A 230,686-nucleotide genomic window follows, 5' to 3' on the forward strand; every position below is an offset into this window, starting at 1 on the left:
AAAAGCATGTATGGACGCAAATATATGGGTGTCGAACGAAGCACTTTTTTAATTGATGCAAATGGAAAAATCGCAGAAGAATGGCGCAAAGTGAGTGTATCTGGACATGCTGAAAACGTTTTAGCTGCTGCAACGCTTTTACATCGTAATGATGGTGTATAAACGAGAGGTGTACTATACTTTTAAAAGCAACAGCCTACCCCAATTGACTTTATTTTTCCAAGGGATTCAATTTTTGCAATATGTTCGTTTATAAAGATAACTAATTATTTATCATTAAAATTAATCCTCCGAATATTGTAAACTTTTTTCCTTTCGGATCCTTCTTATCTTGAATTAATCAAAAAACTTACTTGCGTCCATCATAAGCAGGATTAGCTTAAAGAGACTGTTGAAAAAAGAACAAGAGAATACCTCTTTCAATCTTTTACGTATCAAGGACTATCGATACATCACAACATTAATAAAACAAACAGTTTAAGAAATAAATCGACACGATTTGAGGTAGAGATATATCATTAACGAATGTTCTCAATTTCTTTGTTTTTTCCATAAATACGTTGAGAAAGTGCCGCCTCTATAAATGCATCTAAGTTTCCATTAAGGACGGATTGTGGATCAGTATTTTCAATCCCTGTACGTAAGTCTTTTACAAGTTGATAAGGTTGAAGAACATAAGATCTAATTTGATGTCCCCATCCGATTTCTGTTTTAGAAGATTCAACAGCATTGGTTTCTTCTTCTCTTTTTTTGAGCTCTTCTTCATAAAGACGGGCACGCAACATCGACCAAGCCGTGGCACGATTTTTATGCTGAGAACGCTCAGTTTGACACTGAACAACAATCCCCGTTTTTATATGTGTGATGCGAACGGCAGAATCTGTCGTATTAACATGTTGTCCCCCTGCTCCCGATGCACGATAGGTATCAATACGCACATCTGCTTCTGAAACATCAACTTCAATATTGTCATCAATAACCGGATAAACCCAAATGCTTGCAAAAGAGGTATGGCGCTTTGCATTCGAATCAAATGGGGAAATTCGTACCAAGCGATGAACGCCTGATTCTGTTTTTAACAATCCATAAGCATTATGCCCTTTTACAAGAATCGTCGCTGACTTTATTCCTGCTTCTTCTCCATCATGAATTTCTAAAACTTCAACCTTCATTTCATGCTGTTCAGCCCAGCGCATATACATACGCAACAACATAGAAGCCCAATCTTGACTTTCTGTTCCCCCTGCTCCAGCATGAACTTCCAAATAGGTATCATTGGAATCTGCCTCTCCTGAAAGAAGCACATCAATTTGCCTTTTATCGATCTCACTTTTAAGATGACGTATTGAATTTTCTGCATCAGCGATAATTTCAACATCACTTTCTTCTTCGCCCATAGCGATAAGCTCAATGCATTCTTCAAGTGTTTTTGTAAATGATAAAAGGCCATTGATTGAATCATCAAGACGTTGACGCTCACGCATCATATCCTGTGCTTGTTGCGCATCATCCCATAATGATGGATCTTCTGCTTTTTGATTAAGATATTCGAGACGCTTTAGTGATTGATCCCAGTCAAAGATGCCCCCTTAGCAATTGAATTGCCTTCTGGATTTCATCAACTAATGTTTCTATTTCTGCTCGCATAATTTAACACCGTATTTTTCTATACTCTTTCTGGTTATGTCTCTTAGCATTTTATACAAATTTAATAGATTGCGTTAGAAAATGGAACAAGTTCATCATTCTATTAAAAGGACCAACACTATAAAAAACAGATAAAAACAAGACTCATGGCAAAGGAGATTTTATCGATTAATACAGCCCACCTGTCCCACTTTCAAGGGCTTTGTTGACTTGTGGAGAAGTGGTTACTGCAGGGACACCTTCTTGAAAAGAATTCGTTCCCCCAATGACTTGATATATATCAGCAGGACCAGTCCCTGGTTTAAATGCTTCTATAATGACATCTTGATCTCCTCTTTCTGCAAGCATTCCTGTTTTTCGATTAATTGGCATTAAAATCATACCCTTTGGCATCTTAAAGGGAACATCTGGTTTCCCCTTCAGAGCTGCTTCCATAAACTCACCAAAAATAGGTGCTGCCAATGAACTTCCCGTACCATTATATCCCAACGATGCTGGTTGATCGTAACCAACAAAAACGCCAACGACGAGATCAGGAGTAAATCCCATAAACCAAACATCTTTAGAATCATTAGTGGTTCCTGTTTTAGCGGCAATATGTCGATTAAGATAACGTAAACGCGCAGCTGTACCGCGTTGAACAACCCCTTCCATCATTGATGTAATTTGATAAGCCGTCATAGGATCAAGAACTTGATCTCTCTCATCAATCAATGTAGGTTCTCTTTGATTGTTCCATGAATGCGTATTACAATTTTCACAAATACGATCATCATGACGATAAATTGTCTTCCCATAACGATCTTGAATTCGGTCTATCAGAGAAGGTTTAATAGAGCGTCCCCCATTGGCAATAACGGAATAAGCTGTAACCATCCGTAACACTGTTGTTTCAGCAGCTCCTAAAGCCATGGGAAGATAAGGCTGTAATTTATCGACCACACCAAAGCGCTCTGCATATTCAGCGACAAGAGGCATTCCCATATCATTGGCAAGCCGTACTGTCATAAGATTACGAGAATGCTCAATGCCATAACGCAGTGTTGAAGGTCCTGCAAAGGTACCACCATAATTTTTAGGTTGCCAAACTTCACCATTATATTGGCGAACTTCGATGGGACCATCTAAGATAAGCGTTGCTGGTGTATATCCAATGTCGAGCGCTGCTGCATAGACAATCGGCTTAAAAGAAGAGCCCGGTTGACGATAAGCTTGAGTTGCACGATTAAATTCAGATGCAGCAAAAGAAAAACCTCCCACCATCGCAAGAACCCGCCCTGTATGAGGTTCCATAGCAACGATGGCCCCTTCAACCTTGGGTATTTGCTGTAAACGATAAGTGTTGTTTGTATTGGATAGTTTTTCAACAAAAATGACATCCCCCACTTGCAGAACATGAGACAAGCTCTGAACAGTTCTTCGATAACCATTTTCTTTCACAACATGGAGTGCCCATTTTGAATCAGCTTCAGATAAAACAGCCATTTCGCGTTTTTTTGAGAGTAGCCCCGAAGCTTCGCGCTGTGGCTGTAAACCAATCTCTACTTTATTGGGATTTGCAGAAAGAACGACAGCTAAACGCCATTCAGGAACATCACTTAACCCCGTGATATTCGCAAGTTCTATCCCCCAATCATCTTTCTTATCAATATGTGCATAAGCTCCGCGCCATCCTTGTGCATGATCAAATTTAATTAATCCATTGTGTAAAGCCCGTCGAGCAAGAATTTGCAAATGCGGATCAAGCGTTGTACGAATTGAAAGACCACCTTCATAAAGTGTTTTAGCCCCATAGCGATGCATTAAACGACGACGCACTTCTTCAGTAAAGTAATCAGCCGCAAAAACATAGCTATCGCTTCCACGCATTGTCGCTCCTAAAGGCTTAGCTTTCGCTTTTTCACCTTGTTCACGCGTGACATACCCATTTGCAACCATCCGGTCTATAACCCAATTGCGCCGATCAATAGCACGCTGCGTATTCTTAAACGGATCATAATTTGCTGGTCCTTTTGGAAGAGCCGCCAAATAAGCACACTGTTCTAGCGTCAAATCATTGACGGATTTATTGAAATAGGTCAAAGAAGCAGCGGCTATACCATAAGTACCACGACCCAAATAAATTTCATTGAGATAAAGTTCGAGAATATGATCTTTTGAGTAAGTTTTTTCAATACGCATTGCTAAAATAGCTTCCTTAAATTTACGCTCTAGCGTTGTTTCTGAACTTAAAAGGAAGTTTTTAGCGACTTGTTGCGTTATAGTTGATGCACCTTCTGGACGTCTTCCAACACCAATATTACGGATATTATTGATCAAAGCTCGAGAAAGTCCTTCGGGATCTAAACCAAAATGATGATAAAAGTTTTTGTCTTCGGCCGAAATAAAAGCATCTTTAACGAGCTTTGGGACTGATTGAATCGGTAAATAGAGGCGATGTTTTGTTGCAAACTCTGCCATAAGACGACCATCAGAAGCATGGACACGGGTCATTACCGGTGGCTCATAAAGTGAAAGAACTTCATAATCAGGAAGTGCATTTGCTCGACCACTGGTCATAACACCCCATGTTATTGCGCCACAAAGTCCAGTAGCAACAAAAAAACGAAGAAGATATCTTAAAAAAATCATCATAAAAACGGCTATCGCTTTCTTAAGAATTGATCAAAGAAAAAATATGTTACTTCAATCACACCACGTGGATAACACCACAAGATTGAGACAAAGAAAAAATTGTTTTCTATCTTTTATTTATACTAGGATACACTAGAAACCCATATTGATACTCTATTTTCTCATAAATTTAAAGAGGCTGTACCATTTTCTGCCTATAATCAGCAAATTGACGAATAGAATGAGCAATAGAGGCTGCCATTTGTTTTCTCCAATGAGGGTCGTTTAATAACTTTTCATCCTCTTTATTAGATAAATAACCTATCTCTATCAAGACAGAGGGTATATCTGAAGCTCTTAAAACTTGAAAATTAGCATAGCGATGAGGATTATTGATCAAGTTTATATGGCTCTTTGATAAACTTGAAATAACACTATTTGCAAAATTAACCGAAAATGTATGCGTTTCACGTCGTGTAAGATCCATCAAAATATCTGTAACTTCAAGCGTTTCATCTGCAGGCAACCCATCAAGTAAATCAACCTTATTTTCACTTTCAGCTAAAGATTTCGCAATGGCATCAGAGGCTTTATCTGATATGGTATACACTGTGGCACCACGAAGAGAATGTACATCAATCGTATCCGCGTGAATGGATATAAAAAGATCAGCATCAAACTCTTGCGCTTTTTTAACTCTTTCACTTAATCTTAAAAAAATATTAGAATCACGCGTTAAAGCAACGCTAATATGAGAGTCTTTTTGTAATTCATCTCGCAGTGCCCGCGCAAAATCTAAAGTTACATCCTTTTCTAAAATTCCAGTAACCCCCCGTGCACCACCATCAATACCACCATGACCAGGATCAAGAACAACACGAAATTTTTGTGCCGAAATCAACGGTTCTTTTCTATCAAAATTGGTCCTTTGCTGGTTCTTTAATATATTATTAAATTTTTCTTGTGTACTTTTACGAATATCAACCAGCAACTGCCATAAACCATTGTCTAATTTTTTTATGATACTTTTTTCAACAACAAAAGCTGTTTTGCTTGTCAAAATAATGCGTGAAGTCTGTATATCAGAGAATGCATAACGCACATCTGAGAGCATAACGGACAATGTACTCTGTTTCTTTAAAGGCGAATTTTGTATTGAAAAGTCAATTGTAGGTAAATTGATAACCAAACGTGCAGGCCTATCCAAAATCTGCAAACGAACATTTGGTTTTGAATTGAAAACCGCAATTATACGCGTATGAGCACTATCACCAATGGTTCGAAAATTAATAAGTTTCAAAGAATCTTCAGCGTGAACACTGGTTTGGCATACCAAAAAAAATAATAAAAAGCATGTGAATTGCACAATAACATCCCAACAGGCTGTTTTCAGCTTTTGGGTAAAAAAAATTCTTATCATAAGCAAAGTACTCTACACTACATTTATAATAATTTATCTTGGTTATATAAAAACGATCCACCAATTTATTCTCTATTTTTCAATAAATGCTAATCCCCTTCATTATAAACACTCAAAAATGAAATTAAGGTAATAAAAATATTATCACGATACATGATTTACATTGTTACTTGCCAAACGTATGATATCAACATAAAAGAATATTGTGCTTCCTAACTGATAATAGATCTCATTATCTGTAACTCATAGTAAGTTGTCTTTAAAGGGGTTGTTGCATATTATGCGTTGAGACTTTGTTATGGATGAAAAATTTCTATGTTATAAAATTAGGATTGCATTAATTAAGATTCGTTGGTTCGGATATCCGAACTGTTTTAAAGATTATTCTACCAGAGACTTTTAAGAAATATGAGTCATAAAAAACGGATGGAAATGATGATGAGAAATGGTGTAAATGCAGTCATGCATCTACACGTGATGTTCCGTCCTGTTTTTCTGGTACCTCCCTTTTATGGCAGACAGCCCTTTACGTCTACGAATAATTACACCGTTCGTTTAAATAAAATTGTGCATGTCGCCTTCAGGATATTAACTTATGTCAAACAAAATGCTTATAGATGCCTCCCATCCGGAGGAAACACGTGTTGTTGTTATTCACGGCAACAAAATTGAGGAACTTGATTTTGAATCAGAACATAAAAAACAGCTCAAGGGGAATATTTATCTTGCACGTATTACCCGTGTAGAACCATCTCTCCAAGCAGCTTTTGTTGAATATGGTGGAAACCGACATGGTTTTTTAACATTTTCTGAAATTCATCCTGACTATTATCAAATTCCTATTGCTGATCGCCTTGCCCTTCTTGAAGAAGAGGAAAAAGCAGCTGTAGGAGAAAATCCAGCAGATGTTTTCACGGAAGAAACAACTAAAAATAAGAAACGCTCCAGAAGAACAAAAAAAAATGCGAAAAACAATGTCATAGCAGCCGATGTTGAAAATGATATCGCATCCGAATCTGTAACAATTGATCATACAGAAGAAATATTAAATGCGGATGCCTCTTATGATGAGATTGAAATGGTCGGTGCTGAGGACATCCGTGAAGAGCTCCCAACGTACCAAAGAAAACAAGGGCGCCAGTATAAAATTCAAGAAGTAATTAAACGACGTCAAATTTTGTTGGTGCAAGTCATCAAGGAAGAACGTGGTAATAAAGGTGCTGCACTTACAACATATCTCTCTCTAGCAGGTCGTTATTCTGTTCTCATGCCCAACACAGCACGCGGTGGTGGTATTTCACGAAAAATTACGAATGTGCAAGACCGTAAACGTCTTAAAGAAATTGTAAAAGAATTAGCCGTTCCAAAGGGTATGGGCGTTATCTTGCGAACCGCTGGCGCCAATAGAACAAAAGCTGAAATTAAACGCGATTATGAATATCTTATGCGGCTATGGGATACTATTCGCACTTTAACACTTGAATCAACGGCACCATGCCTTGTTCATGAAGAAAGTAATCTCATAAAGCGTTCTATACGAGATCTTTATAATAAAAACATTAGTGAAATTCTTGTCTCTGGAGACCAAGGATATCGTGAAGCAAAAGACTTTATGCGTATGCTTATGCCAAGTCACGCAAAAGTCGTGCAACCTTATCGCGATCCTACACCTATTTTTGCAAGAAATAATATTGAAATTCAGCTTGATAAAATGTTGCAACCACAGGTTTCTTTAAAATCTGGTGGTTATCTTGTTATTAATCAAACAGAAGCGCTTGTTGCTATTGACGTAAATTCTGGACGCTCTACGAAAGAATTCTCTGTCGAAAAGACAGCCTTACAAACTAATCTTGAAGCTGCAGAAGAAGTAGCGCGTCAATTGCGCTTACGTGACCTTGCTGGTTTAATCGTGATTGATTTTATTGACATGCTTGAAGAACGCAATGTGCGACTGGTCGAAAAAAAATTAAAAGACTGTTTAAAAAATGATCGTGCTCGTATTCAAGTTGGTCATATTTCACACTTCGGCCTTTTAGAAATGAGCCGTCAACGTATTCGTATATCCGTTTTAGAAAGTACAACACAGCCCTGTCCTCATTGCGCAGGAACAGGAAGTATACGTTCTGAATCATCAATTGCTTTACATGTCATGCGCTCAATTGAAGAATATCTTCTTCATAATTCGCAATATAATATTATAGTGCGCACACCCGTAGCAACAGCACTTTATGTGTTAAATCATAAACGCAATATTCTTGTTAATTTAGAAGCACGCTTTAAACTTAATATTAGTATTGAAGCAGATGATAGTATTGGAACGCAGCATCTTGTTATTTCTAGAGGCACAATAGCAGAAAGTATTTCTCAATCTTCATTTGAAGATGATAATAAGCAAGAAATTGAAGATTCTGTTTTCATAAAAAGTGAATCTCTTGAAAATTCCCCTCCCACTGAAACAAATCAAAAACGTCGACGCAAAAATCGTCACGATGAAATGACTGATCATTCTCTCTCCGCTATTGATAAAAAAGAAGATACCTTGAGTGATGATTCTTATCGTCGAGGACGCCGTCGAGGACGTCGTGGTGGTCGACGCAATCAAGATAATAGTTTTCATCAGATTCGCGTTCCTTACGCAGAACCAGTAGGAGATTTTGCTAAGCAAGCTTTAGCAGAAATTAAAGCAGCGCACCGCAAACGTCGTGTTCCATCTGCTAAATCTTCTAAACTTGAAGAAATAAAAAATGATACACAAGCTCTCGCTGTACAACAGCAAGATGAAGCGACAAAAGTTGATACAAGTGTTAAAACTAAAAAACGTAAAACACGTTCTTCAAAGGCAGTAGACAATAATCTTTCTCTAGAGAATGATCAAAATGTCGCCGAAGAAAAACCTACAAACAGTTCAGTCCGTAAAATTAAAACAAAAAAAGCAGGTAAATCTGTCCATGAGGGAGAGGATAAAACTCCTGAAAATGGTAAGAAATCAACACGTAGAACACGTAAAAAATCATCCTCTAAAGAAACAACAGAAATACAAAAAACATTAGAGGCAGTCAGTATAATGGAGGTGGGGGAAGTTATCGAATCCTCTCCTTCCCAAATTGAAAAAACGATTAACCAACCCATTGTTATCTCATCAGAATCTAATGATGCTCCTAAAACTGCACGTATTGGTTGGTGGAAACGTAGAACTCTTTCAAAAAATTAACAATTAAAAAAACCGCCACAAAAAATTGTGGCGGTTTGAATAACAGAAAAAGTTTCAATAAATTCCGTATTATTTTTGTTTTGCTTTCTCTTGCTCAGCCCGCATACGCTCTTCAATTTCTTTTTGATTGGATTGAATGGCTTGCTGCAGCTTTATTTGCTCTTGTTGGAAATCTTTTTCTTCCATACCAGGACCGGTATACGCAGCTGTAAATCCATTAAGAGAAAATTCAATAGGATTAGCTGAACCACGGAAATTAACTGTGGTTACAACCATTTTTGTACCACTTTTCATAGCTGCGATAAGCTTATCATCTAAGACATCATTAGCAATACAACTTGGTCCATTACAAATGATATAAGGAATTTTTTTAGAGAAGCCATCACCTATTTGAATGTTAACACCTTCTGGTAAAAAACGACCTGTAGGTACTTGAATACCTATACGTTTTTCATTTTGTTTCCCTTTTATTTCAACAAGATTAAAAGCCGTTAAAGGTTGTCCCGTATTCGATAATACAGTATTCATTGTATTACAAATATCAACATCATGCTGCTTACTGCAAACTTTGTACCAACCTTGCGATAAAGTTTGCGCATTTGCAGAAATACCAGCTATAAGAAAAAGGGCAGCCGCTCCAACTAATACTGAAACAGCAGAATAGACATTTTTATGCGACATGATTAAGTTAATCCTTTCAACGCGCTCTTAAGTAACTTAAAAAAATATTAAATATAACTTCAACTTAAATTTATTAAATTATAATGAAATAATACTTAATTTTATCATTTTTACTTCAATATTAAAAAAAAAGTCAAATTTAGAGAAAAAACTACGATAAGCCATTTAAATTTTTATACACTCAATATAGCATTCCCCTCTTTATCACATGGGTGTTTGATGGAATTTATCCATAAAACATCTTTGTGCGTCTGCGCTAAGATTGCATAAACGAATCAATATTGCAATATCAATTAAAGTAAACTCCTATACTATTCTAAAAATCTTACGAATTTAAACATTTACTACTCTTAAGCTGTAAGGCTTTAGCAACAAATATTGCAATGCATGAAATTCCAAAATATCGGATAAAATCTTAATATTTTTATCTGTTCCTCGTATAAATGAAAAGGATAAAGCTAACCTATAAGGATAATTGATGAACTAAATCCATTCTTAATCTGCAGCTTAAAAAATTGTAAAAGAATTTTTTCTGTAAACAATTTTCTATCATTGTTTATGAAACAATAGTAGTATGCTTTTGTTATAAAGAATCTTTCGTAATAAAACCTTTATATTTATAGCTTTTGGCAGCAAAAGCTGAGTTTTAAAATACGTGACTAAGAAATTAATTTTTCTTAATTTGACGACACATTTTTTCAGACAAAAAATCTATAGCTGATGAAAACATTTTTATAATAAACTTCCTTTAGAAGAGAATAACATATTAATCTATAAGAATAATTTAGTGTTTTTATAATGAAGGTTACGCATTGCTTCACGCTTTTTTTTATCGCATTGCTTTAATGGGATCACACCGTGCCATTGTAATACATATTTATGCTTTATGCGCTTTTTTAAGAGGCACCTAAACTCATCCGTAAATAATATAACGATAAAGCCATTGAGCTCCCCATTTTTACGTGTATGAATGAGCAAACCAGCATCATCACACTTTGCTCCTACTTCTAATGTTGTGCGATAATAGCTCTTGGTACTCGAAATGATTCGTAAGAGGCATTTTTATTCCTTTCTTGTATAGCTTTTGTCCCGATGCTTTCTCCCCTTGTAATGTACAAGCGAATGATTTTGATTAATTCAACGTAAACAGATTTGGAATGAGAGAATCTTAAACTATTTGTTTTTTTTATTCCATATGTAAAAATTAATTATTATAAATCAATGTATTATAGAAACTCTAATAGCCAAACCTCCCTTATATTGAAACAATAAAATTTATTCACTTTCCCATCACAAAAGGTGTTGGTTATATAAAATAAAAACTATTGAACAAAAGAATAAAATACCCCTTATGGAATCATTTCACTTGTCCAATACTGTCGTACAACATTGGGAAATAACAATTGTATGATAGAGCCGCCTTATAATTTTATTAAACAAAAGTGATGATAATAAAACTTATACACTTCACGGAAAATTTTATATTGTACGATTCATAAGAATCATCATGAAATAAGTTTAGGTGTACTGAGAAATTTGGTATTCGTATTGAAATAAGAACCAGCGTTGATAAGAAAATCAAAAATATTTTATGTTTGAATACGATATAATTATAGCAAAATTTAAAAATTTTTCTTATGCATAAAATGAATAAATAAACTATTAAGGTTTGATTCCTTCAAAATTTAAAGGGAATTTTAATTTTTTTTGGAGCAGATAATCCTTCTATAGAAGCAATGATAACAGCGGTGCTCAATACAGATTTGGATGTCGACTTATATTGCATTAGTTTGTTACTTAAAGAAAACTCTGAATTTCTAGAAAGTTACTGCTTTAATTTCCTGAACAATGGATGGCTCTGTGCCTATTTTAAATATCCACATATTCTGTATGGATATTATTTTTCAACTTTATAACGCGCATAAAAATAGCTTTATCAATTTATTTTGGCTATTTGTCGGATAAAAAATCATTTAAAATAATAAGTGCTGATAAAACTTCCTTCATCTTTCATAATATCGAAGATATAAATGGTTAATGATTTGAACCTTAACATATCACTCTGTTCCCTTATATAAAATAACCTAAAGCTATAAAGTATTTCTCTTATCGTATTAATGAAATAAGATTTATGATACGAAATGAACAGCCATTAAAATGATTAAATTGTATCTTATGTAATAAGAATAATAATAGCTTAGATATGAAAAATTATTTATATAATAAATAATTAAAAATTATATATAACTAAACTATTTATTATAAATATCTCTCTTGTTTAAATTATTAACTTAATTTTTTACTGTATTCACCTAAAGAAATTTTTCATAAAGTTTATAAAATATACTGTTATAAAAAAGTACTCTTTACTTGAACCATTCTTCAAAATGAGAACGCATACGATCTATAATATTCTTTCTCTTTTCTGGCAGCATTATAGTATATATTTCTCTCGTGCTTCTACATAATAAAGGAGCAGCTTTTACATTTGAAGGATTGCTCATCACCATATCCTTTATACCAGTAATTATCTGTTCTTCAAAATCTGAAACACTAATCACCATTCGTTCTTCAAAGTGTCTGATTAATTCAGGATCTATTGAATTGATTGCATCTTTCGCCCAACTAAAATCTTCTTGATTCCAACCAAAATCCTTCCGCAATAAATCCCCTATATCACTGTCCAACAGATTTTCTTCAATTTTACAAGAAAGAACCAGAACGGGATAGAATCGTACCGTTTCATCAATCTCTCTATCGTTAAGGATTTCTACACTTGCTGTATCACCAGTCGTTCCTAATTCAGAAGCGCTTCGAGACTTTAGATATTTTTTAGCTTTACTTAATTTTCTTTCATACTCTCCTACTCTATACTCTCTTGCCCTATGCGCTCTATATGCCAATTCTTCCATTTCTTTCGCTAAGTCACTCAGCCTTGAAGAAAGCTTATAACGCTCTCCATTAAGGTCACTATATTCTTGTATAAGCCTATCATGTTCTATGTTATGAGAGCGTATTTGCGAAAGCGTTAAATCAGCTAATGTCTTTTCAATAAATTTTATCCTCTTTTCAATAACTTGTAGTCTTTCTTTAATACGCTTATATTTCTCATTAAGCGTTAAACCAGAAAGTGATAACTCAGTTAAGCTAAACTCAGCATAAGAGTTTTTTACGCCACACATTAAAGGAAGTAACAAAAAAACTATCGTTAGCAACTTTTGTAATGAAGAAAGCATGTTATCTTGACTTAAATTTTTTCCTTAAAGAACTTACAAAAAACTCTTATGTGCAAGTTCCATTTATTGTGCTTGCACCATCTAAGCTATTTTCTTCATTGTATCAATGCGTATTATAAGCAAAGAACAAAAAATATCTATATAAATGGCTTGTAAATTTAAATATTATTTTATAAAAATAATAAATGGATACTTATATAGAATAATCTTATAAAAACAAGGAATAGTGTTGAAAAGTAGAAAAACTACTTTAAACAGAATGTTGTTCTGCCATTTCTACAAGCTGTGTCATAATCGTTGCTGCTCCAATAAGTCTTTCATCAACGGTAGTCCAATCCCGAATAAGAGCGATACTTTGATCTGGACGAATTTTTGCCATTGAACCTTGTTTTCCTACCCACTGAACAAGAGCCATACTATTGGCGAAATAGTTATTACGAAACTGTATAACTATACCTTTTGGTCCAGCATCTAATTTTTCTACATGAGCTTTTCGACACAAGGTTTTGATATGAAAAACTTTAAGGATGTGTTGAACTTCAAGGGGTAAAGGACCAAAGCGATCAATTAACTCTGCCGCGAATTCATTAATCTGATTTAAATCCTCAAATTCTGTCAAGCGTCGGTAAAGCCCCATACGTAATGATAAGTCAGGCACAAAACTTTCTGGGATCATTACGGTTGTACCAAGTGAAATTTGAGGGGACCATTGCTTATCCTCACTTATCTCTCCATCTTTTAATTCAGCAACAGCTTCTTCAAGCATTTTTTGATAAAGTTCAAATCCAACTTCCTTGATATGTCCTGATTGTTCCTCACCTAAAAAATTGCCTGAACCACGAATATCCATATCATGGCTTGCTAATTGAAAGCCTGCCCCTAATGTATCAAGAGATTGTAACACCTTAAGACGACGATCAGCTGCAGGTGTTAAAACTTTACCAGAAGGAAATGTAAAGAGTGCATAAGCACGTTGTTTTGAGCGCCCTACCCTTCCTCGTAACTGGTAAAGTGCAGAAAGACCAAACATCTCAGCGCGATGCACAATTAATGTATTGGCTGTTGGAATATCAAGACCCGATTCAATAATGGTTGTTGATAGCAAAACATCGTATTGTCCATCGTAAAATGCATTCATAATATCATCAAGTTGCCCAGCCGGCATTTGTCCATGAGCTATAACAAATTTGAGTTCTGGAACATGTGTTTTGAGATATTCTTCTACAAAAGCCAGATCAGAAATACGAGGACAAACATAGAAACTTTGTCCACCACGATAATATTCTCGAAGCAAAGTTTCGCGTATAACAAGTGCATCAAATGGTGAAATAAAAGTACGAACCGCCATTCTATCAACGGGTGGCGTGGTAATTAATGAAAGTTCACGGACTCCTGATAATGCCAATCCTAAAGTTCGTGGTATGGGGGTTGCTGAAAGTGTAAGAACGTGAATATCACTTTTAAGCTCTTTTAAACGCTCTTTGTGTTTTACCCCAAAATGTTGCTCCTCATCAATGATAAGAAGACCTAACCGTAAAAAATTGATTGCACCACTTAATAACGCATGGGTTCCAATGACGATATCGATTGTACCATCTGAAATACCTTTTTTAACTTGTGCAATTTCTTTCGTTTTTACAAGCCTTGAAGCATGACCAATTTTAACCGGTAATCCTTGAAAACGCGAAATAAACGTCTTGTAATGTTGACGTGAAAGCAAAGTTGTCGGTACAACAACAGCAACTTGATATCCATTTAATGCTGCAACAAAAGCACTTCGAATAGCCACTTCGGTTTTTCCAAAGCCAACATCACCGCATATCAAGCGATCCATTGGCTTTCCTGAGGCTAAATCATCCAAAACGGCATCAATAGCGTTTATTTGATCTTCTGTTTCTTCATAAGGAAAGCATGCAACAAATTCATCAAATAGTCCAACTGGTGGAAGTAAAGCAGGGGCAGCACGGGTCACACGTTCCGCAGCTATACGGATTAATTGCCCTGCCATTTCTAACAAATGTTTTTTAAGTCGCGCTTTACGTGCTTGCCAAGCAACACCCCCTAATTTATCTAAAGTTACCTCTGTTCCTTCTGAGCCATAACGTGAAAGAAGCTCAATATTTTCAACAGGTAAAAAGAGTAAATCACCTCCAGCATATTTGATTTCAAGGCAATCTCGCAAAATTCCGGTGGTTGTGATAGTTTTTAGACCAACAAATTGGCCAATACCGTGGTCGATATGCACAACGATATCACCCGAATTTAAAGCAGAAATCTCAGAAATAAAATTTGTATTATTCTTACGCCGCTTTGGTGATCTTATGAAGCGATCGCCCAAAATATCTTGCTCTGCTATAATAGCTAAATCTTCAGCCTCAAAACCATGTTCTATCATGATAACAGCTGCTAATATGCGATCTCGTGGTGTTGCTTTGACAGTTTGCAAGGATTTTACAACATCTATTTTTTTCAATCCATGCTCATCAAGAACTTGTACCAAACGATTGAGAGATCCTTCACTCCAACACGCTAAAAGTACTTTTTTGCCAGCAGCGCGTAAAGAGGCGATATGATCAATAACACTTGAAAAAACATTTTTTTCTTGTGCATTACGCTCTTTTATAAAATCATATCCCTGTTTAACATTGGTGTGAATAACTGTTTGTTCCAAACTTTGTGGAATATTAAAAGGCGAAAAATCAATACGCTGTGAAGATTGTTTCACACATTCCAAAACACGCTCTGGCGTTAAATAGAGAAGACTAGGGTCTATTGGATGATAAGAAGTCGTATTTTCTTTATCATTTTCGCGCTCTTTACGCGCGTTATAATAGTCTTCAACAAGGCGATAGCGTTCAATGAAGACTTCTTCTATAAGATGTTCAAAAACAAGCGGTAAATTGCCACAATGGTCAAAAAAAGTATCAAGGTGTTCATAAAAAAATGGAAGCCAATGTTCCATACCAGCAAAACGCCGACCTTGAGCAATTGCTTCATAAAGCATGGTATTTTTTTGAGATATACCAAATGTACGCGTATAATTGCTTTTAAAACGGCTAATACGTTCTGGTGTGAGAACAACTTCACTCATTGCTTGTAATAAAAGTTCAGTTTTTTGGCGTGTTGTTCTTTGACTTTCTGGATCAAATACGCGAATACTTTCTAACGTATCTCCAAAAAAATCAAGACGTAAAGGTTCAACATCCATCGGAGAAAAGATATCAAGTATTCCTCCTCTTACAGCGAACTCACCAACATCACGAACAACCGTAACGCGTTCAAAACCATTAGTTTCTAAGAATTGGATGAAATGCCCCATGTTATGGCGCTGGCCAACATGTGCGTGAATAAGCTGAGCTTCTATCATTTCACGGGGAGGCAACTTTTGCATAATTGCATTTGCTGTTGTTAATATAATTGCAGGATGTGGATTTTGACGTAAATTGGCCATGCGTGCCAATGCTGATAGTCGACGTGCCATAATAGCAATTCCTGGTGACACGCGATCATAGGGTAAACAATCCCATGCAGGAAATTGAAGTACCGGCAAATTCGGCTCAATAAAATTTAAAACTTGTCGTAAATGCGAAATTTTTGTTCCGTCTCGAACAACATAGATGAGTGGTTTACCTTGTGCAATTTCTGAACTTAATTGAGCAAGGGCGAAGGCTTCAAACCCATCAGTAACGCCATCAAAAATCATATGAACAGAATTATTTTGGGGAATGACAATTTTTTTAAATATAGACATCGAAATCAATAAGTTAAGTAAGTACGATAATTAGCAATATCACGAAAAAGTGGACTATCAATTTCAGAAGGTGGTAAAATTTCTCCGGTAATCCATGTGAGTAAGTCGCGATCATCAAAAGACATAATATATTCAAGTTCAGAGAGCGTTTTATCATTCATCCCTGTGATATGAGCATCAACATAATGTCCAAAAATGAGATCCATTTCACGAATACCGCGATGCCATGCACGAAAAATCAACCGGCGACGACGCGCATCCAATTGATTTTTGTCAACGACAAAAACTGTCATAAAAAGTCTCCTTGAATAAAGTAGTATAAACTATTCAATTTGTTGTATAAAATTTGTATCTTACCTTTAAGGAAGTTCTATAATCTTTTGTTCTTTAAGTGTAATTCGACGATGCATTTGCTTCGCCAAAGCGTAATTATGTGTTGCAATAAGAGCAGAAAGACCAGACTGACGAACCAGAACAGATAAAGCTTGGAAGACGTAAGCTGAAGTTACGGGATCAAGATTTCCTGTAGGTTCATCAGCCAAAAGAACCGAAGGACCATTTGCTACGGCACGCGCAATAGCAACACGTTGTTGTTCTCCTCCCGATAACTCTGAGGGACGATGGTTAGCACGATGCGAAACACGCAGATACGTCAATAATTTACGCGCACGATCTTCTGCTATGGACTTTTTTAATCCTGCTATCATTTGCGGTATCATGACATTTTCTAAAGCCGTAAATTCTGGAAGTAAATGATGAAATTGATAAACAAAACCAATATCATTTCGTCTGATAGTTGTTCGCTCACTATCAGAACGCGTTGCACAAGAAACGCCTCGTAACAATACATCACCAGCTGTTGGTTTTTCTAATAATCCAGCAATATGAAGAAGTGTTGATTTTCCAGCACCAGATGGTGCAACAAGGGCGACAAGCTCTCCACGATTAAGAATAAAATTCGCTTTATCTAAAACAATGAGCGGCTTATGACTCTCAAAAAAGCGCCTTTCAATCTCTACAAGCTCTAAAATGGCTGTCATTATTCATACCTCAAAGCTTGTACGGGATCTAGCTTAGCAGCACGCCATGCTGGAATAAGAGCAGCAAGAAATGACAAAAATAAAGCCATGATAGCAACCAAGACTGTCTGTTTCCACTCAATTTGTGCAGGCAATTTTGTCAAAAAATAAAGTTGAGGATTAAAAACATCGACATTAAATAACCAAGATATAAAGTCTTGGATATGATTAATATTTACAGTCGCGATAACACCTAAAATTAAACCCAATATCGTTCCAATAAAACCAATCATCATTCCTGTGATGATAAATATACGCAAAATTGCACTCTGTTGGGCACCCATCGTGCGTAAAATTGCGATATCATGACTTTTATCTTTTACGAGCATAATAAGACCTGAAATAATATTTAAAGCAGCAACAAGAACAATCAGAGAAAGAATGAAAAACATCACATTCCGTTCAATCTGTAAGGCTGAAAAAAAAGCCTGATTGCGTGTACGCCAATCAATTAAATAGACTTGTTGATCAACTGCTTTTTCTACAACGGGTTTTATTTGATCAACAGCATCAGGATCGTTTAGAAATAATTCTAAAGACTGAACCTTATCTCCCAAATTAAAGAACATTTGTGCTTCATGGAGCGGCATAAAAACAAAGATTGAATCATATTCAGACATACCCACTTCAAAAATAGCAACAACTTTATAAGCTTTTACACGTGGAGTAACGCCAAAAGGAGTCTCATCACCATCGGGGGTAATAATACGAAGATCTCTCCCAACTGTAAGCCCCAATTTTTCTGCTAAACCACTTCCAATTGCAACACCTTCTTCTTCATCAAACCGTGAAATCGATCCTAATTTAATGTTCTGAGAGACTGTTTTAAGTTTTTCTAGATCTTGTTTGCGCATACCACGAACTAAAGCGCCAGAGCCGCCTTGAACTTCACCTTGGACAAGCGCTTGCCCCTCAATAACAGGCAAAGCAAACTTCACACCATTTGTAGCTTCTAAAGAAGAAATAAGAGTCTTATAATCAGAAAAGCCAGAATCGACTGTTTGAACAATAAGATGCCCATTCATACCAAGAATGCGATTGAGAAGTTCTGTACGAAAGCCATTCATTACCGCCATAACAACAACCAAAGCGAATACGCCCAACATAATCCCAATAAGAGAAATAATTGAAATAACAGATGCAACAACATGCTTTTTATTGGGAATCATATAACGAAAAGCAATCATCCACTCATAAGATGAAAACCATTTGTTTTTCAGCCTCTTCATAACATTTCCTATTAAAGTATAGAAAGTTGGCTGAGTACATCTTCAACCTTTAGAGATTTTTTTGCGCCTGTTTTTCGATCTTTAATTTCAACCTCATTGTGTGCAATGCTGTTAGGACCAACAATAATTTGCGTTGGCAAACCAATCAAATCCATTGTTGCAAATTTTGATCCAGGACGTTCATTTCTATCATCTAAGAATGGATCAAAACCAGCATCCTTTAATCCCTGATAGAGAAACTCACATGCCTGTGTACATTTTTCATCATCAGGCTTCATATTGATAATCCCAAAATCGAACGGTGCCATCGACTTTGGCCAAATAATCCCCTTTTCATCATGAGAAGCCTCAATAGCAGCCGCAACAAGACGCGAAGGCCCAATCCCATAAGACCCCATAGAGACCACATGCTCTTTTCCATCTTGTCCCATAACTTTTGCTTCCATTGGGGCAGAATATTTAGTACCAAAGTGGAAAATATGCCCAACTTCAATACCACGCGCTGAAAGACGATTTTCTTCAGAAAGTCTAGCCCACTCTTCTTCATTATGCATTTCTTCTGTCGCTGCATAAAAAGATGTCCACTGTTTAACAGTATCATCTAAAACAGCTTTATCACTAAAATCAATTGAACTATTGGGAACGCTAAGTTCAAGAAATTGTTTATCACAAAAAATAGCACTCTCTCCCGTTTCAGCCAAAATGATAAATTCATGACTAAGTTTCCCCCCTATTGGACCTGTATCTGCACGCATGGGAATGGCTTTTAAGCCGAGGCGCGAAAAAGTGCGTAAATAAGCCACAAACATACGATTATAAGATGTTTTAGAGCCTTCATAATCAAGATCAAAAGAATAAGCATCTTTCATTAAAAATTCTCGTGCCCGCATCACACCAAAACGTGGGCGAATTTCATCACGAAATTTCCATTGAATATGGTACAAATTAAGTGGAAGATCTTTATAAGAACGAACATAGGAACGAAAAATATCCGTCACCATCTCTTCATTGGTTGGACCATAAAGTAAATCACGCTTTTGACGATCTTTAATGCGGAGCATTTCCAAACCGTAATCATCATAACGACCGCTTTCACGCCAAAGATCAGCGGATTGAATTGTAGGCATCAATATTTCTATTGCACCAGCACGTTCTTGCTCTTCACGAATAATTTTACAAACTTTATCAAGCACTTTTTTTCCCAAAGGAAGCCAAGAATAAATCCCTGATGTTTGTTGTCGAATCATCCCAGCACGCAACATGAAGCGATGAGAAACAATTTCTGCTTCTTTAGGATTCTCTTTTAAAAGAGGAAGGAAATATTGAGAAAGACGCATTGAAATAATTAACTCCTACACAGATCTATCATATTGGAACAATTTAATATACCCTCTATTCATCTATAGCCATATTCTGAACACTTGCAAACATAACGCTCTTATTGTTTAGAAATTTGTTGTGCTTTATTCTCTATTTTTCTTATTGAGCAATAAAATCAAAAATACCCTTCTCTTTTTAAATAACGTAATGGAAATGCTTTATTTTGATCGATGTAAAAAAACTGTACAGAGAGGTTTTTTTTGCCAAATTTCATCAACAGCCGCTCTCACTGCACGTCGTGTTGCCTCTTGAATAAGTTCATTATTTTTTCGTTTCATGTGTGGGATGTTATAAACTGTATTTTCTACAGTATCTAAAAGAATGTCTTTCAAACTTTCCCCCTTTCCATTACTCTCAGGGAGTCCAAACATGCTTAGACCGATATCATCTAATAACTCATGTTTGCTATTCATATGGAGAGAAACAGCAACATGACCAGCATAACTTAATTTTCTACGTTCACGAATTCCTAGCTCATACTCATCTCCAAGAAGACAGCCATCCTTATAAATACGGACAACAGGCACTTGATCAATAACTTCTACAGGCGCTGGTGCAAGACGCAGCATATTACCATTTCTAATATCTCTAACAACTTTAATACCTGCTTGACGTGCTAAAGCGGCTTGAGCAGTAAGATGTATCGCCTCACCATGGACAGGAACAAGTATGTGTGGCTTTATCCAATCATACATCTGTAAAAGTTCTGAACGACGGGGATGACCTGAAACATGAACAAGTGCATCTTCATTCGTAATAACTTCAATACCCAAATCAATGAAACGATTTTGTACCTCAATAATCGCTTTTTCGTTTCCTGGAATACTTCGTGATGAATAAATAACAGTATCACCAGTGGAAAGCGCAATATTCCTCATTCCCTCCCGTGACAGTTTAGCCAAAGCAGCACATGGCTCACCTTGGCTCCCTGTGACAATTAAAACAAGTTCTTTTCGTGGGATGTAACCATAATCATCTTCCGTTACAAATGGCGCTAACCCATCCATATAACCAAGCTCTTGTGCAATCATAATACTTCGCTTAAGGGAGCGCCCAATGATAAGCACCTTACGCCCAGCAGCTTCAGCGGCAAGAGCAATAGAACGTATCCGACCAATATTAGAAGCAAAAGTTGCTATTGCAACACGCCCTTCAGCTTTCGAAATAATCTCAGAAAGACTGGTTTGAACCTGCTGCTCTGATGGAGATATACCATCCCGACACGCGTTTGTGGAATCACAAAGCAATGCTAAAACACCTTTATTGCCTAAAGCTCGAAATCTTTTTTCATCCGTTACAGCCCCAAGTGAAGGGGTATGATCAATTTTCCAATCACCAGTATGAACCACAGTCCCCAAAGACGTTGTAATGGCTAAAGATACAGATTCTGGTATCGAATGGTTAACAGCAATAGCTTCTATGGCAAAGGGACCAACCTGAAAACAATTGCCTGCTTGAAAAATATTGAATGACATTTTACGAGATTCAAAATCTGATTGCCTTTTACTTTCCAATAACCCTGCCGTAAAAGCTGTACAGTAAAGTGGAACTTGTAACTTTGGCCATAAATCGAGAACAGCCCCATAATGATCTTCATGTGCATGTGTTAAAACAAGACCACGTATATTGTGTTTTTCACTTTCTAGAAAACGAATATCAGGGAGAATAAGATCAACTCCTGGTAATTCAGAACCAGCAAAACTAACGCCCATATCAACAAGCAACCATTCACGAAGATTTTGGGAGCCAAATCCATAAGCCGCCAAATTCATTCCTATTTCACCTACACCTCCCAGAGGTAAAAAAACAAATTCACATCTATTGGTTGCAACCATAAACATCTCCCAAATCATTAAGATAATCTGATGATAAAATAATTTTTTAATAACGACCTGCATTAACAGAAGCAGCTGAACCAAAATGAACATCTCCAGCTGTTATAATAGCTGTCTGACCATTTTTTTGTTTTATGATGCAGTTAAAATCACAATCAAGACCATCAAAAATACCCTCAATGATTTTTTCATCATTTACTACTTTGACATGTTTTCCAAGGTGAGCAGAATATAAAAGCCATTTATTTCGGATTATTTCACATCCTTTGGGTTGTTTCCAAAGAAGGTAATTTCTAGAAAAAGATTCTGTCAAAACCGTAAATAACTGTTCTGCCTCAACATGCAAACCGATATTCTGTAAGCTGGAAGTGGGATAGGGTGCATCTTCATAATTATATTTCACATTTATTCCAATACCAATAACCAAAGCATATTGTTGTGATGGCAATTGTAAAATCTCGAGCAAAACTCCAGAGCTTTTCGCTCCTCTGAGCAAAATATCGTTGGGCCATTTTAAGCTCACAATATTGTTTGATTGCTTTTCATCTTTTATAAATTGTTTTATTGCCTCTGCCACACTTACTCCAGCAACAAAACCAAGCTGAGCAGCAGTTTGATGAACAATATCATCAATTAACAATAGACTAGAATAAAGGTTCCCTTTTGGACTAGACCAAGTCCTCCCTCTTCTCGCTCTTCCCTGTGATTGTTCTTGTGCAACAATCCAAAGATAACCTTGATGACCAGTTTGCGCTTTTCGTTGCGCAATGAGATTTGTGGAATCAACACTTTCGTACGATTCAACAGTGTATCCTTGTTTCTGTGCGAAATCTGATAAAATGTAAACCATATTCATTAAAACAATGCGGCTGCTGCTTTTTCTGCTAATTCAGCAAACCAAATTCCAAAAAAGGTGTAAAATAAAATAAATAATGCAGAAAGACCAAGACAAGACTGAAGCTCTGTTGATAAAACAACGAAATGCGCTTTTGCGTCATCAAACCACATAATTTTAATGACTCGTAAATAGTAAAAAGCTCCAATGACGGAGGCTATCATACCGACAATAGCAAGTGGCGTCAGACCTGCATGAACAGCAGCAGAAAATGTATACCACTTCCCAAAAAAACCAGCCATAGGTGGTATACTGGCTAAAGAGAAAAGCTGTATTGTCATGACAATAGCCATAAACGGATTTGTCTTTGCTAACCCTGAAAGATCATAAATATTTTCAACATTGCCACTCTTCGAGCGCATTCCAAGAATAAAAGCAAATGAGCCAAGAGTGACACCAAGATAAATGGTCATATAAAGAATAACACTTTTTATTCCTAGCATATCGCCAGCCGATAAACCAACAAGTGCATACCCCATATGACTGATCGACGAATAAGCCATTAAACGCTTAATATTATTTTGACCAATTGCAGCAAACGCACCAAGTATCATTGATGCAAGTGCCATGAAGATCAAAATTTGTTGCCATGCTGGCATCGCACTATCAACATGCCCTAGGGGAATGAAGGTCATCACAATAATACGGATGATTAAGGCCATTGCAGCGACTTTAGGCGCTCCAGCAAAAAATGCTGTAATCGGTGTTGGGGCACCTTCGTAAACATCAGGTGTCCACATATGAAATGGAACAGCAGAAATTTTGAAAGCCAAACCAGCTAAAATAAAAACAATTCCAAAAATAACCCCTAATTGTAAATTTTCACCTTTTAAAGCAAGAGCAATTTCGTGAAAACCAATTTGACCGGTAAAACCATAAAGCAAAGAAATACCATAAAGCAGTAACCCTGAAGATAATGCTCCTAAAACAAAATATTTTATACCAGCTTCAGAAGATTTTACATTATTACGATTAATCGCTGCTAAAACATATAAAGCTAAAGATTGTAGTTCTAACCCCATATAAAGCGATAGCATATTACCTGCTGAAATCATAAACATCATGCCAAGAGTTGCTAAAAGAACAAGCACTGGAAATTCAAATATATTAAACTTTTGCGCATTGGTGAAACCAACAGATATAATAAGAGAAAAGAGTGCACCAATGAGCATTAAAATTTTCATATAACGACCAAAGGAATCAATAATGAGGGCATTGGTTTGAAATAAACCACTTTTCGGAAAAACAATGAGAATAATAATGGTTGCCACAAGAAGAGCGATGGCTAAACCTGTCACTGTTAAAGAAGCACGTGCATTGGAATAAACACCAATCACAAGTAACATGATTGCTCCTAATGCAATTAAAACCTCCGGAAGAATTAAGACTAATTGTGTTATTATTTCACTTTGCATAAGAATTCTTCCCTTATCTAGTGTAGTTTATTGATGAGGGCTTCTACGGAAAACGCCGTCACTTTAAGAAGTGGCGTTGGATAGATACCAAAGAATATTATAAGAATAACCATCGGATAAAGAATAAATTTTTCCCTTGAAGAGAGATCTATCAGTACTTTTAAATTTTCTTTATCCAAGGAGCCAAAAACCACGCGCCGATAAAGATAAAGAGCATAAGCTGCTGACAAGATAACGCCTGTTGTCGCTAAAACAACAATCAATTTATTCACTTGAAAAACACCTATTAAGGTTAAAAATTCACCCAAAAATCCTGAAGTTCCAGGGAGTCCAACATTTGCCATGGTGAAAATCAAGAACACAACAGCATATTTAGGCATATTATTTACTAAACCACCAAATGCTGAAATTTCACGCGTATGCAAGCGATCATAGATCACCCCAACACAAAGAAATAAAGCTGCGGAAACAATTCCGTGCGACAGCATTTGATAAATCGCCCCTTGTATCCCCTGTTCATTCGCAGCAAAAATACCCATCGTTACATATCCCATATGCGCTATTGAGGAATATGCAATAAGTTTTTTGATGTCACTTTGAACAAGTGCAACCAATGAGGTATAAATAATAGCGATAAGCGATAATGTAAAAACAAAAGGTGCAAAATCTGCTGAAGCGATAGGAAACATAGGTAAAGAAAAACGAAGAAAACCATACCCACCTAATTTAAGTAAGACACCGGCTAAAATAACAGAACCTGCTGTCGGTGCCTCCACGTGCGCATCAGGAAGCCAAGTATGAACTGGCCACATTGGCATTTTAACAGCAAAAGAAGCAAAAAACGCAAGCCATAACCACATTTGCATATGAGCAGGAAACTGATAATTGAGTAAAGTTGGTATATCAAGTGTTCCAGCTTGCCAATACATAGCCATAAGAGCAACCAGCATAAGTACTGACCCCAGTAAAGTATATAAGAAAAACTTGATACTTGCATAAACACGACGCGCTCCACCCCACACCCCTATAATGATAAACATTGGAATGAGGCTACCTTCAAAAAAAACATAAAATAATATTGCGTCAAGAGCACAAAAGACTCCAATAATTGCAACTTCAAGAAGAAGAAAAGCAATCATATAAGCTTTTAATCTCTCTTTAACATTCTCCCAACTCGCTAAAATACAGAAAGGCAAAAGAAAAGCCGAGAGAACAATAAAAAGGATAGAAATGCCATCAACCCCCATATGATAGCTAATGCCATTCCCTAGCCAATTGAATTTTTCAACCATTTGAAAATTTGGATTGGTAGAATCAAACCCTATCCAAATAATTAAAGAGATAATAAAAACAAATATCGTCGTAAAAAATGCGACATTCCGTATATTATGGCGCGCAACTTCACTATCATCTTTGATGAACAAAATCAGAAGCACACCAACAAGCGGCAAAAATGTAACCGTAGAAAGAATAGGCCAATCAATCATTGGTTTGCGCCCCCGATCATCATCCATGTAATGAGCAATGCAATGCCTATAAGCATTGCAAATGCATAGTGATAAAGATAGCCCGTCTGTATTCGAACAACTCTGTTTGTAATATCAATAACACGTGCTGCAATACCATTCGGACCTAGACCATCAATAATTTTACCGTCTCCTACTTTCCAAAGAAAGGAACCAATTCTAAAGGTCGGACGAACAAATAAAAAGTTATACAATTGATCGAAATACCATTTTTGGTAAAGAAAGTGATACACTCCCGGCATAATACGAGCCACTTTCTTGGGAAGAGATGGAAAAGAGATATAAAATAAGTAGGCGAACATGAACCCAAGAACCATTGCTATAAATGGTGACCATTTCACCCAATTAAAGACATGGTGAGCATCATGAAGAATATGATTGTGGCTGCTTGTAAACAATGCTCCCTTCCAAAAAGCATCATAGAGGTCACCAAAAAAGTAAGGTTGGAAAACGACACCAGCAAATATTGCTCCAATCGATAAAATAAAGAGTGGAATTAACATCACTGGAGGCGATTCATGAACATGATGCATAACATCAGCAGTTGCCCGTGGTTTTCCATGAAATGTCATAAAGATAAGCCGCCATGAATAAAAGCTCGTCAATAAAGCAGCAAAAACAAGAAGATAAAAAGCATATCCTGAAGCAATATTATGGGATGCAAAAGCAGACTCTATAATTGCATCTTTTGAGAAAAAACCAGCCGTCCCGAAAAGTGTTCCTGGTATTCCAACACCGGTCAATGCAATGGTCCCGACCATCATCATCCAATACGTGACCTTTATATGCTTGCGTAACCCACCCATTTTTCGCATATCTTGTTCATCAGATACAGCATGAATGACAGAGCCCGCACCAAGAAACAGTAAGGCTTTAAAAAAAGCATGGGTAAAAAGATGAAAGACAGCAGCACCATAAGCCCCAATACCTAATGCCACAAACATATACCCAAGTTGAGAACATGTAGAATAAGCAATAACACGTTTAATATCATTCTGCACCAACCCCACAGTTGCTGCAAAAAATGCCGTTGTAGCTCCAACAATAATAATCACGGTCAAAGCAATTGAAGATAGTTCAAAAATTGGCGACATACGCGCAACCATAAAAACACCTGCCGTTACCATTGTAGCGGCATGAATAAGCGCTGATACAGGGGTTGGTCCCTCCATCGCATCAGGAAGCCAAGTATGTAAAAGAAATTGTGCTGATTTTCCCATCGCACCAATAAATAATAAAAGACATGTAATGGTAAGTGCCGCCTGTCCATCAAGCTGCCAACCTAAAAATGTCATATTTTGTATAAAGCTACTGTCTGCAGCTTTTGCAAAAATAGAGGCAAAATCAACCGATTGGAATAAAACAAAAATACTAAATATTCCTAAGAGAAAACCAAAATCTCCAACACGATTGACCACAAAAGCTTTCATTGCAGCCTTATTCGCAGAATCGCGCTGAAACCAAAAACCTATAAGCAAATAAGAAGCAAGTCCTACACCTTCCCAGCCAAAAAACATCTGAATCAAATTATTGGATGTCACCAACATAAGCATCATAAATGTAAACAAAGAAAGATAAGAAAAAAAACGGGACCTTGAAGGATCATGGTGCATATAACCAATTGAATAAATATGCACCAATGCCGAAACACTGTTTACAACAATAAGCATGACAGCTGTTAATGTATCAATATGGAAAGCCCAATTAAAACTTAAATTACCAACAGCGAGCCAATGTAATACTAATACATCAATTGCTGGAGTATGACCAAGTGCAAGATTGAAAAATGCTATCCACGACAATATGGCAACAATCACCATAAAGCTACATGTTATCAATTCACTCGCACGATCTCCTATCGTTTTTCCGCCTAGCGCGGCAATGAGAAAACCCAAAAGCGGAAGAAAGACAATCGTATAATACATCACTGGTTAGCCTTTCATTACGTTAACATCTTCAACTGCAATGGAACCACGATTACGGAAAAAAACGACAAGAATTGCTAAACCAATAGCCGCTTCAGCAGCTGCTACGGTTAAAACAAATAAAGCGAATATCTGACCAACGAGATCATGAAGAAATGCTGAAAATGCAACAAAATTAATATTAACTGAGAGTAATATAAGCTCAATGGACATCAAGATAATAATCACATTTTTTCTGTTGAGAAAAATTCCAGCAATACCAATTGTAAACATCAAAGCAGAAACAGTGAGATAATGCGTAATATCAATATACATATCTATAGCCCCCCTTAAATACCTTTACCTGATTCAACTTGCTTGATTTCAATAGCACTTTCTACCGTTCTAGAAACTTGCTTCGCAATAGATTGTCGCTTTACGCCTGATTTATGACGAAGTGTTAAAACAATAGCACCAATCATTGCAACCAATAAAATTATCCCAGCAATTTGAAAATAAAAAACATAATCCGTATAGAGAATATCCCCTAATGCCTGTGTGTTTGTTCGCTGCCCTAAGTCAGGCATTGGTTGCGTAACATGTGTTCTTAAGACTGGAGAAAAATGGCTACTCACAAAAACAATAATCAACTCGATAGCAATAATAACGCCGATAAGAGCTCCAATAGGTGCATATCGAAGAGTCCCACTCTTTAACTCAGCAAAATCAACATCCAGCATCATAACGACAAATAAAAATAAAACAGCGACAGCTCCAACATAAACAACAAGCAGAATAAACCCCAAAAACTCTGCTCCTGCAAGCAAAAATAAAGCCGCTGCATTAAAAAATGCAAGGATTAAAAACAAAACAGAATGCACAGGATTGCGTGCTGTAATAACAATCACTGCACTTGTTAGCATAATAAAAGCAAACAAATAGAAAAATGCCGCCGCTAGATCTGTTAGCATAGGCTTCTCCTTAATTATCCAAACAATTGGTACAAAACTTTCATACCAGATTACAATTTATCGGAAAATTATCCGACACCTCATTTAACGATACACTTAACGATAAGGCGCATCCATCAATATATTTCGAGCAATTTCTCGCTCCCAACGATCTCCATTCATTAAAAGCTTTTCTTTATCATAATAGAGTTCTTCACGCGTTTCTGTTGCAAATTCAAAATTTGGACCTTCAACAATCGCTTCTACTGGACAAGCTTCTTGACAAAAACCGCAGTAAATACATTTAACCATATCAATATCATAACGAACTGTTCTCCGTGTGCCATCATTCCGTCGCGGACCCGCTTCAATTGTAATCGCTTGTGCGGGGCAAATTGCTTCACACAATTTACAAGCAATACACCGTTCTTCACCATTCGGATAGCGACGCAGTGCATGTTCACCACGAAAACGCTGAGACACAAAACCCTTTTCATAAGGATAATTAATCGTAGGCTTTGGCGAAAAAAATTGACGCATAGCTAAGAAAAAAGCGCTCACAAATTCTAATAGAAGGAGTGACTTTGCCGCCTGAATAAAACCTGACATCGTAAAATCTCCTTTTAAACAAAATTCGTAAATTTTAAAAACGCCGCAGTTATCACAACCATCGCTAGCGAGAGAGGAAGAAAAACCTTCCAACCAAGCCGCATGAGTTGATCATAGCGATAGCGTGGAACAAATGCTTTAACGATAGCAAACCAAAAAAATACAAAACAGACTTTTAAAACAAACCAAATAACACCAGGAATCCAATTAAGCCACCAGACATCCAAGGGAGGAAGCCAACCACCTAAAAACAGAATGGTTGTTAATGCGCACATTAAAACAATAGCAACATACTCACCAAGAAAGAAGAGCATGTAAGGCGTTGAAGAGTATTCTACCATATGACCAGCAACAAGCTCAGACTCCGCTTCCACCAAATCGAATGGAGGACGGTTTGTCTCTGCAAGCGCGGAGATAAAAAATATAATAAACATTGGAAAAAGGACCAACCAATTCCAATCGAGAAAACTGTTAAAAGGAAGACCTAGAGTTGTACCAAGACCTTGACCTTGTTTAAGAACAATTGTTGTGAGATCCAACGAACCACTTATTAAAATAACGGTTACCAGTACAAAACCAATGGAAACTTCATAAGAAACCATTTGTGCCGCCGAACGCAGAGCTCCCAAGAAAGGATATTTTGAATTTGATGCCCATCCTCCCATAATAACGCCATAAACTTCAAGAGATGAAATGGCTAAAATGTAAAGCAAGCCGACATTAATCTTCGCAACCTCCCAGCCCTCGCTGACAGGAATAACAGCCCAAGTTGATAAAGCAAGTGTCGCTGAAACAAAAGGAGCTAAAAGAAAAACCCCCTTATTTGCACCTGCTGGGATAATAGGTTCTTTCACAACAAATTTAATTAAATCTGCAAAAGACTGCAGTAATCCCCACGGACCAACAACATTGGGACCACGCCGCAATTGTACCGCAGCCCAAATCTTTCTATCCGCATAGAGAAGATAAGCAACTAAAACCAACAGAACGACCAAAAGAAGAAGTGTTTTTCCAACGATAATAAGGAATGGCAACAGCCAAGTCATAAAGAAATCATACATCATTATTCCTTTTCTTTTGCCCTTACTCTACAGCTTGCATAGCACGGCTTTTTGCAAGAGATGAACATTCAGCCATAACGGCAGAAGCACGTGCTATCGGATTTGTCAAATAAAAGTCTTTAACCATAGAAGTAAATGTTTGACTCTCTAGACAAACTATTTTTGAACCAAGCGCCTTAAGATCACTTATATCAGAAGGCATTATATCATCAACCGCATCAAGATGTGGATAATCATTAAACAAACATTGTCTTAATTGAGAGAGAGAATCAAAGGGGAGCCTTTGTCCTAAAACATCCGATAAGGCACGCAAAATAGCCCAATCTTCTTTTGCTTCACCTGGAGCAAAACCAGCCCGATTTGTCATTTGAACACGCCCTTCTGTATTCACATAAAGCCCTGATTTTTCTGTGTAGGCCGATGCAGGCAAAATAACATCAGCAGCATGTGCACCATTATCACCATGACTACCAATATAAACTTTAAAAGCTTTTATATTGGCCAATTCCACTTCATCAGCACCAAGCAAAAATAAAACTTCACAGGTTTTAAGAATATTTGCAACCCCAAGTTGAGATATAAAACCTATGTCCAACCCTCCAACGGTCGATGCTGCATTATGAAGCACCCCAAATCCATTCCATTCTTCACTAAGAGCACCAATATTATCAGCTAATTTAGCAAGAGTTTTTAAAACAGATAATCCTTCATTTCCTGAAATTGCTCCCTCTCCGATAAGAATAAGAGGTCTCTTTGCTTCTTTTAAGACATTTAAAAAAGCACCCTCTCCACGAATAAGTGCATTTAATGCATCACTCCCAGCTCCAAGATAAAAATAAGGATAACGTAAATCGACTTCCTCTCCAATAAGCGCGATAGGAAAATTTCCCATTCGTTGGCGCTTTAAAATACGCGCATTTAAAACAGCAGCTTCATGGCGTGGATTAGAGCCCACAATAAGTAGAGCATCAGCTTGTTCAATTCCCGCAATTGTAGGATTAAAAATATAGCTCGAACGCCCAAACTCTGGCGATAAAGCAATCCCTTTTTGACGACAATCAAAGAGTTTTGACCCCAACGAGAGCAGTAATGCTTTAAGGGCATACATTTCTTCAACAGAAGCAAGATCTCCAGCAATAGCTCCAATTTTTTCTGGTAAGATTTTAGAAACGACGGTTTTAATTTTTGTAAAAGCTTCTTCCCAACTGACAGGTTGAAGTTTTCCGTCTTTACGTACATAGGGTCTATCAAGCCGCTGTGTCCGTAATCCATCCCAAATAAAACGCGTTTTATCAGAGATCCATTCCTCATTTACATCTTCATTCGTACGCGGCATAATCCGCATCACTTCACGGCCGCGACTATCAATACGAATAGCACTGCCAAGGGCATCCATCACATCAATTGATTCCGTTTTCACCAATTCCCACGGACGTGCATGAAATGCGTAAGGTTTTGAAGTTAAAGCTCCCACTGGACAAAGATCAATAACATTTCCCTGTAATTCAGATGTCATAGCTTTTTCAAGATATGTCGTAATTTCAGCATCTTCACCACGACCGATCAAACCAAGCTCAGAAATACCTGCGACTTCCGTTGTAAAACGAACACACCGTGTGCAATGAATACACCGTGTCATAACAGTTTTGACAAGAGGCCCAATATATTTATCTTCTACAGCACGTTTATTTTCTGTATAACGAGAACAATCTCGCCCATAAAGCATTGCTTGATCTTGAAGATCGCATTCTCCACCTTGATCGCACACTGGACAATCCAAAGGATGATTAATGAGAAGAAATTCCATAACCCCTTCGCGTGCTTTTTTTACCATCGCCGTATTGGTAAAAATTTCTGGTGCTTCACCGTTAGGCCCTACCCGTAAATCACGAACCCCCATCGCACAAGAAGCCTGAGGTTTTGGAGGACCACCCTTGACCTCAACCAAACACATGCGACAATTGCCAGCAATTGATAAAGACTCATGAAAACAAAAACGTGGAATTTCTGCTCCAGCCGCCTCAGCAGCCTGAAGCAACGTGTAGTAATCAGGGACTTCAATCTCTTTGCCATCAACTTTGATATTTATCATCACCCATCCAACCTGCGGATAATCCACTTAAAATTTGCATTCGGTTGCTCTTAAAAAAAATCTTTCTATCCCACTGCTTCTAAAGCAATATTTTTTCTTTGCACGACATTTCGCGTGTATTCATCAATTCTACGCTCGATTTCCGGACGGAAATTACGGATTAACCCTTGTACAGGCCATGCTGCCGCATCACCAAGTGCACAGATCGTGTGCCCTTCCACCTGTTTAGAAACCTCAAATAACAGATCAATTTCACGCTTCTGCGCTCTTCCCTCAACCATACGTCCTAAAAGGCGCATCATCCACCCTGTACCTTCACGGCATGGCGTACACTGACCGCAACTTTCATGCTTAAAAAAAGCCGATATCCGCCAAATCGCCTTGATAATATCGGTTGTTTTATCCATCACAATCACACCCCCTGTGCCAAAAGAAGATCCGACATCGCGCATCCCATCAAAATCCATGATTGCATCAACCATATCCTCACCGCGAACAACCGGACAAGAAGCACCACCTGGAATAACGGCTAAAAGATTATTCCATCCGCCACGAATACCTCCCGTATGTTTTTCAATTAATTCACGGAAAGAAACACCCAGAGCTTCTTCAAAGGTACAAGGGGCATTCACATGCCCAGAAACCATAAATAATTTTGTTCCAACATTATTTGCACGCCCAATTGATGAAAACCACGAAGCCCCTCGACGTAAAATCGTTGGAACAACCGCTATCGATTCAACATTGTTGACGGTTGTTGGACAGCCATAAATCCCCATATTTGCCGGAAATGGTGGTTTGAGACGAGGTTGACCTTTTTTCCCTTCAAGACTTTCGAGAAGTGCTGTTTCTTCACCACAAATATAAGCACCAGCCCCATGATGAATAATAATATCACAAGCATGACCATATTTTGTTTTTTTTCCAAGCAAGCCTGCTTCATAACATTCATCCACAGCCGTTTGAAGCGCTTCACGCTCACGAATATATTCGCCACGAATATAAATAAAAGCGACATTCGCCCCCATTGCAAAAGTAGCAATTGCACATCCTTCAATCAAAGTATGGGGGTCATGTCGTAAAATATCGCGATCTTTACATGTCCCAGGCTCTGATTCATCAGCATTAACAACCAAATAATGAGGACGACCATCATTCTGCTTTGGCATGAAGGACCATTTCATTCCAGTAGGAAAACCAGCACCACCACGACCGCGTAAACCTGACGCCTTCACCTCATCGATGATCCAATCACGCCCCTTATCAATAATCTCTTTCAGACCATTCCAATGCCCACGCAACATCGCAGCCTTTAATGACTTGTCTTTTAAACCATAAATATTGGTGAAGATACGGTCTTTATCAGTTAGCATACCTCACCTTTTTCTCTCTTACCCTTAGCATTTTTAGCTTTTCCTCAAATGCAATTTTAAAAAATTTCTTAAAACTTTCTGCTTTTCAAAAAAATATTTAACTAAGATTCTATACCCTTATGATCCTTTTTCTTTGAAGATTTGAGAGATTTCCTTTTTTCTTCATCCTCAAGAAGAGATGTTAAACCACTAATTGGCTCCGAAGATTGGCGGCTGTTTTGTGGACCAACCGCTATCTCAGAACCCTTTCCTGCCCCAAATGCATCAATAATCTCTTCAAGGCGTTCAGCTGTGAGATCTTCATAAGTATCTTTAAAAATCATGACCATAGGAGCATTAACACAAGCGCCAAGACACTCCACCTCTTCCCATGACAATGTTCCATCTTGATTTGTCGTAAAAGGTTCATGATGAATTTTTTTCTGACACACTTTAATCAATTCATCAGAACCACGTAACATACAAGGAGTCGTACCACACACTTGAATATGCGCTTTTGTTCCTACAGGCTTAAGCTGAAACTGAGTATAAAAAGTAGCAACTTCTAGGACACGAATATACGCCATAGAAAGAATTTGAGCAATATGCTCAATTGCAGCACGTGTCACCCAACCATCTTGCTCTTGTGCACGCATTAATAACGGAATAACAGCCGATTGTTCGCGCCCTACAGGATACTTTTCTATAGTACTTTTCACCCATATCTGATTTTCCTTTGTAAAAGAAAATTCTGTGGGCTGATAGACATCATCTGCAAGACGGCGTACGGACATTAGCGATCAACCTCCCCAAAAACAATATCAATCGAACCCAAAATAGCGGTAGCATCCGCCAACATATGACCTCGGGTTAAAAAATCCATAGCTTGAAGATGAGCAAACCCAGGAGCACGCAACTTAACACGATAAGGCTTATTGGTTCCGTCAGAAACAAGATAAACACCAAACTCACCCTTTGGCGCTTCTACTGCAACATAGACTTCTCCAGGAGGCGTATGAAAACCTTCCGTATAGAGTTTAAAGTGATGAATCAGCGCTTCCATTGAGCTTTTCATCTCAGACCGCTTTGGTGGTACAATTTTGCGATCCAAACTTGAAACTGGGCCATTCTTTTCAGCACCAAGTAATCGTTCTACGCATTGACGCATAATTTTCGCTGATTGACGCATTTCTTCCATACGAATAAGATAGCGATCATAACAATCACTATTTTTACCTATAGGAATATCAAATTCCATTTCATCGTAACATTCATAAGGCTGGCTTTTACGCAAATCCCATGGCACACCAGCACCACGGATCATAACCCCAGAAAAACTACGTGCCCAAGCTTCGTCAATACTGACAATACCAATATCCACATTACGCTGCTTAAAAATTCGATTTGGTGTCACAAGCGCATCAAGTTTTTCAAGAGAAACAAGAAACGGATCAATAAAATTACCAATGTCTTCAACTAAAGATTCCGGTAAGTCTTGATGCACACCACCGGGACGAAAATAATTAGCATGAAGTCGAGCGCCACAGGCACGCTCATAAAAAATCATCAATCTTTCACGTTGTTCAAATCCCCAAAGTGGTGGTGTCAAAGCACCAACATCCATCGCCTGTGTCGTTACATTAAGCAAATGATTAAGAATACGCCCGATTTCAGAAAATAAAACACGTATTAACTGTCCTCTTTTAGGAACTTTAATATTCAATAACTTTTCAATCGCAAGAACAAAAGCATGTTCCTGATTCATAGGAGCAACATAATCTAAACGATCTAGATAAGGACCCGCCTGAAGATAAGTTTTTGTTTCCATTAATTTTTCGGTGCCGCGATGTAATAACCCAATATGTGGGTCTACACGCTCAACAACTTCACCGTCCAACTCCAGAACCATGCGCAAAACACCATGCGCTGCAGGATGCTGCGGACCAAAATTGATATTAAAGTTTCGAACATTGACCTCAGCCACAATCAACCCCTTGCTTTTTTAAAAACTTCATATCAAATATAAAAAAAATCTATCATACTAAAAACATTTCATTATTTAAGAAACACACTACTCTCATGTAACGCCTTATCAAAACCAATCTTATTTTTTTTCATCTTCTTTTCCATCACAAGGTAAAACATATTGTCCTCCTTCCCAAGGAGAAAGAAAATCAAAATTACGCATTTCTTGGCGCAAAACAACGGGTTCATAAATCACCCTCTTTGCTTCATTATCATAACGGCATTCAACAAATCCTGTCACAGGAAAGTCTTTGCGTAAAGGATATCCTTCAAACCCATAATCTGTTAAAATCCGTCTCAAATCCGGATGACCTGAAAATAAAATCCCATACATATCATAGGTTTCACGTTCATACCACTCTGCACCAGGATAAACCGTACAAGCTGAAGCAACAGGCGTATTTTCATCTGTGCGAACTTTGACACGTAAGCGCAAATTCTCACGAGGAGATAATAATTGGTAAGAGACATCAAAGCGCTTATCGCGAGAAGGATAATCCACACCACTAATATCTGTAAGATTAATAAATTGACAGTGAGAATCATCACGAACAAACATTAAGACATCAGTAATTGCATCAAGACGTGCCACAATGGTTAATTCACCAAAAGCAAAAACGGTCTCCTCAAGCTTATTTCCTAACTTGTTTTTCAAATAAGTAGCAAGTTCAACCAGTGATTCATCCATCATGATACGAAAACTCTCTATCGCTCTATGGATCCGGTACGACGGATTTTTTTCTGTAACAACAGTATGCCGTACAATAATGCCTCTGCTGTAGGCGGACAGCCTGGAACATATATATCGACAGGAACGATACGATCACATCCACGTACCACTGAATAGGAATAATGATAATACCCACCACCGTTTGCACATGATCCCATAGAAATCACATAACGTGGCTCTGGCATCTGATCATACACTTTTCTTAAAGCAGGCGCCATCTTATTTGTTAGAGTCCCTGCGACCACCATCACATCGGACTGTCGGGGGGAGGCTCGTGGTGCATATCCAAAACGCTCATTGTCATAATGAGGCATTGAGCATTGCATCATTTCAATAGCACAACAAGCCAAACCAAAACTCATCCACATTAAAGAACCGGTACGTGCCCAAGTAATCAAGGCATCTGCTGAGGTAACTAAAAAACCCTTATCTGATAATTCAGCATTAATATCACGAAAAAACCTATCATCTGATCCTATCAGTTCACCAGTATTGGGATCAATGATTCCTTTTGGTTTTGGAGCTGTAATCGTTGAATTATTAGATCTTAATTCCATTCAAGAGCCCCTTTTTTCCATTCATATATAAATCCAATAGTCAAAATCGCTAAAAACACAATCATCGACCAAAAGCCAAACATACCTATCGATTTGAATGAAACAGCCCAAGGAAAAAGAAAAGCGACTTCAAGATCAAAAATAATAAACAAAATTGAAACCAAATAGAAACGAATATCAAACTTCATGCGTGCATCACTAAATGAATTGAAACCACATTCATAAGCCGATAACTTTTCAGGATCGGGAGAACGATATGCTACAATGTAAGGTGTAATCAACAAAACCCCAGCAATAACCGCTGACACAATAATAAAAATCAAGACTGGCAAATAAGAGCTCAATAAATAAGCCATAACCCTCTTCCATCGTAACAAAATGCCTAAGTTTAACACAATGACTCGATATTGCGAGATAAACAGACAAATTCAACAATAATCGCTCTATTAATTCTACTCATACTGCTTGAAAGGTATACAGAGCGATACTTTTCTTATCGGCATAGGTAACGCAGAGCAACAAAAGACGCAAGTCCTATTCTTATAAACCATGTAAAAAGGAAGAAAAAACGTATCCCTCCTAAATCTTAGACACTCTACCCCCTAATTCATAGCACATGAATATCTTAAAAATTTCATAAGGAAACATAAAATGGCGCGAGTGACGGGGCTCGAACCCGCGACCTCCGGCGTGACAGGCCAGCACTCTAACCAACTGAGCTACACTCGCGCATTTCTTTCTAACCAATTCATTATTGGTATAAAGGGTCGTGTAAGGGGTTCATACGTTTATGTCAAGCAGACTCATGCATTTTTTAAAAAAAATCATCAAATACAATCTTTATTCTTGCGTTTGCAAAATTTTTTCCTTAATAGAGAGTGCCTATTCAATTGCTGATCATTGGCATTGGGCGATTAGCTCAGCTGGTAGAGCGCCTCGTTTACACCGAGGATGTCGGGAGTTCGAGTCTCTCATCGCCCACCATTTCTTTTGTTTTGCAAACAAATTTATTGGTTCTACACATACTCGTGAGTGAGTAGATAGGTTTTTAAATCTGTTTGTTAAAATTTATGCTCTTTAGCTCGTGCGCAATTAGCATTTTTAAGTTCCATTCTTGAAGAACTATGCAATACCTTAACGAACGTTCTAGCATTTTTACCTCTATATCACTATCACTCAAAGAATTAAAAACTTCGTTGTGAAAGCTTTGATTCTTTCATAAAAGGATCTCTCCCTATTGATCTAAGTGTATCGCTCAATAAGCTTTTTCTTCTCAACTTCTTGCTAATCTTACAGCAAAAAGCGTTATAAATATATCCAATTTTCAGTCACGATTGGGCTTGTAAGAAATTTTATACTGTCAATGCAATTCTTGCGTAAAACTCTATTCAAGTAGTGTAGAATACAAAAAATCACTGTTAATCAATAAAAATTTTGCTGTGATTCTAGCTGAATTTTTCAGTTTTTTCTCTATGAGAGTAAACCAGCTGTTTTTTTTCAAGCTATTCTTTAACTGTATGATATACTCAAATATTTTTATTAAAAAAATTAAAATCCTTTAAAGAGTTCTTTATTAAATTATACTTATTTAAAACCAATACAAACTTACCTTGAATAATATGTCATTCTTATAAATTTATCTCTCATAAACTGTCAAAGCAATAACATTTTCTTTTCGAAAAATATGAACGATTTAAATAGAATAAATATCTGGAAAGGTAAAATAATTGAAAAATATATGTTTGCAAAGAATTTAACATAATTTATCAAACATCTCCAACTGAACATATCTTATCATTATGAATAATGATTGTCAGAAATTTTTTAAATATATTGCTTTGTAAAAAACTTTTAGACAAGAAAATGAAATGATAAATGTCATTTTTTCAGAAAAAATTATTATTTTTAAAAGTAAAATGATTAGCTAACACACTCGAAGAATTAACTTATGAGGAATTATTTTACTTGAATCTCAAATAACTTTACAAAAAACGCTTTAGAATGCGTATTAAAATGATTGACCTTTTGTAAGAAGTTTGTCAAAAAGCATATCTAATTTGGAGGGGTGGCCGAGCGGTTTAAGGCACCGGTCTTGAAAACCGGCGTGCAGGAGACTGTACCGTGGGTTCGAATCCCACCCCCTCCGCCACAGCGCTGTAGCTTGCCAGCGTGTTTTGTATATTTTGACACTATGTTTTGTACCAATTTATTTTCTTTTAGATGATTTTAAGAGGTTCTCAAAGGGTCTTCAATGTAGCTTGCCAGCGTGTTTTGTATATTTTGACACTATGTTTTGTACCAATTTATTTTCTTTTAGATGATTTTAAGAGGTTCTCAAAGGGTCTTCAAAGACCTTTCAAAGATTGTTTAAATCCCTTTAATAGATCTTTTTCTCTTCTCCTAAATATCACAATTGGTAATGATGAGTTCCTTTGCCGGAATCGCATTATTTGACAAATTACAGGAATAAATTGTTCTTACCTCTTTTATATGGAATTGACTGAAGGTTTTTCGAATCTCTGGCACATCATTGAGAGAGAGAAGAAACTTCCCCTTTAATTGTGCAAGCAGCATAGACATCGTCTGGTAATCCTCCCGCTTAAACAAGTCCTTGCCATAATAATCCTCAACACCAAAATAAGGTGGATCAAGATAAAACAAGGTATTTGGCCGGTCATAACGCACAATAAAATCAGACCAATCTAAATGTTCAATGATAACTCTCGCTAAACGGCGGTAAATAAGCTTTAATATACCTTCAAGTTTGAAGGGATTAAACCGTGCACACCGGTCTGTCTCAACTCTAAACGTACGCTCTGCTACTTTCCCACTAAAACTTAAACGCTGCAAATATAAAAACCGCAAAGCCCGTTCTAAATCCGTAAGCGTTTCTGGATTTTGTGTCTGTAAGCGTTCAAACGTCTCACGGCTGCTTATTTGAAACGCTAACAGTTCTATAAAAGGGTGATAATGGCGTTGTAACACCCGAAAAAAATTCACCACATCTCCTGAAAAATCATTGATAATTTCAGTTGATGGTATCAGTTTCCGTCTAAAGAATATTCCACCCATACCAACGAAAGGCTCGGCATAAATGCTATGTGGAATATCTTCAATGATTTTGACAATGGTTTTGGCTAATCTTCTTTTGCCCCCAATATAAGCAGCAGCTGGTGAAATAGGTTCAACAGATTTTAATTTTTCCTTATGAAGTATATCCATTATTTTTTAACACTCTTTCATCTATGTTAACCGTCTTCTCATTGCTTTAAGTGATAAGAAGTAGCTGTGATGTTAAGTTAAGTTGCATCGGACGGGGTTGTCGCAAAACTTTCTCCCGTTGCCTGGGTGACCAGCCCAGCCTCTATTTTTGTTCCTTTCCTTGATTTGGTGCCTCAAAGGTAATTTCTGTTGTGTAACCGCTTTGTTTTTCATAGCGGTGGGTGACGGTAGCGGCTTTCCATGACCCATTAATTTCTTTACGGAACCCTTGAAGCAGCAGCGGTTGATCCGCCATGATTTCAGGGCGTCCCGCAAGAGTTAAGGAGCCACTGCCTACAGCACGGCATAAGCGATCCGACTCGGAGGCAGCCGCCGCTTGTGCTTCTTCTTGACTTGGATAACAACTGCGCAGACGACGTACGGGACCAGTAAACCCTGTTTGATGCTTGACTTGGCATTGTTGCCCTTTTGCGCGATCAAAATAAGAAGTTTCGATGGTGCCGTATTGGGTGCGCGGCTCTAGGGTGAATTCCCAGCTGGAACAGTCATGCTTATGGATGTCGAGTGCTGGTAAATTATCCCCGCTTAAAAATAAAAACTTATGGTCTTTGATTAAAAAACGCGCCCGCATGCGGTCCGCAAGGCGGGTTAAAAAGTCAACCGCCGATTGATCGGTGCGCACCACATAAGGCAAGGTTTGTTTGGTAAATTGTGGACTGACCTTTGCTTGATAACCATGGCGTTTGGCAAGGGCCTCAACAATCTCAGCAATGGTTTTGTGGTCAAAATGTTCACTCGCCTGTTCTTTAAGTTCTTTGCGCATCGAGGCACTTTTGCCACAAAGGCGTAAAATCTCTCCATCACTGCCCCCAATACTCACCACCGACTCAACAACAAAACGCCCCATAAAGGCACGGATGCTGTTTTGATAGCCAAAGGTGACATGGAGTGCGCTGTTACTGGAGGGAATCTCTAAATCATTGCCACTATCATCAAACTCCGCTTCAAATGTATCGGCTTCATTGCCCACATGATCGGTAATGGTTGCCGTTAAAAGACGCTGGTAAAAAACCTCATGGACAAGATTCTCCCCCACCCTCACCTCAATAAAAGGATGTGTGCGCATTAATCCCATAGCCTTTTGACCACGCTGTTCTTTTCACATGATAAAAATTCAGGCAGAATGACCTTTAAGCCCCGCGGCAACAGAGCACCATACCCTGCAATACCTGGATTGGCTTGCAAAGTAGCTTCACAATAACCTTTGATCGCTCCAACTTGAGAACGGTCTCCTAATACAGCCATAGCATGTTGAAAGCAGATTAGATCAAGACTCATATCCTCTAGCTCTACCACGAGATGCTTTTCTGGTATCTTCATGGCGTTTCTCCTCCTTGGGAATATTGATCATATCCCTCTTGGTATTGTCCTTGCGGTTTTCCACCATCGAAAAACGGTAACAAGCTAATGGCATAGCGAATACGCCCCGATTGACCAGAGCGACTGATGTAATCATGGTCTTTCGTGACACTGGTGATCACTACAGATCCATGGAGAATGGCACTATAGCCGTTGTCACTCATCCAACGAATCATCTGAACGGGCTTGGCTGCACGAATGGTTCTGGTGATGGCATCTATCGCTACCCGGTCCCCAAACTCTTCTGGAAACAACACCCCGTGGATGGTTTTGGGATCATTGCCATAGCCGGTAAATTGCAAACCAGGAGCCTCACCAAAACGCTCTAAGCAAACCCAGGAGGCAGAGAACTCTTCCTCAAACGATTGGAAATTAAGCCAGTCTACATAAAAGAGATGTGGACCTAACATCAGCAAAGGATCTCTCATAGACGCCCTCCCATTGATTGTATCCCTTCCAGCACGTCATTTCTTTCGAAACGTATCATTGCATCTCTCCTACCATTGCGCCATCCTAGCACTTCATCCCTCCCCTCATTGTGTTCTTTCCAGCACGCTGTCTTGTCCCTTATTCTGTCGTCCTTATCATTCTGTGCCACCATGCAGCGCATTGGCGCGTGCCCGTTGCAAAGCATGAGCAACCGCACGACCGGTGGCCATGGGGTCACGCGCCCCATTAACATGCACTGTGACATTTTGATTGTGGGTGATGGGGGAACGGTCTTTGTCTCTTGGTTCTCTGGCAGATGAATTTACAGGAGAAGCCCCCGCAAATTGTACTATGGGTTGGATGGACGTTTTACCCCCCAAAAAACTTGGCAAAAACTCTCTTACATCAATCGACCCAATCCACCCCTTTATGCGGTGAGGTAAAGATTTACAATAATCCATCAATTGTGAGATGGACGACATAAAACCATCAACAATCCAACTCGCTAAATCTTCGCCGGCTTGTTCCATACCAGCCTTGGCACTCTCTGTGAGCTTTTCGCGGACAAAAAAACGCTTCAACCACCCCCAAAAATTAGAAAAGCTTTGTTTAACGCCCTCCCACAAACCAGCAAAGCTTTGAGAAACAGAGGAAAGTCCTTGTTTAAACTTTTGCCAATGGGAAGAGAGATCAAAAGCAGCAGCAATGATATTTTTCCATTTGGTGATGGTTGCCGTATCGGCACCAAAAAAGCGCATGACGGCTTCAAAGGCTTGGCCCCAAGCCCGTGTTATCCCCCGTGCAAAACCTTTGACAAAAGAAGAAAAACGATCCCAATATTTCCACAAAGCAAAACCAGAAGCCAATATGACAGCCACAACAGCAGCAATGAGAGCCCCTATTGGGGTAAAAATCCCCCCCACAACAGAGGCAATAGCTGCCCCAACCACTTCGATTACTGTCCCAATAAAGCCAAAAGAGGCAGAAAATGCCGCACCTGAAACGGCTATCCCCCGTAAAGCCCCCACAAGTAAAGTCATGGGGCGAAGAAGACGCAGCGCACTCCCACCAAGCCCTGCTGCCATTAAACCCAATGAGCGCCCTGAAGCGACTAATCCGCGCCAACTTGCCTTCAGCGTGCGGCTCACAACCCTCATCTTGATAAAAGAGCCCATCAATTGAAGAAGCCCAAGGCGGGTTCCCGCCATGGTAAAACGTACAACCCGCAAAGCAATATTAAAAGCCATCAGGGCGGCAATGGTTTTGATGATCACACCGGTTAAAACAGGGTGTTCATTAGCCCACGCCATCAAACCATTGACAAATCCCCCAACACTTTCCATGAGACTGTTGAGAGGAGGCAGGAGCACTTCACCAATGGTGATCCCTAAAGCCACAATACGGTTTTGCAACAGTTCAAATTGCCGCATGGCACCGGTTGCTTGTTTATCGGCTTCTTGTTCTACAGAGCCTTTAAAGACTTGTGGATCTTTCACATAATCTAAAGCTTGCCCTAACAATTGGGGGTTCCCCACCAATTTGGCAAAATCACCGGTAAACTCCCGCCCTGCAATGGCAATCAGAGAGCGCATCCCTTGTTCAGATTTGCCCAACACATTAAAAAAGCGCACCAAGGTACCGGTGGCATCTTTCTCCAAATCTTCCATGAATTTCTGGCGTGAGAGCCCAATATTGCTAAAGGCATCTTCAATATGTTTGCCTCCTGCTTGAATGCGCGCACTCATCGTATTAAAACCACGCGCCGCACTCTCTGGAACAATCCCAGCAGAAATCATCGCTGTACCAAATGCCGCGGTTTCGCGCGCTGTCAACTTAAACATAGTGGCTGCACCGGTGGCACGATTGGTAAAATCAGACACCTCACTGGCCTTTGCTGCCATGTGGTTAGAGAGATGGTTGATGGCATCCCCTAGATCTTCAATACCTTCCTGATTAAGCTTAAAGACATTGCGCAATTTGGCAAAGCGTTCCCCAATCTGATCCCCTGTCATATCAAAAGCAACAGCCGCTTTGGCCGCATAAATGCTAAAAGCCTCGAGATCTTGTTCACCAATGCCTGCTTGGCTAGCACTGGTCATCAATTCTAAGACTTCACGGGCAGCCAAAGGGATCTTTGTAGAGGTTTCCAAAGCAAAACGGCGCAATTCTTTTAAACGATCAAGGGGAGCATCCAGAACCTTTTCCAAGCCCTTCATTGATTGATCAAATTGCATGGCTTTATAAAGAGGGGCAATCAAGGTTGCGGTTTGCGCAATCGCCCCCACCATGCGCCCACGCGCATGGATAAAAGCATTTTCTGCATGGGCTGTGGCTTCCTTAAGATGCTCAGGGTCAAACCACCCTTTAAAATGTTTTCGTGTCTGGTTTTGGAAATGCGCAACATCTAAACTAAAGGCTCTTAAGTCTCGCTTGGCAGAAGCGATCCCCTCTTGCAGATGATTAACAAAACGCACAACAAGGGAAACATCCATGATTGCATCTTATCCTAACATTTGGCTTTCATATTCTTGTTGTTTAAGGCGCGCGAGTTCTTCTCGATAAGCAATCACATCAAGCCAATCCATCTGGTTAATCTCTGAAGGCGCCCAGTGATAATAAAGGGCTAGTTCTGCTCCAAATTGTCTGGCAGAGAGGATTGGCGTGTGGGAAAAAAAGCAAAAAATGCCTTCAACACTGCCATAATATCGATAACATCAAGACGATTAATGAGTTCAACAGATTCATGAGACATATCGGCTAAAAGCACGGCTATTCCTTCCATCGCCTCATGGGTAAGCAATGCCTCACAAACTTTAAGAATGAGCACATCATTGCTCAATGTTGTTTTATCCTCTTCTAAGCCAAGCAGAACAAGCTTTGCCAACTGCGGTCCAATCAACACGGCTAATTGGCGTGCTTGCTTGAAGTTTGGGCGATAAAAGGTCAATTTGTGCCGTGTCAATTCTTTGCCATCACTCTCCTTATAAACAAGGGGAACTTGGAGCTCTACATCAAGGCTGGTTTGTAAACTTGTCATGATCAATTCCTATAAATTGAGAATAGAGCGGCGCCGTTCACCAATCTCTTGTCCATTGCGCACAAGCCAACCGCCCCGTTTAAAAGAAAAGCGGTGTAAAACAGAACCATCCCAAAATTCCGTATAGTCCCAAATATTTTTGATCTCGCAATCATAGCCTGTGGCTTTTCCTGCCGTTAAGCCTTCGCTATCCACCTTGACCAACCGCCCTGTCACATCAATGGAATGTTCATGCTCGCGTCCATCTTCTTCAGACACCACATGTTTTTTGCCGGTAAATTTATGACGAAGACCAGGAGGACCACCAAAGATACCAATCACTTCAGGGGTGTGGCTGCGGATTTTCATTTGCAAATTTAATGCTTTGACACCAAGACCGCTCACATCAATTTGCATATCAGAGCCCCCTGGTTGATAGGTTTCTGTGATTTCTTCTAACGTAGGCAATTTGAGGGTTTCAAGATCAAGATGGAGATTGACATCATCATCAACAATCAGGGTAAAACCACGAACAATTCTTAAAGTCATATGTCACTCCTTGCTGCTTTGCGATACCCCTCTAGCGTATCACCAAAAGCATATGTCATTTTCTTTTGGATATCTTGCGCCAGCCGATTAAAGTAAGCACCATTGCGCCGGCTGCCAAAGCTTAAATCTTCGAGAGGGGGCACTTCTTCTGCATCAAATTCCACCCGCAATTTGCCAAGTTGTAAATTGCTGTTTGAATTTAAATCCCGATCAAACCAAACCCGCCCACCAAGCAGTGCACCGCGTGCAATCATATCATCAAGAAAGCTGGTCAAAGAGCGGGTAATGGCAATAACATGTTGACCGGTGAGATTCTCATCATTAGCCCAAGGGCGTAAATTGTTCATGATGGTTTTTTCCAGTGCCGCACGGGTGCGCACCACATTGACAAAACGCCAAAGCGGATCACTGGAGGTGGTATGATTGCCCCATAAAATGCGCCCATTGGAAGCTACTTCTCCCTGCCCATTTTGACTAAGGCGCGCGGGAATAAAGGTCGCAATATCGGCTTTATTGAGACGGTTTGCCTCATGATCAATTTCCCCATCAAAATAGCTAATGGGGCGTGCTGTCCCTAAAATACCATGCACATCTTGATTGGAGGGAGACCAGAAAACACCGCCCCTTTGCTTGTCACGTTTGATAAACATGGCGGCGGCAAAAGGACTTGCGGGTTTTATACTCACACCTCCCTCACGATTTGCCACCCGTACAAAGGGATCAATCAGATAACAAAAGCGTGAGGAAAAATCTGCACGATAGGCAAGGCTTTCTTGCGTATTTTTACCCCCCGTATCAAACACAGCAATGGCTTGTAGCTTTTCTGCCACCTGTTCCAAAGCATCTGCCACAGGGTTTTTGCCATTATCAAGGCGCCCTGCACTATAAGCTGGTGCAAGTAAAATTCCAGGTTCCACCCCCAAATGCCCCCGCGCATGAGCCAAGGCATGCACACCGGTCAAGTGAGTATTTGATCCCACCATTTCAGCTTGTGTCTCAGCAATGGTTGACTTTTCTTCCACCCGCACAAGGATCACTTGTGCCTCAATCCCTTGCGCGCGCACGGCATTGATAACATCAAGAGCTGTGCCCCGTGTCCCAAGCTTTTGGATTTTGTCTGTCTCATGGGTGAAGACCAACACGGGCTCGTTAAGGGGAAAAACTTGGTTGTCAGCATCAGGGGCTGTAACAACCGCCCCAAGGGCGGTTTGGCTAAACATCTCTAAGGGCCGAGAAGCTTGACCATCCTCAATGAGGCGGATACCATGATTAAATTCTATTGCCATTTTGCTCTCCAAATCAATGGAGAGACCATAACAACAAGAGCTCCCTTTCATAAGTCTGACACTGTCAGTCAAAAAAGCCCTTTAAAAGGGCTTTGAAAGAGATTTTAAAAACATATCAAGCATCATTACACTATTGTTTGAGTGTCTAAGCTTCTTCACCTTTTTCTTGTGATTTATGCCTAGGCTCTGCCATTGTGTCTTTATCCACCACGGGAGGAGAGAACACTCCGTCTTTGTAAGTCCAGCCGATTTGTGCTTCACTTGAGCGGATAGCTTCACCATCAAAGGCATGGACATAATTCTCAGATGCGACAATAATATTCGTTACTACACCATTTTCAACAACTGCATATTTCATGAAAAACTCCTATATAAAAAATCTCAACAATATTGCGCCATTTCCACCGTCACCACTGTTGTAATTTGCTGCATCCTTTCCAGGAAAATAACCGCCACCACCACCACCTGCATCAGCTTGGTTATGGCCACCTTTACCACCTTTACCACCTTTGTCACTTTCACCACCACAGCCACCATTACCATTATTAGATCCCCCGCCGCCGCCTCCACCTCCAAAAAGAGAACTTCCACCCGAGTAGCTTCCGCCATCTCCACCATCACCGCCAGAAAAAATAAAGTTTTTAATGCTTGTGTAACCTCCTCTTCCTCCTTTTCCTACTGTTTCGGTAACTCCACTACCATTAGAGCCTATACTCCCACCATTGGCGATGAGAACCCCTTCAATAATCGTGGCACCACCATTACCATTTTTACCACCACCACCAATTTGAATATTTTTTGCTTTTCTAAGCTGAGATCCTTTGATTTTAACGCGTACACATTGCCCTCCACCGCCTCCACCTCCACCATAATAGGTGTATGTGATACGACCGTTATAAGTAGTTTTTAACCGGACTCCAGTCCCTCCACTGCCTCCACCTCCCCATGCCCATATTTCTACCTCTGTGTCATCAGTGACATCTGCGGGAAATGGAAGTGTACCACTTTCTGTAATGAGAATTTCAACCGGTTTTTTGACTAATGAAGCTATTAATTTATCTATTTCTGATTTCGTATAAACAACATCACCATCCACTTTAAGCGGTCCTTTCAACGTGCTTCCCGTTGTGCTTAAACTTGTCACCGTTTCACCATTATGAATAAGGCTAAACGGCGAATTATCCAAAAGTTCTAAGCCACCACTCATGGTGACTTTGCTGGTAAATTTATTGTAATTTTTCCATTCATTTGGGCTTGTGAGGCGCCCATAACTTGTTAGATCTTGATTAATCTTAGCTCTAAAATCATCAAGCCCCACGATATCTTCGGTTTTATGCTGGTGCGCGCCTAACAGGGAGACAGCACTACCAAAGGTAAAATTGTTGTTGCTTGATTTATAGAGAACATAATTATTTGCTGCATCTTTTGCCCCCTCGATATCGCTTAAATCAGCAAATGAGAAAGTTTTATCGGCTGCCATCTTGCCATTGAGAGTGCTTTCTAGATCTGTGATTTCACTTATGGTATGCGTGTGTTGTAAAGGCGCTTTTTCGTCTATTTTTTCCTCAACAGCCACAAGCGCTTGATCAAGTTTATTGAGGTTTTCACGCAAAATAGGGAATTCAGAACTGATAAAACGCCCTTCTTGTGGCAATTCCATGTCGAGTTTTTTGGTTTTTGTCATCTCTTATTCTCCCATCATATGATGCCGGCGCCAAAATCACACACCATGGAACGCGCCGCCGGTCCACCGGTAAGGGTGAGTTTAAGGCGTGCTTGTTTGGCTGTTTTGTCACCACTAATAAATTTGCGCTCTGTCCAGAGAGGCTCCGATAACTGTTCTGTTTCATCGAGTTTCAAAGGGACAAACGCCCCATCATCCAGTTGCATCTCGAGGGTGAAAGAGGAACCGCCCGGCAAGAAGGTTTTGATATAGCTGGTCAATCTTGCCTTTTCCCCAAAGGCAAAAGCCCGCGTGATATAAGTTGCTGTTTTATGAATCTTTCCTGCAATCAACTGAACCGGGGCAAATAACACCGGAGAGAGTTTCTCTGTGCCTTTAAGAATGGCGCGAAGCTTGACCTTTTCACTGATATATTCGCTAAGGCTTAGCAATTGAAAGGGTAGCAGTTGGTAAACCGTGCCGTTGTTGCGTTCAATTTCAAAGATGACAGAGCAATCGCTTGAAGGCAATTCTACCGCTGCACGCACTTGCAAATCAGAACAATCCACAAGATCAAAGGTGCCTAAATCAACCATCTTTTCTGTTTGCCTGTAGCGTGCAGCCAACACCCGAAAGGCTAATGCTTCATCTTGATGGGCGCTCCAGCTTTGTGCATTGACAGAAGAAAAGCGCGGACCCGTCACATAGGGGTGGCTTGAGACATATCTTTGGCTGTCTTTATCAAAATCCCCAAGTTTAGCCAGTGATACGGAATGATCCGCATCATCGGTTTTAATGACAAAGGCGGTCAGACGGTCATCAGGGACGGTTAAGGGTACATCATAGCGTGCGCTAGCCCAGCCGGTTTTGGCACCCTTCATGGAATAAGATGTTTGGGCTTGAATATCAGCGGTCGGATAACCGTTTTCGGTGGTGACCAAATCAATCACCAGATCATGGGCTTGATTGCCTATTTTACAAAGATGGAAATCAATCCCCGTGATTTGCCGTGTTTCATCAGGGGTAAAGACTTGGGCTTGCGGGTCTACTTGTGTCCATATTTTCACCGTGGTGGTACGTCGCATCACCTTTACATCAATCACCCCTTGACCGGTAAAAAGCCCTGTTGCAACGGTGCCCCCTCTGCCTCGTGCAATCACATTCTTTGTACCAGCCGTAATATTCGCAGGAATGCTAAAGATGCCTTCAAGGGTGCCTTTGCTATCGGCAACAAGGCGGCTGTTGGGTAAGACATCCACACCATCAAAGGTAAGGCTTTCCAAGATTTCACCACGACCAAAGCCTTCAATCTTAAAATTCAGCTTAATTTGTCTTAAAAAATCGATTTGCTCTCGAGTCTCATTGATGAGGTCATCACGTACTTCCGTGTTACGGATAGTTCTCCCGCGATTCCATCCCATATTGAGTTGATTGGTGACACTTGAGAGCCAATCGGTGCGCTGTTCATGCCAAAAATCTGTTGCGGGGGTAAGGGAGACAGTCCCGGGGAGAGGTGCAAAATTTTGATAGGGGTTGATCTTTTCGCAAGCCGTAGTCAATTCTTGCGCAATGATCACTTCATTGGTCCAGTCAAGTGTGACAGGGGCGTTCAGGGGGGCAGTATAAAAGGTTGGATCAATGGCAAGCTGTAAAATGCCATGACCAATAGCCCCTGTTTGGGGAAACCCTTCATCGCGATAACTGTCATCGAGAAAAGGGTCTGCAAACATGCCTTTTTTGGCAACAGGCTCTTTAGAGTCAACATTGCTTTTAATGCGCTCTAATTGCATGAGGCGGTCAAGAGAGAGCACCCGTTGAAAATAACGCCACATCTCATCATAAGGGGCAACACGCGTGCCATCATTAGCCACTTGGGGGGTGCTAAGCCAATTGTTGGTAATGGTAGCAAGGGAGAGCACATCATCCGGGACACTGGGAGCCATGGGTTGGTCTGCCGAGACGCCTTTGATATAGACAACATTGCCTCCTGTGTTGAGACCAATACGGTCAATGCGGGGGAGTTTATAAGTGTAGCTTACAATGATATCACCTCCCTCAGCCCCTCCTGAGACGGTGATTTCCTGCGCTGTTACTTTATCCGCTTTTATGCTCGCGCGGTATCGATAGGTCACTTTATAACTACTGCCGGGGAGTGGTTCATCGCCCATGGGCGCCCAATCAATGGTGTCTCCGGTTTTTTTGAAATCCTTGCCTTCTTTAAATTCCTTGGTTCCTTGAACAATTTTGATAAAAGCGGTGATACTTTTGTCCGCCACCCCATCACGCCCGGAGGCAACTGCACCGCGAGTGATTGTCACGGTTTTTTCTTTCGTCAACAAAAGGGAATGAACAGCGGCAATGGGGGTATAATAGGTTTTAAAGGTAAAGCTTGTCTTGCCCTTTGGAGGTGCAAAAATATGGGTTTCACTAGGAACGGCACTTGTCGAAAAGTCCTCGAGTTCTTCATAGCGCAAAGCAGCCAAGCGCTTGCGTTTGAAACCATTGATATTGGCTTCTCCCTCTTGAATACTGAACACTTGCTTTTGTCCCTCTTGCCCCAAAGCTGTGACACGGCATCCCCCCACGATATAGTGTCCATGGGAGCGATCATACGTCGCAATGGCTTGCATAGCGGGTTCAAGTAATGAGGGGGATTTTTGATCAATCAAAACACCATCTTGCAAGATATAGACCGGAAAAAAAGTCCCTTTCTGGTCATCATCTTTGAGAGCCCAGACAAGTTTTGCGACCTCGCGTGCCGCACCTCCTTCTCCTTCTGCCAAGGACCCTGTAACTTGTCCTAACAGTTCTGGATCATCCTCATAGGTCACCCATTTCTTTTGCAACTTTACACCGATTTCCACGCGCCCCATCATGGAAATATTCGTGAGAACAGCATTTGAGACGGGAAAGATATCGCCTGCAATATAAATCTTACCCTCCGTTAAGGTAACGGTCTTTGTGTCTTTGTTGACAAAGGCATCTGCTCGTTCAACGCGGTCTCCTTCTTGTGCCACAAGGCGCCCCAAACGGTCATGACGCCCCCTGATGATGGTTTGCATTTCATTGAGTTCACCACCTTGAAGAAAAGAGCGCCTGCCATAAAACACCACGCTTTGTTGTTCATCTTTGCCGACCGATCTATCAATTGCAAAGGGTAGTCCGCTTTCATGTTTCATGTTAAAACCTCAATAAAATCTTGAATTGTTCGCGAACATCGGCACGCAAAGGAATATTAATGGGCGTTTTGAGTATCTCGACACCGCCATTGAGTTCATCAGGCTCCAACCAAAGCTTGCCAACCGCTATGTTTTCTGCGGGGGTAGCGTGAACGAGAATGGAAACAAAAGCTGCTTGTTTCCCGTCAACATCGTGAAAGTCTGTACGGGCAGCAAGAAACAACAGAGTGCCTGTTGGGGAGGGATTAAATCTGTTTCCGCAATGGTTGTAAACACCCTCTAAAACCTGTTCGACAGGCGCTACAGCATAGCATCTGCGATACCCAATCACACCATCTTGGCTGTCTCTTAACACGAGATAAAGCGTGCGACCATGAAACCACTCTGCCATAAGGATATCGCGTTCATGTTTTTTAACCGAACACCAAGGAAAATTTGCCAAATCCCAAGGGTAATCGATTTGGTTCCAGCTTAATTCCTCGTCAAAGTCATCAATCCAGTTGCCAATAAGCTTGCCTTCTTGTTTTGTGAGCGTGTGATTAATTTCTGTGGTGCGTCCAAAGGAAAACAGAGTGTCACGAGCTGTTAAGCGCACGCCACTTTCAAAATCCAGCATGCTGTCATCAAGGCGTGACATATCGCCTTCTATAGCTCCCACATCATAACCATAGGTCCCACGGCGAAAATCAGAGCGAAAGCTTTTGGAAAGGTCGACAATGGCTTCAATGGCTTCAAGGCTGCTTTGTTCAGGCAATTGATCAAAATCAAGTTGAAAGGAATTCCACCATGCACGCCCTGACCATGCGGGTGTAAAGTGTGCAGAAAGCTCTAACCATTGAAGTCCCAACTCAATGGCTGCAACAGAACCACGCAAGCGCTGCCATGCAAGCCCTTGGTCAATCAGATCATAAGAATTCGAGAAATAAGGCGTGAGTTCTTGTAAACCATATTCATCAATGAGAGAGGGCAACCAAGATGGAGGGCGCGTGATTAATTTGGCACGAGAAATATCTTCGAGTGCCCTTTTTACTTGAACATCAACAGCCATTGCATCAGCAAGGCAGCGTTCAAACAAGCTTGAATTTGGCGGCAATAACAACGAGACCATCAATAAGCGTGCCCCCGTAATGATAAGGCAATTTCCCCTAGTGCTATCGCCTCATGAGGGGCGACCAGAATATCCTTGCACGGTTGCGTTATCTCCACATGATGCACACCCTCAACCATCAGGCGACTGAGTATCCAACTTAAAGAGAGATCACGCCCTAGTCTCCATGTACGCGCCCACTCTTCTCTCAAATTCTGCTCTGCCTTTTCTAAAACAAGAAAACCTTCATGAGGCAACAACCAAAGATCAGCCGAAATATCGATCACCCGCTGCACGGCACTTTTGACCAAGAGAGTATCATTGGTCATTTTTACCTGTTCTTCATCAAGGGCTGCTTGCACCTTGGCAATCAAAGCCTCATCAGCCACCCCTGATGGGCTGTCACTAAAAAGCGCCACATGAATGAGCGGGCTTTTACCCTCACGATAAACAAAAGCATCTTTGACATGGATATCGCTGGAGAGGGCAAAATATTGGTAGCGGGGCACTGTGCCCCCTGTGGAATGCCCTTGCCTATTTAAGCGAATGCGGCGGCGAAACCGCGCATCATCTTCATCTAAAAGGCGCGTAACCCCATGAAAATCTCCCAAATGGTCTAAACTTGTCCCACGCGCAAATTCCAGTAAATTGTCTCGCGCTACTTCATTAATCCGTTGGCGCAACAGCAACTCTTCATAAGCAGCCGCTTGTAATTGTATGACCACGGGGTCATAAGCGGTCTTTTCCACATTATAGGGAATATGATGAGCTGCAAAAACATCCACCAAACGCGCAATCTTTTGCTCTAAAATTACTTCAACACAAAGCTCTTCAATAATTTGTGGCAGAGGGAGTTGTGAAAAGGGTAAATGTTCAAGCTCTGCCATAAAAAACCTCTAAAGGAAATTGCCTCTCTTGCCCATGGGACCAATCCCCCAAATGTCCATCGGGATAAAAAACACCCCTTAAAACAAAGTGGAATGTCCCCTCGCGCGTTGCTTTGGTCAGATCAATCCTTTGCAATGAGAACCCAGGCTCTCCGCATTCTGGATTATCGAGCGCGCAGGCAATGGCTTGATAAAGACGTAAGATTGTTGCAGGATCAGCATTGGCATCTTGGAATTCTCTGACATCACACCCATAATGGCGACGCAAAACCCGTGTTCCTATCCTTGTCATTAAACATTTATGGAGTGATTGTTGGCAATGATCCCAACCATATAAGAGAGAGCCATCCTTTTCGCTCACCCCACAACGCATGGTTTAAGCCCCTTTGCTTGTCTTTGTGGTAGAAACGGTTGGGGCCGCAGCAACAACGGGGGCTGTTTTTTCAGCAATCTGACCAAGAAGCAAAGGGTATTTTGCTGCCTCACCGCTTAAACGGATTTCTTCACCCTTGCCTGGTGAACGGTTGCCTGCAACAAAATCGGCATTGGTTAAAACAACATAAGTGTTCTCATGCATGATAAAACTCCTTTAAAGGGGGGAAGAGGTTGTGGAAGGACCGATTTTGACCCCGCCGTGTTTATGGCTTGCGCCAACAGAAATTTGATTGTGCTGCAAATCTTCTGCTTCAATCTGTACACTGCCCGTTAATGCAACACGGGTTGCTTGATGAGAAAGCACCAGACCTTGTGCACTCAAATGGATTTGGTTTTCTCCATGGGAGAGAATAAGTTCATCTTTTGTCATCCGCAAAGCGCCCCCCGCATAACAGAGCGCAAGCTCTTGCGGCGAGCGTGCGGGGTTAGGCATATCCTCACTATAGCTATCGCGTACAACCAGAGAGGCGGAGCCAATTTCACCATGGGGGTTCAACAACCGCACCGGATCACCAACATTGAAAGGCATATTGCTGGAAACAGCCCCCGCCGCTTCTTGTGCTTGCAGCCAAGGCGATAAAACCGCTTGTCCATTGGCACTCTCAGAGAAAAGTTTCACCCGCACCCTATGACCATCAACTTCTGCAACCCGCCCGATCATGTGTTGGTTGGCAAGACAGCGTTCAAGCGCATCAAGACGCTTCATAATTTGTCGAAAGGTATCGCTTAAGAGATGTGCATCATTCATGCCCCCACCTCATTGTCTAAATAAATCAACCCAGCTTTGAGTTGTCCCGCATCAGCAAAAATATCCTGTCCCAAATGATATAAATCTTGGTGCCATTCCACCACACTGATCGATACACCACGCTGCTTAATCGCCGCAGAGATAATGGGATCAATTGACACATCCCGCGGGGCACTTAAATGTGTCAATCCCCACAATTGTCCGCTATGGCATAAAACCGCGATAGCTTCTGCCAAAAGCCAACTTTGGATATCACGCTCTTTACCCGTGGTAATAATAAAAGCCCCTAAATGGAGATCCGCACTCTGCTGTCCAGACGCCACAGAAGTTAAGCGACTTTCTAAAACCGCAACACGCACAGCTGGTGCCACAAGCATTTGTGTTTCAAGCTCTTCTAAATTAAAGCGTCCAAATTGACAGGCACAATCGCGCACATCTGGCAAAGCGCGTTTAAGGCTCTTTATCACCGCCTCACGAAACGCATTAATACGCCCTGCTTGCTTGATCATTTGACTCACGAAAAGATCCTTCCCAACCAATCCTCTGCTGCTTTGACAATTTCCACTTTATTTTGCTCTGAAAGCCCCAAATAAGGGCGCGCCGGCATGGTCACTTGCGGCACACACACAAAACGCTGTGCTTTGCTGCTTTTCAGAAAAAAGCGAAGGGTTTTGCCATTTTTGGGGCGAATAACCCCACCCAATTGATGAATCCGCGCATAAACCAACCCACTCCCCACCATCACCTTTTCTGGTGAAGCTTTCATATCAATGGAGCGTGAGAGCGCCCCACTGGCAAAAAGAATGGAGGTACGGGCATGATTGTTTTTCCACTTTTCTCCTTGGGGAGAGGTTTTTTCACTTTGAATCCGCCGCCTTGTGCTCTCTTGAATGAGGCGTCCAACCCCTTGTGCTAAAGTCCCCATCGAGCTATCAGCTCCCTTTTGTAAAAAGGATAAGGCCGCTTCAAGCCCTGTCTCTTTAATCTCAATATGGGTTGAAACAGACATGTTACCTTCCCATCAAACGCGGTTTAGCAGTAAAAAAAGCCCCATCACGCACGGGACCATCTTCGCTCATAATTTTAGGCTCATCGCCCCCCAAACCCGCCTTGCCTTCCGCAATGCGTTTCAGCAAATCAACCGCCTGTTTGTAACGATCTTCAATGGTGGTGGTCAGTGCCGTATGGCGTATGGCTAAATTATAAACAGCAATATTGACACAAATCATGCTGAGAGCCGCCGGCTGTCCAACAATGGGGACACAGTAGCGATGAGACAAATGCACATCAATCTCACCACTTGCTTGGTTTAGAGCAAGGGCAATAGCTTGATCTAAAAGCACTGGATCAGAATTCTCATCATCAAAAGCACATAAGTCTTTTAAGAAATCATCACCCCAGAGCTCTTCAATCAATGTTTTGCTTGCATACGCCATCTTTTAAAGATTCCCTTAAACAACATCTTGCAGCAACACACCGGCATCTTTTGCAGCGACCAATTCACACACCCGTTCACCCACACGCACCCGTTTACCACCCGATAAACCAATATCTGGATCAGAGATCACCCCAGAGATACGCTCACCCAATTGAGCACTAAAGCCCCAGCTAATCACCGAACCATCCGCCTGTTGCTTGGTAGGATCAATATAAAGCAGAGCAATCTTATTGCCCCAAACGCGCGCCAATTGCGCCGTACGCCCTTTGCGAGCTAAATTCACTTGCGATTCACCAATGAGTAAACGATCGGGGTGTATTTCCATCAGATCAGCAAATTGCGCTTTGGTGACAAAACCATCAGCAGTACCACCCCCTTTAACGGCTTTGATGATTTTAGGGTGGCGTTTGAGTTTTGACCAAACAACTTTGCCCATCACAAGGGTGTTGGGCGTATAGATGAGACTTTTATCCATGGCCTCATCTAAAACAGCATAAGGGTCTGATTTCTCATAATCACTAAACTTATCCTCGCCTTTAAGCGTCATCACCCGCTCTGGCGCATAATTTTTATTGTCTTGCACAAGCGCTGCCACCCGCACTTCACGCCCCAATTCCAGCAAATTGGCAAGTCCTTCCACAGCTGTCTTTTCGGGGTTATAACGAGAGCGCTTTTCTGCCCGTGCGCGAGCTGCTGCCTCAATATCGGAATTGGGAATGAGATCATCAAGCCCGTAATCTTTGACACTGGCTTCCCGTTCAAAGGCAGAAAATTCTACCACATTCGGGCGTCCTTTTCGCCCAACCTCAAGTTCAGGAACGGTAAAATTTTCCGCTAGAGGAAACTCACTATATTTAAACACCTCACTTAAAACAGAAACGCGGGGCAAAACTTTATCGCCAATAAGAGAACCTGCTGGATTGCGATACCCAATAGCAATGGCGGTAAGTGTTGGATCAATGGGAAAAGGTCTATTCATTTTTAGCCTCGATTAATTAATTTTAAAAGAAATAACATCACCAGCAGAGCCATCACTCATGGCAATACCAATGGTGCGGTCTGCTGCTTCTGCCTTTATGGCGTGCCCTTTGGGGTCAGAGGTCAAAAAATCACCAAAGGAAACATTGCCCCCACAGATCACTTCGCCCCAGCCACATTGACCAACATCAAGCATCTCACCAGCCTTTGCACTCAAAGAGCCGGCAGTGCCTAATAATTTATCACCCTTTCCAGAAGCCGTTGCCACCATTCCCTCAGTTCGTGCTGCAACAATGCAATAAGGTGAAATTTCCCCAGCAGCGCGAAAAGATTTAATCAAAATCATCGTACTCATAATGGGCGCTCCTTTTGTTCACAAATATGATCGACCGCTTGGCTAATAGTGATGTCGAAGCCTTTTTTCTTCTGCTCTTCCTGATAATGACGTGCCGCAACAGCAACCTCTTCTGGCGCAAGCTTTGGTTCTTGTGCTAAGGCACACACTTCTAGAGGGCTTGTTGAGGCAAGCGCCGGCAATTTTTCTATCAAACTTTTAAAATGCTCCATCCCCCCTTCAAGGCTACAGAGCGCACGATATTCTGCGCGGGCTGCCGGCAAAATCTTGCCCTCTTCAATGGTCTTGTCTAAAAGACTCTCAATGGCACTGTTTTTTTGCTCTTCTTGCAAAAGCGCTAAATCTTCTCGCGCTTTTTTTAATTGGGTGCAAAGTTCCACGCGTTCCTTTTCGCGCGCTTTAAGCGTTGCTAAAACCTCATCCGCTTTAGCATCTTCTGCCAACGATAGTGCACTGGCAATGGCTGTCAAATCCATCATTTTCTCCGTCAAAGTTATAGGGGGTATTTTGGGCTGTTCACGGCTTAAAGCCGTCATCACAAGGGCTGGACGATTGACCAGTCCAGCACCGGCTAAATTTAAAATTTCACCTTTCTTGGAATGGCGAAACTCAGGCGAAAGATAGCGATATTCTCGAGCAATAATTTTTTTGGTAGCCATATCTGTCCATTTAACCCGTCCCCAAATCGCACCATCCCGCTCTGCTAATTCTTCAATCCAGCCGCTTGCCGGCGCTTCCAAGCCATTTCTCGCACGGTGATGTTGTCCATGCTCATAATCAATCACAAGCGGTCCTTTATTGGCTGCAAAGGCTTTTAAAATAGTTTGCGGATTATAATGCCATTGTCGTCCATCACGTGCCTTCACATGGGGCGCTTTGGGCAACAACTCTACCCACTCAGGCGCTTGGCTAATGGTGGCGTCTTCAAATGAAATGTCTTGGCATAAAACGTCTGGACAGAGATCTATTAACGCAGCATGAAATGTCTCATCATAAAATGTCTGGGCATCCCCATCTTTTTGATCTTCGTGAAATTCCTGTTCCATACATTGCCTATTGCTTTACAATTGTCATTGGCAATACAATGCATGAAACCGCTTCACCTTATAAGTCTGACAGTGTCAGTCAAAAGAGCATTTCTCAAAAAAGCACTCTTTTCCCTATTATTCTCCTTGTGAGAGAAACCCCCGTGCTAAACCATCCCATAAAATCGTTTTCAAAGGCACTTCAAAGGCGATAGAGCGCCGTTGTGAAGTGAGAGGTACAAATTATCACTCCACACAACAAAGCCTCTCTCAAGCCGTTTTTTTTTAAAGATTGCTTTTGAACGTTGAAACTGTTAGATTACCCACGAGGCGTGAGCCAGTTTTGCCAGGACGGTTTTACCGGATCTGCGAGGAGTTGACCGCCCTCCACGCCTTCCCGTTTTCCCCATCTCGACCCTTCTCCGCAAAGCCAACATGGTTTTTCTCAAAGTGCGTTTTTTTAAAGATTGCTTTTAAACTTTTAAACTGTTAGATTACCCGCGAGGCGTGAGCCAGTTATACCAGGACGGCTTTGCCGGATCTGCGAGGAGTTGACCGCCCTCCACGCCTTCTCATTTTTCCTCACACACCAGTTCCTTCTTTGCAAAGCCAACAGAGCTTTACGGTGTTCTTTACAACAACCGTTCATCCTTCTTTTCAGCCGCATCCAATAAGCGTCCAATTTCTCTAGAGCTCTTTTTATGCATGGAGGTCAACCACCATTCTTGTTTGCTTGCTACCCATTTGACCACAAAGCGCCACCATGCCCCACCACTTTCACCAAAAAACATAACACCCTGCGTATCTTTGCGTCTGATAACGCCATGGGGGCGAATGAGTGTTTGAATGGCACCACGAAAATCCTCCAAGTGAAGAGCTCGTGCTTGATGCTCTAACAAAATATGTTTTACGCTGTCTGAAGATAAGCGAATAAGAGAGTCCTCCGCTGCAAAAACATCACGCACCTTTTGGATCATGGGGGCAATGGGAATAAATCCACGTGGCATATGTCCTTCAAACATGGCTTCCAAAAGGGGTGAGCCCACAATATCTTCAATGGCAATGCGTTTCTGATTGTCCCCCATGGCGTCAATTTTATCACTCAAAAAATTGCTTAAATTTTGCGCACGATGTTTTCCAGGATTCAAATGCCAACCAGGATCAATCCCCTTTGGTATCTTTTCAACGCGCCCCGTCCGCTTATTGCGCCAAACCCGCGTCTCCACATGGGGTGGCGCTGCCCCCTCTTCATAGCCTAAATTGTCTGCTTCATAACGGCTTACCTGTCGCACACTGCATTTACACCGCCAGCCATTGGGTGGATAAAGCCAATCCCAAATGGGATCATCAACAGGTGCCGTAAACCCCACCCAACTTTCATGTTCCAAACGCTTATGTTCTGAACTCGACAACGCATAGGTGAGATAAGGCAAAAATTCTTTATTATTTTGTGTGCGCTCCCACTCACCTGCCGCATGCGCACTCATGGTATTGGCCCAATAAACCGTTTCTAAGCGCCGCGGGCTGCCCAATTGCACCACACTCTTTTCACCCGTTTTCGGATCACGCGCTAATTTTTTCCCCCACCACCCTTTTTCCTGCAAAATCGGCATTAAATTTTTTTGAAACTCTTGAAAAGGAACTTGATGCTTTATCGCTTCTCCAACCGCTTGCTTAAAATCCTCTAAAATATCATAGCCTACCGATTTTGCCACCGTAAAGGAAAAGGCATGTTCTTCTGGTGCTATATCCCGCCAATCAAAACTTGGAACAAGCGCTTTGGCTTCAAAATAACGGGTCACCTCTTTAGGGGCCGTTTTAAAAAGTTCCTCATCCATGATACCCCAACCCACGTGCAATCATCTGCACCTTTGCCAAGCGTGCTGCCAAGGCATGATGATCCATCTCACCCAACAATTCATCTAAGCCTTTAAGGATATCCTCATAACTTTTAGCCTCTCTCACAAGCTTTTTAAAAGGTTCTAAAAGGGGTTCTAAATCCTCTTCCCAGTCGCTTAAAGCTTCTTCAGAAAGCCGATCCAATTCGTCGTGATGTTTCACGCCCTGCTCTCTTTCGCCCTGCTTTCTTGTCACAGAAATATCAACAACACCCCCACAATCAGCACAAACATCTGCCTTTTGTTGCCCGGCATCATCAGCTGTAAGGGAAGGAGCCTTTAAAACATCCTCTCCCTTTTTGGGTTGCGAAAAGCCAATCTTATTGCGCACTTCTTGCGCCCCCACACACAATCCTAAAGGAACAAGTTTTTCCAAAGCATCACTGATGGCTTTAATATCTTCATTTTCCGAAATCGGCCAATAGACAAGCGGAGTGCGCTCTTGGGGTCCAAAATTAATCTCAACAAAGGGAACGATTAAATCACGATTAGTGGTCAAGGCTAATTGGCGTGCATCAGCTCTAGCAATATCATGGCGTACATTTTCATGAATGCGGGCTTGCGAAAAAGACGAACCATCGTCTGTCGTCATGGTTTGCCCCAATACCCCTTTAGAAATCTGCCGATCTAAATATTCAGCCTTCGCGGCAAAAACCGCATTGCCACTGCCCCCTGCTGCTTCAATAAACTCAATCTCCATCTCTTTGGGAATAATCGCCGCCGCATCACTGGATAAATCACGTACCGCTTGAATCAGAACCCGCCGCTCCTCATGAGAAGAGCTTGCCCCATATTTACCAACACGCAAAGGCATGCCATAAACTTCTAAAAATGCCATCCAATCTTTCAGCGTATAAGACTTGAAGAGAAAAGCCCAAGCCGCAAGACGTGCAAGTCCAGAACGAATAGGCAAACCGCTTTTAAGCTTGGGTCTGTGAATAGAAAATTTATAAGCAGGCAATTCACTTCCATACAAAGACCCCTCTTCTTTTAAACGCAAATGAAAGCCATCCCGCCGATCCAATTGAAAAAACCGCTGGTCACGCCATTTCCAAGCAACCGGCCACCATTCCTTAGCACTCTTGTCCCACAAAGTTTCAACAACCGCATAGCCTTTTCCCAAAGCATCTAACAAATCCGCCACATAATCATCAACAAAAGTCGGTGCACTGATCACTTCCCGCACCGCATCCGCTATCTTTTTATCCAATGCACTGTTGCTTGCGGCAATCACCCCAGGCTCCACCCCTGTGAGAGCATTTTTACGCATGCCAAGCACAGCACGATAATGCAAATCGCGCTCTTCCATATCATCAGCAAGTTGAAAAAACTGTTCTGGAGCCCCCCTTGCTGCCTGCTGCAAAATATCAGCAAGTTGCGCAGGCGTCAAACCACTCACAACAGTTTGTGACCACACATCACGAACACCCCCAATGGTAGGGCTTGCAACTTCCCGTTCCAATCCCTTTATCTTAAGAGCCCTGCCCCATTGGTCTAAAAGTTGTACCATTTCATCATCCCATCAATAAATCTTTGATCGCATCGTTGAAACAAAAGCGGGTGAAAAGAGCGGACTTTCATCAAAACCATAAACCTCTCTCACAGGCGTATATTCGTAAATTTCCGGCGTCTGCCGGCTGGCAAAATAAGCCAAAGCGCAAGCAATCGCGCTATCACCATGACGCATAAAACCATCACTGCCTTTAAAACGATGATTGTCTGGAATTTTCACAATGCCATTGACATAAGCAAGCGCTTGATGATCCGCAACAATATCGCTATCGCGCGGCAAAACAATGGACCCATCCCCAAAAGCTTCCAAATAAGCCGGCATTTCCTTGCCATACCAACTTTGTGACAAGGACACTTCCTTGACAAGACCCCCATAACGCTGTGCCGCTTTTTCCGCTAAATAAGCCCCATTGCCCCGCGCATCTAACGCACCACCCAACAAACGTGGCAAACCACCCACAACATAAAATAAAATCTCTCTTTGTTGATCAAACGGCATATTGCGCAATTCCACCATAAACCGCACACGGCGCACCAAATCTTGTCCCACTTCCATCACCACAATGGAGGTGGCATCACCAGACCTAGCAAAATCAACACCAAAAACATGTTGACGCCGCCGATCAAGCCTAGAATGCAAAGGCTTGATATGCTTCTCACACCAAGAAAAAGCAACAATACTTCGTTGTTGTTCCGATTGATTTTTAAAATCATCCACACAAGCAAAACGCAACACCGCAATATCTTTCGCACAACAATTTTCAATCTGCAAACGCGTTAAAGCCGCCCCTTCTTGATCCGCCGGTATGGCATCTAACTCTTGGCGCATCGCACTCAAACGCACCCCATAAGAGGCACGAATTTGCTCTTCCCATTGTTGTTCTGCTCCCCTACTCCACACCGCCCCCTTCATGGCACAAACCCGTTTAAACAAACCATTTTTAACAGCCTCACCAAAAGGGTAACGATGCAGAGAAAAAGGAACCTTGCCTGCTTTTGCCTCACGGATCAGTTCATTGAAAGGATTAAGCACACCATTATGGGTGGAGATCACACGGATTTTACCCCCCCAAATAAGCAAAGCATTCACCGCATCTAAAACAGCGCGCACATCTTGATGAAACGCCGCCTCATCAATCACCACAATGCCCTGTAACCCCCGAATATTTTCAGGGCGGCTTGAGAGCGCTTCAATACGAAACCCAGAAGCAAAGCGCACCCGATAAGCAGAGATATATTTCGTGGAACCATCCGCCCTTTGATCTGGAAATAAAAATTCCTCTACATCACCACTGTGGCTTGTGATTGCCGAAGCAAAATTGCTCACATAGCCAATAAATTCACGCCCCTTATCTTTGGTGTCACCAATATAAAAAACATTATCGCCCCCAGCCTTAACGCTCGCTGCCGCAATCAGTGTATCATCCAAAGCTTCTGCAAAAGTAATGCCGGTCCGCCGCCCCTTTTCCACCAATTTTAACACAGACTTATCCTCAATCCATGCCCGTTGATGCGCCATCAAAACACCTTCCGCTAAGGGATCACTCTCTTTGGGAAAAGTGCTCCTCTGCCAAATGTCAAAGTGTGCCTGATCTTCAACAGCAGGGCTTCCACCCATCTGCCCTTCAGCCATGTTTTACCCCCAACACCTGCGCACGAATAGCCCGCGCACGCTCTTCTGAAAGCCCCGCCGCTGCCGCTGCAGCGTCAACCGCTTTGCTTGCTTTTTGGGTAAAATCCTTTTCTAATCTTTGCCGTCTGGTGGTCGACAAATGTTCAGCCGCCAAAACCCCTTTAAGCGCATTGGCCAATTCTTGGGCTGCCTTTGGTGAAAGGCTTTTTCCACTGCTCAACGTGGAAAAAATAAGCTCTTTAATCGCGGCGGCCGTCAACAGAGTAATATTATCAGAAGCCTTGGCATCAAAGCGTTGCGAAAGGCTTGCGGCAATTTCACGGGTTTGCTCCAAGCGCCTTGACATCACAGCCAAACGCAAAGAATAACGATTAAAACTGGAAAAGGAGGGAATAGAAAAATTGAGACCCGTTTCTTTTTTTAAAGCCTTCAAAGCCGCTTTAAATTCATCATAAATGGCTTTTTGCGTCTTTTCACGCCCATTTAAAGCCTCAGCCGCCTCTGCAATAATTTGATCACAAGCTTGCGGCAATAAATCAATCGCCGTTAAGCGTCCACGCCCGACCTTGCGCATCTTTCACCTCGTCTTTTATTGATGAACGTTTAGGCCGCTTAATCCCCTCAATCGAAAAGCTCCGGTCTAAATGACGTGCCCCCCGTTCCGTTAAAGCCGCAAGCAAAACAGAACCCACACATTTTAACGTAACAGCCCCTTGATCTTCCATAAAAGCCAATTCATTCCGGACAAAATCACCATCCCGCCGGATACCGTAACTATATAAAAGCCGCTCAATCATCGCACTCGATAAGGTTTCGCTCCGCTCACAAGCAAGCCCTTTTAAAATAATCAACCGCGCTTCTTCACGGATGATTTTATCCATATCTGCTTTCATTTCTTGGCATTCTCCAACAAAAATTCTTGTAAGCGCTCACCAATGGCTGCCACCGGTTGTAATTGGGCAGAAAGCGTATTGAGGCGACCATTCAATTTCTCCATATTCACTTCCAGCCTTTGCAGCGCATCACGATCAGGCAAAAAATCCATCTCTGTCTCTAACTTTTGCACACGCTCTTTAAGCACCGTGATGTCTTTCAACATTTCCCGCGCACCAGAAGAAAAATAAGCTTTTAAAACCCCACAAATGGCAACAATGGATAACAACAAAGACAACCAACCATTGGCCACACTAATATCTAAATTCACGCCCCCTCCTCATCTCATTAAAATCGCTTTAACCGCAGCTCTTCTGCGCTGTTCGCAGACTAATAAAGCAGCCCGATCACGCCCCCAATAATGCACCACTTCTTGTTCATTCAAAGCACGTTCCGGCAACAATGAAGGCTGGTGACACGCCATGCGAACAACAGGTGGCAATTCAGCCGATAAAAACGGATAAGAAAAGCTATCCCTTAGCTTGGGTGTTGAGCAAGCGCACACGCTCAAGCCCAAGACAACCGCTAGGAACAGTTGGCAAAACTGCATTGATCTCCTCCATTTTTGTAAGCTTTTGTTCCAAACTAGAAATCACCGCTTGTGCTTGAAGCCCTGCTTTTTGCGCAGCCTCTCTTTGCCTCTCTTGTTCAAGCCGTGCTTGTAAAGAAACCTTGGCAATCTCCAAGCGCCAATAGGCATCACGCGCCTTTTCCGCCTTTAAAACTTGCGCTTTCATAAAGCCAAAAGCCGCCAACATCACACCGCCCCAAAAAAGCAATCCCAAAGACAGTTTTGAAAGTGGGCTAAACATGGCGCTTATCACTCCACCCCGTTATCTCCACCTCATCATAGACGCTGCTATGCTGCTTATGAGAATGTTTCCTATTGGAAAAATCCACAGAACCAAAACCGCGATGCACCCCCAAATTCCCAACGATAATCGCCACCATGGAAGGAATAGAAATCGCTGCCATATCAACAATACGTGGTGCTCCCCACAAACCACCAGCAATCAGCAAAAAAATAACCCCCCAAGCAAACCAAAAGGACCACCATAAATAACGTTTCGAACCACGATAAGAGGGTTTCATGCTTCCACCTCGCCTCCAATCCCCAAAAGCTTTTTGGCGCGGTTCAAATAGGTCAAGCGGTGCACAAGTCCATTTCTTCCCCCATTAATTGCCTTGGTAATCCCCACGACATCATCTCGATCAGCAAGCTTATTTAAGCCTTTCATCTGCCAAAACCAAACAGCCGACCAAAGGGCTGCAGGAAACTTTTCCAGCACTTCTGGAAATGCTTCACAATCAACCGCTTGTTCATCGATTAAGCGCCAAAACTTCGTAAAACGACGGTAATTATTGCGCCCCGTCAACTGGATCAAACCACGCCCCTTAAAATGCACCCCATCACCAGGGTTGACATTACCTAAATCACGCCGCCCCTCATAAGCGCGCCCTGAGGCATATTCACGCAGGGTAAAAAAGCCATCACTCTCATGCGCACATTGGCTTAAAAAATGTGCAATACGCAAATGCGTCGTGAGTTCCCCATAAGATAAAGCTTTAGGCAACACGCGTGCCATTTCAACAATAATAAAATCTTGGCGCGCATGATGCGTCAGTTTAGGCGCAAGTTGATGAAGAAAAGAGGCATCTATTGAAATCATAACAAACCACTCAATGAATAAAATTCATTCGCAGTTTACGAAATCTCACGCCCCCCATATAAGCCTGACACTGTCAGTCAAAACTCTCAATACTCATAAAACTCTGGAAATAATAAACCTTGGGGCTCTTTTGAAGAAATTCTCTTCTTTAAGCGATAGGCTGTACGCACATGCATACCAGAAACTGCTGCTGCAGCATCTACCGACCAGCCTTTTTGCAGCGCTTGCATCATTTTTTGCCGCCGTTCAGCATCTCTACCAAGGGGGATAAGAAGGCGCACACCCGAACCATTAAAACAAAAATGGTTGATCAATTGCTCCGCCTCTTCAAACCCAACAATTTCAATCAACCAATCCGCATTCTCAAGACGCCCAGGGATATAAACTTCTCGTCCGCCAAAAGCACGCATCATATTCCATGCTGCTTCACTGCCCGCAACATCAGCTATTTCACGCAATAAGGCAGGAAAATCGCTATAGATTTCCTCTTGCATACATGCTTACCCCTCGCTTTTAACACCTTTACGGATTTTCCGCCCCCAAACATTCATCACTTCTCTAAAGTCGCCCCCACTCATCTCACCCAAAGCTTTACCACTTAACGCCATAACACTTTGATGAAAAGCCCCAAGCTCAAACATAGCATCGGGATTCAAACACTTCCATTGGGCACACAAAATGGAAATGCTTGGTTTCTTCCTCCATGAATCTTCGCGGTTTTTCCCTCTCCAGTCAACCCCACCCTCACGCTGCAACCAACCTTTCAACGCCTCAATGGCTCTGCATGCATCATCGCTATCGCGTAAAAAACGAATATGATCAATCCCTGTCTGTCTTTTCACAAAGGCAAGCAACGCCTTATCTGAACGATCACGAATAATGCCAAGATTCCACCCAGCAATCCAGAGCGCCTGGAGCTTCTTAGCATATTTCCCCTCTAAACGCTTCCCATTCGGCTTAAAACCAAACGCTTTCATTTCAGCGATAACCAAGTGCTTTTCTGAAAAATTCAAATCTTTCGCCGATTGCTTGCCTGTCAAGCGATAGAGCAGTGCGCGATAGGTCTCATCATCAAGACCTAACGCGCGTTTTCCCATATGAAGGACAGCTAAAGACATCTCTCCCCCCTCATGTCTTCGCCAGATCAATGGTCACAGCACGCCAAGCGCTTTCTAATGTATCGCGTTCATAAAAACGCACATATTCCTTAGATGTCGTCACACGGATCGCTTCACGAATGGCACGCATCGCCTCTTTCCAGCGTGGATCATCAATATCCAAACGCAACAGCATAAAGATCTCGCCCCGATTCACCTTGCCTTCTTTATCCGTATTAAAAGCACGCGTAATAATCGCACGGATTTCAGGGCGTGCATCCGCAGACCATTCATTCAAACACTCATCAAGAAGGCTTTTGGCAATTTGCAATTGCGGTCCAAAATCAACACTTTCCTGAACTTGCACCTTAATACGTTGCAAACCATCAAAGCTTGTGTAAGTACAATTGCCCTTTTTGCCACGCCGCTCCACACCATATTCTTGCGCAAGCAAGCTATCAAAATCACTCAAATCCGCAATCGTATGGTTGTTAAAACGTGCAATCCTTGCCGATAATTCTTTCGCAAAACCCATAATTTTGCGCACCGTTTCATCCTCTAACAAATCCGCAGGGCGGATCAGGTTTACCGGCACCAAAGCCCCTTTCGCATCCTTCATATAACGCGTACCTTCAAGTTCAATTTGTGGATTCATCACCAACTTCCTCCTTATGTTTCTTGAAACCGGCGAAACGGCACAACTTCACCTCGATGAGGCACACATCCCGCTTTCAATTGCCAACGACACCGCAAAAGCTCATGACCTAAAATGTGGTTATAGCCCGCAAGGCGACGCAAATACTCAGTCAATTCTCGAACATCTTGTGCATGCAAAAAAATACCATTCATCTCATACTTCAAAAAGCCAGAGCGCAAAGCAATCAAGCAATCTCTTACCATATAAGGGTTACGTTCCATCATTTGCTTCCTCCAAAATCCATATAAATCACACGATTGCTCTTATCTTCATCTCGATCAGAGCTGTCACACTCAGCCAAAACTTCTGCAACTTGGCCTTCCAAAACCGCATCCGCTTCCCCCAAACGGTGAACACTCAACTCCAATTCAAGCAATAACGCCAAATCAACACACAATTTAAGCTTTTCTCCAATATCAAAACCGCATTGATAATCGTCATAAAGACCAACAAGCGTATCGGATAATTCTTTGTCGCATAAAGAGATCATGCCAATTCCTCCACATCGCGGTTTTTCCATGCCGCTTTGACATGTTTCAAAGTCACCTCACACCCATCTCCAAGCGCTGCCATGCGTGCTAACATCATCGTCTTATCAATCTGCCGTAAAGCCCCAGCTTTCAAACCAATCCCTGTCAAAAACTTTATTGCACCAGCATCTTCAATTCCCCAATCGTGAATGCGCGCCGCAATATCTTCGCTATAAGGCTTGCGACGCTTTAGATGCATTGCCAAGCGGCTTTTAATTTGTGCATAAGAAGGACCATTTTGACGATGAACAAGGCGCCCTGAAATCTCATCATTCCCCACCAAAGCGAGCCCTGTGCCATTGATATCAACAAAATGACGCAACTGATTAATCGCCTCATCTGTTAAATTTTGCGCTTCATCCACAATCAGCAGTGTCCCCCCACCAACACGCTCTAATCTCTTGCCAATCGCACGCGTTAAGCGGGTGGGGTTATATTCCACCACTTCCAATTCCGCTGCCATATCATTCAAAATACCATGAACACTGCGCGTATGCGGGCTTGCTGTCACAAGGTAAACATGCGGGCGGGTTGCGCGGTAATGCCGGCAGGTTTCTGTCTTACCATTGCCCGCATCAAGCGTAATCATCACCATATCACCCGTACTTTGCGCCAGTGTTAGCGTGTCAATGATTTCACAAGCTATACGGTTCTTTTGAAACGCAGGCTTTTCGGGGATCTTCTCCAAAAATCCCGCTGTTTCTTTTAAAGCCTCAACCCATTGGTGAACCTTCGCATTCTGTTTACCCAATTGCCCCGCATAACTGCCCGCATACCACTGCGAAAACGTCCCATCCGGCATGCCGATGCGCCGCGCCACTTCTGCTTTCGTCCAATCATTCATTTGTGCCAGAGCTCTTACCGAATCCACAAGCGTGTTCCATAAAGCAATATCATCACTATTGCGGTTTTGCGCTGCCCCATCGGGCTGCTTTTTTGGGCGCGCCCAAGGATTTTTTTCAACCGTTGCATTTATCGCGTACTTCATGTATATTCCCCTTTCGTATTGATTTAGATATCGAATGGGTAGGGCTCCAACCTACCCATTCATTTTGCTCCTCAAGCCGTACGCGATACAAAATCGGCTTCCTTGAAAATCCCCCTCTCCTTTTGGGAAAGTTGAATCACTCCATGTTCCTCACCTGGTCAGGCAAAGGCATCTGAAGATTTGCCTAAAAATTTGATCGTATTGATTGAAAGATTGAAAGGATTAAGACTCCTCCCCCCTTTCTTTAATAAACGCTTCAAGCCGTACGCCATACAAAATCGGCTTCCTTGTCCCCCCTTTCCTTCCTTCTCCCCTTTTCTTGTGAGAATTCTTGGCAAATCCCCCCCCTTTCCTTTCCTATCGTTTAGGAAACTTTATCACTTCACGCCCCTCATCAGAGGCGGAAAACCGTCTTAAAGCTTTGTGCAAATGTTGACTAAATTCTTGGGGTTCCAAAGCCTCATCATCCTGCACTTTCACGGCTAAATTCCCCGCATGGTTTGGCATCAAGCGGCTAACCTTTGGCTTAACAACAAGCTTGGATTTTGAACCATCATCCTTTTTCTCAAGGCGCCCATAAACATCAGCCAAGTGATCAGGTGCAAGCTTTGCTGCCAATTGTTTTTCTGCTTTAACAGCTCTCACATATTCTTTACGCAAACGCCCATTCAAACGCGCTGCCTGCTGGTCATAAAAGCCCACATCTGCAAGACATTCTGCCATGCAAAGCAACCGATTGTTCAAATCATAAACCCGCAAATCTTGGTGCAAATAATCCGGATCAAAGCGTACAATAACCTTCTTCCCCGCATACTCATTCAATGCCCGCGCCCAATAACGATTGCCATAAAAATGAATCTCCCCCGTCCCCTTTTGTGTACGCAATGCCTCTGAGGTCAAAAGCCATAAAGCACGCTGTGCTGCCGTTGCCTGCCGAATAATCGTCCCCTCTGCTGTCAAACTTTCTGCAAAAGTCTCATCAAAACTGCGCCCCGCACATGTCAGCGCCTTGCGCCCTGCTTGTGCATTATGCGCCACAATCTGCGCACCAACATGGGCTTTAAACGCTTCAAATTCTATCGCACGTTTGCCATAATCTTCAGGCTTGGCATCCGGCTTATTGCCCGTATAAGCCCCCGCACAAAAAGGATGCTTCGAAATCGCCTCTGCCAAATCACGCCATGCCCGCTCAATCGGTTTCGACTGCCCGCTATAAGGAGTCGTCCATTGCAATTGAATGCCCAAACTGGTCAAAAGACCCTGCGGTTCATCCGCCTTAATCTTAAAACGAAAGCGGTTTTGCACACCCCCAGAAATCCACTTGCTGGTAAAAGCACGCCCATTATCTAAGGTCATACGCTCCGGTATCCCATAAGCCTCCACCATATCACCAATCACCAAACGCACGATTTCCCAAGTCTCCGCATCCGATAGGCGCCATGATAAAATCTTGCCTGAATAAAGATCTTGTATCGCTATCAGATAAAGCCGCACTGGCTTTAAGCTCCACGGAACACGCACAAAAACATCCAACTTATGCCCGTCCATATTCACCGCTTGCAAAGCATGCAAACTCGAGCGATCACGCCGTTGTGCCGGATAAAGCTTCTTGGCCTTCTCCTCACCCTCACGCGCCAACACCACAACCGCTTTGGAAACTTGCGCTTTAAAACGCCGCCGTAACGCCCGCTCTGAAGGAATAGGCTCCCACCCTTTCTCACGCGCCACCAAAACCATACGTCGATAACATGCCGAAAAAGCAGGGCGGGACGAACGCAAATAATCCGAACACAAAACCTCCCATGCCTCCTCATGACACTCAGCCCATTGCGAAAAACGCTCCTCACCATAACAAGGCGCCAGCGCCGCTAACCAATCAGTGCGCTCATACCCTTCCACCATCTGCCGCCAATTAAAAAGCGACATCCGGCTCACCCCAAACTGAACCGCGCACAAACTTGCCGCATCATGCACCCCCATACCGGCTTGAAGTAAATCCTCCATAGAACAAAGCGCCTTCAAACGCTCTTCACAGCGCCTTTTATGCACCTTTGAAAGCCCTTCATAACGCGCCCAAACACTTGTCTTTTGATCGCTTTCTTTTACACACCCCCCACCAGAGCGCACTAACAATGCCGCCCGCGCCACTTCCGGTAATAAGGAAATGTGAACCTCTACAACAGGACGAGAAACCCCTTTAACTTTACGTGTCAATTCACTTTGATGTCGCCATGTGGTTGCTAAAATCTTACGCAATCCGCCCTTACTCTTTGGCAATCCTGGCAAAGCCGCCTTGGCTAATTCGGCAATACTAAACCATTCCTTCATGGCTGCCCCCTTTTAATGCGCACTGGTGTTGCACGCATGGCTTTCAAGCGCGCTGCAATCTCACGCTGTTCCTGCTGCAATCTTGCAATCTCTGCCAAACGCGCTTCATCCCCTTGCAACAACAGCAAACCATCTTCACTCACCACCTCATCCCAAAGCCAAAAGGCGCCCGTCGCCCGCACAAAAGCTTTAAAGCGCGGCAAGGAAATATCCACCTGCTTACTTTCCGCTACATAAGCATCCAAGCTTGCCTTACTCAAACACCCAATGCCTAAATAATGCGCCATACGCTCTGCAACCTCACTGCGCTCATAGCGGCATTCTCTCAAAGCCCGCGCCATCGCCCGCTTAATGCGCGAGCGAAACCGCTCTAAATCAATTTGCGCCACCGGTTCACGACAAGGGAAAACCGGACGTTGAAAAAAATCAAGTTGATGAGAACCACGCGTCTTCATGCCTGCTCCTCCCCCGATTGCTTGTTCAAATAATCATAAAACCGCGCCCGTGTCTGCGCATCTGCTCTCTGCCACACCCCCAACAATTGAGCAAAAATCCGTTCTTGTTCATTGATTTGCGGCGGCGTATTAACCCCATTGACCAAATCAACAGCCCGCCGCAAATCCCCCTCAACCTGTTGCAAAGCAATCGCCACCCGCCGTTGCGAAACCGGCTCCATCTTGGCAAGCTTTAACAATTGCGCTTGATTATCTGCCAATGCAGTCCCACGCAAAACCGCCCGCAACTCCGGCTGTAGATGCTGAGCAATGCTGTTAAGACGTCTTACTGATTTTGAAGACAAACCAATACGGTCCGCCACATGTTCGGCAAAAGATAAAACTGTCCCTTTGCCATTTAAATCACCTTCATTTGGCAAAGGGTAAACTTTACCCTTTGCCACTTTGTCTCCTTCACATCCAGTTTCATGATGCTCTGAAAAGCCTTCTTTTGGCAAAGGGACAACTTGTCCCTTTGCCACTTTGTCTCCTTCACACCCAGTTTCATGATGCTCTGAAGAACCATCTTTTGGCAAAGGGTCAACTTGACCCTTTGCCACTTTGTCCTTTGTATATTGATTACCGTGGTCACCACCACGTTGAATCCCCCCGTACTTCTTTTCCCACAATTCGCGGTACGTCTGCACAAACAAAGCGCGGTCAATCACTGACAATTCATTGCGAAACAAGTTTTCTGCCACTTCTAAAAGCGCAGCATTGTTCTTATCCGCCTGCACCACAACCGCATCAATTTCGCTATAGCCTAAAAGCTCCGCAGCCCGTAACCGGTGCGCGCCAGCAATCAGCGTGTAATTGCCTTCCTTAGCATTGGGGGTATGGCGCACAGTAATCGGATTCATCAATCCCTCCCGCGCCATGGATTGTGCAAGCGCCTTGGCATGCTCATCATCCACAGGGCGTATACGTTCGGGAACAACAATCAAATCTAAAGCAATCTCTTGAAACTGTGCCATCACGCCGCCGCCTTTTCCATTTCTCGTAAGAACAAATCCATCGCACGCCCAGCCCATCTTCGATAGGCTTTCGCAAAAACTGGTTCTTCCAAACGCCGATTAATCACTTGAAGTGACAGAGAAATAGAAGTCCGTTGCCGTTCTTGTATAGCGACAATACGCCGCCGCGGTACCTCAAACTGATAATGCAAAATATGAATAGCAATCTGTCGTGCTAATGCCGCATCAAATAAGCCATGCGGGGGGGCAATAATATATCGGATTGGCAAATGCCGAAATCCACCACTTACTGCCTTAAAAGAACAGGAAAGCATAATTTGTAATCGTTCAACTTCCGAATAAGGATTAACGATATCGCGTCTGACATCTGGGGTCCATAAATTATAAGCAGCAACCATAACCACCCCCGATAAAGAAAACTTGACCAGCTAATCCTAAAAAACAACCCATCCAATCGGCTGCTCCATGATGCAACGCTATGCAATTTATCTTGCCTATTTCGTATTGATCTTTAGACATTGATAAACCTTTTCATCTTATGGTAATTAAATTCATGGCAAATGCGTATGACACACGCAAAGCCGTGTAACGAAGTTCAAGCAGCATTACCGCGCAATGCGGACTGTGTACGCGAATCCGTATTAGCGTGTTTTGCTGCTTTAAAAATACGACGGCGGCTTTTAGGGTAGCGGTCGCTAAAAACCTGCTCGACGGGCAAGCCAATAAAATCGGCAATAGCACGTTCTGCTTTCTCATTGGGCCGTGTCCAGATGTGTTGAACACTGGATGAGGAGAGTTGATACGCTTTCGCGAGCTCCGCCAAGGTCATATTCCGGCGGCGTAGCTCGGCTAAAATACTATGGCGATCCCATTTTTGTGTGGTTGTCATAACTTTCGCTCCTGCTTCAAACGGATGCTCAAACCATCCGTTTTTTGTGGGGTTAAATGTACAATAAACGCCCTCAGTATCGGGCTGTAATATGAGATATAAGCCAAATATTTGTCTTTGTAAACAGTTTTTTGGCATTTGGAGTAATTTTTTTGGCACGCCCTGAAAAAGAACCAAAAACAGAACTGGCACAACGCCTACGTGAAATAAGACGAGTCCTCGGAAACGAAGAACGTGGAGTTTTTGCGCAACGCCTTAATTTACAACGCACTACTCTGGCCAATTATGAAACCGGAGCACACGAGCCAACATCCTCAGCAATTAACGCCTATCATAGAGTCTATAACATTAATCCTCATTGGCTTGTTACGGGCGAAGGCGAAATGTTTAGCGATATGGAAAAAGCGAAAGCAGCAGGTTTTAAACCACAAACGATCCCTGCTGGATTGATGAAAAAGCTCGGTCGCATAGCTTATACAACCTATCGCGATGAAAAAATAAAACTCCCCCCTGAAAATATAGCGGAATTAGCGGCAGAGCTTTGTATAAAGTTGCAAGAGCTTGTCCAAAACATCAATGATATGGAAGAAGTCGAAGCAACTTTTCCTCTTCTTAAGATTCATTTAAAGCGTCAAATAGAAGCTGAAAAAGAACACTCCAAAGCTACACAAAATTCGGCTTAATGCTCCTCTAAAATGAAAAATACAGGCGCGTTTCTCTTTACATTAAAAAATTATAATAATGCATTGTTTTTTAATAATTATATCCCATAAAAATAGAAACGCGCCATATGGCGCATATCTTTTTTGCTTTTTTGGTCATTTTTGGTTGATTTTGGAGTCGATTGAACTTTTGGATTGATTTTTTTCAAAGGGTCTTCAAAGGCGGTTTTCTGGGCTTTCACAGACTTTTAAAAAATCTTCAAAGGATTTTCAAAGACCTTTCAAAGGCTTTTCTCATTTTTACAATGAAAACGCGCTTTTTACCATTTTTCGCATTTTTTGATCATTTTAGGTGTCAAAATCTATTTTGACAAAACGCGCATTTAATGCTAAATTTTATGCATAAAAACAACAAATTATCACCTATTCCTAACTAATCCCACCTCTTCCCACTTAATCCAAAACCTACTGTCAAACTACAAGCGCTTTTATCGTGCTATAACTTCTTGATTCTATATGTGTAGCTTGCCAGTGTAGCTTGCCAGCGTGTTTTGTATATTTTGACACTATGTTTTGTACCAATTTATTTTCTTTTAGATGATTTTAAGAGGTTCTCAAAGGGTCTTCAAAGACCTTTCAAAGATTGTTTAAATCCCTTTAATAGATCTTTTTCTCTTCTCCTAAATATCACAATTGGTAATGATGAGTTCCTTTGCCGGAATCGCATTATTTGACAAATTACAGGAATAAATTGTTCTTACCTCTTTTATATGGAATTGACTGAAGGTTTTTCGAATCTCTGGCACATCATTGAGAGAGAGAAGAAACTTCCCCTTTAATTGTGCAAGCAGCATAGACATCGTCTGGTAATCCTCCCGCTTAAACAAGTCCTTGCCATAATAATCCTCAACACCAAAATAAGGTGGATCAAGATAAAACAAGGTATTTGGCCGGTCATAACGCACAATAAAATCAGACCAATCTAAATGTTCAATGATAACTCTCGCTAAACGGCGGTAAATAAGCTTTAATATACCTTCAAGTTTGAAGGGATTAAACCGTGCACACCGGTCTGTCTCAACTCTAAACGTACGCTCTGCTACTTTCCCACTAAAACTTAAACGCTGCAAATATAAAAACCGCAAAGCCCGTTCTAAATCCGTAAGCGTTTCTGGATTTTGTGTCTGTAAGCGTTCAAACGTCTCACGGCTGCTTATTTGAAACGCTAACAGTTCTATAAAAGGGTGATAATGGCGTTGTAACACCCGAAAAAAATTCACCACATCTCCTGAAAAATCATTGATAATTTCAGTTGATGGTATCAGTTTCCGTCTAAAGAATATTCCACCCATACCAACGAAAGGCTCGGCATAAATGCTATGTGGAATATCTTCAATGATTTTGACAATGGTTTTGGCTAATCTTCTTTTGCCCCCAATATAAGCAGCAGCTGGTGAAATAGGTTCAACAGATTTTAATTTTTCCTTATGAAGTATATCCATTATTTTTTAACACTCTTTCATCTATGTTAACCGTCTTCTCATTGCTTTAAGTGATAAGAAGTAGCTGTGATGTTAAGTTAAGTTGCATCGGACGGGGTTGTCGCAAAACTTTCTCCCGTTGCCTGGGTGACCAGCCCAGCCTCTATTTTTGTTCCTTTCCTTGATTTGGTGCCTCAAAGGTAATTTCTGTTGTGTAACCGCTTTGTTTTTCATAGCGGTGGGTGACGGTAGCGGCTTTCCATGACCCATTAATTTCTTTACGGAACCCTTGAAGCAGCAGCGGTTGATCCGCCATGATTTCAGGGCGTCCCGCAAGAGTTAAGGAGCCACTGCCTACAGCACGGCATAAGCGATCCGACTCGGAGGCAGCCGCCGCTTGTGCTTCTTCTTGACTTGGATAACAACTGCGCAGACGACGTACGGGACCAGTAAACCCTGTTTGATGCTTGACTTGGCATTGTTGCCCTTTTGCGCGATCAAAATAAGAAGTTTCGATGGTGCCGTATTGGGTGCGCGGCTCTAGGGTGAATTCCCAGCTGGAACAGTCATGCTTATGGATGTCGAGTGCTGGTAAATTATCCCCGCTTAAAAATAAAAACTTATGGTCTTTGATTAAAAAACGCGCCCGCATGCGGTCCGCAAGGCGGGTTAAAAAGTCAACCGCCGATTGATCGGTGCGCACCACATAAGGCAAGGTTTGTTTGGTAAATTGTGGACTGACCTTTGCTTGATAACCATGGCGTTTGGCAAGGGCCTCAACAATCTCAGCAATGGTTTTGTGGTCAAAATGTTCACTCGCCTGTTCTTTAAGTTCTTTGCGCATCGAGGCACTTTTGCCACAAAGGCGTAAAATCTCTCCATCACTGCCCCCAATACTCACCACCGACTCAACAACAAAACGCCCCATAAAGGCACGGATGCTGTTTTGATAGCCAAAGGTGACATGGAGTGCGCTGTTACTGGAGGGAATCTCTAAATCATTGCCACTATCATCAAACTCCGCTTCAAATGTATCGGCTTCATTGCCCACATGATCGGTAATGGTTGCCGTTAAAAGACGCTGGTAAAAAACCTCATGGACAAGATTCTCCCCCACCCTCACCTCAATAAAAGGATGTGTGCGCATTAATCCCATAGCCTTTTGACCACGCTGTTCTTTTCACATGATAAAAATTCAGGCAGAATGACCTTTAAGCCCCGCGGCAACAGAGCACCATACCCTGCAATACCTGGATTGGCTTGCAAAGTAGCTTCACAATAACCTTTGATCGCTCCAACTTGAGAACGGTCTCCTAATACAGCCATAGCATGTTGAAAGCAGATTAGATCAAGACTCATATCCTCTAGCTCTACCACGAGATGCTTTTCTGGTATCTTCATGGCGTTTCTCCTCCTTGGGAATATTGATCATATCCCTCTTGGTATTGTCCTTGCGGTTTTCCACCATCGAAAAACGGTAACAAGCTAATGGCATAGCGAATACGCCCCGATTGACCAGAGCGACTGATGTAATCATGGTCTTTCGTGACACTGGTGATCACTACAGATCCATGGAGAATGGCACTATAGCCGTTGTCACTCATCCAACGAATCATCTGAACGGGCTTGGCTGCACGAATGGTTCTGGTGATGGCATCTATCGCTACCCGGTCCCCAAACTCTTCTGGAAACAACACCCCGTGGATGGTTTTGGGATCATTGCCATAGCCGGTAAATTGCAAACCAGGAGCCTCACCAAAACGCTCTAAGCAAACCCAGGAGGCAGAGAACTCTTCCTCAAACGATTGGAAATTAAGCCAGTCTACATAAAAGAGATGTGGACCTAACATCAGCAAAGGATCTCTCATAGACGCCCTCCCATTGATTGTATCCCTTCCAGCACGTCATTTCTTTCGAAACGTATCATTGCATCTCTCCTACCATTGCGCCATCCTAGCACTTCATCCCTCCCCTCATTGTGTTCTTTCCAGCACGCTGTCTTGTCCCTTATTCTGTCGTCCTTATCATTCTGTGCCACCATGCAGCGCATTGGCGCGTGCCCGTTGCAAAGCATGAGCAACCGCACGACCGGTGGCCATGGGGTCACGCGCCCCATTAACATGCACTGTGACATTTTGATTGTGGGTGATGGGGGAACGGTCTTTGTCTCTTGGTTCTCTGGCAGATGAATTTACAGGAGAAGCCCCCGCAAATTGTACTATGGGTTGGATGGACGTTTTACCCCCCAAAAAACTTGGCAAAAACTCTCTTACATCAATCGACCCAATCCACCCCTTTATGCGGTGAGGTAAAGATTTACAATAATCCATCAATTGTGAGATGGACGACATAAAACCATCAACAATCCAACTCGCTAAATCTTCGCCGGCTTGTTCCATACCAGCCTTGGCACTCTCTGTGAGCTTTTCGCGGACAAAAAAACGCTTCAACCACCCCCAAAAATTAGAAAAGCTTTGTTTAACGCCCTCCCACAAACCAGCAAAGCTTTGAGAAACAGAGGAAAGTCCTTGTTTAAACTTTTGCCAATGGGAAGAGAGATCAAAAGCAGCAGCAATGATATTTTTCCATTTGGTGATGGTTGCCGTATCGGCACCAAAAAAGCGCATGACGGCTTCAAAGGCTTGGCCCCAAGCCCGTGTTATCCCCCGTGCAAAACCTTTGACAAAAGAAGAAAAACGATCCCAATATTTCCACAAAGCAAAACCAGAAGCCAATATGACAGCCACAACAGCAGCAATGAGAGCCCCTATTGGGGTAAAAATCCCCCCCACAACAGAGGCAATAGCTGCCCCAACCACTTCGATTACTGTCCCAATAAAGCCAAAAGAGGCAGAAAATGCCGCACCTGAAACGGCTATCCCCCGTAAAGCCCCCACAAGTAAAGTCATGGGGCGAAGAAGACGCAGCGCACTCCCACCAAGCCCTGCTGCCATTAAACCCAATGAGCGCCCTGAAGCGACTAATCCGCGCCAACTTGCCTTCAGCGTGCGGCTCACAACCCTCATCTTGATAAAAGAGCCCATCAATTGAAGAAGCCCAAGGCGGGTTCCCGCCATGGTAAAACGTACAACCCGCAAAGCAATATTAAAAGCCATCAGGGCGGCAATGGTTTTGATGATCACACCGGTTAAAACAGGGTGTTCATTAGCCCACGCCATCAAACCATTGACAAATCCCCCAACACTTTCCATGAGACTGTTGAGAGGAGGCAGGAGCACTTCACCAATGGTGATCCCTAAAGCCACAATACGGTTTTGCAACAGTTCAAATTGCCGCATGGCACCGGTTGCTTGTTTATCGGCTTCTTGTTCTACAGAGCCTTTAAAGACTTGTGGATCTTTCACATAATCTAAAGCTTGCCCTAACAATTGGGGGTTCCCCACCAATTTGGCAAAATCACCGGTAAACTCCCGCCCTGCAATGGCAATCAGAGAGCGCATCCCTTGTTCAGATTTGCCCAACACATTAAAAAAGCGCACCAAGGTACCGGTGGCATCTTTCTCCAAATCTTCCATGAATTTCTGGCGTGAGAGCCCAATATTGCTAAAGGCATCTTCAATATGTTTGCCTCCTGCTTGAATGCGCGCACTCATCGTATTAAAACCACGCGCCGCACTCTCTGGAACAATCCCAGCAGAAATCATCGCTGTACCAAATGCCGCGGTTTCGCGCGCTGTCAACTTAAACATAGTGGCTGCACCGGTGGCACGATTGGTAAAATCAGACACCTCACTGGCCTTTGCTGCCATGTGGTTAGAGAGATGGTTGATGGCATCCCCTAGATCTTCAATACCTTCCTGATTAAGCTTAAAGACATTGCGCAATTTGGCAAAGCGTTCCCCAATCTGATCCCCTGTCATATCAAAAGCAACAGCCGCTTTGGCCGCATAAATGCTAAAAGCCTCGAGATCTTGTTCACCAATGCCTGCTTGGCTAGCACTGGTCATCAATTCTAAGACTTCACGGGCAGCCAAAGGGATCTTTGTAGAGGTTTCCAAAGCAAAACGGCGCAATTCTTTTAAACGATCAAGGGGAGCATCCAGAACCTTTTCCAAGCCCTTCATTGATTGATCAAATTGCATGGCTTTATAAAGAGGGGCAATCAAGGTTGCGGTTTGCGCAATCGCCCCCACCATGCGCCCACGCGCATGGATAAAAGCATTTTCTGCATGGGCTGTGGCTTCCTTAAGATGCTCAGGGTCAAACCACCCTTTAAAATGTTTTCGTGTCTGGTTTTGGAAATGCGCAACATCTAAACTAAAGGCTCTTAAGTCTCGCTTGGCAGAAGCGATCCCCTCTTGCAGATGATTAACAAAACGCACAACAAGGGAAACATCCATGATTGCATCTTATCCTAACATTTGGCTTTCATATTCTTGTTGTTTAAGGCGCGCGAGTTCTTCTCGATAAGCAATCACATCAAGCCAATCCATCTGGTTAATCTCTGAAGGCGCCCAGTGATAATAAAGGGCTAGTTCTGCTCCAAATTGTCTGGCAGAGAGGATTGGCGTGTGGGAAAAAAAGCAAAAAATGCCTTCAACACTGCCATAATATCGATAACATCAAGACGATTAATGAGTTCAACAGATTCATGAGACATATCGGCTAAAAGCACGGCTATTCCTTCCATCGCCTCATGGGTAAGCAATGCCTCACAAACTTTAAGAATGAGCACATCATTGCTCAATGTTGTTTTATCCTCTTCTAAGCCAAGCAGAACAAGCTTTGCCAACTGCGGTCCAATCAACACGGCTAATTGGCGTGCTTGCTTGAAGTTTGGGCGATAAAAGGTCAATTTGTGCCGTGTCAATTCTTTGCCATCACTCTCCTTATAAACAAGGGGAACTTGGAGCTCTACATCAAGGCTGGTTTGTAAACTTGTCATGATCAATTCCTATAAATTGAGAATAGAGCGGCGCCGTTCACCAATCTCTTGTCCATTGCGCACAAGCCAACCGCCCCGTTTAAAAGAAAAGCGGTGTAAAACAGAACCATCCCAAAATTCCGTATAGTCCCAAATATTTTTGATCTCGCAATCATAGCCTGTGGCTTTTCCTGCCGTTAAGCCTTCGCTATCCACCTTGACCAACCGCCCTGTCACATCAATGGAATGTTCATGCTCGCGTCCATCTTCTTCAGACACCACATGTTTTTTGCCGGTAAATTTATGACGAAGACCAGGAGGACCACCAAAGATACCAATCACTTCAGGGGTGTGGCTGCGGATTTTCATTTGCAAATTTAATGCTTTGACACCAAGACCGCTCACATCAATTTGCATATCAGAGCCCCCTGGTTGATAGGTTTCTGTGATTTCTTCTAACGTAGGCAATTTGAGGGTTTCAAGATCAAGATGGAGATTGACATCATCATCAACAATCAGGGTAAAACCACGAACAATTCTTAAAGTCATATGTCACTCCTTGCTGCTTTGCGATACCCCTCTAGCGTATCACCAAAAGCATATGTCATTTTCTTTTGGATATCTTGCGCCAGCCGATTAAAGTAAGCACCATTGCGCCGGCTGCCAAAGCTTAAATCTTCGAGAGGGGGCACTTCTTCTGCATCAAATTCCACCCGCAATTTGCCAAGTTGTAAATTGCTGTTTGAATTTAAATCCCGATCAAACCAAACCCGCCCACCAAGCAGTGCACCGCGTGCAATCATATCATCAAGAAAGCTGGTCAAAGAGCGGGTAATGGCAATAACATGTTGACCGGTGAGATTCTCATCATTAGCCCAAGGGCGTAAATTGTTCATGATGGTTTTTTCCAGTGCCGCACGGGTGCGCACCACATTGACAAAACGCCAAAGCGGATCACTGGAGGTGGTATGATTGCCCCATAAAATGCGCCCATTGGAAGCTACTTCTCCCTGCCCATTTTGACTAAGGCGCGCGGGAATAAAGGTCGCAATATCGGCTTTATTGAGACGGTTTGCCTCATGATCAATTTCCCCATCAAAATAGCTAATGGGGCGTGCTGTCCCTAAAATACCATGCACATCTTGATTGGAGGGAGACCAGAAAACACCGCCCCTTTGCTTGTCACGTTTGATAAACATGGCGGCGGCAAAAGGACTTGCGGGTTTTATACTCACACCTCCCTCACGATTTGCCACCCGTACAAAGGGATCAATCAGATAACAAAAGCGTGAGGAAAAATCTGCACGATAGGCAAGGCTTTCTTGCGTATTTTTACCCCCCGTATCAAACACAGCAATGGCTTGTAGCTTTTCTGCCACCTGTTCCAAAGCATCTGCCACAGGGTTTTTGCCATTATCAAGGCGCCCTGCACTATAAGCTGGTGCAAGTAAAATTCCAGGTTCCACCCCCAAATGCCCCCGCGCATGAGCCAAGGCATGCACACCGGTCAAGTGAGTATTTGATCCCACCATTTCAGCTTGTGTCTCAGCAATGGTTGACTTTTCTTCCACCCGCACAAGGATCACTTGTGCCTCAATCCCTTGCGCGCGCACGGCATTGATAACATCAAGAGCTGTGCCCCGTGTCCCAAGCTTTTGGATTTTGTCTGTCTCATGGGTGAAGACCAACACGGGCTCGTTAAGGGGAAAAACTTGGTTGTCAGCATCAGGGGCTGTAACAACCGCCCCAAGGGCGGTTTGGCTAAACATCTCTAAGGGCCGAGAAGCTTGACCATCCTCAATGAGGCGGATACCATGATTAAATTCTATTGCCATTTTGCTCTCCAAATCAATGGAGAGACCATAACAACAAGAGCTCCCTTTCATAAGTCTGACACTGTCAGTCAAAAAAGCCCTTTAAAAGGGCTTTGAAAGAGATTTTAAAAACATATCAAGCATCATTACACTATTGTTTGAGTGTCTAAGCTTCTTCACCTTTTTCTTGTGATTTATGCCTAGGCTCTGCCATTGTGTCTTTATCCACCACGGGAGGAGAGAACACTCCGTCTTTGTAAGTCCAGCCGATTTGTGCTTCACTTGAGCGGATAGCTTCACCATCAAAGGCATGGACATAATTCTCAGATGCGACAATAATATTCGTTACTACACCATTTTCAACAACTGCATATTTCATGAAAAACTCCTATATAAAAAATCTCAACAATATTGCGCCATTTCCACCGTCACCACTGTTGTAATTTGCTGCATCCTTTCCAGGAAAATAACCGCCACCACCACCACCTGCATCAGCTTGGTTATGGCCACCTTTACCACCTTTACCACCTTTGTCACTTTCACCACCACAGCCACCATTACCATTATTAGATCCCCCGCCGCCGCCTCCACCTCCAAAAAGAGAACTTCCACCCGAGTAGCTTCCGCCATCTCCACCATCACCGCCAGAAAAAATAAAGTTTTTAATGCTTGTGTAACCTCCTCTTCCTCCTTTTCCTACTGTTTCGGTAACTCCACTACCATTAGAGCCTATACTCCCACCATTGGCGATGAGAACCCCTTCAATAATCGTGGCACCACCATTACCATTTTTACCACCACCACCAATTTGAATATTTTTTGCTTTTCTAAGCTGAGATCCTTTGATTTTAACGCGTACACATTGCCCTCCACCGCCTCCACCTCCACCATAATAGGTGTATGTGATACGACCGTTATAAGTAGTTTTTAACCGGACTCCAGTCCCTCCACTGCCTCCACCTCCCCATGCCCATATTTCTACCTCTGTGTCATCAGTGACATCTGCGGGAAATGGAAGTGTACCACTTTCTGTAATGAGAATTTCAACCGGTTTTTTGACTAATGAAGCTATTAATTTATCTATTTCTGATTTCGTATAAACAACATCACCATCCACTTTAAGCGGTCCTTTCAACGTGCTTCCCGTTGTGCTTAAACTTGTCACCGTTTCACCATTATGAATAAGGCTAAACGGCGAATTATCCAAAAGTTCTAAGCCACCACTCATGGTGACTTTGCTGGTAAATTTATTGTAATTTTTCCATTCATTTGGGCTTGTGAGGCGCCCATAACTTGTTAGATCTTGATTAATCTTAGCTCTAAAATCATCAAGCCCCACGATATCTTCGGTTTTATGCTGGTGCGCGCCTAACAGGGAGACAGCACTACCAAAGGTAAAATTGTTGTTGCTTGATTTATAGAGAACATAATTATTTGCTGCATCTTTTGCCCCCTCGATATCGCTTAAATCAGCAAATGAGAAAGTTTTATCGGCTGCCATCTTGCCATTGAGAGTGCTTTCTAGATCTGTGATTTCACTTATGGTATGCGTGTGTTGTAAAGGCGCTTTTTCGTCTATTTTTTCCTCAACAGCCACAAGCGCTTGATCAAGTTTATTGAGGTTTTCACGCAAAATAGGGAATTCAGAACTGATAAAACGCCCTTCTTGTGGCAATTCCATGTCGAGTTTTTTGGTTTTTGTCATCTCTTATTCTCCCATCATATGATGCCGGCGCCAAAATCACACACCATGGAACGCGCCGCCGGTCCACCGGTAAGGGTGAGTTTAAGGCGTGCTTGTTTGGCTGTTTTGTCACCACTAATAAATTTGCGCTCTGTCCAGAGAGGCTCCGATAACTGTTCTGTTTCATCGAGTTTCAAAGGGACAAACGCCCCATCATCCAGTTGCATCTCGAGGGTGAAAGAGGAACCGCCCGGCAAGAAGGTTTTGATATAGCTGGTCAATCTTGCCTTTTCCCCAAAGGCAAAAGCCCGCGTGATATAAGTTGCTGTTTTATGAATCTTTCCTGCAATCAACTGAACCGGGGCAAATAACACCGGAGAGAGTTTCTCTGTGCCTTTAAGAATGGCGCGAAGCTTGACCTTTTCACTGATATATTCGCTAAGGCTTAGCAATTGAAAGGGTAGCAGTTGGTAAACCGTGCCGTTGTTGCGTTCAATTTCAAAGATGACAGAGCAATCGCTTGAAGGCAATTCTACCGCTGCACGCACTTGCAAATCAGAACAATCCACAAGATCAAAGGTGCCTAAATCAACCATCTTTTCTGTTTGCCTGTAGCGTGCAGCCAACACCCGAAAGGCTAATGCTTCATCTTGATGGGCGCTCCAGCTTTGTGCATTGACAGAAGAAAAGCGCGGACCCGTCACATAGGGGTGGCTTGAGACATATCTTTGGCTGTCTTTATCAAAATCCCCAAGTTTAGCCAGTGATACGGAATGATCCGCATCATCGGTTTTAATGACAAAGGCGGTCAGACGGTCATCAGGGACGGTTAAGGGTACATCATAGCGTGCGCTAGCCCAGCCGGTTTTGGCACCCTTCATGGAATAAGATGTTTGGGCTTGAATATCAGCGGTCGGATAACCGTTTTCGGTGGTGACCAAATCAATCACCAGATCATGGGCTTGATTGCCTATTTTACAAAGATGGAAATCAATCCCCGTGATTTGCCGTGTTTCATCAGGGGTAAAGACTTGGGCTTGCGGGTCTACTTGTGTCCATATTTTCACCGTGGTGGTACGTCGCATCACCTTTACATCAATCACCCCTTGACCGGTAAAAAGCCCTGTTGCAACGGTGCCCCCTCTGCCTCGTGCAATCACATTCTTTGTACCAGCCGTAATATTCGCAGGAATGCTAAAGATGCCTTCAAGGGTGCCTTTGCTATCGGCAACAAGGCGGCTGTTGGGTAAGACATCCACACCATCAAAGGTAAGGCTTTCCAAGATTTCACCACGACCAAAGCCTTCAATCTTAAAATTCAGCTTAATTTGTCTTAAAAAATCGATTTGCTCTCGAGTCTCATTGATGAGGTCATCACGTACTTCCGTGTTACGGATAGTTCTCCCGCGATTCCATCCCATATTGAGTTGATTGGTGACACTTGAGAGCCAATCGGTGCGCTGTTCATGCCAAAAATCTGTTGCGGGGGTAAGGGAGACAGTCCCGGGGAGAGGTGCAAAATTTTGATAGGGGTTGATCTTTTCGCAAGCCGTAGTCAATTCTTGCGCAATGATCACTTCATTGGTCCAGTCAAGTGTGACAGGGGCGTTCAGGGGGGCAGTATAAAAGGTTGGATCAATGGCAAGCTGTAAAATGCCATGACCAATAGCCCCTGTTTGGGGAAACCCTTCATCGCGATAACTGTCATCGAGAAAAGGGTCTGCAAACATGCCTTTTTTGGCAACAGGCTCTTTAGAGTCAACATTGCTTTTAATGCGCTCTAATTGCATGAGGCGGTCAAGAGAGAGCACCCGTTGAAAATAACGCCACATCTCATCATAAGGGGCAACACGCGTGCCATCATTAGCCACTTGGGGGGTGCTAAGCCAATTGTTGGTAATGGTAGCAAGGGAGAGCACATCATCCGGGACACTGGGAGCCATGGGTTGGTCTGCCGAGACGCCTTTGATATAGACAACATTGCCTCCTGTGTTGAGACCAATACGGTCAATGCGGGGGAGTTTATAAGTGTAGCTTACAATGATATCACCTCCCTCAGCCCCTCCTGAGACGGTGATTTCCTGCGCTGTTACTTTATCCGCTTTTATGCTCGCGCGGTATCGATAGGTCACTTTATAACTACTGCCGGGGAGTGGTTCATCGCCCATGGGCGCCCAATCAATGGTGTCTCCGGTTTTTTTGAAATCCTTGCCTTCTTTAAATTCCTTGGTTCCTTGAACAATTTTGATAAAAGCGGTGATACTTTTGTCCGCCACCCCATCACGCCCGGAGGCAACTGCACCGCGAGTGATTGTCACGGTTTTTTCTTTCGTCAACAAAAGGGAATGAACAGCGGCAATGGGGGTATAATAGGTTTTAAAGGTAAAGCTTGTCTTGCCCTTTGGAGGTGCAAAAATATGGGTTTCACTAGGAACGGCACTTGTCGAAAAGTCCTCGAGTTCTTCATAGCGCAAAGCAGCCAAGCGCTTGCGTTTGAAACCATTGATATTGGCTTCTCCCTCTTGAATACTGAACACTTGCTTTTGTCCCTCTTGTCCCAAAGCTGTGACACGGCATCCCCCCACGATATAGTGTCCATGAGCGCGATCATACGTCGCAATGGCTTGCATAGCGGGTTCAAGTAATGAGGGGGATTTTTGATCAATCAAAACGCCATCTTGCAAGATATAGACCGGAAAGAAAGTCCCTTGCTGGTCATCATCTTTGAGAGCCCAGACAAGTTTTGCGACCTCGCGTGCCGCCCCGGGTTCTCCTTCTGCCAAGGAGCCTGGAACTTGTCCTAAGAGTTCTGGATCATCCTCATAGGTCACCCATTTCTTTTGCAACTTTACACCGATTTCCACGCGCCCCATCATGGAAATATTCGTGAGAACAGCATTTGAGACGGGAAAGATATCGCCTGCAATATAAATCTTACCCTCCGTTAAGGTAACGGTCTTTGTGTCTTTGTTGACAAAGGCATCTGCTCGTTCAACGCGGTCTCCTTCTTGTGCCACAAGGCGCCCCAAACGGTCATGACGCCCCCTGATGATGGTTTGCATTTCATTGAGTTCACCACCTTGAAGAAAAGAGCGCCTGCCATAAAACACAACGCTTTGTTGTTCATCTTTGCCTACCGATCTATCAATTGCAAAGGGTAGTCCGCTTTCATGTTTCATGTTAAAACCTCAATAAAATCTTGAATTGTTCGCGAACATCAGCACGCAAAGGAATGTTGATGGGTGTTTTGAGAATTTCTACACCGCCACGTAGTTCATTAGCCCCTAACCAAAGTTTACCAAGAGGTGTCTGTTCTGCCAGAGAGCCATGAACGAGGAGGGAAACAGAAGCGGCTTGTTTGTCCTCAACATCTTCAAAATCTGTGCGGGCTGCAAGAAATAACAGAGTACCTGTTGGGGAAGGGTTAAATCTGTTACCACAATGGCTGTAGGCGCCCTCAATCGCTTGTTCAACAGGTTGGACAATGCTGCATCTTCGAAACCCAATCAGAGTGTTATCGAGATCTCTTAAAGCCAAATAAAGGGGACGGTTTTGGAACCACTCTGCCATAAGGATATCGCGTTCATGTTTTTTAACCGAACACCAAGGAAAATTTGCCAAATCCCAAGGGTAATCGATTTGGTTCCAGCTTAATTCCTCGTCAAAGTCATCAATCCAGTTGCCAATAAGCTTGCCTTCTTGTTTTGTGAGCGTGTGATTAATTTCTGTGGTGCGTCCAAAGGAAAACAGAGTGTCACGAGCTGTTAAGCGCACGCCACTTTCAAAATCCAGCATGCTGTCATCAAGGTGTGACATATCGCCCTCTATAGCTCCCACATCATAACCATAGGTGCTACGGCGAAAATCAGAGCGCAAACTTTTGGAAAGGTCGACAATGGCTTCAATGGCTTCAAGGCTGCTTTGTTCAGGCAATTGATCAAAATCAAGTTGAAAGGAATTCCACCATGCACGCCCTGACCATGCGGGTGTAAAGTGTGCCGAAAGTCCAAGCCATTGAAGTCCCAACTCAATGGCTGCAACAGAACCACGCAAGCGCTGCCATGCAAGCCCTTGGTCAATCAGATCATAAGAATTCGAGAAATAAGGCGTGAGTTCTTGTAAACCATATTCATCAATGAGAGAGGGCAACCAAGATGGAGGGCGCGTGATTAATTTGGCACGAGAAATATCTTCGAGTGCCCTTTTTACTTGAACATCAACAGCCATTGCATCAGCAAGGCAGCGTTCAAACAAGCTTGAATTTGGCGGCAATAACAACGAGACCATCAATAAGCGTGCCCCCGTAATGATAAGGCAATTTCCCCTAGTGCTATCGCCTCATGAGGGGCGACCAGAATATCCTTGCACGGTTGCGTTATCTCCACATGATGCACACCCTCAACCATCAGGCGACTGAGTATCCAACTTAAAGAGAGATCACGCCCTAGTCTCCATGTACGCGCCCACTCTTCTCTCAAATTCTGCTCTGCCTTTTCTAAAACAAGAAAACCTTCATGAGGCAACAACCAAAGATCAGCCGAAATATCGATCACCCGCTGCACGGCACTTTTGACCAAGAGAGTATCATTGGTCATTTTTACCTGTTCTTCATCAAGGGCTGCTTGCACCTTGGCAATCAAAGCCTCATCAGCCACCCCTGATGGGCTGTCACTAAAAAGCGCCACATGAATGAGCGGGCTTTTACCCTCACGATAAACAAAAGCATCTTTGACATGGATATCGCTGGAGAGGGCAAAATATTGGTAGCGGGGCACTGTGCCCCCTGTGGAATGCCCTTGCCTATTTAAGCGAATGCGGCGGCGAAACCGCGCATCATCTTCATCTAAAAGGCGCGTAACCCCATGAAAATCTCCCAAATGGTCTAAACTTGTCCCACGCGCAAATTCCAGTAAATTGTCTCGCGCTACTTCATTAATCCGTTGGCGCAACAGCAACTCTTCATAAGCAGCCGCTTGTAATTGTATGACCACGGGGTCATAAGCGGTCTTTTCCACATTATAGGGAATATGATGAGCTGCAAAAACATCCACCAAACGCGCAATCTTTTGCTCTAAAATTACTTCAACACAAAGCTCTTCAATAATTTGTGGCAGAGGGAGTTGTGAAAAGGGTAAATGTTCAAGCTCTGCCATAAAAAACCTCTAAAGGAAATTGCCTCTCTTGCCCATGGGACCAATCCCCCAAATGTCCATCGGGATAAAAAACACCCCTTAAAACAAAGTGGAATGTCCCCTCGCGCGTTGCTTTGGTCAGATCAATCCTTTGCAATGAGAACCCAGGCTCTCCGCATTCTGGATTATCGAGCGCGCAGGCAATGGCTTGATAAAGACGTAAGATTGTTGCAGGATCAGCATTGGCATCTTGGAATTCTCTGACATCACACCCATAATGGCGACGCAAAACCCGTGTTCCTATCCTTGTCATTAAACATTTATGGAGTGATTGTTGGCAATGATCCCAACCATATAAGAGAGAGCCATCCTTTTCGCTCACCCCACAACGCATGGTTTAAGCCCCTTTGCTTGTCTTTGTGGTAGAAACGGTTGGGGCCGCAGCAACAACGGGGGCTGTTTTTTCAGCAATCTGACCAAGAAGCAAAGGGTATTTTGCTGCCTCACCGCTTAAACGGATTTCTTCACCCTTGCCTGGTGAACGGTTGCCTGCAACAAAATCGGCATTGGTTAAAACAACATAAGTGTTCTCATGCATGATAAAACTCCTTTAAAGGGGGGAAGAGGTTGTGGAAGGACCGATTTTGACCCCGCCGTGTTTATGGCTTGCGCCAACAGAAATTTGATTGTGCTGCAAATCTTCTGCTTCAATCTGTACACTGCCCGTTAATGCAACACGGGTTGCTTGATGAGAAAGCACCAGACCTTGTGCACTCAAATGGATTTGGTTTTCTCCATGGGAGAGAATAAGTTCATCTTTTGTCATCCGCAAAGCGCCCCCCGCATAACAGAGCGCAAGCTCTTGCGGCGAGCGTGCGGGGTTAGGCATATCCTCACTATAGCTATCGCGTACAACCAGAGAGGCGGAGCCAATTTCACCATGGGGGTTCAACAACCGCACCGGATCACCAACATTGAAAGGCATATTGCTGGAAACAGCCCCCGCCGCTTCTTGTGCTTGCAGCCAAGGCGATAAAACCGCTTGTCCATTGGCACTCTCAGAGAAAAGTTTCACCCGCACCCTATGACCATCAACTTGCACAACCCGCCCAATCATGTGCTGGTTGGCAAGACAGCGTTCAAGCGCATCAAGACGCTTCATAATTTGTCGAAAGGTATCGCTTAAGAGATGTGCATCATTCATGCCCCCACCTCATTGTCTAAATAAATCAACCCAGCTTTGAGTTATCCCGCATCAGCAAAAATATCCTGTCCCAACTGATACAAATCTTGGTGCCATTCCACCACACTGATCGATACACCACGCTGCTTAATCGCCGCAGAGATAATCGGTTCAATCTGGACATCCCGCGGGGCGCTCAAATGTGTCAAGCCCCACAATTGTCCGCTATGGCATAAAACCCCTATCGCTTCTGCCAAAAGCCAACTGGAAACATCCCGCTCTTTGCCCGTGGTGATAATAAATGCCCCTAAATGAAGATCAGCACTCTGCTGCCCAGAAGGCATAGGATTTAAACGACTTTCTAAAACCGCAACACGCACAGCTGGTGCCACAAGCATTTGTGTTTCCAGTTCTTCTAAATTAAAGCGTCCAAATTGACAGCCGCAATCACGCACATCCGGCAAAGCGCGTTTAAGGCTCTTTATCACCGCCTCACGAAAGGCATTAATACGCCCTGCTTGCTTGATCATTTGACTCACGAAAAGATCCTTCCCAACCAATCCTCTGCTGCTTTGACAATTTCCACTTTATTTTGCTCTGAAAGCCCCAAATAAGGGCGCGCCGGCATGGTCACTTGCGGCACACACACAAAACGCTGTGCTTTGCTGCTTTTCAGAAAAAAGCGAAGGGTTTTGCCATTTTTGGGGCGAATAACCCCACCCAATTGATGAATCCGCGCATAAACCAACCCACTCCCCACCATCACCTTTTCTGGTGAAGCTTTCATATCAATGGAGCGTGAGAGCGCCCCACTGGCAAAAAGAATGGAGGTACGGGCATGATTGTTTTTCCACTTTTCTCCTTGGGGAGAGGTTTTTTCACTTTGAATCCGCCGCCTTGTGCTCTCTTGAATGAGGCGTCCAACCCCTTGTGCTAAAGTCCCCATCGAGCTATCAGCTCCCTTTTGTAAAAAGGATAAGGCCGCTTCAAGCCCTGTCTCTTTAATCTCAATATGGGTTGAAACAGACATGTTACCTTCCCATCAAACGCGGTTTAGCAGTAAAAAAAGCCCCATCACGCACGGGACCATCTTCGCTCATAATTTTAGGCTCATCGCCCCCCAAACCCGCCTTGCCTTCCGCAATGCGTTTCAGCAAATCAACCGCCTGTTTGTAACGATCTTCAATGGTGGTGGTCAGTGCCGTATGGCGTATGGCTAAATTATAAACAGCAATATTGACACAAATCATGCTGAGAGCCGCCGGCTGTCCAACAATGGGGACACAGTAGCGATGAGACAAATGCACATCAATCTCACCACTTGCTTGGTTTAGAGCAAGGGCAATAGCTTGATCTAAAAGCACTGGATCAGAATTCTCATCATCAAAAGCACATAAGTCTTTTAAGAAATCATCACCCCAGAGCTCTTCAATCAATGTTTTGCTTGCATACGCCATCTTTTAAAGATTCCCTTAAACAACATCTTGCAGCAACACACCGGCATCTTTTGCAGCGACCAATTCACACACCCGTTCACCCACACGCACCCGTTTACCACCCGATAAACCAATATCTGGATCAGAGATCACCCCAGAGATACGCTCACCCAATTGAGCACTAAAGCCCCAGCTAATCACCGAACCATCCGCCTGTTGCTTGGTAGGATCAATATAAAGCAGAGCAATCTTATTGCCCCAAACGCGCGCCAATTGCGCCGTACGCCCTTTGCGAGCTAAATTCACTTGCGATTCACCAATGAGTAAACGATCGGGGTGTATTTCCATCAGATCAGCAAATTGCGCTTTGGTGACAAAACCATCAGCAGTACCACCCCCTTTAACGGCTTTGATGATTTTAGGGTGGCGTTTGAGTTTTGACCAAACAACTTTGCCCATCACAAGGGTGTTGGGCGTATAGATGAGACTTTTATCCATGGCCTCATCTAAAACAGCATAAGGGTCTGATTTCTCATAATCACTAAACTTATCCTCGCCTTTAAGCGTCATCACCCGCTCTGGCGCATAATTTTTATTGTCTTGCACAAGCGCTGCCACCCGCACTTCACGCCCCAATTCCAGCAAATTGGCAAGTCCTTCCACAGCTGTCTTTTCGGGGTTATAACGAGAGCGCTTTTCTGCCCGTGCGCGAGCTGCTGCCTCAATATCGGAATTGGGAATGAGATCATCAAGCCCGTAATCTTTGACACTGGCTTCCCGTTCAAAGGCAGAAAATTCTACCACATTCGGGCGTCCTTTTCGCCCAACCTCAAGTTCAGGAACGGTAAAATTTTCCGCTAGAGGAAACTCACTATATTTAAACACCTCACTTAAAACAGAAACGCGGGGCAAAACTTTATCGCCAATAAGAGAACCTGCTGGATTGCGATACCCAATAGCAATGGCGGTAAGTGTTGGATCAATGGGAAAAGGTCTATTCATTTTTAGCCTCGATTAATTAATTTTAAAAGAAATAACATCACCAGCAGAGCCATCACTCATGGCAATACCAATGGTGCGGTCTGCTGCTTCTGCCTTTATGGCGTGCCCTTTGGGGTCAGAGGTCAAAAAATCACCAAAGGAAACATTGCCCCCACAGATCACTTCGCCCCAGCCACATTGACCAACATCAAGCATCTCACCAGCCTTTGCACTCAAAGAGCCGGCAGTGCCTAATAATTTATCACCCTTTCCAGAAGCCGTTGCCACCATTCCCTCAGTTCGTGCTGCAACAATGCAATAAGGTGAAATTTCTGCAGCAGCGCGAAAAGATTTAATCAAAATCATCGTACTCATAATGGGCGCTCCTTTTGTTCACAAATATGATCGACCGCTTGGCTAATAGTGATGTCGAAGCCTTTTTTCTTCTGCTCTTCCTGATAATGACGTGCCGCAACAGCAACCTCTTCTGGCGCAAGCTTTGGTTCTTGTGCTAAGGCACACACTTCTAGAGGGCTTGTTGAGGCAAGCGCCGGCAATTTTTCTATCAAACTTTTAAAATGCTCCATCCCCCCTTCAAGGCTACAGAGCGCACGATATTCTGCGCGGGCTGCCGGCAAAATCTTGCCCTCTTCAATGGTCTTGTCTAAAAGACTCTCAATGGCACTGTTTTTTTGCTCTTCTTGCAAAAGCGCTAAATCTTCTCGCGCTTTTTTTAATTGGGTGCAAAGTTCCACGCGTTCCTTTTCGCGCGCTTTAAGCGTTGCTAAAACCTCATCCGCTTTAGCATCTTCTGCCAACGATAGTGCACTGGCAATGGCTGTCAAATCCATCATTTTCTCCGTCAAAGTTATAGGGGGTATTTTGGGCTGTTCACGGCTTAAAGCCGTCATCACAAGGGCTGGACGATTGACCAGTCCAGCACCGGCTAAATTTAAAATTTCACCTTTCTTGGAATGGCGAAACTCAGGCGAAAGATAGCGATATTCTCGAGCAATAATTTTTTTGGTAGCCATATCTGTCCATTTAACCCGTCCCCAAATCGCACCATCCCGCTCCGCTAATTCTTCAATCCAACCGCTTGCCGGCGCTTCCAAGCCATTTCTCGCACGGTGATGTTGTCCATGCTCATAATCAATCACAAGCGGTCCTTTATTGGCTGCAAAGGCTTTTAAAATAGTTTGCGGATTATAATGCCATTGTCGTCCATCACGTGCCTTCACATGGGGCGCTTTGGGCAACAACTCTACCCACTCAGGCGCTTGGCTAATGGTGGCGTCTTCAAATGAAATGTCTTGGCATAAAACGTCTGGACAGAGATCTATTAACGCAGCATGAAATGTCCCATCATAAAATGTCTGGGCATCCCCATCTTTTTGATCTTCGTGAAATTCCTGTTCCATACATTGCCTATTGCTTTACAATTGTCATTGGCAATACAATGCATGAAACCGCTTCACCTTATAAGTCTGACAGTGTCAGTCAAAAGGGCATTTCTTAAAAAAACACTCTTTTCCCTATTATTCTCCTTGTGAGAGAAACCCCCGTGCTAAACCATCCCATAAAATCGTTTTCAAAGGCACTTCAAAGGCGATAGAGCGCCGTTGTGAAGTGAGAGGTAAATTATCACTCCACACAACAAAGCCTCTCTCAAGCCGTTTTTTTAAAGATTGCTTTTGAACGTTGAAACTGTTAGATTACCCACGAGGCGTGAGCCAGTTTTGCCAGGACGGTTTTACCGGATCTGCGAGGAGTTGACCGCCCTCCACGCCTTCTCATTTTCCTCGACACCTGTTCCTTCTCACAAACACCAACAGAGCTTTACGGTGTTCTCTTTACAACAACCGTTCGTCCTTCTTTTTCCTTTTAAAGAAAACACCCCCAAGTCAAACACTCTTATAAAATTGTTTTCAAAGACACTTCAAAGGCGATAGAGCGCCATTTTTTTTAAAGATTGCTTTTGAACGTTGAAACTGTTACATTGCTCTCGAGGTGTGAGCCAGTTATGCCAGGACGGTTTTACCGGATCTGCGAGGAGTTGACCGCCCTCCACGCCTTCTCATTTTTCCTCACACACCAGTTCCTTCTTTGCAAAGCCAACAGAGCTTTACGGTATTCTCTTTACAACAACCGTTCATCCTTCTTTTCAGCCGCGTTTAACAAACGTTGAATTTCGCGAAAGCTCTTTTTATGCATCGAGATAAGCCACCACTCTTGTTTGCTTGCTACCCATTTGACTGCAAAGCGCCACCATGCCCCACCACTTTCACCCAAAAACACAACACTCTGTGCATCTTTTCGTCTAATAACGCCATAGGGCTTTATGAAGGTTTGAATGGCGCCTCGAAAATCCTCCAAGCGAAGAGACCGCGCTTGATGCTCTAACAAAATATGTTTCACACTGTCTGAAGATAAGCGAATAAGAGAGCCCTCCGCTGCGAAAACATCACGCACCTTTTGGATCATGGGGGCAATGGGAATAAATCCACGTGGCATATGTCCTTCAAACATGGCTTCCAAAAGGGGTGAGCCCACAATATCTTCAATGGCAATGCGTTTCTGATTGTCCCCCATGGCGTCAATTTTATCACTCAAAAAATTGCTTAAATTTTGCGCACGATGTTTTCCAGGATTCAAATGCCAACCAGGATCAATCCCCTTTGGTATCTTTTCAACGCGCCCCGTCCGCTTATTGCGCCAAACCCGCGTCTCCACATGGGGTGGGGCTGCCCCCTCTTCATAGCCTAAATTGTCCGCCTCATAACGACTTACTTGCCGCACACTACATTTACACCGCCAGCCATTGGGCGGATAAAGCCAATCCCAAATGGGATCATCAACAGGTGCGGTAAACCCCACCCAGCTTTCATGTTCTAAACGCTTATGCTCTGAACTGGACAAAGCATAGGTGAGATAGGGCAAAAATTCTTTATTATTTTGTGTGCGCTCCCACTCACCTGCCGCATGCGCACTCATGGTATTTGCCCAATAGACTGTCTCTAAACGTCGTGGGCTGCCCAATTGCACCTTCTAAAATTGCATTTAAAGCGCCAAATCGAAGCTGAAAAAGAACACTCCAAAGCTACACAAAATTCGGCTTAATGCTCCTCTAAAATGAAAGTGGAAATCTTTTTACTTTAAAGAAATTATGCAAAATATTGATAAATAATGTTTTATTATCCAATTTTTGAGATTTCCACGCATATATGGAAATCTTTTTTGCTTTTTTGGTCATTTTTGGTTGATTTTGGAGTCGATTGAACTTTTGGATTGATTTTTTTCAAAGGGTCTTCAAAGGCGGTTTTCTGGGCTTTCACAGACTTTTTAAAAATTTTCAAAGGATTTTCAAAGGCTTTTCTCATTTTTACAATGAAAACGCGCTTTTTACCATTTTTCGCATTTTTTGATCATTTTAGGTGTCAAAATCTATTTTGACAAAACGCGCATTTAATGCTAAATTTTATGCATAAAAACAACAAATTATCACGTATTCCTAACTAATCCCACCTCTTCCCACTTAATGCAAAACCTACTGTCAAACTACACCGCTATCCCGTCCATAATCTATGACACCATAGTGAATACGCACGATACGATCAGGGAGATGATAATAAGCAAACATATCATCCATTTCATCGCGATAAGGTTCCCAGCCAAGTCTTTTTAAAATTTCTGTTACGTCTTTGGTTTGCATCATCATTCCCCCCAGCATAATCCTTAATTCTTTTACATAAAAACTCATAAAATTACTTGTGTAACACTGATGCTCTCCAAAAAAACTAGAATTTCCACACCTCCAATGTCATCTCCTCCATAGTTTTTTCCAAAAACTCTTGTAAAAAGGGAGAGGTTGTGGACTGGGAGTGTTCTCAATCTTTTCAATCGGTTGATCAGCATCAAGTATCTCTTCTCCCGCGTGTACTATAATCCTTTTGCAAAGGAATTCATAAAAATTACTTGCGTAATATTCGCAATCTTCAGATGGAAGCATGACATAGAGCGGGCATTCTCCATCCCGAAACTGTGTATAATCAAAGTAAAAGGTTTCACCAAAATCAGCATCACAAACGATAAGCTGTTCTGGTGTTGTAAAACCACGTTTTCTATCATTTAAGTTTTGGAAAACAACGTCATTAACAGAAACACCTATAGGATGCTCATAAAGACTATAGATTTCTTCACCACTAATGTCCCCGCCTTTATAATGTTTAAAAAAACTCTTATAAGAGGATGTGAATTGTAAACCAAGAGCTTTCTCAGCCCTTTCAATTATAAGATCATCAACTGCATCATCTTCAGTACGAAAATGGATAATATCATCATCATATTTATTCACTTTATCAATTAATATTACAACATCATCTAAGGTATAGGTCTTCATCAATTATTCTCCATAAATTATTCTATAAATTTCTTTTTTCTCTTTTCAATTAACCGTAGAGCATTTACTGCCGATGCTCCTGTCCCCATCTATCAAAATCTATCCCTATGATACCCCATCTCATATCAATTATTCCTCCTAAATTACTGTTTTTTTGTTCCCTATACCCTTTAGCGCGTTCCTTCCAATATTCCTCTCTCCACTTATCAAACTTTTTTCTCTCTATAAGTGATTGATGTTTTTGAGGATTATTATGAATCACAGAAGTATATTTTTTATGAGATTCATGACTCATTTCTGCTATGGGTCCCTCAGGCGTTTGCTTTAGGTGATGCAACTCAACAGACTTATTATCAAATCCTATAGGTGCTCTTCCTGTTTCCATTCTCTCAATATTGGTACCCCATACTGTTTTCCCTTTTTCTTCCCAATCAGAAACTCTGTTAGGATCAAACAGGTCGTTTCTCTGATAAACTTTGTTTGTCTGACCAAATTTGCTATCGGTAAATTTAATGGGTTTTTCTTTTAACCAATTCTTTTTTTCTTGAGCAGCAAGGTTGGTCAGTTCTTTCTTCACTGAAAGTTTGGCAGGATCTCCTTGAGCTGCAAGCTCTAAAAGATTTTTCTTGGAAGCGAATTGGGCAAAATCTTTCCTCATCATGAATTTGATCAGAGCACTTTCGCCAAGCTTCACGCCTCCCTTGACGGCTCCAGCACCTCCAACAAAGGTTTCTAGCCCTCCGGCTAATAATCTTCCGCTTTCAAAACCAGCATTAAAAGCTCCGTCAACTCCCGCTTTTTCAAAATTCTCTTTTATGTGATCTATATGCCCTATAAAGGAATCCTGAACACCTCCCAAGAATTGATCAGCACCTTCCCAGACATCATCAATCACATGTCCACTCTCCGCCCAAGACATTGCAGTTCCAACATCGTTAAGAGTTGTCTTACCGCTCCCCCATGGATTGCTAGCAGCTATTATTATTTTTAACATTATGTTCTTCACAGCGCCATCAGCGAACTCGTATAGACTCATTGGTATATCGGCAATAAAATCAGACATAGTACCTACCGTAAGAAACACATCTTGTTGGTCATCAATCTCAAGCCATTTTTCGGCAACATCTTTTCGACACCATTTGTCAGAACACTCTTCTAACTCTTTCTTCATCTGGGCGCGTTGGGCGCTACTCAAAAAGTTATTTGCAGCGGCATTGCCTGCAGCATCAGCACCGGCATCAACATTGCCACCAGCAAGTGCCGCTGCAAAGCCGCCGGCAGCACGCGCTACATCAATGGTGTGGTTTCTAAAGTCAGCAAACTGCGCATCAATCTTTGCAGTGATGCGGGCTTGCTCTTCTGCGGTTGGGGTGCGACCATTAAGATCCCCCATTTCCTCTTTCACAATGCTTTGCATCCACAGTTTAAACTGGAGCATAGCGGTGGCTTCACCTACAGCACCGCCAATCGCCCCAGCAGAGCAAGCACCGCTTGCAACAGCGCCTTTTAAACAGCCAAGACCGGCGTGAGCAACGATCTGTGTGACCGTGTCTATTTTGCCCTCTGCCTTAGCTGTGCCGATTTCTTCCGCTAACGATTTGCCAACCGTATCAGACAAGGCGATGCGCAGATTGTTAAAAAAGTTCTTGTCAAGAGAACCACCCTCAAGAGCCGTTTGTACACCCGTGCCAATGGCTGCTTTGATCAAGTTCTTTTCCGCCTCACGGGTGATGCGATCAACCAAAGGTGCCGTTTTGGGTAAAGATTGTCCAACACCAGCCATCTCAGTTATTTGGCTGGTTAAGCCTGCTGTTAACATCGCAGAGACAATACCCAGAATATTCTTCGATGAGCCAAGCTCATGGAGTGCACCGGCAATGTTGCCGCGATTATTCGCAAGAGCCACAGCACTTTTGTTAATCAATGCTTGGACACCTGCCTGTATTGCTGCATTCATGGCTGTGCTAGAGCCAAGCCCCAAAGCACCAGTAATGGCATTCGCCGCTGTGGACGCTGCCCCACCCGTGACAGCAGTGACAGCCAATGCGACTAAAGCAGCACCAGCTTCTGTCAGACCTTGGGCTTTATAATCCCAGTCTTTAAATTCAGCTTTAACAGCCTGCCAATCAACTTGCTTGGCTAATTCTGGATCATCACGCAATTGCTTGATCCATGAAAGTCCTGGAGAGCGTGCCAATTGTTCAAGGGATTTGTCAAAATCACCCGTTGTCTCATATTCAACAACAAAGCCATTGCCCGCATCAAGCTTCATGCCACCACCAGCTTCGATGGTCACATGCTCGATAGTCTCATTCAGATAGCCTTTATCCCTCTCACTCCACCACACAAGGTTTTCATTCCGCTGATACGTGTCCTTAAAATCTTGATCCTTGGTAGTCATAATCTTATCTGTTCTTTATCTGCCTATAAATGTGTCTCATTACCACGTTGATTTCATACAACTAGCAATAGCAGCTTTGAACAACACTCTATCTTCTATACATTTTTAAGATTTTAAAGGACTATTTCTTGTCTTTTTTTCCCATAAACTGAATGATTTTTTCCTTCCAAGAGAGTGAGGTCATTCTTCATTAGAAAGCTCTGAGTGATTTTCAAAACCCTTTGCTACCCGTTCAATCAAGGCGTAGCTCACTTGCTTTGATTTTGCCACCTCTTTGGCTAAAGCTATTGCCCGTTCAAGATGAAGCTGTTGGATACTTTCGTCGAAGCCTAGATGATCTCCTGTTGCAAAACTTTGCTGATAAGAATGCAAGGTTTCAACATCACCCAACAAAGCAAGAGCGCCAAGATGAAGCAAAGCATCATCTGTATTATCTCTCTTATCCGTTACATCCTGTTGCCAAGGAGCTAGACCATAATCAGAGCGAAGTCTTTCAGAAAGATCAATAGCCGTTACTGACCATTCTAGCGCATCATCAAGCGCCTGTGTTAAACGATCCGCAGTGACTTCTGGTTCAAAGATTTCCAGTCCCTTGGCTTCAAAATTAAGCTGTATATCTGGGATATCTTCCGTGTGGGTAGGATCAATGAATTTGCAAGCTGAAGCCAAAATGCCTGTGCTAATCAAAAAGGCGCTATCAAATTGCGGACAATCTTTGGCAATTTTATCGTTGTAAAGAATATCTACTTCACGATCAGCCAATTGATAGCTTGCCATATGGTCATTCTCATTGATTTTCTCGGTTGACCAGCCTAAGCTTTTCAAAAGTGCATGAGCACTTTCCATGGTGAGACGATCATCAGTGTCATCCGCTTCATCCACTTCAACAGAAGTTGTTTTAGAAGCAACAGATGCTATTTGCGGATCCAAGCTCAAAATCGGTGCATTTTTCGGAAAACCTGCTCGACAACCCCGTGCAAGAGTAAGAGCGTTGTCAATCGTATATTTCGTGATACCTTCCACAAAGCCTAAAGAGTTTCCCTTTCTAAAATTCTCTTTATAAAATTTGAGCTTTTCAACATCCCCAATAAGAATAAGCGCAATAAAATGGCGTATTATAAGATCATATTCACTATTTGTTGGCAAAGCCGCATAATCATAGATGATTTGATTCACATTTTGTCGATCAGCCCATTCAAGAATATCCGCACAGATCTGTTTCAGCTTGCCTTCATCCAATTCAGTACTAGAAACTGCATAAACTTCTTCTGATTCTTTAAGAACGGTATATTGGGGAGTATTGATGAAAATAGATCGATAAGCTGTAGAAAAACCAAGTGTTGAAAGAGAAACCTTGAAGGTAACAAATGGTGTCTCTCCGTTTTTATCAAGGTCGTACACTATATTAATGATACGATCTTTCTTTATAAAATAAGCATTGCAATTGTAATTTTTATCACGATAAACTGTCCAGTCCATCCTTTTTAAGTCTTCAGAAACTGTATTAAGAAAAGACAAATCTTGCAAACTAAGACGATCATCTATGGCTTTTCTCTCATTAAGGATTTTCAGATATTCTTCAGCAAATTGAACGGCCTGGTTAATATATCTCTCTACTTCACTGTCATCCAAAATCTCAGAAATCGTACCGGCTTCTAAAAAATTTTGATAAGATTTCAGAACATCAATTTGACCTGTCAATGCTAAACAAGCCAAATGCCAGACTATATCTATATTGTAGCTATACTTTTGAACACGTGTTTTGCTTTCTATTGATGCTTGTAAATCTTGGGCACGTGCCCATTGTATTATCAGCTCAGAGATTTTGATAAGCTCTTGCTCATCTAATGTCTCTACACAAATATCAATGCCTTTACCAAAACCACTAAAAATCCCCCCCCCAATCGTATTAAAAGAATTATAAAGCCCCCTAGGAGAAACGCACCAATATTCCTCACTAAAGTGAATACAATTGCAAGCGACAGAAATCATTTCATTAGATATTTCAGCTTCAATACGGACATTGTAATTATCATGAAGACGTATAAAACCAAAATCAAATTGAATAAAGCGGTCGGGCAAAATCAACCACATTTTTCCAGGCTCCGTTGAAAACCACCCTTGTGTTTTAAGAACGCGCATTGCTGCTGTGAGACTTATCGAGCACTGTTTTGGCTTCTTGCGCGTTAGAATATCGTCTAATTCCCCATTTTTATAGGCCTGTGCAAAAAAAAGCAGGCGATCATCCGATGTCATTGTTTTATAATCAGCAAATTCTGGCACAGATAGTTTTGGGGTAGATCTATCACTCCTTAAAGCCTCCATATCACCAAGTAATGCTTGTGCAACGGCAGAATGATTGGCCGCTTTTTCACATAACTTTTGTTCAATATCCTGTGCTTGCGCCCATGCAATCACTTTGTTTAAAGCGGTTGTGATATGGCTTTCGGAAAGATCCGGAGCTTTAACATTAAAATCCTCCTTCGCGTAAAACAGCACATCTCCATATTTACGCTGTGATTTTTCACCTCTAGAATATTCCCGAGCAAGACAATAAGCAGCGGTGGTGAGATCAGCCGAAAGCAAAAACTCTTTGCCACTCTCTCCATAATTTTTTACACCATAGCCAATACCGACAATGCGATCGGGAAGATGATAATGCGCAAAAGTATCCCCCACGTTATCACGATAAGGCTCCCAGCCAAGTCTTTTTAAAATCTCTGTGACATCTTTAGTTTGCATCATGACTCACTTTCCTGCCAAAAGTTTTTCTAAACGGCTCGGATGACGAATAACTTCGTATTTTATCGGTCTTCCCCAACCCTTGCCCAGTTGTTCTTTAGGCCAATTGTCGTTAAAATCATCCAGTTGTTTCTGAGTTGGTTTTTCTCTTTCTATAAATTTTTTGAGTTCCTGTTGATATTTATTTAGCTTTTCTTTGTTTTTCTCAAGGAATTTTAAAACAACATCTCCCGTAGGTTGCGCATCTCCTGTTTTATACTCCTTTTCCAAAATCTTTTGGTTTTCGGTTAGACCAGCATTACCCGTTTTTACCTCAACAATTTTTAATTCACCATCCTCTATATAGAGAATATCAGGACGGGATCTTACTGCAACATCCTCCATTACTCCTTTATCGTTAGGTCTCTTAATTATTGTTTTAAATGATGCTTCTTGCGTACATGTTGTGCATCCTGCTTCCTGTAATTTTTGCATTTCTTCTGTACGCTTTCCATCATGATGCTCCTTATTTTTTTCGAGTGTTTCACGATTGCTATTACTTTTTGAAGGCTTTGGAGATGTTTCGCCCTTGGCACTGTTTTCTGTGCCAATTTTTCCAGCGGATTGGGCAATTTCCTTTTCTGCTTTTGCAGCTGCTGCTTCAGTCTTAGCGGCGAATTTAGCCAAAGTCTTTTCGGTAAGCTTGCCAACAAGCTTTACACCTCCCTTGGCTGCTCCGGCAACTCCCGTTATTAGGGATGCTACTTCAGTCAATAATTTTCCAAATTCAACACCAGCTTTAAAGGATCCACCGGCACCGGCTCGCTCATATTCCTCCTCCATTTTATTAATGCGATCTACATAGGACTGTCCAAGGGTCCGACCAATTGTCGCCAAAATCTCACCACTGGTGACAAAATCTTTGAGTGCATTCCAAGTTTCACCAGGATGGAGCCCCATTTGCACAAAGCCAGCAACCGTATCGTATAATTCAGCCGGTACACCAGCAACCATACCAGCCGTAAAACTTACACCTTGTCCTGCACTAATCGCATTCCACTTCGCAGACACTTTTGCTTCACATAAAATGTCTGGACACTCCTTTAATTCTTTTTCCATCTGAGCATGTTGTGCACTGCTGAGGTAGTTATTTTCTGCGGCATTGCCTGCAGCATCAGCACCGGCATCAACATTGCCACCAGCAAGGGCGGCAGCAAAGCCCCCCGCAGCACGCGCTACATCAATGGTGTGGTTTCTAAAGTCAGCAAACTGCGCATCAATCTTTGCAGTGATGCGGGCTTGCTCTTCTGCGGTTGGGGTGCGACCATTAAGATCCCCCATTTCCTCTTTCACAATGCTTTGCATCCACAGTTTAAACTGGAGCATAGCGGTGGCTTCACCTACAGCACCGCCAATCGCCCCAGCAGAGCAAGCACCACTTGCAACAGCGCCTTTTAAACAACCAAGACCGGCGTGAGCAACGATCTGTGTGACCGTGTCTATTTTGCCCTCTGCCTTGGCTTTGCATCATCATTCCCCCCAGCATAATCCTTAATTCTTTTACATAAAAATTACTTGCGTAACACTGATGCTCTCCAAAAAACTAGAATTTCAACACCTCCAATGTCATCTCCTCCATAGTTTTTTCCAAAAACTCTTGTAAAAAGGGAGAGGTTGTGGACTGGGAGTGTTCTCAATCTTTTCAATCGGTTGATCACCATCAGGTATCTCAGCTCCCACGCTTTCTTTAATTCTTTTGCAAAGGAATTCATAAAAATTACTAGCGTAATATTCGCAATCTTCAGATGGAAGCATGACATAGAGCGGGCATTCACCATCCTGAAACTGTGTATAATCAAAGTAAAAGGTTTCACCAAAATCTGTTCTGCTAACAACAAGCTGTTCTGCTGTCACAAAACCACGTTCTCTATCATTTAAGTTTTGAAAAACAATGTCATTAACAGAAATACCTATATGATGCTCATAAAGACTATAGATTTCATCACCACCAATATCCCCGCCTTTACAATGTTCTAAAAAACTCTTGTAAGAGGATGTGAATTGTAAACCGAGAGCTTTCTCGGCCTTTTCAATCTGTAGATCATCAACTGCATCGTCTTCAGTACCAAAATTGATAATATCACCATTATATTTATCAACTAATTGTATAACATCATCTAAGGTATAGGTTTTCATCGATTATTTCTCCAAACTTCTTTTTTCTCTTTTCATCAACCGTAGAGCATTACTGCCGATGCTCCTGTCCCCATCTATCAAAATCTATCCCTATGATACCCCATCTCATATCAATTATTCCTCCTAAATTACTGTTTTTTTGTTCTTCATACCCATTACCACGTTTATTCCAATATTCCTCTCTCTGCTTCTCAAACTTTTTTCTCTCTATAAGCGATTGATGTTTTTTGGGATTATTATGAATCACAGAAGTATATTTTTTATGAAATTCATAGCTCATTTCTGCTATGGGCCCTTCAGGCGTTTGCGATAGATGATGCAACTCAACAGACTTATTATCAAATCCTATAGGTGCTCTTCCTGCCCTCATTCTGTCAATATTGGTACCCCATACTGTTTTTTTGTTTTTTTTCCAATCAGAAACTCTGTAAGGATCAAACAAATCATCTCTCTGATAGACTTTGTTTGTCTGACCAAATTTGCTATCGGTAAATTTAGTGGGTTTCTTTTTTAACCAAAGCTTTTTTTCTTTAGCAGCGAGTTTGGTCAGTTCTTTCCTAGCCGCAAGTTTGGCAGAATCTCCTTGAGCCGCAAGTTCTGCAAGATTTTTCTTGGAAGCGAATTGGGCAAAATCTTTCCTAGCAATGAATTTAATCCAAGCCTTTTCGCCAAGCTTTATACCTTCCTTGGCTGCTCCAGCACCTCCCAAAAACAGCGTTGCTACTTCAGTCAATAATTTTCCAAATTCAAGACCAGCATTAAAGGAACCACCGGCACCGGCTCGCTCATATTCCTCCTCCATTTTATTAATGCGATCTACATAGGGCTGTGCAAAGGCATTCCCAAGGGTAGCCAAAACCTTACCACTGGTGAAGAAATCTTTGAGCGCTTTCAAAATCTCTTTGGAATTTTTGGCTATTTGTATCAAGTCACCAACCGTAGGAGAACTGATTATTTGCAAAAAACCATCAACCGTATCGTATATTTCAGCCGGTACACCAGCAACCATACCAGCCCCAAAGCTTACACCTTGTCCTGCACTAATCGCATTCCACTTCGCAGACACTTTTGCTTCACATAAAATGTCTGGACACTCTTCTAACTCTTTCTTCATCTGGGCGCGTTGGGCGCTACTCAAAAAGTTATTTGCAGCGGCATTGCCTGCAGCATCAGCACCGGCATCAACATTGCCACCAGCAAGTGCCGCTGCAAAGCCGCCGGCAGCACGCGCTACATCAATGGTGTGGCTTCTAAAGTCAGCAAACTGCGCATCAATCTTTGCAGTAATGCGGGCTTGCTCTTCTGCGGTTGGGGTGCGACCGTTTAGGTCCCCCATTTCCTCTTTCACAATGCTTTGCATCCACAGTTTAAACTGGAGCATAGCGGTGGCTTCACCTACAGCACCGCCAATCGCCCCAGCAGAGCAAGCACCGCTTGCAACAGCGCCTTTTAAACAGCCAAGACCGGCGTGAGCAACGATCTGTGTGACCGTGTCTATTTTGCCCTCTGCCTTGGCGGTACCGATTTCTTCCGCTAACGATTTGCCAACCGTATCAGACAAGGCGATGCGCAGATTGTTAAAAAAGTTCTTGTCAAGAGAGCCACCCTCAAGAGCCGTTTGTACACCCGTGCCAATGGCTGCTTTGATCAAGTTCTTTTCCGCCTCACGGGTGATGCGATCAACCAAAGGTGCCGTTTTGGGTAGGGATTGCCCAACACCAGCCATTTCGGTTAGTTGGCTGGTTAAGCCTGCTGTTAACATCGCAGAGACAATACCCAGAATATTCTTCGATGAGCCAAGCTCATGGAGTGCACCGGCAATGTTGCCGCGATTATTCGCAAGAGCCACAGCACTTTTGTTAATCAATGCTTGGACACCTGCCTGTATTGCTGCATTCATGGCTGTGCTCGAGCCAAGCCCCAAAGCACCAGTAATGGCACTCGCCGCTGTGGACGCTGCCCCACCCGTGACAGCCGTGACAGCCAATGCAACCAAAGCAGCACCAGCTTCTGTCAGCCCTTGGGCTTTATAATCCCAGTCTTTAAATTCAGCTTTAACAGCCTGCCAATCAACTTGCTTGGCTAATTCTGGATCATCACGCAATTGCTTGATCCATGAAAGTCCTGGAGAGCGTGCCAATTGCTCAAGGGATTTGTCAAAATCACCGGTTGCCTGATACTCAACAACAAAGCCATCACCCGCATCAAGCTTTATGCCCCCACCAGCTTCGATGGTCACATGCTCGATAGTCTCATTCAGATAGCCTTTATCCCTCTCACTCCACCACACAAGGTTTTCATTACGCTGATAAACGTCCTTAAAATCTTGATCCTTGTTGGTCAGAAACTTGATCTTCCCCTTATCTGCCGCTAGATGCGTCTTACCAACACTTTTCAAGCCTGCGGCATTAAATGTGAGATCCCCTTCTTTCGCATGCACAGAGAGGTTGCCCTCTGTTTCTATCGTGGTTTTGTTTGTGATAACTTCCGTTGATTGTTGACGAAACTTATTCTTTTGCTTGGATTTGTCGCCTTCTTTGCCCCTCAGATCCAAATCAAAACTGCTAAAATTTTGCTCTGAAACCACGTTGAGAGCCCCACCACTGGTGAAATTTCCATTGCCCTTGGCTTTAAATTTTCCCCCCAGGTTAAGATCACCCCCTGTAACAATGGTCAGATCTTCATCACTGTTGACTTCTGCTAAATGATGAAGACTACTTTGAGCGTCATAATGTCCTTTTTCCAATGTCTGCTTATTGTCACTCTCTAGCACCAATGAGCTAAATGTAGCAGAACCATCAACAATGACCGTCATCGGTCCACCACTGCTCCATTGCCCACCACTCATGCTTAAATCGCCAAGAGAATGAATATTCAAATCCTCTATAGAAATAATTTGAGCCTGCTGTGCGATCCGATCAACAAAACCATATTCATTCGTGTCACGAATTTTTGCAGTCCCATCAATGATGGTCTTCGCATTGAGGGTGATGATATTCCCCAAGATAACCCCTGACGAATTGGCTAAAAGATCACCACTGTTGAGATCGACAGCACCGCCGCCAAGCAAAAAACCACCATCATTAAACAAAGTTTGCCTAGTCAAAACATGCAATGCATTCTCACTTAAGATGGTACCGCTATTGCTAAAACGATCCGCATCTAAAGTCACGCCATTGCCTTTTAAGTGTGCACTGGCGAGACTTGCTTGCTGCGTTTTTGCCCCATAAATATCTTGCGTAAATGAAGTGTTTGGCGCCAAATAAACGTGAGGTACCAAGACCTCTTGCCCGTTTACAACATGCTTCTCAAGCCAGATCATATCCTTTTTGATCCCGGCAATTTGCTTTTGTGTTAATGGTCTTCCTAGCTCTAACCCTAAGGGATCTTGCTGTGCGAGTGCATTGTCATAAAGCTTTTGCATTTGAGCATTGGGATCATCCACATCTATGAGGCTACGATCCCCTGTGAGTTCAAAAATTTGCTCACCCACCAAACGATATTCATAATAGGCATCACCCAACCTTTTAAACGGATGCTCAGGCTTATAATTGCCAACCCTTTTGAGAAAATAGTCAGAGCCCAAAAATTTGCTGGGGTTGATAAAATCTGGACGCGTTTCAATCAAAAACGGTACATCTGGTGTTTGGGTGTTTGCTAGTTCTGTCTGGACATTGCCAAGCCCATCTTGCTTTGGCACTTGTATGGATTCTGGTGCCTCTGTTTGAGACTGAGATGTAAAAAGCGCTTTGTGCCCCGCCAACCCATTGATAATCCCGTCTAATCGATCATCACTGATTAGTGGTTTAGAACCATCAAAATCGGTGTTTTTAACACCAGCCAAGCCTTTATCACCAGAGCTTAAGCCAACTTGCTCAACCCCCTCACGCACCGCATGATTGTCAATAGTGCCTGTTATCTTGGCATCAAGCGTACCACCCGCTTCAATCGTGCCATAAACCGCATCATAGGTGCGCGTGGTTGTTTTGCGATCAGTCTTGCTCCCATAATACGTTATGCCTCCCCAAGAACAGCCTCCATTCGCAATAGTACAATGTTTCTTCCTGCGATGTGTTTCAATTACAATCTTGGTTGTTTCGATTAAATCACGCCCTTCATTGAGCAGTGTATCGCCTCGCATCTCAATGTTGCCATTGGCAGAAATCAAGCTATAGCTATTGCGGATATCACCAGCATGAACCGTGAGATGACGCCCTGCTAAAATCTGTGCAGCACTATTGGTAAAATGTGCCTGCTGATGGATGATCGTTGTGTCAACATCTTCCTTTATCTGTTGGTGTTTAACATTGGTGCCTTTCCATTGTCCCGCAACGAACCTGTGAGAGATCACTTTATCGGTCACCTCCACCCCACCTTCACGCATGTTGGTGAGAGCTGAAACATCGAAGGTCATATCGCCTGAGACAGCTTCTAAAAGACCTGAGCTATTGATCACATGACCAGCCCGCTCTCCATTTAAACCACGGATGATGAGATTGTCTTCGGCAATGACATCGCCAAACTTATTGACGAAATTTCCATCCAAGGAGAGCGTTGCGGATTTCTTGGCATAAATCAGCCCGCTATTGCTCAGATCTCCGCTCACATTGAGGGCAACCGCATCACCACTGGAACCAAGGCTGCCGGCATTGTTCAACGCATCTGTCGTCAAAACAAAAGCGCCACCACTTTTGAGAACCCCGCCTTCAGCATTTAAAACAAGAGCAGCTTGCCCCAGAGATGAATCATGGTTTTCTGCGACAACCCTCAAAGCTCCATTGGCTAAAAGTTTTCCGAAATTTGTTAAAGAACCAAGCTTGGCATCAACAATACCCCCCACCATGGTACCGAAATTGCTTAAAAGACCATAGCTGTTGAGACGAAGCTCCCCACCTTGTGCTTCCACACGTCCCGCATTCGTAAGGGTGCCTGCATTCAACAGCACATCATAGGCCCCCACTTCACTTGTCTCGCCCATTGTTAATGTTCCATCGCAGGAAAGCTCTATCCGCTTTTTGGAAACAATGCGCCCTGTTTGCTGGAGATCTTTTTGCGCATGCAAAGCTATTTTGCCATTGCTTGCTATCGTACCGCTATTGCTTAAATCACCGTGGCTCGTTAGTTGAAGATCACCACGCTCAACTTCCATGCGTCCTGCTTGGATCACACTGTCTGCAACAACACGAACAGCTCCTTGTGTAGAAATGAGACCATCAATATTCTCAAAACTGCCCACATCAATGTGCAAACCATCCCGTGCCAAAACATGTGCACCCTCATCATGTGTAGCGTTTTGTTGGTCTGAATTGGTCGTTTCAGCGCCTTTATTGACAAAAGATGTCGCTATAAGCTTCATCTCACCGGCAAAAGCACTGAGAAGACCTGCCTCATTGTTGACATGACCAGCACGTGCTTCCTTCAGCCCCCCAATACTGAGAGCCTCTTCAGCAATAATTCTGCCCTGTGTGTTGGTTAAATTACCATCACTGGATACGTCCATCGATTTTTTGGCGTAAATCAGCCCACGATTGCTCAGATCTCCTACCACATTGAGGACAACCGCATCACCACTAGAGCCAAGCGCTCCAACATTGTGCACTTGCCCTGCGGACAAAACAAAACTACCCCCACTTTGAATGACCGCACCAGATACATTTTCAAGAAAGGCTTGTTGGCTATCCGCGCCCCCTTGTGGGCTGATCACCAAGTGTAAATCATTGCTGGCAATCAACATCCCTTGATTTTTCAAAGCACCAGCACGGGCATCGACACTCTCACCGCGCATTGTGCCAAGATTGATGACCCCATCACGCACCTGAAAGGTGAGCGCACCACCTTGCGCTTCCACAGTTCCCGCCTGCGTTAAAGCTGTCGTGCTCAAATCTACGTCATGACCCAAAAGCGTACTGTTCGTGCTGGTTGTGAGCATGCCCCCAGCTGTCAAAGCAACCTTCTGCACACTGACAATATCACCCTTGTGAGTGAGGGCTCCATGAGCATCCAGCGTTATCTCCCCATTGGACAACACAGTGCCTTCTTGGACCAAATCACCGCCTTGTGCAGAAAGATCAACTTTTTGCTCTGCCACTAAGCGCGCACGTGATGTAAGATCTGCCGCTTCCACCAAAAGAGAGCCGCCTGCACTATAATGACCAGCCCCTATGGTGAGAATCCCATCCGCTTTCAGAACAACATTCTCCTTGGCACCGATATGGTTGTTTAAAGCGCTGATTTGATTGGTTTTAATAATCAAATCGCCAAGAGAAGAGATCCCTGTCTGATTGTTGTCTTGCAAGCGGTCAAGATCAATAGCCGCAGCATTGATCTGTAAAAGTGCACCAGCTGCAATTCGTCCACTCCCCGCCTCAATTTTTGTTGCTTGTAAGTGCAAAGAACCGGTCGCTGACTGTTGACCATCATTGCCAATGCCATTCGCCAAAAGAGCATCAGATCCAAGTTTGATCACATCAGCGCGCACTTCAACATTGCCGCTCGCTGCAACCCGTGTACGTTCTGCTAATTCAACATGCTTCAAAGCCTTAAGTCCAACAGCCTCTTCTGAAAAAAGCAGATCTTTCACATGCACACTGTCGTGATGAGAGTGAGCTTTCACTGCACCTTTAGCACGGGCTTTGGTGATCACCAGCTTGCCATCACTGGTTAGTCTCATGGCGCTTGCATTGGCAACCATGTCTCCCCGCATTTTAACGCCAGCACCTTTATCGTTGGCAAGCACGCGGATCTGACCCGCATACATGCCACCAAACTCACTGGAATCAATAGCCAATTCCGGCTCTTTGCCATCTGAACCAAGAGACGTTGCTTCGCGTTTGTCATAATCAAAATGATTGCGCCCCGCGATAACAGCTAAATCCCCTTTGACCTGGATGGGACCTGCAACGCTAATCTTGCGCGAAACCAGATCAAAAATATCCAATGTGCGCCCATCAGCGCCTTTGGCGCCAATGGTGATATCTCCACCCTCAACACGCAAACCGCTTAAAGCCCCATTAGCGCCAATGATCGGCTGCCCCGTCGACAAAGTCACCCGTGGCGTATTGATAAAGCCACAACCGTTACAGGTAATTCCATTAGGATTGGCGATAATAACATCTGCCGCATGCCCGTGAACTTCGCTCATACCCTCAAGGCGTGAACGATTGGCACTGATCACTTCATTGAGAATAACCTTTGCGGCACCGGTACCCCGTAAATTTCCATTGCCAAGCACCAATCCCCCAAGCTGTGAGCGCGAAACCTCCTCAGTTGAATTGTTTAAAATCACGCCATGAGCATCAACATTAAAACTGTCATATTTATTATGAGAAAGACCCTGCCCATTGGGGCGCGCTATATCAACAAGCGGTACGCCATTGCTGGCTTCACTCACCGTGGGGCGGAAAAGTGAGCCAACCCCATCGGCCGCTTTAATCCCTTGAGCTTCTTGAACGGGTGATCTTTGTGCACCAATTGCTTGTGCTTGCACGAACAAAGGCTGAAAAGCTAAACTAAAACTTAAAACGAGAGAAAGCCCCTTGTGAGCCCCTCGCTGCAAAACGCCAAGAATATGCTGCCCTAGCGCACGTCCATATCCCAATTTATGCTTTTGATTTCTCAATCCCCGCATCTTAATCTCCTCAAAAACCCTCTATATCTTTGTAAAAAACACCCCAATGGGTATAAAGCGCTAGACGATATTTTTAACCGCCCCTTTGCTCTAAAATCTCAATAATGTCCGTACTTGAAATAACCCTGTCGCATTCCCCTGCTCTCTCGGTGTCGATTGGGTTAAAATATTTGAATAAGACAGATCCATATCCAAGATCTCTCCGCTTGCATGGAACCCCAGAGTTGCCCCAACGAGGCTCCCGCCAAAACTGTTTCTAAGGGAGGCATTGGCGATCATCCCTAAATCAAGAGCCATATACGGTGCAAATTGGCTCATAAATCTCCGCCCCATTTTCGAAGAAAAACCTGGCAACAATAACGACAATTCATTGCGCCAGAACACCCCATTATTGCCGTAATAAACCGCCTCACGCACCCCACGCACAGATGAACTCCCGCCAAGGGACAGTTGTTCTGAACTAAACAACGCATCAGGTGACAATTGCCCTGAAAGCAACGTGTTATAACGAAAATTATACTGTTTGAGCGAAAAAGGACGCACATACCCTAAAGAAAAAGACAATTTTGAAAATTGCCCTTTGGGAGCATTTTTTGTCGAAGTTTCTTGCTCTTTATCATCATAAGCGCCCAAAATCGCCAACCCCTTATGAAACCCTATATGAGCGCTTAGCTCTCCTCCCATCCATTTGCGCGAATGATCAAGCTCTAAGGTTGCAATAGCCAATTTACGGCTGGAAACATCAACTCGGCTCCCCATAATAAAATTATCGGAATATTTCCATGTCAACCGCCCTGTAATCCATGTCTTTCCCTCTTGATCACGGTCAATAACCCGTGAAAGCCATGGCGTCAGCGATAAAGACTTACCCGAAGTCATAATATCGGAAAATATTCCTTTAATACTCGAATGATATTGGCTCCAACTGCCATCAAAACCTACCGTCCAGTAGCCATAGGGAATGGAAAATGAACCTGTTATCGTATCACTATTGGGACGCTTGCCGGAAAAATGATACGGTCCACCATTCATGGAACGCTGATAACTAAACGACCATTGATCGTTGATCCCTAACAAGTCATCAAAAGAAAAGCTCACGCGCGTTTGGTAAAGCCCTGTTGCTTTAGCTCCAAGATTATCACTGGAAAGTGTAAACAACCACGGCTTCTGCTTATCAATATGAATATCAAGAATAGAATCACCTGGAGCATCTCCAGCACCAAGGTTGATGGTTGCATGACGAGAGAAAAGCCGATTGATTTGATCAAGTCCTTGTTCTATAGGGCGCAGGTTAGCAGGTTGACCCACTAAATTTGGAAAAGCTGTAATGATTTCCCCTTGATATTGCCTTTCAACTTTATGACCCTCCAAGGTGATATCTTCTACTTGTCCTTCAACAACAACAATTTTAAGACGCCCACCCCTTAAATCCTGTTCAGGTAAATAAGCCCGTACCGCAATATAGCCGCGCTTCATATAAAGCTTGGTTACCGCTTTAAGCACTTCGTTGATCTCAGCAATACCAAGACACCGTCCCTCCCAAAAGGAAATGGTGTTATGAAGGTCGGTGCGAGAAATCAACTGAGCATCAACAAACTCAATACTTTTGATCAGCAAACAGTTTTTTTGGGTTGAATCGCTTTGAAATACCGTAGATTCATTATCATCCTTTAATAAAATCTCATGCGTTGCGTTTCTACGATGCAATCGTTGAAAACGCTGTTCTTGCGTTTGTTGACGTTGAATCCTCTCGGATTGATCAATCGCTTGATCACGAAGGCTTTCTGCAAAACTCGCTAATGAAAAAAAGCACAAAAATACCGCAAAAATAAAAGTGAAAAAAAACTTACCCATTCATTGTGCCCTCAAAGTGAGCAACAAAATGAACCACATCATCAGCGTCACAGAAAAAATCGCCAACCGCGTAACAATTTTTTAATTTTTTGATGAGAATAATACTTATAAAATCTGAGAGAAAAGCGTAGACCGCATTGTATACACCCGCTTTATTGGTCGCACAAACCATATCACCCCCCCACTTTTGAAGATTTTACAATGACACTATAAAATAACAATCACACACACTATACACTTCTTAATTTTAAGGTGCTGGATATGATATCATTTCGAGAATAAAGTAAAGCCTCTTAATTCATAGAATATATCTGATTTATTGGAACTGTTACATATTAGAGACAACAAGAGACACTCCATTGATTATCGCCTGATAAGAAGCCAAAAAAAACAGATAAGAGTATAAAACTAGGTTTAAGAAGCACCTTTCGACATATCTTACTAAAATTATAATAAAAAACGATATCTTCTATTACGTTTACGGTCTACTTCATTCAGAAGATTATCGTGATCGTTATGCTGATAATTTATGCAAAGAATTGCCTCGTATACCTTGCGTAAAAACTGCTGATGATTTTTGGAAGTTTGTAACAACAGGACATGAACTGGGTCATTTGCACGTGAATTACGAAAGCATAGAACCTTATCCAGTGACCTTTAAAAAGGGTAATCCAAAACAGACTGAGATCTCTAATCCCGAAAAATTCTATTATGTGACCGAAATGAAATTCGCAAAAGCAGGTAAAGAGAAAGGCAAAGCCGAAAAGGATAAATCAACTGTTATCTACAATAGCAATATTACCATAACAGATATCCCTCTTGAAGCTTATAAGTATATCGTCAATGGCAAACCCGCTCTTGAATGGGTTATGGGGCGTCAATGCGTTAAGACTGATAAAAAGAGCGGCATTGTTAATGATGCTAATCGCTATGCTGTTGAGAAACCATTGGCAATCCTGCCTACCCTCTAGAGTTGTTTCAAAGGGTGATTACCGTAAGTTTAGAAACAATGAAAATCGTAAAAAAACTACCAAAATTAGAAATAAGAGAAACTGAATAACTTATAAAGCATGCTCACATAATGGGTATGATAAACGCATAAGGGGTATAGAGCTTATAACCATAATCTATACCCCCTTTATAAATTGCTTACATCTAATCTTTAAAAGGAGTGTTTATATGCGTTATTCTAAAAAGAAATCATTTGCACTTTTAGATACTCTCATTTGGATTGCTTTAAGACTTTTAAGAAATCCCATCTTAAATAAAATTAGATTTTTTTCCATTGCCTTTAAGAGATTATACCGTAATCTAAAATGAGTGCTTTATTGTTATCAAAAGCTTTGTTTAAAGAGAGTTATATTCATTTTCTTATATTACTTATAGGTTTTGAAGGTGTAAAAATCGTCCCCCCCCCTCAAAACGTATATTATTGGTTGAATTTAGAGGTTGTATTATCAATATGGGTTGTTTTTTTAAGGTCTATAAAATATTAACCTATTGAAATATAATGTTTTTATTTTTTTATCGTTTTTTTATCTAAAAGGGGCAACCGTTAAAACCCAAAACCCCGTCAAAACTCACAACCATAATGGTCTTTATAGCATCTCTTATAAGTTACAAGCTATCTTTTGAAAGGCTTTAAAGGGTCATACGCTTTTCATAAGATACGCTTTAATCACTCATTAGAAATATAATTTTATCTTTTAATAAATAACTAAACAAAATGACAAAAGTCTATTAAAAAGAATATTGCTAATCTCTATAATTATCCAATCTCTTTTTAGATGTTTTCATAACAGTCTATAAATTACAATTATCATATATCCTATTTATCGTTTCTCTTTCAAAAATACAACACTACAAGAGCCTAATCCCATTTCACAACGTTTTTTATTGAAATCGAATCGAAAAAAACCAACGCCCTTGATTCTGTGCTGTTTTGATAAGCCATAATCCAGCCCCATCCGCATATTTACCTTTAGGCAAATTTTTTACAGATAAGGTGGATAATCTATCACGCGTTCTTGTTTTCCTAATCACTTTTTAAACCACCTTTTGAATTGCGCTTTTGACGGATTCACCAGATATCAAGGTCGTATAAAAAATACAATTTTAGAAATAAAAACAATGAGTTATAAAGGAAATAAGATAAACGACGATACCTAGTGATATTGTAGAAAATCTATAAGTGGTGCGGTCGAGAAGACTCGAACTTCCACGGGTTGCCCCACAGCGACCTCAACGCTGCGCGTCTACCAATTCCGCCACGACCGCACGTGGTTAAGCAAAACATTTTGGTCCTCAGCCTTTAACAAATCATAAAGAAAGGTACAAGCCAATTTTCTCTTTCCCATAATTTATTTTATCCGGACAATTTATAATTTAATAGAGATTACTAGAAATATGGGCTTTACTATGAGCTTTGAACCATCATCATAAAATGTGCTTGTGCAGCTTGATCTTTTTCATAATAACCATGAAATTTTTTTGTAATTGTTGTAGATCCCTGCTTTTGGATTCCTCTCATAGCCATACACATGTGTTCAGCCTCAATCAATACGGCCACACCACGAGGTTTCAGATGCATTTCTAAAGCATGAGCCACTTGCGCTGTCATAGCTTCTTGTGTTTGTAAACGACGAGAAAAAATATCTACAACACGCGCAATTTTTGAAAGACCAACAATTTTTGTATCAGGAAGATAGGCTATGTGCGCTTTCCCAATAATCGGAATCATATGATGTTCACAGTGCGAATAAAAAGGAATATTTTTTACAATTACCGATTCATTGTATCCTGAAACTTCTTCAAAAACTGTTCCCAAGGTTTCTTCTACTGATTGACGATAACCATTAAAAAGCTCGTGATATGCCTTAGCTATACGTTTTGGAGTCTCTAAAAGCCCTTCTCTCCTTGGATTTTCCCCTACCCATAAGAGTAATGTACGAATCGCCTCTTCCACCTCTTCAATACTCGGACGTTTTTCTTCAGATAAAAAAGAATCCTTTGCGCCTTCTTTAACAACATTACGCATTCAAAAACTCCAACCTTACTCTATACAAAATATTTGCGACAAACCTATTACATTTTGTATAATCTCTATATAAGCGAATTAAAAGTTTAAACAATCACGTCTTTCAAAATTTCAGACAATAGTGCATGATTGATAATATCTATAGTGATAAAATACTTGAATATGCTGCACATATAAGCAGAATTGGGCGTCTTAATAATCCTGATGCGACATCAAAAAAACATGCACATCCTTGCGGCTCAACAATCACTGTAGATTTAAAGGTGGAAAATCATATCGTGACAAATTTTTCTCATGAAATACACGCATGTGTGCTAGGGCAAGCCTCAGCGTCGCTTTTAGCATCTCATATTATCGGTCAAACAACACAAGATCTTAAAATATTACGTAAAGTTATCTATCAAATGCTAACGCAAGATGGTCCTTCCCCTCAAGCTCCCTTTGAGGATTTTTCTTGCTTACAGCCCATTAAAGACTATAAAGTGCGCCATGCTGCAACACTACTCCCCTTTGATGCAACGATAGACTGCATTCAACAAATTGAAAAAAATAAATGCTCAAATCACAGTTTCAACAAAAAAAAATGACTCGAAATTACACCGGCGCTTGGCAAAAAACACCTGGACGATTATTGGGTATTTTCTTAATACGTTTCTATCAAATAACACTTTCGAGCCTTATAGGCAATCAGTGTCGCCATGCCCCAACTTGTTCAGAATATATATATGAAGCAATCGCACGCCATGGGCTTTGGGCTGGTGCATGGATGGGACTCTTTCGTATTATGCGTTGTGGTCCCTTTGGAACAGATGGCTTTGATCCAGTCCCTCCCTCGCTTGGACACTCTTGCTGTTTTTATAAACCTTGGCGTTACTGGAAAATTTCTGACAAACACAACAAATAATCCTTTTCTTTTTTCGCATGTATTGATAAAAAAATTAATCTATAAGCTTTTTACTCAGTTTTCACGAAACCATCCGCAATCGTTGGCGGAATTGGATTAAGAGGGTGTTTTTATGTCTTGCTCTATTTCTCTTTCTTTTCCCGATGGTTCAAAACGTAATTACCCCGCCGAAATGACAGGCTTGGAATTAGCAGAATCCATTTCAAAATCACTCGCAAAAAAAGCTGTTGCCTATAGTCTTGATGGCATCACGCGAGATCTATCGGATTCATTAGGACAATCTGGTCAAGTAGAGATTATTACACGAGAAGACTCACGTGCTCTTGAGCTCATAAGACATGATTGTGCCCATGTTCTTGCTGAAGCAGTGCAAGAACTCTTTCCTGAAACGCAAGTAACAATAGGTCCTGTAATTGAAAATGGATTCTATTATGATTTTGCACGCCAGCAACCTTTCACATTAGATGATCTCACCATCATTGAAAAGAAAATGCGTGAAATTATCCAACGCAATAAACCTTTTAGAAAAGAAATTTGGTCTCGTGAAAAAGCCAGAAGAGTTTTTTCTGAGAAAAAGGAATTTTATAAAGTTGAACTTATTAATAGCATCCCGGACAATCAAGATTTAAAAATCTATTATCAAGGAGAGTGGTTTGATCTTTGTCGCGGACCGCACATGCAATCTACAGGGCAAATAGGAAATGCTTTCAAATTAATGAAAGTTGCAGGAGCTTACTGGCGTGGCGATGCCAATAATCCAATGCTCACGAGAATTTATGGAACAGCATTTGCAAATGAAAATGACTTAAAAGCCTACCTCCATATGCTAGAAGAAGCTGAAAAACGTGATCATCGCCGCTTAGGACGTGAGATGGACTTATTTCATTTTCAAGAAGAAGGTCCAGGAATGATTTTTTGGCACCAAAAAGGCTGGAAAATGTTCCAAAATTTGATCAACTATATGCGTAGACGCCTTGATGATCACCAATATGCCGAAGTTAATGCACCACAAGTTCTCGATAGGTCACTTTGGGAAATATCAGGGCATTGGGGCTGGTATAAGGAAAACATGTTCAAAGCAATTCCAGCAGCAGAAGATTTAGACCATGAGCATATTTATGCCCTTAAACCAATGAATTGTCCTGGTCATGTGCAAATTTTTAAACATGGTTTGAAATCTTATCGTGATTTGCCTATTAGACTTGCTGAGTTTGGTCTTGTTCATCGTTATGAGCCTTCAGGCTCTTTGCATGGTCTGATGCGTGTGCGTAGTTTTACACAAGACGATGCGCATATTTTTTGTACTGATGAACAATTAGCCGCTGAATGCCTCAGTATTAATGACCTTATTTTATCAACTTATGCGGATTTTGGTTTTAAAGAAATCAGCCTTAAGCTTTCAACACGTCCAGAAAAACGAGTTGGATCTGATGCATTATGGGATCATGCAGAAAGTATCATGGAATCTGTCCTTAAAACGATTGAAACAAAATTTGCGGGACAAATCAAAACGAGCATCCTTCCAGGTGAAGGAGCCTTTTATGGTCCAAAATTTGAATATACACTAAAGGATGCTATCGGTCGTGAATGGCAATGTGGAACAACACAACTAGACTTTAATCTTCCTGAACGTTTTGGTGCATTCTACATTGATAAAGATTCAGAAAAACGCCAGCCTGTTATGATTCATCGTGCCATTTTTGGATCAATGGAACGTTTTCTTGGTATATTAATCGAAAATTTTGCTGGACATATGCCGCTTTGGCTTGCTCCTGAACAAATTGTTGTTGCAACAATTACATCTGAAGCCAATGAATATGCCCAAAAAATAACGGCAAGACTTAAAGCCGTTGGGCTTTCGGCAACAACAGATCTCCGTAATGAGAAAATTAATTATAAGATACGAGAACATTCTTTACAAAAAGTCCCCGTCATCTTGGTCTGTGGTAAACGTGAAGCTGAAACCAACAGCGTAAATATGCGTCGCTTAGGAAGTCCGAATCAAACCCTTTTATCTGTAGAAGATGCGATTAAGCAACTCTCAAATGAGTCCACGCCTCCAGATTTACAGCGTGTAATAAATGCATAATATCATAAAAGATGGTGAGGCATTAATTTTTTTTACTATAAATCATCAATTTTTATACAAGATCAAACGGTTTGATAGGTGTAGTGTTTTTCGGTTTCATACATGATGACTAATCATTAGTAAAAATTACGTGATCACCTTTAGAGACCAATTTGTGAAAAAGTTAAATATAAGAGCCATAAGCTCTTTAAATGCAAAAGTTGTAGACGATTGAATATAAATGACTAACTAATAGCATTCATCTTTTATCTTCATAATAGGAAGATGATGCGACTATCATAAATAAATTGTTGCGATAATGACATCAACATCAAGCAAGAAAACTAAAAACAGGATTATCAAATACGTAAATGAGTCGAATAACGATGTGTTTTATTCATAAAATATACCTTTATGAATAAAGACAGCGCTTTTATTTACAAGGATAATATACCGTTATTCATATTAAACAAGAATCTTAAATATCATGGGGATTCTCTCATTTAAAATCTGTTTATGCTGCAGCAATCAAAATCATTCGTTTGCACGTGACAAGTGGAGAAGCTCGTGTGGATAAAAAACTATTTAGAAATAACTAAACAAATACCTAAACCGTTTCAAATGCCAAGAGCTTGTTGCAACACTGGCGTTGACAAAATATGTGTTACTTCTTCACAAGTGTAAAAATAGTGCTGCCCAATAAATTTAACACTATAGCACTCATTGATAGGCGCGCTATCACAAAATGGACTTGAGAAATCTTAAGAAAGATCTCTTAAAAACGAATATGTAAATGACCCCCTAATAACATTCTATAAAAGCACCTCGCAATCTATACTGATGAGATATACAGCTTTAACTTCTCTCGAAAGTTATAAAGCTAAATCAAAGGAGAATGATAAAATTCGACATTCTTTCCTCTCCTCGTATTTGAGCAAATGAGGAACCCTTACTAAAAAAACAGTCAACTATACAACATGTTAGATTTGCTGCTCGTTTAACATATAAAGCTCATGCTACACTTAAAACATCTAAATGTCCACAAAACACATTGCTGTACTAAACGCTAAATATTGATTTATAAAAAACTTTTAAAACACATGTTTTGTTAACAAAGAAGCAATATAAAATATTATTGTTATCGCGCTCTATCAAGAACACGCTTACATTCAATGAGTTCAAATAGGGTTTCTTGCAACAATGCTTTATCGGTTTTATCTTTATAAAGATTCACAGAACCAACAGAGGTTTCTCCCTCATTCCTCATGAAACTCAAAAGTCCAAAAGAAGATTTCTTAGGTTTATTGTTGGTATTTTCAAAAGTTTGTCCTGCATGTTTTTTCTCTATAACAACATTCATGGCATCAAGATCGCCATTACCAAATGCAGTCACAAAAGCAACACCATTTTCTTTCAAAAGACGCTGTACACCTTTTATTGTATAACCCTGATCGTACAATAGCTGCTTAATACCATTGAGCAAATCAACATCAACGGGACGATAGTAACGCCTTCCCCCCCCACGTTTCATTGGCTTAATCTGCCTAAAACGTGTTTCCCAGAATCTTAAGACATGCTGCGGAAGCTCCAACAATTCGGCTACTTCGCTAATTGTGCGAAAAGCATCAGAGCTTTTATCCATTTTGCAACACCTTATCTAAAATACGACAAATGATTTGATCATGATTCATTACGTCTCAATCTCTCAACAAGATTAGTCAAAAATAGGACTTTGACTACTTACTAAACAGTCTTTTTTTAAACACAGATCTTTATTTTATATATTTCTTAACAAATACCAAACATTACAATAGCATTTATTTATAAAAGATCTTTTTTCTGTTTTGCACGATGCGAATCTAAAATTCTCTGTTTAAGGATATTCGCAGCTTTAAACGTCACAACACGTCGCGGAGGAATAGGTGCTTCAACACCCGTTTTGGGATTGCGTCCAATACGTTCATTCTTACTGCGAACCTGAAAAGTTGCAAAAGAAGATAATTTAACCGCTTCACCTCTTACAAGTGAGTTGCAAATCTCATCCAAAACCAATTCGACCAAAGCTGCTGATTCAGTATGTGACAAGCCCACTTTTTTACAAACTACGCTCGCTAAATCTGCACGCGTTACTGTCTTACTTGTCATTATAACCACCTATTCAAATATTAAAAATTACAAAATGACTTATATGTTTTATTCAAATATGGTCAAGTAACCATAATTTACCAACGAATAAGAATTGCTCCCCATGTAAATCCACCTCCCATAGCTTCTAACATGATAAGATCTCCTCTTTTTATTCTTCCATCGCAAAGAGCTGTTGTTAAAGCCAATGGAACTGATGCCGCAGATGTATTACCATGTTTATCCACAGTAATCACAACTTTATCTGATGAAATTTTCAGTTTTTTAGCAGATGCTTCAATAATGCGCTTATTAGCCTGATGAGGTACAAACCAATCTAATTGTGAAGAATCCATACCCGCAGCTGCAAAACAATCATCAACCACATCCGTTATCATACCCACAGCATATTTAAAAACTTCTCGTCCTTCCATACGCAAATAGCCTGTCGTTTGTGTTGTTGAAGGTCCACCATCAACATACAATTTATCAATATAAGCACCATCAGAACGCAGTTTTGCAGACAATATACCACGCTGAAAAGCAATTCCCCCCTCAATTTCTTCTGCTTCCAAAACAGCGGCTCCAGCACCATCACCAAATAAAACACATGTCGTACGATCTTCCCAATCTAAAATTCGAGAAAATGTATCGGATCCAATAACTAAAATTCTTTTAGCTGCTCCACAGCGTAAATAAGAATCTCCTGTTGTTAAAGCAAAAATAAAACCCGAGCAAACAGCTTGAATATCAAAAGCAAATCCATGGTTCATTCCCAAAGCATACTGAATTTCAACAGCAGAAGCAGGAAAAGTGCGATTTGGCGTTGAGGTTGCTAAAATAATACAATCAATATCCTTTATTGTAAGACCAGCATTTATAAGGGCTGCTTGTGCAGCTTTAACACCTAAAGAAACCGTTGTTTCATTTTCATTGGCAATATAACGTTGATGTATTCCTGTACGTTGAACAATCCATGCATCTGATGTTTCAACAAACTTAGCAAGCTCATCATTTGATAAACTTCTTTTCGGCAAAGCACTTCCTACACCCCGTATAATTGATCGAATCATTCAGCTCTTACCTTTTCTTCAGATTTTTCACTTCCATTATAAGAGCTCATCATAAGGATTCTCCACTCATCGCCGCTTCATCTTCCTGATCAAAAAGTGTTTCTTTATTTTCATGAAACCGCCGTAAATCAGCCGTTATTTTTTTTAAAAGTCCGTTATTAACCATTTCATAACCAACACGGATAGCAGAGGCAAAACCATTCGCATTAGCACTGCCGTGACTTTTTATGACGACACCGTTCAAACCTAAAAGTACGCCCCCATTCACCCTATCGGGATCCATTTTGTTTTTCAGTGTACGAAAAGCACGCCGCGATAAAAAATAACCAAGAGATGTTAAAAAAGAACTGCGCATTGCAGAATTTAAAATCTCTGCGATCTGCCGCGCGGTCCCTTCTGCAGTTTTTAAAGCAATATTACCAGAAAACCCTTCTGTTACAACAACATCGACCGTTCCTTTTCCAATGTCATTACCCTCAACAAATCCTTTATATTCCAATCCTTCTAATTGCACTTCACGCAATATCATTCCTGCTTTTTTTATTTCATAAAGTCCTTTAGCTTCTTCCACCCCCACATTTAAAAGCCCAACACTTGGTTTTTCAGTGTGATATAAAGCACGAAACATACCCGCTCCCATAACCGCCAAATCAACCAACTGACTAGCAGATGCACCAATTGTTGCTCCAATATCTAAAACGATACTCTCACTGCGAAGTGTTGGCCAAATACCTGCAATACCAGGTCGTTCAGCCTCTGCCAACATTTTTAAACAAAAATAAGACATAGCCATAAGTGCCCCCGTATTACCAGCAGAAACGCAAGCATCAGCTTCACCATTTTTTACCGCTTCAATGGCATACCACATTGATGATTTACCACGTCCATTGCGAAGGGCTTGGCTTGGCTTTTCATCCATGCGTGTATAGCTTTCTGTAGGAAAAAAGCGCGATATAGAATCCAAACAGGGATATTTTTTTAAAACTGGCTTAACGACCTCTTCTATCCCATAAAACAGAAAATAAATATTTGACAAATATTTTTGGACAATTGCTGCTCCTGCAATAGCTACTTCTGGATCGTAATCACCACCCATGACATCCACAGAAATTCTAATCACGCTTGCATATCCCACATCTTTTCATTTACATTTTTAAACGCACATTATGATTTTTGGTAACTCAAACTCATAAAACATATCTTGCGAAAATAGATCCGCAGAAAATACCGTTTTTATCGCAGTATACAATAGATAATTTTTTTATGTTTTTACAATCACTTCCAATTTTTCAAAACAGAAAATGGCGAGAGCTTTTGCTCTGCTCCTCCTAAATCTTTAACCACATGCACCTCTATCCCCTCTTTACGTGGATAACGATTAATAGACAACTCAAAAAACTCTTCCATGATTGCACCAATATCAATTTTATCATTATAAAATATTTCCGGCGTATCAAGTCCCTCCGCATCCAAAAATAATTCTCGTGTATCTTCTGATATTTTTGGCTTCATCAAATTTGAATCTTCTGGAACAAAAAAAACCTCAATATTTTCACGGATAATATTTTCTAATCGTTCTAATGTAACAACACATAACTGTACGATACGCGCTTGCAACAAACCTTTTATACGCACGCCGCGTTTTTTCCACGGAAGAATATGAAATTTTCCCTCACAAGATTTTACTTCAACTAAATCATGGTTCTGAGCTAACTGTGTACATTCTTTTTTGTTTGCACAAAGATGAACTCTTATACCTTTAGCAGAGAGAGAACGTACGGATATTGGATAAACCAAAGCAAATGCCATTTGAGAAATATTTTGAACATTCATTGACAACTCCCAAACATGAAAACCTATGAAGTACTGTGCATTTATTTAGCTCAAGTACATTTCATTCATTTTTTTCTTTTCTAAAGAAATTCTATATGGCATAATTCGCCTTATAACAGGGAAACTCAGTGTAAGCTATGGTAGATTAAGCTAAAGTTTAGAAAAACTTGAGGTTGCCTTCTTATCGTACATCTCAGTATAAAAAGGAGATATCATTGTTTCAAATACCTCACATAATAGCCTTAATCAAACATAAATTATTGGTTGGTCTATCAATAGCAGGCATCGTGACACTTGCGGGATGTAGTCTTCTTGACTCTTCGGGGACAAGCCAAATTTATAGAGAGGGTTATATTCTTGATAAAAATGCTTTGAGTTCTATTTCCATTGGCTCAAGTCAAGAGCAGGTTCTTTTAACTTTAGGGACCCCTTCGTTAAAAACAAAATATGATAATGAAGTTTTTTATTACATCTCGCAAACACGCTATCGTGGGATGCAATTTATGAAAACAAAGATTATTGATCGCAAAGTTTTAGCTATTTACTTCAATGGAAACAATCAAGTTTCAAAAGTTGCTAACTATGGTCTACAAGACGGTCAAGTATTTGATTTCATTACCCAAACAACACCAACTCTAACAAAAGAACACCCTTTCTTAATTCAAATTATAAAAGGTCCTGCGAATCTACCAACGCCTAACTAAAATATATTGTCTACTTACCATTTCAACATTATTAGGTCTGATGTTATCAGGCCTAATAAACAATATAATGATTAGAGGCGGATTTTTTTTGCCATACTGTCAAGAACGGCATTAACAAGTTTTGGCTCATCACCTTCAAAAAACGCCTTGGCTATATCAACATATTCATTCACAACAACCGCAACAGGGACATCTTTACGATTGATCAGTTCCCATAAAGCTGCTCGTAAAATTGCTCGCAATATAGAATCGAGACGTGAAAGAGACCATTCTGCAGAAAGCTGTTGATGAAGCAGAGGATCAAGCTGCTTTTGATCTTGTACAACACCCGTTATAATCGCCAAAAACCATTGAAAGTCAGCATCAAGATACTGATCTCCATCAATATCTTTTCCCAAACGATAAGCCTCATATTCAGCAGCTGTTTCCATCACTCCCGAACCCACGATATCCATTTGATAAAGAGCCTGAACTGCAGCGAGTCTTGCTGCTCCACGTTTATTGGCTGAACGCGGAAAATGTCTGCTTTTTATATCAGCCATATTTAACGATTATCTCCAAATCTCTTTTTTAGAGCGATCATACATAAAGCAGCTTCAGCCGCAAAACCACCTTTATTTTTGTCATCTTGTTTTGCACGCTCCCATGCTTGCTCTTCATTTTCAACCGTTAAAATACCATTTCCAATAGCCAAGCGCTTATGAACAGTTAAATCCATCAATGCACGACAAGAATCATTAGCAACAATTTCAAAGTGATATGTTTCACCTCGAATAACACAGCCCAATGCAACATAACCATCATAAGATATCTTATTTTGTTCAGCAAAAGCTATTGCCGCTGGTATTTCTAAAGCTCCTGGAACGGTTATAGTATCATAACTTGCTTCAGCTTTTTGCAAAGCACTCACAGCACCTTTTAAAAGCGCATCAGAAATCTTTTCATAAAAACGTGCTTCAACAATCAATACGTGAGGCTTTTTACGCATCTCTTTCATCATAATGGAATTCCAAAAAAAACGAATCAAAAAACTCAAAGCTATAGAGCATAAAATTCTAAAAACGATCAATAGAGCTGTAGCTTATTCATCTTCTCCTTTAAAAGCAAAAAGCTTCGCAGCATAACGAGCAAGTTGATCAATTTCTAAATTGACCCAATCTCCAATTTTAGCGTGTCCCCACGTTGTCATTTCAAGTGTATGACGAATAATAAGAACATCAAAAACACAATCCTCAACACCATTAACAGTCAAAGATGTCCCATTAAGTGCAACAGATCCCTTAGGTACAATGAAAGGCATAAATTGTCTTGAAACTTTTAAATAAAAACGAATTGCATCCCCTTCATTTTTTTGTTCAATAATTTCAGCCAAGCCATCAATATGACCAGAAACCAAATGCCCTCCCATTTCATCACCCAATCGAAGTGAACGTTCTAAATTAATAAAAGTTCCTTTTTTCCATTGGGCAAGATTTGTTAAACGCAATGCTTCTTCCCACGCCTCAACAATAAACCAATTGGAATCTTCTTGTTTAAATCCTCGTTCCACAATTGTCAGACAAATTCCTGAACACGCAATTGATGCACCAATTGCTAAACTTTCTACAGCATAGCGTGTAGAAATTTTTAAACGTATTCCCTGTTTTAAAGATTGAACATCTTCAACACAACCGATATCCGTTATAATTCCTGTGAACATAAAGTCTTACGTCTCCATTTATAAAAACGATCATTTCCAAACATTTTTGTCTCAACTTCATGAAATTGCGAAAGATAATTTCCAAAATGAGGCGCTTCAATACGTTTTTTTCCTAAAACAACGGGACTATAAAAACATATCAAATGATCAACACAACCCGCATTCAAAAATTTTTCTCCTGTTTTTACGCCCCCTTCCAGTAAAACACTATTAATCCCATGTTTATAAAGTATCTGTAAAAGAGCAAAGGGTTCTACATAACCATTATTCATCTCTACGGAATAAACAGACACGCCATATTGCTCCAACGTATTTTTTTTGCTTTTCTTTGAAAGATCCACATCACAAATAACCCATGTAGGAATTTTTATGGCTGTCTGGACAACTTTTGCCTCAAGGGGGATAGATAAATCAGCATCCAGAATAATACGAATTGGTGAGCGCATTTCCATTCCTGGCAAGCGGCAATTAAGCTGTGGATCATCTGCTAGTATAGTACCAATACCAACGAGAATAGCATTGTTTTGAGCCCGTAGAATATGCGTATGGGTATGGGAAAGTGCTCCACTAATCCTTATTTCTCCCTCATCTCTTTTCCCCACGCTATTATCGGCAGAAACTGCCATTTTAAAAGTGACAGCACAGCGTTGCATCTTTTTTATACACCAATGCGTCCATAAGGACTCAAAAGCCTCTTCAGCTAAAATACCCTCAACGACTTTAATACCAGCTTCACGCAAAAGAGCAAGACCACGACCATCCACACGCTTATCACAATCAGTAAGAGCAACAACAATTCGGGAAATACCTGAATCAATAAGTGCATTGACACACGGAGAAGTTTTTCCATAATGGGCGCAGGGTTCTAAAGTCACATAAGCAGTTGCTCCTTGGGCCAAAGGACCAGCCATACGTAAAGCCTGCACTTCCGCATGAGGCCTCCCATGAAAAGCTGTAACGCCATAGCCAACAATAAATGGCCCCGCACAGTCATCATTTTGTACAATTAATGCACCAACTGAAGGGTTCTCACCTGTAAGCCCCACATGACGCTCTGCCAAACGGATAGCTGCAGCCATAAACCGTTCATCTTGCACTTTTTTATTCATCAAAACGAGATTCTGTATCCGCTATACCCTTTGACAACTCATCGATAATATCGTGAAAATCGCTTGCATTACGAAAATCCCGATACACAGAAGCAAAACGGATATAAGCAATATCATCAATTCCTTTTAATGCTTCCATCACAAGATGTCCAATTTTTTCTGAAGCAATCTCTGGTTCCCCCAAACTCTCAAGCTGGCGTACAATGCCAGAGATTGCTTGTTCAATACGATCAGGATCAATATTGCGCTTACGTACAGCCACATCAACGGATCGCATTAATTTATCACGATCAAATGGCTCACATCGTCCATTTTTTTTAGTAATCAAAAGCTCACGCAATTGAACACGTTCAAAAGTTGTAAAACGACCACCGCAAACGGAACACACACGGCGGCGGCGAATCACCGCCCCCTCTTCTGCTGGACGTGAATCTTTAACCTGTGTATCCTCATATTGACAGTAAGGACAGCGCATCTCTTTTTTATCCTTAACGCGTGCTCAGATAAGAGTAAAGAGGAAATTGATTCGTTATATCTTCCACCTTTTTCTTAACAGCCATTTCAACGGCATGGTTATCTTCATCACTTTTTGCGTTCCGAAGGCCATCAAGAACTTCTGCAATCAGATGCGCAACTTGAACGAACTCTTTTTCTAAAAAACCACGCGTTGTGGCAGCAGGTGATCCCAAACGAATTCCCGATGTTATAGATGGCGTTTCAGGGTCAAAAGGAATGCCATTTTTATTGCAGGTAATATGAGCGCGTCCTAAAGCCAATTCAGCACGTTTTCCTGTTAGATTTTTCGAACGTAAATCAACCAATAATAAATGATTGTCTGTACCGCCAGAAACAATATTAAAACCATTACTCTGTAATGTTTTTGCTAAAGTTTTTGCATTTGCGACAACATTGACACTGTAACTCTTAAAAGAAGGATGCAAAGCCTCCCCAAATGCAACAGCTTTTGCCGCAATCACATGCATTAAAGGTCCCCCTTGAAGACCAGGAAAAATAGCAGAATTAATTTTTTTGGATAAAGCCTCATCATTTGTCAATATCAAACCACCACGAGGACCTCGAAGCGATTTATGTGTTGTTGTCGTTACAATATGCGCATGTGGGACCGGTGAAGGATGTACACCACCAGCAACAAGACCAGCAATATGAGACATATCAACGAGGAGATGAGCACCGATTTCATCTGCAATTTCACGGAATCGTTCCCAATCCCAGAATCGAGGATAAGATGACCCCCCTGCAATAATAAGTTTTGGCTTACGTTCCTTTGCAAGCCGTTCAACCTCATCCATATCGATAATCTGATCCTCTTGACGAACACCATAGGAAACAACATCAAACCATTTGCCCGACATATTGACAGATGAACCATGTGTAAGGTGACCACCAGCATTTAAATCTAATCCCATAAATGTGTCACCAGGCTGGAGTAACGCCAGAAAGACAGCTTGATTCATTTGGCTACCAGAATTAGGCTGTACATTTGCAAAAGCAGCACCAAAAAGCTGTTTTGCTCTTTCAATAGCTAAATCTTCGACAAGATCGACAAATTGACACCCACCATAGTAGCGCTTTCTTGGATAACCTTCTGCATATTTATTGGTTAAAACAGACCCCTGTGCTTCAAGAACAGCTCTTGAAACAATATTCTCTGAAGCAATCAGCTCAATCTCATGTTGTTGACGTTCAAATTCCCCCCTCATGGCATTAAAGATTGCATCATCAACTATCTGTAAATTATCATTAAAAAAGCGCTTTTGTGTGTCATTTTCTTGCTGAGTCATAAAACACGTTCCTAACATTAAAAAATAAAGTCATTAAACGATAACACAGCAAACCATGCAAACCAAATATTTTAAACCGCTTACACTCAAAAATACTGATACAAATATTTATCTTATTCCTTATCATAGAAACAGAAAACACTTCCCTTACAAGAATAGTGAAAAATGAAGTGAAGTTTCTTCTTTTTCTTTCTTAATTTAGACCTTTTACAAAAAAAATATCTATAATCTAAAGAGATTCAATAAGTTAGCGATTATAATTTAAGTTGGTAATGATTTGAAATAATTTATAATGAGAAAAGCTGGATATGTAGGGAAAATTAAGATAAGGCGTTTAAGAATGGTAACCAAAGTTTTTATTGATGGTGAACACGGTACAACCGGATTACAAATACAAAAACGCTTAGAGAACCGTAGAGATTTAAAACTACTCTCTCTTGCTCATAAGGATCGTCATAATGTTCATCTACGGCAAGACTATCTTAGTCAAACCGATATTGCTATTTTATGTCTTCCAGATGATGCAGCACGCGAAACCGTTCATTGGCTTAAAAAGAATAAAAATATTAGGATTATTGATAGCTCAACAGCCCACCGTGTTGCACCAAACTGGGTCTACGGTTTTCCTGAAATGACAGCAGGCCAAAAAAAACGCATTCAAACAGCCCATTACGTATCTAATCCTGGATGTTATCCTACCGGTGCCATCAGCTTGATTCGCCCACTTCGTGAAGCAGGATTGCTAGATGCCGATTATCCCATCTCGATTCATGCAATCTCCGGCTATACCGGTGGTGGAAAACAACTGATTACACAAATGGAAAATCAATCTCAAGAAAATATTCAGGAAAATTATTTTATCTATGGACTCAATCTTGAACACAAACATGTACCAGAAATTAAACTCCATGGACAAATCAACCAAACACCACTTTTTATACCCAGTGTTGGTCATTTCCCTCAGGGAATGATTGTGAATCTTCCACTACACCGCCACTTATTCACAAAATCAGCAAACTGTTCTGATCTTCGCGAAATTCTTGCAAATCATTACGATGGACAAAACATTATTTCAATTGCATCACAAGAAGAAACCGCTTCACTTCAAAGACTGAATCCAGAACATTTAGCCAATAAAGATAGTATGAAATTGTTTGTATTTGGAAATGATCGCGAAGGCATTTTTAATCTCTGTGCCCTATTCGATAATTTAGGAAAAGGCGCATCAGCTGCTGCTATTCAAAACCTCGATTTAATGATTTCAGCCAATTAACACCTCTGGATACAAACTTTTATTCAACAGCCCGATAGGCTCCTTTTGTTGCTCGCCAATGTGCAACTGCAAAACACAATACGACTAATGCCATACTTTGATGAATGAGTCCCAAACTTATTGGAACCTCGTGTAACAGTGTCAAAATCCCTAAAATGGCTTGGATAATGATTATAAAAAAGATAAGAAATGCACGACGCGAGTGGGTTGAATGTGGAGCATTTTTCTGCACATAGAAAGCATGAAGAGCCGAGACAATAAATAAAAAATAAGCAAAAAACCGATGAATAAATTGAACGGTTAAGGGATTTTCGAATAAATTGAGCCAATAAGGGTGATGCTGCAACAATCCATCCGGAATAATCTGACCATCCATAAGGGGCCATGTATTATAGACTTTTCCAGCATGAAGCCCCGCAACCAAAGCCCCCAAATAAATCTCTATCAAAACGAGAATAACAAGCCAAGCTGCAAAACATTGCACTTTTTGATTGGCTGGTTTTTCTGAATATTCTGTAAGTCCTCGAGATAAATAAGTAACAAAAATAATAACCAAACATGCCGTTATAAGATGAAATGCTAAACGATATTGGCTCACACTTGTTAAATTACTTTGTCCAATTCCCGAAGCCACCATCCACCAGCCAATAAAGCCTTGAAAGGCGATAAGGATCGGTACAACAATAAGCGGGAATAAAATATTTTTTTCAATACGCTTTGTTGCCCAAAACCAAATTAACCCCAATAAAGCGACAAGACCAACAAGACGCCCGAGAACACGATGCGCCCATTCCCACCAAAAAATGACCTTAAAAGCACTTAAAGTCATATCACGATTAAGCAGCTTATACTGTGTTATCTGTTGATATTTTAAAAACTCCTCTTGCCATTGCTCCACACCGATCGGTGGAATAACGCCATGAATTGGCTTCCATTCCGTTATCGATAATCCTGATCCCGTCAAACGGGTTGCCCCCCCTACCAAAACAATTGCTAAGCAAAGCAATAAAATAGAGTAAAGCCACACCTGAATTTGCTTTCGATTTCTCTTTTGCACAGGTGTTAAAAGGTTATCGTTTAATCTCTTTACTGCCATCTCTGATTGCCCCACGCTGCTCTCCAACTACAATACATTTTAAAATTTAAACATAAAATCTTTATATTTTAGTATGTACTAGAACTTTAGCAAAAAACAAGTGTATCGCTATAACACGCGATACATATTTCTTTTTTACGAAGTTTATAATGCAACAACGCGATAAACAGTCTTTGGAAAGCGACTAACCATCCGCATCATCCAATCCTGTTCACTAAGAACAGTATGACAAATATAATAGTCCGTTAGCTCTGCAAATTGCTCAAATCCATATTTGGGTTCGCTTGCCATCTCTAAAATAATAAAATCATACTCTTTTTTAAATTCTTGTAATATGTGAGAAATATTATTTGAAAAATCTTGTGCAGAAACAGCGCTTGTTAACCCTTGAGGAAGAATATCAACCCCCGTATCATAATCACGGTAAATAACATCATGCAACTGAGCATTGCCGGTTAAAATATCACTCAGTCCCCGATGTGGACCAATAACTTTTTCTATTTGTTGGCCAGAGATATCGACCAACAAAATTGTTTTGTTCTCTTTTGTAAGATGAAGTGAAAGTTTTGCCGCTGTCCGCGCTGCTTCTGGTCCAATGATTGAAATAACGCTTGAGGCTCGCCATTTCAAAACATCAGATAATCCCTCTATCGTAATAAAAGCTTCAAGATTTTTCATTTCTTGAGAGGCTAAAATATTTTCATTTTTCTTGAAAACATTTTCTTTTGATCTCAAAGAATCTTCTGAAGATTGATCTTTTTTGTCTTTAAAGCATGGATAAAATAACACTATTCCAAGCAAAAGAGTAAGGAAGCTTGCCAATACACTCACAAGAATATTTTTTCCATAAAGAGCGATAAAAGAAATTGGTGCTAACGTCGTTGGCATAACCACGTGGATCTTAGTATTTTGCAAGAGAAGAGAATCATCATTCAATCCCCGATACGAAACAATAACTTTTTCTCTCCCTTGAACAGACTTGCTCATCGTTTTATTTTGTGCATCGATCTCTGCTTTTATTTTATTTTCAAACGCGTTAAATATTTGATTCAAAGATTGAGATTGATCTTTTACAAAAAAGCTCATCCTTTTTTTGAGCTGCTTTTCTAACTCCGTTGCAATAATCTCATCGGAATGGACTTGATTAACGATCTGTAAAATTTTACTTTTTAATTGCTGAGAAACCGCCTCTAATTCCGCAGTCATTGCCTTAATTTGGGGATGAGTCCACCCCAATTGCGCAGCCATATGTGCTCTTTGTGTTTCCAAGAGATCACGTTTAGATTCCAGAGCTACAATTGCTGAATTGTCCGCAATAAACGATAAAGACAGTAAAGACTGTCCATTTTCACGCATCATGTTAATTGTTGAATTCAAACTTGTTAAATGAATACGCTTTAAAGTTGCTTGCGTTAATTGCATCGAAAGATCATGAAGCTCTGTTTGTTTTACACCATGCTGAAGAAAAGAATCAACAGAAGAACGAAATCCCTGCATGATATTAACGATCGCAGTATTATCATATTGTTTTTCTTCTAATTTCTCATTTAACAGAGACTGTTTCTGTTTTATGATGACTTGTGAAAATACAGAAAACCAAGTTTCCACTCCCCGTTGAGCTGCTTCACGCGTCTCAGCTTCGAAAGTAAGATTGATAAGATCACCATGACGCGATAAACGAATATTTTCCTGTTTTTTTTTCTTATAAAAAGCATTTAAAGAAAAATACGAATCATCTAAAAACATAGGCTGTGAAAGCAAAAAGGCGATAATGTTGTCTTGTTTTTCAATTGGTAATGGCTTTCCTATGGAATCAGATAACGAAAATACTAAAGTTGCTTGGTAGCCACGGGGCTGAATAAAATAATAAAACCAAATCAAAGAGATAAGCAGCATCTGTAACAGCAAAACAATCAAAATGTTTCGCCATACCGTACGTACGAACAGTCTTTTATTACATTTAAGACTCATCTTTATTTTAACCAGCAAAATACTTCTTCATATTGTTTTATTAAGAGAAAGTAGTAACTATCCTCTTAACTTGCTGTCATATTATTTTCAGATAAGAAAAACATAAAATTTGAGCAAAAAAGTTCAACAATAACTTTAAAAAACTTAATTCATATTTTTTTAATGTTCTCTAATTGTTTTTTTGCTTTAGAAGTAAGAACAGCTCTAATGGTAATAGACCCATCATCATGCCCTTCCTGCTTTATTTCTGCAGAATTTTCATAAAACCAATCAATAAGTGACATTTCATGAGGTTTTAAAAGATATTCAATGCTTTGCAGCTCTCCAAAAATTCGCTTTTCAATGGTTTTTAATAATTGATCGAGTCCATCTCCTTTAAGGGCTGATACTATGAGCGCAGGATTTAACCGTGTCTTTGCGCTTGTTTGTAAAACATTCAATGCTTGCTCATCTACCATATCAATCTTATTCCAAACTTCTATGATATGCTCTGTATCATCAATATCGATATCAAGACTTGAAAGCACTTCTAAAACATCTTGGGCATGGGTGCGATGATCAAGATCTAACATATCTCTTACATGAAGAATGAGATCCGCTTCAACCACTTCTTCAAGAGTTGCTCTAAAAGCTGCAATCAAATTCGTTGGCAAATTAGAGATAAAGCCTACAGTATCAGACAAAAGTATAGTTTTTCCATGGGGAAGAACAACTTTGCGCAAAGTCGGATCAAGCGTTGCAAATAACATATTCTTTGCTAAAACATCAGCACCGCTTAAACGGTTAAAAAGTGTTGACTTTCCTGCATTCGTATATCCTACCAGAGCCACAACAGGATAAGATGTTTTTTTTCTCTTTGCTCTATGAAGTGCACGTGTCTTAACAACCGTTTCCAATTCGCGGCGAATACGAATAATTTTCTCTTGCAAAAGACGCCTATCTGCTTCAATTTGCGTTTCACCAGGTCCACCAAGAAAGCCACGCCCCCCCCGTTGTCTTTCCAGATGCGTCCAACTCCGCACAAGACGCCCCTTTTGATAAGACAAATGCGCCAACTCTACTTGCAAAACCCCTTCTTTTGTTCGTGCACGATCACCAAAAATTTCAAGAATCAAAGCCGTTCTATCGATAACTTTACAATTCCATAATTTTTCTAAATTGCGCTGCTGTACGGGCGTCAAAAAGTGATCTATAATCGCAAGCTCGATAGAATATTTATCGATATAATCGGCCAGCACATCTGCTTTACCTTTTCCAAAGAGAGTCGCAGGACGAGGTGTTGTAAGATTAATTGTTTCATAATTAACAACTTCTAACCTTATAGCACGCGCTAGCCCCAATGCCTCTTGAACACGAGAAGATAGAGAACATTCTCTCAAAGAGCTTTCACTTCTATTCTCTTGAAAGATCGGTATCAAAACAAGTGCACGTACCTGTTTTATAGTTTGCGAAAACACTCCTCCTAATCTCTCATTTTCATTTATCATAGCAATCTAAGTATTTTTAAATGGGATAAGAGGTTTATCTTAAAATAATATGTTTACTCAGGACTTTCTCCTTCAAACATCTGTACAGGCTGCCCAGGCATAATCGTAGAAATAGCATGCTTATAAACCAGTTGTGCATGTCCATCTCGACGCAAAAGGACACAAAAACTATCAAATGAAGTTACAATACCCGTAAGTTTAACGCCATTAACAAGAAAAATTGTAAGAGAAATTTTTTGCTTACGCACCGTATTTAAAAACACATCTTGCAGGTGTTGTGATCGCTCTGCCATTATTCTTACACCTTCATCTCGGTTGCATAAAATATTCATGCATGCATATCGACTGAAAAATATTCAATTGTCAACGTAGAAGCTTCAAATTTTAGCAACAAACAACTGAAATTAGAGAAAAAACTGCTCTTTAAAGCAATAATAAAGTTCAGCCTATGAAAACCTACCATTAAATTTAAAATTTTTCCACGTTTAATTTTTTTATGAACTTACCGTTAAAAGACAGATTTTTATACATTTTAAACTATTATAGACACTCTGTGAGATGGTAAATTTTCTTCGTTTAGAATCAATAAAAGTAAGCGGACAACAACATTTATTATTGATCATCAATATTTAAAAAAATGCATTTACACTGCATTGTTTTTTTTACATTAATATATCATTGCCATTAAATTGTCCTTATCTCAAAAAGAATAGGTTGGCACAGCTTTTTATAAGCACAAATTGTAAACAGTATTTTTATTTTTGTTAGAATCAAATAATAAGTTGTTTTTATTATATTTTATAACCTTTTTAAACAAAGTACAAGATACCGCGTTAACTTTATTTTGATAAGTTTTCAAAATTTTTCTCTCGGCATATTCCTTTCTAAATAATTAACAGCTAGTATGCGGAAATTATGTGGAAGAGGACGTATCCCTTTTTCCGTCTGTAAGAGTACGAGGCGAGTATGGCACGCAGAACCAAATTGCAAACATTTGAAGTTGAAGTTGAAGAAGCCCTCACAAAAGCAATGAACTTTGACTTCGATAACACGGCATTTGAAATGATATCATCTAATAATTCTGAAAATATCGTTAATGTCGATGATTTGATTCAAAAAATTGCAATGGCAGAAGAAGAGTTTTTTTCTGAAAACGGTACTTCAACTTTTGTCTCTAATATTCATGATGATGCAGTTATTGACAAATCTGTTGTTGGACAGCTTTTTGCTCCAAAACCTTCACCTGATATTTCAGGGGGAACGGTTCACAATACATTGCTGTCAACAAAACCTCTTCCTGCAAATGATGATATAACAACGCCTGTAAATTTTGGACTCTTAAAGCAACGTTCTTCCTCTCGAATCTACTGGTATACAACAGCGCTTAGTGCTTTATGGGCTACAGGGGGGGCTTTTATTGCGCATAAGCTCGCCCCTACCGGACTGAGCTCTTTATCCAATATCAGCACTTTTGTGACATCCCCAACAGGGCTTGCTGTAGCAGCCGGAACAGCAATTCCTATCCTTATATCTTGGGGTGTTGCCCAATTAACAAAACGTTCAAACGAATTGCATAATATAGCCATTCTTATGACAAATGCTGCGCAACGTCTTAGTGAACCGCAACAATTATCTGAAAAACAAGCTATTGCTATAGGACAAACCATTCGTGAAGAAGTAGCAGCAATGAACGAAGGTATTGAACGAACGCTTGGACGTGCTGTTGAACTTGAAGCAATCATACAAGGTGAAGTTCACAATCTAGAACAAGCCTATGCTGAGAATGAATCACGCATTCATACACTGATCAAAGAATTGAGTAATGAACGCATAGCTATTTTGAATCATGCCGATCGCGTACAATCAACAATAAAGGGAACCCAAGAACAACTGAGCGATGAATTTGGCTTGGTTACCTCTAAAATTGTAACCAATGTTGAAAAACTTGCACAAACCCTTTCTCAAACTTTACAAAAACAAGGTGAAGACCTTGTTGAAAAACTTTCCTATGCCGGTGATGGTGTAACAAATCAGCTTGTTGAAAAATTTAACAAAACAACAACACAAATTCAGCAGAAAAACACAGAATTTTTCAATGAATTAGAAAAAAACTTTGATGGTTTTGCAAAACAATTTGATCATAATGAGAAACAAATAGAAAAAGCCTTTAATGAAACAGCCGTAAAAGCGGAAATGCATGTTGCTAAAATTGCAACACATATACAAGCCGCAACAGATCAAACTTTGCACGCTGTCGATGAAAAGTTTAAAGCCTTAGATAAAGCTCTTATTGATCGCAATAATCAATCCCTACAGAATTTTGATGAAAAAATCTTAAAGCTCGACGACCAAGCCCATAAGCTCTCTTCTCAATTTGATAACGTAACCTCGCAAGCAATTGGAGCCTTTGAACAACGTTTGGCAACGGTTGATCTTTCTCTTAAAGAACACAGTAACTCTATCATTGATTCCTTTATAGAACGCAGTCAGGCTTTAGAGGATAATGCTGAAAAACTTGGTAACTTCTTGGAAGCTCATGTCTTGAAAATAAATGAGAACCTCCAAGAAAAAACAGCAGACATTACCCATGCGTTTACAAATGGGCGTGAAGCTATTCTGTCTGCAATTGATAAAAGTAAAGAAAGTCTGAGAGAAGAAATTCAACATGTCGACAATGCCATTGTTGATATCATACAGGAACGTTCACAAGATTTTAAATTGCAACTTTCTGATCAACGCGCTCTCATGGCAGACATGCTTGATAACGAGAAGAATAAAATCGCTGATACATTAAGAAATCAGATTGATGTCTTAGCCCAAAATACTTCTCATATCGAAAAAGTTTTGACTGACAATGCTCAAATCGTTGACAAAAAAGCTGAAAATCATATTGCAAATATCATTCAATGTACTGACAAGCTACAAGAAGTCATTGTGCAAAGCTGCAATACAACGCAAGATGCTTTAGAGGCCCAAGCGAGAAATATTGATATCCGTGCCGATGCTCTGCGTGACTCTTTAGCAATTAATAGTTTTTCTCTCAACGAAGTTCTTGCTGATCAAGCACGTACACTCGAACAACGCATGGAAACAATCCATAATCTCATCGCCAAAAGTGATATACGTGTCGATGTTGCATTGAAACAACAAATAGATTTAGTTGAGAGCGCAATTGCCGCCAATAATAAAAACATTACTGAAACGGTTCAAGATCATATCAAAAACCTTGAAAGCCATGCCGAAATTTTAAAAAATACTCTTTCTCAATCGAGTGGTGTTTTCTTTGAAACCCTTGAAACACGGATGGAATCATTCGATACAAATTTAGAAGATCGTGCACACAAAATTGTTGAACGGACAACAACACTAGAGGAAACATTATCTGAAAAATTTGGTCAAGTCTGTGAAGCCATTGATATGCAAACATCTGTTATTGAGGAACGTTCTGACACGTTAAAAGCGTCTCTCATGCTTAATAATGAGCAAAGTCAGATAATTCAACAAGCATTGGAAAGCAGTGTTGACAATATGCGTGTTAGCTTAGAAGATTCTGTTAATACAGTCACAGATAACCTGCATAATAAGATTATAAAAGCTTCTGATATTCTTTCTTCTACAACTGAACAAATTCTCTCATCTGTTACGGATGTTACCGCACAAGCTGAAAATATTCTCTCAGAGTCAGGCAATCGCATTGTATCAAACGTTAAAAAAACAGTTTATGATACCAGTGAAAAAGTTCTGTCCGTTTTATCTGAACAAACAGCGCATACTGTCGAAGCTTTCGCAACAGCCAGTCATAATGCACAAGCATTATTGAATGAAACAGTTCACACATCAACAACAGCAATAGAGCAAATCCTTAATGAGCGTTGTGATGTTCTTCATCACTCTATGCAAAACCTTAAAAACAATTTAGGATACCAGCTTTCTGATGTAACAAGTCGTCTGGAAGATGCAAAGAATCAGACAGCAACACAAATTTCAGAACATGTTGGAAAAATAACAGAGCTGACAAATCACTTAAATCAAGCAGCGCAAAATACAACAGAATCTATTGATTCTTTAACGCAGCATATTGGTGAACAACTCTCTCTCTCCACGCAAAATGCTGAACAAAGAATTTATGCACATAATGAATCTTTAGTGAATAGCTTGAACAAAGCAAACTCTGAAACACTTCAAACAGTAACGGTTATAAAGGAAGAGCTTGTTAATAATGTCTCATCCATCTTAAAGCAATTGAATCAATCAATTTACAACTTCCAAGAAAATAGTCATGTTGTATTATCGGCGGTTCAAAATATTGATGGTCAGTTTAATGAAACTGCGAATAATTTTTTCCGCAATACGAATCAAGTAGCAGAGTGTTTATCTGCCTCCAATCAAGCACTCAATAATAATGTTGAAATTCTGCAAGGGCTCTCGAAAAGTACCTTTGAACAAATTAATCATATAACAAGCAATTTTGGTGAACATGCAAGAACACTTTCCCAAACTATTCAGGTTCTTGAACAGTCTGAAAATTCACTAAGTTCAACACTTGAAGAAAAACATAATACGCTTTCTCTATTAAGCGATGCTCTTGTTTCAAAGTCTCATGAAATTAATCAAATGATTGAGCATTATGAAAAAATCTTCAACTTAGCCCTTGAACGCTCTGATAAGAATGCGCGTAACGCCACAGATTCATTCCAACAATCCCTTAATAGACTCATTAGTGAAGCGTCAACACGTTTTTCAGGAGCAGCAGAAGATATACGTCGCTCCGCGGATGAAGTTCGTTTAGAGCTTTCAAAGATTAATAACGATATTCATGAAAATGCTAAAAAGCTTCCAGAAAAAACAAAAGAAACAACACAAACAATTCGTACGGCTTTGAATGAACAAATTACAGCACTAAAGGATCTTGTCAGTGTTATACAAAATGATCAAAAGGGCACAACACAACAGTTAACATCAGCATTTCCTCCATCATCAATGCTTAATAAGAGAAGTGAGAATTCCTCTGAGTCCATTAAAAAAATCATACCCCCTAGACCTGTTTTGCAACAAAATCAAAGCAAAAAAAGCCCCAGAAAATGGGTGTCAAATCTCTTAGAAAGAGCTTCACGTGAAGAGCCATTTTATGATGAACCCCTCAATGAGGCTATTTCAACATCCGTGCAAACAAAACCACGTCCTGCAAACAGTTCTCTTAACGCATTAGCATCGGGTATAGTGCAAGCTATTAATCACAATGCCATTGTTGAGCTATGGGACCATTATCAACGTGGACAAAAAAACATCATAACAGAACGCCTTTATACCTTGAATGGAAAAACAATATTTGAAATGATTAAGAGAAAATATATGAGTGATTTTGAATTTAAACATTCAGTGAATCAATATGTTTCAGATTTTGAAAAGCTCTTACGTGATATATCGCGCAGTTCTGGTTCTTCTAACTCAGTTCGCAAATACCTGATATCAGATACAGGGAAAGTTTATACCATGCTTGCTCATGCAAGTGGACGAATCCAATAGACAATAAAAAAAGTGGAGAAAATATTTTTCCACTTTTTCTTTTTCCAGTTTTCTTAATGACTCATCTAGAGTGCTTTGCTATAAACTGGAGCCTTGGACTTCAAAGACTGATAATTGACATGAGATTTTTTGATATCCTCAGTGATAACCCTAAAGAAGCATATTTTATTATCTTCTCTTAATCCCTTTATTTTTCATAGTTTCATAAAGGTATAAAACTGATAATATTATTTTCTATTCCTCAATGTTTCTTCACGCGTTTGTATTAAAATAGCTCATCAGAAACATTTCTATTCCTTTTTTAAGGTTTTTTTATTCATATATTTTTCTTACTTGAAATATGTAAGCCAACATTTTTTATATGAGGTAAATTTGAAATGAATGAACCATATTGTATTAAAATTTTTCACTCGACATAGCGGAATATATGAATTTCATGTATAAAATGCGTAATGACAACTGTCTCGGATATATCTTTCGTTTATTAAGACACAAATTTGTCAGTATATTTAAAAATATATAGCCCGTATTATTAAGCGTTCAGTTGAACAATTAACAAAACAACTTCCATTTTTAAAGTTTCAGTTTCTTTTTTAATAATTTCACAAACAATTTATAAATTTCAAATTGTTATTTAAAATTTCTTCTACTTTCCTATAGAAATTTAAATAAAGAAGCTGAAGTTAATAGAAAAAACTCTTCTTTTCTTTCCTTAATTTGTAAGCATTGCAAAAAAAATAATGGCTTGGTAATGTAATCATTAGTAAATATTTTATTTGTTTGTAGATTAATCAATTTTTACGCGTTTTATTAAGGATAAGAAAAACAAATGTGCTGCTATCAATGAAATTTATTCATGCGCACAAACGAAAAGAAACATTAAACTGGTTTTACGATCTAGCGGAATTTGCTCATGCTCATGCATTTTGATATTCAGAGAAATGAGGATCTATTAGTGGACAAAACCTTATTGTAGATGGAACACTCATATAAACATACACTAACTTGGATATCATAAAAATGTCTAGAGAACGAAATAATGATTTCAGTTCACCAATAGCTGAACTTGACAGTGCTGCACTTTTTTATCACCAACATCCAAAACCTGGAAAATTGGAAATACAAGCAACAAAACCTCTTGATAATCAACGTGATTTAGCTCTTGCGTATTCCCCAGGCGTTGCAGCGCCATGTCTTGCAATCCATGAAGATCCCAATCTTGCTGCTCAATATACATCTCGTTCTAATTTAGTTGCTGTTATATCAAATGGAACAGCTGTTCTTGGTTTAGGGAATATTGGTCCACTCGCTTCAAAGCCCGTTATGGAAGGCAAAGCCGTTTTATTCAAGAAATTTGCGAATATTGATGTTTTTGATATTGAAATTGATGCATCCGATATAGAGCAAATGGTACAAACGGTATCGAGCCTAGAACCTACATTTGGTGGTATTAATCTTGAAGATATTAAGGCTCCTGAATGTTTTGAAATCGAAGAAAAGCTGCGCGCTAAAATGAATATTCCAGTTTTTCATGATGACCAACATGGAACGGCCATTATTGTTTCAGCGGCTGTATTAAATGCCTTAAATCTTTCAGGAAAAAAAATTGAAAATGCCAAAATAGTTACCTCAGGTGCAGGCGCTGCCGCCCTAGCTTGTCTTAATCTTTTGGTCCGTCTTGGAGCAAAAGTTGAAAATATTTGGCTTAGTGACTTAGAGGGTGTTGTTTATGAAGGTCGCAAAACCCTTATGGATCGTTGGAAAGTCAATTATGCACAAAAAACTGACGCACGAACTTTATCTGATATTATTGATAATGCAGATATTTTTCTAGGACTCTCTGCGGGTGGTGTTTTAAAGCCTGAATATCTTAAAAAAATGGCTCAAAATCCATTAATTTTAGCGCTGGCTAATCCAGTACCAGAAATTATGCCTGAAAAAGCACACTCTATACGGCCCGATGCAATGATCTGTACAGGGCGCTCTGATTATCCCAATCAGGTTAATAATGTCCTTTGTTTTCCCTATATCTTCCGTGGTGCATTGGATGTAGGTGCTACTGCAATTAATGAAGAAATGAAAATGGCTGCTGTTCATGCAATTGCTGCTCTTGCTCGTGAAGAAACTTCAGATGTTGTAGCACGTGCATACTCAAAAGAACCACCTAATTTTGGACCAGACTATCTAATCCCCTCTCCTTTTGATCCACGTTTAATATTACGTATTGCTCCCGCTGTTGCTAAAGCAGCAATGGCAACAGGTGTCGCACTCCGTCCCATTGAAGATATGGAAGCCTACTATGATATCCTCAATCGATTTGTCTTTCTTTCTGGACTAACAATGAAGCCTGTTTTTGCTGCAGCAAAAACATCAAAACGTAAACGTGTTATCTATGCCAATGGTGAAGATGAACGCGTCCTTCGTGCAGCGCAAGTTGTCATTGAAGAACAAACAGCAACACCTCTTCTTATCGGTCGTCCACACGTCATAGAAGCAAGATTAAAACGCTTTGGTTTGAGAATTCGCCCTAATATAGATTTTGAATTAACAAACCCTGAAGATGATCCTCGTTTTCGTGATTACGTTAATTTATTTTTTCATTATACAGGAAGACGTGGCGTTACGCCTGAAATGGCAAAAACAATAGTGAGAACATCAACAACGGCTATTGCGGCCCTTGCCGTCATGCGTGAAGAAGCAGATGCGATGATTTGCGGCTTAGAAGGACGTTTTGAACGTCAACTTGAATTGATTGAACAAATTATCGGACTTGACCCTCATGTTCACCGTTTTTCTGCTATGAGTTTGCTTATCTCTCAACAACGGACTCTTTTTCTCACGGATACTTACGTCAATGAAAATCCTTCTGCAGAAGAAATCGCTGAAATGACCGTATTGGCCGCTCAAGAAGTTGAAGCATTTGGAATAACACCTAAAGCAGCCTTATTATCACACTCAAACTTTGGTTCTAAAAACACAGAAAGTGCGCGTAAAATGCGACGTGCAACAGAAATTCTTGCCAAATTACACCCTCATTTAGAAGCAGATGGTGAAATGCATGGTGATGCTGCCCTTTCCAAAGTTTTTCGTGATCGTGTTTTTCCTGATTCTCGTCTCAAAAGTGAAGCGAATTTGCTTGTCTTTCCAACACTTGATTCAGCCAACATCACGCTCAACACTGTTAAAAGCCTTACAAATGCACTCCATGTTGGTCCTATTTTAATAGGGGCAGCACGTCCCGCCCATATACTAACGCCTTCAGTAACATCACGCGGCGTTGTTAATATAACAGCTCTTGCCGTCCTTGCTGCAAATAGGAAAAATAGTCTCGTAAAATAAATGTACAATAAAACTTCAAAGTTTTTTAAATATTGAGATATAGTATTTCACGTACTGTAAAGTTCTTTTTTCTATAGATAAAGACAGTTATATTCTGGATTAAAACTTTTTTTTAAAGAGAAAAAAGGCTAGAAGAATGATATTAAATGTATTTTGAATTTACTAACTCTATAATAAGGAATCCATACATTGCCTTCCACGTTTGATAAAGTTGCTGATATTATTGCAGAAATTAGTGAAATTGATCGTAGTACAATCACACCTGAAAGTCATACAATTGATGATTTGGGAATCGATAGTCTTGATTTTCTTGATATTGTTTTCGCTATTGATAAAGCCTTCGGAATAAAAGTGCCCCTAGAACAATGGACGCAAGAAGTCAATGAAGGTACAGTGACTACGGAAGAATACTTTGTTCTTAAAAACCTCTGTGCAAAAATTGATGATCTCGTTGCCTTAAAACAGGCGGAGTAATTTTTTTACTATGCATGATCAATCCGTATTCATCACTGGTATAGGTCTCATAAGCTCTCTTGGAGAAGGAACTGATCAACATTGGAGTCTCTTAAATGATCCAATTTGTACACCAAACCTAGATTGTACAACTTTTTCGCCCTACACAGTTCATAAATTGCCTGAAATTGATTGGAGTTCACAAATCCCTAAAAAAAGCGATCAACGGCAAATGGGGACATGGCAACGCCTTGGTACCTATGCGGCTGGTCTTGCTCTTGATGATGCCGGCATGAAAAATAATGAACAATTCACGTCAACAATGGACATGATCGTAGCAGCAAGTGGAGGAGAGCGTGATATTACTGTTGATACCCAGATTCTTTCTAAAGCGCGCGCAGTCACCGATCACGCTTCTATATTAAATGTTGCGCTTTCAACTGAACTTCGTCCAACATTATTTTTGGCACAACTTTCAAATCTTCTGGCGGGAAACATTTCAATCGTTCATAAAGTCACTGGATCATCTCGCACATTTATGGGAGAAGAAGGCAGTGGACTTTCTGCCCTTCAAATTGCTGTAACCCGTATTAAATCAGGACAAAGTACCCATGCTCTTGTAGGAAGTTCCTATAATGCACAAAGTTATGATATGTTGTTGGCCCATGAGCTTGGTGGTCTTTTAACCCATAATGGATGGAGCCCAGTGTGGAATCGTGAAATTCACCCTGGTGGTGGTATTATCACCGGTTCTGGTGGTGTCTTTCTTGTTCTTGAAAGTAGAGAACATGCAAAAAAACGTAACGCACGTGCTTATGCTGAAATTAGCCAAATTATTACAGACCAAACAGATAGAACCAAAACGCCGCTTAAGAAATCAATTGCAACAATGTTAAAAATGGTGGGCGCTAAAGATTCCTTAGCCATTTCAGCAGCTTCAGGGGCTCACGAAGCAACAAAAGCAGAACAAAATGCTCTTGATGACGCTAATCTATCTTACCGTGGTATTACAACATTATTCGGTTATATGCGAGAAGCACAATTTCCTTTAGCAGTTGCCCTTGCAGCACTTTCAATTGAAAAAAAACTCTGTTTTCCAGCGTTAAGTCCTCATGAAAAACCTTTTTCTAAAGAAGTACATGAAATACTTGTTACATCTATTGGTATAAAAAGGGCTGAAGGTATCCTACGTCTTACGGCTGTTTGAAGGAGAATTTCTATCGTGAAATATCGTGATCATTTTGGGCGTCCACTTGTAGCCATAACTGGGGCAGGCGTTGTCACATCACTGGGACAAGGGAAATATGAAAATTGGCAAAAATTAACAAGCGGTATAAGCGGCATCCACAAAATAACGCGTTTTCCCGTTGAGGGCTTAAATACATATATTGCCGGAACAATTGATTTTCTCGAAGAAAGTACGCTTGGTGCTTCAGCTCTTTCTGAAAAGCTTGCACATCTTTCTGCTGAAGAAGCTTTAGAACAAGCTGCTCTTGATAAAACAAACTTTAATGGACCACTCTTTCTAGCCGCGCCCCCTGTTGAACTTGAATGGCAAGCACGTTTTAGTCTTGATCAAGAAGAAGGATTCAATAATGAGCCTTCTTATGCACATCTTCTTAAAGTCTGTAAGCATAGACCCCACGAAGCACTTTTTGAAACCACACAATTTGGTTCCATTGCAGAAAAATTGCAAAAAACGTTTGGCACAAAAGGACTTCCCGTTACACTTTCCACAGCTTGTGCATCTGGTGCAACAGCAATTCAATTAGGCGTTGAATCTATTCGACGAGGAGAAACAAATCGTGCTCTCACCATTGCGACAGATGGATCAGTTTCAGCAGAATCTCTCATTCGCTTTTCATTATTATCTGCTCTTTCCACTCAAAATGAACCTGCAGAAAAAGCAGCAAAACCCTTCAGCCGTGATCGAGATGGATTTGTTATGGCAGAAGGTTCAGGCGCTCTTGTTCTTGAATCTCTTCAAAGCGCATTAGACCGTAATGCTACAATTTTAGGAATTTTAGCGGGCTGTGGAGAAACAGCTGATGATTTTCACCGTACACGTTCAAAACCTGATGCATCACCAGCCATTGGATCCGTTCGCAAAGCCTTAAATGATGCACAAATAACCATCCATGAAATTGACTATATTAATGCTCACGGAACCTCTACACCTGAAAATGAGAAAATGGAATATCTTGCGTTATCAACAGTCTTCGGTGACATTCTAGAGCACATTCCAGTTTCTTCTAATAAATCAATGATTGGGCATACCTTAACTGCTGCTGGTGCCATAGAAGCTGTTTTTTCGCTTTTAACCATCCAATCGGGGATACTTCCACCTACAATAAATTACGATAATCCTGATCCTGCTATTCCTTTAGATGTTGTTCCTCATCATAGCCGTAAAGCCAATGTCAATGCGGTTTTGTCAAACTCATTTGGGTTTGGTGGTCAAAATACAAGTCTTGTTATCACTGCCTATAAAGGGTAATTTTTCCATACTGACCAAAGTTAATCATACTGAAGCAATAGCAATTATCAATTGAAGGGGAATAATAATGCGTGCGCTACAATTGCTAAATGAACGCCAGCTTGAAATTACTAATATTGCACCACCTCCTTCACCTCGACCAGATGAGGTAACAGTGCGTATAAAAGCTGTTGCACTCAATCATATTGATGTATGGGGCTGGCGTGGAATGGCTTTTGCGAAAAGAAAAATGCCCCTCATCATTGGTGCCGAAGCTTCCGGTGAAATTGCGCAACTGGGAAGCCATGTTAAAAATTTACACCTTGGACAAATCGTCTCAATTTATGGTGCACAAACCTGCGGAGTATGCCAAGCTTGTCATGAAGGACAGGATAATCTTTGCACGGATGTAAAGGGAGTTTATGGTTTTCATCTTGATGGTTTTGCTTGTGATCTTGTCAATTTACCAGCACGTTTATTGGTTCCAGCCCCTCCCCAATGTGATGAATTCCAAGCCGCTGTTGCTCCCATTACTTTTGGTACCGTAGAACATATGCTTTTCGATAACGCAAAACTACAAGCAGGAGAAACAGTTCTGATACAAGCAGGTGGTTCTGGTATTGGCTCTGCAGCCATTCAACTTGCAAAACACAGGGGATGCACCGTTATTACCACGGTAGGTTCAGATGAAAAAATTGCAAAAGCACACTCTCTTGGAGCAGATCATGTGATTAATTATCGTAAAGATCGTTTTGAAGGTGTGGTGCGTAAATTAACTCAAAAAAAAGGTGTTGACGTTGTTTTTGAGCATGTTGGTGTCGATACATGGAACGGTTCTCTGTTGTGTATGAAAAAAGGAGCACGCTTAGTGACTTGCGGTTCTACCTCTGGTGTTTCAGCATCCATAAATCTCATGCAATTATTCCAGCAACAACTTAAGATATTTGGTTCATTTGGCTGCCGTATGGAAAATATGAAAAATGCCATGCAAAAAATGGCACAAAAAGCCGTACATCCTGTCATTGATACGATTGTTGGACTCGATGAAATGGATACAGCTTTAAAACGAATGGAGAGCCGTGATGTTTTTGGTAAAATTATTCTTAAAATCAATTAAATCATGATGAAGCGTTCTCTTAAAAATCTCATATATCGTATTAAAATTATAGCTAAAAAAATATCCTACTTGTTGTGGGCATATCTTCTCTTTAGTTCTTTATTTATTTTAAAATGCTTTCCAGCCAAAATGGGAATTTCTTTTTTTTCTTGGTTGGCAAAAAAAATCGGTCCCCTTATCTATCGTCATCAAATAACACTCACAAACCTTAGGTATGCCTATCCAGAAAAAACAGAGCAAGAACGCTATGCGATTGCCATAGAAATGTGGGAAAATATAGGACGCTTGCTCGCCGAATATATTTATCTTGATAAAATTTTTGATTTTGATCCTTATGCGGATGAGCCAGGTTTTATTGAAGTTAAAGGTGTTGAAATCTTTGAGCGATTAAAAAATGAAAAAAAGCCGCATATTTTTTTCACAGCACATACTGGAAATTTTGAACTTCTGCCTATCTGCGCACAAAGTTTTGATCTGAATGTTACGGTATTATTTAGACCACCCAATAATCCCTATGTTGCCAAACGAGTCCTTAAAGCCCGACAAACTTCTATGGGACATCTTGTTCCCTCCAAAGCCGGTGCAGCATGGGCATTAGCAGGAAAATTAGCAGAAGGTGAAAATATTGGTATGCTGGTTGATCAAAAATTTCGCCGCGGTATCATGGGAACATTTTTTAACAGACCCCTTAAAACAAATCCTTTAATTATAAAGCTTGCGCGGCAATATAACTGTGATATTTATCCAGCACGCTGTATTCGTCTCCCTGGAGGACGCCATCGTTTAGAATTATATGAACATGTCGAACTTCCACGTGATGAAAAAAATGATATCGATATCGCTGCTTCTACACAAAAATTAAATAATATTGTTGAAACTTGGGTTCGTGAATATCCTGGACAATGGATGTGGTTACATAGACGTTGGGATATCTAAACATAAGCTCTATTGCTTACAGAGGAAGTATAAATGTTCGCCTCAAAAGATATCAAAGATCTTACCGCAATTATCGCTGCATTACGAAATCCTGATAGTGGTTGTCTCTGGCATAAAAAACAAACTTTTGAATCTCTCATACCCTATATGCTTGAAGAAGCTTACGAAGTCACTGATGCCATCGAACGAAAAAACCGAAAAGATCTCTGTGAAGAACTTGGTGATCTTCTTTTACAGGTTATTTATCATGCGACCATTGCACAAGAAGAAGGCAGCTTTACTTTTGAAGATGTTGTTTATGCAATCACGGCAAAAATGATTCGCCGCCATCCTCATGTTTTTGGAAATGCCGAGCAAAAAAAACGAGGATTTATAAAAGAAGAGTGGGAATATATAAAAAAAGAAGAACAAGCCGAACAAAAGAATTTGTGCAAAGAAAAAAATACCAATTCAAGCATTCTTACAAAAGTAAAATCAATCCAGCCTGCAAACCAAGAAGCCCTTGCTTTGCAAGAAGCCGCAGCTACAGTAGGTTTTGATTGGCAAGAAAGTGATAAAGTTTTTGCAAAAATAGAAGAAGAACTTGAAGAGCTCAAAGAAGCCATCAAAAATAAAAAAAATTCAGAAATAGAAGCAGAGTTTGGAGACCTCTACTTTATTCTTCTTAACCTCGCACGCCATTTAGAGATTGATTCACAAAAAGCATTAAAAAAAACAAATAAAAAATTCCGAAATCGTTTTGCCTATATTGAAGAAAAGCTATCTACGCAATCTAAAACACTCACTGAGGCATCCTTAAATGAAATGGAAGTACTTTGGAAGCAAGCTAAAAATGAACAAACCTCCTAGAAATTACTCAATGATAATTTCCCTAAGCTTGAATAATCTCACGAAGCTCAATTCGTTTTACATTGATCTTGGGTAGCAGGACGAAGTTCTACCGACTCACCACACCCACATGCTGAAACTTGATTAGGATTTTTAAAAACAAAACCAGAACGAAGCGTTGTCACTTCATAATCCATCTGTGTTCCTAATAAAAATAATACCGCATCATGCGCTATAAAAACACGAGCACCATTCACTTCAACAACATCCGCATCTATCCCCTCTTCTTTGACAAGAGTAATTGTATATTCCATCCCTGCACAACCGCCTTTTTTGATTCCAACAAGAATACCTCGTGCATCTTTTGCATCCATAATCGCTTTAACGCGATTTACAGCGGCTTGTGTTAAACTTATTACCGAAAAACGACTCATCGTTTACTCTTTTCTTGGTTCAATAGACACTTTAAACGTTTTGTCACTACCATATTCTATCCGGTATTTTAGAAGAATAACAATAAGACATAAATTAAAACATCCTAACCTTTTTATAATACATCCTCATAAAATGAGATTTTTCATTGTACAATCTAGAATTTACAATTTTTTGCCATATATCCTTACCCACATAAAACGCAAGATACCTCTGCTATAAAAACTCTAAACGAAAGAAAACGTTTCAATGCATACATTCAATTATAACCTTTTAAAAATATTTATTTTTAATGAACCATGAGATAAAGAAAACATACCTCCCGCACTTAATTAACGCTCCTCTTCTTCTCTAATACCCCTAAAATTATAAATCCTCCCCCTCCATATCTGCAAAAGGAGTTAAATGAATAAGGTCTATTAACATAGAGCTCAAAATTTAATGATAACAAAAAACTTTACAGATTTGTGACTTACCTTAAACGAATCACAATCTATTGATGTGAAATTTTTCACTTTCAAAAGTTGTAAGTGTAAGAGCATTTTAGATTTTGTTCTGTTTATTTTTTCTCTTGCCTTTAAAGAAACAGTCATTTAATCGTTTCAAACGGACTCGGAGCGTAGCGCAGCTTGGTAGCGCACTTGACTGGGGGTCAAGGGGTCGTGGGTTCAAATCCCGCCGCTCCGACCATTTTTAAAACGCTATAAAATAAACTTATTTAGAGTTTTTTTGATTTCAATTGCACATACGTGATTTTTTTCTTCAACGTAGAGTGATATGCAATAAATATTTTATCGTTGATTTGAAAAACATCGTCTTTATGAGGATGATCTTCAATCTCACGAGGATACACAGCAAACGCGAGACCCTTTGCCTCGCGTTACTTTATTCTTTTAAAAATTTATAATTATTTGCTTCTCATATTTTCTAAATTTTTTTATGCGATAATGTCGCTGTTATCTTTTTTTGTAATGGATGGTGACGTCTGCACGGTTATCTTTTTTGGTTTTAATTCAGCTGGCATTTCCCTTCTAAGCTGAATATGAAGAAGCCCATCTCCAAGCTCTGCCCCAATAACCTTCACATGATCAGCCAAGTGAAAACGCCGCTCAAAAGCACGCGAAGCAATTCCTCGATAAAGAAACTCTCGTTCTTCCTCGCCCTTTTCCTGTTTTCTATCTCCCTTAACGATCAACTGATTACAATGTGTTTCAATATCTATTTCATCTTGCGAGAAACCAGCAACAGCCATAGAAATTCTATAAGAATCTTCGGTTAAACGCTCGATATTATATGGGGGATAAGAAGAAATTTCCTCTGGTTGTGTTCTAGAATCAAACCAGTTTAAAAGATGATCAAAACCTACTGTGGAACGATAAAATGGTGAAAAATCTACTTGACGCATAATACTGCCCTCCTTTAGAGCGACTATAATTTATAATTGACTCACAAAGCTCCCAAATGGCAAACTTACTTGTGAACCTGCAGCCCCATCATGGCAACCACACTGTATTATCTGGTAATCATTTTCCCTTATTTCAACTCTTTTGTACCTGAAATTGACAAAAACGATCTAAAAAACAACCTACCCCTTTCTTAATCCTTCTTCTTTATTACATAAATATCAACGCCCACTCATTATCTCATGGTGCGCTCAGTTGCAAAAATACACTTGTAAAGGATGTCCATTGGAAACACCTCTTTATCCCATAGACTGGGGTTCCACTCCTCCTAATATCCATTATGGTACCCTTAAAATAGCAACAGATCGCAAAATTCGTTTTGCGATAACATATCCTGAAGCGAAAAAATCTAAGGGAACAATTGTTATTCTTGAAAGCGATGTAAATGCTTTAGAAACATATCTGTTAGCCATAAACGAAATTTCTCAACGTGGTTTTCATACAGCAATATTTGACTGGTTTGATCCCCCCAAAATATCCTTCAAGACAAGAAAAAAAAGCCGACAATATTACTTTGATATAAACAATGATATTAATGACTTATATGAATTTCTTAAAAATGTTGTTTATCCTATTTGTCCACCACCTTACTCTATGCTCGCCTATGGTATAGGGGGATTAGTGGCACTGAGCGGATTAGATGTCATTAATCATCAGTTTAATAGATTGATCTGCGTTTCTCCCCTTTTTGCTCCATTGGGCAATAAAACGAATGGTTTTCAACATAAATTAACACAATTTCTTTCTGATATAGGTTTTGGCTTTATACCAGTGAAAAATGGGAAAAAATTAAAAAAAATTCCCCCCCAAAATATACAATTAGGAAACATACATCAAGAGTCACTCCCTTCCACTAAGCCACCAACATCCCAATGGATGGCTTCAGTATTTAATGTAATTGATTCTGTGAAGAAAAATATACGCCACGGACATTTACAAATCCCAACACTCTTTATTCTTGCTAATCAAAACAATCTTGCCAACAACATTGAAGTACGGCAATTATGCCAACACACACATCTGACAGAAAGTATTACTATTACAGGTGCTGAGCTTGATACAATCATGTATAATGAAGATCACAAAAAACAATTCTGGGCTGCATTTGATGCATTTATCCCTGACAATGTATCTATAAAATAATATGAAACTTTAACTTCCATTTCGCTCTACTAAAAACGAAGTTTTCTATGAGCGACATCGTTCTATAAATACTCCTTATATAATAGATTCCATCTTCTAACCATCCATATGATTCGTTTTATAGACTTTAAAAACAAACCATGAAACAAATATTCACTCACAATTCATAACAAAAATAACGAATATATAAGTGATATTATCACAATGATGATAGTTTAATAAATAAATATAAAAAATTATCTTAATAAATCATAATAAATTCTTATAAATAAAATATCAAAATACTATTTTTGATATATTATTAAGGGATGATTTTATAGTATAAAAAATAATACCTTTTATTTAATTAAAGAAAAATTTGAAAATAAACATTGTTTATAATATTCATTTTCAAATCTCTATAAAAAGCAAATAACTATAAAAATTCTATAGGATAATCTTTTAAAAACAACAAATTAACATAATATGCTTCTAATTACCCGACATCATCACCCCTTCAGTAATGATTTTCATAATTTTTTTAATGGAATTCTGATAAGAATCAGACAATTTAAAAGAAAAAATAGCAATGAATCACCTTAAAAGTTTTAGATCGTTCCTTCTTTGTTCAAAATCATATCGAATTTAACCAACTCACAACGAATATGTTGTATTTTGAATAAGAATATAAGAATTAACCATTTTGCCATTCATTTCAATTATGAGTATTTTACCATCTTTTTTATAAATACTCTGTATTGTATAATTGATGTGGTAAAAACTCTGACAAATGGAGCCATTGGAACACAATCATGAAACGAATCCTGCTCGCAGAAGATGATAATGATATGCGTCGCTTTCTCGTAAAAGCCTTAGAACGCGCAGGCTACGAAGTCGCCGATTTCGATAACGGTATAAGCGCATATGAACGTTTACAAGAAGAACCATTTTCTCTTCTCCTGACTGATATTGTGATGCCGGAGATGGACGGAATCGAACTTGCACGACGCGCTACTGAGATTGATCCTGATTTACGCGTAATGTTTATTACAGGTTTTGCAGCGGTTGCACTCAATTCAAATAGTGATGCTCCTCCTGATGCAAAGGTTCTCTCTAAGCCATTTCACTTACGAGAACTTGTCAATGAAGTTGAAAAGATCCTTATTGCTGCTTAAAGGGATATTTTCCTAAATTATTTGCATCTGTTGCAAGAGAAAATGAAATTAAGCATTGACGTTTGTCATTCTATATGGTGTATGCAACATCGATGAATGGGCGTGTAGCTCAGCGGGAGAGCACTACGTTGACATCGTAGGGGTCACAGGTTCAATCCCTGTCACGCCCACCATTTGCGCTTTTACCATAAATAATTTATGGTTTGTTATATCTTTTTCAGAGTATGAGACGTGCAAAAAGGTTAGGGAATAGTATTTTGCAACATACCTCTCCAAAGAGCATACTCTACGGGATATTTTTGATATTTATTGAATTCTGATAACGACTCTCAAGATAAGCCATCTAGAAAGCATCATAATTGCAACAACAGTTGCAATTGCGACGGGTTAAAAGGTTTTGTTGTAAAATTCTTTTGACAAAGATAGGATTTTTTCTAAAAGACATTGTTTATCTTCTAATCTATTCCCTATTTTTTTGATTCTTTCTTCTCTATTGACACACCCTGTTGCTAAAATAGTTAGATATATAATAACAGTCTCTTCGGTATGTAAAACACTTTAGCTTTTAGAGCGGTATTTTAAATTTACCAATAACACGTTGTCATAAAATATTCGAAAGAGTAAAAACAATACAAAAGAAAGTTTTTATTCTGTCAATAAATTGATTTATAAGAATATTTTATTATTTGACATGTTGAATAAAAAATCCGAATATTATAAAGCCCTCTTATTTTAAACCCCTCCCGTGTTGAATCAATCAAAATCATCTCTTCTGCACGTCACAAGAAGGATTGGCGTGTGGATAAAAATTGTACAAGAAAGCACTAAAACACCTATAATAATTTAAAGAACCAAGGTCTATTGCAACATTGTCGGCTAGCAAATAGACAAAGTATGTAATGTGCCGACTTATTCCTTCACAAGCGTACAAATGATTGCACTCAATGGGTTTTAGCCGTTATACTATTCACAAGCGTTGGCATGAAATGAGTTTTTGGAATTTAAAGGACGTATTTTTAAAACAAGCGCATAATATACAATACAATAGCGCTCTGTTCTTCGCACTATATTCCTATTGAAACAATGATCCCCTTAAATTGTACGGCGTTTAGAACATCAGATCTTATCGCATAACATTTTAGCGTAATCGTTACTCAATACTAAATAGCTCTCGCATAACGTAAAAACTATAAAGAAATAAGAAAAAATATTTGAAAATATAAATATGAAATCTAAAAACTTAACTCTGAGATACAATCTATCTTCATTCATAATTCAAACAGAATATGTACAAAATAACCTATAACATGCAGCATGTATGCTTAAACTGATAAAATTCAGAAAACCATAAACATTGCTGAAATCTATTGCCCTATCCTGAGAAACAATAACAACCACATTAAATCAGATTGGCAATAAATATATCACATAAAAAAACAATATCTTATCCAAATTGCACATACGCAACATCTTTTTATCCCAAAAACTCTAAAGTCGTAACGCATTATAAAGCAAAGCTTTCAATACAAGAAACAACCTTCATCCCTTCAGGGGATGTTGTCTCTAAACTCTCATCATAAACAGATAGCATTTTTATTCTTCAATGTTCCACAAAATACGTCTAAACCGAATCTATCATGCCTTGAAAATCAATCTTACCAAAGATCATAATATTATTCATAAAAAAATTTAAGGTAGACATTTTTTGTAATTTTACCGGCATTAGCCACAATGCTTAAACCTTATCTAAGAAATAGCACATTCATTTTTAGCAAAATGGAAAGAATCTCATAAAAGAAAATTTTGGCAATCTGTTTTCTAAAGCATGGAATGCAACCGCATTAAAAGAATAAGCCAATGGGTAAAAAAATGATCAGCAATACGCAGCAAGCAAATGTGGAGCTACCGTATCACAAAAGCACTTTTTGGCTGGACAGAAAACAGTATGGCATCACTTTATACCCAAACAGCCAACAGAAAACTGCGATAGAATCAATAAAAGACATCAAAAAAGCTCAGAGTGTACAGAAAAATAAACTAATAGAATCAAAAGGAGACTCCCGAATTTTTTTATCTATTACTTTTCTTAAACATGGTGATCCCGACAGGATTCGAACCTGTGACCCACGGCTTAGAAGGCCGTTGCTCTATCCAGCTGAGCTACGGGACCCAACACCCAACTGATTATTTTCTCAATTCAAAATAGCATCTTTAACTCAATGTGTCCAAGATTGCTGCCGATCACTGCGAAAATTATCAGAATAAGAGACAGCACGCCGAATCGAGGCATGTGTTTTTTCTACACGATAAGGAATAGCATTCCTGCGCGCAAAAGCAACGGCTTCTTCCCTCCTATTAAAACGGATTCTTACTTGACTATTCATATCAGATGTTGCCGTGTAACCCATAAGAGGCTCTAGCATTTTTGCTTTCATAGGCTCATACTGTAGAATCCAAAAGCCTGTATTCCCCTTACCTGACTGCATAGCTGTTTTAGCAGGACTATAAATACGTGCAATCATGCCTTTTCCCTTCAGATTACACAACGCTTGAACGATTATTTTTTACCACACGTACCCAACCGGGTCATTCTCATACACTTCATCAAACATGGTCGGAGCGATAGGATTCGAACCTACGACCCCCTGATCCCAAATCAGGCGCGCTACCAGGCTGCGCTACGCTCCGCCATTTAACATTTATTTGATGCACATTTCCTAAAATTTTCACAACAGAAGTGCAAGAGAAAAACACACTTTTTTTCAATTTTGTTGCATTTCTTTACAAAAAAGAATGTTTTTAAATTTTTTTCCTCCTCAATAACATATTTATTGACGAAAACAGAAAGAACATCCGTACAAAAATCTAATCGATATAAAAAATAATGAATCCCTTTATAAGGATTCTATAATTTTATCCTGCTTTAAGTGAACTCCCACTGTATCAGAACCATTCTACAGGTAGAATTTTAGAAAAAAACGACTTATTACTACAAGGGCTTTCCCAAAGGGAATATAATATCTCTACTGTACTCATATAAAATCCCGCTGTATTAAGCTTCTTTCCTCTCTTTCTATTCTTCCAAGGATGAGAAAACTCTTGTTTCTCCTATAATCCAAGTCCATAAACAACAAACATTTCTTCAAATCATAAAAGCTTTATTAAAAATAGAGTGAAGAACTCTTTTTAGAAATATGTTCAAATACAAAATATACCGCTTATATAAATGATGAAAAGAACATTCATCCCATAAAATCTCAAAGCCATTTAAACGAAACGCATAAAAATAGTAAAAAATAACATTTTTTCACTCTTAACAGATATCAAAAAAGCAGAAATTTAAATGACTTGTCTTTCCTCCTATTCAAACAACAATAAAAGGAGAGAACACGTAAAGCCATGATAAGGAGTGTTTACGTTTTTTTTCTATTCAAAACTTCAGCAATAACAGCACGCGTTATTTTCCTTTTTCTTTGTAACGCCAACTGATCAACAGAATCAATAACATGCTTCAATGAAAATAAAGAACGTTCACAACGACTGATAAGATAATAAACTGTATCTGGATGCACAATAAGCTGCCTATCGGAAAAAAGCTTAAAGGCAACAGCTGTTAACAATGCATCATCAGGCTGATTAATTTCAACGAACATCACCGAATTAAGACGACTTTTTAGATCATTTAACTTTAAATTCCAAGCAGAAGGAAGTGTTTGTGCCGTCATCAATAAAGTAGCTTGTCGTGCATCAATATTTGCTTGCTTAACACTGTTAATTAAATGAAAAAGTTCTGTCTCGTTAATTTCTCCTGCATCAATATCCTCTATTAAAAAGGGGCTACCTAAAGAAGCCATAGCAACAGCCTGATCAATTTTATTGCGCTGAATCCTGAATGCATTTGCTTTTTGGAGCCATATACTCGAAAAGTGCGTTTTTCCAGATCCTTCTTTTCCAACCAAAACTGCAATAGGTAAGCTCCAATTGGGCCAGTGATCAATAAGCTGAAAAGCCATACGATTGCTATCCGTCACGACTAAATCATCAAATTGAAAAATTGGCTTATAAGGGAAATTTAACGATAATTGCGTTTCTCGCCCATTCATTTTTGCGGCTCCGAATTTCCACTTCGCGAATACATCTGAGAACTAAGATAAGTGTGAAGAGCAAAACGAACTAAAACGCCCACAGCCGCCGCTGCAGGAACAGCAACAAGCATACCGGTAAAACCAAAGAGTGAAGAAAAAGCAAAAAGCGAAAACATCAACCACACAGGATGTAATCCCACCGATGAACCAACAAGTTTTGGTTGAAGAACATAACCCTCAATAAATTGACCAATTAAAAAAAGTGCCAACACAACGATGATTCCCCCCCAATTATTGGGATAAAACTGAACCCATGCAATCCCAACAGAAAGGAGCAAACCACTCATTGTTCCAATATAAGGAATAAAGCTAATAAGGCCAATAAACATACCAATCAAAAGACCAAAATTGAGTCCTGCAATCGTTAAACCAATTGCATAATAGCCTCCCAATATGAGACAAACAGTTCCTTGTCCACGAACAAAACCTGCGATAGCTCTATCCATTTCATGAAAAATACTACGAACAGTTTCAAGATGATCGCGTGGTATTAACGAATCAATTGCTCTCACCATACGTGGCCAATCTAATAACATATAAAATGTCACCACAGGCGCCACAACAAATAGGCTAACGATATTAACGATAGACTTTCCTGATTTCAAAAGTGAATTCAAAAGAGATGTAATAAAATCAGAACCTTCTCCCAAAAGCCCTTTAATATTACTCCGTAATTCATTTGGATCACTTCCAAAATAGTCCCTTATCCAATCAAAATCATGCTCAACGAAAAAAGTTTGAATACGATTCATATAAACAGGTAAGCCATCACTCACAAATTGTTGTATTTGCCAACTAATAATAGGAATCAGAATAATCAAAGCAGCAACAAAGATGATAACAATAAATAAAGTAATGAGGACAGTCCCAAAAACACGACGAATACCAAACTTTTCAAGGAGTTGAACAATGGGATTAAGAAAATAAGCCAACACAATCCCTGCCACAAAAGGAAGCAAAATTGATCCAAAAATAAACATAAAAAGAATGAAAAAAATCAGCGCCCCCAGCCAAAAAAAGATTTGTCTTTTCATATTATTCGGCAACGGTAATTGTGTATATGCTGGCGTATAACTCTTATAACGGTCACGAGATGTATTCTCACTCACTTTCTTTTTCATAAGTTTCCAAGAAGACTGTCCATGATTATCTGATATCTTGCTCATAAAATACCCTAAAAAAATTCTTCACAAAAATTATAAATATCTTAAAAATAAGGTACAAGCAAAGTTGCTTATTTTCTTATCAATATCTCTTGCAGAAAAAACTCTATCATGGCATTGCATAACGTCAAAACCTGATTTTCCATTAAAGGAAGGCTCCAATGAGCAATCAAGATCTTATAAATAATAAGTCCAAAGCTGGTCTTACCTACGCAAAAGCCGGTGTAAACATCGATATGGGTAATGCTATGGTGGAAAAAATTAAACCCTTTATACGCGCGACAAAACGAGCGGGAGCAGATGCAGAAATTGGCGGGTTTGGTGGCCTTTTTGATTTAAAAGCAGCGGGTTTCACAGATCCTATCTTAGTCGCAGCCAATGATGGTGTGGGAACAAAACTAAAAATTGCCATTGAAGTGGGGCACCATAACACTGTAGGCATTGATCTGGTCGCTATGTGTGTCAATGATTTACTTGTACAAGGGGCAGAACCTCTTTTTTTTCTGGATTATTTTGCAACTGGAAAACTTGATCCTGAACAAGGTGCCGCAATCGTTTCTGGTATTGCAGAAGGATGTAAACAATCCGGTGCGGCTCTCATTGGAGGAGAAACTGCAGAAATGCCAGGAATGTATGCAGAAGGAGATTATGATCTAGCAGGTTTTGCTGTAGGCGCATGTGAACGCAGCATGCTGCTCCCTTCAAAAAACCTAACAGAAGGTGATATTATCTTAGGTTTAAGCGCCTCTGGAATTCATTCCAACGGCTTTTCACTTGTTCGACGAATCATTGAGCAAAATGATCTCAAATGGAATGACCCTGCCCCTTTTGATCCCTCAAATAACCTTGGTGTAGCGCTCCTGACACCAACACGCATTTATGTGAAATCGCTTCTTCCTATTATGCGAAAATACGAAGGAGTTAAAGCTCTAGCGCATATTACGGGTGGAGGTTTTCTCGAAAATATTCCACGTGTCATTCCCTCTTCTCTCTGCGCTGAAATTAATCTTTCTACCATCAATGTTCCCTCCGTCTTTTCATGGATTGCCAAACAAGGTAAAATAGAAGAAACAGAAATGTTACGGACATTCAATTGTGGTATTGGTATGATCATTATCGTGGGACAGCATACAGCTGAAGCAGTTACGCAAGCTCTTGAAAAAAATGGAGAGACTGTAACTCCCCTTGGCATTTTAACAAAACGCCAAGATCAAAATAAAGGAATACTTTATAGAGGAGTACTGCATTTATGAAAAAAAAAATCGTCGTTTTCATTTCTGGTAATGGGTCCAATATGGTCGCCCTTGCTCAAGCAAGTCAACAAAAGGGATATCCTGCTAAAATTGTCGCAGTTATTTGCGATAATCCACGTGCAAACGGTATTGAAAAAGCACAAAATCATAACTTACCTATTCATGTTGTTGATCGCAAAATCTACAAAACGAAAGAAGAGCATGAAGAAGATATTTTCACGATTTTAGATCAATATAAACCGGATTTTCTCTGCTTTGCGGGGTATATGCGCCTTATCTCATCACGTTTCGTAAAACTTTATGAGGGACGAATTTTAAACATTCACCCTTCTCTTTTACCTTCATTTAAAGGCTTAAATACGCATGAAAGAGTTTTACGAGCAGGTGTAAAAATCACAGGCTGCACTGTGCATCTTGTTACAGAAGATATGGATGCTGGAAAAATCCTTGCCCAAGCAGCCGTTCCAGTCTATCCTGATGATAGCACGGAGTGCTTAGCACAAAGAGTTCTTAAAGCAGAGCATAAACTCTACCCTGAAGCCTTAAAAGCATTTATTGAAGGAAAGAGCAAAAGTGTCGATACGCAACAACAGCTCTTATCCTTTTAAGGATATCAGAGGTTTGTAGTATTTTTCAACGTTTTACATGCAATTTATTCTCAGCGCCTATCATTAAAAACCTCTCATGTTGGCAGGATAAAGTCTATTTCTTCATAAATTTTTGCATAGAATACGTAATTTTTTTTATTATTTAAATTTCCAAATTGTTCTTGCTTATTTAAGTTTTCCGGATATTACCACGAGCTCTACTGAATCAAAATACTCTCGTATTTCCCTTAAAACATTTTAAAATACGCAATTTTTCTATTGCATTAATTTTTGCATCATGATGAAAGTGTTTCTTTAACTGTTAGAGCTAACTGTTTGAGTGTAAAAGGTTTAGATAAAAAACCAAAAACAGCATCTTGTGGAAGATTCTTAGCAAAAGCATCTTTTGCATATCCAGAGACGAAAAGAAATTTGATATCAGGATATTTTTTACGGACTTCCTTCAATAAAGTGGGCCCATCCATTTCTGGCATCACCACATCGGAAACAATAATATCAACAGCTCCTTTTTTTTCTTCAAGAACAGAAAGAGCTTCCACTCCACTTGCCGCCTCTAAAACCGTATATCCTCTCATTTGAAGAGCCCTTACCCCCCCCATTCTGACCGCATCCTCATCTTCAACCAATAAAACAGTAGCAGACCCTGTTAGATCTATATTTTTATCTTTCTCTTCATCTTTTTCAATCTTTTGAGAAACCTCTTTTATATCTGGGATATAACGGGGCAGAAAAATATGAAATGTTGCCCCTTCTCCTTCTTTACTTTCACAATAGATATACCCACCGCTTTGCTTGATAATTCCATAAACCATCGATAAACCAAGGCCTGTTCCTTTTCCAACTTCTTTTGTTGTAAAAAATGGCTCAAACATTTTTTCTTGTATAGCAGCAGATATCCCAGTCCCTGTATCTGAAATAGTCAATTGCACATATTCACCAATTACTAAACCCAGATGATTAAATTCAGCACTTTGTTGTTTTGTAATATTGTTTGTCGCAATCGTAACAATACCGCCATCAAACATGGCATCACGCGCATTAATAACCAAATTCATAACCACACGCTGAAAAGATGCCTGATCGACTTCAACGTTCCACAAATCTCTTCCATGGATAATTTTTAACTGAATATTATTCCCCAAAAGTGGTAAAATAAGATTGCGAATGTCTGATAAAAATTCTGTAAAATCAACCTCTTCAGGTCGAAGTGTTTGCTTTCTAGAAAAAGCGAGTAATTGCTGTACAAGAGCAGCAGCACGATTAGCATTATTTTTAATATTGATGAGATCAGCATGAGCAGGATCAGAACTACGATGCGTATTTAAAAGAAGATCACATGACATTAAAATTGCTGTTAAAACATTATTAAAATCATGAGCAATACCACCTGCCAATTGTCCAACAGCTTGCATCTTCTGGCTTTGCATTATTTTATCTTCAAGTGTTTTTTGTTCTGTTGTTTCAATGACAGAAATAATGACCAAATCTTGTAGCGCATCACCATGATAGGGTGGAACAGACATAACATGAAGACGTAAATGGCATTCTTCATTCTTTTCTAAAACAGTTTCCAAAGAAACAACGTAATTTTTATTAGTCGCAATTTTCTGAAAGGCACGCTCTAACTGCCCACAATCACGACGAGAAATAATATCATAAAAATTGATCGTTTTATCCCTACATTCGGTGAGTGATGAAAAAGCATTATTCATATGAACCAACTGCCCTTTCTGATCCACCACGGCTATTGCAAAAGGACTCGCATCAAAATATTCACCTAATATACGAGGTAATTTTAATTGATCATCCTCTTCTTTTTCTTTTTGTATTTGTTGTGGAATGATCACAATACGATAAATGGCTTCCTCCTCTAAGAGAGAAGAAGCAGAGATAAAACAATGAAATATTTTCTCACAAATCGTCTGTAGATTTAAACATAGTGAAAAACTATAGGGTAAAGAGTAACCTGAACTTTGATATCTGTTGATTTGCAAACAAATATCACTCCATGAGCTCTTAGCACCAACACTCTCAAATAATGGATCAAAATGATATTGACCAACCGAAAAATTTGCTAAATTAATTGAGAACCATTCGGCAAAAACCGCATTGGCATAAAGAAGAGTGCCTTGTGTATTAACTGATACAAAACCAACAGGAGCTTGATCTAAATGATTAATCGCCTCTTGAAGGTTAGAGAAAAAAACTTCTCGGTTTTGTTGTAAATGCGAAATATCGCTAATACGCCAAAGTAAAAGCTTTTTCTTCTGTTTTGTAATAGGTTGAACAGAAATATTATACCAAGCAGATTTTTTTTGTGTAGAATCGGTGAAAATTGGTTGCTCTACTCTTAACTCTTCTTGCGCTGAACGATTATTACAAGCCGCAACTTTTAAGCGATAGGAAAGTGCACCAGCTCCTGGAAGATCAGCAATAACCCTATAACAAGACCCTTCAGGCTTATAGGTCAGAATTTTTTGATAGTTTTGATTAGAATAATGAACAAAACCAGAAAGATCAGAGATTACAATTGCATCATCGCTCCTATTAAAGATGCTAAAGTCAAAATCTTCATGCAACCACAATGCACGGTATCTTAAAATTCCCATTCCACTTAAAACGAGTGTTGCAACACCGATAATTGCTAGAATCAAAAAAGATCCCAGCACCACCTTTTGCAAATAACTTTGTGGATAAAAAAAATCTAAAATGCCTACAATGAAAAAGAAAACTAAGATAAAAACAACACCTAAAATCACAACTCCCCGACGAACAGAAGACGAAGATGCTGATCTTTCATTATTTTCAAAACCTTTATCCATTCTCTTTGCCTTAGATTAGCTGTTTCTTATACCAAGAAACTTCCTTTATATTCATTGTTATAAAATATATACTATGATATCATCTTTTTAAGAAAGCTCACTTAATGTTAAAGAGTTTATTTCTGGTCTTTGAAGTAAATCTTTTAAGGGTATGTTTGTAAATTTATCTCAATAAAAAACGATAGTTTCCATACCAAAATGGGAGAAAAACCATGTATATCTGGTTATCAGACCAAATCGGTGTATCTGCTGCCAATATAACGATAAGTTTTTTGTTTTTTGTAATAACAATCACAGCTATTACCATAATTATCTTATTTTTACGCTATTTAAATACGAAAAAATTCAACATTAAGAGAAAAAAAAGTCTATCACGATTAGCATTATGTGAAGCAATTTCTATAGATCGAACACGCCGCCTTGTTTTAGTCCGTTGTGATAATAAAGAACACTTGCTTCTTATCGGCGGATTAACAGATGTGGTTGTAGAATCCGATATTACCAACATATCCAAAATACAAAAGAGAGAGATACACCCCTATCCCACTCCCCCCTTTACAGAGAGAAACGATACGCCAGATAAAGGCTCTTCTTCTTTTATCAATCAAGCAATAAAAGATTCAGCAATCACAGCTGAAATTGAAGGGAGGCAAGAACCATCTTTGTTTATTCCCACCCCTCCAAAATAAAATATACAATTTTATCACTACGAACTTCGTTTGTTTACGTTCTAATAACCTTTAATCATCACGATAAACTTTTTCACGCCGTTCGTGACGTTCTTGTGCTTCCAAAGACAAAACGGCAATCGGTCGCGCCTCAAGACGCTTTAAACTAATGGGGTCGCCAGTTTCTTCGCAAAAACCATATGTCCCATTATCAATTCTCTCCAAGGCGGCATCTATTTTTGAAATAAGTTTTCTCTGACGATCACGAGCACGTAATTCAATTGTACGATCAGTTTCACAAGATGCCCTATCGGTTAAATCGGGTTGAGCAACATTCTCTTCCTGCAAATTTTCCAAAGTCTCACGTGCTTCTTTTAAGATATCATTCTTCCAAGAAACCAATTTAGCACGAAAATACGCCTTTTGCCGCTCATTCATAAAAGGCTCATCTTCACTAGGGCGATATTGACCATCAATCTCTTCGCTCATGCAATAAAAAACCTCCACATCTGCTCTGTGGGGTCTATATATTGTGCAATACCCAACAGCACAAGAGTAAAATGTTTTTTCATAACAATCCACACATATATCTCTCTCAATACGCTTTTGGGTCTTGATATCTTTTTTGATTTCAAGTTGGACTCTTGGTCAAAGATCATCAAAAAATCATCTTTTCATGTATTGAGGAAGCTTAAAAAGAAGAGAATTCTCAAATATCAGAGCCATCTCTCTCCTCCTTCTTCAGCGCACTAAAATTTAAACGAAGCACCGATAAATCGTTTCACCAATGCAAAAAATAAAAATCTTTATAAAGGTAAAGTATGATATCCGCGATTCAAATACATCAAAGCATCTTTTCCGTGATTACGATTGATGGCAACAACTTCACCAACCAATACACAATGGGTTGCATGCTCATGCCAACAAATCAAACGACAATCAAAAGATGCTAAAGCATCTGAAAGACTAGGCGCTCCTGTCTGCAAAGTTCTCCATTGCGCAACATCAAAGCGCTCATTTTGTGGAACATTGCAACGCCCTGAAAAAATATCCGCTAATGGACGATGTTTTCCTGCCAAGCTATTAACACAAAAAATTCCATTCTCCATAAATACGTGATTCTTCAGATTATGACGCATGAGACAAACAAGAAGCGTTGGAGGATCATCTGATAAAGAACAGCATGCCGAAACCGTCACCCCGCGCTTTCCCTTAATGCCATCTGTTGTCACAATATGCACAGCACCTGCAAAATGGCTCATAGCATCTCGATATTCTTGTGAAGACGCGGTAATATTATGTTGAAGTTTAGGCACCAAACATGTTTTATGATTCGACATATCTTTCATTTATAAAACTTTAAAATTTCAAGCGATCTTTCTATAACAAAGATCTATAATACGTATTTTTCTGTTCCGTCATAACACAAAAGATATTTGTGTATACACAGCAACATGATAAAAACAGCCAATCAAGGAGATTTTTATGCCCCATTCTCTTCTCATTTCACCTTCACTCTTGGCTTCTGATTTTTCTAAACTTGGACAAGAAATATTAGATGTTGTTGATGCTGGTGCAGATTGGCTTCATCTTGATATTATGGATGGGCACTTTGTTCCTAACATCACCTTTGGCCCTGACGTCATCAAAGCTCTGCGTCCATTAACCAAAGCAATATTTGATGTCCACCTGATGATCAAACCTGTTGATCTTTATTTGGAAGCTTTTGCAAAAGCTGGCGCAGATATTATAACCATTCATGCTGAAGCAAGTCCCCATCTTCATCGTTCACTCCAAACAATCAAAGCAATGGGTAAAAAAGCAGGCATTGCACTCAATCCAAGCACCCCTGAACACGTCCTTGAATATTTGCTTGATCAATTGGATCTCATCCTCATTATGACCGTCAATCCTGGTTTTGGTGGGCAAAATTTTATCCCAGAAATAAAAGATAAAATTAAGCGCATTAAAAGCATGATTGCAAACCGCCCTATTGATCTTGAAGTTGATGGTGGAATCACCGTTGATACAATTGGAATAACTGCAAAAGCTGGTGCAAATGTATTTGTCGCAGGCTCTGCAATTTATAAAAATGGAAACAAAGAGCTTTACAAAACACGCATGAATGCATTGCGCCAAGCCGCAATCCTCGCACAACAAGGAAAAAAATGATGATCACACGTTATTCTCGCCCTGAAATGGTTACAATTTGGTCTCCTGAAACGAAATATCGTATTTGGTTTGAAATTGAAGCCCATGCCTGTGATGCCCTTGCTCAACTGGGGATTATTCCAAAAGAAGCTGCCAAGATCATTTGGGAAAAAGGAGCAGCCGCTGAATTTGATGTTAATCGTATTGATGAAATTGAAGCCATTACCAAACATGATGTTATTGCATTTCTAACCCATCTTGCTGAATTCATTGGACCAGAAGCACGTTTTATCCACCAAGGCATGACATCATCTGATGTTCTCGATACAACGCTAAGCATTCAATTGATGCGTGCGAGTGATATTTTGCTCAAGGATATAGACCAACTTCTTGAAGCCTTAAAAAGACGTGCTTTTGAACATAAAGAAACCATCACCATTGGGCGGAGTCACGGCATTCATGCTGAACCAACAACATTTGGAGTCAAATTCGCTCTCGCATACGCTGAGTTTTCCCGTTGTCGCAAACGTCTTCTTGCTGCACGTGAAGAAATTTCTACTTGCGCGATTTCAGGAGCAGTAGGAACTTTTGCCAATATCGATCCACGCGTTGAAGAACATGTCGCAAAAGCCTTGAGGATGCGTGCTGAACCCGTTTCCACTCAAGTCATACCACGGGATCGTCATGCCATGTTTTTTGCAACACTGGGTGTTATTGCGTCCTCTATTGAAAGGCTCGCGATAGAAATACGCCATTTACAGCGAACAGAAGTTCTCGAAGCAGAGGAATATTTCTCACCAGGGCAAAAAGGTTCATCGGCAATGCCTCATAAACGTAATCCAGTTTTAACAGAAAATTTAACGGGATTAGCCCGTATGGTCCGTGCATTTGCACTCCCTGCCATGGAAAATGTAGCACTTTGGCATGAACGTGATATTTCTCACTCATCTGTCGAGCGTTATATTGGTCCTGATGCAACGATTACACTTGATTTTGCTCTTTCTCGCCTCACATCTGTCATTGAAAATCTCATTGTCTATCCGGAAAACATGCAAAAAAATCTCAATAAATTTCGAGGTCTTGTTCATTCACAACGGGTACTTTTAGCACTCACACAAGCAGGAATCAGTCGTGAAGATTCGTATCGGATTGTACAACGAAATGCGATGAAGGTTTGGGAACAAGGAAAAGATTTTTTAGAAGAACTGCTCAATGACAAAGATGTTAGCAAAGCTTTAAGTGAAGCAGAGCTTCGAGAAAAATTTGATCTTTCTTACCACACCAAACATATCAATACGATTTTTAAACGTGTTTTTGAACAACAATTAACATAGAAAGCTCAAATCTATTCCATCTATGATCAAAAACCTATTGTAACAAAGAAAACAATTCATGAAAGCAAATCAACTCGATATTCTTATTGTTCCTGGCTACAAAGGATCTGGTCCTGATCATTGGCAAACACGTTGGGAAAAAAAACTGTCGACAGCCCGGCGTATAGAACAAGCCCATTGGTCAAAACCTGTTTGTGATGAGTGGGTTAATGAAGTTAAAACCGCCATCACAAAAGCTCAAAGGCCTGTTATGATTATTGCTCATTCACTAGGCGTTCCTACTGCACTTCATGCAACTGTACAAAATGCAGAAAAAATTTGTGGTGCTTTCTTTGTTGCGCCTCCAGATGTTGCCAATGAGAAAATACGTCCCAAACATTTAATGACATTTGGTCCCTATCATCGTCAAAAATTGCCTTTTCCTTCTATTGTCATAGCCAGCCGTAATGATGAATTTTGTCAATTTTCAGTCGCAGAAAAAATTGCCAATGACTGGGGCTCACTCTTTGTTGATGCTGGGTATTCTGGGCATATTAATGCAGAATCTGGGCACGGACCTTGGCCTGAAGGGCTTATGGTCCTCTCTCACTTTCTTGCAAAAATTTGACCTAAAAGAGGTAATCCTTTTTCTCATTGCCTCTGTCTCTCCACCTTTGGGTAGATGTATCATGACAAAAATTATAAAAGTATCATAGCAATATCATTGAGAATTTCTATCAATTAGGATAGTATCATCTACCAGTATTATTAAAACCTCTCAAAATAAATAGAGAATCGTAATGAATCGTCGCCACCGTATTTATGAAGGCAAGGCTAAAATTTTATATGAAGGACCTGAACCAGGGACTTATATTCAATTTTTTAAAGATGATGCCACAGCCTTTAATGCCAAAAAACATGAAATTATCGACGGAAAAGGGGTTTTAAACAACCGAATTTCGGAACATATCTTTAGCCATCTTGGACGTTTGGGCATCCCAACACATTTTATCAAACGCATAAATATGCGCGAACAGCTTATTAAAGCGGTGGAAATCATCCCATTGGAAGTTGTTGTTCGCAATGTTGCAGCAGGCTCTCTTGCTAAGCGTTTAGGACTAGAAGAAGGAGCCCCACTCCCGCAATCCATCATTGAGTTCTACTATAAAAATGATTCTCTTGATGATCCCATGGTGACAGAAGAACATATCACTGCTTTTGGGTGGGCTGTCCCACAAGAAATAGAAGATATTATGCAACTTTCAATTCGTATTAATGATTTTCTTTCTGGGCTTTTTGCCGGTGTCAACATCCAATTAATTGATTTTAAAATGGAATTTGGTCGTCTGTGGGAAGATGAAACAATGCGCATTGTTCTTGCCGATGAAATTTCACCTGATTCTGCACGACTATGGGATATGCAAACACGAGAAAAAATGGATAAAGATCGTTTTCGTCGTGATATGGGGGGGCTTATTAATGCCTATCAAGAGGTTGCCAAACGCCTTGGTATTATGAATGAGAATGAACCAATACGACCAAGTGGTCCCGTCTTGGTAAAGTAAAAAACTTCATCAAGGTAAAAAAAGGTAAAATAATTACCATCTTCTATAAATACACCTCTTCAAAGGAGAGGTTCTTTTGACGACAGGAAGCAAAAAATGAAAGCACGCATTACAGTTACTTTAAGAGAAAGCGTCCTTGATCCACAAGGAGAAGCTATTGTCGGTGCTTTAAAAAGTTTAGCTTTCGAAGGTATTCACTCCATTCGTCAAGGAAAAGTTTTTGATATTGTTCTTGATGATCAACCTTCTGAAACAGCAAAGAAAAAACTTGAACAGATGTGTGAAGAATTACTCGCAAATACTGTCATTGAAAATTATACTATTGAACTTCTTTAAGTGGAACACTCATGAAAACTGCCATCATTCAACTTCCTGGATTAAACCGTGACCGAGATATGATTGCAGCATTGCATCATATAACAGGAATTGAGCCACTCAAAATTTGGCAAACAGAGACAACAATTCCAGATGTAGATGTTATTATTATTCCTGGTGGTTTTTCTTATGGCGACTACTTAAGATGTGGTGCAATTGGAGCGCGAACCCCCGTCTTAAAAGCTATTCGTGAAAAAGCACAAGAAGGCATTACAATCATAGGTATTTGTAATGGATTTCAAATTTTGTTGGAAGCTGGATTGCTCCCTGGAACTTTAATGCGTAACGCTTCTTTAAAATTTGTTTGTCGTGAAATCAAACTCGAAGTCGTTAATGCCAGGACAAAATTTTCTCGATATTATTCTAAAGGACAAATTATTCGTTGTCCTGTTGCCCATCACGATGGAAATTACTTTGTTGACGATGAAACGTTAAAAAAAATGGAAGATAATGAACAGATTGTTTTTCGCTACGCAGAAAATACAAACCCTAACGGCTCAATAAAAAATATTGCTGGTATTGTTAATAAAGCCGGTAATATTCTTGGTATGATGCCCCATCCTGAAAACTTTATTGAACCCGCTCACGGAGGGATTGACGGTCGTTTGCTTTTTCAAAGTGCTTTAGAATTAACCAATGGATGATGCCACAAAAGGGGTTATCCTCTAAAAGCATAAAAATAAAAGTTTATATCATTTCTTAGGTTGTAAATTTATAAACAGAAGTTCTATACAAATAACAATGGATATTATTTTCTAAACATATAATTATTTAAGATTGTTTTTTGGTCTTGAAACCCAACCAACCAAACGAACAAAATTTCAGCTTAGGGTCTATGAATATTTTAATGATTAAACACGTAATTTTCTATAATCTAAGCTAGCTAGATTAAAAAAATTAAAATGCTAAATTTCGATTAATTTGACGGATAAATACTCATGAATCCTTGCAATAACATCACAATTACCCCAGAGATCATTGCACAACACGGACTAAAAGAGGATGAATACCAACGTATCCTAACGTTAATCGGGAGAGAGCCAACATTTACTGAATTGGGAATTTTTTCTGCAATGTGGAACGAACACTGTTCCTATAAATCCTCTAAAAAATGGCTCAAAACTCTTCCGACAGAAGGAAAGTGTGTCATTCAAGGGCCTGGTGAAAATGCTGGCGTTGTCGATATTGGTGAAGGACAATGCGTTGTTTTCAAAATGGAAAGTCATAATCATCCTTCTTATATTGAACCTTATCAAGGGGCGGCGACAGGTGTTGGTGGTATTTTGCGTGATGTCTTTACAATGGGCGCTCGTCCTGTTGCAGCGATGAATGCATTGCGTTTTGGTGCTCCTGATCACCCCCGAACACGCCATCTTGTTTCTGGTGTTGTTTCTGGAATAGGGGGGTACAGCAATTCTTTTGGTGTTCCAACGGTTGGTGGAGAAGTCAATTTTGATAAGCGTTATAATGGTAATATCCTCGTTAATGCTTTTGTCGCCGGTATTGCAAAGACAGACGCCCTTTTTTATTCTAAAGCACAAGGTATCGGACTTCCTGTTGTTTATCTTGGTGCAAAAACAGGGCGAGATGGTGTCGGTGGCGCAACAATGGCTTCTGCCGAATTTGATGATTCAATCAGTGAAAAACGCCCAACTGTTCAAGTCGGTGACCCTTTTACAGAAAAATGTCTCCTTGAAGCATGTTTAGAACTCATGGAACTTGGAGCGGTGGTTGCTATTCAAGACATGGGGGCTGCAGGTCTCACCTCTTCTGCCGTTGAAATGGGTGCAAAAGGAAATCTAGGAATACAACTTAATCTCGATACAGTTCCCGTTCGTGAAGAAAACATGACAGCCTATGAAATGATGCTTTCTGAAAGCCAAGAGCGTATGCTCATGGTCCTTAAACCAGAACTAGAAAAGCAAGCAGCAGCCATTTTTCATAAGTGGGGGCTCCATTTTTCCATTATTGGAAAAACAACCGATGACTTACGTTTCCGTGTATTTCATCAAGGAGAAGAAGTTGTTAATCTCCCCATCAAAGAACTTGGTGATGAAGCACCTGTTTATGACCGTCCTTGGAGCGAACCTGTAAAAAAAACGCTTCTGAAAGCAGAAGACGTCAAAAAAGTTGAGAATCTTGGTGATGCACTTCTGACCTTATTGAATTCTGCTGATCAAAGTTCACGGCGCTGGGTTTATGAACAATATGATACACTTATTCAAGGAAATAGCCTCATTTGTCCAGGAAGTGATGCAGGTGTTATCCGCATAAGCAATAAGAGTAAACGGGCTCTTGCTTTTTCTTCTGATGTAACACCACGCTATTGTGAAGCAGACCCTTATGAGGGAGGAAAACAGGCTGTCGCAGAATGCTGGCGAAATATTAGTACAACAGGTGCAACACCACTGGCTGCGACAGATAATCTCAATTTTGGCAACCCTGAAAAACCTGAAATTATGGGACAGCTGGTTTTTGCGATTAAAGGTATAGGAGAAGCTTGCAGAATCCTCGACTTTCCTATCGTTTCAGGCAATGTTTCTCTTTACAACGAAACAAATGGGGGTGCTATTCTTCCTACCCCTACAATTGCTGGTGTAGGCCTTCTGAGTGATTGGTCTAAAATGGTAACAATAAGTGGTATGCAAAATGGAGATCATATTATTTTAGTGGGAGATTGCGGTTCTCATTTAGGACAATCAATCTATGCACGTGACATTTTAAATATTGATGCAGGCGCCCCTCCCCCTGTGGATTTGCAACTTGAAAAAAGACATGGTCAATTTGTTCGAGATGTCATTCATAACGGTTTTGTTCATGCGGCTCATGACATTTCTGATGGGGGGCTAGCGATTGCACTTGCAGAAATGGTCATTAAAGCAGGTAAAGGAATCAAAGCGAAATTAAGCAATAAATCTCCCCACCATGCAGAACTTTTTGGAGAAGACCAAGGTCGTTATCTTCTAGCCGTCAAACCTGAAGCTCTCAATAATCTTAAAGAATATGCACAAACCCATGCCGTTTCTTTAACAGAGCTAGGTCAAGTTGAGGGAGATTCTCTTAACATAGATGGGATATTCACACTTTCAGTAGAAAGTCTTATACAAGCCTATGAGAACTGGTTTCCAAAATTTATGGGTGAAGAGTAAAAATTTATTCTTTCTCGTGAAACGGTTCTTACAAAAAATGAACAATATAGGAGAATAGTGATGGCAATGAGTGCCCATGCAATTGAAACGCTTATTCGTGAAGGTATTCCCAATGCTACTGTAACAATTCGTGATCTTGCTGGAGATGGAGAACATTATGCTGCAGAAGTTATTTCTGAAAGTTTTCGTGGTAAAACCCGCGTTCAGCAACATAAAATGGTCTATGATGCCCTTAAAGGCAATATGGGAAATGACCTTCATGCCTTAATGTTGCAAACAAGTATCCCAAAATAGTCTAAATTTTCTTCTTGCATTCATTCGTTCAATACGATTAAAACGAGTACGAACATAATTACACACTTATAAAAATCTGAAATATCGAGGGATAAAAATGACCACTGTTCATGATTTTATTGATAACGAGATTAAAACAAACGACGTTATTTTATTCATGAAAGGAACTCCTGAAGCTCCACAATGTGGTTTTTCAGGACAAGTCGTTCAAATCCTTGACTATTTGGGATTAAATTATAAAGGGATTAATATCTTAACTTCTGACGAACTGCGTCAAGGGATCAAAGAATACTCAAATTGGCCAACAATTCCACAGCTTTATGTCAAAGGTGAATTTATTGGAGGCTGTGATATTGTTAAAGAAATGTTTCAAAACAATGAGTTACAGGAACTTTTGAAAGAAAAGAATATTCCTTATAACCAATCATAGGTATCTTTCATTTTATTCAGACTCTTAAAAAGAGCTGTTTTCAGACGAAATTTTTATTTCAAGGATACCGTATGTCATATTCAGTTGATGAACAGACGCATAGTGATGCGATTAAGAGAAAAATTGGCTATAAAGAATTTGTTATTCTTATTGCTTCACTCATGGCCATTAACGCTATAGCTGTGGACATTATGTTGCCAGCTATGCCTAATATTTTGGAAGGCTTAAATGTTCTCAACGAGAATGATCAACATTATATCATTTCGAGTTATCTTATTAGCTATGGTATTGCTCAAATATTTTTCGGTCCAATAAGTGATCGATATGGGCGACGCAAACTTATACTTATTGGGCTTGCTTTTTATTCATTTACGGCGATTGGCTGTGCCTTTGTAAAGGATTTTTCTCTCCTGCTTATTTTGCGCGTTTTGCAAGGCATTGGAGGCGCATCTATGCGGGTCCTTACAGTTTCCGTCGTACGTGATCTCTACAGTGGTCGAAAAATGGCAGAGGTTATGTCTATTGTTATGATGGTTTTTCTTGTTGCACCTATGATTGGTCCCGCAACAGGACAGATCATTTTGCTTCTCGGACATTGGCAATTTATTTTTATTTTCATGGCAATGATTGGTTTCGGGCTAATGATTTGGATTCTATTCCGCTTTCCTGAAACACTTCATGAACAACGCCCTCTTTCTTTTTCTTCCATAAAACACAATTTATGGATTGTCGTTACAAACCGTACAACACTTTGCTATACACTCGCAACGTCCATCATTTTAGGCTGCATTTTTATTGCTGTTAATACATCACAACAAACCTATGAAGGAATTTATAACTTAGGCTTTTGGTTTCCGATAGCATTTGCCATCGGTGCCGCATTTCAAGCTTTTTCATCATTTATGAATTCTCAACTTGTCGGACGTCTTGGAATGCGACGGATTGCCCATACGATGCTTTTGCTCTTTTGCGCCACTTCATGTATTTGGTTTATTGGATCCATCCTAGCAGATGGCGTTATCCCTTTTCCTTTTTATATGACTCTATATTGTATATTAATGTTTACCTGCGGGGGCATTATGGCCAATTTCAATACACTCGCTCTAGAATCTTTGGGCGAAATTGCTGGTACCGCCTCTTCTGTATCGGGCTTTCTTCAAACATCTATCGGTGCAGGACTGAGCTTTTTTATTGCCCAACAATTTGACGAAACAACCATCCCAAACTCAGCAGGATTTTTCTTTCTAAGTCTCATTGCCATTGTTCTTGTCTTATGGGCTGAACGTGGTCATCTCTTTAGGCAATATCATCATAATCCTAACGAATAGATATTACTACGAACAAGGCTAATACACCTCTCTTGAACAAGAAAGGTATGCCTATCACAAAAACAGAATACCCCTACGATACTCTCTTGTGTTACATATTCATGTATAGGTTTTAAAAATACACTTCTCAAAACATAAAATCATTTCACGATAGTAGCCGTGGATAATATAATGGTAAAACAAATAAAATGTATAAAAACACTTCTATCATCCTCACACTTATGAAGTATGGAAGCCCATTGTATTTAAACTCCGTTCCCAATGTTACAAAAGCCCTTGGCACTTGAGATAGCTCAGCAAAGATATTTTTAATTTTTCTCTTCATAAATTTCTATCTACACCCCCCCTCTTTTGATGTAGCAAACAGATTATTTTGATTGTTTCAATATAAACAAGATTAAAATAAAAAAATCCATGAATATTATAACCCCTCTCATTTAAGATGAAATGATATTGAATTATCCTTATAAATCATTATGTTATCACATAATAAAAACACATAAGAAATTTTCTTTACGCTTTTATAAGCTTAGAATAAAAACGTTCTGTTATTTAATCGGTAAATTTGCCTGATTTTGGGAATCCTTTTGGAACCATACGCCCAACCCCCGCACGTATTCCCATCCATTCAATGAGATCATCAGCTTGACGGTTAAAGATTCGTTCAGCTGTATCTTGCCAACTTAAACCTTCTGATAAATTAAAAGTTTTAGCATCAACAATACCACCCTCTTTGTAACGTTGTAAACGAACCCCTTTACCACGATTCATTTCTGGTATTTGTTCAATAGAAAAAATAAGCATTTTGCGGTTTTCACCAACCACAGCAACATGATCACCATGAACCGGAGCACAAAGCTTTACCTTATCAGGAGATTTCACATTCATCACTTGTTTTCCTTTTCGTGTGTTGGCAATCACTTCTGCAGCAGGAACGATAAAGCCATTGCCCTGAGATGAAACCAAAAGCAATTTTTCTTCTGCATGATGCACAAAAGCTGTAAGAACATCATGCTCATCATCCATATCAACTAAAAGACGAATGGGTTCACCATGTCCCCTTCCTCCAGGCAAACTATTTGCACCAAGTGCGAAAAACTTTCCACCAGTACTTATTAGCACAATCTTGTCGGTCGTAAATGCCGGAAATGCTAACTTTAAACTGTCTCCTTCTTTAAAAGAAAGCGCTTTGTAATCGTTTAAATGTCCCTTCAAAGCACGCATCCACCCCTTTTCAGAAATAACAACAGTAACCGGTTCTTTTTCAATCATCGCTTGTTGAATATCGTCAAGATCATGTCTTGGCGCTTCTTCAAACGTCGTACGTCTTTTCCCTAAGAGCGTTTCAGGACCAAAAGTATTGCGAACTTTTTTAATTTCTTCGGAAACTATTTTCCATTGTTTTATAGGAGAGGCTAACAAATTCTGTAGTTTTTCTTTTTCAGCTTTAAGCGTTTCAAATTCCTTACGAATTTCAAATTCTTCAAGCTTCCGTAAAGAACGCAAGCGCATATTAAGAATAGCTTCAGCTTGATTTTCTGTTAATTCAAAACGATTAATCAACTTCCTTTTGGGTTCATCTTCTTCACGAATAATCTGTATAACCTCATCGAGATTCAAATAGGCAATAAGATACCCATGAAGAATCTCTAATCGGCAATCAATTTGATCAAGCCGATAATGAGAGCGTCGAATAAGTACTTCTTGACGATGTACAAGCCATTGCTGCAAACTTTCTCGCAGCGAGAGCACATTCGGTATTTTTCCCAAAGATAGAACATTAAGATTAAGAGGAAATCTTACTTCAAAATCAGTCAATTTAAAAAGGGATTCCATAAGAAGTTCAGGATCAACCGACCGATTTTTAGGAACAAGCACAATGCGGATATCTTCTGCTGATTCATCTTGAATATCCTCAAGCATTGGTAAGCGCCGCGCAAGCAACAATTCCGCAGTTTTTTCAATAAGACGTGACTTTTGAACTTGATAGGGAATTTCAGTCACAACAATCACGTAAGAACCACGACTACCAGTTTCCTGATGCCAACGTGAACGTAATCGAAAAAAACCCCGCCCTATACGATAAGATTCCTCAATACTCTCTTTAGGCTCAACCAAAATGCCACCGGTTGGAAAATCAGGTCCCAGCACAAATTGATTTAAATCCTCATCACGCGTATCAGGATGTGCAATCAAATGCAGCGCTGCATCACAGAGCTCAGCAACATTGTGGGGAGGAATAGATGTTGCCATACCAACAGCAATCCCTGAAGAACCATTGGCTAAAAGATTAGGGAAAGCACCTGGTAGAACAACAGGCTCTTCATCTTCTTCATTGTAGGTCAAACGAAAATCAATAGCATTTTCATTAATACCCTCAAGCAACAACGCAGCCACTTCAGTCATGCGTGCTTCCGTATAACGCATAGCCGCAGCATTATCACCATCAATATTACCAAAATTTCCTTGTCCATCAACCAACGGATAACGAACCGCAAAACTTTGAGCCAAGCGTACCAAAGCATCATAAATAGATGCATCCCCATGAGGATGAAATTTTCCCATGACATCACCGACAATCCGCGCACATTTTGCATAAGACTGTCCAGGATTCAGTTTGAGAAGGCGCATTGCATGAACAATCCGCCGATGGACAGGTTTCAATCCATCACGCACATCAGGCAATGCACGATGCGTAATCGTAGAAAGCGCATAAGCCAAATAGCGTTCCTGTAAAGCAGAACGTAACTCTATTGGCTCAATATGTTCTTTATCAAAAGGTAAATTCATTTTATCAGACATAATATTAGAACAAAAAATTCCCACAATAATAAAAAAATTATTGTGTAGGATTTACTTAATGAAAATTTTTATGAGTAAACTTTTTTATTAAAAGTCAACAACATAAAAATAAACATTGTAATTAGAACATGAACAGAAAATTATATCAATTTGAAAAATTTATACATGTTCTTTCCTCTTTTCCTAAACAATATATGAAAATATTTAATAGATTACCGAAAACTTCTTTCAATATCCTCTTTAAGAGGTAAAAAATAAAATAAACCAAAAGAAGTAGAAAATATTCGCATTGTTAAGGAAAGCGACAAACATTTTTATAAATAAATAAAAATCTAAAACACAATGCTATGATTAGTTGATACAACTAAGTAAAATGGAATCATGACATAATTTTTAAAAACGATGTGAAATAAATTTTTATAGTCTTTCCAAAAATAACAATTTCCCCGAAAATATATTTTGAATGCAAATTATTCTAAACGAAAACCTTATTGAAAACTTTGCCGAATTCAACGATATAATTTAACGGCTCACACCGAGCTCTTTCATCTTTTTGGCAATGATAAAAGCACGTTTCAAAAATCATTTTTTATTATGAAGATAAATTATAATAACAACTCAATCTAGTTTTTCTATGAAAAACTGAAAAAATATTCAAACCTTATATACTTCATGAGAAATCAATCACAATCATTTCCCTGCTTATCACAAAGAGGAGAGCGATGATCCAAACAAGGAATAAAAATACTGAATCCATTTGCATACTAGAAGGTAGAATGACAGCTTATGCTTTATTCAATAAAGATTGTGCTATACGATGTGTCTTTTATACCACTCATGAAGCTTTTAAATTATATCTTTCACCACGAGCGAAGCATCATAAAACAAATCGACTGTATTGAGAGATATTCTTTAGAAATAATGCCGCTCGAAGTTAACACAATAGCATTTTTTGCTTTTCTAAATCCACAACAACAAATATGCCCTTGAGAGACATTAAAACCTCACATTACAGAGAAAGGACGGTACAAATCCACAAATCAACTTTATGAACTATTTTTTTGAGTAGGAGCCATGCGGATTCCTAAATCCCGTAATTGTGTAGAAGAAACATCAGACGGGGCATTCATCAAAAGATCAAGAGCCTGTTGATTCATAGGAAATAAAGCAACTTCACGTAAATTTTTAACACCTTGCAACAGCATAATGATACGGTCAATTCCCGCGGCCATACCACCATGGGGTGGAGCCCCATAATGGAATGCACGATAAAGAGCACCAAAACGATCTTTCACAACTTTCTTAGAAAGCCCTACAAGTTCAAAAACTTTAAGCATCATTTCTGGTAAGTGATTACGAATTCCACCCGATGCAATCTCATAACCATTACAAACAAGATCATATTGAAAAGCCTTAAGCGTAAGAGGATCTTGACACTCAAGAGCATTTTCTCCCCCTTGAGGCATGGAAAAAGGATTATGTGCAAAATCAATCTTTTTCTCATCTTCATTCCATTCAAAAAATGGAAAATCAACAATCCACGCTAAAGAAAAACACTCTCTATCGACAAGGTCTAATTCCTCTCCTACGCGAGTACGGGCTGCTCCAGCAAAAGATGCAAATTTTTTTGGATCTCCAGCCACAAAAAAACAAGCATCACCATTTTCAAGTCCAAGTTGTATACGAAGCGCTTCAGTTCGCTGTTCACCAATATTTTTGGCGATAGGCCCTGCTCCTTCAAATTTTTCTTCTTCTTTGCGCCAGAAAATATAACCAAGCCCCGGTTGCCCCTCACCTTGTGCCCATACATTCATACGATCACAAAAAGCACGACTCCCACCCGTTTTAGCCGGAATAGCCCACACTTGTGCATTCTCATCATCCGCTAAAATTTGAGCAAAAACTTTGAAACCAGAGTTATAAAAATGCTGAGAAACATCTTCCATAATGATCGGATTACGCAGATCAGGTTTATCAGAACCGTATTTCTGTATTGCTTCATCATAAGAAATGCGAGGAAAGTTTTGTGTCACAGTTTTTCCATTAGCAAATTCTTCAAAAATAGAACGCATAATGGGTTCCATAGTTGCTAAAACATCTTCCTGCTCAACAAAACTCATTTCAACATCTAATTGATAAAATTCACCAGGAAGACGGTCGGCGCGTGGATCTTCATCTCTAAAACATGGCGCAATTTGAAAATAACGATCAAAGCCTGACATCATCAACAACTGTTTATATTGCTGTGGTGCTTGCGGTAATGCATAAAATTTTCCCTGATGAACACGACTTGGAACCAAAAAATCACGTGCACCTTCCGGCGATGAGGCTGTTAAAAGCGGCGTTGAAAATTCCGTAAAACCATTATTTTGCATAGCCCGTCTCATAGCCGCAATAATTTCAGTCCGACGCATGATATTTTTGTGCATAGTCTCCCGACGCAAATCAAGAAAACGATATTTTAATCGGATATCTTCTGGATAATCAGGCTCACCAAAAACCGGTAAAGGAAGCTCTTCAGATTTTGAAAGAATTTCTACCTCTTGTACAAAAATTTCAATCTCACCTGTTGGAAGCGTTGCATTAATAACCTCATCAGAACGAGCACATACCTCCCCATCCACACGAATAACCCATTCAGAACGCACTTTTTCAATAACTTTAAAAGCCGGCGAAGCAGGGTCCGCAACAATTTGTGTGATTCCAAAATGATCACGCAAGTCCACAAAAAGAATTCCTCCATGATCACGAACACGATGAACCCATCCCGAAAGACGAACTTTTGTTCCTACATCACATTTACGAAGAGCCGCGCAATGATGACTGCGATAACGGTGCATGTTTTTTGCCTTTGATTATAATATTCACATGCGCTACAAACGCTTTTTAAGTACCATTTGTCAAGATATGAGAATAAAAACGCGAAAATAAAGTCAATAAAAGACAAATTTAATATATCGAATTATAATAGAATGATGAATCTTATTACACAAACAACAGATCTTGAAATTGCACTGAACGCTTTACGTAACTCTGATTTTGTAACAGTCGATACTGAGTTTATCCGCGAAACAACTTTTTGGCCTCAACTGTGTTTAATCCAACTCGCATCACCAGACGTTACAGTTCTGATTGATCCCATAGCACCAGATATTGATTTACAACCATTTTTTGATCTTATGATCGATAAAAAAATTGTCAAAGTTTTTCACTCTGCCCGCCAAGATATTGAAACAATTTATTATCTTGGAGGCGTTATTCCTTCCCCTCTCTTCGACACACAAATAGCAGGATCAATTTGCGGATTTGGTGATTCGATCTCCTATGATCAAATTGTACAACACTGCACGGGGCATCATCTTGATAAATCCTCTCGCTTTACAGATTGGAGTTGTCGCCCCCTGTCTGAAAAACAACTGCTCTACGCCCTTGCCGATGTAACCTATTTAAGAGATGTTTACCTCCTCTTGAAAAAAAGGTTAGAAAAAAATCAACGGACTCATTGGATGGATGATGAAGTCACCATCCTCTTAAATCCTAAAACCTATGATATGCCGGAAGATGAAGCATGGAAAAAAGTGAAAGGAAAAGTTAAAAAACCGCGTGAACTTGCGGTATTACAAAAAATAGCTGCTTGGCGTGAACGTGAAGCACGAAAATACAATATGCCACGTCGCCATCTCATGAAAGATGAATGTCTTATAGAAATAGCAATCCAACAACCAAAAGATGAATCTGCGTTAAAACGGTTGCGCAGTCTTAATAAAAATTGGGATAAACGCTCAATTGCGCCATCATTAATCAAGGCTGTCCACGAAGGCTTAGAGGTCGATCTTTCTACTTTACCCCCTATTCCTAAACATAACCCACTCAACGATACAACAGCCGCTGCTATCGATCTACTCAAAGTATTACTAAAACTTGTTGCAAACGAAAACAGTATTGCCCCTAAAATTATTGCAACATCTAATGATTTAGAAAAAATCGCCAATGGAGGAATAAAGAAAAATATCCCCGCTATGAATGGTTGGCGCTATGAAATATTTGGTCAAAAAGCTGAACAACTGCTAAAGGGACAGATAGGATTTTACTTTAACGATGGGAAGATAAGCACAAAACAGCTTTAATTTACATTTCTCACATATTCTGAGATTTCCATAAGATCTTCTAAAAAGAAATTTATTTTATGTCAAAATGAGTAGAAAATTAAAAGAAAAAAATTTTGCAACGGCATCTTATTACATCAATTTTATTTGAAATAATGTAAAAGAACCTCTGAGTAAATTTAAAACATTTTCATTTTTAAAAATCCATTACACTACTATATCAATTGGTATGCGCTATAGAACAAAGCAAATAGGATAAATAAAGTCTGCGGCTGATAAATTTGAAAAATAGATAGCTTCTTATAAAAGTTTTTTAAAAAAATCTTATAATGAAAGCGCCTTAGCATAATAGAAAAGCACTGAAAGATGATGTATTATATCACCCTATTATAATAAAAAAATCCTTATCGAAATTGCAATCCAATCATTAAAAATGAACGAGCATAGAAACTAAAATATCTAACCTTTTAAAATATGAAACGCGAATAAATGAGAAAGAAAAATCAAGAAATTTCAAAAGAAAGAGGTTGTTTTATTAATTTTGATAACTTCTTTAATCGTCCAAGAGGACGTTCTCCCAATAATCCAGAATAATTCTTTGGGATCTGCAAAACAATATGATCTGCTTTTTTATGCCAAAATAAATGAGGTAAAATTCCTGCAACAGAAGCGCTAAACAGATGAGCAATACGCATTGTTTCACCAAGAATACGTGCTTTTTCAATGATATTTTGTGTTGCTAATTGAAAAATGGGAAGAGTTTCTTTATCAACCAGTAAACTGGTATTGCGAAAAAAAACAGCAAGCGCTGCATAAAGGCGCCCCTCATGAGAAATTCCTGGATAAGATCCTAATGCTATCTGATTGGCTGCTTCATTGCCTCGATAATCTGGATGTATACGCCAACCAATATCTGCAAGAAGACAAGCCGCTTGACGATAACGGCACTCATTTTCAGTTTCTGAAATTCCAAAAACTTCAAAGCTATTCTTCGTAAAATCAATAAGTTCTTCTGCTTGTTTTGGTGAACGTGCCCGTAAAATAGCCATTTCTGTGCACGCCGCAATGAGAGGGTCTGAAAGTTGTATCGCCTGCGGCAAGCGTGAATAAAGAAAACCTTCACGAACACCAGCACCAGAAAAAATGATCTTTTCAAACTCCATACACTGAATGAGTTCAATAAGGACAATTGCCCCATACGATAAAAGTTTCCGACGATTCTGTGAAACCGCCGCAATCCCTCTCATATTATCAATATTGCCGCTTGCTACAAGACGTAAAAAGTTCTCCATTTCAGCGGATTCAACTTCATAGCCATGCATAACAGGGAGCCGATAGTGTTTCATTGCCATATGGAGTTTTGCCAAATTACGCCATGTCCCCCCTACGGCATAAAAATTACGTGCCCTACCTTTACGCGTACGTGTAACAGAAGATTGATAAAATTGTTCATGTACAATTTTTGCAGCAACAGCACTATCATTATTTGACACATACTGTAGCCGTAAACCACCTAATGGAAGCGTTATCCCTTCACCGACATTAGAATGATCAATATCAATCAATTCGAGACTTCCACCCCCAAGATCCCCAGAAATACCCTTTGGTTGATAAAAAGTAGAAACAACCCCATAGGCTGAATACATAGCTTCTTCACTTCCTGAAAGAAGATATATTTTACTTTGTAAAATATCTTCAGCACTTTGAATAAATGCTACGCCATTTTTTGCATCTCGTGCTGCTGCCGTTGCTAAAGTATAGACTTCATCTGCTCCAATCTGTTGACAAAGCGTACGAAACCGTTTCAACGTTTGCAACGCCATTTTCATCGATTTTTCTTCTAAAAATCCCGTTTTTGCCACACCATGACCGAGACCACAAAGAATTTTTTCATTAAACAAAACCGTTGGTGAGCGAACAAGCCCCTCATAAATCACCAATCGAACAGAATTTGATCCAATATCAATAACAGCAACAGGCTTACGCCCTTTTAGCCGACCTTGAGCATCTCTATATGTCATTGGATTTCAGTCTTTATGCATTTCAGCTTGTTGCCGATACAATGCACCCAAGCGTGAAATGGAAGATTCAAAAGACTTACTTCTCCCCGCAAAACCTGTATTGGCCATAAAATACTCCTGCGCATTAAACGGGCTTTCACCCATCTGCGGTGTGATACGTCTCGATGTTCCATCCATAAGTATATCAAAGCTTTGTTGATTATCAATGAGATTAGCGGGCATAATTTGTAAAAGAATCTGCTGTCGCACCATTTTATTAAAAACTGGAACCAATATTTCAATACGGTAATCTAGATTACGAGGCATCATATCAGCAGAGCCTATATAAACAAGTGCATTTTCATTAGGCAAATCTTGCCCATTCCCAAAACAAAAAATACGACTATGTTCAAGAAAACGCCCTACAATTGATTTTACACGAATATTATCCGAAACTCTTGGAATACGAGGACGTAAACAACATATCCCTCGCACAACCAAATCAATCTGTACCCCTGCTTGGCTAGCACGATATAAAGCATCAATAATTTCAGGATCAACCAATGCATTCACTTTTATCCAAATAGCAGCAAACTGTCCTCGTTGTGCATGAGCAATTTCTCCTTCAATATGCTCTAAAATACGACCACGCAATGTTAAGGGCGAAAAAGCAATCTTCATTGTTTCATGTGGACGCTCATATTGCGCAATATAATTGAACAATAACGCAACATCATGAGCGATATCGTCATCCGTGGAAAAAAAAGAAAGATCCGTATAAGTTTTAGCGTTAACGGGATGATAGTTTCCTGTTCCAAGATGAACATAAGAACAAAGACGTTTTCCTTCACGTCTCACAACCAAAGACATCTTAGCATGTGTTTTTAAGGTAATAAAACCAAAAATAACTTGAACCCCAGCAGATTCAAGATCCCGTGCCCAGCGAATATTAGCTTCCTCATCAAAACGTGCTTTAAGTTCTACCAAAGCAGTCACAGACTTTCCTTGTTTAGCAGCTTCAATCAAAGCACGAACAATTGGGCTATCATTTGATGTACGATAAAGTGTTTGTTTGATTTCCACAACATCAGGATCGCAAGCAGCTTGACGTAAAAATTGGACAACAACATCAAATGTCTCATAAGGGTGATGAATCACGAAATCATTTTCACGAATAGCCGCAAAACAATCCCCATGATGTTTACGAATAGATTCCGGAACACGAGGAATATAAGGTATAAATTTGAGATCATCACGGGGAATAGAAACAATTTCTGAAACCATATTAAGTGCCAAAAATCCATCAAGAACATTAATACAGTTATCAGGAACAGCAAGACAATTTGCTATAAATTGGCGTAAATTCTCTGGCATTTTTGCGTCAAATTCAACGCGAATAACCTGCCCACGCCGCCGTCTTTTAAGAGCCTTTTCAAAAAAATGAACAAGATCCTCAGCTTCTTCTTCTACTTCAATATCGCTATCCCGAATCACTCTAAATGTACCAATTCCATTAACCTCATCGTAAGGAAACAAATATTTGATAAAAAGATAAATAACATCTTCAGATGCAATAAAACGAAAATGTTTGCCCTCCTGAGGAAGAAGAATAAAACGCCTCAAAAGCTTTGAAATGGGCAATAACACGGTACGTACATGTTGGTCTGCCTCTTCAGATAATTGAAGTGCCAAAGAAAGCCCTAAATTAGGGATAAAAGGAAAAGGGTGCGTAGAATCAACAGGTAAAGGTTTTAGAACAGGAAACATTTTATCAAGAAAATATTTTTCAAGCCATGATTTTTCGATTTCTGAAAGATCATCAGAACAAATAATTTCAATATTATTCTTTTTTAATTCATAACGTAAAACATTCAATTCCTGGAGTTGATGAGCCTGCAATTTTGAAATCTCAGTGAGCACAATATCAAATTGTTCCTGTGGGGTATACCCATCTGCACTGCACGTTGTAACATGAGCACGAATTTGAGCTGCAAGACCAGCAACACGAACCATAAAAAACTCATCAAGATTTGTTGCTGAAATCGAAAGAAATTGTAGCCGCTCTAATAAAGGATGTTTCGAATTAGCTGCTTCCATCAAAACACGATTATTAAATTGTAGCCATGAAAACTCTCGATTAATAAACCGTGCCGGATTTTCCATTGTTATATCCGATATAGAAATTTTATCTGCCACCCTCTGTTCCATATATTCTCATTAATATTCTTTTATACTTTCTAAAATCCTTGAAGAAACACCTCACATAATATTCTATAATATGTTATCATCCTCATAATACATCATGTCTAATTTTTATTATCATCTTTCCATTGAATATTTAAAAATACTTAGAAACAAGTTCCCTCTGCAAAGTGCTAAAAACATGACGATTATTCCATATAGCATAAAAGAAGAGCACTTTGTCTTAAAAAGCATCTTGCATTATGATAAGCATTATTACAAACTCGCACATATAAAATAGAAGAGCCTCATCACAGCTGATGAAATAATTTATTCTGGAGTTTGTACACCATGGCTGATCATAATATTCCCCATTTTCAAAATGATCTTGGATATAAAACAATCGAAATTGGTGTGAAAGAATTTATGTGCGTAGGCGCTACACAACCATTCGATCATCCTCATATCTTTATCGACATGGGAGCAGCCGATGAGAAAATCTGCCCTTATTGCTCAACCCTTTATCGTTATGTTTCCTCACTCTCGTACGACCAAACAAATCCCACAGGATGTTTATATCATCCAGATAAGTCACTATAATGCGTTTTCGGACTTTCTACCACTCTTTTAATTTTGCTTATTGAATATGAAATCATTTGTGGAGCAATCACCCATCATCGTTGGAGGAGGAATTGCGGGTTTAAGCACAGCTTTAGCGCTCGCTCATAAAGGAATTGCAAGCACCATTATCGAAAAGTATCAGAAACTTGAAACGATAGGTGCTGGCATTCAACTGACTCCAAATGCAACATCTATTCTCGCACACTGGAACCTTCTTAACAAACTCACTGAAGTCGCGACAATCCCACATTTTCTTGAGCTAAAAGATGGAATATCTTTAAAAATACGTCTACATGCTCATCTTATCAATCTCACAGAAAAACATTGGAAAGCCCCTTATATAACGATTCACCGCGCGGCTTTACAAAAAGTTTTATATGATGCAGTGATTGAAAATCCTCTGATTCAATACAAAGCAGGAGAAACGATTGTATCTTCTACCCAATCGGTAACCAGCATTGACATAACAACAATAAAAACAGATACAGTAACAAAACAACTTTATTCAACGCCTCTCCTGATCGGATGTGATGGCGTTTGGTCAACATTACGGCAACAATCTCCTTTTTATGAAAAAGCAAATTTTAGTGGCTTTATTGCTTGGCGTGCAACAACAACATGTGACAATCTTCCTCAAAACTTTTATTCTTCATTGCACAATATGAAAACAATCACAGCTTGGATGGGACCAAACAATCATCTTGTTATCTATCCCATTCAATCGTCAGAAAAAGTTGTAAATTTTGTCGCTATTACGCATGGAAAAAATCCCGAAGAAGGATGGGCCCATAAAGGAGATAAAGAAAAACTCAAATCTCTTTTTAAGGGTTGGAATTCAAAAATCTTACAAATCTTTGACCATATCGATGAATGGAAATATTGGCCACTCTTTCACATGAAACAAAATCGTTTTCTAGGCTTAGACAGACAAGTATTCGTTGGTGATTGTGCACATGCAGCTTTACCTTTTGCAGCGCAAGGTGCCGCTATGGCAATCGAAGATGCCGCCACGTTAGCAGAAGCACTTTCATTGAAAGATCTTTCATTAACCAAAGCTCTTTCGCTTTATGAAAAAACACGCACCCCCCGTATTGTAGAAGTAAAAAAACGCACGAATTTCAACAGATTAGCCTATCATGCAACAGGTCCCATAGCAATCGCCCGTAATCTTATGATGAAAATTCGTACACCTGAGAGCATTATGTCAAGTCTTAATTGGCTTTATAGGTATGATGCAATAAATTCAATAAAAAATCGTGATAAAAACTTATAAAATTCTTCCACTACTTTGAATATTATCAAGAAAAGAGATTTTTTGACAAAAGTCCATCATAATTTACTCAAATAAAAGCAGGACGTCTCGAAATCACCTATCTGGTTTTCAAAGCTCAACTTTCAACTTTTCCAAAAGCAAAAATCTCCCCAAATAGCCCCTATTTTTAACCTTGTTTTAACTCAATTCGACATCAACAACACCCTGAATTAATTTCATAGCATTTGCGACATGTGAATTGACCTTATATCGCTTTGGAAGTGCAATTTCGACTTCTCGCAAGCCATCTTCTTGAATTAAAATAAGGCCAACCTCTCCATTTCCCCCAAGATTTAAATTTTGTTCAATTTGTGGAAGCATATCAACTGTTTTTATAAAAAGACGCATCATTTTATGCTGCTGTAGTGCTTCATTTTCCAAAGACTGAATTGTCTCAATTCGCAAACTAGCCCCTTCAGAGCGATTTTCTGCGCTCACCGTAATAATAAAAGATTTTCCAGGTTCTAGCATTTCCTCATAATCCGAAAGAGCCTCAGAAAAGAGAATAGCCTCATACTGTCCACTTGTATCAGAAAAATGAATAATTCCCATTTTTTTACCAGATTTTGTTTTGCGCACATTTTTTGCCACAACGGTTCCAGCAAGCCGTGCAGCCGTTGCCCCCCCTTTAACGGCATTAGCAAAATGACTCCAAGTCTGAACACGTTTTTTGGCAAGAATAGTTTGATACTCATCCAATGGATGAGCAGAAAAGTAAAAACCTATAGCCTGAAATTCTCGATAAAGTTTCTCAGCCGGCAACCAAGGAGTCGTTTGAGATAAAATCAATGGCTCTTTTAATCCGCCTTCCATTCCAAATATATCAAACTGTCCGCTAGAATTGTTATCGAGAATACGAAGTGCCCGCGCATGAATAGTTCCAAGATTTGCTAATAAAATCTCACGTGCAATATTAAAACAATCAAAAGCGCCAGCACAAACTAAACTTTCCATCGCACGCTTATTAACAATACGAAGATCAACACGTGCACAAAAATCTTCCAGGTCCTTAAAAATCTTATTCCCCCGACAAGCGACAATATGATCAACAACCGTTTCTCCCACACCTTTTATGGCAGCAAGAGAATAATAAATACAGTGATCACCAACCTCAAAAACACGATGAGATGTTTGTATAGAAGGTGCAATAACCTCAATACCCAGCCTTAATGCCTCACGCCGAAAATCATTGAGCTTATCCGTATTCGTCATATCATGCGTCATTGAAGCAGCTAAAAATTCAACGGGATAATTGGCTTTCATATAAGCGGTTTGATAAGAAACAATTGCATAAGCAGCCGCATGCGATTTATTAAATCCGTAATCGGCAAATTTTGCTAAAAGATCAAAGATAATATCAGCTTGCTCTTTATCAACACCACCAGCAACAGCGCCATTGACAAAACGTGTACGCTGTTTTTGCATTTCTGCATGAATTTTTTTCCCCATAGCGCGCCGTAATAAATCGGCTTCCCCAAGTGAATAACCTGCAAGCACCTGAGCAATCTGCATCACCTGTTCTTGATACACAATAACACCTTGTGTTTCTTTAATCAGATGATCTATTTTAGGATGAATAGAAGCAATTTCCTCTTCCCCGTGTTTGCGTGCATTATAGGTTGGAATATTCTCCATGGGACCAGGACGGTAAAGCGCAACCAGCGCAATAATATCTTCAATACGGTCTGGCTTCATTCCAATCAGCGCCTTGCGCATACCAGAACTTTCCACCTGAAATACACCAACCGTTTCACCACGTGCCATCATAGCGTAGGTTACTTCATCATTCAGAGGGATATTTGACAAATCGATTTTGTCCCCTTGTCTAGCAACAAAATCAACGGCCATTTTCAAAACAGTAAGTGTTTTTAATCCAAGAAAATCAAATTTTACCAATCCTGCCTGTTCAACATATTTCATGTTAAATTGTGTAACAGGCATATCAGAACGAGGATCACGATACATCGGGACAAGTTCCCAAAGCGGACGATCTCCGATAACAATCCCAGCGGCATGCGTTGAAGCGTGACGATAAAGTCCCTCCAACTGAAGTGCTATATCTAATGCGCGTCCAACGACGGGATCTTTTTTCTTTTCCTCTTCAAATTTAGGCTCATCCTTAATAGCATCCGCTAATTCCACCTGACTTCCTGGTGTAGCAGGAATTAATTTTGTAAGATAATCCACCTGACGATAGGGAACTTCTAAAACACGTCCCACATCACGCAAAACGGCACGTGCCTGCAACTTACCAAAGGTAATAATTTGAGCAACTTGATCACGTCCATATTTTTTTTGAACATATTGAATAACTTCTTCACGCCGCTCTTGACAAAAGTCGATATCAAAATCCGGCATCGAAACACGATCTGGATTGAGAAAACGTTCAAAAAGAAGAGAAAAACGCAATGGATCAACATCAGTAATCGTCAATGCATAAGCAACAAGTGAACCCGCACCAGAACCCCGCCCTGGACCAACAGGAATATCATGAATCTTCGCCCATTTTATGAAATCTGAAACGATAAGAAAATATCCAGAAAATTGCATACGCGTAATAACTGAAACCTCATAATCAAGCCGCTGCTCATAATCTGCAATCGTATACCCTTCAGCCAATCCAATTGTTTCAAGCCGCATCTTCAAACCAGCTTTAGCTTGATTTAACAATTCACTATCTTCTGCTTCTAAAGTATTTTCTGAATGAGCAGATTGTTCTATAAAACGAGGCAATATCGGTTTTCGAAGAGGCGTGGCAATATGACAACGCAATGCAATTTCAACACTATTTTCTAAAGCTTCTGGAAGATCAGAAAACAGTGCAACCATTTCATCTTGTGACTTCAAGTAATGATCTGGCGTCACCCTTTTTCGATCTGGATTAGAGACGATTTGTCCTTCTGAAACAGCCATTAACGCATCATGCGCTTCATACCCTTCTCTCTTCAGAAAAAATGCTTCATTCGTTGCAACAAGAGGAATTTCATGTGCATAAGCCAATTCAATAAGCTCTGCTTCTACTCCTCGGTCATAAGAACCATGCCGTTGTAATTCTACATAAAGACGATCAGAAAAAATTTTTTTTAAATAAATTAAGCGTTCAACAGCGCGTTCTTTTTTTTCTTCTGACAAGGCAAGATTAATAGGTCCTCCCTTGCCGCCTGTTAAAGCGATTATGCCTTCACTGTGTTCTGATAACCAATCAGCTTTAATATGAGGAGGATCAGTATCACATTTATCAAGATAAGCACGGCTTACAAGACGAACCAAATGAGCATAACCGGTTTCGCTAGCAGCAAACAGAATAATAGAACAGAAATCAGAAGCATGACGTCCTTTAACCAAACGTGAATGATCATTTTCATCACAAAAATCAATGGCAAGCTGACAACCAATAATGGGTTGAACCCCATGAGAAAGGCAATACTGCGAAAATTCCAAAGCACCAAATAAATTATTGGTATCGGTAATAGCAATCGCTGGTGCCTGATCTGAAATCGCCTGTTGAATAATTTGGGGAATTTTTAAAGCTCCTTCGAGCAAAGAATAAGCTGAATGCACTCTCAAATGAATAAAGCGAGGAAGAGAATTTTTGTACTCTTGCATTTTATTTTTACCTTTGACCACTCTCACAATTCCTACTAAAAACTAAATGCCAAACAGTACCCCTTAAAAAAAATTAGGCGAGCATAACTTTAAAGCTATAAATTCATCGTCCCACATAGGACAAATATCCTAATTTTATTGATCTTTATAAGAAAGTTCTATCAAGAAAGTGCCTCTATTCACAGCAAATAAGCGCCTAAAATAAAAAGAAGCAAAATATACCATAAGCACTTTACATTTTTGCATTCTCTAGATTGTATTTCTCTTTAAGTATTCATTTTTCTTCCTAAAATGCAATGTGTTAATAAAACAATTCTCCCTTTATGACTTTATCCCCAAAAAGCTCTTCATAAAGGTCTAGAAAAAACAAAAAGAGCAGGTTAAATTTCCTCATGCCTCCAAGTCTTCTTACCCCTCTTTTTAATTCTATTCGAACCCTTTCTGGTATTACGCCTAAAGTCTATGGCTTACTGACAAAACTTTTAAATGTTAATCCTACACAACGTGAAGCAACCCTTATTGATCTTCTTCAATTAATGCCCCATTCCGTTATAGACCGTAGAATGCGCCCCAGCATTGATTGTGCAAAGGAAGGAGAGACTGTTACGCTCGAAATTGTTATTGATCAACACCAACCTCCCCCCCGTGGTCATAACAAAATCCCCTATCGTGTTATTGCTCATAATCAAACAGGAAAAATAAATTTAGTCTTTTTTCATGCGCAACCTCTTTGGCTCAAAAAACAACTCCCCGAAGGAAAAAAAGTCATTGTATCAGGAAAAGTTGAATGGTTTAATGGGCTACTTTCAATGGCACATCCCGACCATATTGCCCCAAGCGAACAATCAAATCAGATTCCTCTCATTGAACCTGTTTATCCCTCTACCGCCGGACTAGCTGCAAAGACATTAAGACGCGCCATACAACACGCTCTTGATTTTATTCCTCTCCTCCCAGAATGGATAGATGAAAATGTTAAAAAGCAGCAAAATTTTTCTTCCTTTTCTGTTGCTTTACGCCGTATCCATGCTCCCATTAATCCCGGTGATCTATCCTTAGAAAGTACAGCACGCAAACGTCTTGCCTATGATGAACTGCTCGCTTGTCAATTGGCGTTAGGCCTTGTGCGTTTGAAAACCAAATCTCTTGTTGGGGCTTCTCGACCATCAACAGGAATTTATACGAAAAAATTACTCAATGTTCTCCCCTTTCAACTCACAACAGGACAAATAAAAGCCGTAGAAGATATCGCCAATGATCTTGCTTCACCAGAACCGATGCTAAGACTGCTCCAGGGCGATGTAGGCGCAGGAAAAACAGTCGTGGCACTAATGGCAATGGCACAAATTGCTGAAAATTCAGGTCAATCAGCTTTAATGGCCCCCACAGAAGTGCTTGCTCGGCAACATTTTGCCACTATTGCCCCTCTTGCCGAAAAGATAGGCTTACAAACAACGCTTTTAACAGGACGAGAAAAAGGAAAGTTGCGGACAAATATCTTGAATGATATTTTATCAGGTCAAGTTTCTATTGTCATCGGGACCCATGCTCTTATACAAGACAGCGTTACGTATAACAATCTTGCCTTAACCATTATCGATGAACAACACCGTTTTGGTGTGCATCAACGTATTGCCCTTACAGAAAAAGGCGATAAACCGGATATGCTGGTTATGACTGCTACCCCTATTCCCCGCACACTTGTCTTAACAGCTTTTGGTGACATGGATGTCTCTAAAATTACAGAAAAACCAATAGGACGACAACCTATTACAACAGCAATGCTTTCTTTAAAACGTATCCATGAGCTTATAGAGCGAATCGCAATTGCACTAGACAAAGGAGAAAAACTCTATTGGATTTGTCCTTTAGTAGAGGAATCAAAAGCTCTTGATCTCACTTCAATTGAAAATCGCTTTGCGTTTCTCCATGAGCGCTTTGGAACACATGTTGGGATGATCCATGGCAAAATGTCTACAGCAGAAAAAGAAACCGCTATGGCATCTTTTAAATGCGGAAATACGCGTATTTTAGTTGCAACCACCGTCATTGAAGTGGGCGTGGATATTCCAGACGCTTCGATTATTATCATCGAACACGCAGAACATTTTGGCCTTTCACAATTGCACCAGTTACGTGGACGTGTAGGACGAGGCGATAAAAAATCTTCCTGCATTTTACTCTATAAAGAGCCACTCACCAAAACAGCAGCAACACGCCTGAATATTATCCGCAATACAGAAGACGGTTTTGAAATTGCTGAAGAAGACTGGCGCTTGCGAGGCGAAGGAGAACTTTTGGGCACAAAACAATCTGGGGTACCTGAATTTCATATAGCAAACCTTGCAGTTCACAGCGATCTTTTATCTATAGCAAGAAAAGATGCACGCCTATTTTTACAACGCGATCCTTATCTTTCTTCTGAGCAAGGACAAGCTTTACGGTTGCTTCTTTATCTTTTCCGACACGACGACGCTGCACGCCTCTTACGAGCAGGATAATTCTAGAAAAAATGTTTGATAAAAAATAAAAATACTTCTTCTATGCAAATAGGCTATTCTTTCTTGATATCACCCATAAATGATCTAACGCAATCCCTACTCTATTATGCTTCATGAAAGAATAACAAACCAACAGTAGCATCCTCTCTCCCAATCTGGATTACGCTTACATTAAAAGAGGAGAAGCATTTTGCGTTCTTGTTACTCTTATATTCACACAACTGATCCATTCTTTGATCGCTAAAGAAACATTTTTTATCCTGTCATCAAGGAGTTGGAATGAAAAATCCTGTCTTCGATATTCTCATGCAACAGAGAAAAATAGAAAACTAAACTATCATTATAAATCAATTTGTTACACTTGATTATTTTCGAAAAATTCAGAAATACACAATCTCTTTTTATTCAACCGTGACTGATTTTGCTAAATTACGCGGTTGATCGACATCGGTTCCTAATAAAACAGCCGTATGATAAGCGATTAACTGAATGGGGAGAGCATAAATAATAGGAGCAATAAATTCTGGAACAACGGGCAAAGTAATCGTTGATAAAGTCTTAAGACAAGCTACTTCTGCGCCTTTTGTATCGGTTATCAAAATAATACGACCATTGCGCGCGACCACTTCTTGCATATTAGAAAAAGTCTTTTCAAACCACCGATCATAAGGAGCCACAACAATAACGGGTATTGTCTCATCCACCAGCGCAATTGGCCCATGCTTCAACTCACCCGCAGCATAACCTTCAGCATGAATATAAGAAAGCTCTTTCAGTTTAAGGGCGCCCTCCAAAGCAATCGGATAAGAAGTTCCACGTCCCAGATAAAGAACACTTTTTGCATTCACCAAATCACGACAAAGAGATTCAATCTTGCCTTCTAATTTTAAAACCTCATTTAAAACACGGGGAACTTCTGCCAACTGTTGAACCAATTGCTGTTCCATTTGAACCGAGAGGTAGCCACGTTGTTTCGCAGCACTAAGGGCGAGTGAAGCAAGCGTTGCCAATTGACAAGTAAAAGCTTTTGTTGAAGCAACACCAATTTCCGGTCCGGCAAGTGTTGGAAGAATAAAATCAGCCTCTCTTGCCATTGTTGATTGCTCAACATTCACAATTGTTGCTGTTTTTACACCCCGCTCACGACAATAACGCAAAGAAGCCAATGTATCCGCTGTTTCACCAGATTGAGAAACAAACAGCGATAACACATCAGATGTTATAGGGGGCTCACGATAACGAAACTCCGAAGCAACATCATTATCAACACTTAAAGCGGCAAATTTCTCAAACCAATAGCGCGCAACTAAGGTTGAATAATAAGCCGTTCCACAACTCGCAAAAAGGAGACGATGAATATTTTTCCAATCAATCAAATTCTCAAAGGACCGAACGGTATAATTTCCAAGATCAAGATAATGCGCCAAATTATGAGAAATCACCTCAGGTTGTTCAAACATTTCCTTGTGCATAAAATGACGATGATTCCCCTTAGAAATCAATAAAGCTCCTTCAAGTAATGTTGTCACAGAACGTTTTACCGGTTGATTGTCTCCATCGTAAATTGTGACGCCTTCCCGTGTAAAAACAGCCCAATCCCCATCTTCCAAATAGCTAATATGATCAACGAATGGTGCCAAAGCAATAGCATCTGATCCCACAAAAAATTCATCTTTTCCATAACCAATTGCCAAGGGTGGACCAGAACGAGCCGCAATCATAAGATTATCTTCACCTTCGAAAATAAGAGCAAGTGCAAAAGCCCCCTGCAGCCTTTTCCAACTGGTACGCATGGCTTCTTGCGGAGAAAGACCACTTTTTAATGCACGCGTTATTAAATGCGCAATAACTTCCGTATCCGTCTCTGTTTCAAAGATATAACCATCCTCGATGAGTTCCTTTTGCAATTCTACAAAATTTTCAATAATACCATTATGAACAACCGCAAGCTTTTCAGTCACATGGGGATGCGCATTGCGTTCAACAGCAACGCCATGCGTCGCCCAACGGGTATGACCAATCCCTAAACTTCCCTCCAGAGGTGTTTTTTTTAATTTTTCTTCTAAATGAACAAGCTTCCCCTCAGCACGTACGCGATAAAGATGCCCATTATGGACTGTTGCCACCCCAGATGAATCATACCCTCTATATTCAAGACGTTTTAATCCCTCAACCAAAGAGGACGTAACGCACCTCTTTCCAAGAATTCCAATAATTCCACACATTAAAAAGCTCCAACCTACATCTTTAAGATTTAAATCTCATAAAACAATCCCACAGCCTTTATTTAAAACGATAAATAATAAAATAATTCAAACATGGCGTACGGCAATCTTTAAGAATAAATCTCCTATCCATGTTAGATCGGCACAAAACAAAGGAATAGACTGAAAATGATCATTTTTTCTGTTTATTTTCTGACAAGTTTTTCTCTAACAAGCGCGCCCGAAATTTCGTTGCATAGCCCTCTTTTATAACCTGTCGTGCACGCCCGAAAGCCATACTGTTCATAGGAATATTTTCAGTAATAACACTCCCTGAAGCAACATAAGAGCCATCTCCTATCACCAATGGAGAAACAAGTGCCGTATTAGAGCCAACAAAAGCATGATCACCAATCACGGTTTTATATTTGTTAAATCCATCATAATTGCACGTAATCGTACCAGCTCCAATATTGGTATGTGCACCAATTTCGGCATCACCAATATAACTTAAATGATTGATTTTAGAAGATTCTCCTACCTTAGCCTGTTTGACTTCACAAAAATTTCCAACCTTCACGGATTTTGCCAACTCTGTACCAGGACGCAAACGTGCATAGGGACCAATCTGTGCATCTTGACCCACCACAGCTCCTTCGAGATAACTAAAAGCACGAATAACAGCACCAGATTGTACTTTCACGCCTAATCCAAAATAAACATTTGGTTCTATCACCACACCTGGTTCAATTTCTGTATCATAAGAAAAATAGACTGTTTCTGGTTTTAAGAGTGTAACACCCGATAACATTAAATCGCGTGCTTTACGTTTTTGCCACAAAGAATCAGCCCTCGATAGCTCAAGACAGTTGTTAATTCCTACAATATTTTCAAAAGGGACTTCAACAACACGCACATCTAATCCTTCACGCGAAGCAAGAGAAGCAATATCTGTTAAGTAATATTCTTTTTTCATATTGTTATTATCAACCTTCTCTAAAAGAGAAAGTGCATGTTTTCCACGCATAGCGAGTATTCCCCCATTACAAAAGGAAATCTTTTTTTCTTCCTCGCTCGCGTCTTTTTCTTCTACAATTGCGATCAATTGACCATTTTTCTCGAGAAGGCGCCCATAACCTGTTGGATCTTGAGTATGAAAGCCTGCAAAAACAACATCAGCTCCATCAGCAAGCTGTGCACGCATTTGATGCAATGATTCTTGCTGAATGAGAGGCGTATCCCCAAAAACAATGAGAATATCATCCACTCCCTTTTGCAAAGCGAAACGAGCCGATAAAACAGCGTGTGCCGTCCCTAAACGCTCTTTTTGTTCAAAAATCATCACATCTTTGACAAATGACTGAACAACGTGCGTAACCTCTTGACCACCACATCCCACAACGACAGCTACTTGCGAAGATTCTGCCAATTCTATTTGTTTTAGAACGTGGCATATAAGAGGCAATCCAGCAATTTTATGTAGTACCTTAGGCAGAGGCGATTTCATACGCGTCCCCTCTCCTGCAGAAAGAACAATAGACAGACAACTTCTAACCATAAAAACACATAAGACTAACGAGAAAATCCAAAAAAGTTCATAATATCGTGCCAACGAATATCTTCAACATAACTCAATGAAGGATAATGTTCTAAAAGCCAAAATGAAAGATCCTGCATAGAGCCTGTTAAAAATAAAATCCCTGTAAAAATAAGAAAAACACCAATAATTTTTTCAACTTTTCCTAAATGAATACGAAAAGCTGCTAAAAACCGCATAAAACTATTCGAAAATAAAGCTGCCAATACAAAAGGAATAGCAAGACCTAATGCATAAACTGCTAAGAGAATAGCTCCCTCACCCACAGTTTCTTTTGTTCCAGCAAGCGTTATAATAGGCCCTAAAATGGGACCTATACACGGTGTCCAACCAAAGGCAAAAGCTAAACCAATAACATAGGCCCCTAAAGGACCAGAAGATGTTTTACCCGTCTGAAAACGCGCTTCACGAAATAAAAAAGAGATCTTGAAAAGCCCTAAAAAGTTTAAACCAAAAATAATAATGATAATTCCAGCAGCCAATGCAAACCAATCACGATAATAACCAATGAACTTACCAATGGTACTTGCACTCGCACCTAAAGCAACAAAAATGGTGGTAAACCCGAGGACAAAAGCAATAACAGAAGACAATAAAGCCCACCGTATAAAGACTTTCTCATCACGTTTTTCTGAACGAAAGTCATCAATACCAATCCCTGCCATATAGCATAAATAAGGAGGAACTAATGGCAAAACACATGGCGACAAAAAAGAGAGTGCCCCAGCAAAAAACACACCAATTGTTGAAATTTCAATCAAAACGCACAAACCCCATCTTTCATTCACGGTTTAGTTCCATGAACAACGATCAATCTATATCTTCATCAATCCGTTGCATATTTTGTTCATTTGCCACCACACTTATATCTTCATCGTGACCAGAAACGACAGAAAAAACCTTTTGATAAATTTTATCTTTATTTTTAGCAATTGCAATATACTCTCCCTCTGCTAACACGAGTGAAACATAAGCACCAACTGTTTCATAAACGATATCACCAGAATCATTGGCCAGAGACCAACTTGTATCTGCAAGCGCTTCCCCTCCTTCTTGTCGTACCAGCTTCAAAACAATCTGAGCTGCCTGATGTTCAAGCGTAACCTCTGTCATTTTACCAGCCTCCACTTGAATATCCGAACGAGCCGTCGCATTAATGGAACCATAATGGGAAGCAACATGATAGCGGCCTGCTTTTAAACGCACAACAGATTGAGGCTTAACATTTGATAAAATCACCCCCGTATCATCATTTTCTTTTTCATCCTCATAAATCGTGAAACGGAGTTCCTTTTCATTGATGCTACCATTTGATAATGTCGCATTTAAAATAAGACCACCAGCCTCAAAGTGAAAGGTTTTCACAAGACTCTGCCCATTTTCTAGACGAACATGGCGCACAGCACTCATATGACCAAATGAGACATGAACAAGATAACTTCCTGGCTCTAAATCAAAACGTGCACTCCCCCCCTTATAGGTTGCCACTAAGGGTAATTTATTATCAATCCCTAGAATAGGGGCATATACCCGCCAGACAAGTCCTTTCTCAATATCTTGACGGCTATTTGTTAATCGAGCATTCAAAATGAGTTGTGCCTGAGATGCTAAATTCTCTTTTTCCTGCTCTTTTGACTTGATAATAAAACTCCGTGACTGTCCCTGCTGCTGGTCTACTTCTTCCTCACAAAAAGCACCATGGCTCCAGATCAATAAAGTGAGCACCGCGCAGAATCGCACACATCGGTGCATTATTTTTATAAGACTAGCCATTTTTATATTGTTGACCAACATGATATTTTTTTCAAGAAACAATATCGCAATGCCCCCACCCTCAAATTGAAAAACTTACACCACAACCACATGATGAAACAGCATTAGGATTATGAATTTGAAAAGACTGCTCCATAAGATCATCAACAAAATCAATCTCAGCGCCTTCCATGAAAGGAAGTGAGAGTGAATCAATAAGGACAGTTGCCCCATCTTTTTTGAGAACGAGATCATCTTCACACATTTCAGAAACCAATTCATATTTATAAGAAAAACCAGAACACCCACCGCCTTCAACAGAAATACGTAATGCGATTTTATCGGGTTCACGCAAAAGTATCTGTATAATTTGATTAGCAGCAGCATCTGAAATTTTCACATTCATTTTATATATCCTTGCATTAAGCCATCAAGAAAGAGTATCCTAATTATTATGTATCCTATTATTATAAAGAGAAGTTTATTCATCATAAACCACTCTCAATTTTAAGGTGATAATGGACAGCTTGCAATGGATATAGGCACGATCAACTTCAATTACCAATCTCGAGCCGTCTACAGTGCTCATCCGCAAACAAGCCGTGGTCGATTATTTCATGAAAAAATGAACACCGCACGCACACCTTTTCAACGAGATAGAGATCGTATTATCCATTCTAATGCATTTCGACGTCTTAAACATAAAACGCAAGTGTTTATTGCTGATGAAAGCGACCATTATCGTACCCGCCTCACCCATTCAATAGAGGTTTCTCAAATTGCACGAACATTAGCCCGTGCCCTGTATCTTGATGAAGATCTTACCGAAGCCATTGCCCTTGTTCATGACTTTGGACACACGCCCTTTGGCCATGCAGGAGAAGAGGCTCTTAATGAAGCCATGATGCAGTATGGTGGCTTTGACCATAATGCACAAGCCTTACGCATTGTTACAAAACTAGAACAGCGCTATGCAAATTTTGATGGACTGAACCTTACATGGGAAACCCTTGAAGGACTTGTAAAGCACAATGGTCCCCTTTTAGGTCCTTATGCGAAAAATAAAGAGGTTCCTAGCGATATTTTACAATACAATGCAAAGCAAGATCTTGCACTCGATTGTTTTGCAGGACTAGAAGCACAATGTGCTGCGATTGCAGATGATATCGCATACAATGCCCATGATATTGATGATGGTTTACGGTCGCAATTTTTAACACTCGATCAATTTGAACACGTTCCACTAACAGCAGCAATCTTAAAAGAGATAACAGATGAGCATCCCCAGCTCGACCAAGCACGATGCGGTTACACACTTGTACGAAGACAAATAACAACCATGATTGAAGATGTTCTCAAACAATCGCACGAAAACTTAGCACGCATTAAACCAACCAGCATAAACGATATTTACCAAGCAAAACAAACCATTGTTACCTTTTCACCGTCAATGACTGTTTACGAAAAAGAACTAAAAAACTTTTTATTTGAAAATCTTTATTACCATGAACAAATTCTTAGCCGTCGCAATGCAGCAAAATGTATTGTACAAAAATTATTCAATTGTTATTATGAAAATCCAGATACAATGCCTGAAAGTTGGTGCCAAAAAGCAGTGCACTTAAAAAATCAAGAGTTAGCACGTCTCATTGCGGACTTTCTTTCAGGCATGAGTGATCACTATGCTCTACGTGAATATCACCGCTTATTTGACCATACAAATCATTTCGTTTAATAGCTTTTAGCATCATCATGGAAGCTAAATATGAATATCTTTAAAAACTTCGAAAAGAAAATTAAGAAATCAATTGAATTATCTGATATAAAAGGAAAAAATGGAGAGGACCTAGATTTATCAAAAATCACCGTTGATCCCCCACGTGATTCCTCCCATGGTCATTTATCAACCAATGCTGCTATGGTGCTTGCAAAATCTATTGGGCTCAGTCCACGTGCACTTGCAGATAAAATCATAGAACTCCTTAAAAATGATATATCCATCGAAAATATTGACGTTGCCGGCCCTGGTTTTATCAACATCAAGCTTACAAAATTATTTTGGCAAGATGCTGTAAAATATATGCTTGAACTAGGGCTTTCTTATGGTCGTATCCCAATGGGACAAGGAAAACGCATCAATGTTGAATATGTCTCAGCAAATCCGACAGGCCCCATGCATGTAGGACACTGTCGCGGGGCCGTTGTTGGAGATGTTCTCTCCAATTTGCTGCAATTTGCGGGCTATAACATTACGAAAGAATATTATATCAATGATGCAGGTCAACAAATCGAAGTTCTCGCTCACTCTGTACTGTTACGCTATCGTGAAGCTCTTGGACAAAAAATTAATGAAATTCCAGAAGGACTCTATCCAGGAGAATACTTGATACCATTGGGTCAAGCGCTAGCTCAAGAGTTTGGTGATCAACTCCTCACCATGGATAGAGATGAAGCCTTATCCATCGTGAAAGAACGAGCGATTCATACCATGATGTCCATGATTCGCGAGGATTTAGCTGCCCTTAATATTTATCATGATATCTTTTTCTCTGAGCGAATGCTTTACGCAGATAATGCCCGTGCTATTCGTAACACCATTAACGACCTCACTTTAAATGGTTATATCTACAAAGGAAAACTCCCCCCTCCTAAAGGACAAAATATAGAAGATTGGGAACCAAGCGAGCAAACTTTGTTTCGTTCAACAAATGTTGGTGATGACCAAGACCGTGTTTTGATCAAATCTGATGGTTCTTACACCTATTTTGCTGCTGATGTTGCTTATTTTCGGGATAAATTTAATCGTCATTTTGATGAAATGATTTATATTCTAGGAGCAGACCATGCTGGCTATGTAAAGCGGCTAGAAGCCATGGCAAAAGCAATTTCTGGGAATAAAGCCAAATTAAGTGTTTTCTTATGTCAATTGGTAAAACTCTTTCGCAATGGTCAACCTGTACGCATGTCAAAAAGAGCAGGATCATTTGTCACTCTAAGAGACGTTGTCGAAGAAGTTGGTCGCGATCCAGTGCGTTTTATGATGCTATACCGCAAATGTGAAGCGCCTCTTGATTTTGATTTTGCAAAAGTAACAGAACAATCAAAAGATAACCCCATCTTTTACGTACAATATGCAAATGCACGGTGTCACTCAGTCTTTCGTCAAGCACAAGAAGTGCTTCATATTGAAAGTTTTTCAAATGACATCTTGATTACCTATCTTCATCGACTAATCGATGACAATGAAATATTATTAATACGCAAACTTTCTGAATATCCGCGTATCATTGAACAAGCCGTCGTTCATAAAGAGCCCCATCGATTAGCGTTTTATCTTTATGATCTTGCCTCCTGCTTTCACACCCATTGGAATAAAGGAAGTGAAAATCTCAATTTACGCTTTATTCAACCTCATGATAAAGAGTTATCCTTTGCAAGATTGGGATTGATACAAGCCGTTATCAATATTTTATCATCAGGACTTAGCATCATAGGAGTCGAAGCCCCAATAGAAATGCGTTGAAAAAGTTCTATAAATACATACAATGGATACTTTGTAGTAAACTTTTTCATGTATCCTTGCATGAGAGGGGGAAAATTTATAATTTTAATGTAACAGATCAAAATTAACCATTGATTGCACGCAATTGCAAATCATTATGTGAGAAAAGCTATGAGCGATAACGATCGCAAAAATCCGCACGAAACAAAACAAGACCATGAACCCCATGATCCTTTAGAAAGACTTACGCGCATTTTTAATCCGACCAAACAAAGCGGAAACCAAAATGAGCACGCCTCTTCAGAGACAGATCGTTCAGCATCTCATTCCAAAACATCATCCTATGATGATGATTTTGATTTGTCTTTTCTAGAAGAAGAATTTGAAAATCATTTAACACGCAGCTTACCTTTTGATGATCAAAAAAAGCAATGGAACTTGCATGCAACCAGCAACGCAACAGCTTCAGATATTGCACAAACTGATTCTTTCAACCATTCAAGACAAGATAATTTATCTGCAGAGAGATATTCCTCACTATCCAGTCATGATGAAGAACAAATTTTAGACGCACTTTCTCCATTACCAATCCCCAAAAATCAATTCCCTCAACAGAAAAAAACAGCAACAAGTTCTAATCCTTTTTTTGAAAAAAGTAATTCGATTCCACAATCAGAATCAGAAAATTTCTTTTTTGATGAATCTGAAAGACGCAAAAATAAGAGAGACGAGACAGAAACTGTTGAACAAACTAATCGTTTTTCGCAAACAATCTCACAACAGCCTGAGACTGCGAATATACAAAAAACTTATGATGACAATCAAAACTTCTATGATACTGCCATAAACCATCCCTATAAAATTCCAGCGGATCAAGAAAATTGGATCCCCAAAGATCATACGCCAAAAGATCATACGGATGTCTCCTCTTCTTCAAAAGCAAATGAAATTTTTCCATCTTCTAACCTTGTGCCAGAGAAACAAAACACGGAAAGAAATCAAATAACGAGTGATTACTCTTCTCCTCTGGATTCACCACACGTTGACAGACAATCTTATTTAAAGGAATCTTCACAAAAAGATTATACAACCCATTATCCTCATTTTTTTGAAGAAAACCCCTCTCAACAAGAAACCTATAGCGAAAAAATTCCAACGTATAATGAGGCTCAAACTCCATACATCCATAAGGATGAAAATATCTCTAACCCAAACAGAGAAATTTCATATAACCAAAATAATTTAGATGCATTTTTTCCCTCATCAGAACCTCTTAATATAAAACAAACAGATAGCTCTTTTGTCCATAACTATACACACAGAAATACTCCTCCTCCCAATGTTGATACTTATAAATTTTCAGAGGAAGTCGTAGAAAAAACGGGTCCTATTATGGTTCCAGAAGTCCCGTATGAAGCCCCAGAATATGATGTACCAAAAGATGGTTTGGAAGAAGAATTTGCAGATGTACTCAATGTAGGAAATGTTTCAAAAGATGATTTTTCTCAAAAACAACAGAAAAATGAAGCTTTCAATGAAATCTTTCATCAAACTATGCAGAGTTCAAAAGAAGAGATTTATATAAACTCTAAAGAACAAAATACTGACTATTTTTCTGCTGCCAATATGGAATCTAATTCTCCCTCTTTTAGTGAGAATTTACCCTACACAAGCTCAGATGAAATCCCCGCATATCCCTCAGCGCCTCCTCCCTTAAAAAATCCTATTTTGGGTAAAATTTTCACCAAAGGTATTTTTCTTCTTGTTTTAATAGCCGTTGGGTTTACTGGTTATTTTCATTTTTTTATGCCATCACAGAAAAATGAAAAAACGGTCATTATTCATGCTGATAATACACCTTTTAAATTCACACCAGAAACAACTGAAACAAAAAATGATGTTGCCCATAATTTAGATGTCTATAAACAAACGACTGGACAAAATGAGAAACAAGAAAATACACAACAATTTCTTATTGATAACTCTGAACAACCTGAAAATTTAGAGGGATTCAATCCAGAAGAATCTTCAAATATTTCATCATCTTCTTCAACCGAAGCTGATGTTGAAAATGTCGTCACACAAGCTATCAATCATACTATTCCAACGCGAGAAGTACAAACCGTTATTGTCAATCAAGATGGTACAGTGACGCTCGCTCCCGTGCATCAAACAGAGAGCAAACCTGCTGCTCAATCTGCAGAAACCATTGATCAAATTCCTGACGAATTTCAACAAACGCCCGTTGTTTCATCGCATGATTCCGATAGAAATGACCAAGAAAGTGATCATGATCTCAAAAATCATATTGATAAAATAATTGCCGAAAATAGTTCTGACGCAAGTATTGAAGAAAAATTTATTCCAATTCCTTCTCATGCAGAGAGAAATGCAGAAGTCGAAATGCACACCGCATCTCGCCCCACATCACCAAACGGATTTGCACCACAAAATTCAGAGGGTTATTATGTGCAACTAGCCTCTCAACCAACGCATGAGTTAGCGAGAGATTCTTTAAAAAAGATGAAATCCAAATTTGGATTTCTTATCGGTACCCGTCCTTTAAATATACAACCGGCTTTTATACCAGGGAAAGGAACCTATTACCGTGTTCGTATTCAAACGCAAGACCGAAATGAAGCCATAATCCTTTGTGACACCATTAAAAGTTCTGGTGGAACTTGCTTCATCACACGCTAAACCAATCATGCAACGGTTTTAACAATCGTTGCATGATTTATTTCAGAGCCATTTATGCAAAGCATTTAATGATTTATTGAAAACTTCAGAAATTAAAATTGTCTCAATCTTTTTTGCTTCTGTATTTACACTGACTTTATTCTTTAATTTGCGTTAATTTTTTCCTTATTTAAAAGATTATGTTTACAAAAAAATCACTGCGTACCCTTATAGGTATAAGGTACAGGAGGAGATGAATTTAAATCCTTTTGGGGCGTTGTTATAGTTTGGCTTGCTTCTGGAGTATTATAATGTGAACTATGTTCAGGAGATTTTGCAAAAAAAGATCCTAAAAAACCAAAAATAAACCAGATAATAACCAATGCAAGAAGAATAGCAAAAATACCCTTAGCGATTGAAACACGCTGTTCATGATCTTTTCTTTCTGAAGCTCTTTCTGCAGCCATACGTTCTTCATATGTGTGATAATTTTTATCAATCATAGTGAATTCCTTTTCTCAATTCCCTTATCTTTAATTTCTATAAAGTATACATATATGAAATTATTCAGATACTTATTTTGAGAAAACGACAATTACAAATAAAGGTTCCAGTTTACCTCATAAAGTCGGAAAAAAGAGCCGAAAATAGAATTAAAATATCTACCATAGCCTTTGAGTTCTGCAATAAAACATTGACACAAAGGATTTGCTAATAATAGAGTTGTAACCAAAATATCTCATTATTTTTATTTAATAAAAAATAAAACATTCTCAAAAGGTTTTTCTTATGAAATCTCCCATATCCTCACTTCCCTTTAAAATAGAAAAGCACCCATCACCTTTGTCAGAAGAAAAACGTGAAGAAGTTCTAAAAAGTCCCGGTTTTGGTCAATTTTTTACAGACCATATGTGTACTATTCAATGGACTGAAGATAAAGGCTGGCATAACGCCGTTATTTCTCAATACAAAGCTTTAGAAATTAATCCTGCAAGTACCGTCTTGCATTATGGACAGGAAGTTTTTGAAGGTTTAAAAGCATATCGTGCAAAAGATGGACGCATCTTGCTCTTCCGTCCTGATGCCAATGCACAGAGGTTTATAGAGTCAGCAAAACGGTTAGCCATGCCAGAATTACCAACAGATATTTTTCTGGATGCGGTTCATCAATTAGTAAAAGTTGATCAAAAATGGGTTTCTGATCATCCCAACGCTAGCCTCTATATCCGTCCATTTATGTTTGGCAATGAAAACTTTTTGGGCGTTCGCCCTTCTCAAGAATATCTTTTTTGTATCATAGCCTCTCCGGTTGAATCCTATTTCAAAGGAGAAGAAAAATCTGTCAGCGTCTGGATTGAAACAGAATATAGTCGTGCTGGCCCAGGAGGGACGGGTGCTGCCAAATGTGGTGGCAACTATGCAGCCAGCTTACTTGCACAAAAAATTGCAACCGAAAACGATTGTAGCCAAGTGCTCTTCCTTGATATGGTTGAACATAAATGGATTGAAGAACTTGGCGGTATGAATGTCTGCTTTATTATGGAAAATAATACACTCGTAACCCCTCCCCTTAATGGAACGATCCTTCCGGGAATAACACGTCATTCAATTTTACAATTGGCAAAACAAATGGGATTAACGATAGAAGAGCGTCCTTATTCTTTTGCAACGCTTCAAGAAGATGCAAAGAGTGGACATCTTAAAGAAGTCTTTGCTTGTGGTACAGCTGCTGTTGTCACAGCAATCGGCCGTTTCAGGTATAAAGGAGGAGAATTTATTATCGGAAATGAAACAGTTGGAGAAGTCACAAAGCAACTTCGGACACAATTAGTTGATCTTCAAAAAGGGAATATAGAAGATAAAAATGGCTGGGTGCATTCTGTCCAGCTCTCATCATAAAACGATATTCTCACATCTATAAACGCTTCCATGAATGCATTACCTTCATGGAAGCGTGCATATTCACTAAAAATCTCTTTATTTTTTAGTGGAACAAAAAAAGAAAAGATTAATCAAATTTTGAATGATCTCTATGCTGTGCTTTAATATTACGGATTGTACCCGTATGGGAACGCATCACAAGAGTTTCCGTTTGAATGTAGCGAGGCGTGAATTTAACACCAGAAAGCATATTACCATCTGTTACCCCTGTTGCTGCGAATAAAACATCACCCTTTGCCATTTCTTCCATTGTATAAACCTTATTGGGATCACTAATCCCCATCTTGGCTGCACGAGCAATTTTTTCTTCTGTATCAAGCAGCAAACGACCTTGCATCTGTCCCCCAATGCAGCGCAAAGCAGCAGAAGCTAAAACACCCTCTGGCGCTCCACCAATCCCCATATAAAGATCAATACCTGTTTCTTCTGAATCAGTTGTATCAATGACAGCTGCAACATCTCCATCACCAATCAAGCGAATTGATGCCCCTGTCGCTCGTACTTCATCAATCAATTTTTCATGACGAGGTCTCTCCATAATACAAACAGTAATCTGATTAACAGCCACTCCCTTAGCCTTTGCAAGAGCATGAATATTATCGGTAGGACAAGCATCTATATCCACCACTCCCTTTGGATAACCAGGACCAATAGCAATTTTGTTCATATAAACATCAGGAGCGTAAAGAAGGCTACCCTTTTCAGCAATTGCAACGACTGCCAAAGAATTAGCAAGATTTTTAGCACAAAGTGTCGTTCCCTCGAGTGGATCAAGTGCAATATCAATTGCCAACCCATTTTGAAGACCTACTTTTTCTCCAATATAGAGCATAGGCGCTTCATCCCGCTCACCTTCACCAATCACCACGGTACCCTCAATAGGCAATCGATTAAGTTCCCGCCGCATTGCATCGACAGCAGCTTGATCCGCAGCCTTTTCATCGCCACGTCCGCGCCAGCGCGCAGCAGCAACAGCAGCACGTTCAGTAACGCGTACCAATTCAAGTGTCAAAATACGATCAAGTCCATTTAAAATCTTCTGAGTTGTGGGCATATAAAAAATCCTACCGAATGAATACCAGAAAAAATATGAGTCCTTAAATTAAGCTCTAAAAATAAAGCGTTTGGCAAAAATAAAAACTTTTCACAAGAGATAAAAGTATTCAAGCTTGTCTTATCAAGATAAATTATCAATTCTCTGCCATACGTTCAATACGAATGAATTGAGATTTTGCAACAAGATGCCCATCTTTTTCAATTTCTGCAAGTGCCTGTCGGACATTCACTTCTGTTGTTTCATGCGTGATTAAAATAATCGTTTTTTCAATCTGATTTTCTACAAAAGGTCTTTGAACAATCGACTCTAATGAAATGTGATTATCAGCCATATGCCTTGCAACCGCGGCAAAAACACCAGCACGATCATGAACATTTAAACGAATAAAATAACCACCTGCATGATGTGAAATGCGTGCTTTTTTATGAGGAGAAAGTTCTAAAGCTGGACGTCTTAAAACAGGAGCATAGTGAAAACCAGAACGTGCTTTTGCGATATCAGCCAAATCACCAATAACGGCTGATGCCGTTGCCATTCCTCCAGCGCCAGGACCAGAAAACAGTAATTCGCCTAATAAATCACTTTGAATAGAAAGAGCATTGGTTACACCATTGATCTGTGCAATCATTGAGGATGTTGGGACCATTGTTGGATGAACGCGTTGTTCTATTCCAGAATCCGTTTTTAATGCAACCCCTAAAAGCTTAATTCGATACCCCAATTCATCAGCCGCTCGGATATCAATTTGCGAAATATTATGAATTCCTTCAACATAAACATCTTCTAACGAAACAGCTGTTCCAAATGCTAGGCTTGTCAACAAAGCTAATTTATGAGCCGTATCATTTCCCTCAATATCAAAAGTTGGATCTGCTTCAGCATAACCAAGTCTCTGTGCATCTGCTAAACAATCTTTAAATGAAAGACCCTCCGTAAACATACGTGTTAATATATAGTTACAGGTTCCATTGAGAATACCATAAATCCGCGATATGTGATTACTGACAAGTGATTCTCTCATCGCTTTAATAACAGGAATTCCTCCTGCAACAGCTGCTTCAAAATGAAGAAAGACACCTTTTTGCTCTGCAATTATAGCCAGCTCTACTCCATGTCGAGCAAGAAGAGCTTTATTGGCTGTCACAACATGATGTCCTGCCTCAAGTGCTTTCTTAACAGCGGTATACACCACATCTAATTCACCACCAATTAACTCTACAAAAACGTCAATCTCGTCGGAGGCAGCCATCTCTACAGATGAATCAAACCATCTTATATTACTGAGATCAATTCCACGATTACGTCCTTTATCGCGCGCACTAACAGCAACGACTTTGATGGATCGCCCACATTGGCAAGCTAAACTATTTGCTTTTTCATATAGAGCTTGAACAACTGAAGTCCCAACCGTACCAAGTCCCGCAATGCCAACTTTTAAAGCTTCTGCCATTATCCAACCACTGATCCCTATCTTTATCGCAAAACCGTTTAGATGATATGCCACTCAACACAAAGAATACTGATATCCATTAAGACAAAAGAAATCCTCTGCTCTCTTCACTTTACTTTTTTCTAATAGAATTATCCCCACTGATTCAAGTAAAATTCCTAAAAATACAAATATTTATTTTCTTCAAAGATTTCATGACCCTTATAAAAAATCTAATTCGGAATAAAAATCTGCAAAATTCATAAATACGAGTTAGCATAAAAAATTGCTTTGCTTAAAAAAATAAACAACTTTTTTAAAAATTACGTTCTATCAGCAAAGGATCAAAAAAATCTCTCTAAAAACAATCTGTAACACGCGAAAGAATATTGAAAACTTGGAAAGAAAACCCACACTTCTTTTCTAAATCAAATTAAACAAAAAACACTCTCTCATATGATACGTAAAGAGAATGGAAAAAATAAAGCAGATTAGTAAATAATACCACATTCTTTCTTACCATTATATAGCTTAAACTACCGTTCTTTAATGCAAAAATTCTTAACGCTCTCCTCTATCAAACAGAATTTTACATGAAAGTAAAAAACAAAAACGCATGTGTGTATAGCATAATTCCGAGACATTATAAGTATGGAGGATAAATTTGCAAAATTCGAATATTTTACCTCAATTTATTGCCTCTCCTTTGAAAAATAAACGAATTGCAATGCTTAAGAATCTCAAACAGCTCTTTACCTGCGCTGACTCATTTTCAAATAAAGAACTTTTAAATTTCTTACAGTCCTATAAAAGTAAAGTTGAGAAAAAACAATTTTTAAGATATTTCATAAAACCTTCCTCAATATTTTTAAATTTTATTATACAGACTTTCTTTTCGTAAAATTGAAAGAAATTTATGGCTTATGCTGCAAAAGAAAACTTTTGTGTGATTCGATTCGTACTATTTGTTAACTTTCTCATAAATAATGCGGCTTTCTACTTCATAAATTATACGATTTTGCTTTATGATAAGCTCAAATGAGTAGCCTCATTTTATAAAAGCTCTCTTAAGAAAGTTAAAGAATATTCACATGTGCTGCATGAGACAAAAATGAATAAAATATGCAAAAAACATCATTCACTAAATATGATGTTCGCACCAAAACTTTCTATCCATCATGATAACTCTATATTTTTTCTACAAAAAATCTTAGAAAATAAAATGATCCCAACAAGAAACACTCAAAAATCATTCAATAAAGCACACTTTTTTAAAAAAAAATGCCCCAGAGGGCTTGCGAAGTAAAAAGATCCTCTCTATAAGCCTCATCATTGGTTTGCGCCCATCGTCTAGCGGTTAGGACATCGCCCTTTCACGGCGGAAACAGGGGTTCGATTCCCCTTGGGCGTACCATGCTTTCTTTCCATCTATGTAATCTATTCATTTTATTTATGTTTTTAAAATGAGGGACTTCCAAATATAAAGTGAGGGAATAAGGTTTTCAAAGAAACCTCTTCGTAAAAAGGATGAAAGAATCATCCTGTGATTAATTTATTTGTTCCATTTCAAGGATAGCTTTTTGCTGTGCACAGTTAATAACAATAAAATAAATCAGAGAGCTCTAGCTTGTTATAAAGCAAATTTATAAACTGTATTCAGGCGTATATTGTTAATTTTTCAATTAAAACAAGCTACGTCTTTTATACATTTCTTTCAACCTTCAAAACTAAAATTGGCGCCCAAAGCAGCGCAGTTTAGATGAATCATTCCTCATTACAGGACCTTTGTATCATATTTAAATTTCTCTATAAACAAACAGTCCATAATTGTAGAAATAAATGACGATAAAAAAATAGAGGCTTCCTCACACAAGAAAACAACTCAAGAAACCATAATTTAGAAGATGATCAACTTATCAAAGAGTTAAATGAAAACTTTGATAATAAAAATACCCCTCTGTCCCCTAGTGATCTACTTACTTCATCGATTAAACAAACTTTTTATCAGTTATATAATGATTATAGGTTTGTAAACACATCACTTCTTTTCAAAAATTAAACTCTGCAATAAAATTTCACACTCCATTGATTATATATCCTAACATTCATATTTACATGCCTTTTTTCCCTTGTTTTTACTTTTCATTATAAGCCTGAAAGTGCTATAAAGTAATATCGCTTAAAAGAAAAAGGACTTCTAATGGCAAAGATCAAAGTAGAAAACCCCGTCGTTGAACTCGATGGGGATGAAATGACCCGTATCATCTGGAAATATATCAAAGATAAATTAATCCATCCTTATCTCGACATTGATCTCAAATATTATGATCTTTCCGTCGAAAACCGTGATGCAACCAATGATCAAGTAACGATCGATTCTGCCAATGCTATCAAAAAATATGGGGTTGGTATAAAGTGTGCCACCATCACACCTGATGAAGCACGTGTTAAAGAATTTAACCTAAAAAAAATGTGGAAATCACCCAATGGTACCATCCGCAATATTTTAGGAGGAGTCATTTTTCGCGAACCTATTATCTGTAAAAATGTCCCTCGCCTTGTTCCTAACTGGACAAGGCCTATTATTATCGGACGTCACGCTTTCGGTGATCAGTATAAGGCAACGGATTTTAAATTTCCAAGCAAAGGGAAATTAAGTATTAAATTTGTCGGTGATGATAATCAAGTTATTGAGCATGAAGTTTTTGATGCCCCAAGCGCGGGGGTTGCCATGGCGATGTATAACCTTGATGAGTCAATTCGTGATTTTGCCCGCGCATCTTTTAATTATGGACTCCAGCGGAATGTTCCGGTTTATCTTTCAACAAAAAATACCATTCTAAAAACTTACGATGGTCGTTTTAAAGATATCTTTCAAGAGATATTTGATACAGAATTCAAAGATGAATTTGAAAACCGTCAATTATCTTACGAACACCGCCTCATTGATGATATGGTTGCTTCTGCATTAAAGTGGTCCGGTGGATACGTATGGGCATGTAAAAACTATGATGGTGATGTTCAATCTGATATTGTAGCACAAGGCTTTGGTTCTCTTGGTCTTATGACTTCCGTTCTCATGACACCAGACGGCAAAATTGTTGAAGCAGAGGCCGCACACGGCACCGTAACACGCCATTATCGCCAGCATCAAAAAGGTGAGGAAACATCAACGAATTCCATTGCCTCTATTTTTGCATGGACACGTGGATTAGCGCACCGTGCTAAACTAGATAACAATGAGAAATTAAAAAACTTTGCCACAACATTGGAAGAAGTTTGTATTAAAACCGTCGAAGAAGGTTTTATGACTAAAGATCTCGCACTTTTGATTGGACCTAAACAAAAATGGCTTTCTACAACAGGTTTCCTCGATAAAATTGATGAAAATCTTAAAAAGGCAATGGATAATTAAGTTATTACTTAAATTAAAATTCAAAGCTCTATTTAGAGCTTTGAATTTCTCTTGGCAAATTTAAAGAAATGCTTTATAAGTAACGAAGAGGATAAGTTTTTATTAAATAGCAAAAATAGTGAAAAAACAAAGCTGGTCTGCGCTTTTAGTGGGTAAAAATGGTCTTTGCTTTTTGACGTTTATGGGCGGGGTGGTGTTGCATGCCACTAACGTTTATATTGTTATTACTATTTTGCCCTCTCTTATGAATCATATTGGGAGTGAAATATATTATTCTTGGGTGGCGACTGTCTTCATTACAGCTTCACTTGTGGGGACTTCACTTGCAACGAAAATATTAGGAAAATTAGGTCCTCGCAACGCTTATGTTATCTCTGGAGTTATCTTTACCCTAGGGACTTTTCTGTGCAGCATTTCTTCATCTATGCCATTATTTTTAATAGGACGATTTATTCAAGGATTTGGAAGTGGTTCTTTGTTATCCCTATCCTATTCCATGGTACGTATCGTTTTCAGTCCATCTTTATGGTCACACGCATTAAGTGTTATTTCCGGAATGTGGGGAATATCAACCTTATTAGGACCAGCGATTGGGGGGCTTTCTGTATATTATGGTCTATGGCAAGCATCTTTTTGGATCATTGGTGTATTAGCTATATTCTTCTCACTCATCGCCTTTAAATTTTTACCCAAAAAGAATGAAAACAATGTCCCAACATCCCCTCTCCCTCTTCTCCAACTTCTCACACTCACCTTATTGATTTTTATCATTTCTGTTGGAGGAGCTATGGAGTCGACTGTAGCTTGCCAGCGTGTTTTGTATATTTTGACACTATGTTTTGTACCAATTTATTTTCTTTTAGATGATTTTAAGAGGTTCTCAAAGGGTCTTCAAAGACCTTTCAAAGATTGTTTAAATCCCTTTAATAGATCTTTTTCTCTTCTCCTAAATATCACAATTGGTAATGATGAGTTCCTTTGCCGGAATCGCATTATTTGACAAATTACAGGAATAAATTGTTCTTACCTCTTTTATATGGAATTGACTGAAGGTTTTTCGAATCTCTGGCACATCATTGAGAGAGAGAAGAAACTTCCCCTTTAATTGTGCAAGCAGCATAGACATCGTCTGGTAATCCTCCCGCTTAAACAAGTCCTTGCCATAATAATCCTCAACACCAAAATAAGGTGGATCAAGATAAAACAAGGTATTTGGCCGGTCATAACGCACAATAAAATCAGACCAATCTAAATGTTCAATGATAACTCTCGCTAAACGGCGGTAAATAAGCTTTAATATACCTTCAAGTTTGAAGGGATTAAACCGTGCACACCGGTCTGTCTCAACTCTAAACGTACGCTCTGCTACTTTCCCACTAAAACTTAAACGCTGCAAATATAAAAACCGCAAAGCCCGTTCTAAATCCGTAAGCGTTTCTGGATTTTGTGTCTGTAAGCGTTCAAACGTCTCACGGCTGCTTATTTGAAACGCTAACAGTTCTATAAAAGGGTGATAATGGCGTTGTAACACCCGAAAAAAATTCACCACATCTCCTGAAAAATCATTGATAATTTCAGTTGATGGTATCAGTTTCCGTCTAAAGAATATTCCACCCATACCAACGAAAGGCTCGGCATAAATGCTATGTGGAATATCTTCAATGATTTTGACAATGGTTTTGGCTAATCTTCTTTTGCCCCCAATATAAGCAGCAGCTGGTGAAATAGGTTCAACAGATTTTAATTTTTCCTTATGAAGTATATCCATTATTTTTTAACACTCTTTCATCTATGTTAACCGTCTTCTCATTGCTTTAAGTGATAAGAAGTAGCTGTGATGTTAAGTTAAGTTGCATCGGACGGGGTTGTCGCAAAACTTTCTCCCGTTGCCTGGGTGACCAGCCCAGCCTCTATTTTTGTTCCTTTCCTTGATTTGGTGCCTCAAAGGTAATTTCTGTTGTGTAACCGCTTTGTTTTTCATAGCGGTGGGTGACGGTAGCGGCTTTCCATGACCCATTAATTTCTTTACGGAACCCTTGAAGCAGCAGCGGTTGATCCGCCATGATTTCAGGGCGTCCCGCAAGAGTTAAGGAGCCACTGCCTACAGCACGGCATAAGCGATCCGACTCGGAGGCAGCCGCCGCTTGTGCTTCTTCTTGACTTGGATAACAACTGCGCAGACGACGTACGGGACCAGTAAACCCTGTTTGATGCTTGACTTGGCATTGTTGCCCTTTTGCGCGATCAAAATAAGAAGTTTCGATGGTGCCGTATTGGGTGCGCGGCTCTAGGGTGAATTCCCAGCTGGAACAGTCATGCTTATGGATGTCGAGTGCTGGTAAATTATCCCCGCTTAAAAATAAAAACTTATGGTCTTTGATTAAAAAACGCGCCCGCATGCGGTCCGCAAGGCGGGTTAAAAAGTCAACCGCCGATTGATCGGTGCGCACCACATAAGGCAAGGTTTGTTTGGTAAATTGTGGACTGACCTTTGCTTGATAACCATGGCGTTTGGCAAGGGCCTCAACAATCTCAGCAATGGTTTTGTGGTCAAAATGTTCACTCGCCTGTTCTTTAAGTTCTTTGCGCATCGAGGCACTTTTGCCACAAAGGCGTAAAATCTCTCCATCACTGCCCCCAATACTCACCACCGACTCAACAACAAAACGCCCCATAAAGGCACGGATGCTGTTTTGATAGCCAAAGGTGACATGGAGTGCGCTGTTACTGGAGGGAATCTCTAAATCATTGCCACTATCATCAAACTCCGCTTCAAATGTATCGGCTTCATTGCCCACATGATCGGTAATGGTTGCCGTTAAAAGACGCTGGTAAAAAACCTCATGGACAAGATTCTCCCCCACCCTCACCTCAATAAAAGGATGTGTGCGCATTAATCCCATAGCCTTTTGACCACGCTGTTCTTTTCACATGATAAAAATTCAGGCAGAATGACCTTTAAGCCCCGCGGCAACAGAGCACCATACCCTGCAATACCTGGATTGGCTTGCAAAGTAGCTTCACAATAACCTTTGATCGCTCCAACTTGAGAACGGTCTCCTAATACAGCCATAGCATGTTGAAAGCAGATTAGATCAAGACTCATATCCTCTAGCTCTACCACGAGATGCTTTTCTGGTATCTTCATGGCGTTTCTCCTCCTTGGGAATATTGATCATATCCCTCTTGGTATTGTCCTTGCGGTTTTCCACCATCGAAAAACGGTAACAAGCTAATGGCATAGCGAATACGCCCCGATTGACCAGAGCGACTGATGTAATCATGGTCTTTCGTGACACTGGTGATCACTACAGATCCATGGAGAATGGCACTATAGCCGTTGTCACTCATCCAACGAATCATCTGAACGGGCTTGGCTGCACGAATGGTTCTGGTGATGGCATCTATCGCTACCCGGTCCCCAAACTCTTCTGGAAACAACACCCCGTGGATGGTTTTGGGATCATTGCCATAGCCGGTAAATTGCAAACCAGGAGCCTCACCAAAACGCTCTAAGCAAACCCAGGAGGCAGAGAACTCTTCCTCAAACGATTGGAAATTAAGCCAGTCTACATAAAAGAGATGTGGACCTAACATCAGCAAAGGATCTCTCATAGACGCCCTCCCATTGATTGTATCCCTTCCAGCACGTCATTTCTTTCGAAACGTATCATTGCATCTCTCCTACCATTGCGCCATCCTAGCACTTCATCCCTCCCCTCATTGTGTTCTTTCCAGCACGCTGTCTTGTCCCTTATTCTGTCGTCCTTATCATTCTGTGCCACCATGCAGCGCATTGGCGCGTGCCCGTTGCAAAGCATGAGCAACCGCACGACCGGTGGCCATGGGGTCACGCGCCCCATTAACATGCACTGTGACATTTTGATTGTGGGTGATGGGGGAACGGTCTTTGTCTCTTGGTTCTCTGGCAGATGAATTTACAGGAGAAGCCCCCGCAAATTGTACTATGGGTTGGATGGACGTTTTACCCCCCAAAAAACTTGGCAAAAACTCTCTTACATCAATCGACCCAATCCACCCCTTTATGCGGTGAGGTAAAGATTTACAATAATCCATCAATTGTGAGATGGACGACATAAAACCATCAACAATCCAACTCGCTAAATCTTCGCCGGCTTGTTCCATACCAGCCTTGGCACTCTCTGTGAGCTTTTCGCGGACAAAAAAACGCTTCAACCACCCCCAAAAATTAGAAAAGCTTTGTTTAACGCCCTCCCACAAACCAGCAAAGCTTTGAGAAACAGAGGAAAGTCCTTGTTTAAACTTTTGCCAATGGGAAGAGAGATCAAAAGCAGCAGCAATGATATTTTTCCATTTGGTGATGGTTGCCGTATCGGCACCAAAAAAGCGCATGACGGCTTCAAAGGCTTGGCCCCAAGCCCGTGTTATCCCCCGTGCAAAACCTTTGACAAAAGAAGAAAAACGATCCCAATATTTCCACAAAGCAAAACCAGAAGCCAATATGACAGCCACAACAGCAGCAATGAGAGCCCCTATTGGGGTAAAAATCCCCCCCACAACAGAGGCAATAGCTGCCCCAACCACTTCGATTACTGTCCCAATAAAGCCAAAAGAGGCAGAAAATGCCGCACCTGAAACGGCTATCCCCCGTAAAGCCCCCACAAGTAAAGTCATGGGGCGAAGAAGACGCAGCGCACTCCCACCAAGCCCTGCTGCCATTAAACCCAATGAGCGCCCTGAAGCGACTAATCCGCGCCAACTTGCCTTCAGCGTGCGGCTCACAACCCTCATCTTGATAAAAGAGCCCATCAATTGAAGAAGCCCAAGGCGGGTTCCCGCCATGGTAAAACGTACAACCCGCAAAGCAATATTAAAAGCCATCAGGGCGGCAATGGTTTTGATGATCACACCGGTTAAAACAGGGTGTTCATTAGCCCACGCCATCAAACCATTGACAAATCCCCCAACACTTTCCATGAGACTGTTGAGAGGAGGCAGGAGCACTTCACCAATGGTGATCCCTAAAGCCACAATACGGTTTTGCAACAGTTCAAATTGCCGCATGGCACCGGTTGCTTGTTTATCGGCTTCTTGTTCTACAGAGCCTTTAAAGACTTGTGGATCTTTCACATAATCTAAAGCTTGCCCTAACAATTGGGGGTTCCCCACCAATTTGGCAAAATCACCGGTAAACTCCCGCCCTGCAATGGCAATCAGAGAGCGCATCCCTTGTTCAGATTTGCCCAACACATTAAAAAAGCGCACCAAGGTACCGGTGGCATCTTTCTCCAAATCTTCCATGAATTTCTGGCGTGAGAGCCCAATATTGCTAAAGGCATCTTCAATATGTTTGCCTCCTGCTTGAATGCGCGCACTCATCGTATTAAAACCACGCGCCGCACTCTCTGGAACAATCCCAGCAGAAATCATCGCTGTACCAAATGCCGCGGTTTCGCGCGCTGTCAACTTAAACATAGTGGCTGCACCGGTGGCACGATTGGTAAAATCAGACACCTCACTGGCCTTTGCTGCCATGTGGTTAGAGAGATGGTTGATGGCATCCCCTAGATCTTCAATACCTTCCTGATTAAGCTTAAAGACATTGCGCAATTTGGCAAAGCGTTCCCCAATCTGATCCCCTGTCATATCAAAAGCAACAGCCGCTTTGGCCGCATAAATGCTAAAAGCCTCGAGATCTTGTTCACCAATGCCTGCTTGGCTAGCACTGGTCATCAATTCTAAGACTTCACGGGCAGCCAAAGGGATCTTTGTAGAGGTTTCCAAAGCAAAACGGCGCAATTCTTTTAAACGATCAAGGGGAGCATCCAGAACCTTTTCCAAGCCCTTCATTGATTGATCAAATTGCATGGCTTTATAAAGAGGGGCAATCAAGGTTGCGGTTTGCGCAATCGCCCCCACCATGCGCCCACGCGCATGGATAAAAGCATTTTCTGCATGGGCTGTGGCTTCCTTAAGATGCTCAGGGTCAAACCACCCTTTAAAATGTTTTCGTGTCTGGTTTTGGAAATGCGCAACATCTAAACTAAAGGCTCTTAAGTCTCGCTTGGCAGAAGCGATCCCCTCTTGCAGATGATTAACAAAACGCACAACAAGGGAAACATCCATGATTGCATCTTATCCTAACATTTGGCTTTCATATTCTTGTTGTTTAAGGCGCGCGAGTTCTTCTCGATAAGCAATCACATCAAGCCAATCCATCTGGTTAATCTCTGAAGGCGCCCAGTGATAATAAAGGGCTAGTTCTGCTCCAAATTGTCTGGCAGAGAGGATTGGCGTGTGGGAAAAAAAGCAAAAAATGCCTTCAACACTGCCATAATATCGATAACATCAAGACGATTAATGAGTTCAACAGATTCATGAGACATATCGGCTAAAAGCACGGCTATTCCTTCCATCGCCTCATGGGTAAGCAATGCCTCACAAACTTTAAGAATGAGCACATCATTGCTCAATGTTGTTTTATCCTCTTCTAAGCCAAGCAGAACAAGCTTTGCCAACTGCGGTCCAATCAACACGGCTAATTGGCGTGCTTGCTTGAAGTTTGGGCGATAAAAGGTCAATTTGTGCCGTGTCAATTCTTTGCCATCACTCTCCTTATAAACAAGGGGAACTTGGAGCTCTACATCAAGGCTGGTTTGTAAACTTGTCATGATCAATTCCTATAAATTGAGAATAGAGCGGCGCCGTTCACCAATCTCTTGTCCATTGCGCACAAGCCAACCGCCCCGTTTAAAAGAAAAGCGGTGTAAAACAGAACCATCCCAAAATTCCGTATAGTCCCAAATATTTTTGATCTCGCAATCATAGCCTGTGGCTTTTCCTGCCGTTAAGCCTTCGCTATCCACCTTGACCAACCGCCCTGTCACATCAATGGAATGTTCATGCTCGCGTCCATCTTCTTCAGACACCACATGTTTTTTGCCGGTAAATTTATGACGAAGACCAGGAGGACCACCAAAGATACCAATCACTTCAGGGGTGTGGCTGCGGATTTTCATTTGCAAATTTAATGCTTTGACACCAAGACCGCTCACATCAATTTGCATATCAGAGCCCCCTGGTTGATAGGTTTCTGTGATTTCTTCTAACGTAGGCAATTTGAGGGTTTCAAGATCAAGATGGAGATTGACATCATCATCAACAATCAGGGTAAAACCACGAACAATTCTTAAAGTCATATGTCACTCCTTGCTGCTTTGCGATACCCCTCTAGCGTATCACCAAAAGCATATGTCATTTTCTTTTGGATATCTTGCGCCAGCCGATTAAAGTAAGCACCATTGCGCCGGCTGCCAAAGCTTAAATCTTCGAGAGGGGGCACTTCTTCTGCATCAAATTCCACCCGCAATTTGCCAAGTTGTAAATTGCTGTTTGAATTTAAATCCCGATCAAACCAAACCCGCCCACCAAGCAGTGCACCGCGTGCAATCATATCATCAAGAAAGCTGGTCAAAGAGCGGGTAATGGCAATAACATGTTGACCGGTGAGATTCTCATCATTAGCCCAAGGGCGTAAATTGTTCATGATGGTTTTTTCCAGTGCCGCACGGGTGCGCACCACATTGACAAAACGCCAAAGCGGATCACTGGAGGTGGTATGATTGCCCCATAAAATGCGCCCATTGGAAGCTACTTCTCCCTGCCCATTTTGACTAAGGCGCGCGGGAATAAAGGTCGCAATATCGGCTTTATTGAGACGGTTTGCCTCATGATCAATTTCCCCATCAAAATAGCTAATGGGGCGTGCTGTCCCTAAAATACCATGCACATCTTGATTGGAGGGAGACCAGAAAACACCGCCCCTTTGCTTGTCACGTTTGATAAACATGGCGGCGGCAAAAGGACTTGCGGGTTTTATACTCACACCTCCCTCACGATTTGCCACCCGTACAAAGGGATCAATCAGATAACAAAAGCGTGAGGAAAAATCTGCACGATAGGCAAGGCTTTCTTGCGTATTTTTACCCCCCGTATCAAACACAGCAATGGCTTGTAGCTTTTCTGCCACCTGTTCCAAAGCATCTGCCACAGGGTTTTTGCCATTATCAAGGCGCCCTGCACTATAAGCTGGTGCAAGTAAAATTCCAGGTTCCACCCCCAAATGCCCCCGCGCATGAGCCAAGGCATGCACACCGGTCAAGTGAGTATTTGATCCCACCATTTCAGCTTGTGTCTCAGCAATGGTTGACTTTTCTTCCACCCGCACAAGGATCACTTGTGCCTCAATCCCTTGCGCGCGCACGGCATTGATAACATCAAGAGCTGTGCCCCGTGTCCCAAGCTTTTGGATTTTGTCTGTCTCATGGGTGAAGACCAACACGGGCTCGTTAAGGGGAAAAACTTGGTTGTCAGCATCAGGGGCTGTAACAACCGCCCCAAGGGCGGTTTGGCTAAACATCTCTAAGGGCCGAGAAGCTTGACCATCCTCAATGAGGCGGATACCATGATTAAATTCTATTGCCATTTTGCTCTCCAAATCAATGGAGAGACCATAACAACAAGAGCTCCCTTTCATAAGTCTGACACTGTCAGTCAAAAAAGCCCTTTAAAAGGGCTTTGAAAGAGATTTTAAAAACATATCAAGCATCATTACACTATTGTTTGAGTGTCTAAGCTTCTTCACCTTTTTCTTGTGATTTATGCCTAGGCTCTGCCATTGTGTCTTTATCCACCACGGGAGGAGAGAACACTCCGTCTTTGTAAGTCCAGCCGATTTGTGCTTCACTTGAGCGGATAGCTTCACCATCAAAGGCATGGACATAATTCTCAGATGCGACAATAATATTCGTTACTACACCATTTTCAACAACTGCATATTTCATGAAAAACTCCTATATAAAAAATCTCAACAATATTGCGCCATTTCCACCGTCACCACTGTTGTAATTTGCTGCATCCTTTCCAGGAAAATAACCGCCACCACCACCACCTGCATCAGCTTGGTTATGGCCACCTTTACCACCTTTACCACCTTTGTCACTTTCACCACCACAGCCACCATTACCATTATTAGATCCCCCGCCGCCGCCTCCACCTCCAAAAAGAGAACTTCCACCCGAGTAGCTTCCGCCATCTCCACCATCACCGCCAGAAAAAATAAAGTTTTTAATGCTTGTGTAACCTCCTCTTCCTCCTTTTCCTACTGTTTCGGTAACTCCACTACCATTAGAGCCTATACTCCCACCATTGGCGATGAGAACCCCTTCAATAATCGTGGCACCACCATTACCATTTTTACCACCACCACCAATTTGAATATTTTTTGCTTTTCTAAGCTGAGATCCTTTGATTTTAACGCGTACACATTGCCCTCCACCGCCTCCACCTCCACCATAATAGGTGTATGTGATACGACCGTTATAAGTAGTTTTTAACCGGACTCCAGTCCCTCCACTGCCTCCACCTCCCCATGCCCATATTTCTACCTCTGTGTCATCAGTGACATCTGCGGGAAATGGAAGTGTACCACTTTCTGTAATGAGAATTTCAACCGGTTTTTTGACTAATGAAGCTATTAATTTATCTATTTCTGATTTCGTATAAACAACATCACCATCCACTTTAAGCGGTCCTTTCAACGTGCTTCCCGTTGTGCTTAAACTTGTCACCGTTTCACCATTATGAATAAGGCTAAACGGCGAATTATCCAAAAGTTCTAAGCCACCACTCATGGTGACTTTGCTGGTAAATTTATTGTAATTTTTCCATTCATTTGGGCTTGTGAGGCGCCCATAACTTGTTAGATCTTGATTAATCTTAGCTCTAAAATCATCAAGCCCCACGATATCTTCGGTTTTATGCTGGTGCGCGCCTAACAGGGAGACAGCACTACCAAAGGTAAAATTGTTGTTGCTTGATTTATAGAGAACATAATTATTTGCTGCATCTTTTGCCCCCTCGATATCGCTTAAATCAGCAAATGAGAAAGTTTTATCGGCTGCCATCTTGCCATTGAGAGTGCTTTCTAGATCTGTGATTTCACTTATGGTATGCGTGTGTTGTAAAGGCGCTTTTTCGTCTATTTTTTCCTCAACAGCCACAAGCGCTTGATCAAGTTTATTGAGGTTTTCACGCAAAATAGGGAATTCAGAACTGATAAAACGCCCTTCTTGTGGCAATTCCATGTCGAGTTTTTTGGTTTTTGTCATCTCTTATTCTCCCATCATATGATGCCGGCGCCAAAATCACACACCATGGAACGCGCCGCCGGTCCACCGGTAAGGGTGAGTTTAAGGCGTGCTTGTTTGGCTGTTTTGTCACCACTAATAAATTTGCGCTCTGTCCAGAGAGGCTCCGATAACTGTTCTGTTTCATCGAGTTTCAAAGGGACAAACGCCCCATCATCCAGTTGCATCTCGAGGGTGAAAGAGGAACCGCCCGGCAAGAAGGTTTTGATATAGCTGGTCAATCTTGCCTTTTCCCCAAAGGCAAAAGCCCGCGTGATATAAGTTGCTGTTTTATGAATCTTTCCTGCAATCAACTGAACCGGGGCAAATAACACCGGAGAGAGTTTCTCTGTGCCTTTAAGAATGGCGCGAAGCTTGACCTTTTCACTGATATATTCGCTAAGGCTTAGCAATTGAAAGGGTAGCAGTTGGTAAACCGTGCCGTTGTTGCGTTCAATTTCAAAGATGACAGAGCAATCGCTTGAAGGCAATTCTACCGCTGCACGCACTTGCAAATCAGAACAATCCACAAGATCAAAGGTGCCTAAATCAACCATCTTTTCTGTTTGCCTGTAGCGTGCAGCCAACACCCGAAAGGCTAATGCTTCATCTTGATGGGCGCTCCAGCTTTGTGCATTGACAGAAGAAAAGCGCGGACCCGTCACATAGGGGTGGCTTGAGACATATCTTTGGCTGTCTTTATCAAAATCCCCAAGTTTAGCCAGTGATACGGAATGATCCGCATCATCGGTTTTAATGACAAAGGCGGTCAGACGGTCATCAGGGACGGTTAAGGGTACATCATAGCGTGCGCTAGCCCAGCCGGTTTTGGCACCCTTCATGGAATAAGATGTTTGGGCTTGAATATCAGCGGTCGGATAACCGTTTTCGGTGGTGACCAAATCAATCACCAGATCATGGGCTTGATTGCCTATTTTACAAAGATGGAAATCAATCCCCGTGATTTGCCGTGTTTCATCAGGGGTAAAGACTTGGGCTTGCGGGTCTACTTGTGTCCATATTTTCACCGTGGTGGTACGTCGCATCACCTTTACATCAATCACCCCTTGACCGGTAAAAAGCCCTGTTGCAACGGTGCCCCCTCTGCCTCGTGCAATCACATTCTTTGTACCAGCCGTAATATTCGCAGGAATGCTAAAGATGCCTTCAAGGGTGCCTTTGCTATCGGCAACAAGGCGGCTGTTGGGTAAGACATCCACACCATCAAAGGTAAGGCTTTCCAAGATTTCACCACGACCAAAGCCTTCAATCTTAAAATTCAGCTTAATTTGTCTTAAAAAATCGATTTGCTCTCGAGTCTCATTGATGAGGTCATCACGTACTTCCGTGTTACGGATAGTTCTCCCGCGATTCCATCCCATATTGAGTTGATTGGTGACACTTGAGAGCCAATCGGTGCGCTGTTCATGCCAAAAATCTGTTGCGGGGGTAAGGGAGACAGTCCCGGGGAGAGGTGCAAAATTTTGATAGGGGTTGATCTTTTCGCAAGCCGTAGTCAATTCTTGCGCAATGATCACTTCATTGGTCCAGTCAAGTGTGACAGGGGCGTTCAGGGGGGCAGTATAAAAGGTTGGATCAATGGCAAGCTGTAAAATGCCATGACCAATAGCCCCTGTTTGGGGAAACCCTTCATCGCGATAACTGTCATCGAGAAAAGGGTCTGCAAACATGCCTTTTTTGGCAACAGGCTCTTTAGAGTCAACATTGCTTTTAATGCGCTCTAATTGCATGAGGCGGTCAAGAGAGAGCACCCGTTGAAAATAACGCCACATCTCATCATAAGGGGCAACACGCGTGCCATCATTAGCCACTTGGGGGGTGCTAAGCCAATTGTTGGTAATGGTAGCAAGGGAGAGCACATCATCCGGGACACTGGGAGCCATGGGTTGGTCTGCCGAGACGCCTTTGATATAGACAACATTGCCTCCTGTGTTGAGACCAATACGGTCAATGCGGGGGAGTTTATAAGTGTAGCTTACAATGATATCACCTCCCTCAGCCCCTCCTGAGACGGTGATTTCCTGCGCTGTTACTTTATCCGCTTTTATGCTCGCGCGGTATCGATAGGTCACTTTATAACTACTGCCGGGGAGTGGTTCATCGCCCATGGGCGCCCAATCAATGGTGTCTCCGGTTTTTTTGAAATCCTTGCCTTCTTTAAATTCCTTGGTTCCTTGAACAATTTTGATAAAAGCGGTGATACTTTTGTCCGCCACCCCATCACGCCCGGAGGCAACTGCACCGCGAGTGATTGTCACGGTTTTTTCTTTCGTCAACAAAAGGGAATGAACAGCGGCAATGGGGGTATAATAGGTTTTAAAGGTAAAGCTTGTCTTGCCCTTTGGAGGTGCAAAAATATGGGTTTCACTAGGAACGGCACTTGTCGAAAAGTCCTCGAGTTCTTCATAGCGCAAAGCAGCCAAGCGCTTGCGTTTGAAACCATTGATATTGGCTTCTCCCTCTTGAATACTGAACACTTGCTTTTGTCCCTCTTGCCCCAAAGCTGTGACACGGCATCCCCCCACGATATAGTGTCCATGGGAGCGATCATACGTCGCAATGGCTTGCATAGCGGGTTCAAGTAATGAGGGGGATTTTTGATCAATCAAAACACCATCTTGCAAGATATAGACCGGAAAAAAAGTCCCTTTCTGGTCATCATCTTTGAGAGCCCAGACAAGTTTTGCGACCTCGCGTGCCGCACCTCCTTCTCCTTCTGCCAAGGACCCTGTAACTTGTCCTAACAGTTCTGGATCATCCTCATAGGTCACCCATTTCTTTTGCAACTTTACACCGATTTCCACGCGCCCCATCATGGAAATATTCGTGAGAACAGCATTTGAGACGGGAAAGATATCGCCTGCAATATAAATCTTACCCTCCGTTAAGGTAACGGTCTTTGTGTCTTTGTTGACAAAGGCATCTGCTCGTTCAACGCGGTCTCCTTCTTGTGCCACAAGGCGCCCCAAACGGTCATGACGCCCCCTGATGATGGTTTGCATTTCATTGAGTTCACCACCTTGAAGAAAAGAGCGCCTGCCATAAAACACCACGCTTTGTTGTTCATCTTTGCCGACCGATCTATCAATTGCAAAGGGTAGTCCGCTTTCATGTTTCATGTTAAAACCTCAATAAAATCTTGAATTGTTCGCGAACATCGGCACGCAAAGGAATATTAATGGGCGTTTTGAGTATCTCGACACCGCCATTGAGTTCATCAGGCTCCAACCAAAGCTTGCCAACCGCTATGTTTTCTGCGGGGGTAGCGTGAACGAGAATGGAAACAAAAGCTGCTTGTTTCCCGTCAACATCGTGAAAGTCTGTACGGGCAGCAAGAAACAACAGAGTGCCTGTTGGGGAGGGATTAAATCTGTTTCCGCAATGGTTGTAAACACCCTCTAAAACCTGTTCGACAGGCGCTACAGCATAGCATCTGCGATACCCAATCACACCATCTTGGCTGTCTCTTAACACGAGATAAAGCGTGCGACCATGAAACCACTCTGCCATAAGGATATCGCGTTCATGTTTTTTAACCGAACACCAAGGAAAATTTGCCAAATCCCAAGGGTAATCGATTTGGTTCCAGCTTAATTCCTCGTCAAAGTCATCAATCCAGTTGCCAATAAGCTTGCCTTCTTGTTTTGTGAGCGTGTGATTAATTTCTGTGGTGCGTCCAAAGGAAAACAGAGTGTCACGAGCTGTTAAGCGCACGCCACTTTCAAAATCCAGCATGCTGTCATCAAGGCGTGACATATCGCCTTCTATAGCTCCCACATCATAACCATAGGTCCCACGGCGAAAATCAGAGCGAAAGCTTTTGGAAAGGTCGACAATGGCTTCAATGGCTTCAAGGCTGCTTTGTTCAGGCAATTGATCAAAATCAAGTTGAAAGGAATTCCACCATGCACGCCCTGACCATGCGGGTGTAAAGTGTGCAGAAAGCTCTAACCATTGAAGTCCCAACTCAATGGCTGCAACAGAACCACGCAAGCGCTGCCATGCAAGCCCTTGGTCAATCAGATCATAAGAATTCGAGAAATAAGGCGTGAGTTCTTGTAAACCATATTCATCAATGAGAGAGGGCAACCAAGATGGAGGGCGCGTGATTAATTTGGCACGAGAAATATCTTCGAGTGCCCTTTTTACTTGAACATCAACAGCCATTGCATCAGCAAGGCAGCGTTCAAACAAGCTTGAATTTGGCGGCAATAACAACGAGACCATCAATAAGCGTGCCCCCGTAATGATAAGGCAATTTCCCCTAGTGCTATCGCCTCATGAGGGGCGACCAGAATATCCTTGCACGGTTGCGTTATCTCCACATGATGCACACCCTCAACCATCAGGCGACTGAGTATCCAACTTAAAGAGAGATCACGCCCTAGTCTCCATGTACGCGCCCACTCTTCTCTCAAATTCTGCTCTGCCTTTTCTAAAACAAGAAAACCTTCATGAGGCAACAAC

The 230,686-nt window shown here is 40.4% G+C and carries 190 protein-coding genes, 9 tRNA genes and 4 pseudogenes (2 of these 203 only partly in view); 47 read left to right on the top strand and 156 right to left on the bottom strand.

Annotated elements, in window-relative coordinates:
• Nucleotides 1-162 carry the final stretch of a peroxiredoxin gene (locus BTR_RS05650; RefSeq protein ID WP_012231763.1) on the top strand. It extends 324 nt beyond the left edge of the window, so only the last 162 of its 486 coding nucleotides appear in the window; the start codon falls outside the window, past its left edge; its stop codon occupies nt 160-162.
• A 356-nt stretch (nt 163-518) separates the two neighbouring features.
• Here the strand turns inward: BTR_RS05650 and prfB are convergent.
• The 3 genes from prfB to BTR_RS05665 all read right to left on the bottom strand — a co-directional run bounded on the left by prfB (nt 519) and on the right by BTR_RS05665 (nt 5,680).
• A protein-coding gene (gene prfB, locus BTR_RS05655) for a peptide chain release factor 2 (RefSeq protein ID WP_122364087.1) occupies nt 519-1,647 on the bottom strand; the annotation gives its coding sequence in 2 pieces (ribosomal slippage) (nt 519-1,577 and nt 1,579-1,647; 1,128 coding nt in all).
• Nucleotides 1,648-1,815: 168 nt separating this feature from the next.
• The gene (locus tag BTR_RS05660; protein ID WP_012231765.1) at nt 1,816-4,281 is read right to left on the bottom strand and encodes a penicillin-binding protein 1A; all 2,466 of its coding nucleotides are present in this window, start codon (nt 4,279-4,281) and stop codon (nt 1,816-1,818) included.
• A 169-nt stretch (nt 4,282-4,450) separates the two neighbouring features.
• The gene (locus BTR_RS05665; RefSeq protein WP_038473585.1) at nt 4,451-5,680 is read right to left on the bottom strand and encodes an N-acetylmuramoyl-L-alanine amidase; all 1,230 of its coding nucleotides are present in this window, start codon (nt 5,678-5,680) and stop codon (nt 4,451-4,453) included.
• A 595-nt stretch (nt 5,681-6,275) separates the two neighbouring features.
• Between BTR_RS05665 and BTR_RS05670 the strand changes: the two genes are divergently transcribed.
• Nucleotides 6,276-8,891, top strand: a complete 2,616-nt coding sequence (locus tag BTR_RS05670; protein ID WP_012231767.1) for an Rne/Rng family ribonuclease — start codon at nt 6,276-6,278, stop codon at nt 8,889-8,891.
• A gap of 69 nt (nt 8,892-8,960) precedes the next feature.
• Here the strand turns inward: BTR_RS05670 and BTR_RS05675 are convergent, their stop codons facing one another.
• From BTR_RS05675 to BTR_RS05790, 24 genes are all read right to left on the bottom strand, one after another.
• Nucleotides 8,961-9,572 (bottom strand): invasion associated locus B family protein, encoded by a 612-nt coding sequence (locus BTR_RS05675; RefSeq protein ID WP_012231768.1) that lies wholly within the window; start codon nt 9,570-9,572, stop codon nt 8,961-8,963.
• A gap of 2,366 nt (nt 9,573-11,938) precedes the next feature.
• Nucleotides 11,939-12,769, bottom strand: a complete 831-nt coding sequence (locus tag BTR_RS05680; RefSeq protein WP_244393513.1) for a hypothetical protein — start codon at nt 12,767-12,769, stop codon at nt 11,939-11,941.
• Between the two features lie 289 nt (nt 12,770-13,058).
• Entirely contained in the window at nt 13,059-16,559 is a 3,501-nt protein-coding gene (gene mfd, locus BTR_RS05685) for a transcription-repair coupling factor (RefSeq protein ID WP_012231770.1), read from the bottom strand.
• Nucleotides 16,560-16,564: 5 nt separating this feature from the next.
• Entirely contained in the window at nt 16,565-16,852 is a 288-nt protein-coding gene (locus tag BTR_RS05690) for an FAD assembly factor SdhE (protein ID WP_012231771.1), read from the bottom strand.
• A gap of 66 nt (nt 16,853-16,918) precedes the next feature.
• The gene (locus BTR_RS05695) at nt 16,919-17,599 is read right to left on the bottom strand and encodes an ABC transporter ATP-binding protein (RefSeq protein WP_012231772.1); all 681 of its coding nucleotides are present in this window, start codon (nt 17,597-17,599) and stop codon (nt 16,919-16,921) included.
• Nucleotides 17,599-18,867, bottom strand: coding sequence for a lipoprotein-releasing ABC transporter permease subunit (locus tag BTR_RS05700; protein ID WP_012231773.1), 1,269 nt, complete (start codon nt 18,865-18,867; stop codon nt 17,599-17,601). Before BTR_RS05700 ends, BTR_RS05695 begins: the two co-directional genes overlap by 1 nt.
• Before the next feature lie 11 nt (nt 18,868-18,878).
• Nucleotides 18,879-20,204, bottom strand: a complete 1,326-nt coding sequence (gene proS / locus BTR_RS05705; RefSeq protein WP_012231774.1) for a proline--tRNA ligase — start codon at nt 20,202-20,204, stop codon at nt 18,879-18,881.
• Nucleotides 20,205-20,405: 201 nt separating this feature from the next.
• On the bottom strand, nt 20,406-22,082 hold the full coding sequence (locus BTR_RS05710) for a ribonuclease J (RefSeq protein WP_012231775.1): 1,677 nt from the start codon (nt 22,080-22,082) through the stop codon (nt 20,406-20,408).
• A 46-nt stretch (nt 22,083-22,128) separates the two neighbouring features.
• Nucleotides 22,129-22,938: a biotin--[acetyl-CoA-carboxylase] ligase gene (locus BTR_RS05715; protein WP_012231776.1), complete on the bottom strand. Its 810-nt coding sequence runs from the start codon at nt 22,936-22,938 to the stop codon at nt 22,129-22,131.
• On the bottom strand, nt 22,938-24,392 hold the full coding sequence (nuoN, locus tag BTR_RS05720) for an NADH-quinone oxidoreductase subunit NuoN (protein WP_012231777.1): 1,455 nt from the start codon (nt 24,390-24,392) through the stop codon (nt 22,938-22,940). The genes BTR_RS05715 and nuoN overlap by 1 nt, the downstream gene beginning before the upstream one ends.
• 17 nt (nt 24,393-24,409) lie before the next feature.
• On the bottom strand, nt 24,410-25,879 hold the full coding sequence (locus tag BTR_RS05725; RefSeq protein ID WP_012231778.1) for an NADH-quinone oxidoreductase subunit M: 1,470 nt from the start codon (nt 25,877-25,879) through the stop codon (nt 24,410-24,412).
• Complete coding sequence (gene nuoL / locus BTR_RS05730) at nt 25,876-27,843, bottom strand: NADH-quinone oxidoreductase subunit L (RefSeq protein WP_012231779.1); 1,968 nt, start codon at nt 27,841-27,843, stop codon at nt 25,876-25,878. Before nuoL ends, BTR_RS05725 begins: the two co-directional genes overlap by 4 nt.
• Nucleotides 27,844-27,849: 6 nt before the next feature.
• The gene (gene nuoK / locus BTR_RS05735) at nt 27,850-28,158 is read right to left on the bottom strand and encodes an NADH-quinone oxidoreductase subunit NuoK (protein ID WP_012231780.1); all 309 of its coding nucleotides are present in this window, start codon (nt 28,156-28,158) and stop codon (nt 27,850-27,852) included.
• 14 nt (nt 28,159-28,172) lie between these two features.
• Complete coding sequence (locus tag BTR_RS05740) at nt 28,173-28,793, bottom strand: NADH-quinone oxidoreductase subunit J (RefSeq protein ID WP_012231781.1); 621 nt, start codon at nt 28,791-28,793, stop codon at nt 28,173-28,175.
• 96 nt (nt 28,794-28,889) lie between these two features.
• The gene (gene nuoI / locus BTR_RS05745) at nt 28,890-29,381 is read right to left on the bottom strand and encodes an NADH-quinone oxidoreductase subunit NuoI (RefSeq protein WP_004860049.1); all 492 of its coding nucleotides are present in this window, start codon (nt 29,379-29,381) and stop codon (nt 28,890-28,892) included.
• A 14-nt stretch (nt 29,382-29,395) separates the two neighbouring features.
• On the bottom strand, nt 29,396-30,442 hold the full coding sequence (gene nuoH, locus BTR_RS05750; RefSeq protein WP_012231782.1) for an NADH-quinone oxidoreductase subunit NuoH: 1,047 nt from the start codon (nt 30,440-30,442) through the stop codon (nt 29,396-29,398).
• A 22-nt stretch (nt 30,443-30,464) separates the two neighbouring features.
• Nucleotides 30,465-32,534 (bottom strand): NADH-quinone oxidoreductase subunit NuoG, encoded by a 2,070-nt coding sequence (gene nuoG / locus BTR_RS05755; RefSeq protein WP_012231783.1) that lies wholly within the window; start codon nt 32,532-32,534, stop codon nt 30,465-30,467.
• Between the two features lie 65 nt (nt 32,535-32,599).
• The gene (gene nuoF, locus BTR_RS05760) at nt 32,600-33,907 is read right to left on the bottom strand and encodes an NADH-quinone oxidoreductase subunit NuoF (RefSeq protein ID WP_012231784.1); all 1,308 of its coding nucleotides are present in this window, start codon (nt 33,905-33,907) and stop codon (nt 32,600-32,602) included.
• A 101-nt stretch (nt 33,908-34,008) separates the two neighbouring features.
• The gene (nuoE, locus tag BTR_RS05765) at nt 34,009-34,680 is read right to left on the bottom strand and encodes an NADH-quinone oxidoreductase subunit NuoE (RefSeq protein ID WP_012231785.1); all 672 of its coding nucleotides are present in this window, start codon (nt 34,678-34,680) and stop codon (nt 34,009-34,011) included.
• Nucleotides 34,680-35,870, bottom strand: coding sequence for an NADH-quinone oxidoreductase subunit D (locus BTR_RS05770; RefSeq protein WP_012231786.1), 1,191 nt, complete (start codon nt 35,868-35,870; stop codon nt 34,680-34,682). Before BTR_RS05770 ends, nuoE begins: the two co-directional genes overlap by 1 nt.
• Before the next feature lie 120 nt (nt 35,871-35,990).
• Nucleotides 35,991-36,602 (bottom strand): NADH-quinone oxidoreductase subunit C, encoded by a 612-nt coding sequence (locus tag BTR_RS05775; protein WP_012231787.1) that lies wholly within the window; start codon nt 36,600-36,602, stop codon nt 35,991-35,993.
• Between the two features lie 14 nt (nt 36,603-36,616).
• A complete protein-coding gene (locus BTR_RS05780; RefSeq protein ID WP_012231788.1) occupies nt 36,617-37,198 on the bottom strand; it encodes a NuoB/complex I 20 kDa subunit family protein in 582 nt (193 codons plus the stop codon).
• Nucleotides 37,189-37,554: an NADH-quinone oxidoreductase subunit A gene (locus BTR_RS05785; protein WP_012231789.1), complete on the bottom strand. Its 366-nt coding sequence runs from the start codon at nt 37,552-37,554 to the stop codon at nt 37,189-37,191. The genes BTR_RS05780 and BTR_RS05785 overlap by 10 nt, the downstream gene beginning before the upstream one ends.
• Nucleotides 37,555-37,850: 296 nt before the next feature.
• Nucleotides 37,851-37,927: transfer RNA gene (locus BTR_RS05790), tRNA-Asp, on the bottom strand.
• Nucleotides 37,928-38,106: 179 nt separating this feature from the next.
• Between BTR_RS05790 and BTR_RS05795 the strand changes: the two genes are divergently transcribed.
• Nucleotides 38,107-38,182, top strand: a tRNA-Val gene (locus BTR_RS05795).
• A 1,075-nt stretch (nt 38,183-39,257) separates the two neighbouring features.
• Nucleotides 39,258-39,347, top strand: a tRNA-Ser gene (locus BTR_RS05800).
• Nucleotides 39,348-39,598: 251 nt separating this feature from the next.
• On the opposite strand, the gene BTR_RS05805 is transcribed toward BTR_RS05800, so the two are convergent.
• The 44 genes from BTR_RS05805 to BTR_RS06020 all read right to left on the bottom strand — a co-directional run bounded on the left by BTR_RS05805 (nt 39,599) and on the right by BTR_RS06020 (nt 74,557).
• Complete coding sequence (locus tag BTR_RS05805; protein ID WP_012231790.1) at nt 39,599-40,420, bottom strand: DNA adenine methylase; 822 nt, start codon at nt 40,418-40,420, stop codon at nt 39,599-39,601.
• A gap of 142 nt (nt 40,421-40,562) precedes the next feature.
• Nucleotides 40,563-41,546, bottom strand: a complete 984-nt coding sequence (locus BTR_RS05810) for a phage late control D family protein (RefSeq protein WP_012231791.1) — start codon at nt 41,544-41,546, stop codon at nt 40,563-40,565.
• Nucleotides 41,546-41,800 carry a tail protein X gene (locus tag BTR_RS05815; RefSeq protein WP_012231792.1) on the bottom strand — a complete coding sequence of 85 codons (255 nt, stop codon included), beginning with the start codon at nt 41,798-41,800 and terminating at the stop codon, nt 41,546-41,548. The genes BTR_RS05810 and BTR_RS05815 overlap by 1 nt, the downstream gene beginning before the upstream one ends.
• Nucleotides 41,797-42,267 carry a phage tail protein gene (locus BTR_RS05820; protein ID WP_012231793.1) on the bottom strand — a complete coding sequence of 157 codons (471 nt, stop codon included), beginning with the start codon at nt 42,265-42,267 and terminating at the stop codon, nt 41,797-41,799. The genes BTR_RS05815 and BTR_RS05820 overlap by 4 nt, the downstream gene beginning before the upstream one ends.
• Before the next feature lie 156 nt (nt 42,268-42,423).
• Nucleotides 42,424-44,760: a phage tail tape measure protein gene (locus BTR_RS05825; RefSeq protein ID WP_012231794.1), complete on the bottom strand. Its 2,337-nt coding sequence runs from the start codon at nt 44,758-44,760 to the stop codon at nt 42,424-42,426.
• Nucleotides 44,761-44,891: 131 nt separating this feature from the next.
• Nucleotides 44,892-45,305, bottom strand: coding sequence for a hypothetical protein (locus tag BTR_RS05830; RefSeq protein ID WP_012231795.1), 414 nt, complete (start codon nt 45,303-45,305; stop codon nt 44,892-44,894).
• Nucleotides 45,306-45,314: 9 nt separating this feature from the next.
• On the bottom strand, nt 45,315-45,833 hold the full coding sequence (locus tag BTR_RS05835) for a phage major tail tube protein (protein WP_012231796.1): 519 nt from the start codon (nt 45,831-45,833) through the stop codon (nt 45,315-45,317).
• Complete coding sequence (locus BTR_RS05840) at nt 45,830-47,119, bottom strand: phage tail sheath C-terminal domain-containing protein (RefSeq protein ID WP_012231797.1); 1,290 nt, start codon at nt 47,117-47,119, stop codon at nt 45,830-45,832. The genes BTR_RS05835 and BTR_RS05840 overlap by 4 nt, the downstream gene beginning before the upstream one ends.
• Nucleotides 47,120-47,264: 145 nt before the next feature.
• A complete protein-coding gene (locus BTR_RS05845; protein ID WP_012231798.1) occupies nt 47,265-47,477 on the bottom strand; it encodes a hypothetical protein in 213 nt (70 codons plus the stop codon).
• A 9-nt stretch (nt 47,478-47,486) separates the two neighbouring features.
• Nucleotides 47,487-48,803, bottom strand: coding sequence for a Bgr_08870 family protein (locus tag BTR_RS05850; RefSeq protein ID WP_012231799.1), 1,317 nt, complete (start codon nt 48,801-48,803; stop codon nt 47,487-47,489).
• 14 nt (nt 48,804-48,817) lie between these two features.
• The gene (locus BTR_RS05855; RefSeq protein ID WP_012231800.1) at nt 48,818-51,961 is read right to left on the bottom strand and encodes a DUF4815 domain-containing protein; all 3,144 of its coding nucleotides are present in this window, start codon (nt 51,959-51,961) and stop codon (nt 48,818-48,820) included.
• A 1-nt stretch (nt 51,962) separates the two neighbouring features.
• Complete coding sequence (locus BTR_RS05860) at nt 51,963-53,069, bottom strand: phage tail protein (RefSeq protein WP_012231801.1); 1,107 nt, start codon at nt 53,067-53,069, stop codon at nt 51,963-51,965.
• Nucleotides 53,069-53,935, bottom strand: a complete 867-nt coding sequence (locus BTR_RS05865) for a baseplate assembly protein (RefSeq protein ID WP_012231802.1) — start codon at nt 53,933-53,935, stop codon at nt 53,069-53,071. The genes BTR_RS05860 and BTR_RS05865 overlap by 1 nt, the downstream gene beginning before the upstream one ends.
• Nucleotides 53,922-54,308: a GPW/gp25 family protein gene (locus BTR_RS05870; RefSeq protein ID WP_012231803.1), complete on the bottom strand. Its 387-nt coding sequence runs from the start codon at nt 54,306-54,308 to the stop codon at nt 53,922-53,924. Before BTR_RS05870 ends, BTR_RS05865 begins: the two co-directional genes overlap by 14 nt.
• 3 nt (nt 54,309-54,311) lie before the next feature.
• On the bottom strand, nt 54,312-54,512 hold the full coding sequence (locus BTR_RS05875) for a hypothetical protein (RefSeq protein WP_012231804.1): 201 nt from the start codon (nt 54,510-54,512) through the stop codon (nt 54,312-54,314).
• A 12-nt stretch (nt 54,513-54,524) separates the two neighbouring features.
• Nucleotides 54,525-55,118, bottom strand: a complete 594-nt coding sequence (locus BTR_RS05880) for a phage baseplate assembly protein V (protein ID WP_012231805.1) — start codon at nt 55,116-55,118, stop codon at nt 54,525-54,527.
• Nucleotides 55,115-55,636 carry a hypothetical protein gene (locus BTR_RS05885; RefSeq protein ID WP_038473602.1) on the bottom strand — a complete coding sequence of 174 codons (522 nt, stop codon included), beginning with the start codon at nt 55,634-55,636 and terminating at the stop codon, nt 55,115-55,117. The genes BTR_RS05880 and BTR_RS05885 overlap by 4 nt, the downstream gene beginning before the upstream one ends.
• The gene (locus BTR_RS05890) at nt 55,633-56,127 is read right to left on the bottom strand and encodes a phage virion morphogenesis family protein (RefSeq protein ID WP_012231807.1); all 495 of its coding nucleotides are present in this window, start codon (nt 56,125-56,127) and stop codon (nt 55,633-55,635) included. Before BTR_RS05890 ends, BTR_RS05885 begins: the two co-directional genes overlap by 4 nt.
• 1 nt (nt 56,128) lies before the next feature.
• Nucleotides 56,129-56,554 (bottom strand): gp436 family protein, encoded by a 426-nt coding sequence (locus BTR_RS05895; RefSeq protein WP_012231808.1) that lies wholly within the window; start codon nt 56,552-56,554, stop codon nt 56,129-56,131.
• 15 nt (nt 56,555-56,569) lie between these two features.
• Nucleotides 56,570-57,535, bottom strand: coding sequence for a major capsid protein (locus BTR_RS05900; RefSeq protein WP_012231809.1), 966 nt, complete (start codon nt 57,533-57,535; stop codon nt 56,570-56,572).
• A 12-nt stretch (nt 57,536-57,547) separates the two neighbouring features.
• On the bottom strand, nt 57,548-57,889 hold the full coding sequence (locus BTR_RS05905) for a DUF2190 family protein (RefSeq protein WP_012231810.1): 342 nt from the start codon (nt 57,887-57,889) through the stop codon (nt 57,548-57,550).
• A complete protein-coding gene (locus BTR_RS05910; protein ID WP_012231811.1) occupies nt 57,886-58,935 on the bottom strand; it encodes a phage protease in 1,050 nt (349 codons plus the stop codon). Before BTR_RS05910 ends, BTR_RS05905 begins: the two co-directional genes overlap by 4 nt.
• Nucleotides 58,936-59,546: 611 nt before the next feature.
• A complete protein-coding gene (locus tag BTR_RS05915) occupies nt 59,547-60,752 on the bottom strand; it encodes a phage head morphogenesis protein (RefSeq protein ID WP_012231812.1) in 1,206 nt (401 codons plus the stop codon).
• Complete coding sequence (locus BTR_RS05920) at nt 60,745-62,322, bottom strand: DUF935 domain-containing protein (RefSeq protein ID WP_012231813.1); 1,578 nt, start codon at nt 62,320-62,322, stop codon at nt 60,745-60,747. The genes BTR_RS05915 and BTR_RS05920 overlap by 8 nt, the downstream gene beginning before the upstream one ends.
• Nucleotides 62,323-62,334: 12 nt before the next feature.
• Nucleotides 62,335-63,957, bottom strand: a complete 1,623-nt coding sequence (locus BTR_RS05925) for a hypothetical protein (RefSeq protein ID WP_012231814.1) — start codon at nt 63,955-63,957, stop codon at nt 62,335-62,337.
• Entirely contained in the window at nt 63,950-64,531 is a 582-nt protein-coding gene (locus BTR_RS05930) for a phage protein Gp27 family protein (RefSeq protein ID WP_012231815.1), read from the bottom strand. The genes BTR_RS05925 and BTR_RS05930 overlap by 8 nt, the downstream gene beginning before the upstream one ends.
• Nucleotides 64,494-64,850: a VpaChn25_0724 family phage protein gene (locus tag BTR_RS05935; RefSeq protein WP_012231816.1), complete on the bottom strand. Its 357-nt coding sequence runs from the start codon at nt 64,848-64,850 to the stop codon at nt 64,494-64,496. Before BTR_RS05935 ends, BTR_RS05930 begins: the two co-directional genes overlap by 38 nt.
• Nucleotides 64,847-65,161, bottom strand: a complete 315-nt coding sequence (locus tag BTR_RS05940) for a DUF2730 family protein (protein WP_012231817.1) — start codon at nt 65,159-65,161, stop codon at nt 64,847-64,849. Before BTR_RS05940 ends, BTR_RS05935 begins: the two co-directional genes overlap by 4 nt.
• A gap of 9 nt (nt 65,162-65,170) precedes the next feature.
• Nucleotides 65,171-65,395, bottom strand: a complete 225-nt coding sequence (locus tag BTR_RS12625; protein WP_038473613.1) for a hypothetical protein — start codon at nt 65,393-65,395, stop codon at nt 65,171-65,173.
• The gene (locus BTR_RS05950) at nt 65,361-65,702 is read right to left on the bottom strand and encodes a hypothetical protein (protein WP_012231818.1); all 342 of its coding nucleotides are present in this window, start codon (nt 65,700-65,702) and stop codon (nt 65,361-65,363) included. Before BTR_RS05950 ends, BTR_RS12625 begins: the two co-directional genes overlap by 35 nt.
• Entirely contained in the window at nt 65,695-65,982 is a 288-nt protein-coding gene (locus BTR_RS05955) for a hypothetical protein (protein ID WP_012231819.1), read from the bottom strand. The genes BTR_RS05950 and BTR_RS05955 overlap by 8 nt, the downstream gene beginning before the upstream one ends.
• Nucleotides 65,979-66,560, bottom strand: a complete 582-nt coding sequence (locus tag BTR_RS05960) for a glycoside hydrolase family 19 protein (protein ID WP_012231820.1) — start codon at nt 66,558-66,560, stop codon at nt 65,979-65,981. Before BTR_RS05960 ends, BTR_RS05955 begins: the two co-directional genes overlap by 4 nt.
• Before the next feature lie 86 nt (nt 66,561-66,646).
• Complete coding sequence (locus BTR_RS05965; RefSeq protein WP_012231821.1) at nt 66,647-67,054, bottom strand: helix-turn-helix domain-containing protein; 408 nt, start codon at nt 67,052-67,054, stop codon at nt 66,647-66,649.
• 6 nt (nt 67,055-67,060) lie between these two features.
• Nucleotides 67,061-67,678 carry a regulatory protein GemA gene (locus BTR_RS05970; RefSeq protein WP_012231822.1) on the bottom strand — a complete coding sequence of 206 codons (618 nt, stop codon included), beginning with the start codon at nt 67,676-67,678 and terminating at the stop codon, nt 67,061-67,063.
• A gap of 10 nt (nt 67,679-67,688) precedes the next feature.
• The gene (locus tag BTR_RS05975; protein WP_012231823.1) at nt 67,689-68,312 is read right to left on the bottom strand and encodes a DUF3164 family protein; all 624 of its coding nucleotides are present in this window, start codon (nt 68,310-68,312) and stop codon (nt 67,689-67,691) included.
• A gap of 14 nt (nt 68,313-68,326) precedes the next feature.
• Nucleotides 68,327-68,578: a hypothetical protein gene (locus BTR_RS05980; protein ID WP_012231824.1), complete on the bottom strand. Its 252-nt coding sequence runs from the start codon at nt 68,576-68,578 to the stop codon at nt 68,327-68,329.
• Nucleotides 68,575-68,844: a hypothetical protein gene (locus BTR_RS05985; protein WP_012231825.1), complete on the bottom strand. Its 270-nt coding sequence runs from the start codon at nt 68,842-68,844 to the stop codon at nt 68,575-68,577. Before BTR_RS05985 ends, BTR_RS05980 begins: the two co-directional genes overlap by 4 nt.
• Nucleotides 68,841-69,872: an AAA family ATPase gene (locus BTR_RS05990; protein ID WP_012231826.1), complete on the bottom strand. Its 1,032-nt coding sequence runs from the start codon at nt 69,870-69,872 to the stop codon at nt 68,841-68,843. Before BTR_RS05990 ends, BTR_RS05985 begins: the two co-directional genes overlap by 4 nt.
• A 357-nt stretch (nt 69,873-70,229) precedes the next feature.
• Nucleotides 70,230-72,200: a transposase domain-containing protein gene (locus BTR_RS06000; RefSeq protein ID WP_012231827.1), complete on the bottom strand. Its 1,971-nt coding sequence runs from the start codon at nt 72,198-72,200 to the stop codon at nt 70,230-70,232.
• Nucleotides 72,197-72,655 carry a hypothetical protein gene (locus BTR_RS06005; RefSeq protein ID WP_012231828.1) on the bottom strand — a complete coding sequence of 153 codons (459 nt, stop codon included), beginning with the start codon at nt 72,653-72,655 and terminating at the stop codon, nt 72,197-72,199. Before BTR_RS06005 ends, BTR_RS06000 begins: the two co-directional genes overlap by 4 nt.
• Nucleotides 72,652-73,668: a ParB/RepB/Spo0J family partition protein gene (locus tag BTR_RS06010; RefSeq protein WP_012231829.1), complete on the bottom strand. Its 1,017-nt coding sequence runs from the start codon at nt 73,666-73,668 to the stop codon at nt 72,652-72,654. Before BTR_RS06010 ends, BTR_RS06005 begins: the two co-directional genes overlap by 4 nt.
• A complete protein-coding gene (locus BTR_RS06015) occupies nt 73,668-74,066 on the bottom strand; it encodes a hypothetical protein (RefSeq protein WP_012231830.1) in 399 nt (132 codons plus the stop codon). The genes BTR_RS06010 and BTR_RS06015 overlap by 1 nt, the downstream gene beginning before the upstream one ends.
• On the bottom strand, nt 74,050-74,187 hold the full coding sequence (locus tag BTR_RS13135; protein WP_169309789.1) for a hypothetical protein: 138 nt from the start codon (nt 74,185-74,187) through the stop codon (nt 74,050-74,052). Before BTR_RS13135 ends, BTR_RS06015 begins: the two co-directional genes overlap by 17 nt.
• A 76-nt stretch (nt 74,188-74,263) precedes the next feature.
• Nucleotides 74,264-74,557: a helix-turn-helix domain-containing protein gene (locus BTR_RS06020; protein ID WP_038473706.1), complete on the bottom strand. Its 294-nt coding sequence runs from the start codon at nt 74,555-74,557 to the stop codon at nt 74,264-74,266.
• Between the two features lie 152 nt (nt 74,558-74,709).
• Here BTR_RS06020 and BTR_RS06025 point away from each other — a divergent pair, with 152 nt between their 5' ends.
• The gene (locus BTR_RS06025) at nt 74,710-75,240 is read left to right on the top strand and encodes a helix-turn-helix domain-containing protein (protein ID WP_012231832.1); all 531 of its coding nucleotides are present in this window, start codon (nt 74,710-74,712) and stop codon (nt 75,238-75,240) included.
• 659 nt (nt 75,241-75,899) lie between these two features.
• Here BTR_RS06025 and BTR_RS06030 read toward each other — a convergent pair.
• The 31 genes and pseudogenes from BTR_RS06030 to BTR_RS06185 all read right to left on the bottom strand — a co-directional run bounded on the left by BTR_RS06030 (nt 75,900) and on the right by BTR_RS06185 (nt 115,013).
• The gene (locus BTR_RS06030) at nt 75,900-76,721 is read right to left on the bottom strand and encodes a DNA adenine methylase (protein ID WP_012231790.1); all 822 of its coding nucleotides are present in this window, start codon (nt 76,719-76,721) and stop codon (nt 75,900-75,902) included.
• A 142-nt stretch (nt 76,722-76,863) separates the two neighbouring features.
• Nucleotides 76,864-77,847 (bottom strand): phage late control D family protein, encoded by a 984-nt coding sequence (locus BTR_RS06035; protein WP_012231791.1) that lies wholly within the window; start codon nt 77,845-77,847, stop codon nt 76,864-76,866.
• On the bottom strand, nt 77,847-78,101 hold the full coding sequence (locus BTR_RS06040; RefSeq protein ID WP_012231792.1) for a tail protein X: 255 nt from the start codon (nt 78,099-78,101) through the stop codon (nt 77,847-77,849). Before BTR_RS06040 ends, BTR_RS06035 begins: the two co-directional genes overlap by 1 nt.
• A complete protein-coding gene (locus BTR_RS06045) occupies nt 78,098-78,568 on the bottom strand; it encodes a phage tail protein (protein ID WP_012231793.1) in 471 nt (156 codons plus the stop codon). The genes BTR_RS06040 and BTR_RS06045 overlap by 4 nt, the downstream gene beginning before the upstream one ends.
• 156 nt (nt 78,569-78,724) lie before the next feature.
• Entirely contained in the window at nt 78,725-81,061 is a 2,337-nt protein-coding gene (locus BTR_RS06050; protein WP_012231794.1) for a phage tail tape measure protein, read from the bottom strand.
• Between the two features lie 131 nt (nt 81,062-81,192).
• On the bottom strand, nt 81,193-81,606 hold the full coding sequence (locus BTR_RS06055) for a hypothetical protein (protein ID WP_012231795.1): 414 nt from the start codon (nt 81,604-81,606) through the stop codon (nt 81,193-81,195).
• A 9-nt stretch (nt 81,607-81,615) separates the two neighbouring features.
• Entirely contained in the window at nt 81,616-82,134 is a 519-nt protein-coding gene (locus BTR_RS06060; protein ID WP_012231796.1) for a phage major tail tube protein, read from the bottom strand.
• Nucleotides 82,131-83,420, bottom strand: coding sequence for a phage tail sheath C-terminal domain-containing protein (locus BTR_RS06065; RefSeq protein WP_012231797.1), 1,290 nt, complete (start codon nt 83,418-83,420; stop codon nt 82,131-82,133). Before BTR_RS06065 ends, BTR_RS06060 begins: the two co-directional genes overlap by 4 nt.
• A 145-nt stretch (nt 83,421-83,565) precedes the next feature.
• Nucleotides 83,566-83,778 carry a hypothetical protein gene (locus tag BTR_RS06070; RefSeq protein WP_012231798.1) on the bottom strand — a complete coding sequence of 71 codons (213 nt, stop codon included), beginning with the start codon at nt 83,776-83,778 and terminating at the stop codon, nt 83,566-83,568.
• A 9-nt stretch (nt 83,779-83,787) separates the two neighbouring features.
• A complete protein-coding gene (locus BTR_RS06075) occupies nt 83,788-85,104 on the bottom strand; it encodes a Bgr_08870 family protein (RefSeq protein WP_012231799.1) in 1,317 nt (438 codons plus the stop codon).
• Between the two features lie 14 nt (nt 85,105-85,118).
• Nucleotides 85,119-88,262 carry a DUF4815 domain-containing protein gene (locus BTR_RS06080; protein WP_012231834.1) on the bottom strand — a complete coding sequence of 1,048 codons (3,144 nt, stop codon included), beginning with the start codon at nt 88,260-88,262 and terminating at the stop codon, nt 85,119-85,121.
• A 1-nt stretch (nt 88,263) separates the two neighbouring features.
• Entirely contained in the window at nt 88,264-89,370 is a 1,107-nt protein-coding gene (locus BTR_RS06085) for a phage tail protein (RefSeq protein WP_012231835.1), read from the bottom strand.
• On the bottom strand, nt 89,370-90,236 hold the full coding sequence (locus BTR_RS06090; protein ID WP_012231802.1) for a baseplate assembly protein: 867 nt from the start codon (nt 90,234-90,236) through the stop codon (nt 89,370-89,372). The genes BTR_RS06085 and BTR_RS06090 overlap by 1 nt, the downstream gene beginning before the upstream one ends.
• The gene (locus tag BTR_RS06095) at nt 90,223-90,609 is read right to left on the bottom strand and encodes a GPW/gp25 family protein (protein ID WP_012231803.1); all 387 of its coding nucleotides are present in this window, start codon (nt 90,607-90,609) and stop codon (nt 90,223-90,225) included. Before BTR_RS06095 ends, BTR_RS06090 begins: the two co-directional genes overlap by 14 nt.
• Nucleotides 90,610-90,612: 3 nt before the next feature.
• A complete protein-coding gene (locus tag BTR_RS06100) occupies nt 90,613-90,813 on the bottom strand; it encodes a hypothetical protein (RefSeq protein ID WP_012231804.1) in 201 nt (66 codons plus the stop codon).
• Between the two features lie 12 nt (nt 90,814-90,825).
• A complete protein-coding gene (locus tag BTR_RS06105) occupies nt 90,826-91,419 on the bottom strand; it encodes a phage baseplate assembly protein V (RefSeq protein ID WP_012231836.1) in 594 nt (197 codons plus the stop codon).
• Between the two features lie 41 nt (nt 91,420-91,460).
• Nucleotides 91,461-91,937, bottom strand: coding sequence for a hypothetical protein (locus tag BTR_RS06110; protein ID WP_049776837.1), 477 nt, complete (start codon nt 91,935-91,937; stop codon nt 91,461-91,463).
• Complete coding sequence (locus BTR_RS06115; RefSeq protein ID WP_012231807.1) at nt 91,934-92,428, bottom strand: phage virion morphogenesis family protein; 495 nt, start codon at nt 92,426-92,428, stop codon at nt 91,934-91,936. Before BTR_RS06115 ends, BTR_RS06110 begins: the two co-directional genes overlap by 4 nt.
• 1 nt (nt 92,429) lies before the next feature.
• Entirely contained in the window at nt 92,430-92,855 is a 426-nt protein-coding gene (locus BTR_RS06120) for a gp436 family protein (RefSeq protein ID WP_012231808.1), read from the bottom strand.
• Between the two features lie 15 nt (nt 92,856-92,870).
• On the bottom strand, nt 92,871-93,836 hold the full coding sequence (locus BTR_RS06125; protein WP_012231809.1) for a major capsid protein: 966 nt from the start codon (nt 93,834-93,836) through the stop codon (nt 92,871-92,873).
• Nucleotides 93,837-93,848: 12 nt separating this feature from the next.
• Entirely contained in the window at nt 93,849-94,190 is a 342-nt protein-coding gene (locus BTR_RS06130) for a DUF2190 family protein (RefSeq protein ID WP_012231838.1), read from the bottom strand.
• Nucleotides 94,187-95,236 (bottom strand): phage protease, encoded by a 1,050-nt coding sequence (locus tag BTR_RS06135; protein ID WP_012231839.1) that lies wholly within the window; start codon nt 95,234-95,236, stop codon nt 94,187-94,189. Before BTR_RS06135 ends, BTR_RS06130 begins: the two co-directional genes overlap by 4 nt.
• A gap of 718 nt (nt 95,237-95,954) precedes the next feature.
• Entirely contained in the window at nt 95,955-96,854 is a 900-nt protein-coding gene (locus tag BTR_RS06140; protein ID WP_244393408.1) for a phage head morphogenesis protein, read from the bottom strand.
• 514 nt (nt 96,855-97,368) lie between these two features.
• Nucleotides 97,369-97,527 (bottom strand): hypothetical protein, encoded by a 159-nt coding sequence (locus BTR_RS12885; RefSeq protein ID WP_158305291.1) that lies wholly within the window; start codon nt 97,525-97,527, stop codon nt 97,369-97,371.
• A gap of 108 nt (nt 97,528-97,635) precedes the next feature.
• Entirely contained in the window at nt 97,636-98,214 is a 579-nt protein-coding gene (locus BTR_RS06155) for an SMI1/KNR4 family protein (protein ID WP_012231843.1), read from the bottom strand.
• A gap of 64 nt (nt 98,215-98,278) precedes the next feature.
• Nucleotides 98,279-100,621, bottom strand: a pseudogene (locus tag BTR_RS12280) (DUF637 domain-containing protein); the annotation flags it as partial.
• 174 nt (nt 100,622-100,795) lie between these two features.
• Entirely contained in the window at nt 100,796-103,360 is a 2,565-nt protein-coding gene (locus tag BTR_RS06165) for a DUF6990 domain-containing protein (RefSeq protein WP_012231845.1), read from the bottom strand.
• Nucleotides 103,361-103,948: 588 nt separating this feature from the next.
• Nucleotides 103,949-104,857, bottom strand: a pseudogene (locus BTR_RS13445) (VENN motif pre-toxin domain-containing protein); the annotation flags it as partial.
• Between the two features lie 105 nt (nt 104,858-104,962).
• Nucleotides 104,963-105,532, bottom strand: a complete 570-nt coding sequence (locus BTR_RS06175) for an SMI1/KNR4 family protein (protein WP_012231847.1) — start codon at nt 105,530-105,532, stop codon at nt 104,963-104,965.
• A 49-nt stretch (nt 105,533-105,581) separates the two neighbouring features.
• Nucleotides 105,582-113,159: a two-partner secretion domain-containing protein gene (locus BTR_RS06180; protein ID WP_012231848.1), complete on the bottom strand. Its 7,578-nt coding sequence runs from the start codon at nt 113,157-113,159 to the stop codon at nt 105,582-105,584.
• A gap of 90 nt (nt 113,160-113,249) precedes the next feature.
• Complete coding sequence (locus BTR_RS06185) at nt 113,250-115,013, bottom strand: ShlB/FhaC/HecB family hemolysin secretion/activation protein (RefSeq protein ID WP_012230898.1); 1,764 nt, start codon at nt 115,011-115,013, stop codon at nt 113,250-113,252.
• 449 nt (nt 115,014-115,462) lie between these two features.
• Here BTR_RS06185 and BTR_RS12890 point away from each other — a divergent pair.
• A pseudogene (locus BTR_RS12890) lies at nt 115,463-116,073 on the top strand (type ISP restriction/modification enzyme); the annotation flags it as partial.
• 833 nt (nt 116,074-116,906) lie between these two features.
• Here the strand turns inward: BTR_RS12890 and BTR_RS06205 are convergent.
• The 3 genes from BTR_RS06205 to folE form a co-directional block, all read right to left on the bottom strand.
• The gene (locus BTR_RS06205) at nt 116,907-117,056 is read right to left on the bottom strand and encodes a hypothetical protein (RefSeq protein WP_244393410.1); all 150 of its coding nucleotides are present in this window, start codon (nt 117,054-117,056) and stop codon (nt 116,907-116,909) included.
• 149 nt (nt 117,057-117,205) lie between these two features.
• A tRNA-Leu gene (locus BTR_RS06210) sits at nt 117,206-117,290 on the bottom strand.
• A gap of 139 nt (nt 117,291-117,429) precedes the next feature.
• Nucleotides 117,430-118,050, bottom strand: coding sequence for a GTP cyclohydrolase I FolE (gene folE, locus BTR_RS06215; protein WP_012231849.1), 621 nt, complete (start codon nt 118,048-118,050; stop codon nt 117,430-117,432).
• Between the two features lie 125 nt (nt 118,051-118,175).
• Here folE and BTR_RS06220 point away from each other — a divergent pair, with 125 nt between their 5' ends.
• From BTR_RS06220 to thrS, 3 genes are all read left to right on the top strand, one after another.
• A complete protein-coding gene (locus tag BTR_RS06220) occupies nt 118,176-118,637 on the top strand; it encodes an iron-sulfur cluster assembly scaffold protein (RefSeq protein ID WP_012231850.1) in 462 nt (153 codons plus the stop codon).
• Complete coding sequence (gene yidD, locus BTR_RS06225; protein WP_012231851.1) at nt 118,604-118,954, top strand: membrane protein insertion efficiency factor YidD; 351 nt, start codon at nt 118,604-118,606, stop codon at nt 118,952-118,954. The genes BTR_RS06220 and yidD overlap by 34 nt, the downstream gene beginning before the upstream one ends.
• 112 nt (nt 118,955-119,066) lie before the next feature.
• Nucleotides 119,067-121,043 (top strand): threonine--tRNA ligase, encoded by a 1,977-nt coding sequence (gene thrS, locus BTR_RS06230; RefSeq protein ID WP_012231852.1) that lies wholly within the window; start codon nt 119,067-119,069, stop codon nt 121,041-121,043.
• Nucleotides 121,044-122,160: 1,117 nt separating this feature from the next.
• On the opposite strand, the gene BTR_RS06235 is transcribed toward thrS, so the two are convergent.
• The 5 genes from BTR_RS06235 to BTR_RS06255 all read right to left on the bottom strand — a co-directional run bounded on the left by BTR_RS06235 (nt 122,161) and on the right by BTR_RS06255 (nt 126,052).
• Nucleotides 122,161-122,664, bottom strand: a complete 504-nt coding sequence (locus tag BTR_RS06235) for a MerR family transcriptional regulator (RefSeq protein ID WP_012231853.1) — start codon at nt 122,662-122,664, stop codon at nt 122,161-122,163.
• Between the two features lie 179 nt (nt 122,665-122,843).
• Nucleotides 122,844-123,167: an integration host factor subunit alpha gene (locus BTR_RS06240; protein WP_012231854.1), complete on the bottom strand. Its 324-nt coding sequence runs from the start codon at nt 123,165-123,167 to the stop codon at nt 122,844-122,846.
• A 77-nt stretch (nt 123,168-123,244) separates the two neighbouring features.
• The gene (locus BTR_RS06245) at nt 123,245-124,219 is read right to left on the bottom strand and encodes a beta-ketoacyl-ACP synthase III (RefSeq protein WP_012231855.1); all 975 of its coding nucleotides are present in this window, start codon (nt 124,217-124,219) and stop codon (nt 123,245-123,247) included.
• Between the two features lie 49 nt (nt 124,220-124,268).
• The gene (gene plsX, locus BTR_RS06250) at nt 124,269-125,339 is read right to left on the bottom strand and encodes a phosphate acyltransferase PlsX (RefSeq protein ID WP_012231856.1); all 1,071 of its coding nucleotides are present in this window, start codon (nt 125,337-125,339) and stop codon (nt 124,269-124,271) included.
• 155 nt (nt 125,340-125,494) lie between these two features.
• The gene (locus BTR_RS06255) at nt 125,495-126,052 is read right to left on the bottom strand and encodes a DUF177 domain-containing protein (protein ID WP_012231857.1); all 558 of its coding nucleotides are present in this window, start codon (nt 126,050-126,052) and stop codon (nt 125,495-125,497) included.
• A 224-nt stretch (nt 126,053-126,276) separates the two neighbouring features.
• On the opposite strand from BTR_RS06255, the gene BTR_RS06260 reads away from it, so the two are divergent.
• Nucleotides 126,277-126,756 (top strand): outer membrane protein assembly factor BamE, encoded by a 480-nt coding sequence (locus BTR_RS06260; protein ID WP_038474605.1) that lies wholly within the window; start codon nt 126,277-126,279, stop codon nt 126,754-126,756.
• A 71-nt stretch (nt 126,757-126,827) separates the two neighbouring features.
• On the opposite strand, the gene nusB is transcribed toward BTR_RS06260, so the two are convergent.
• From nusB to glyA, 6 genes are all read right to left on the bottom strand, one after another.
• Complete coding sequence (nusB, locus tag BTR_RS06265; RefSeq protein ID WP_012231859.1) at nt 126,828-127,298, bottom strand: transcription antitermination factor NusB; 471 nt, start codon at nt 127,296-127,298, stop codon at nt 126,828-126,830.
• 2 nt (nt 127,299-127,300) lie between these two features.
• Nucleotides 127,301-127,756: a 6,7-dimethyl-8-ribityllumazine synthase gene (locus BTR_RS06270; RefSeq protein ID WP_012231860.1), complete on the bottom strand. Its 456-nt coding sequence runs from the start codon at nt 127,754-127,756 to the stop codon at nt 127,301-127,303.
• Between the two features lie 81 nt (nt 127,757-127,837).
• Nucleotides 127,838-128,455: a riboflavin synthase gene (locus BTR_RS06275; RefSeq protein ID WP_012231861.1), complete on the bottom strand. Its 618-nt coding sequence runs from the start codon at nt 128,453-128,455 to the stop codon at nt 127,838-127,840.
• Complete coding sequence (gene ribD / locus BTR_RS06280; protein ID WP_012231862.1) at nt 128,437-129,564, bottom strand: bifunctional diaminohydroxyphosphoribosylaminopyrimidine deaminase/5-amino-6-(5-phosphoribosylamino)uracil reductase RibD; 1,128 nt, start codon at nt 129,562-129,564, stop codon at nt 128,437-128,439. The genes BTR_RS06275 and ribD overlap by 19 nt, the downstream gene beginning before the upstream one ends.
• Nucleotides 129,557-130,039, bottom strand: coding sequence for a transcriptional regulator NrdR (gene nrdR / locus BTR_RS06285; RefSeq protein ID WP_012231863.1), 483 nt, complete (start codon nt 130,037-130,039; stop codon nt 129,557-129,559). Before nrdR ends, ribD begins: the two co-directional genes overlap by 8 nt.
• A gap of 13 nt (nt 130,040-130,052) precedes the next feature.
• On the bottom strand, nt 130,053-131,366 hold the full coding sequence (gene glyA, locus BTR_RS06290; RefSeq protein ID WP_012231864.1) for a serine hydroxymethyltransferase: 1,314 nt from the start codon (nt 131,364-131,366) through the stop codon (nt 130,053-130,055).
• Nucleotides 131,367-131,706: 340 nt separating this feature from the next.
• Here glyA and argC point away from each other — a divergent pair, with 340 nt between their 5' ends.
• Complete coding sequence (gene argC / locus BTR_RS06295) at nt 131,707-132,639, top strand: N-acetyl-gamma-glutamyl-phosphate reductase (RefSeq protein ID WP_012231865.1); 933 nt, start codon at nt 131,707-131,709, stop codon at nt 132,637-132,639.
• Between the two features lie 19 nt (nt 132,640-132,658).
• Here the strand turns inward: argC and BTR_RS06300 are convergent, their stop codons facing one another.
• The 4 genes from BTR_RS06300 to hfq form a co-directional block, all read right to left on the bottom strand.
• On the bottom strand, nt 132,659-133,750 hold the full coding sequence (locus BTR_RS06300) for a COX15/CtaA family protein (RefSeq protein ID WP_038473656.1): 1,092 nt from the start codon (nt 133,748-133,750) through the stop codon (nt 132,659-132,661).
• Between the two features lie 129 nt (nt 133,751-133,879).
• A complete protein-coding gene (locus tag BTR_RS06305; protein WP_012231867.1) occupies nt 133,880-135,706 on the bottom strand; it encodes a membrane protein in 1,827 nt (608 codons plus the stop codon).
• Nucleotides 135,707-135,855: 149 nt separating this feature from the next.
• Nucleotides 135,856-137,193, bottom strand: coding sequence for a GTPase HflX (gene hflX / locus BTR_RS06310; protein WP_012231868.1), 1,338 nt, complete (start codon nt 137,191-137,193; stop codon nt 135,856-135,858).
• A gap of 53 nt (nt 137,194-137,246) precedes the next feature.
• Complete coding sequence (gene hfq, locus BTR_RS06315) at nt 137,247-137,486, bottom strand: RNA chaperone Hfq (RefSeq protein WP_012231869.1); 240 nt, start codon at nt 137,484-137,486, stop codon at nt 137,247-137,249.
• Nucleotides 137,487-138,159: 673 nt separating this feature from the next.
• On the opposite strand from hfq, the gene BTR_RS06320 reads away from it, so the two are divergent.
• From BTR_RS06320 to mazG, 8 genes are all read left to right on the top strand, one after another.
• A complete protein-coding gene (locus tag BTR_RS06320; protein WP_012231870.1) occupies nt 138,160-142,719 on the top strand; it encodes a coiled-coil domain-containing protein in 4,560 nt (1,519 codons plus the stop codon).
• 1,020 nt (nt 142,720-143,739) lie between these two features.
• Entirely contained in the window at nt 143,740-146,058 is a 2,319-nt protein-coding gene (locus BTR_RS06325; protein ID WP_012231871.1) for an NADP-dependent malic enzyme, read from the top strand.
• Nucleotides 146,059-146,247: 189 nt separating this feature from the next.
• On the top strand, nt 146,248-146,532 hold the full coding sequence (locus tag BTR_RS06330; protein ID WP_012231872.1) for an acyl carrier protein: 285 nt from the start codon (nt 146,248-146,250) through the stop codon (nt 146,530-146,532).
• 10 nt (nt 146,533-146,542) lie between these two features.
• Nucleotides 146,543-147,718, top strand: coding sequence for a beta-ketoacyl-ACP synthase (locus BTR_RS06335; protein ID WP_012231873.1), 1,176 nt, complete (start codon nt 146,543-146,545; stop codon nt 147,716-147,718).
• A 15-nt stretch (nt 147,719-147,733) separates the two neighbouring features.
• Entirely contained in the window at nt 147,734-149,008 is a 1,275-nt protein-coding gene (locus BTR_RS06340; protein WP_012231874.1) for a beta-ketoacyl-ACP synthase, read from the top strand.
• Between the two features lie 67 nt (nt 149,009-149,075).
• Nucleotides 149,076-150,104, top strand: a complete 1,029-nt coding sequence (locus tag BTR_RS06345; RefSeq protein ID WP_012231875.1) for a zinc-binding dehydrogenase — start codon at nt 149,076-149,078, stop codon at nt 150,102-150,104.
• A gap of 6 nt (nt 150,105-150,110) precedes the next feature.
• Nucleotides 150,111-151,040 carry a lipid A biosynthesis lauroyl acyltransferase gene (locus BTR_RS06350; protein WP_038474608.1) on the top strand — a complete coding sequence of 310 codons (930 nt, stop codon included), beginning with the start codon at nt 150,111-150,113 and terminating at the stop codon, nt 151,038-151,040.
• A 33-nt stretch (nt 151,041-151,073) separates the two neighbouring features.
• Nucleotides 151,074-151,889 carry a nucleoside triphosphate pyrophosphohydrolase gene (gene mazG / locus BTR_RS06355; RefSeq protein WP_012231877.1) on the top strand — a complete coding sequence of 272 codons (816 nt, stop codon included), beginning with the start codon at nt 151,074-151,076 and terminating at the stop codon, nt 151,887-151,889.
• 47 nt (nt 151,890-151,936) lie between these two features.
• Here mazG and BTR_RS06360 read toward each other — a convergent pair whose 3' ends face one another.
• Nucleotides 151,937-152,302 carry an iron-sulfur cluster assembly accessory protein gene (locus BTR_RS06360; protein WP_012231878.1) on the bottom strand — a complete coding sequence of 122 codons (366 nt, stop codon included), beginning with the start codon at nt 152,300-152,302 and terminating at the stop codon, nt 151,937-151,939.
• A 611-nt stretch (nt 152,303-152,913) separates the two neighbouring features.
• On the opposite strand from BTR_RS06360, the gene BTR_RS06365 reads away from it, so the two are divergent.
• A tRNA-Pro gene (locus BTR_RS06365) sits at nt 152,914-152,990 on the top strand.
• A gap of 247 nt (nt 152,991-153,237) precedes the next feature.
• Here BTR_RS06365 and BTR_RS06370 read toward each other — a convergent pair.
• Nucleotides 153,238-153,705, bottom strand: a complete 468-nt coding sequence (locus tag BTR_RS06370) for an Hsp20 family protein (protein WP_012231879.1) — start codon at nt 153,703-153,705, stop codon at nt 153,238-153,240.
• Nucleotides 153,706-153,988: 283 nt separating this feature from the next.
• Here BTR_RS06370 and BTR_RS06375 point away from each other — a divergent pair, with 283 nt between their 5' ends.
• The 3 genes from BTR_RS06375 to BTR_RS06385 all read left to right on the top strand — a co-directional run bounded on the left by BTR_RS06375 (nt 153,989) and on the right by BTR_RS06385 (nt 156,233).
• Nucleotides 153,989-154,906 carry a serine aminopeptidase domain-containing protein gene (locus BTR_RS06375; RefSeq protein ID WP_012231880.1) on the top strand — a complete coding sequence of 306 codons (918 nt, stop codon included), beginning with the start codon at nt 153,989-153,991 and terminating at the stop codon, nt 154,904-154,906.
• 791 nt (nt 154,907-155,697) lie between these two features.
• Nucleotides 155,698-156,060: a cell cycle two-component system response regulator CpdR gene (gene cpdR / locus BTR_RS06380; protein ID WP_005773448.1), complete on the top strand. Its 363-nt coding sequence runs from the start codon at nt 155,698-155,700 to the stop codon at nt 156,058-156,060.
• Nucleotides 156,061-156,158: 98 nt separating this feature from the next.
• Nucleotides 156,159-156,233 (top strand) — tRNA-Val (locus BTR_RS06385).
• 1,920 nt (nt 156,234-158,153) lie between these two features.
• On the opposite strand, the gene BTR_RS06390 is transcribed toward BTR_RS06385, so the two are convergent.
• The 5 genes from BTR_RS06390 to BTR_RS06410 all read right to left on the bottom strand — a co-directional run bounded on the left by BTR_RS06390 (nt 158,154) and on the right by BTR_RS06410 (nt 161,371).
• Nucleotides 158,154-158,230, bottom strand: a tRNA-Arg gene (locus BTR_RS06390).
• A gap of 46 nt (nt 158,231-158,276) precedes the next feature.
• Nucleotides 158,277-158,582: an ETC complex I subunit gene (locus BTR_RS06395; protein WP_012231881.1), complete on the bottom strand. Its 306-nt coding sequence runs from the start codon at nt 158,580-158,582 to the stop codon at nt 158,277-158,279.
• A gap of 89 nt (nt 158,583-158,671) precedes the next feature.
• Nucleotides 158,672-158,748 (bottom strand) — tRNA-Pro (locus tag BTR_RS06400).
• Between the two features lie 725 nt (nt 158,749-159,473).
• On the bottom strand, nt 159,474-160,163 hold the full coding sequence (gene hdaA / locus BTR_RS06405; protein ID WP_012231882.1) for a DnaA regulatory inactivator HdaA: 690 nt from the start codon (nt 160,161-160,163) through the stop codon (nt 159,474-159,476).
• Nucleotides 160,160-161,371, bottom strand: a complete 1,212-nt coding sequence (locus BTR_RS06410) for an AI-2E family transporter (protein WP_012231883.1) — start codon at nt 161,369-161,371, stop codon at nt 160,160-160,162. The genes hdaA and BTR_RS06410 overlap by 4 nt, the downstream gene beginning before the upstream one ends.
• 158 nt (nt 161,372-161,529) lie before the next feature.
• On the opposite strand from BTR_RS06410, the gene purM reads away from it, so the two are divergent.
• Both purM and purN read left to right on the top strand, forming a co-directional pair.
• Nucleotides 161,530-162,621, top strand: coding sequence for a phosphoribosylformylglycinamidine cyclo-ligase (gene purM, locus BTR_RS06415; protein WP_012231884.1), 1,092 nt, complete (start codon nt 161,530-161,532; stop codon nt 162,619-162,621).
• Nucleotides 162,618-163,229: a phosphoribosylglycinamide formyltransferase gene (gene purN / locus BTR_RS06420; RefSeq protein WP_012231885.1), complete on the top strand. Its 612-nt coding sequence runs from the start codon at nt 162,618-162,620 to the stop codon at nt 163,227-163,229. Before purM ends, purN begins: the two co-directional genes overlap by 4 nt.
• Nucleotides 163,230-163,504: 275 nt before the next feature.
• Here purN and BTR_RS06425 read toward each other — a convergent pair whose 3' ends face one another.
• Complete coding sequence (locus BTR_RS06425; RefSeq protein WP_012231886.1) at nt 163,505-166,051, bottom strand: response regulator; 2,547 nt, start codon at nt 166,049-166,051, stop codon at nt 163,505-163,507.
• Nucleotides 166,052-166,263: 212 nt separating this feature from the next.
• On the opposite strand from BTR_RS06425, the gene BTR_RS06430 reads away from it, so the two are divergent.
• Entirely contained in the window at nt 166,264-166,740 is a 477-nt protein-coding gene (locus tag BTR_RS06430; RefSeq protein ID WP_012231887.1) for a flagellar biosynthetic protein FliO, read from the top strand.
• 51 nt (nt 166,741-166,791) lie between these two features.
• Here BTR_RS06430 and dksA read toward each other — a convergent pair whose 3' ends face one another.
• Both dksA and BTR_RS06440 read right to left on the bottom strand, forming a co-directional pair.
• Entirely contained in the window at nt 166,792-167,208 is a 417-nt protein-coding gene (gene dksA, locus BTR_RS06435) for an RNA polymerase-binding protein DksA (protein ID WP_012231888.1), read from the bottom strand.
• 317 nt (nt 167,209-167,525) lie between these two features.
• On the bottom strand, nt 167,526-168,059 hold the full coding sequence (locus BTR_RS06440; protein WP_038474611.1) for a flavin reductase: 534 nt from the start codon (nt 168,057-168,059) through the stop codon (nt 167,526-167,528).
• Between the two features lie 145 nt (nt 168,060-168,204).
• Here BTR_RS06440 and rpe point away from each other — a divergent pair, with 145 nt between their 5' ends.
• The 10 genes from rpe (at nt 168,205) to BTR_RS06490 (ending at nt 177,324) form a co-directional block, all read left to right on the top strand.
• Entirely contained in the window at nt 168,205-168,891 is a 687-nt protein-coding gene (gene rpe, locus BTR_RS06445) for a ribulose-phosphate 3-epimerase (RefSeq protein WP_012231890.1), read from the top strand.
• A complete protein-coding gene (gene purB, locus BTR_RS06450; RefSeq protein ID WP_038473662.1) occupies nt 168,891-170,204 on the top strand; it encodes an adenylosuccinate lyase in 1,314 nt (437 codons plus the stop codon). Before rpe ends, purB begins: the two co-directional genes overlap by 1 nt.
• Nucleotides 170,205-170,262: 58 nt before the next feature.
• Nucleotides 170,263-170,811, top strand: a complete 549-nt coding sequence (locus tag BTR_RS06455) for an RBBP9/YdeN family alpha/beta hydrolase (RefSeq protein WP_012231892.1) — start codon at nt 170,263-170,265, stop codon at nt 170,809-170,811.
• Nucleotides 170,812-170,983: 172 nt separating this feature from the next.
• Nucleotides 170,984-171,748 carry a phosphoribosylaminoimidazolesuccinocarboxamide synthase gene (gene purC, locus BTR_RS06460; RefSeq protein ID WP_012231893.1) on the top strand — a complete coding sequence of 255 codons (765 nt, stop codon included), beginning with the start codon at nt 170,984-170,986 and terminating at the stop codon, nt 171,746-171,748.
• A 96-nt stretch (nt 171,749-171,844) separates the two neighbouring features.
• On the top strand, nt 171,845-172,084 hold the full coding sequence (gene purS / locus BTR_RS06465; protein ID WP_012231894.1) for a phosphoribosylformylglycinamidine synthase subunit PurS: 240 nt from the start codon (nt 171,845-171,847) through the stop codon (nt 172,082-172,084).
• 11 nt (nt 172,085-172,095) lie between these two features.
• The gene (gene purQ / locus BTR_RS06470) at nt 172,096-172,767 is read left to right on the top strand and encodes a phosphoribosylformylglycinamidine synthase subunit PurQ (RefSeq protein ID WP_012231895.1); all 672 of its coding nucleotides are present in this window, start codon (nt 172,096-172,098) and stop codon (nt 172,765-172,767) included.
• Nucleotides 172,768-173,061: 294 nt separating this feature from the next.
• Nucleotides 173,062-175,272: a phosphoribosylformylglycinamidine synthase subunit PurL gene (purL, locus tag BTR_RS06475; protein ID WP_012231896.1), complete on the top strand. Its 2,211-nt coding sequence runs from the start codon at nt 173,062-173,064 to the stop codon at nt 175,270-175,272.
• 60 nt (nt 175,273-175,332) lie between these two features.
• Nucleotides 175,333-175,566 carry a BolA/IbaG family iron-sulfur metabolism protein gene (locus tag BTR_RS06480; RefSeq protein ID WP_012231897.1) on the top strand — a complete coding sequence of 78 codons (234 nt, stop codon included), beginning with the start codon at nt 175,333-175,335 and terminating at the stop codon, nt 175,564-175,566.
• 97 nt (nt 175,567-175,663) lie between these two features.
• Nucleotides 175,664-175,996 carry a Grx4 family monothiol glutaredoxin gene (grxD, locus tag BTR_RS06485; RefSeq protein WP_012231898.1) on the top strand — a complete coding sequence of 111 codons (333 nt, stop codon included), beginning with the start codon at nt 175,664-175,666 and terminating at the stop codon, nt 175,994-175,996.
• Nucleotides 175,997-176,067: 71 nt separating this feature from the next.
• Nucleotides 176,068-177,324 (top strand): multidrug effflux MFS transporter, encoded by a 1,257-nt coding sequence (locus tag BTR_RS06490; protein WP_012231899.1) that lies wholly within the window; start codon nt 176,068-176,070, stop codon nt 177,322-177,324.
• Between the two features lie 552 nt (nt 177,325-177,876).
• Here BTR_RS06490 and parC read toward each other — a convergent pair.
• Together parC and aspS are read right to left on the bottom strand one after the other, a co-directional pair.
• On the bottom strand, nt 177,877-180,126 hold the full coding sequence (parC, locus tag BTR_RS06495) for a DNA topoisomerase IV subunit A (protein ID WP_012231900.1): 2,250 nt from the start codon (nt 180,124-180,126) through the stop codon (nt 177,877-177,879).
• A gap of 1,046 nt (nt 180,127-181,172) precedes the next feature.
• Nucleotides 181,173-182,966, bottom strand: a complete 1,794-nt coding sequence (gene aspS / locus BTR_RS06500; protein WP_012231901.1) for an aspartate--tRNA ligase — start codon at nt 182,964-182,966, stop codon at nt 181,173-181,175.
• Nucleotides 182,967-183,098: 132 nt separating this feature from the next.
• On the opposite strand from aspS, the gene rnd reads away from it, so the two are divergent.
• Nucleotides 183,099-184,253 (top strand): ribonuclease D, encoded by a 1,155-nt coding sequence (gene rnd, locus BTR_RS06505; protein WP_012231902.1) that lies wholly within the window; start codon nt 183,099-183,101, stop codon nt 184,251-184,253.
• Nucleotides 184,254-184,735: 482 nt separating this feature from the next.
• Here rnd and ppx read toward each other — a convergent pair whose 3' ends face one another.
• Together ppx and BTR_RS06515 are read right to left on the bottom strand one after the other, a co-directional pair.
• On the bottom strand, nt 184,736-186,253 hold the full coding sequence (ppx, locus tag BTR_RS06510) for an exopolyphosphatase (RefSeq protein WP_012231903.1): 1,518 nt from the start codon (nt 186,251-186,253) through the stop codon (nt 184,736-184,738).
• A 6-nt stretch (nt 186,254-186,259) separates the two neighbouring features.
• Nucleotides 186,260-188,440: an RNA degradosome polyphosphate kinase gene (locus BTR_RS06515; RefSeq protein ID WP_012231904.1), complete on the bottom strand. Its 2,181-nt coding sequence runs from the start codon at nt 188,438-188,440 to the stop codon at nt 186,260-186,262.
• 324 nt (nt 188,441-188,764) lie between these two features.
• On the opposite strand from BTR_RS06515, the gene BTR_RS06520 reads away from it, so the two are divergent.
• Nucleotides 188,765-189,013, top strand: a complete 249-nt coding sequence (locus BTR_RS06520) for a zinc-finger domain-containing protein (protein WP_012231905.1) — start codon at nt 188,765-188,767, stop codon at nt 189,011-189,013.
• Between the two features lie 46 nt (nt 189,014-189,059).
• Complete coding sequence (locus BTR_RS06525; protein WP_012231906.1) at nt 189,060-190,307, top strand: FAD-binding protein; 1,248 nt, start codon at nt 189,060-189,062, stop codon at nt 190,305-190,307.
• 177 nt (nt 190,308-190,484) lie between these two features.
• Here BTR_RS06525 and dnaE read toward each other — a convergent pair whose 3' ends face one another.
• Nucleotides 190,485-193,952, bottom strand: a complete 3,468-nt coding sequence (dnaE, locus tag BTR_RS06530) for a DNA polymerase III subunit alpha (RefSeq protein WP_012231907.1) — start codon at nt 193,950-193,952, stop codon at nt 190,485-190,487.
• 392 nt (nt 193,953-194,344) lie between these two features.
• Here dnaE and recG point away from each other — a divergent pair, with 392 nt between their 5' ends.
• Nucleotides 194,345-196,453: an ATP-dependent DNA helicase RecG gene (gene recG / locus BTR_RS06535; RefSeq protein WP_012231908.1), complete on the top strand. Its 2,109-nt coding sequence runs from the start codon at nt 194,345-194,347 to the stop codon at nt 196,451-196,453.
• 401 nt (nt 196,454-196,854) lie between these two features.
• Here the strand turns inward: recG and glmS are convergent, their stop codons facing one another.
• The 5 genes from glmS to BTR_RS06560 all read right to left on the bottom strand — a co-directional run bounded on the left by glmS (nt 196,855) and on the right by BTR_RS06560 (nt 202,412).
• The gene (gene glmS / locus BTR_RS06540) at nt 196,855-198,678 is read right to left on the bottom strand and encodes a glutamine--fructose-6-phosphate transaminase (isomerizing) (RefSeq protein ID WP_012231909.1); all 1,824 of its coding nucleotides are present in this window, start codon (nt 198,676-198,678) and stop codon (nt 196,855-196,857) included.
• Between the two features lie 172 nt (nt 198,679-198,850).
• Nucleotides 198,851-200,215 (bottom strand): bifunctional UDP-N-acetylglucosamine diphosphorylase/glucosamine-1-phosphate N-acetyltransferase GlmU, encoded by a 1,365-nt coding sequence (glmU, locus tag BTR_RS06545; RefSeq protein ID WP_012231910.1) that lies wholly within the window; start codon nt 200,213-200,215, stop codon nt 198,851-198,853.
• Nucleotides 200,216-200,229: 14 nt separating this feature from the next.
• Nucleotides 200,230-201,015: a cytochrome c biogenesis CcdA family protein gene (locus tag BTR_RS06550; RefSeq protein ID WP_012231911.1), complete on the bottom strand. Its 786-nt coding sequence runs from the start codon at nt 201,013-201,015 to the stop codon at nt 200,230-200,232.
• A gap of 49 nt (nt 201,016-201,064) precedes the next feature.
• Complete coding sequence (locus BTR_RS06555; RefSeq protein ID WP_012231912.1) at nt 201,065-202,048, bottom strand: hypothetical protein; 984 nt, start codon at nt 202,046-202,048, stop codon at nt 201,065-201,067.
• A gap of 40 nt (nt 202,049-202,088) precedes the next feature.
• Nucleotides 202,089-202,412: a HesB/IscA family protein gene (locus tag BTR_RS06560; RefSeq protein WP_012231913.1), complete on the bottom strand. Its 324-nt coding sequence runs from the start codon at nt 202,410-202,412 to the stop codon at nt 202,089-202,091.
• Between the two features lie 126 nt (nt 202,413-202,538).
• Here BTR_RS06560 and BTR_RS06565 point away from each other — a divergent pair, with 126 nt between their 5' ends.
• The 3 genes from BTR_RS06565 to BTR_RS06575 all read left to right on the top strand — a co-directional run bounded on the left by BTR_RS06565 (nt 202,539) and on the right by BTR_RS06575 (nt 208,208).
• Nucleotides 202,539-203,741: a deoxyguanosinetriphosphate triphosphohydrolase gene (locus tag BTR_RS06565; protein ID WP_012231914.1), complete on the top strand. Its 1,203-nt coding sequence runs from the start codon at nt 202,539-202,541 to the stop codon at nt 203,739-203,741.
• 30 nt (nt 203,742-203,771) lie between these two features.
• Nucleotides 203,772-205,529 (top strand): arginine--tRNA ligase, encoded by a 1,758-nt coding sequence (gene argS / locus BTR_RS06570; RefSeq protein WP_012231915.1) that lies wholly within the window; start codon nt 203,772-203,774, stop codon nt 205,527-205,529.
• A 150-nt stretch (nt 205,530-205,679) separates the two neighbouring features.
• Nucleotides 205,680-208,208, top strand: a complete 2,529-nt coding sequence (locus BTR_RS06575; protein WP_012231916.1) for an SPOR domain-containing protein — start codon at nt 205,680-205,682, stop codon at nt 208,206-208,208.
• A gap of 194 nt (nt 208,209-208,402) precedes the next feature.
• Here the strand turns inward: BTR_RS06575 and BTR_RS06580 are convergent, their stop codons facing one another.
• Complete coding sequence (locus BTR_RS06580; RefSeq protein WP_012231917.1) at nt 208,403-208,690, bottom strand: hypothetical protein; 288 nt, start codon at nt 208,688-208,690, stop codon at nt 208,403-208,405.
• Nucleotides 208,691-208,976: 286 nt separating this feature from the next.
• Here BTR_RS06580 and BTR_RS06585 point away from each other — a divergent pair, with 286 nt between their 5' ends.
• Nucleotides 208,977-210,086, top strand: coding sequence for a branched-chain amino acid aminotransferase (locus BTR_RS06585; protein WP_012231918.1), 1,110 nt, complete (start codon nt 208,977-208,979; stop codon nt 210,084-210,086).
• 109 nt (nt 210,087-210,195) lie between these two features.
• Here the strand turns inward: BTR_RS06585 and glpX are convergent, their stop codons facing one another.
• Both glpX and BTR_RS06595 read right to left on the bottom strand, forming a co-directional pair.
• Entirely contained in the window at nt 210,196-211,182 is a 987-nt protein-coding gene (gene glpX / locus BTR_RS06590; RefSeq protein WP_012231919.1) for a class II fructose-bisphosphatase, read from the bottom strand.
• Nucleotides 211,183-211,318: 136 nt separating this feature from the next.
• Nucleotides 211,319-212,635, bottom strand: coding sequence for a homoserine dehydrogenase (locus BTR_RS06595; RefSeq protein WP_012231920.1), 1,317 nt, complete (start codon nt 212,633-212,635; stop codon nt 211,319-211,321).
• Nucleotides 212,636-213,953: 1,318 nt separating this feature from the next.
• Between BTR_RS06595 and BTR_RS06605 the strand changes: the two genes are divergently transcribed.
• The 3 genes and pseudogenes from BTR_RS06605 to BTR_RS06615 form a co-directional block, all read left to right on the top strand.
• Nucleotides 213,954-214,028, top strand: a tRNA-Glu gene (locus BTR_RS06605).
• 786 nt (nt 214,029-214,814) lie between these two features.
• Nucleotides 214,815-216,029, top strand: a complete 1,215-nt coding sequence (locus tag BTR_RS06610; RefSeq protein WP_012231921.1) for an NADP-dependent isocitrate dehydrogenase — start codon at nt 214,815-214,817, stop codon at nt 216,027-216,029.
• Between the two features lie 118 nt (nt 216,030-216,147).
• A pseudogene (locus tag BTR_RS06615) lies at nt 216,148-216,834 on the top strand (MFS transporter); the annotation flags it as partial.
• 141 nt (nt 216,835-216,975) lie between these two features.
• Here the strand turns inward: BTR_RS06615 and BTR_RS06620 are convergent.
• The 13 genes from BTR_RS06620 to BTR_RS06680 all read right to left on the bottom strand — a co-directional run.
• Nucleotides 216,976-217,797 (bottom strand): DNA adenine methylase, encoded by an 822-nt coding sequence (locus BTR_RS06620; protein ID WP_012231790.1) that lies wholly within the window; start codon nt 217,795-217,797, stop codon nt 216,976-216,978.
• Nucleotides 217,798-217,939: 142 nt separating this feature from the next.
• Entirely contained in the window at nt 217,940-218,923 is a 984-nt protein-coding gene (locus tag BTR_RS06625; RefSeq protein ID WP_012231791.1) for a phage late control D family protein, read from the bottom strand.
• Nucleotides 218,923-219,177, bottom strand: a complete 255-nt coding sequence (locus BTR_RS06630; RefSeq protein ID WP_012231792.1) for a tail protein X — start codon at nt 219,175-219,177, stop codon at nt 218,923-218,925. Before BTR_RS06630 ends, BTR_RS06625 begins: the two co-directional genes overlap by 1 nt.
• Nucleotides 219,174-219,644, bottom strand: coding sequence for a phage tail protein (locus tag BTR_RS06635; protein WP_012231793.1), 471 nt, complete (start codon nt 219,642-219,644; stop codon nt 219,174-219,176). The genes BTR_RS06630 and BTR_RS06635 overlap by 4 nt, the downstream gene beginning before the upstream one ends.
• Before the next feature lie 156 nt (nt 219,645-219,800).
• The gene (locus BTR_RS06640) at nt 219,801-222,137 is read right to left on the bottom strand and encodes a phage tail tape measure protein (RefSeq protein WP_012231794.1); all 2,337 of its coding nucleotides are present in this window, start codon (nt 222,135-222,137) and stop codon (nt 219,801-219,803) included.
• A 131-nt stretch (nt 222,138-222,268) separates the two neighbouring features.
• A complete protein-coding gene (locus tag BTR_RS06645; protein ID WP_012231795.1) occupies nt 222,269-222,682 on the bottom strand; it encodes a hypothetical protein in 414 nt (137 codons plus the stop codon).
• 9 nt (nt 222,683-222,691) lie between these two features.
• Nucleotides 222,692-223,210, bottom strand: coding sequence for a phage major tail tube protein (locus BTR_RS06650; protein WP_012231796.1), 519 nt, complete (start codon nt 223,208-223,210; stop codon nt 222,692-222,694).
• Nucleotides 223,207-224,496, bottom strand: coding sequence for a phage tail sheath C-terminal domain-containing protein (locus BTR_RS06655; protein ID WP_012231797.1), 1,290 nt, complete (start codon nt 224,494-224,496; stop codon nt 223,207-223,209). Before BTR_RS06655 ends, BTR_RS06650 begins: the two co-directional genes overlap by 4 nt.
• A 145-nt stretch (nt 224,497-224,641) precedes the next feature.
• The gene (locus tag BTR_RS06660; protein WP_012231798.1) at nt 224,642-224,854 is read right to left on the bottom strand and encodes a hypothetical protein; all 213 of its coding nucleotides are present in this window, start codon (nt 224,852-224,854) and stop codon (nt 224,642-224,644) included.
• Between the two features lie 9 nt (nt 224,855-224,863).
• Nucleotides 224,864-226,180, bottom strand: a complete 1,317-nt coding sequence (locus BTR_RS06665) for a Bgr_08870 family protein (RefSeq protein ID WP_012231799.1) — start codon at nt 226,178-226,180, stop codon at nt 224,864-224,866.
• Between the two features lie 14 nt (nt 226,181-226,194).
• Nucleotides 226,195-229,338, bottom strand: coding sequence for a DUF4815 domain-containing protein (locus tag BTR_RS06670; protein ID WP_012231800.1), 3,144 nt, complete (start codon nt 229,336-229,338; stop codon nt 226,195-226,197).
• Nucleotide 229,339: 1 nt separating this feature from the next.
• Complete coding sequence (locus tag BTR_RS06675; RefSeq protein ID WP_012231801.1) at nt 229,340-230,446, bottom strand: phage tail protein; 1,107 nt, start codon at nt 230,444-230,446, stop codon at nt 229,340-229,342.
• Nucleotides 230,446-230,686 carry the 3' portion of a baseplate assembly protein gene (locus BTR_RS06680; protein ID WP_012231802.1) on the bottom strand. It continues 626 nt past the right edge of the window, so 241 of the gene's 867 nt are visible here — the last part of the coding sequence; the start codon falls outside the window, past its right edge — the gene reads right to left on this strand; it ends in the stop codon at nt 230,446-230,448. The genes BTR_RS06675 and BTR_RS06680 overlap by 1 nt, the downstream gene beginning before the upstream one ends.

The sequence above is a fragment of the Bartonella tribocorum CIP 105476 genome (assembly GCF_000196435.1).
Lineage (GTDB): Bacteria > Pseudomonadota > Alphaproteobacteria > Rhizobiales > Rhizobiaceae > Bartonella > Bartonella tribocorum.

Bases quoted from the DNA above. Each gene is read 5' to 3' on its own strand.
- BTR_RS05830 (WP_012231795.1), bottom strand. From the start codon at position 45,305: ATGACAAGTTTACAAACCAGCCTTGATGTAGAGCTCCAAGTTCCCCTT.
- BTR_RS06220 (WP_012231850.1), top strand. From the start codon at position 118,176: ATGATTGATAATATCTATAGTGATAAAATACTTGAATATGCTGCACAT.
- BTR_RS05905 (WP_012231810.1), bottom strand. From the start codon at position 57,889: ATGAGTACGATGATTTTGATTAAATCTTTTCGCGCTGCTGGGGAAATT.
- glmS (WP_012231909.1), bottom strand. From the start codon at position 198,678: ATGTGTGGAATTATTGGAATTCTTGGAAAGAGGTGCGTTACGTCCTCT.
- BTR_RS05980 (WP_012231824.1), bottom strand. From the start codon at position 68,578: ATGATGGAACGTAACCCTTATATGGTAAGAGATTGCTTGATTGCTTTG.
- ppx (WP_012231903.1), bottom strand. From the start codon at position 186,253: ATGACATATAGAGATGCTCAAGGTCGGCTAAAAGGGCGTAAGCCTGTT.
- BTR_RS06610 (WP_012231921.1), top strand. From the start codon at position 214,815: ATGGCAAAGATCAAAGTAGAAAACCCCGTCGTTGAACTCGATGGGGAT.
- BTR_RS06640 (WP_012231794.1), bottom strand. From the start codon at position 222,137: ATGGATGTTTCCCTTGTTGTGCGTTTTGTTAATCATCTGCAAGAGGGG.
- BTR_RS05930 (WP_012231815.1), bottom strand. From the start codon at position 64,531: ATGCGCAAGGTCGGGCGTGGACGCTTAACGGCGATTGATTTATTGCCG.
- BTR_RS05990 (WP_012231826.1), bottom strand. From the start codon at position 69,872: ATGAAGTACGCGATAAATGCAACGGTTGAAAAAAATCCTTGGGCGCGC.
- BTR_RS06010 (WP_012231829.1), bottom strand. From the start codon at position 73,668: ATGGCACAGTTTCAAGAGATTGCTTTAGATTTGATTGTTGTTCCCGAA.
- purL (WP_012231896.1), top strand. From the start codon at position 173,062: ATGAATCCTTGCAATAACATCACAATTACCCCAGAGATCATTGCACAA.
- BTR_RS06630 (WP_012231792.1), bottom strand. From the start codon at position 219,177: ATGAAGATACCAGAAAAGCATCTCGTGGTAGAGCTAGAGGATATGAGT.
- purB (WP_038473662.1), top strand. From the start codon at position 168,891: ATGATCACACGTTATTCTCGCCCTGAAATGGTTACAATTTGGTCTCCT.
- BTR_RS06065 (WP_012231797.1), bottom strand. From the start codon at position 83,420: ATGGCAATAGAATTTAATCATGGTATCCGCCTCATTGAGGATGGTCAA.
- BTR_RS06090 (WP_012231802.1), bottom strand. From the start codon at position 90,236: ATGGCAGAGCTTGAACATTTACCCTTTTCACAACTCCCTCTGCCACAA.
- BTR_RS06020 (WP_038473706.1), bottom strand. From the start codon at position 74,557: ATGACAACCACACAAAAATGGGATCGCCATAGTATTTTAGCCGAGCTA.
- BTR_RS06635 (WP_012231793.1), bottom strand. From the start codon at position 219,644: ATGAGAGATCCTTTGCTGATGTTAGGTCCACATCTCTTTTATGTAGAC.
- mazG (WP_012231877.1), top strand. From the start codon at position 151,074: ATGTTCGCCTCAAAAGATATCAAAGATCTTACCGCAATTATCGCTGCA.
- BTR_RS05855 (WP_012231800.1), bottom strand. From the start codon at position 51,961: ATGAAACATGAAAGCGGACTACCCTTTGCAATTGATAGATCGGTCGGC.
- BTR_RS06585 (WP_012231918.1), top strand. From the start codon at position 208,977: ATGAAATCTCCCATATCCTCACTTCCCTTTAAAATAGAAAAGCACCCA.
- BTR_RS06560 (WP_012231913.1), bottom strand. From the start codon at position 202,412: ATGAATGTGAAAATTTCAGATGCTGCTGCTAATCAAATTATACAGATA.
- BTR_RS05970 (WP_012231822.1), bottom strand. From the start codon at position 67,678: ATGTCTTTAGCTGTCCTTCATATGGGAAAACGCGCGTTAGGTCTTGAT.
- BTR_RS05740 (WP_012231781.1), bottom strand. From the start codon at position 28,793: ATGCTAACAGATCTAGCGGCGGCATTTTTCTATTTGTTTGCTTTTATT.
- nuoI (WP_004860049.1), bottom strand. From the start codon at position 29,381: ATGTCAGGTTTTATTCAGGCGGCAAAGTCACTCCTTCTATTAGAATTT.
- nuoE (WP_012231785.1), bottom strand. From the start codon at position 34,680: ATGTCCGTACGCCGTCTTGCAGATGATGTCTATCAGCCCACAGAATTT.
- BTR_RS06175 (WP_012231847.1), bottom strand. From the start codon at position 105,532: ATGAAAACCTATACCTTAGATGATGTTATACAATTAGTTGATAAATAT.
- BTR_RS05865 (WP_012231802.1), bottom strand. From the start codon at position 53,935: ATGGCAGAGCTTGAACATTTACCCTTTTCACAACTCCCTCTGCCACAA.
- BTR_RS05925 (WP_012231814.1), bottom strand. From the start codon at position 63,957: ATGGCTGAAGGGCAGATGGGTGGAAGCCCTGCTGTTGAAGATCAGGCA.
- BTR_RS06565 (WP_012231914.1), top strand. From the start codon at position 202,539: ATGGATATAGGCACGATCAACTTCAATTACCAATCTCGAGCCGTCTAC.
- BTR_RS06490 (WP_012231899.1), top strand. From the start codon at position 176,068: ATGTCATATTCAGTTGATGAACAGACGCATAGTGATGCGATTAAGAGA.
- BTR_RS06240 (WP_012231854.1), bottom strand. From the start codon at position 123,167: ATGACAAGTAAGACAGTAACGCGTGCAGATTTAGCGAGCGTAGTTTGT.
- purM (WP_012231884.1), top strand. From the start codon at position 161,530: ATGAGCAATCAAGATCTTATAAATAATAAGTCCAAAGCTGGTCTTACC.
- nuoH (WP_012231782.1), bottom strand. From the start codon at position 30,442: ATGTATGATTTCTTTATGACTTGGCTGTTGCCATTCCTTATTATCGTT.
- nusB (WP_012231859.1), bottom strand. From the start codon at position 127,298: ATGGCTGATATAAAAAGCAGACATTTTCCGCGTTCAGCCAATAAACGT.
- nuoK (WP_012231780.1), bottom strand. From the start codon at position 28,158: ATGTATATTGATATTACGCATTATCTCACTGTTTCTGCTTTGATGTTT.
- BTR_RS06005 (WP_012231828.1), bottom strand. From the start codon at position 72,655: ATGAAGACGCGTGGTTCTCATCAACTTGATTTTTTTCAACGTCCGGTT.
- nuoF (WP_012231784.1), bottom strand. From the start codon at position 33,907: ATGCTAACTGATAAAGACCGTATCTTCACCAATATTTATGGTTTAAAA.
- BTR_RS06370 (WP_012231879.1), bottom strand. From the start codon at position 153,705: ATGCGTCAAGTAGATTTTTCACCATTTTATCGTTCCACAGTAGGTTTT.
- BTR_RS06580 (WP_012231917.1), bottom strand. From the start codon at position 208,690: ATGATTGATAAAAATTATCACACATATGAAGAACGTATGGCTGCAGAA.
- BTR_RS06595 (WP_012231920.1), bottom strand. From the start codon at position 212,635: ATGGCAGAAGCTTTAAAAGTTGGCATTGCGGGACTTGGTACGGTTGGG.
- BTR_RS06455 (WP_012231892.1), top strand. From the start codon at position 170,263: ATGAAAGCAAATCAACTCGATATTCTTATTGTTCCTGGCTACAAAGGA.
- thrS (WP_012231852.1), top strand. From the start codon at position 119,067: ATGTCTTGCTCTATTTCTCTTTCTTTTCCCGATGGTTCAAAACGTAAT.
- recG (WP_012231908.1), top strand. From the start codon at position 194,345: ATGCCTCCAAGTCTTCTTACCCCTCTTTTTAATTCTATTCGAACCCTT.
- BTR_RS06350 (WP_038474608.1), top strand. From the start codon at position 150,111: ATGAAGCGTTCTCTTAAAAATCTCATATATCGTATTAAAATTATAGCT.
- BTR_RS05840 (WP_012231797.1), bottom strand. From the start codon at position 47,119: ATGGCAATAGAATTTAATCATGGTATCCGCCTCATTGAGGATGGTCAA.
- BTR_RS05880 (WP_012231805.1), bottom strand. From the start codon at position 55,118: ATGAATGATGCACATCTCTTAAGCGATACCTTTCGACAAATTATGAAG.
- proS (WP_012231774.1), bottom strand. From the start codon at position 20,204: ATGCGTCTTTCTCAATATTTCCTTCCTCTTTTAAAAGAGAATCCTAAA.
- BTR_RS05975 (WP_012231823.1), bottom strand. From the start codon at position 68,312: ATGAATCCACAAATTGAACTTGAAGGTACGCGTTATATGAAGGATGCG.
- BTR_RS06575 (WP_012231916.1), top strand. From the start codon at position 205,680: ATGAGCGATAACGATCGCAAAAATCCGCACGAAACAAAACAAGACCAT.
- BTR_RS13135 (WP_169309789.1), bottom strand. From the start codon at position 74,187: ATGTCTAAAGATCAATACGAAATAGGCAAGATAAATTGCATAGCGTTG.
- BTR_RS05670 (WP_012231767.1), top strand. From the start codon at position 6,276: ATGTCAAACAAAATGCTTATAGATGCCTCCCATCCGGAGGAAACACGT.
- BTR_RS06030 (WP_012231790.1), bottom strand. From the start codon at position 76,721: ATGGATATACTTCATAAGGAAAAATTAAAATCTGTTGAACCTATTTCA.
- BTR_RS06665 (WP_012231799.1), bottom strand. From the start codon at position 226,180: ATGACAAAAACCAAAAAACTCGACATGGAATTGCCACAAGAAGGGCGT.
- BTR_RS06675 (WP_012231801.1), bottom strand. From the start codon at position 230,446: ATGGTCTCGTTGTTATTGCCGCCAAATTCAAGCTTGTTTGAACGCTGC.
- rpe (WP_012231890.1), top strand. From the start codon at position 168,205: ATGCCCCATTCTCTTCTCATTTCACCTTCACTCTTGGCTTCTGATTTT.
- BTR_RS06645 (WP_012231795.1), bottom strand. From the start codon at position 222,682: ATGACAAGTTTACAAACCAGCCTTGATGTAGAGCTCCAAGTTCCCCTT.
- BTR_RS06325 (WP_012231871.1), top strand. From the start codon at position 143,740: ATGTCTAGAGAACGAAATAATGATTTCAGTTCACCAATAGCTGAACTT.
- dnaE (WP_012231907.1), bottom strand. From the start codon at position 193,952: ATGCAAGAGTACAAAAATTCTCTTCCTCGCTTTATTCATTTGAGAGTG.
- BTR_RS06060 (WP_012231796.1), bottom strand. From the start codon at position 82,134: ATGACTTTAAGAATTGTTCGTGGTTTTACCCTGATTGTTGATGATGAT.
- purQ (WP_012231895.1), top strand. From the start codon at position 172,096: ATGAAAACTGCCATCATTCAACTTCCTGGATTAAACCGTGACCGAGAT.
- purC (WP_012231893.1), top strand. From the start codon at position 170,984: ATGAATCGTCGCCACCGTATTTATGAAGGCAAGGCTAAAATTTTATAT.
- BTR_RS05815 (WP_012231792.1), bottom strand. From the start codon at position 41,800: ATGAAGATACCAGAAAAGCATCTCGTGGTAGAGCTAGAGGATATGAGT.
- BTR_RS05960 (WP_012231820.1), bottom strand. From the start codon at position 66,560: ATGATTTCAATAGATGCCTCTTTTCTTCATCAACTTGCGCCTAAACTG.
- BTR_RS06345 (WP_012231875.1), top strand. From the start codon at position 149,076: ATGCGTGCGCTACAATTGCTAAATGAACGCCAGCTTGAAATTACTAAT.
- BTR_RS06165 (WP_012231845.1), bottom strand. From the start codon at position 103,360: ATGATGCAAACTAAAGATGTCACAGAGATTTTAAAAAGACTTGGCTGG.
- BTR_RS05820 (WP_012231793.1), bottom strand. From the start codon at position 42,267: ATGAGAGATCCTTTGCTGATGTTAGGTCCACATCTCTTTTATGTAGAC.
- rnd (WP_012231902.1), top strand. From the start codon at position 183,099: ATGATGAATCTTATTACACAAACAACAGATCTTGAAATTGCACTGAAC.
- BTR_RS06335 (WP_012231873.1), top strand. From the start codon at position 146,543: ATGCATGATCAATCCGTATTCATCACTGGTATAGGTCTCATAAGCTCT.
- BTR_RS05825 (WP_012231794.1), bottom strand. From the start codon at position 44,760: ATGGATGTTTCCCTTGTTGTGCGTTTTGTTAATCATCTGCAAGAGGGG.
- BTR_RS05950 (WP_012231818.1), bottom strand. From the start codon at position 65,702: ATGTTTAGCCCACTTTCAAAACTGTCTTTGGGATTGCTTTTTTGGGGC.
- hflX (WP_012231868.1), bottom strand. From the start codon at position 137,193: ATGATAAATGAAAATGAGAGATTAGGAGGAGTGTTTTCGCAAACTATA.
- BTR_RS05890 (WP_012231807.1), bottom strand. From the start codon at position 56,127: ATGTCTGTTTCAACCCATATTGAGATTAAAGAGACAGGGCTTGAAGCG.
- BTR_RS06320 (WP_012231870.1), top strand. From the start codon at position 138,160: ATGGCACGCAGAACCAAATTGCAAACATTTGAAGTTGAAGTTGAAGAA.
- parC (WP_012231900.1), bottom strand. From the start codon at position 180,126: ATGTCTGATAAAATGAATTTACCTTTTGATAAAGAACATATTGAGCCA.
- BTR_RS06655 (WP_012231797.1), bottom strand. From the start codon at position 224,496: ATGGCAATAGAATTTAATCATGGTATCCGCCTCATTGAGGATGGTCAA.
- BTR_RS05775 (WP_012231787.1), bottom strand. From the start codon at position 36,602: ATGATGGATGAATCACTGGTTGAACTTGCTACTTATTTGAAAAACAAG.
- BTR_RS05805 (WP_012231790.1), bottom strand. From the start codon at position 40,420: ATGGATATACTTCATAAGGAAAAATTAAAATCTGTTGAACCTATTTCA.
- BTR_RS06480 (WP_012231897.1), top strand. From the start codon at position 175,333: ATGGCAATGAGTGCCCATGCAATTGAAACGCTTATTCGTGAAGGTATT.
- BTR_RS06100 (WP_012231804.1), bottom strand. From the start codon at position 90,813: ATGCATGAGAACACTTATGTTGTTTTAACCAATGCCGATTTTGTTGCA.
- argC (WP_012231865.1), top strand. From the start codon at position 131,707: ATGGTAACCAAAGTTTTTATTGATGGTGAACACGGTACAACCGGATTA.
- BTR_RS05965 (WP_012231821.1), bottom strand. From the start codon at position 67,054: ATGCAAGAGGAAATCTATAGCGATTTTCCTGCCTTATTGCGTGAAATA.
- glyA (WP_012231864.1), bottom strand. From the start codon at position 131,366: ATGACTCAGCAAGAAAATGACACACAAAAGCGCTTTTTTAATGATAAT.
- BTR_RS06425 (WP_012231886.1), bottom strand. From the start codon at position 166,051: ATGGATAAAGGTTTTGAAAATAATGAAAGATCAGCATCTTCGTCTTCT.
- BTR_RS06095 (WP_012231803.1), bottom strand. From the start codon at position 90,609: ATGCGTTGTGGGGTGAGCGAAAAGGATGGCTCTCTCTTATATGGTTGG.
- BTR_RS06270 (WP_012231860.1), bottom strand. From the start codon at position 127,756: ATGATGAAAGAGATGCGTAAAAAGCCTCACGTATTGATTGTTGAAGCA.
- BTR_RS05955 (WP_012231819.1), bottom strand. From the start codon at position 65,982: ATGAAACCCTCTTATCGTGGTTCGAAACGTTATTTATGGTGGTCCTTT.
- BTR_RS06040 (WP_012231792.1), bottom strand. From the start codon at position 78,101: ATGAAGATACCAGAAAAGCATCTCGTGGTAGAGCTAGAGGATATGAGT.
- BTR_RS05700 (WP_012231773.1), bottom strand. From the start codon at position 18,867: ATGAAGAGGCTGAAAAACAAATGGTTTTCATCTTATGAGTGGATGATT.
- BTR_RS05780 (WP_012231788.1), bottom strand. From the start codon at position 37,198: ATGGAATTAAGATCTAATAATTCAACGATTACAGCTCCAAAACCAAAA.
- BTR_RS06410 (WP_012231883.1), bottom strand. From the start codon at position 161,371: ATGAGCAAGATATCAGATAATCATGGACAGTCTTCTTGGAAACTTATG.
- BTR_RS06650 (WP_012231796.1), bottom strand. From the start codon at position 223,210: ATGACTTTAAGAATTGTTCGTGGTTTTACCCTGATTGTTGATGATGAT.
- hfq (WP_012231869.1), bottom strand. From the start codon at position 137,486: ATGGCAGAGCGATCACAACACCTGCAAGATGTGTTTTTAAATACGGTG.
- BTR_RS06000 (WP_012231827.1), bottom strand. From the start codon at position 72,200: ATGAAGGAATGGTTTAGTATTGCCGAATTAGCCAAGGCGGCTTTGCCA.
- BTR_RS06075 (WP_012231799.1), bottom strand. From the start codon at position 85,104: ATGACAAAAACCAAAAAACTCGACATGGAATTGCCACAAGAAGGGCGT.
- BTR_RS06620 (WP_012231790.1), bottom strand. From the start codon at position 217,797: ATGGATATACTTCATAAGGAAAAATTAAAATCTGTTGAACCTATTTCA.
- BTR_RS05810 (WP_012231791.1), bottom strand. From the start codon at position 41,546: ATGCGCACACATCCTTTTATTGAGGTGAGGGTGGGGGAGAATCTTGTC.
- BTR_RS05850 (WP_012231799.1), bottom strand. From the start codon at position 48,803: ATGACAAAAACCAAAAAACTCGACATGGAATTGCCACAAGAAGGGCGT.
- mfd (WP_012231770.1), bottom strand. From the start codon at position 16,559: ATGTCTATATTTAAAAAAATTGTCATTCCCCAAAATAATTCTGTTCAT.
- BTR_RS06430 (WP_012231887.1), top strand. From the start codon at position 166,264: ATGTATATCTGGTTATCAGACCAAATCGGTGTATCTGCTGCCAATATA.
- BTR_RS06670 (WP_012231800.1), bottom strand. From the start codon at position 229,338: ATGAAACATGAAAGCGGACTACCCTTTGCAATTGATAGATCGGTCGGC.
- purS (WP_012231894.1), top strand. From the start codon at position 171,845: ATGAAAGCACGCATTACAGTTACTTTAAGAGAAAGCGTCCTTGATCCA.
- argS (WP_012231915.1), top strand. From the start codon at position 203,772: ATGAATATCTTTAAAAACTTCGAAAAGAAAATTAAGAAATCAATTGAA.
- BTR_RS05660 (WP_012231765.1), bottom strand. From the start codon at position 4,281: ATGATGATTTTTTTAAGATATCTTCTTCGTTTTTTTGTTGCTACTGGA.
- BTR_RS05695 (WP_012231772.1), bottom strand. From the start codon at position 17,599: ATGACAGCCATTTTAGAGCTTGTAGAGATTGAAAGGCGCTTTTTTGAG.
- BTR_RS06525 (WP_012231906.1), top strand. From the start codon at position 189,060: ATGAAATCATTTGTGGAGCAATCACCCATCATCGTTGGAGGAGGAATT.
- BTR_RS06085 (WP_012231835.1), bottom strand. From the start codon at position 89,370: ATGGTCTCGTTGTTATTGCCGCCAAATTCAAGCTTGTTTGAACGCTGC.
- BTR_RS05900 (WP_012231809.1), bottom strand. From the start codon at position 57,535: ATGAATAGACCTTTTCCCATTGATCCAACACTTACCGCCATTGCTATT.
- BTR_RS05690 (WP_012231771.1), bottom strand. From the start codon at position 16,852: ATGACAGTTTTTGTCGTTGACAAAAATCAATTGGATGCGCGTCGTCGC.
- BTR_RS06660 (WP_012231798.1), bottom strand. From the start codon at position 224,854: ATGAAATATGCAGTTGTTGAAAATGGTGTAGTAACGAATATTATTGTC.
- nrdR (WP_012231863.1), bottom strand. From the start codon at position 130,039: ATGCGCTGTCCTTACTGTCAATATGAGGATACACAGGTTAAAGATTCA.
- BTR_RS05725 (WP_012231778.1), bottom strand. From the start codon at position 25,879: ATGATTGATTGGCCTATTCTTTCTACGGTTACATTTTTGCCGCTTGTT.
- grxD (WP_012231898.1), top strand. From the start codon at position 175,664: ATGACCACTGTTCATGATTTTATTGATAACGAGATTAAAACAAACGAC.
- BTR_RS05675 (WP_012231768.1), bottom strand. From the start codon at position 9,572: ATGTCGCATAAAAATGTCTATTCTGCTGTTTCAGTATTAGTTGGAGCG.
- BTR_RS05920 (WP_012231813.1), bottom strand. From the start codon at position 62,322: ATGGTACAACTTTTAGACCAATGGGGCAGGGCTCTTAAGATAAAGGGA.
- BTR_RS06185 (WP_012230898.1), bottom strand. From the start codon at position 115,013: ATGGGTAAGTTTTTTTTCACTTTTATTTTTGCGGTATTTTTGTGCTTT.
- BTR_RS05875 (WP_012231804.1), bottom strand. From the start codon at position 54,512: ATGCATGAGAACACTTATGTTGTTTTAACCAATGCCGATTTTGTTGCA.
- nuoL (WP_012231779.1), bottom strand. From the start codon at position 27,843: ATGTATTATACGATTGTCTTTCTTCCGCTTTTGGGTTTTCTCATTGCC.
- BTR_RS05910 (WP_012231811.1), bottom strand. From the start codon at position 58,935: ATGGAACAGGAATTTCACGAAGATCAAAAAGATGGGGATGCCCAGACA.
- BTR_RS06275 (WP_012231861.1), bottom strand. From the start codon at position 128,455: ATGTTCACAGGAATTATAACGGATATCGGTTGTGTTGAAGATGTTCAA.
- BTR_RS05710 (WP_012231775.1), bottom strand. From the start codon at position 22,082: ATGGTTGCAACCAATAGATGTGAATTTGTTTTTTTACCTCTGGGAGGT.
- aspS (WP_012231901.1), bottom strand. From the start codon at position 182,966: ATGCACCGTTATCGCAGTCATCATTGCGCGGCTCTTCGTAAATGTGAT.
- BTR_RS06130 (WP_012231838.1), bottom strand. From the start codon at position 94,190: ATGAGTACGATGATTTTGATTAAATCTTTTCGCGCTGCTGCAGAAATT.
- BTR_RS05845 (WP_012231798.1), bottom strand. From the start codon at position 47,477: ATGAAATATGCAGTTGTTGAAAATGGTGTAGTAACGAATATTATTGTC.
- BTR_RS06045 (WP_012231793.1), bottom strand. From the start codon at position 78,568: ATGAGAGATCCTTTGCTGATGTTAGGTCCACATCTCTTTTATGTAGAC.
- BTR_RS06015 (WP_012231830.1), bottom strand. From the start codon at position 74,066: ATGGTTGCTGCTTATAATTTATGGACCCCAGATGTCAGACGCGATATC.
- BTR_RS06125 (WP_012231809.1), bottom strand. From the start codon at position 93,836: ATGAATAGACCTTTTCCCATTGATCCAACACTTACCGCCATTGCTATT.
- BTR_RS06155 (WP_012231843.1), bottom strand. From the start codon at position 98,214: ATGAAGACCTATACCTTAGATGATGTTGTAATATTAATTGATAAAGTG.
- BTR_RS05665 (WP_038473585.1), bottom strand. From the start codon at position 5,680: ATGATAAGAATTTTTTTTACCCAAAAGCTGAAAACAGCCTGTTGGGAT.
- nuoG (WP_012231783.1), bottom strand. From the start codon at position 32,534: ATGATAAATATCAAAGTTGATGGCAAAGAGATTGAAGTCCCTGATTAC.
- yidD (WP_012231851.1), top strand. From the start codon at position 118,604: ATGCTCAAATCACAGTTTCAACAAAAAAAAATGACTCGAAATTACACC.
- BTR_RS05895 (WP_012231808.1), bottom strand. From the start codon at position 56,554: ATGGCGTATGCAAGCAAAACATTGATTGAAGAGCTCTGGGGTGATGAT.
- BTR_RS06080 (WP_012231834.1), bottom strand. From the start codon at position 88,262: ATGAAACATGAAAGCGGACTACCCTTTGCAATTGATAGATCGGTAGGC.
- nuoN (WP_012231777.1), bottom strand. From the start codon at position 24,392: ATGCAAAGTGAAATAATAACACAATTAGTCTTAATTCTTCCGGAGGTT.
- BTR_RS06245 (WP_012231855.1), bottom strand. From the start codon at position 124,219: ATGATTCGATCAATTATACGGGGTGTAGGAAGTGCTTTGCCGAAAAGA.
- BTR_RS05935 (WP_012231816.1), bottom strand. From the start codon at position 64,850: ATGAAAGCAGATATGGATAAAATCATCCGTGAAGAAGCGCGGTTGATT.
- purN (WP_012231885.1), top strand. From the start codon at position 162,618: ATGAAAAAAAAAATCGTCGTTTTCATTTCTGGTAATGGGTCCAATATG.
- BTR_RS06255 (WP_012231857.1), bottom strand. From the start codon at position 126,052: ATGAATGTTCAAAATATTTCTCAAATGGCATTTGCTTTGGTTTATCCA.
- BTR_RS06305 (WP_012231867.1), bottom strand. From the start codon at position 135,706: ATGAGTCTTAAATGTAATAAAAGACTGTTCGTACGTACGGTATGGCGA.
- folE (WP_012231849.1), bottom strand. From the start codon at position 118,050: ATGCGTAATGTTGTTAAAGAAGGCGCAAAGGATTCTTTTTTATCTGAA.
- BTR_RS06395 (WP_012231881.1), bottom strand. From the start codon at position 158,582: ATGATTGCACGTATTTATAGTCCTGCTAAAACAGCTATGCAGTCAGGT.
- BTR_RS06625 (WP_012231791.1), bottom strand. From the start codon at position 218,923: ATGCGCACACATCCTTTTATTGAGGTGAGGGTGGGGGAGAATCTTGTC.
- BTR_RS05915 (WP_012231812.1), bottom strand. From the start codon at position 60,752: ATGGATGAGGAACTTTTTAAAACGGCCCCTAAAGAGGTGACCCGTTAT.
- BTR_RS05715 (WP_012231776.1), bottom strand. From the start codon at position 22,938: ATGAATATGGTTTACATTTTATCAGATTTCGCACAGAAACAAGGATAC.
- BTR_RS06035 (WP_012231791.1), bottom strand. From the start codon at position 77,847: ATGCGCACACATCCTTTTATTGAGGTGAGGGTGGGGGAGAATCTTGTC.
- ribD (WP_012231862.1), bottom strand. From the start codon at position 129,564: ATGAATAAAAAAGTGCAAGATGAACGGTTTATGGCTGCAGCTATCCGT.
- BTR_RS06135 (WP_012231839.1), bottom strand. From the start codon at position 95,236: ATGGAACAGGAATTTCACGAAGATCAAAAAGATGGGGATGCCCAGACA.
- BTR_RS06360 (WP_012231878.1), bottom strand. From the start codon at position 152,302: ATGAGTCGTTTTTCGGTAATAAGTTTAACACAAGCCGCTGTAAATCGC.
- BTR_RS06440 (WP_038474611.1), bottom strand. From the start codon at position 168,059: ATGTCGAATCATAAAACATGTTTGGTGCCTAAACTTCAACATAATATT.
- dksA (WP_012231888.1), bottom strand. From the start codon at position 167,208: ATGAGCGAAGAGATTGATGGTCAATATCGCCCTAGTGAAGATGAGCCT.
- BTR_RS06120 (WP_012231808.1), bottom strand. From the start codon at position 92,855: ATGGCGTATGCAAGCAAAACATTGATTGAAGAGCTCTGGGGTGATGAT.
- BTR_RS05870 (WP_012231803.1), bottom strand. From the start codon at position 54,308: ATGCGTTGTGGGGTGAGCGAAAAGGATGGCTCTCTCTTATATGGTTGG.
- BTR_RS05785 (WP_012231789.1), bottom strand. From the start codon at position 37,554: ATGGCTTATTTATTGAGCTCTTATTTGCCAGTCTTGATTTTTATTATT.
- BTR_RS05985 (WP_012231825.1), bottom strand. From the start codon at position 68,844: ATGATCTCTTTATGCGACAAAGAATTATCCGATACGCTTGTTGGTCTT.
- BTR_RS06180 (WP_012231848.1), bottom strand. From the start codon at position 113,159: ATGCGGGGATTGAGAAATCAAAAGCATAAATTGGGATATGGACGTGCG.
- BTR_RS06050 (WP_012231794.1), bottom strand. From the start codon at position 81,061: ATGGATGTTTCCCTTGTTGTGCGTTTTGTTAATCATCTGCAAGAGGGG.
- BTR_RS06105 (WP_012231836.1), bottom strand. From the start codon at position 91,419: ATGAATGATGCACATCTCTTAAGCGATACCTTTCGACAAATTATGAAG.
- BTR_RS06055 (WP_012231795.1), bottom strand. From the start codon at position 81,606: ATGACAAGTTTACAAACCAGCCTTGATGTAGAGCTCCAAGTTCCCCTT.
- BTR_RS06115 (WP_012231807.1), bottom strand. From the start codon at position 92,428: ATGTCTGTTTCAACCCATATTGAGATTAAAGAGACAGGGCTTGAAGCG.
- BTR_RS06555 (WP_012231912.1), bottom strand. From the start codon at position 202,048: ATGTTGGTCAACAATATAAAAATGGCTAGTCTTATAAAAATAATGCAC.
- BTR_RS12885 (WP_158305291.1), bottom strand. From the start codon at position 97,527: ATGCAAACCAAAGACGTAACAGAAATTTTAAAAAGACTTGGCTGGGAA.
- glpX (WP_012231919.1), bottom strand. From the start codon at position 211,182: ATGCCCACAACTCAGAAGATTTTAAATGGACTTGATCGTATTTTGACA.
- BTR_RS06235 (WP_012231853.1), bottom strand. From the start codon at position 122,664: ATGGATAAAAGCTCTGATGCTTTTCGCACAATTAGCGAAGTAGCCGAA.
- hdaA (WP_012231882.1), bottom strand. From the start codon at position 160,163: ATGAATGGGCGAGAAACGCAATTATCGTTAAATTTCCCTTATAAGCCA.
- BTR_RS06520 (WP_012231905.1), top strand. From the start codon at position 188,765: ATGGCTGATCATAATATTCCCCATTTTCAAAATGATCTTGGATATAAA.
- BTR_RS05860 (WP_012231801.1), bottom strand. From the start codon at position 53,069: ATGGTCTCGTTGTTATTGCCGCCAAATTCAAGCTTGTTTGAACGCTGC.
- BTR_RS05835 (WP_012231796.1), bottom strand. From the start codon at position 45,833: ATGACTTTAAGAATTGTTCGTGGTTTTACCCTGATTGTTGATGATGAT.
- glmU (WP_012231910.1), bottom strand. From the start codon at position 200,215: ATGGTTAGAAGTTGTCTGTCTATTGTTCTTTCTGCAGGAGAGGGGACG.
- cpdR (WP_005773448.1), top strand. From the start codon at position 155,698: ATGAAACGAATCCTGCTCGCAGAAGATGATAATGATATGCGTCGCTTT.
- BTR_RS06070 (WP_012231798.1), bottom strand. From the start codon at position 83,778: ATGAAATATGCAGTTGTTGAAAATGGTGTAGTAACGAATATTATTGTC.
- BTR_RS06515 (WP_012231904.1), bottom strand. From the start codon at position 188,440: ATGGAACAGAGGGTGGCAGATAAAATTTCTATATCGGATATAACAATG.